The sequence below is a fragment of the Nocardia sp. NPDC055165 genome, from assembly GCF_053606985.1.
Genome location: NZ_JBSGSS010000002.1, coordinates 70842 through 298127 on the forward strand (window position 1 = coordinate 70842; position 227286 = coordinate 298127).

Annotated in this window: 221 protein-coding genes, 1 tRNA gene, 4 pseudogenes and 2 riboswitches (1 of these 228 cut by a window edge); of the genes and pseudogenes, 92 read left to right on the forward strand and 134 right to left on the reverse strand. The window is 66.3% G+C overall.

What is annotated here, in order from left to right; translation table 11 throughout:
• Positions 1-129 precede the first annotated feature (129 nt).
• From ACWFRF_RS04330 to ACWFRF_RS04390, 13 genes are all read right to left on the reverse strand, one after another.
• Positions 130-966 (reverse strand): mycofactocin-coupled SDR family oxidoreductase, encoded by an 837-nt coding sequence (locus ACWFRF_RS04330; RefSeq protein WP_452448888.1) that lies wholly within the window; start codon positions 964-966, stop codon positions 130-132.
• A gap of 30 nt (positions 967-996) precedes the next feature.
• The gene (locus ACWFRF_RS04335; protein ID WP_452448889.1) at positions 997-2274 is read right to left on the reverse strand and encodes a cytochrome P450; all 1278 of its coding nucleotides are present in this window, start codon (positions 2272-2274) and stop codon (positions 997-999) included.
• A 128-nt stretch (positions 2275-2402) separates the two neighbouring features.
• Entirely contained in the window at positions 2403-3014 is a 612-nt protein-coding gene (locus ACWFRF_RS04340; RefSeq protein WP_452448891.1) for a hypothetical protein, read from the reverse strand.
• A 45-nt stretch (positions 3015-3059) separates the two neighbouring features.
• Complete coding sequence (locus ACWFRF_RS04345) at positions 3060-4346, reverse strand: MlaD family protein (RefSeq protein WP_452448892.1); 1287 nt, start codon at positions 4344-4346, stop codon at positions 3060-3062.
• Entirely contained in the window at positions 4343-5449 is a 1107-nt protein-coding gene (locus ACWFRF_RS04350; RefSeq protein WP_452448894.1) for an MlaD family protein, read from the reverse strand. The genes ACWFRF_RS04345 and ACWFRF_RS04350 overlap by 4 nt, the downstream gene beginning before the upstream one ends.
• Complete coding sequence (locus tag ACWFRF_RS04355; RefSeq protein ID WP_452448895.1) at positions 5446-6549, reverse strand: MCE family protein; 1104 nt, start codon at positions 6547-6549, stop codon at positions 5446-5448. The genes ACWFRF_RS04350 and ACWFRF_RS04355 overlap by 4 nt, the downstream gene beginning before the upstream one ends.
• The gene (locus ACWFRF_RS04360) at positions 6546-7556 is read right to left on the reverse strand and encodes an MCE family protein (RefSeq protein ID WP_452448896.1); all 1011 of its coding nucleotides are present in this window, start codon (positions 7554-7556) and stop codon (positions 6546-6548) included. Before ACWFRF_RS04360 ends, ACWFRF_RS04355 begins: the two co-directional genes overlap by 4 nt.
• Before the next feature lie 4 nt (positions 7557-7560).
• Entirely contained in the window at positions 7561-8598 is a 1038-nt protein-coding gene (locus ACWFRF_RS04365; RefSeq protein ID WP_452448897.1) for an MlaD family protein, read from the reverse strand.
• Positions 8595-9860 carry an MlaD family protein gene (locus ACWFRF_RS04370; RefSeq protein ID WP_379313191.1) on the reverse strand — a complete coding sequence of 422 codons (1266 nt, stop codon included), beginning with the start codon at positions 9858-9860 and terminating at the stop codon, positions 8595-8597. Before ACWFRF_RS04370 ends, ACWFRF_RS04365 begins: the two co-directional genes overlap by 4 nt.
• On the reverse strand, positions 9861-10715 hold the full coding sequence (locus ACWFRF_RS04375) for an ABC transporter permease (RefSeq protein WP_378990283.1): 855 nt from the start codon (positions 10713-10715) through the stop codon (positions 9861-9863).
• On the reverse strand, positions 10715-11545 hold the full coding sequence (locus ACWFRF_RS04380) for an MlaE family ABC transporter permease (RefSeq protein ID WP_378990285.1): 831 nt from the start codon (positions 11543-11545) through the stop codon (positions 10715-10717). The genes ACWFRF_RS04375 and ACWFRF_RS04380 overlap by 1 nt, the downstream gene beginning before the upstream one ends.
• Before the next feature lie 2 nt (positions 11546-11547).
• Positions 11548-12042, reverse strand: a complete 495-nt coding sequence (locus ACWFRF_RS04385; RefSeq protein WP_378990427.1) for a hypothetical protein — start codon at positions 12040-12042, stop codon at positions 11548-11550.
• Between the two features lie 301 nt (positions 12043-12343).
• Positions 12344-12997 (reverse strand): TetR family transcriptional regulator, encoded by a 654-nt coding sequence (locus ACWFRF_RS04390; protein WP_378990286.1) that lies wholly within the window; start codon positions 12995-12997, stop codon positions 12344-12346.
• A gap of 259 nt (positions 12998-13256) precedes the next feature.
• Between ACWFRF_RS04390 and ACWFRF_RS04395 the strand changes: the two genes are divergently transcribed.
• Together ACWFRF_RS04395 and ACWFRF_RS04400 are read left to right on the forward strand one after the other, a co-directional pair.
• On the forward strand, positions 13257-14369 hold the full coding sequence (locus ACWFRF_RS04395) for a diguanylate cyclase domain-containing protein (protein ID WP_452448898.1): 1113 nt from the start codon (positions 13257-13259) through the stop codon (positions 14367-14369).
• 69 nt (positions 14370-14438) lie between these two features.
• Positions 14439-15356, forward strand: a complete 918-nt coding sequence (locus ACWFRF_RS04400; protein ID WP_452449148.1) for an LLM class F420-dependent oxidoreductase — start codon at positions 14439-14441, stop codon at positions 15354-15356.
• A gap of 14 nt (positions 15357-15370) precedes the next feature.
• Here ACWFRF_RS04400 and ACWFRF_RS04405 read toward each other — a convergent pair whose 3' ends face one another.
• Together ACWFRF_RS04405 and ACWFRF_RS04410 are read right to left on the reverse strand one after the other, a co-directional pair.
• The gene (locus ACWFRF_RS04405) at positions 15371-16585 is read right to left on the reverse strand and encodes an acyl-CoA dehydrogenase family protein (RefSeq protein WP_452448899.1); all 1215 of its coding nucleotides are present in this window, start codon (positions 16583-16585) and stop codon (positions 15371-15373) included.
• A 135-nt stretch (positions 16586-16720) separates the two neighbouring features.
• Positions 16721-17518, reverse strand: a complete 798-nt coding sequence (locus ACWFRF_RS04410; protein ID WP_452448901.1) for an SDR family NAD(P)-dependent oxidoreductase — start codon at positions 17516-17518, stop codon at positions 16721-16723.
• A 99-nt stretch (positions 17519-17617) separates the two neighbouring features.
• A riboswitch (cobalamin riboswitch) is annotated at positions 17618-17730 on the forward strand.
• 106 nt (positions 17731-17836) lie between these two features.
• On the opposite strand from ACWFRF_RS04410, the gene ACWFRF_RS04415 reads away from it, so the two are divergent.
• From ACWFRF_RS04415 to ACWFRF_RS04435, 5 genes are read left to right on the forward strand one after another with little or no spacing between them, the layout of a single operon-like run.
• Positions 17837-19357 carry an ABC transporter substrate-binding protein gene (locus ACWFRF_RS04415; protein WP_452448902.1) on the forward strand — a complete coding sequence of 507 codons (1521 nt, stop codon included), beginning with the start codon at positions 17837-17839 and terminating at the stop codon, positions 19355-19357.
• Complete coding sequence (locus tag ACWFRF_RS04420; RefSeq protein ID WP_379312639.1) at positions 19354-20115, forward strand: class I SAM-dependent methyltransferase; 762 nt, start codon at positions 19354-19356, stop codon at positions 20113-20115. The genes ACWFRF_RS04415 and ACWFRF_RS04420 overlap by 4 nt, the downstream gene beginning before the upstream one ends.
• 11 nt (positions 20116-20126) lie before the next feature.
• Positions 20127-21092: an ABC transporter permease gene (locus ACWFRF_RS04425; protein ID WP_452448903.1), complete on the forward strand. Its 966-nt coding sequence runs from the start codon at positions 20127-20129 to the stop codon at positions 21090-21092.
• A complete protein-coding gene (locus ACWFRF_RS04430; RefSeq protein ID WP_452448904.1) occupies positions 21089-21910 on the forward strand; it encodes an ABC transporter permease in 822 nt (273 codons plus the stop codon). Before ACWFRF_RS04425 ends, ACWFRF_RS04430 begins: the two co-directional genes overlap by 4 nt.
• Positions 21903-23435, forward strand: a complete 1533-nt coding sequence (locus tag ACWFRF_RS04435) for an ABC transporter ATP-binding protein (protein WP_452448905.1) — start codon at positions 21903-21905, stop codon at positions 23433-23435. The genes ACWFRF_RS04430 and ACWFRF_RS04435 overlap by 8 nt, the downstream gene beginning before the upstream one ends.
• Positions 23436-23454: 19 nt before the next feature.
• On the opposite strand, the gene ACWFRF_RS04440 is transcribed toward ACWFRF_RS04435, so the two are convergent.
• The gene (locus tag ACWFRF_RS04440) at positions 23455-24072 is read right to left on the reverse strand and encodes a hypothetical protein (RefSeq protein WP_452448906.1); all 618 of its coding nucleotides are present in this window, start codon (positions 24070-24072) and stop codon (positions 23455-23457) included.
• 91 nt (positions 24073-24163) lie between these two features.
• Positions 24164-25621 carry a helix-turn-helix domain-containing protein gene (locus ACWFRF_RS04445; RefSeq protein ID WP_452448908.1) on the reverse strand — a complete coding sequence of 486 codons (1458 nt, stop codon included), beginning with the start codon at positions 25619-25621 and terminating at the stop codon, positions 24164-24166.
• 157 nt (positions 25622-25778) lie between these two features.
• Here ACWFRF_RS04445 and ACWFRF_RS04450 point away from each other — a divergent pair, with 157 nt between their 5' ends.
• From ACWFRF_RS04450 to ACWFRF_RS04460, 3 genes are read left to right on the forward strand one after another with little or no spacing between them, the layout of a single operon-like run.
• Entirely contained in the window at positions 25779-26672 is an 894-nt protein-coding gene (locus tag ACWFRF_RS04450) for a helix-turn-helix domain-containing protein (RefSeq protein ID WP_387444519.1), read from the forward strand.
• Positions 26673-26704: 32 nt separating this feature from the next.
• On the forward strand, positions 26705-27529 hold the full coding sequence (locus ACWFRF_RS04455) for an SAM-dependent methyltransferase (RefSeq protein ID WP_452448909.1): 825 nt from the start codon (positions 26705-26707) through the stop codon (positions 27527-27529).
• A 55-nt stretch (positions 27530-27584) separates the two neighbouring features.
• A complete protein-coding gene (locus ACWFRF_RS04460; protein WP_452448910.1) occupies positions 27585-27998 on the forward strand; it encodes a hypothetical protein in 414 nt (137 codons plus the stop codon).
• An 82-nt stretch (positions 27999-28080) separates the two neighbouring features.
• On the opposite strand, the gene ACWFRF_RS04465 is transcribed toward ACWFRF_RS04460, so the two are convergent.
• Positions 28081-28362: a hypothetical protein gene (locus tag ACWFRF_RS04465; protein WP_379312652.1), complete on the reverse strand. Its 282-nt coding sequence runs from the start codon at positions 28360-28362 to the stop codon at positions 28081-28083.
• A 543-nt stretch (positions 28363-28905) separates the two neighbouring features.
• Between ACWFRF_RS04465 and ACWFRF_RS04470 the strand changes: the two genes are divergently transcribed.
• Together ACWFRF_RS04470 and ACWFRF_RS04475 are read left to right on the forward strand one after the other, a co-directional pair.
• Positions 28906-29730 carry a DUF1684 domain-containing protein gene (locus ACWFRF_RS04470; protein ID WP_452448911.1) on the forward strand — a complete coding sequence of 275 codons (825 nt, stop codon included), beginning with the start codon at positions 28906-28908 and terminating at the stop codon, positions 29728-29730.
• Positions 29727-30770: an LLM class flavin-dependent oxidoreductase gene (locus tag ACWFRF_RS04475; RefSeq protein WP_452448912.1), complete on the forward strand. Its 1044-nt coding sequence runs from the start codon at positions 29727-29729 to the stop codon at positions 30768-30770. The genes ACWFRF_RS04470 and ACWFRF_RS04475 overlap by 4 nt, the downstream gene beginning before the upstream one ends.
• 207 nt (positions 30771-30977) lie before the next feature.
• On the opposite strand, the gene ACWFRF_RS04480 is transcribed toward ACWFRF_RS04475, so the two are convergent.
• The 10 genes from ACWFRF_RS04480 to ACWFRF_RS04525 form a co-directional block, all read right to left on the reverse strand.
• Positions 30978-32015: an aldo/keto reductase gene (locus tag ACWFRF_RS04480; RefSeq protein ID WP_387448220.1), complete on the reverse strand. Its 1038-nt coding sequence runs from the start codon at positions 32013-32015 to the stop codon at positions 30978-30980.
• Complete coding sequence (locus ACWFRF_RS04485) at positions 32012-33055, reverse strand: aldo/keto reductase (RefSeq protein WP_452448913.1); 1044 nt, start codon at positions 33053-33055, stop codon at positions 32012-32014. The genes ACWFRF_RS04480 and ACWFRF_RS04485 overlap by 4 nt, the downstream gene beginning before the upstream one ends.
• Before the next feature lie 17 nt (positions 33056-33072).
• Positions 33073-34410: an NtaA/DmoA family FMN-dependent monooxygenase gene (locus tag ACWFRF_RS04490; RefSeq protein ID WP_452448914.1), complete on the reverse strand. Its 1338-nt coding sequence runs from the start codon at positions 34408-34410 to the stop codon at positions 33073-33075.
• Positions 34410-35750 (reverse strand): LLM class flavin-dependent oxidoreductase, encoded by a 1341-nt coding sequence (locus ACWFRF_RS04495; protein WP_452448915.1) that lies wholly within the window; start codon positions 35748-35750, stop codon positions 34410-34412. The genes ACWFRF_RS04490 and ACWFRF_RS04495 overlap by 1 nt, the downstream gene beginning before the upstream one ends.
• On the reverse strand, positions 35747-36937 hold the full coding sequence (locus ACWFRF_RS04500; RefSeq protein ID WP_452448916.1) for an acyl-CoA dehydrogenase family protein: 1191 nt from the start codon (positions 36935-36937) through the stop codon (positions 35747-35749). The genes ACWFRF_RS04495 and ACWFRF_RS04500 overlap by 4 nt, the downstream gene beginning before the upstream one ends.
• Before the next feature lie 293 nt (positions 36938-37230).
• Positions 37231-38136, reverse strand: coding sequence for a LysR family transcriptional regulator (locus ACWFRF_RS04505; protein WP_328663220.1), 906 nt, complete (start codon positions 38134-38136; stop codon positions 37231-37233).
• A gap of 110 nt (positions 38137-38246) precedes the next feature.
• Entirely contained in the window at positions 38247-40025 is a 1779-nt protein-coding gene (locus ACWFRF_RS04510; RefSeq protein WP_452448917.1) for a dipeptide ABC transporter ATP-binding protein, read from the reverse strand.
• Entirely contained in the window at positions 40022-40885 is an 864-nt protein-coding gene (locus ACWFRF_RS04515) for an ABC transporter permease (RefSeq protein ID WP_452448918.1), read from the reverse strand. The genes ACWFRF_RS04510 and ACWFRF_RS04515 overlap by 4 nt, the downstream gene beginning before the upstream one ends.
• Entirely contained in the window at positions 40882-41835 is a 954-nt protein-coding gene (locus ACWFRF_RS04520) for an ABC transporter permease (protein ID WP_452448919.1), read from the reverse strand. The genes ACWFRF_RS04515 and ACWFRF_RS04520 overlap by 4 nt, the downstream gene beginning before the upstream one ends.
• A 3-nt stretch (positions 41836-41838) precedes the next feature.
• Positions 41839-43494 (reverse strand): ABC transporter substrate-binding protein, encoded by a 1656-nt coding sequence (locus ACWFRF_RS04525; RefSeq protein WP_387448232.1) that lies wholly within the window; start codon positions 43492-43494, stop codon positions 41839-41841.
• 219 nt (positions 43495-43713) lie between these two features.
• On the opposite strand from ACWFRF_RS04525, the gene ACWFRF_RS04530 reads away from it, so the two are divergent.
• The 8 genes from ACWFRF_RS04530 (at position 43714) to ACWFRF_RS04565 (ending at position 54084) form a co-directional block, all read left to right on the forward strand.
• Positions 43714-45348: an ABC transporter substrate-binding protein gene (locus tag ACWFRF_RS04530; protein WP_452448920.1), complete on the forward strand. Its 1635-nt coding sequence runs from the start codon at positions 43714-43716 to the stop codon at positions 45346-45348.
• 9 nt (positions 45349-45357) lie between these two features.
• Positions 45358-46401, forward strand: a complete 1044-nt coding sequence (locus ACWFRF_RS04535) for an ABC transporter permease (protein WP_452448921.1) — start codon at positions 45358-45360, stop codon at positions 46399-46401.
• Positions 46398-47282 (forward strand): ABC transporter permease, encoded by an 885-nt coding sequence (locus ACWFRF_RS04540; protein WP_452448922.1) that lies wholly within the window; start codon positions 46398-46400, stop codon positions 47280-47282. The genes ACWFRF_RS04535 and ACWFRF_RS04540 overlap by 4 nt, the downstream gene beginning before the upstream one ends.
• Positions 47279-48931, forward strand: a complete 1653-nt coding sequence (locus ACWFRF_RS04545; protein ID WP_452448923.1) for a dipeptide ABC transporter ATP-binding protein — start codon at positions 47279-47281, stop codon at positions 48929-48931. Before ACWFRF_RS04540 ends, ACWFRF_RS04545 begins: the two co-directional genes overlap by 4 nt.
• Positions 48928-50229, forward strand: a complete 1302-nt coding sequence (locus tag ACWFRF_RS04550; protein ID WP_452448924.1) for an acyl-CoA dehydrogenase family protein — start codon at positions 48928-48930, stop codon at positions 50227-50229. Before ACWFRF_RS04545 ends, ACWFRF_RS04550 begins: the two co-directional genes overlap by 4 nt.
• Positions 50226-51602, forward strand: a complete 1377-nt coding sequence (locus ACWFRF_RS04555) for an acyl-CoA dehydrogenase family protein (RefSeq protein ID WP_452448925.1) — start codon at positions 50226-50228, stop codon at positions 51600-51602. Before ACWFRF_RS04550 ends, ACWFRF_RS04555 begins: the two co-directional genes overlap by 4 nt.
• Before the next feature lie 22 nt (positions 51603-51624).
• Positions 51625-52656 carry an aldo/keto reductase gene (locus ACWFRF_RS04560; RefSeq protein WP_449961547.1) on the forward strand — a complete coding sequence of 344 codons (1032 nt, stop codon included), beginning with the start codon at positions 51625-51627 and terminating at the stop codon, positions 52654-52656.
• Positions 52657-52749: 93 nt separating this feature from the next.
• Entirely contained in the window at positions 52750-54084 is a 1335-nt protein-coding gene (locus tag ACWFRF_RS04565; protein WP_452448926.1) for an NtaA/DmoA family FMN-dependent monooxygenase, read from the forward strand.
• Positions 54085-54148: 64 nt separating this feature from the next.
• On the opposite strand, the gene ACWFRF_RS04570 is transcribed toward ACWFRF_RS04565, so the two are convergent.
• The 3 genes from ACWFRF_RS04570 to ACWFRF_RS04580 are packed head-to-tail and all read right to left on the reverse strand — an operon-like array spanning position 54149 to position 57559.
• The gene (locus ACWFRF_RS04570; RefSeq protein ID WP_379314677.1) at positions 54149-55405 is read right to left on the reverse strand and encodes an MFS transporter; all 1257 of its coding nucleotides are present in this window, start codon (positions 55403-55405) and stop codon (positions 54149-54151) included.
• Positions 55402-56463: an LLM class flavin-dependent oxidoreductase gene (locus tag ACWFRF_RS04575; RefSeq protein ID WP_452448927.1), complete on the reverse strand. Its 1062-nt coding sequence runs from the start codon at positions 56461-56463 to the stop codon at positions 55402-55404. The genes ACWFRF_RS04570 and ACWFRF_RS04575 overlap by 4 nt, the downstream gene beginning before the upstream one ends.
• A gap of 25 nt (positions 56464-56488) precedes the next feature.
• The gene (locus tag ACWFRF_RS04580; protein WP_452448928.1) at positions 56489-57559 is read right to left on the reverse strand and encodes an acyl-CoA dehydrogenase family protein; all 1071 of its coding nucleotides are present in this window, start codon (positions 57557-57559) and stop codon (positions 56489-56491) included.
• 454 nt (positions 57560-58013) lie between these two features.
• Between ACWFRF_RS04580 and ACWFRF_RS04585 the strand changes: the two genes are divergently transcribed.
• Together ACWFRF_RS04585 and ACWFRF_RS04590 are read left to right on the forward strand one after the other, a co-directional pair.
• Complete coding sequence (locus tag ACWFRF_RS04585; protein WP_378990332.1) at positions 58014-59222, forward strand: LLM class flavin-dependent oxidoreductase; 1209 nt, start codon at positions 58014-58016, stop codon at positions 59220-59222.
• Between the two features lie 10 nt (positions 59223-59232).
• Positions 59233-60597 (forward strand): NtaA/DmoA family FMN-dependent monooxygenase, encoded by a 1365-nt coding sequence (locus ACWFRF_RS04590; RefSeq protein ID WP_452448929.1) that lies wholly within the window; start codon positions 59233-59235, stop codon positions 60595-60597.
• A gap of 84 nt (positions 60598-60681) precedes the next feature.
• Here ACWFRF_RS04590 and ACWFRF_RS04595 read toward each other — a convergent pair whose 3' ends face one another.
• The 5 genes from ACWFRF_RS04595 to ACWFRF_RS04615 form a co-directional block, all read right to left on the reverse strand.
• Entirely contained in the window at positions 60682-61824 is a 1143-nt protein-coding gene (locus ACWFRF_RS04595; protein WP_452448930.1) for a serine hydrolase domain-containing protein, read from the reverse strand.
• Between the two features lie 83 nt (positions 61825-61907).
• Positions 61908-62741: a DUF1707 domain-containing protein gene (locus tag ACWFRF_RS04600; protein ID WP_452448931.1), complete on the reverse strand. Its 834-nt coding sequence runs from the start codon at positions 62739-62741 to the stop codon at positions 61908-61910.
• Positions 62742-62839: 98 nt separating this feature from the next.
• Positions 62840-63514 (reverse strand): NPCBM/NEW2 domain-containing protein, encoded by a 675-nt coding sequence (locus tag ACWFRF_RS04605; protein WP_452448932.1) that lies wholly within the window; start codon positions 63512-63514, stop codon positions 62840-62842.
• A gap of 172 nt (positions 63515-63686) precedes the next feature.
• The gene (locus ACWFRF_RS04610; RefSeq protein ID WP_378990338.1) at positions 63687-64223 is read right to left on the reverse strand and encodes a hypothetical protein; all 537 of its coding nucleotides are present in this window, start codon (positions 64221-64223) and stop codon (positions 63687-63689) included.
• A gap of 48 nt (positions 64224-64271) precedes the next feature.
• Entirely contained in the window at positions 64272-66650 is a 2379-nt protein-coding gene (locus ACWFRF_RS04615) for an NB-ARC domain-containing protein (protein ID WP_452448933.1), read from the reverse strand.
• 122 nt (positions 66651-66772) lie between these two features.
• On the opposite strand from ACWFRF_RS04615, the gene ACWFRF_RS04620 reads away from it, so the two are divergent.
• From ACWFRF_RS04620 to ACWFRF_RS04655, 8 genes are all read left to right on the forward strand, one after another.
• A complete protein-coding gene (locus ACWFRF_RS04620) occupies positions 66773-67042 on the forward strand; it encodes a hypothetical protein (RefSeq protein WP_452448934.1) in 270 nt (89 codons plus the stop codon).
• Entirely contained in the window at positions 67039-67869 is an 831-nt protein-coding gene (locus ACWFRF_RS04625; protein ID WP_452448935.1) for a Mov34/MPN/PAD-1 family protein, read from the forward strand. The genes ACWFRF_RS04620 and ACWFRF_RS04625 overlap by 4 nt, the downstream gene beginning before the upstream one ends.
• Before the next feature lie 207 nt (positions 67870-68076).
• On the forward strand, positions 68077-69132 hold the full coding sequence (locus ACWFRF_RS04630) for an SEFIR domain-containing protein (protein WP_387448267.1): 1056 nt from the start codon (positions 68077-68079) through the stop codon (positions 69130-69132).
• A 201-nt stretch (positions 69133-69333) separates the two neighbouring features.
• Positions 69334-69561, forward strand: coding sequence for a hypothetical protein (locus tag ACWFRF_RS04635; protein WP_452448936.1), 228 nt, complete (start codon positions 69334-69336; stop codon positions 69559-69561).
• Positions 69562-69578: 17 nt separating this feature from the next.
• Positions 69579-69902 (forward strand): hypothetical protein, encoded by a 324-nt coding sequence (locus ACWFRF_RS04640; RefSeq protein WP_387448270.1) that lies wholly within the window; start codon positions 69579-69581, stop codon positions 69900-69902.
• 58 nt (positions 69903-69960) lie between these two features.
• Positions 69961-70794 carry a hypothetical protein gene (locus ACWFRF_RS04645; RefSeq protein WP_452448937.1) on the forward strand — a complete coding sequence of 278 codons (834 nt, stop codon included), beginning with the start codon at positions 69961-69963 and terminating at the stop codon, positions 70792-70794.
• Positions 70795-70832: 38 nt separating this feature from the next.
• A complete protein-coding gene (locus tag ACWFRF_RS04650) occupies positions 70833-71777 on the forward strand; it encodes a S66 peptidase family protein (protein ID WP_452448938.1) in 945 nt (314 codons plus the stop codon).
• Between the two features lie 221 nt (positions 71778-71998).
• Positions 71999-72568 (forward strand): GNAT family N-acetyltransferase, encoded by a 570-nt coding sequence (locus tag ACWFRF_RS04655; protein WP_452448939.1) that lies wholly within the window; start codon positions 71999-72001, stop codon positions 72566-72568.
• A gap of 337 nt (positions 72569-72905) precedes the next feature.
• Here the strand turns inward: ACWFRF_RS04655 and ACWFRF_RS04660 are convergent, their stop codons facing one another.
• Together ACWFRF_RS04660 and ACWFRF_RS04665 are read right to left on the reverse strand one after the other, a co-directional pair.
• Entirely contained in the window at positions 72906-73271 is a 366-nt protein-coding gene (locus tag ACWFRF_RS04660; RefSeq protein WP_452448940.1) for a VOC family protein, read from the reverse strand.
• Between the two features lie 241 nt (positions 73272-73512).
• Positions 73513-74328, reverse strand: a complete 816-nt coding sequence (locus tag ACWFRF_RS04665; RefSeq protein ID WP_452448941.1) for a TetR/AcrR family transcriptional regulator — start codon at positions 74326-74328, stop codon at positions 73513-73515.
• Positions 74329-74443: 115 nt separating this feature from the next.
• On the opposite strand from ACWFRF_RS04665, the gene ACWFRF_RS04670 reads away from it, so the two are divergent.
• The 4 genes from ACWFRF_RS04670 (at position 74444) to ACWFRF_RS04685 (ending at position 78238) form a co-directional block, all read left to right on the forward strand.
• Positions 74444-75901, forward strand: a complete 1458-nt coding sequence (locus tag ACWFRF_RS04670) for an MFS transporter (RefSeq protein ID WP_452448942.1) — start codon at positions 74444-74446, stop codon at positions 75899-75901.
• Between the two features lie 397 nt (positions 75902-76298).
• Positions 76299-76727 (forward strand): DUF7144 family membrane protein, encoded by a 429-nt coding sequence (locus ACWFRF_RS04675; protein WP_378990354.1) that lies wholly within the window; start codon positions 76299-76301, stop codon positions 76725-76727.
• 65 nt (positions 76728-76792) lie between these two features.
• Entirely contained in the window at positions 76793-77950 is a 1158-nt protein-coding gene (locus ACWFRF_RS04680) for a carboxylate-amine ligase (RefSeq protein WP_452448943.1), read from the forward strand.
• Between the two features lie 36 nt (positions 77951-77986).
• Positions 77987-78238 (forward strand): three-helix bundle dimerization domain-containing protein, encoded by a 252-nt coding sequence (locus tag ACWFRF_RS04685; protein WP_452448944.1) that lies wholly within the window; start codon positions 77987-77989, stop codon positions 78236-78238.
• A gap of 29 nt (positions 78239-78267) precedes the next feature.
• On the opposite strand, the gene ACWFRF_RS04690 is transcribed toward ACWFRF_RS04685, so the two are convergent.
• Complete coding sequence (locus ACWFRF_RS04690; protein ID WP_378990429.1) at positions 78268-79089, reverse strand: class II glutamine amidotransferase; 822 nt, start codon at positions 79087-79089, stop codon at positions 78268-78270.
• Between the two features lie 365 nt (positions 79090-79454).
• On the opposite strand from ACWFRF_RS04690, the gene ACWFRF_RS04695 reads away from it, so the two are divergent.
• The gene (locus tag ACWFRF_RS04695; protein ID WP_378990358.1) at positions 79455-80171 is read left to right on the forward strand and encodes a phosphodiesterase; all 717 of its coding nucleotides are present in this window, start codon (positions 79455-79457) and stop codon (positions 80169-80171) included.
• Positions 80172-80200: 29 nt separating this feature from the next.
• Here ACWFRF_RS04695 and ACWFRF_RS04700 read toward each other — a convergent pair whose 3' ends face one another.
• The gene (locus ACWFRF_RS04700; RefSeq protein ID WP_387448300.1) at positions 80201-80497 is read right to left on the reverse strand and encodes a hypothetical protein; all 297 of its coding nucleotides are present in this window, start codon (positions 80495-80497) and stop codon (positions 80201-80203) included.
• A 491-nt stretch (positions 80498-80988) separates the two neighbouring features.
• Here ACWFRF_RS04700 and ACWFRF_RS04705 point away from each other — a divergent pair, with 491 nt between their 5' ends.
• On the forward strand, positions 80989-81612 hold the full coding sequence (locus ACWFRF_RS04705) for a carbonic anhydrase (RefSeq protein WP_378990360.1): 624 nt from the start codon (positions 80989-80991) through the stop codon (positions 81610-81612).
• 110 nt (positions 81613-81722) lie between these two features.
• Here ACWFRF_RS04705 and ACWFRF_RS04710 read toward each other — a convergent pair whose 3' ends face one another.
• Positions 81723-82604: a hypothetical protein gene (locus tag ACWFRF_RS04710; RefSeq protein ID WP_452448945.1), complete on the reverse strand. Its 882-nt coding sequence runs from the start codon at positions 82602-82604 to the stop codon at positions 81723-81725.
• A 296-nt stretch (positions 82605-82900) separates the two neighbouring features.
• Here ACWFRF_RS04710 and ACWFRF_RS04715 point away from each other — a divergent pair, with 296 nt between their 5' ends.
• Positions 82901-84550: an FAD-dependent monooxygenase gene (locus ACWFRF_RS04715; RefSeq protein WP_452448946.1), complete on the forward strand. Its 1650-nt coding sequence runs from the start codon at positions 82901-82903 to the stop codon at positions 84548-84550.
• A gap of 149 nt (positions 84551-84699) precedes the next feature.
• On the opposite strand, the gene ACWFRF_RS04720 is transcribed toward ACWFRF_RS04715, so the two are convergent.
• Positions 84700-85335 (reverse strand): TetR/AcrR family transcriptional regulator, encoded by a 636-nt coding sequence (locus ACWFRF_RS04720; RefSeq protein ID WP_378628561.1) that lies wholly within the window; start codon positions 85333-85335, stop codon positions 84700-84702.
• 235 nt (positions 85336-85570) lie between these two features.
• On the opposite strand from ACWFRF_RS04720, the gene ACWFRF_RS04725 reads away from it, so the two are divergent.
• Positions 85571-86038 (forward strand): SRPBCC family protein, encoded by a 468-nt coding sequence (locus ACWFRF_RS04725; protein WP_449961479.1) that lies wholly within the window; start codon positions 85571-85573, stop codon positions 86036-86038.
• Between the two features lie 23 nt (positions 86039-86061).
• Here ACWFRF_RS04725 and ACWFRF_RS04730 read toward each other — a convergent pair.
• Positions 86062-86204: pseudogene (locus ACWFRF_RS04730) on the reverse strand (phosphate transport system regulatory protein PhoU); the annotation flags it as partial.
• Between the two features lie 101 nt (positions 86205-86305).
• Positions 86306-86524 (reverse strand): hypothetical protein, encoded by a 219-nt coding sequence (locus ACWFRF_RS04735; protein ID WP_452448947.1) that lies wholly within the window; start codon positions 86522-86524, stop codon positions 86306-86308.
• 386 nt (positions 86525-86910) lie between these two features.
• Between ACWFRF_RS04735 and ACWFRF_RS04740 the strand changes: the two genes are divergently transcribed.
• From ACWFRF_RS04740 to ACWFRF_RS04750, 3 genes are all read left to right on the forward strand, one after another.
• Positions 86911-87339 (forward strand): Fur family transcriptional regulator, encoded by a 429-nt coding sequence (locus tag ACWFRF_RS04740; RefSeq protein WP_452449149.1) that lies wholly within the window; start codon positions 86911-86913, stop codon positions 87337-87339.
• A gap of 22 nt (positions 87340-87361) precedes the next feature.
• On the forward strand, positions 87362-89593 hold the full coding sequence (gene katG, locus ACWFRF_RS04745) for a catalase/peroxidase HPI (RefSeq protein WP_452448948.1): 2232 nt from the start codon (positions 87362-87364) through the stop codon (positions 89591-89593).
• A 498-nt stretch (positions 89594-90091) separates the two neighbouring features.
• Complete coding sequence (locus tag ACWFRF_RS04750) at positions 90092-90577, forward strand: hypothetical protein (protein WP_378628534.1); 486 nt, start codon at positions 90092-90094, stop codon at positions 90575-90577.
• Between the two features lie 261 nt (positions 90578-90838).
• On the opposite strand, the gene ACWFRF_RS04755 is transcribed toward ACWFRF_RS04750, so the two are convergent.
• The 5 genes from ACWFRF_RS04755 to ACWFRF_RS04775 form a co-directional block, all read right to left on the reverse strand.
• A complete protein-coding gene (locus ACWFRF_RS04755; RefSeq protein ID WP_452448950.1) occupies positions 90839-91435 on the reverse strand; it encodes a hypothetical protein in 597 nt (198 codons plus the stop codon).
• A gap of 75 nt (positions 91436-91510) precedes the next feature.
• A complete protein-coding gene (locus tag ACWFRF_RS04760; RefSeq protein WP_387448318.1) occupies positions 91511-91837 on the reverse strand; it encodes a hypothetical protein in 327 nt (108 codons plus the stop codon).
• 545 nt (positions 91838-92382) lie between these two features.
• Positions 92383-93342, reverse strand: coding sequence for a non-homologous end-joining DNA ligase (gene ligD / locus ACWFRF_RS04765; protein ID WP_452448951.1), 960 nt, complete (start codon positions 93340-93342; stop codon positions 92383-92385).
• A 160-nt stretch (positions 93343-93502) separates the two neighbouring features.
• Positions 93503-93790 (reverse strand): DUF1905 domain-containing protein, encoded by a 288-nt coding sequence (locus ACWFRF_RS04770; protein ID WP_452448952.1) that lies wholly within the window; start codon positions 93788-93790, stop codon positions 93503-93505.
• Positions 93791-93815: 25 nt separating this feature from the next.
• A complete protein-coding gene (locus tag ACWFRF_RS04775) occupies positions 93816-94196 on the reverse strand; it encodes a DUF1761 family protein (protein ID WP_452448953.1) in 381 nt (126 codons plus the stop codon).
• A 76-nt stretch (positions 94197-94272) separates the two neighbouring features.
• Here ACWFRF_RS04775 and ACWFRF_RS04780 point away from each other — a divergent pair, with 76 nt between their 5' ends.
• The gene (locus ACWFRF_RS04780; protein WP_452448954.1) at positions 94273-94920 is read left to right on the forward strand and encodes a TetR/AcrR family transcriptional regulator; all 648 of its coding nucleotides are present in this window, start codon (positions 94273-94275) and stop codon (positions 94918-94920) included.
• Positions 94921-94933: 13 nt separating this feature from the next.
• On the opposite strand, the gene ACWFRF_RS04785 is transcribed toward ACWFRF_RS04780, so the two are convergent.
• Together ACWFRF_RS04785 and gndA are read right to left on the reverse strand one after the other, a co-directional pair.
• The gene (locus ACWFRF_RS04785; RefSeq protein ID WP_452448956.1) at positions 94934-96142 is read right to left on the reverse strand and encodes an alpha/beta fold hydrolase; all 1209 of its coding nucleotides are present in this window, start codon (positions 96140-96142) and stop codon (positions 94934-94936) included.
• Between the two features lie 325 nt (positions 96143-96467).
• Entirely contained in the window at positions 96468-97913 is a 1446-nt protein-coding gene (gene gndA, locus ACWFRF_RS04790; RefSeq protein WP_449961451.1) for an NADP-dependent phosphogluconate dehydrogenase, read from the reverse strand.
• Positions 97914-98078: 165 nt separating this feature from the next.
• A riboswitch (TPP riboswitch) is annotated at positions 98079-98175 on the forward strand.
• Here gndA and ACWFRF_RS04795 point away from each other — a divergent pair.
• The 4 genes from ACWFRF_RS04795 to ACWFRF_RS04810 all read left to right on the forward strand — a co-directional run bounded on the left by ACWFRF_RS04795 (position 98166) and on the right by ACWFRF_RS04810 (position 101541).
• Complete coding sequence (locus ACWFRF_RS04795) at positions 98166-98873, forward strand: TenA family protein (protein WP_452448957.1); 708 nt, start codon at positions 98166-98168, stop codon at positions 98871-98873. Its footprint overlaps the riboswitch before it by 10 nt.
• Complete coding sequence (locus ACWFRF_RS04800) at positions 98870-99892, forward strand: ABC transporter substrate-binding protein (protein ID WP_452448958.1); 1023 nt, start codon at positions 98870-98872, stop codon at positions 99890-99892. The genes ACWFRF_RS04795 and ACWFRF_RS04800 overlap by 4 nt, the downstream gene beginning before the upstream one ends.
• Positions 99870-100709 (forward strand): ABC transporter permease, encoded by an 840-nt coding sequence (locus tag ACWFRF_RS04805; RefSeq protein WP_452448959.1) that lies wholly within the window; start codon positions 99870-99872, stop codon positions 100707-100709. The genes ACWFRF_RS04800 and ACWFRF_RS04805 overlap by 23 nt, the downstream gene beginning before the upstream one ends.
• Positions 100702-101541 carry an ABC transporter ATP-binding protein gene (locus ACWFRF_RS04810; protein ID WP_378990381.1) on the forward strand — a complete coding sequence of 280 codons (840 nt, stop codon included), beginning with the start codon at positions 100702-100704 and terminating at the stop codon, positions 101539-101541. The genes ACWFRF_RS04805 and ACWFRF_RS04810 overlap by 8 nt, the downstream gene beginning before the upstream one ends.
• On the opposite strand, the gene ACWFRF_RS04815 is transcribed toward ACWFRF_RS04810, so the two are convergent.
• Together ACWFRF_RS04815 and ACWFRF_RS04820 are read right to left on the reverse strand one after the other, a co-directional pair.
• Complete coding sequence (locus tag ACWFRF_RS04815; protein ID WP_378990382.1) at positions 101488-102147, reverse strand: DUF3159 domain-containing protein; 660 nt, start codon at positions 102145-102147, stop codon at positions 101488-101490. The genes ACWFRF_RS04810 and ACWFRF_RS04815 overlap by 54 nt on opposite strands.
• A 167-nt stretch (positions 102148-102314) precedes the next feature.
• The gene (locus ACWFRF_RS04820; RefSeq protein ID WP_452448961.1) at positions 102315-102890 is read right to left on the reverse strand and encodes a hypothetical protein; all 576 of its coding nucleotides are present in this window, start codon (positions 102888-102890) and stop codon (positions 102315-102317) included.
• Positions 102891-103296: 406 nt separating this feature from the next.
• Here ACWFRF_RS04820 and ACWFRF_RS04825 point away from each other — a divergent pair, with 406 nt between their 5' ends.
• Positions 103297-104130, forward strand: coding sequence for an alpha/beta fold hydrolase (locus tag ACWFRF_RS04825; RefSeq protein ID WP_452449150.1), 834 nt, complete (start codon positions 103297-103299; stop codon positions 104128-104130).
• Between the two features lie 36 nt (positions 104131-104166).
• Here the strand turns inward: ACWFRF_RS04825 and ACWFRF_RS04830 are convergent, their stop codons facing one another.
• The 5 genes and pseudogenes from ACWFRF_RS04830 to ACWFRF_RS04850 form a co-directional block, all read right to left on the reverse strand.
• Positions 104167-104397, reverse strand: coding sequence for a LapA family protein (locus tag ACWFRF_RS04830; RefSeq protein ID WP_378990384.1), 231 nt, complete (start codon positions 104395-104397; stop codon positions 104167-104169).
• 28 nt (positions 104398-104425) lie between these two features.
• Positions 104426-106075: an alpha/beta hydrolase gene (locus tag ACWFRF_RS04835; protein ID WP_452448963.1), complete on the reverse strand. Its 1650-nt coding sequence runs from the start codon at positions 106073-106075 to the stop codon at positions 104426-104428.
• A 355-nt stretch (positions 106076-106430) separates the two neighbouring features.
• Positions 106431-107009, reverse strand: a complete 579-nt coding sequence (locus ACWFRF_RS04840) for an MmyB family transcriptional regulator (RefSeq protein WP_378990432.1) — start codon at positions 107007-107009, stop codon at positions 106431-106433.
• 15 nt (positions 107010-107024) lie between these two features.
• Positions 107025-107231, reverse strand: a pseudogene (locus ACWFRF_RS04845) (helix-turn-helix domain-containing protein); the annotation flags it as partial.
• Between the two features lie 124 nt (positions 107232-107355).
• Positions 107356-108024 carry a TetR/AcrR family transcriptional regulator gene (locus ACWFRF_RS04850; RefSeq protein ID WP_387448348.1) on the reverse strand — a complete coding sequence of 223 codons (669 nt, stop codon included), beginning with the start codon at positions 108022-108024 and terminating at the stop codon, positions 107356-107358.
• A 63-nt stretch (positions 108025-108087) separates the two neighbouring features.
• Between ACWFRF_RS04850 and ACWFRF_RS04855 the strand changes: the two genes are divergently transcribed.
• Positions 108088-108390 carry a hypothetical protein gene (locus tag ACWFRF_RS04855; protein WP_378990388.1) on the forward strand — a complete coding sequence of 101 codons (303 nt, stop codon included), beginning with the start codon at positions 108088-108090 and terminating at the stop codon, positions 108388-108390.
• A 118-nt stretch (positions 108391-108508) separates the two neighbouring features.
• On the forward strand, positions 108509-108859 hold the full coding sequence (locus ACWFRF_RS04860; protein ID WP_452448964.1) for a histone-like nucleoid-structuring protein Lsr2: 351 nt from the start codon (positions 108509-108511) through the stop codon (positions 108857-108859).
• A gap of 88 nt (positions 108860-108947) precedes the next feature.
• Here ACWFRF_RS04860 and ACWFRF_RS04865 read toward each other — a convergent pair whose 3' ends face one another.
• Entirely contained in the window at positions 108948-109589 is a 642-nt protein-coding gene (locus ACWFRF_RS04865; RefSeq protein ID WP_452448965.1) for a hypothetical protein, read from the reverse strand.
• Between the two features lie 85 nt (positions 109590-109674).
• Positions 109675-110658 carry a helix-turn-helix transcriptional regulator gene (locus ACWFRF_RS04870; RefSeq protein WP_378990392.1) on the reverse strand — a complete coding sequence of 328 codons (984 nt, stop codon included), beginning with the start codon at positions 110656-110658 and terminating at the stop codon, positions 109675-109677.
• 108 nt (positions 110659-110766) lie between these two features.
• Between ACWFRF_RS04870 and ACWFRF_RS04875 the strand changes: the two genes are divergently transcribed.
• Entirely contained in the window at positions 110767-111234 is a 468-nt protein-coding gene (locus tag ACWFRF_RS04875) for a VOC family protein (protein WP_379318705.1), read from the forward strand.
• 28 nt (positions 111235-111262) lie between these two features.
• Here the strand turns inward: ACWFRF_RS04875 and ACWFRF_RS04880 are convergent, their stop codons facing one another.
• Positions 111263-111496 (reverse strand): winged helix-turn-helix transcriptional regulator, encoded by a 234-nt coding sequence (locus ACWFRF_RS04880; protein WP_452448966.1) that lies wholly within the window; start codon positions 111494-111496, stop codon positions 111263-111265.
• A gap of 106 nt (positions 111497-111602) precedes the next feature.
• On the opposite strand from ACWFRF_RS04880, the gene ACWFRF_RS04885 reads away from it, so the two are divergent.
• The 4 genes from ACWFRF_RS04885 to ACWFRF_RS04900 all read left to right on the forward strand — a co-directional run bounded on the left by ACWFRF_RS04885 (position 111603) and on the right by ACWFRF_RS04900 (position 124157).
• A complete protein-coding gene (locus ACWFRF_RS04885) occupies positions 111603-111773 on the forward strand; it encodes a VOC family protein (protein WP_452448967.1) in 171 nt (56 codons plus the stop codon).
• Between the two features lie 292 nt (positions 111774-112065).
• Entirely contained in the window at positions 112066-114159 is a 2094-nt protein-coding gene (locus ACWFRF_RS04890) for an MMPL family transporter (protein ID WP_452448968.1), read from the forward strand.
• A 309-nt stretch (positions 114160-114468) separates the two neighbouring features.
• Positions 114469-121632 (forward strand): amino acid adenylation domain-containing protein, encoded by a 7164-nt coding sequence (locus ACWFRF_RS04895; protein ID WP_452448969.1) that lies wholly within the window; start codon positions 114469-114471, stop codon positions 121630-121632.
• A 35-nt stretch (positions 121633-121667) separates the two neighbouring features.
• Positions 121668-124157 (forward strand): FAD-dependent monooxygenase, encoded by a 2490-nt coding sequence (locus ACWFRF_RS04900; protein WP_452448971.1) that lies wholly within the window; start codon positions 121668-121670, stop codon positions 124155-124157.
• Positions 124158-124243: 86 nt separating this feature from the next.
• On the opposite strand, the gene ACWFRF_RS04905 is transcribed toward ACWFRF_RS04900, so the two are convergent.
• On the reverse strand, positions 124244-125101 hold the full coding sequence (locus ACWFRF_RS04905) for an alpha/beta fold hydrolase (RefSeq protein WP_452448972.1): 858 nt from the start codon (positions 125099-125101) through the stop codon (positions 124244-124246).
• 47 nt (positions 125102-125148) lie between these two features.
• Positions 125149-126618 (reverse strand): long-chain-fatty-acid--CoA ligase, encoded by a 1470-nt coding sequence (locus ACWFRF_RS04910; RefSeq protein WP_452448973.1) that lies wholly within the window; start codon positions 126616-126618, stop codon positions 125149-125151.
• A 140-nt stretch (positions 126619-126758) separates the two neighbouring features.
• Here ACWFRF_RS04910 and ACWFRF_RS04915 point away from each other — a divergent pair, with 140 nt between their 5' ends.
• Positions 126759-127964 carry a PucR family transcriptional regulator gene (locus ACWFRF_RS04915; RefSeq protein WP_452448974.1) on the forward strand — a complete coding sequence of 402 codons (1206 nt, stop codon included), beginning with the start codon at positions 126759-126761 and terminating at the stop codon, positions 127962-127964.
• A gap of 93 nt (positions 127965-128057) precedes the next feature.
• On the opposite strand, the gene ACWFRF_RS04920 is transcribed toward ACWFRF_RS04915, so the two are convergent.
• Positions 128058-128627: a TetR/AcrR family transcriptional regulator gene (locus ACWFRF_RS04920; protein WP_452448975.1), complete on the reverse strand. Its 570-nt coding sequence runs from the start codon at positions 128625-128627 to the stop codon at positions 128058-128060.
• Between the two features lie 103 nt (positions 128628-128730).
• Here ACWFRF_RS04920 and ACWFRF_RS04925 point away from each other — a divergent pair, with 103 nt between their 5' ends.
• Entirely contained in the window at positions 128731-129711 is a 981-nt protein-coding gene (locus tag ACWFRF_RS04925; protein WP_452448976.1) for a zinc-dependent alcohol dehydrogenase family protein, read from the forward strand.
• An 83-nt stretch (positions 129712-129794) separates the two neighbouring features.
• On the opposite strand, the gene ACWFRF_RS04930 is transcribed toward ACWFRF_RS04925, so the two are convergent.
• From ACWFRF_RS04930 to ACWFRF_RS04940, 3 genes are all read right to left on the reverse strand, one after another.
• Positions 129795-130589, reverse strand: a complete 795-nt coding sequence (locus tag ACWFRF_RS04930) for an SAM-dependent methyltransferase (protein WP_452448977.1) — start codon at positions 130587-130589, stop codon at positions 129795-129797.
• Positions 130590-131178: 589 nt separating this feature from the next.
• Positions 131179-131529 (reverse strand): YnfA family protein, encoded by a 351-nt coding sequence (locus ACWFRF_RS04935; protein ID WP_452448978.1) that lies wholly within the window; start codon positions 131527-131529, stop codon positions 131179-131181.
• Positions 131530-131873: 344 nt separating this feature from the next.
• Entirely contained in the window at positions 131874-132713 is an 840-nt protein-coding gene (locus ACWFRF_RS04940) for a S8 family serine peptidase (RefSeq protein ID WP_452448979.1), read from the reverse strand.
• Between the two features lie 199 nt (positions 132714-132912).
• Here ACWFRF_RS04940 and ACWFRF_RS04945 point away from each other — a divergent pair, with 199 nt between their 5' ends.
• The gene (locus ACWFRF_RS04945; protein WP_452448980.1) at positions 132913-134007 is read left to right on the forward strand and encodes a hypothetical protein; all 1095 of its coding nucleotides are present in this window, start codon (positions 132913-132915) and stop codon (positions 134005-134007) included.
• Positions 134008-134693: 686 nt separating this feature from the next.
• Here ACWFRF_RS04945 and ACWFRF_RS04950 read toward each other — a convergent pair.
• The 3 genes from ACWFRF_RS04950 to ACWFRF_RS04960 form a co-directional block, all read right to left on the reverse strand.
• A complete protein-coding gene (locus ACWFRF_RS04950; protein WP_379315260.1) occupies positions 134694-135626 on the reverse strand; it encodes an SDR family oxidoreductase in 933 nt (310 codons plus the stop codon).
• A 52-nt stretch (positions 135627-135678) separates the two neighbouring features.
• Positions 135679-136302, reverse strand: coding sequence for an NADPH-dependent F420 reductase (locus ACWFRF_RS04955; RefSeq protein WP_379315261.1), 624 nt, complete (start codon positions 136300-136302; stop codon positions 135679-135681).
• A gap of 113 nt (positions 136303-136415) precedes the next feature.
• Positions 136416-137150, reverse strand: a complete 735-nt coding sequence (locus ACWFRF_RS04960) for an SDR family NAD(P)-dependent oxidoreductase (RefSeq protein WP_378990413.1) — start codon at positions 137148-137150, stop codon at positions 136416-136418.
• 226 nt (positions 137151-137376) lie between these two features.
• On the opposite strand from ACWFRF_RS04960, the gene ACWFRF_RS04965 reads away from it, so the two are divergent.
• Positions 137377-138288, forward strand: a complete 912-nt coding sequence (locus ACWFRF_RS04965; RefSeq protein WP_452448981.1) for a LysR family transcriptional regulator — start codon at positions 137377-137379, stop codon at positions 138286-138288.
• Positions 138289-138442: 154 nt separating this feature from the next.
• Here the strand turns inward: ACWFRF_RS04965 and ACWFRF_RS04970 are convergent, their stop codons facing one another.
• Entirely contained in the window at positions 138443-139174 is a 732-nt protein-coding gene (locus tag ACWFRF_RS04970; protein ID WP_379316928.1) for a hypothetical protein, read from the reverse strand.
• A 92-nt stretch (positions 139175-139266) separates the two neighbouring features.
• Between ACWFRF_RS04970 and ACWFRF_RS04975 the strand changes: the two genes are divergently transcribed.
• The gene (locus ACWFRF_RS04975; protein WP_379316926.1) at positions 139267-139653 is read left to right on the forward strand and encodes a hypothetical protein; all 387 of its coding nucleotides are present in this window, start codon (positions 139267-139269) and stop codon (positions 139651-139653) included.
• An 86-nt stretch (positions 139654-139739) separates the two neighbouring features.
• The gene (locus tag ACWFRF_RS04980) at positions 139740-140132 is read left to right on the forward strand and encodes a hypothetical protein (RefSeq protein WP_378990417.1); all 393 of its coding nucleotides are present in this window, start codon (positions 139740-139742) and stop codon (positions 140130-140132) included.
• Positions 140133-140226: 94 nt separating this feature from the next.
• Here ACWFRF_RS04980 and ACWFRF_RS04985 read toward each other — a convergent pair whose 3' ends face one another.
• Positions 140227-141198 (reverse strand): DUF6670 family protein, encoded by a 972-nt coding sequence (locus ACWFRF_RS04985; RefSeq protein ID WP_379318424.1) that lies wholly within the window; start codon positions 141196-141198, stop codon positions 140227-140229.
• Between the two features lie 524 nt (positions 141199-141722).
• Here ACWFRF_RS04985 and ACWFRF_RS04990 point away from each other — a divergent pair.
• Positions 141723-141807 (forward strand) — tRNA-Leu (locus ACWFRF_RS04990).
• A gap of 987 nt (positions 141808-142794) precedes the next feature.
• On the opposite strand, the gene ACWFRF_RS04995 is transcribed toward ACWFRF_RS04990, so the two are convergent.
• Positions 142795-145233, reverse strand: a complete 2439-nt coding sequence (locus tag ACWFRF_RS04995) for a hypothetical protein (protein ID WP_379314821.1) — start codon at positions 145231-145233, stop codon at positions 142795-142797.
• 579 nt (positions 145234-145812) lie between these two features.
• Between ACWFRF_RS04995 and ACWFRF_RS05000 the strand changes: the two genes are divergently transcribed.
• A complete protein-coding gene (locus ACWFRF_RS05000) occupies positions 145813-146181 on the forward strand; it encodes a hypothetical protein (protein ID WP_379317523.1) in 369 nt (122 codons plus the stop codon).
• Here the strand turns inward: ACWFRF_RS05000 and ACWFRF_RS05005 are convergent.
• On the reverse strand, positions 146156-146428 hold the full coding sequence (locus tag ACWFRF_RS05005) for a hypothetical protein (protein ID WP_452448982.1): 273 nt from the start codon (positions 146426-146428) through the stop codon (positions 146156-146158). The two genes, ACWFRF_RS05000 and ACWFRF_RS05005, sit on opposite strands and share 26 nt — an antisense overlap.
• A 485-nt stretch (positions 146429-146913) precedes the next feature.
• Between ACWFRF_RS05005 and ACWFRF_RS05010 the strand changes: the two genes are divergently transcribed.
• Complete coding sequence (locus ACWFRF_RS05010) at positions 146914-147348, forward strand: SgcJ/EcaC family oxidoreductase (RefSeq protein WP_379317520.1); 435 nt, start codon at positions 146914-146916, stop codon at positions 147346-147348.
• Between the two features lie 274 nt (positions 147349-147622).
• Here ACWFRF_RS05010 and ACWFRF_RS05015 read toward each other — a convergent pair whose 3' ends face one another.
• The 8 genes from ACWFRF_RS05015 to ACWFRF_RS05050 all read right to left on the reverse strand — a co-directional run bounded on the left by ACWFRF_RS05015 (position 147623) and on the right by ACWFRF_RS05050 (position 153733).
• Complete coding sequence (locus ACWFRF_RS05015; protein ID WP_378626791.1) at positions 147623-147976, reverse strand: MerR family transcriptional regulator; 354 nt, start codon at positions 147974-147976, stop codon at positions 147623-147625.
• A 724-nt stretch (positions 147977-148700) separates the two neighbouring features.
• On the reverse strand, positions 148701-149300 hold the full coding sequence (locus tag ACWFRF_RS05020) for a TetR/AcrR family transcriptional regulator C-terminal domain-containing protein (RefSeq protein WP_452448983.1): 600 nt from the start codon (positions 149298-149300) through the stop codon (positions 148701-148703).
• Positions 149301-149865: 565 nt separating this feature from the next.
• On the reverse strand, positions 149866-150105 hold the full coding sequence (locus tag ACWFRF_RS05025; protein WP_379314819.1) for a hypothetical protein: 240 nt from the start codon (positions 150103-150105) through the stop codon (positions 149866-149868).
• 203 nt (positions 150106-150308) lie between these two features.
• On the reverse strand, positions 150309-150779 hold the full coding sequence (locus ACWFRF_RS05030; RefSeq protein WP_379314820.1) for a hypothetical protein: 471 nt from the start codon (positions 150777-150779) through the stop codon (positions 150309-150311).
• A gap of 1369 nt (positions 150780-152148) precedes the next feature.
• The gene (locus ACWFRF_RS05035) at positions 152149-152295 is read right to left on the reverse strand and encodes a hypothetical protein (RefSeq protein ID WP_379318372.1); all 147 of its coding nucleotides are present in this window, start codon (positions 152293-152295) and stop codon (positions 152149-152151) included.
• A gap of 19 nt (positions 152296-152314) precedes the next feature.
• Positions 152315-152524, reverse strand: coding sequence for a hypothetical protein (locus ACWFRF_RS05040; RefSeq protein ID WP_379318374.1), 210 nt, complete (start codon positions 152522-152524; stop codon positions 152315-152317).
• A 23-nt stretch (positions 152525-152547) separates the two neighbouring features.
• Entirely contained in the window at positions 152548-152658 is a 111-nt protein-coding gene (locus ACWFRF_RS05045) for a hypothetical protein (RefSeq protein WP_379318376.1), read from the reverse strand.
• Positions 152659-152875: 217 nt separating this feature from the next.
• The gene (locus tag ACWFRF_RS05050; protein WP_452448984.1) at positions 152876-153733 is read right to left on the reverse strand and encodes a GNAT family N-acetyltransferase; all 858 of its coding nucleotides are present in this window, start codon (positions 153731-153733) and stop codon (positions 152876-152878) included.
• 221 nt (positions 153734-153954) lie between these two features.
• Here ACWFRF_RS05050 and ACWFRF_RS05055 point away from each other — a divergent pair, with 221 nt between their 5' ends.
• Both ACWFRF_RS05055 and ACWFRF_RS05060 read left to right on the forward strand, forming a co-directional pair.
• Positions 153955-154128, forward strand: a complete 174-nt coding sequence (locus ACWFRF_RS05055; protein WP_452448985.1) for a hypothetical protein — start codon at positions 153955-153957, stop codon at positions 154126-154128.
• 373 nt (positions 154129-154501) lie between these two features.
• Positions 154502-154834: a hypothetical protein gene (locus tag ACWFRF_RS05060; RefSeq protein WP_452448986.1), complete on the forward strand. Its 333-nt coding sequence runs from the start codon at positions 154502-154504 to the stop codon at positions 154832-154834.
• 413 nt (positions 154835-155247) lie between these two features.
• Here ACWFRF_RS05060 and ACWFRF_RS05065 read toward each other — a convergent pair whose 3' ends face one another.
• Positions 155248-155628 carry a winged helix-turn-helix transcriptional regulator gene (locus tag ACWFRF_RS05065; protein WP_452448987.1) on the reverse strand — a complete coding sequence of 127 codons (381 nt, stop codon included), beginning with the start codon at positions 155626-155628 and terminating at the stop codon, positions 155248-155250.
• Positions 155629-155720: 92 nt separating this feature from the next.
• Between ACWFRF_RS05065 and ACWFRF_RS05070 the strand changes: the two genes are divergently transcribed.
• Positions 155721-156584 carry an enoyl-CoA hydratase/isomerase family protein gene (locus ACWFRF_RS05070; RefSeq protein ID WP_379312674.1) on the forward strand — a complete coding sequence of 288 codons (864 nt, stop codon included), beginning with the start codon at positions 155721-155723 and terminating at the stop codon, positions 156582-156584.
• A gap of 305 nt (positions 156585-156889) precedes the next feature.
• Here the strand turns inward: ACWFRF_RS05070 and ACWFRF_RS05075 are convergent, their stop codons facing one another.
• A complete protein-coding gene (locus ACWFRF_RS05075; RefSeq protein WP_379312676.1) occupies positions 156890-157198 on the reverse strand; it encodes a hypothetical protein in 309 nt (102 codons plus the stop codon).
• 25 nt (positions 157199-157223) lie between these two features.
• Here ACWFRF_RS05075 and ACWFRF_RS05080 point away from each other — a divergent pair, with 25 nt between their 5' ends.
• A complete protein-coding gene (locus ACWFRF_RS05080) occupies positions 157224-157499 on the forward strand; it encodes an acyl-CoA-like ligand-binding transcription factor (protein ID WP_379312691.1) in 276 nt (91 codons plus the stop codon).
• Between the two features lie 150 nt (positions 157500-157649).
• Here ACWFRF_RS05080 and ACWFRF_RS05085 read toward each other — a convergent pair whose 3' ends face one another.
• Together ACWFRF_RS05085 and ACWFRF_RS05090 are read right to left on the reverse strand one after the other, a co-directional pair.
• Entirely contained in the window at positions 157650-158087 is a 438-nt protein-coding gene (locus tag ACWFRF_RS05085) for a DUF6086 family protein (protein WP_379312677.1), read from the reverse strand.
• A gap of 1224 nt (positions 158088-159311) precedes the next feature.
• Positions 159312-159527, reverse strand: coding sequence for a hypothetical protein (locus ACWFRF_RS05090; protein ID WP_379312678.1), 216 nt, complete (start codon positions 159525-159527; stop codon positions 159312-159314).
• A gap of 269 nt (positions 159528-159796) precedes the next feature.
• Between ACWFRF_RS05090 and ACWFRF_RS05095 the strand changes: the two genes are divergently transcribed.
• Complete coding sequence (locus ACWFRF_RS05095; protein WP_378759450.1) at positions 159797-160213, forward strand: hypothetical protein; 417 nt, start codon at positions 159797-159799, stop codon at positions 160211-160213.
• A gap of 260 nt (positions 160214-160473) precedes the next feature.
• On the opposite strand, the gene ACWFRF_RS05100 is transcribed toward ACWFRF_RS05095, so the two are convergent.
• The 27 genes and pseudogenes from ACWFRF_RS05100 to ACWFRF_RS05230 all read right to left on the reverse strand — a co-directional run.
• A complete protein-coding gene (locus tag ACWFRF_RS05100) occupies positions 160474-161130 on the reverse strand; it encodes a nitroreductase family protein (RefSeq protein ID WP_452448988.1) in 657 nt (218 codons plus the stop codon).
• Between the two features lie 489 nt (positions 161131-161619).
• Entirely contained in the window at positions 161620-162210 is a 591-nt protein-coding gene (locus ACWFRF_RS05105; RefSeq protein ID WP_379312682.1) for a DUF1877 family protein, read from the reverse strand.
• A 115-nt stretch (positions 162211-162325) separates the two neighbouring features.
• Complete coding sequence (locus ACWFRF_RS05110; protein ID WP_379312683.1) at positions 162326-162559, reverse strand: hypothetical protein; 234 nt, start codon at positions 162557-162559, stop codon at positions 162326-162328.
• A gap of 281 nt (positions 162560-162840) precedes the next feature.
• Positions 162841-164997 (reverse strand): elongation factor G-like protein EF-G2, encoded by a 2157-nt coding sequence (locus ACWFRF_RS05115; RefSeq protein WP_379312684.1) that lies wholly within the window; start codon positions 164995-164997, stop codon positions 162841-162843.
• A 522-nt stretch (positions 164998-165519) separates the two neighbouring features.
• The gene (locus ACWFRF_RS05120; RefSeq protein ID WP_379312685.1) at positions 165520-165879 is read right to left on the reverse strand and encodes a DoxX family protein; all 360 of its coding nucleotides are present in this window, start codon (positions 165877-165879) and stop codon (positions 165520-165522) included.
• A gap of 148 nt (positions 165880-166027) precedes the next feature.
• The gene (locus ACWFRF_RS05125) at positions 166028-166660 is read right to left on the reverse strand and encodes an HAD family acid phosphatase (RefSeq protein ID WP_379312687.1); all 633 of its coding nucleotides are present in this window, start codon (positions 166658-166660) and stop codon (positions 166028-166030) included.
• A 196-nt stretch (positions 166661-166856) separates the two neighbouring features.
• On the reverse strand, positions 166857-167174 hold the full coding sequence (locus ACWFRF_RS05130; protein WP_378627985.1) for a GYD domain-containing protein: 318 nt from the start codon (positions 167172-167174) through the stop codon (positions 166857-166859).
• Positions 167175-167415: 241 nt separating this feature from the next.
• Positions 167416-168138: a DUF6390 family protein gene (locus tag ACWFRF_RS05135; protein WP_452448989.1), complete on the reverse strand. Its 723-nt coding sequence runs from the start codon at positions 168136-168138 to the stop codon at positions 167416-167418.
• Positions 168139-168167: 29 nt separating this feature from the next.
• Positions 168168-169241, reverse strand: a complete 1074-nt coding sequence (gene hypE / locus ACWFRF_RS05140; RefSeq protein ID WP_452448990.1) for a hydrogenase expression/formation protein HypE — start codon at positions 169239-169241, stop codon at positions 168168-168170.
• The gene (gene hypD, locus ACWFRF_RS05145; protein ID WP_378987289.1) at positions 169234-170346 is read right to left on the reverse strand and encodes a hydrogenase formation protein HypD; all 1113 of its coding nucleotides are present in this window, start codon (positions 170344-170346) and stop codon (positions 169234-169236) included. Before hypD ends, hypE begins: the two co-directional genes overlap by 8 nt.
• On the reverse strand, positions 170343-170687 hold the full coding sequence (locus ACWFRF_RS05150; RefSeq protein ID WP_378987292.1) for a HypC/HybG/HupF family hydrogenase formation chaperone: 345 nt from the start codon (positions 170685-170687) through the stop codon (positions 170343-170345). Before ACWFRF_RS05150 ends, hypD begins: the two co-directional genes overlap by 4 nt.
• 17 nt (positions 170688-170704) lie before the next feature.
• Positions 170705-173053 carry a carbamoyltransferase HypF gene (gene hypF, locus ACWFRF_RS05155; RefSeq protein WP_452448991.1) on the reverse strand — a complete coding sequence of 783 codons (2349 nt, stop codon included), beginning with the start codon at positions 173051-173053 and terminating at the stop codon, positions 170705-170707.
• The gene (locus ACWFRF_RS05160; protein ID WP_378627973.1) at positions 173050-173292 is read right to left on the reverse strand and encodes a HypC/HybG/HupF family hydrogenase formation chaperone; all 243 of its coding nucleotides are present in this window, start codon (positions 173290-173292) and stop codon (positions 173050-173052) included. Before ACWFRF_RS05160 ends, hypF begins: the two co-directional genes overlap by 4 nt.
• 3 nt (positions 173293-173295) lie before the next feature.
• Positions 173296-173817 carry a hydrogenase maturation protease gene (locus ACWFRF_RS05165; RefSeq protein WP_452448992.1) on the reverse strand — a complete coding sequence of 174 codons (522 nt, stop codon included), beginning with the start codon at positions 173815-173817 and terminating at the stop codon, positions 173296-173298.
• Between the two features lies 1 nt (position 173818).
• The gene (locus ACWFRF_RS05170) at positions 173819-173938 is read right to left on the reverse strand and encodes a DUF6893 family small protein (RefSeq protein ID WP_378627967.1); all 120 of its coding nucleotides are present in this window, start codon (positions 173936-173938) and stop codon (positions 173819-173821) included.
• Positions 173939-173953: 15 nt separating this feature from the next.
• Positions 173954-175276 (reverse strand): hypothetical protein, encoded by a 1323-nt coding sequence (locus ACWFRF_RS05175; protein ID WP_452449151.1) that lies wholly within the window; start codon positions 175274-175276, stop codon positions 173954-173956.
• An 8-nt stretch (positions 175277-175284) separates the two neighbouring features.
• On the reverse strand, positions 175285-175932 hold the full coding sequence (locus tag ACWFRF_RS05180) for a DUF6084 family protein (protein ID WP_452448993.1): 648 nt from the start codon (positions 175930-175932) through the stop codon (positions 175285-175287).
• Positions 175932-176564 carry a DUF5947 family protein gene (locus ACWFRF_RS05185; protein WP_378987313.1) on the reverse strand — a complete coding sequence of 211 codons (633 nt, stop codon included), beginning with the start codon at positions 176562-176564 and terminating at the stop codon, positions 175932-175934. Before ACWFRF_RS05185 ends, ACWFRF_RS05180 begins: the two co-directional genes overlap by 1 nt.
• Positions 176561-177490, reverse strand: a complete 930-nt coding sequence (locus tag ACWFRF_RS05190; protein ID WP_452448994.1) for a NifU family protein — start codon at positions 177488-177490, stop codon at positions 176561-176563. Before ACWFRF_RS05190 ends, ACWFRF_RS05185 begins: the two co-directional genes overlap by 4 nt.
• 5 nt (positions 177491-177495) lie before the next feature.
• Positions 177496-179292 carry a nickel-dependent hydrogenase large subunit gene (locus ACWFRF_RS05195; protein WP_379314902.1) on the reverse strand — a complete coding sequence of 599 codons (1797 nt, stop codon included), beginning with the start codon at positions 179290-179292 and terminating at the stop codon, positions 177496-177498.
• 12 nt (positions 179293-179304) lie between these two features.
• Positions 179305-180360, reverse strand: a complete 1056-nt coding sequence (locus ACWFRF_RS05200; RefSeq protein ID WP_449964946.1) for an NADH-quinone oxidoreductase subunit B family protein — start codon at positions 180358-180360, stop codon at positions 179305-179307.
• Positions 180361-180433: 73 nt separating this feature from the next.
• Positions 180434-181297: a hydrogenase nickel incorporation protein HypB gene (gene hypB / locus ACWFRF_RS05205; protein WP_452448995.1), complete on the reverse strand. Its 864-nt coding sequence runs from the start codon at positions 181295-181297 to the stop codon at positions 180434-180436.
• Positions 181255-181629: a hydrogenase maturation nickel metallochaperone HypA/HybF gene (locus ACWFRF_RS05210; protein ID WP_378987325.1), complete on the reverse strand. Its 375-nt coding sequence runs from the start codon at positions 181627-181629 to the stop codon at positions 181255-181257. The genes hypB and ACWFRF_RS05210 overlap by 43 nt, the downstream gene beginning before the upstream one ends.
• Positions 181630-181718: 89 nt before the next feature.
• Positions 181719-182438 carry an energy-coupling factor ABC transporter ATP-binding protein gene (locus ACWFRF_RS05215; RefSeq protein ID WP_387443737.1) on the reverse strand — a complete coding sequence of 240 codons (720 nt, stop codon included), beginning with the start codon at positions 182436-182438 and terminating at the stop codon, positions 181719-181721.
• Positions 182435-183196: a cobalt ECF transporter T component CbiQ gene (cbiQ, locus tag ACWFRF_RS05220; protein ID WP_449964956.1), complete on the reverse strand. Its 762-nt coding sequence runs from the start codon at positions 183194-183196 to the stop codon at positions 182435-182437. The genes ACWFRF_RS05215 and cbiQ overlap by 4 nt, the downstream gene beginning before the upstream one ends.
• Complete coding sequence (locus tag ACWFRF_RS05225; RefSeq protein WP_452449152.1) at positions 183197-183610, reverse strand: PDGLE domain-containing protein; 414 nt, start codon at positions 183608-183610, stop codon at positions 183197-183199.
• 9 nt (positions 183611-183619) lie between these two features.
• Positions 183620-184264 (reverse strand): annotated as a pseudogene (locus tag ACWFRF_RS05230) (energy-coupling factor ABC transporter permease); the annotation flags it as partial.
• A gap of 129 nt (positions 184265-184393) precedes the next feature.
• Here ACWFRF_RS05230 and ACWFRF_RS05235 point away from each other — a divergent pair.
• A complete protein-coding gene (locus ACWFRF_RS05235) occupies positions 184394-184792 on the forward strand; it encodes a low affinity iron permease family protein (protein ID WP_452448996.1) in 399 nt (132 codons plus the stop codon).
• Positions 184793-184832: 40 nt separating this feature from the next.
• A complete protein-coding gene (locus tag ACWFRF_RS05240; RefSeq protein ID WP_452448998.1) occupies positions 184833-185240 on the forward strand; it encodes a VOC family protein in 408 nt (135 codons plus the stop codon).
• 107 nt (positions 185241-185347) lie between these two features.
• Here the strand turns inward: ACWFRF_RS05240 and ACWFRF_RS05245 are convergent, their stop codons facing one another.
• A complete protein-coding gene (locus ACWFRF_RS05245) occupies positions 185348-185767 on the reverse strand; it encodes a DUF6223 family protein (protein WP_452448999.1) in 420 nt (139 codons plus the stop codon).
• Positions 185768-185987: 220 nt separating this feature from the next.
• Between ACWFRF_RS05245 and ACWFRF_RS05250 the strand changes: the two genes are divergently transcribed.
• Together ACWFRF_RS05250 and ACWFRF_RS05255 are read left to right on the forward strand one after the other, a co-directional pair.
• Entirely contained in the window at positions 185988-187103 is a 1116-nt protein-coding gene (locus ACWFRF_RS05250; protein WP_452449000.1) for a sensor histidine kinase, read from the forward strand.
• The gene (locus ACWFRF_RS05255) at positions 187100-187762 is read left to right on the forward strand and encodes a response regulator (protein ID WP_452449001.1); all 663 of its coding nucleotides are present in this window, start codon (positions 187100-187102) and stop codon (positions 187760-187762) included. Before ACWFRF_RS05250 ends, ACWFRF_RS05255 begins: the two co-directional genes overlap by 4 nt.
• 104 nt (positions 187763-187866) lie before the next feature.
• Here the strand turns inward: ACWFRF_RS05255 and ACWFRF_RS05260 are convergent, their stop codons facing one another.
• The 5 genes from ACWFRF_RS05260 to ACWFRF_RS05280 form a co-directional block, all read right to left on the reverse strand.
• Positions 187867-188490, reverse strand: coding sequence for a nucleotidyltransferase family protein (locus tag ACWFRF_RS05260; RefSeq protein WP_452449002.1), 624 nt, complete (start codon positions 188488-188490; stop codon positions 187867-187869).
• Between the two features lie 284 nt (positions 188491-188774).
• Entirely contained in the window at positions 188775-189200 is a 426-nt protein-coding gene (locus tag ACWFRF_RS05265) for a DUF302 domain-containing protein (protein WP_379314207.1), read from the reverse strand.
• A 7-nt stretch (positions 189201-189207) separates the two neighbouring features.
• A complete protein-coding gene (locus tag ACWFRF_RS05270; protein WP_452449003.1) occupies positions 189208-189468 on the reverse strand; it encodes a YgaP family membrane protein in 261 nt (86 codons plus the stop codon).
• A gap of 46 nt (positions 189469-189514) precedes the next feature.
• The gene (locus ACWFRF_RS05275; RefSeq protein WP_378987352.1) at positions 189515-189781 is read right to left on the reverse strand and encodes a metal-sensitive transcriptional regulator; all 267 of its coding nucleotides are present in this window, start codon (positions 189779-189781) and stop codon (positions 189515-189517) included.
• Positions 189782-189844: 63 nt separating this feature from the next.
• On the reverse strand, positions 189845-192001 hold the full coding sequence (locus tag ACWFRF_RS05280; protein ID WP_452449005.1) for an MMPL family transporter: 2157 nt from the start codon (positions 191999-192001) through the stop codon (positions 189845-189847).
• 514 nt (positions 192002-192515) lie between these two features.
• On the opposite strand from ACWFRF_RS05280, the gene ACWFRF_RS05285 reads away from it, so the two are divergent.
• The gene (locus ACWFRF_RS05285) at positions 192516-193064 is read left to right on the forward strand and encodes a tyrosinase family protein (RefSeq protein WP_452449006.1); all 549 of its coding nucleotides are present in this window, start codon (positions 192516-192518) and stop codon (positions 193062-193064) included.
• A gap of 22 nt (positions 193065-193086) precedes the next feature.
• On the opposite strand, the gene ACWFRF_RS05290 is transcribed toward ACWFRF_RS05285, so the two are convergent.
• Entirely contained in the window at positions 193087-193170 is an 84-nt protein-coding gene (locus ACWFRF_RS05290) for a group II intron maturase-specific domain-containing protein (protein WP_378988448.1), read from the reverse strand.
• A gap of 39 nt (positions 193171-193209) precedes the next feature.
• Between ACWFRF_RS05290 and ACWFRF_RS05295 the strand changes: the two genes are divergently transcribed.
• Both ACWFRF_RS05295 and ACWFRF_RS05300 read left to right on the forward strand, forming a co-directional pair.
• On the forward strand, positions 193210-193851 hold the full coding sequence (locus ACWFRF_RS05295) for a hypothetical protein (protein WP_452449007.1): 642 nt from the start codon (positions 193210-193212) through the stop codon (positions 193849-193851).
• 12 nt (positions 193852-193863) lie between these two features.
• Positions 193864-194919, forward strand: coding sequence for a hypothetical protein (locus ACWFRF_RS05300; protein ID WP_452449008.1), 1056 nt, complete (start codon positions 193864-193866; stop codon positions 194917-194919).
• Positions 194920-194946: 27 nt separating this feature from the next.
• Here ACWFRF_RS05300 and ACWFRF_RS05305 read toward each other — a convergent pair whose 3' ends face one another.
• A complete protein-coding gene (locus ACWFRF_RS05305; protein WP_452449009.1) occupies positions 194947-195270 on the reverse strand; it encodes a hypothetical protein in 324 nt (107 codons plus the stop codon).
• A 72-nt stretch (positions 195271-195342) separates the two neighbouring features.
• Here ACWFRF_RS05305 and ACWFRF_RS05310 point away from each other — a divergent pair, with 72 nt between their 5' ends.
• A complete protein-coding gene (locus tag ACWFRF_RS05310) occupies positions 195343-198693 on the forward strand; it encodes a DUF4185 domain-containing protein (RefSeq protein WP_452449010.1) in 3351 nt (1116 codons plus the stop codon).
• Positions 198694-198745: 52 nt separating this feature from the next.
• Here the strand turns inward: ACWFRF_RS05310 and ACWFRF_RS05315 are convergent, their stop codons facing one another.
• The 3 genes from ACWFRF_RS05315 to ACWFRF_RS05325 form a co-directional block, all read right to left on the reverse strand.
• On the reverse strand, positions 198746-199798 hold the full coding sequence (locus ACWFRF_RS05315; protein WP_379314338.1) for a peptidoglycan-binding protein: 1053 nt from the start codon (positions 199796-199798) through the stop codon (positions 198746-198748).
• Positions 199795-199989: a hypothetical protein gene (locus tag ACWFRF_RS05320; protein WP_379314337.1), complete on the reverse strand. Its 195-nt coding sequence runs from the start codon at positions 199987-199989 to the stop codon at positions 199795-199797. Before ACWFRF_RS05320 ends, ACWFRF_RS05315 begins: the two co-directional genes overlap by 4 nt.
• 892 nt (positions 199990-200881) lie before the next feature.
• Positions 200882-201532 (reverse strand): TetR/AcrR family transcriptional regulator, encoded by a 651-nt coding sequence (locus ACWFRF_RS05325; protein WP_379314336.1) that lies wholly within the window; start codon positions 201530-201532, stop codon positions 200882-200884.
• A gap of 109 nt (positions 201533-201641) precedes the next feature.
• Here ACWFRF_RS05325 and ACWFRF_RS05330 point away from each other — a divergent pair, with 109 nt between their 5' ends.
• From ACWFRF_RS05330 to ACWFRF_RS05340, 3 genes are all read left to right on the forward strand, one after another.
• Positions 201642-203069 (forward strand): cytochrome P450, encoded by a 1428-nt coding sequence (locus tag ACWFRF_RS05330; protein ID WP_379314335.1) that lies wholly within the window; start codon positions 201642-201644, stop codon positions 203067-203069.
• Positions 203066-203257, forward strand: coding sequence for a ferredoxin (locus ACWFRF_RS05335; protein WP_378987379.1), 192 nt, complete (start codon positions 203066-203068; stop codon positions 203255-203257). The genes ACWFRF_RS05330 and ACWFRF_RS05335 overlap by 4 nt, the downstream gene beginning before the upstream one ends.
• Positions 203258-203611: 354 nt before the next feature.
• Complete coding sequence (locus ACWFRF_RS05340) at positions 203612-205138, forward strand: sulfatase family protein (RefSeq protein ID WP_452449011.1); 1527 nt, start codon at positions 203612-203614, stop codon at positions 205136-205138.
• Between the two features lie 115 nt (positions 205139-205253).
• Here ACWFRF_RS05340 and proS read toward each other — a convergent pair whose 3' ends face one another.
• Entirely contained in the window at positions 205254-206693 is a 1440-nt protein-coding gene (gene proS, locus ACWFRF_RS05345) for a proline--tRNA ligase (RefSeq protein ID WP_379314090.1), read from the reverse strand.
• A gap of 497 nt (positions 206694-207190) precedes the next feature.
• On the opposite strand from proS, the gene ACWFRF_RS05350 reads away from it, so the two are divergent.
• From ACWFRF_RS05350 to ACWFRF_RS05360, 3 genes and pseudogenes are all read left to right on the forward strand, one after another.
• Positions 207191-207688 (forward strand): diadenosine tetraphosphate hydrolase, encoded by a 498-nt coding sequence (locus ACWFRF_RS05350; RefSeq protein ID WP_379314089.1) that lies wholly within the window; start codon positions 207191-207193, stop codon positions 207686-207688.
• A 38-nt stretch (positions 207689-207726) separates the two neighbouring features.
• Positions 207727-207924 (forward strand): annotated as a pseudogene (locus ACWFRF_RS05355) (ferritin-like domain-containing protein); the annotation flags it as partial.
• Between the two features lie 409 nt (positions 207925-208333).
• Positions 208334-208663 (forward strand): rhodanese-like domain-containing protein, encoded by a 330-nt coding sequence (locus ACWFRF_RS05360; RefSeq protein WP_378987393.1) that lies wholly within the window; start codon positions 208334-208336, stop codon positions 208661-208663.
• Between the two features lie 274 nt (positions 208664-208937).
• On the opposite strand, the gene ACWFRF_RS05365 is transcribed toward ACWFRF_RS05360, so the two are convergent.
• The gene (locus tag ACWFRF_RS05365) at positions 208938-209552 is read right to left on the reverse strand and encodes a TetR family transcriptional regulator (protein WP_452449012.1); all 615 of its coding nucleotides are present in this window, start codon (positions 209550-209552) and stop codon (positions 208938-208940) included.
• A gap of 167 nt (positions 209553-209719) precedes the next feature.
• On the opposite strand from ACWFRF_RS05365, the gene ACWFRF_RS05370 reads away from it, so the two are divergent.
• From ACWFRF_RS05370 to ACWFRF_RS05380, 3 genes are all read left to right on the forward strand, one after another.
• Positions 209720-211501, forward strand: coding sequence for an acyl-CoA dehydrogenase (locus tag ACWFRF_RS05370; RefSeq protein WP_452449014.1), 1782 nt, complete (start codon positions 209720-209722; stop codon positions 211499-211501).
• A gap of 44 nt (positions 211502-211545) precedes the next feature.
• Positions 211546-212307 (forward strand): SDR family NAD(P)-dependent oxidoreductase, encoded by a 762-nt coding sequence (locus ACWFRF_RS05375; protein WP_452449015.1) that lies wholly within the window; start codon positions 211546-211548, stop codon positions 212305-212307.
• A gap of 263 nt (positions 212308-212570) precedes the next feature.
• A complete protein-coding gene (locus ACWFRF_RS05380) occupies positions 212571-212981 on the forward strand; it encodes a DUF4189 domain-containing protein (protein ID WP_379314085.1) in 411 nt (136 codons plus the stop codon).
• Between the two features lie 860 nt (positions 212982-213841).
• On the opposite strand, the gene ACWFRF_RS05385 is transcribed toward ACWFRF_RS05380, so the two are convergent.
• Together ACWFRF_RS05385 and ACWFRF_RS05390 are read right to left on the reverse strand one after the other, a co-directional pair.
• Positions 213842-214807, reverse strand: a complete 966-nt coding sequence (locus tag ACWFRF_RS05385; protein WP_452449016.1) for a ferritin-like domain-containing protein — start codon at positions 214805-214807, stop codon at positions 213842-213844.
• 270 nt (positions 214808-215077) lie between these two features.
• Entirely contained in the window at positions 215078-215764 is a 687-nt protein-coding gene (locus ACWFRF_RS05390) for a hypothetical protein (RefSeq protein ID WP_379317270.1), read from the reverse strand.
• Positions 215765-215959: 195 nt separating this feature from the next.
• Between ACWFRF_RS05390 and ACWFRF_RS05395 the strand changes: the two genes are divergently transcribed.
• Positions 215960-217072 carry a hypothetical protein gene (locus tag ACWFRF_RS05395; RefSeq protein WP_452449017.1) on the forward strand — a complete coding sequence of 371 codons (1113 nt, stop codon included), beginning with the start codon at positions 215960-215962 and terminating at the stop codon, positions 217070-217072.
• 48 nt (positions 217073-217120) lie between these two features.
• Positions 217121-218104 carry a TauD/TfdA family dioxygenase gene (locus ACWFRF_RS05400; protein WP_452449018.1) on the forward strand — a complete coding sequence of 328 codons (984 nt, stop codon included), beginning with the start codon at positions 217121-217123 and terminating at the stop codon, positions 218102-218104.
• Between the two features lie 203 nt (positions 218105-218307).
• Here ACWFRF_RS05400 and ACWFRF_RS05405 read toward each other — a convergent pair whose 3' ends face one another.
• The gene (locus ACWFRF_RS05405; RefSeq protein ID WP_452449019.1) at positions 218308-218670 is read right to left on the reverse strand and encodes a VOC family protein; all 363 of its coding nucleotides are present in this window, start codon (positions 218668-218670) and stop codon (positions 218308-218310) included.
• 721 nt (positions 218671-219391) lie between these two features.
• On the opposite strand from ACWFRF_RS05405, the gene ACWFRF_RS05410 reads away from it, so the two are divergent.
• Positions 219392-220591, forward strand: coding sequence for an SMI1/KNR4 family protein (locus ACWFRF_RS05410; protein ID WP_452449020.1), 1200 nt, complete (start codon positions 219392-219394; stop codon positions 220589-220591).
• Positions 220592-220893: 302 nt separating this feature from the next.
• Here the strand turns inward: ACWFRF_RS05410 and ACWFRF_RS05415 are convergent, their stop codons facing one another.
• Positions 220894-221379 (reverse strand): YybH family protein, encoded by a 486-nt coding sequence (locus ACWFRF_RS05415; RefSeq protein ID WP_379317783.1) that lies wholly within the window; start codon positions 221377-221379, stop codon positions 220894-220896.
• Entirely contained in the window at positions 221376-221963 is a 588-nt protein-coding gene (locus tag ACWFRF_RS05420; RefSeq protein WP_378987436.1) for an NADPH-dependent FMN reductase, read from the reverse strand. Before ACWFRF_RS05420 ends, ACWFRF_RS05415 begins: the two co-directional genes overlap by 4 nt.
• 132 nt (positions 221964-222095) lie before the next feature.
• On the opposite strand from ACWFRF_RS05420, the gene sigJ reads away from it, so the two are divergent.
• Together sigJ and ACWFRF_RS05430 are read left to right on the forward strand one after the other, a co-directional pair.
• Positions 222096-222986: an RNA polymerase sigma factor SigJ gene (gene sigJ / locus ACWFRF_RS05425; RefSeq protein WP_379318536.1), complete on the forward strand. Its 891-nt coding sequence runs from the start codon at positions 222096-222098 to the stop codon at positions 222984-222986.
• A 420-nt stretch (positions 222987-223406) separates the two neighbouring features.
• Complete coding sequence (locus ACWFRF_RS05430) at positions 223407-224198, forward strand: class I SAM-dependent methyltransferase (RefSeq protein ID WP_452449022.1); 792 nt, start codon at positions 223407-223409, stop codon at positions 224196-224198.
• 170 nt (positions 224199-224368) lie between these two features.
• Here the strand turns inward: ACWFRF_RS05430 and ACWFRF_RS05435 are convergent, their stop codons facing one another.
• On the reverse strand, positions 224369-224683 hold the full coding sequence (locus tag ACWFRF_RS05435) for a hypothetical protein (protein ID WP_379314069.1): 315 nt from the start codon (positions 224681-224683) through the stop codon (positions 224369-224371).
• A 49-nt stretch (positions 224684-224732) separates the two neighbouring features.
• On the opposite strand from ACWFRF_RS05435, the gene ACWFRF_RS05440 reads away from it, so the two are divergent.
• Positions 224733-224921 carry a hypothetical protein gene (locus ACWFRF_RS05440; RefSeq protein WP_379314068.1) on the forward strand — a complete coding sequence of 63 codons (189 nt, stop codon included), beginning with the start codon at positions 224733-224735 and terminating at the stop codon, positions 224919-224921.
• Between the two features lie 119 nt (positions 224922-225040).
• The gene (locus ACWFRF_RS05445; RefSeq protein WP_379314067.1) at positions 225041-226321 is read left to right on the forward strand and encodes a cytochrome P450; all 1281 of its coding nucleotides are present in this window, start codon (positions 225041-225043) and stop codon (positions 226319-226321) included.
• A 98-nt stretch (positions 226322-226419) separates the two neighbouring features.
• Here ACWFRF_RS05445 and ACWFRF_RS05450 read toward each other — a convergent pair whose 3' ends face one another.
• Entirely contained in the window at positions 226420-226812 is a 393-nt protein-coding gene (locus ACWFRF_RS05450; RefSeq protein ID WP_379314066.1) for a nuclear transport factor 2 family protein, read from the reverse strand.
• 214 nt (positions 226813-227026) lie between these two features.
• Positions 227027-227286 carry the 3' portion of a lipase family protein gene (locus ACWFRF_RS05455; RefSeq protein WP_379314070.1) on the reverse strand. It continues 1105 nt past the right edge of the window, so only the last 260 of its 1365 coding nucleotides appear in the window; its start codon lies off the right edge, out of view — the gene reads right to left on this strand; the stop codon is at positions 227027-227029.

A 227286-nucleotide genomic window follows, 5' to 3' on the forward strand; every position in this document is an offset into this window, starting at 1 on the left:
GGGGCCGTTGGTTTGGGCCGCCCGTTGCCCCCCTCCTCCGCGGCGCGGTGTTGGCCCCTGCCGCCCCCCCCCACCCCCCCCTTTTGCGGGGGGCCGCCCCCCCCCCCCGGGGCGGCGCGACCGGGGTGATTACTTGAGCATTCCGCCCGCGTCGATCGGCAGGGGCACACCGGTGACGTAGCGAGCCTCGTCGGAGGCCAGATACAGCACCGCGTTGCTGACATCCTCGGGCTCGATCCAGGCCACCGGCAGGGTGTGGAACAACCGGGCGATCGGCTCGAGGTCGGCGGGGCCGGGGCTCTCCAGATCCGGGCGGAACAGCTTGTAGGTGCCCTCGTTCATCACCATGGGCGTGTTCACGTGCGTCGGGTGGACCGAGTTCACCCGGATGGAGTGCTGCGCCAGTTCCACCGCGAAGGTCCGCATGAGTCCGACGACACCGTGCTTGGCCGCGACATAGTGGCCGATATTGGGGTAGGCCTTGAGCCCGCCCACCGAGCTCGTCAGGATCACCGAGCCGCCGCGCTCGCCGGCGATCACATGCGGCACAGCGGCTTTCACCGATTTCCAGACGCCGCCGAGGTTGACGTCGATCATGTCGTCCCACAGGTTCTCCTGCAGATCGACCAGCGCGCCGCCCTCGTTGCCGATCCCGGCGTTGGCGACGATGATGTCGAGCCTGCCCAGTTCGGCGACCGCTCCGTCGACCGCGACCTTGAGCCCGTCGTAGTCGCGGACATCGACCTCGGCGGTGACCACGCGACGGCCCTGTGCCCGGATGAGGTCGGCGGTGGTCGCCAGATCCTCCGGGGTCGACATCGCGAACGGCACGTTGTCGAGTTGCTTACAGACATCGATGGCGATGATGTCGGCGCCTTCCTGCGCCAATCGCACGGCGTGACTGCGGCCTTGACCGCGCGCCGCTCCGGTGATGAACGCGACCTTGCCTTCGACCCGTCCGGTCATGATTACCTACCTCTGTCGTTGTTGTCGTGGTCAGGATTGGGGAGTGAAGCGGATGTGCAGTTCGCTGAGCCCACGCAGCAGGAAGGTGGGTTCGTACTCGTAGGTGCGCGCGTCGACCGGACCGTGCTTGTCCGCGTCGATCTCGATGTCGAGCAGCTGGTCCAGGATCCGTTCGATCGAGACCCGGCCCTCGACCCGCGCGAGCGGACCGCCCGGGCAGGTGTGCACGCCGCGTCCGAACGCGATGTGCTCACGGAAGTTGTCGCGGTCCAGACGAAACTCGTGCGGGTCCTCGAATCGGCGCGGATCGCGATTGGCCGCGCCGGGGCAGAACATCACCAGGCCGCCGGCCGGGATGTCCACCTCACCGACGGTGGTCGCACGGCGGGCGAGCCGGAACCCGCTCTTGACCGGTGCGTCCATCCGCAGGGTTTCCTCGATGAAGTTCGGGATCAAGGTGCGGTCCTCGCGCAATCGCTGCTGCACGTCGGGGTGATCGCCCATGAACCGCACCGCGGCACCCAGCACCTTGGCCGTGGTCTCCTGCCCCGCGGCGAACAAGAAGGTCGCCGACCGCGCCACATCGAGGACCTCCGGCGTGGAGCCGTCCGGATACTTCGCCAGCGCCAATGACGTCAGTACGTCGTCGCGTGGCTCGTTGCGGCGATCGGAGATGTAGGAAACGAATTTCTCGTCCAGCCAGGCCAACGGGTTGCTGGAGAGAGCTTCGTTGTCGATAGCACCGGGTCGGGCGCCCGGCTGGGGCGCGCCGAGAACGACCCGGAATTGCTGGTGATCGACTTCGGGAACGCCGAGCATATCCGCGACGACCAAAAGCGCGAACGGCTTGGCGTACTGGGAAAGGAATTCACACTGGCCGGCCTCGACGAATTCGTTGAGCTGCTGGTCCGCCAGCCGCCACATGAATTCTTCGTTTTCTTTCAAGCGCGCGGGCGTGAGCAGACGATTCAACACCGACCGCGCGAAGGTGTGTTGCGGCGGGTCCATCGTCACCATGTGCTCGAACATCGGCAACTCGGTCCGATGCTGGTCGATGAGGTCGCTGATATCGTCGCCGACCGGCGTGAACGGCAGCGGCGGGAACGGCCCGCCGACGGCGACAGCCGAGGAGAAGATCGACGAATCCTTCAGTACCTCAGCCGATTCCTCATATCCGGTGACGGCGTACACACCGAAGTGCGGTTCCTGGGTCACCGGGCACTTCGACCGCAGATGATCGAAATAGGGATGGGGATCAGGAATCAGATCCGGGTCGGTGAAGTAGTTCACTGTATCGAAATCGGTCACGGAGAACTCCAGGTGATCGGGAAGCCGCGACAAAGACGCGCACTTCGATGGTAACAACCATATTCATTTTTGAGAACCTCATTCCCACCGGGGAGCACGGAACTCCGCGCGGTCGAGCGGGTAGAGGATTAGGGCAGGTAGACCCGGCTGGCCAGCCAGCGTCCGTTGACGAGTTCCATCGTCATCTGGACCCGGCTGTGGTCGACGCGCGGATCGGCGGCGGCGATATTGGTGACCGTCTGATCGATGAACAACAGCACTTCGACCTTGGTCTCGGATTTCGATTTCACCGCGGCATCGAGCACGGTCCCGGTGCCGGTCGCCTTGTTCTCGAGCAACAGCTGGCGCAGCTGCCCGCTCGACCGGGTGTACATGTCCTTGAACTCGCCGGTCGATCCGTCCAGCACCGCCGCGAAATCACGATCGAGGTGGTTGGAGTCGACGCTGGTCAAGGTGACGGCGTAGGCCCGCGCCGCCGCGAGCCCGGCTTCGGCGGCGGCGTCGGTGTCGGACTTCTCGTCGAGTTTCCAGCCGAGGAAGCCGGCCGCCACCAGCGCTGCCACGGCAGCCAGCACGGTGACCGGCGCGGCGATCCGGCGCGCGATAGCCCGCATCAGCTGTAGCTTCGTCGGCCCTGCCTGTTTCGGCTCGTCTGTCGGCGCCGGGTCCGAATCCGCCGATGACTTCACTACCGCCGGTTCGAGCAATTCGGTCTCGGTCTTGGTATCTGTGTCGTTCATAGCAATTCCTAGCGTGGTGGTGTGCGGTGCGAGTCCGGAAGCCGTTCACCGAGGTACCGGTGTCGACAGATCCGGCCCGGCGAAGGTGAGCGGAAGTGTCCATGGTCCGAGCGGAGTCGGGATTGCCTGCGTCGCGGTCGCCTGTCCCGGCGGCGGCGGACCGGGAACACGCGAACCCGGCGGGCGCGGTGCGTTGCGCGCGCCGCGCACGAGGACCGACGGGTCCTCGTTCGGGCAATAGGTGTAGAGGTAGGGCTCGGGGAAGTCCGGCTGCGACGGCGAATGTCGCGGCAGGTTGTAATCGCAGGAGTAGCGGGGGTACAGATTCACCAGCCCCCAGAGGCCGCCGTCGTGGAATGCCGCGGTGAGGTTGCCCAGCGTCGAGCCCGCGCGCTCGGTCGGGAAGAAGAACTCACGCAGGGCAGGCACTCGCGAGTTCGCCATGTCGGCCACCGTGGTGAGGTTGCCGAGCAGGTCGACCACGCCGGGAGAGTTCTGGTCCAGCACCGCGTCCAGCGCACCGAGCGTGCCCGGCGCCGCGCCGAGCAGATCGACGAATCCGCCCGACTTCGCCTCCACGCCCGACATCACTCGTGCCGCGTCACCGGCGAATTCACCCAGTCCCGGCGAGGCGGCGGCCGCGGTGCTCAGCACCGTCCGACTGTCGCGCAGCAGCCCGACCGTTTGGGGCAGCACCGAATCCAAGGTGGAGACGAGAAAGATTCCGCCGTCGATGATGTCGGAGAGCTTGCGCGGGCCCTGCTCACTCACCCCGAGTTCCTTGACGATCGCCGCCAACCGTGCCGGATCCACCTGCGCGAGCGTGGTATCCAGCTGCGCGAGGGTCTGCCACAGCGGCACCGGCGTCGAAGACCGCTCCACCTCGATCTCGGCGCCGTCGGCCAGGTAGGGGCCGTCGTCGTCGACCGGGCGGAAGTCGAGATACTGCTCGCCCGCCAGCGACAGGCTCGCGACCCGGACCGCGCCACCGACGGGCACCCGGGCCTGCGCGTCGATCGCCGCGGTGGCCACCAACCCGGTCGAGGTCAGCTCGATCGCGGTGACCTCACCGATCGGGACACCTCGCAAGGTGACATTCTGCCCGGTCAACAGCCCACCGGACTGCGCGAGGTGCACCCGGACGGTCATGGTGGCCGCCGTGGGGTCGACGCCGAGGGCGCCGAACATCAGATACGCGATGCCGACGATCAGGGTAAGCACAAGCGCGCCGCTGGACAGGATGGACCGGAACCGGCTGCCGAGCACGGCCGCGCCGACCACGACGCGCGCGGGCACGCCGAGCACGAGCCGAAATCGCTGCGCAGGTGTCATCGGCCCGCTCCCGTCACGCGCTGCTGCAGTTTGAGCAGGGTGTAGGTCAGGGTGCCGACAAGAGCCTGCCAGTCACTCGCGTCCGGTATCCGACTACCCGGATCACCGGGGTGCGCCGGATCGGGCACCGCACCGATCGTCACGTCCTGCAGATCGGCGTTCACGTGCGCCGAGGTTCCGTTGGTGATCTTGATGATCGGTCCGAGAATCGAATTCATCGCCGCGAGACTCGCATTGGGATCGGTCGAGGCCGCGTTGAGCCCCGCGGAGAGCCGGTTGACGTCGGCGACCATGCCCGCGGCGGACCCGTCGATGGCGGGGAACTTCGCCAGTTCCCGACTGATCTGATCGACCTGCCAGATCAGCGTCAACGCCTGCTGGGAACTGTCGGTGGCGGCCGTGAGCGCCGGTCCCGCGACGTCGGCCAACTCGCCGAGCGGACGACGCCGCTCCTGCAATTGCCGGGTGAGCTGGTCGACTTCGACCAGTACGGTGCGGATATCGGCCGATCGCGCGGCCAGTGCCTGCACCACTCTGGTCGATCTGTCCAGCAGCGCGGCGAGATTCGCGCCTCGGTCGCCGACGGCGTGTCCGAGACCGTTGACGATATTGGTCAGGTTCCGGATCACCCCACCGTTGACCAGCAGCGACGCGGTGGTGAGCAGCTCCTCGATGGTGGCCGCGGCCTGCGTGGCCGACAGCGCGATGGTGTCGCCGTCGCGCAGCACCGGCCCGCCGGGAGCGGCGGCGTCGGGCGGAGTGAGCGCCACGAAGACATCGCCGAGTGGTGTGGCGGTGCGTAATTCGGCCCGGGTGCCCACCGGCAGGGCCACCCCCGGCTGAATGCGCATCGTGACCACGGCGGTGTAGTCGCGTGCCGACATCCGCGCGACCTCGCCCACGTCGGCGCCGAGCACCCGCACCTTCGCCTGCTCGGGCAGGTTCAGCGCATTGGCGAAGCCGGCGTGGATCGTATAGCCGCCCTCGCCTGCGCCGGGCGCGGGCAACGGCAGATCACCCAGACCCACCGCGCAGCCGGGCACGGTAGCGAGTACCACCCCGGCCAGCAGCAGGGTCGACGCGGACCGATATCGCTGTCTCATCGCGGCAACCTCGACATCGCCTCTAGCATGTCGGTGATGCCGAAGTCCGGCCCGAAATCCTGCAATGTTCCTGTGCTGCAACCGAGTTGGCGTAGCCCCAGCACGTTGCACACCTCCTTCACCAGTTGGCCGTCGAAGAAGACCTTGTCCAGCAGCGCGTGCACCCGGACGCCGCGGTAGTCGACATCGATGGCGTTGTAGGCGTTGTTCAGCAACAGCGGTGTCACGTCGATGAACTCGGCGACCTCCTCGCGGTAGTCCGCGAGCGCGTGGGTGACGGTGCCCGCGTTGGTCACCGTGGAGCGCAGGCTCGCACTGTTCTGGGACAGCAGGTCGTCGGTCTGCTGCATGATCTGCACGATCTGCGCGCCGGTATCCCCCGCGCCGATCTGGAGATCGGCCAAGACATCACCCAATTGTCCTGTCGCACTGCCGAATTCCCGGATCGTCTGGTCATTGTCGGCCGCGGCGCGAATCAGGACCGCCAGGTGCTCGACGATGTCGGTGATCGCCGCCTGGGTCTGGGCTCCCCCGTCCTCGCCGAGCCGCAGGGCCCCGGACAGTTCGTTCATCGTGGCCCGAAGTTCCGGACCGCTGCCCGAGGCGATCCGCGCGGACGTATCGAGCAGGCGCGCGATCGGACCGGTATCGGGAGTCGCGCCGGCCAGCTGCGCGGCCATCCCGTCGGCGGCGCCGAGCAAGCGGTCGAAGTCGATGGGGGTGCGAGTGCGGTCGAGGCCGAGCTGCGCCCCATCGGCCAGAGTGGCGCCGCCGCGGTAGGCGGGCGTGAACTCGACGTGCCGATCGGTCAGTACCGAGGTCGAGACGGTCACCGCGGTCGCGTCCGCCGGGATGGCGACCGCGCCCTCGACCCGCATGGTGACCTCGACATGGGAACCGCGCGGGGTGATGGCGGTGACCTCACCGACCGGCATCCCGAGCACGGCCACGGCGTTGCCGACGTAGAGTCCGGCGCCGTTGTCGAATCGGGCCGTCACAGTGATGACCGAATCCGTGTCGTTCGGGCTGCCCGCGCACCCCGCGAGCGCGCCGAGTCCGAGCACCAGCACGATCCTGACCAGCGTGGCGAGTCGTGTCATTTGCAGTCCTGGAAGTAGGGGGCCAGCGCGACCTGGTCGGCACGCCCGCTCAGCGCACACATCCAGGAATCGATCAGCGGCCCCGCGGGCGCGGTGAAGTCGACCTCGTTGGCGGTGCCCGACGCGTTCGCGAAATTGCGGATGGGGACGGGCAAGATCTGCAGGATGTTGCGCAACAGGTCGTCGTGGCGGGCGAGGCTGCCGAGCAATCCGTCGAAACCGCGCAGCAGTTCGTCGATCTTGGGCCGATCCTCGACGACCAACACCCTGACCTGATCCGCCAGCCGCCGCGTCGAGTCCATCAGGGTCTGGAGCGCACCGCGCCGCGCGAGAATCTCGGTGACCAGGTCGCGGCCCTGGCCCACGATGGCCGCGAGGTCGCCCTGCTGACCGTTGACCACCGTGGTCAGCTGTTGCACGCCGGTCAGGAGCGCGCCGAGTTCGTTGCGACGGCTGCCCAGCAGTGCGGCCAGCGAGCGCAGATTCCCCAGCAGCCCGGGCAATACCGTCGGCACGCCGTCGAGTTGGTTGGCCAGCGCGTCGAGCGAGGTGGCGATACGTCCGGAGTCGATCTGTTCGAATGTCGCGGTGGCGTTGTCGAGTGCTTGCTGCAGATCGTAGGGAACGGCGGTGCGCGACAGACCGATTCGGTGATCGGCGATCTCGCCGTCGCCCGCCGGGGTCAGTTCGACGTAGCGGGCGCCGAGCAGGGTGGTCAGTTTGATGGCGGCGCGGGTGTCGGCGCCGAGGGCGGCCGATCGATCGACGCTCAGGGTGACCAGCACCCGGTCACCGGCCAGCCGCTGACCCGCGACCGTGCCGACCGGAACACCGGCGACGGTGACCCCGTCCCCCACGCGCAGACCGGCGGCCTGCGCGAACTCGACGTCGTAGCGCTGCTGTCCGACGCCGAGGGAGTTGAAACCCACCGCCCCGGCGACGATGGCGAGCAACAGTCCGAGCGCGATCAGCCCCAGCACGGCTTTCGAAGGCTGTTTCGATGTCATTGCCTCACCTGCAGATCGGTGATTGTTGGATGGCGCCGGTCGGCGAGGCCAGAGCGACGATGGTCGGTACCAGGGTGGCCAGCGCGGGCAGGAACGTCACGCCCATGTTGCACAGGTAGGTGTTGAGGTAGGACCCCTCCTGGCTCGCCCTGGCGAGCCCCTTCAGCAGCGCGGGCAGGTTGAAGCCCAGGTAGGCGAAACTGTCCTTGTTCTGCTCGAAGTGCTTGGTGAATCCTGGTTCGCGCGTGAGGAATTCGTTCAGCTGTGGCCGCACATCCTCGACGACGGTGGCCAGGCGCCCGGTCACCGACGCGACGGTCGTCAACGACCCCATCAGCTCGTCACGGTGACGCGAGAGCCCGTCGATGATCGAGCGCGACTGTGTGAGCAGGGTGCTCACCGAGCCGCTGTGCGCGGCCAGGTCTCCCACCACCTGGCTCAGGTTCGTGATCACCGCCCCGAGCACCTGATCCGGACCGGCAACGGACTCGGCCAGGGTGGAAACCTGCGCGATCAGCAGCACCAGCGAGGTGTTGTCGCCCTGGAGCGCGGTGATCAGCGCTCCGGTCACATTGTCGACCTGCTGCGGATCCAGCCCACCGAACAGGGGCTCGAACCCGTTGAGCAGCACCGAGATATCGAATGAGGATTCGGTGTGCTCGAGCGGGATCGTGCCACCGGGCGCCACCTCCTGCGGTTGCCCGAAGTCGGCCAGGGAAAGGCCGAGATAGCGCTGGCCGATGACATTCTGATAGGTGATCGAGGCTTTCGTGTTCCCGAACACCTTCTGTTGTTCCTCGACCCGGAACCGCACCTCGGCGCGATTGCCGACCAGCGCGATCCCGTCGACGCGACCCACCCGTACCCCGGCCATCCGCACATCGTCGCCGGCGCGCAGGCCCGTGACATCGCTGAAGATCGCGGAGTACGTTCTCGCCGAGCCGTCCACCCCGCGGTGCAGCGTCACGAAGGTGACCCAGATCAGTCCAAGGGACACGACCAGGAACAGGCTCAGCCCGATCAGTGATCGACGAAAACTCATCGGCCGCCACCCACCGGGAGCGGACTGTCGGAGAGCAGTTGCGCCAGTACCGATTCCGCGGCGTTGGCCTCTCCGCCCAGAATCCGGCGGATCAGGTCCTGCAGTTCCGGCGCCAGCTGGGGTACCGAATACGACCGCGGATTCATACTGGGTGACAACTCCTGCTGGGGGATCGAGTCCGGTGCGGTGGAGCAACTCGGCGCGGCCAACTGGCCGTATCGGGGACAGTCCGCACGGGTGTAGGCGGTGTGCGGGCTCAACCGGAACTGGAATTTGCCGGTACCCATCTGGGTGTCGGAGTTCCAGAACTCGGCGAACCACAGATCCGAGATCGTTTTGATCCGGACCACGATCGGTGCGAAACTGCCGGCTCCCTCGCCCAATACATCGAGGACCGGCATCAGATCATTCGTCACTGTGACGATCTGCTCGGTATGTCGAGCCAGCCCGCCGCCCACCTTGGACAGGGTGTTGTTGCCCGCGGACAGCAGGTTCATCAGTTCACCCTCGCGTTCGGCGACCGTGCGCAGCGGAAGCACCGCCGAGTGCAGGGCATCGAGCAGGTCCGGGGCCGCCGCGTTGAGTCCGTGCACCGCCTCGGCCATCGCGCCCAGGGTCGAGGGCCCACCATCCGGCGCGAGTAGCGCATCGAATTCCCTGGTGATCCGGTCGAGTTGCCCACCGGCGCGCACGATGTCGTCACCCCGCCGATCCGTGGCCGCGGCCACCGCGGCGAGCATTCCGACTGTGGTGTCGGACCCGACCCGCCCCGTACTCGCGATGATCTCGCGCAACTTGGTCAACGCGGTCTGCAGCTGGACGGTCGCGAGGCCGCGGTCCTGGGCGATCTCGGTATCGGCGGTCAGCCCGGGGCCGGGCCCGTTGTCCACCAACTGGACCGAGGACACGGCGAAGACATTGCTCGGCACCACCCGCGCGGTCACCGTGCGCGGCACTTTCCCGGCGTACGCCGGGTCGAGCAGCAATGTCACCCGATTCGGACCGCCGTTGTCGGCGAGCGCCACCGTGGACACCGCGCCGATCAGCAGACCACGAAACTTCACGTCGGATCGGGCGGGCAGACCATCGCCGAGCTGATCCAGCATGGCGATCACTTCGACCTTGTCGTCGAAGCGGCCCGTCGACTTCATCAACAGTGCCGTGACCATGGCTACGGTCAGCACGATCAACACCACGCCACGCAGCACCAGCGAGAATGCGCCGGGACCTCGCCCATCCTTCTCAAACGGAGTCGCCGGCATCTACCCTCCCAGCCGAGCGCTGGAACCGATGCCCCAAAGACCCACGGTCAGCAGCAGATTGACCACGATCATCACCGAGATGGACGCGCGCATCGCCCGGCCCGCGGCCGTGCCGACGCCCTGGGGGCCGCCCGCGGCGTAGAAGCCGTAGTAGCACTGGATCGTCGAGGTGAGGATCACGAACAGAATCGCCTTGATCAGCGAGTACACGATGTCGGGGCCGTTGAGCACCAGCTGGAAGTAGTGCTGATAGGTGCCCGCCGATAGACCGCCGGACAGACCGACCACTATTTCCACCGCCAGGTAGTTGGCCGCCAGACAGACCAGATACAGCGGGAACATCGCGACCACCGACGCGAGGATCCTGGTACTGACCAGATACGGAACCGCGCGAATGGCCATCGCCTCCATCGCCTCGATCTCCTCGGCGATCCCCATCGCACCGAGTTGCGCGGTGAACCGGCACCCAGCCTGGGCGGCGAAAGCCAGCGAAGCCATGATGGGCGCCAATTCCCTCGTCGAGGCGGTCGAGGCGATCAACCCGACAGTGGGCTCCATGCCCAGCAGGTGCAGTGCGTTGTAGCCCTCCAGACCCACGATCGCACCGCCCGCCGCGCCGAGCACGATGATCACGCCCGCGGTGCCGCCGCCGACGACGATCGAACCGTTTCCCCAGGTGATGTCGGACAGGATGCGCAGAAATTCCTTGCGGTAGTGCCGCAGCATCACCGGAATCGAGAACAGGGCCCGGATCAGGAACGTCCCCATATGGCCGACCCGCATCGCCCCCGCGGCCAGCCGGACCGCGGCCCGGTGCACCGGCCGCACCCCCGGCGGGTAGTACTGCGCGGCCATTACAGCCCCTGCCGTGGCAGCAAGATCATGTACAGCTGGGTGAAGGCGACGTTCACGATCATCAGCAGCAGGATCGAGGAAACCACTGTCGAGTTGACCGAATTCGCCACGCCCGCCGGACCGCCCTTGGTGGTCAGCCCTTTCTCGCAGGCGACCACGGCGACGATCGCCCCGTAGACAACAGCTTTGATCATGGTCAGCACCAGATCGTCCACGGTCGCGAAGGACGAGAACGTCGCGACGAAACTTCCCGGCGCCCCGCCCTGAACGAAGACATTGAACAAGTAGCCCGCGAGAAAGCCGACGAAGCAGACGATTCCCGTCAGCGACACCCCGATCAGTACCCCGGCCGCCAGCCGGGGGACGACCAGGCGGCGGATCACCGAGACACCCATGATCTCCATGGCGTCCAGTTCGTCGCGGATCTTGCGCGACCCGAGATCCGCGCAGATCGCCGAGCCGACCGCCGAAGCCATCAGCAGCGCCGCGACCATCGGCGCCCCCTGCCGGATCACCGCGAGCCCGCTCGCCGCACCGGCGAGCGAGGTCGCCCCGACCTGCCCGGCCAGCAACCCGAACTGGATGGACAGCGTCACTCCGATCGGCAGGGCGACAAAGATCGTCGGCAAGGCCGCCGACGACGCCATGAACGCGGCCTGTCTGACGAACTCCTGGAACGCGAATCGACCGGTGACCGTGTCGATGGCGAGAAAGCGCACAGCGCGCATGCCGAGGACGAATTGGCCACCGACCGTTTCCAAGGCGGCAATCGGGTGTCGGCGCAGATAGCCGCGCGCCCACTCGGCTATCTCACGATCGGCCGTTGCCATGGTCAACTCGCGGAGACCAATCCAGCAGTGGTCCGTGACGCGCTGACACGGAACATCTCGGTGGGGCCGACTTCTTCGGCGGGGAATCCCGCCGTAGCCAAGGCGCAGGCTTTGAACGCGCGCGCGGCCCGGCTGACGCGATGGTGGGTGATCTTCACTCGATCCGCCAGTTCGGCCGGAAGGGCATCGCCCCACAGCGACAGCTCGGCCGAACGGTGGTCGAGACAGTCCAGAATGCCATCGCGCACACGACAGTCCGCGACCATCTGGGTGGGTACAGCCACCGCATGCGGCCAGGTGTCGTGTTTCGGGGCCGCCAGCGACTGTTCGATATCGAGCACAGTGGCACCGAGGATCTGCAACGGGCGCACGTCGGAGTGGTCGTCGACGAGCACGGTCACTTCCCACCCGGCGGTTGTTCGATCGAAGAGCCAACCTCCCGCGTAGCGAACAACTTCCACGGCATTCGGCGCGACGATGGCCAGGCGATATCGCAGCGGATGCCGGCGGGCGTGGGCTCTCCAGTGGGCGGAATCAACGAATTGTGCGGCCATGTGCTTCCCATCCAAACTTCGAATCTGAAGATCTCGACAGGTGCGCCCCACGCCCGGATTTCGATCGCTCGGAGCCCCTGCCGACCACACGGTAATCCGGTTACTCAGCATGTGACAGCAGTCTCATCCAAGTAACTAGTGATCTACGTCACATTGATTTGCCCTTGACGTACAGCCCTGAAATTCGCCTTACCGCAGGTCATTCGGGTTGTTCGAGCCGTCGGCCGGCGGGATCCGTCCGTGCCTAGCGGGCGGGCCCGTAAGGACCAGCCAACGAGGGATACACGAGCGGCGACGAGCCCTCCTCGCCCTCGGCCACCCGAACGCGCGCCGCTTCGGCCACGCTGCCACTGGTCAATCGGTCGATCGCACGCTCGAGCATGGGCAGGATCTCGGTCACATCGAGATCCTTGTCGACGAATCGACCGGTCAACGCGTAGATCAAATTGGTGACGATCAGTCCGACGTCCTCGACATAGTCGCGATCGTAGCCATCGAACAACATCGCGGCGACCGGCAACACGGCGCTCACACCCTGTGCGTCCAATTGCCTACCACCGATGCCGCTGCGCGCGCGATGGTAGGCCTCGAGCATTCTGGGATTGCGTTCCCACGGCTCGAAGACGTGCCGGATGACGCGGACCAACCCGTCGCGCAGCGATTCACCCGGAACAGGCAACTCCAGTTCGGCATAGCTGTTGATCGCCATCCACCGAGTGACAGCGGCGACCATCAACTCGTCACGGGTGGCGAACTTCTTGTATACCGTCGCGAGCGAAACCTGGGCCCGACGCGCGACCTCCTTGAGCTGCAGATCGTCGTACCCATCCGACATCAACATCTCCATCACGACGTCGATGATCCGGACCGAGGAGTCCGTTTCCGGTGACCGTTTCACTCCACCACGGTATCGCCGCTGGTCGACTGACCTACTCCCGGGCCGACCGTCTCGACTCCGCAGACCTGGCGCTCTTCATCGATGAGCCGACGCCGATCGTGATGGCACCACCGCCGCGGGCAACCCGGCGGCGGGACCGAACCGGCGGGATTCCGCGACGCTCCGACCTAGACTACTGCCGATCAGCGGGTGGGTTTTCTGGAATTCTCACACGCGCAACCAACAGATAGGCGATGCGGTCGAGACCAAGGGTGAGTCGATGAACAACGGCAAGACGCTGCGGGACTGGTGGCACGATCCTGTCGACTACCGATGGCTCGTCCGCACGCTGGCCGCCAGGTCGGCGCTGGTTCCGCTGAAGATTCTGATCGGCCTCGCGGGAGCCGCGATCGCGGTGATGGGCGCGGTGATCGCGGGAACACCGGTGGGACCGCCCGGCCATCCCGGCCTCGCTTCGACCATCGGAGTGCTGTCGGGAACCCTGTGGGCGGCGCGCTGGTGGCTGCTGACCTGGCCGAGCAGGACCGAGTCGCTGATCCTGATCGCCTGCGCCGATGTGCTGTTCACGGTGGAATTCCTCCAGTTGCAGGATCGACTGTTCGGGGCGATGGGCACCGTCCTGCTCCTCGGCACCGGCAGCTACCTGAGCTTTTTCCACAGCGCCAAAGCACTGGCCGTGCATTCGGTGTGGTCGCTGCTCTCGGTGGTGGTGTTCTCGGTGCGGATCGCCACCGGCGGCGGGAGCATCGAACTGGCCCTCGCGGTCGCATTACTACTCGCGTCAGTGGTCAGCGCGGTGCCCGCGTTCCAGCTGCTCTATTCGCTGCTGCGCACCGAGTCGCAGTCGGACCCGCTCACCGACCTGCTGAACCGCCGCGGTCTCGAGAACCGGCTGCAACAGCTGATGGACCGCAATCCCGCGATGTGTGTCATCTGCTTCGACCTCGACCGGTTCAAAAGCGTCAACGACACCTGGGGCCACCGCATCGGCGACATCGTCTTGATGCGCACCGCCCGGCGGCTGCGCGATGCCGCCGGGGAGATGGCGGTCGTGGCGCGGACGGGCGGGGAGGAATTCGTGGTGGCTGCCCCGATCTCCGCGGCCGCCGCGCGCAGGGAAGCCGAACGGCTGTGCCGAGTGGTCGCCGAACCGCCGGAAACCACGGTGGCTGTCACCGCGAGCGTCGGTGTGGCGATTTTCGACGCGACGATCTGTCCACGCTGCCCCTGCCCGACCGCGGACCGACTGCTGCAATCCGCCGACGCGGCGATGTACCGGGCCAAGCAGTCCGGCGGGAACCTGGTGGTGGTGGACGAACTCAGCCCGCCGCCGGACCACCGCCACCCGGACGACCCGGACAACAGCCGGTAGCGCCGATCGTTGCCCGGCGATCAGGCCGCCGCCGCGCCGGACCTGTTCGCATCGGGCACGATGGTGATCATGGACCTCCGCATCTTCACCGAACCCCAGCAGGGCGCCGACTACGACACGTTGCTGTCGGTGGCCCGCGCCGCCGAGGAGCTCGAATTCGACGCGTTCTTCCGTTCCGACCACTACCTCGCGATGGGCGATGCCTCGGGCCTGCCCGGCCCGACCGATGCCTGGATCACCCTGGCCGGGCTGGCCAGGGACACCTCCCGCATCCGGCTGGGCACCCTGGTCACCGCCGCCACGTTCCGGCTGCCGGGGCCGCTGGCCATCCAGATCGCCCAGGTGGATCAGATGTCGAACGGGCGGGTCGAACTCGGTCTCGGCAGCGGCTGGTTCGCCGCCGAACACGCCGCGTACGGAATCCCGTTCCCGGACAACAGGTTCGGCCTGCTCGAAGAGCAACTGGCCGTCATCACCGGACTGTGGGACACCAAGCCGGGGGCGACGTTCAGCTTCGACGGAGCCCACTATCAACTCACCGACTCCCCCGCCCTACCCAAGCCCGTGCAAGACCCGGTGCCCGTGATCATCGGCGGCAACGGCAAGGTCCGCACCCCGCGCCTGGCGGCCCGCTATGCCACCGAGTTCAACATGCCGTTCGCCTCGATCGCCGACAGCGCCGCCCAGTTCGACCGGGTGCGCGCCGCGGTGCGCGCGGCCGGGCGCACCGACGAGCTGATCTACTCCAATGCCCTGGTCGCCTGCGTCGGGCGCACCGATGCCGAGGTAGCGCGCCGGGCCGCCGCGATCGGCCGCGAGGTGGACGAACTCGCGAGCAACGGCCTGGCCGGCTCGCCCGCCGAGGTCGTCGACAAGATCGCCCGCTACCGCGAGATCGGCGCGAGCCGGATCTACCTCCAGATCCTCGATCTCGCCGATCTCGATCACCTGGAACTCATTGCCGCCGAGGTGCAATCGCAGCTCTGAGATCGATATCGCGGTCAGGGAAGCAGACCGAGGGCGGTGCGGCCGACGACGTCGAGGATCGCATCGGTGTTGGGGGGATGGAGTTGTCCGGTGCGGACGTCGCGGTAGAGGCGTTCGAGTTCGTTGCGGCGACTGACCGACGACGCGCCGACCACCTGCACCGCGGTGTCGACGACGTTCTTGGCTGTCCTGGTGGCGAATTCCTTCGCTGAGAACAGACGCGGAACCGCCCACACGCCGAGATCGGCGCCGGCGTCCGCGTCCCGGGTCGCCGTCTCGAGCAGTGCGTACGCGGCGTCGAGCTGGATTTCGGCTTCGGCGATCTGGCGTTGTACCGCCGGTTTGCCGGCGTGGGCCTCGACACCAGGGACCAGCGAGGAGCGGGTGCCGGCGTGCAGGATCGCGACATCGAGCGCCCGCCGGGCGATCCCGAAGTAGACATTGGCCAGCAGCGGCAGATACCAGCCGAGGATGCCGTTGATCAGCGGGGGGTAGGCACCGCCGGGCGCGTGCGTTCCCGCGAGCGTCGCGGCTTCGGCACGCGCGTTGTCGAAGATCGTGTCGTCGCTGCGGGTCGCCCGCACGCCGAGGGTGTCCCAGGTTTCCTCGGTGCGCACCCCCGGCTGGTCGCGGGCGACGAACAGGTGCACGATGTGCGGGTCGGCGGGGTCGGAGTCGTCACGGGCGTGGATACCCACCGAGGTCCACACCGGGCCCAGCGAGGTGAAGGTCTTGCGGCCGTCGACGCGGTAGGAGCCGTCGGGCAGGCGCCGGGCGCTCACCACCGAATCATCCAGTCCCACATCGTTTCCGCGTTCACCGTGACCGGCCGCGAACACCTCACCGTCGCGAACCGCGGCGAGCAACCAGCTGAAGTCCTCGGCACCGGAGACGGTCAGCGCGGCAGCGGGCCCGGTCCAGTACAGATGCATGTTCACCGCGAGCGCGGTCGCGGGCGCCCAATACGCCAATTGCCTTTGCTCCCTGGACAATTCGCTGAGCGACAGGCCCCGGCCACCGTACTGCGGCGGCAGCGCGGCGCGCAGGTACCCGGCCTCGCGCAGTTCCTCGAAATCCTCGGTGAAGAAGGCGTTTTCAGCGTCGTAACCGGCCGCGCGGGCGTGGAACCGGTGGTAGTCCTCGGTGCTGAAGAAGGCGCTCGGCGCGGCGGCCGCCGAGAGCGGGGAGGTGCTGCTGGCAACGACGGTGGGTGTGACGGTGCTGGTCATCGCTGGTCTCCCGGGTTCGCCTCGGCGGCGAGATCGATGGCTTGCGCGAATCGGCGCGACTCCGAATGTGGCAAGTATCGCGGGCCGACCGGGCCGCGGTGAAGCAATAGAATCGGCCCGATCACATCCCGAACGTCAGTAGAAGACCGGCCCGGGAACGCCACCCCCGGCCGCGATGGCATCACCGGTGATGGCGATGCTGCGTGGCGAGGCCAGGAACGTCACCACATCGGCGACCTCACCCGCGTCGATGATCCGGCGAATCGAATTCTTGACCAGCTGTGATTCCAGCTCGGCCACGTCGCCACCGTCTTGCTCGACCTGGCGGGTGAGCCGTTCGGTGAGCCGTTCGGTGCGGGTGAGGCCCGGGTGCACGACTGTCACATTCACCCCGTGCGGCCCCAGCTCGTCGGCGAGGTTCTTGGTCAACGCCGAGACGCTCACGTTGCGGATGGTCTGCCCGATCGAATTGGCCTGCCGCGCACCGAGCCCGCTGATGTTGATGATGCGACCCCACCCCTGCTCCACCAGATGGGGTGCGACAGCACGTGCGGTGCGCAGGTATCCGAGCACCTTGATCTCGACTTCCCTGCGCACGATCTCGTCGGTGGTGGCTTGCAGATCGCCGCCCGCGCCCGCGCTCCACGGTGTGGCGGCGGAGTTCACCAGGATGTCCACGCCACCGAGTTCGGCGACGGTGCGCGCGACGAGTTCTTTCACCTGCTCGTCGTCGCCGGTGTCGGTCGGTACCGCGATCACCCGCCGTCCCGATTGCCGAGCGATCTCGTCGGCGGCGGCGCGCAGCGGTTGCGCCGACCGTGCCGCGAGCACCACATCCACCCCCTCCGTCGCGAGCCCCCGCGCGATGGCCAGACCGATTCCCTTGCTCGCGCCGGTGACGATCGCCCGTTTTCCATCCAGTCCCAGATCCATGGCCCGACGCCAACAATCCCACCCGCAGCGCCACACGCCCCAGCTCGAGATGATCGAAACCCGCAGCAGCCGGGGCTTCTCGCGACGTCCGGAGCACCGCGTAGGATATCGCCTGTCCGTAGGGAAGACCGGTGTGAGTCCGGGGCTGTCCCGCAACTGTGAGGCTCGTTCCCGAGCCGAAGCCAGATACCTGCGGATGAACTGTTGAAACGGTCGTGATCACGTGGGTATTGATCGATGCGCCGAACCGAGCCACACCGGTTGTGGCTTGTTTGCGCATGTCTTCGTCGCGTGTGAGCCCACGCGATAGGAGCATCCATGCAGCCGTCGAATCTGCGCCGCCGTACCTTCCTGCTCGGCGGCGCGCTCGCCGCGGGCACGGCCCTGGTCGGGTGCAACCGCTCGTCCGGGAATTCCGTCGACACTTTCACTGCCGCCTTCCAGGGCTCCGGTGCCGGTGAGGGCATCGATCCCGGTGTGAACACGCTGTTCATCGACGAGGCTCGGATGAAGGCGGTCTACGACGGACTGTTCGAGATCGACGAGACGATGACGCCGATCCCGCGCCTGGCATCAGCCGCGGAGCCGAACGCCGACGGCACTCGGTGGCGCATCACCCTGCGAGACGCCGTCTGGCACAACGGGAAAGCCGTCGGCGCCGATGACGTGCTCTACACCTTCTCGAGGGTGCTCGGACCGCCGCAGCGTCGCCCGTTCATCGCCGCCTCCTCGCTCGACAAGGTCGACCTCGCCCAGAGCCGCGCGATCGATGCGCGCACGGTGGAGATCGTCTTGAAGGAGCCCTCTTTCGAGTTCCTGATCGCGTTGTCGGCCTATGGGACCAAGATCGTGCCGAACGGGGCCACCGACTTCGAGCGGCCGGTGGGGACCGGCCCCTTCGTGTTCGAGTCCTTCACGGCGGGCAGGGAATTCGTTGCTACCGCCAACGATCGCTACTGGGACGGCGCCCCGTCGATCCGGCGACTGCGCATCGTCAGCGCGGAGTCCGATGCCCGGCTCGCAGCGGTACAGAGCGGCGAGATCGACTACGCCGACAACCTCACCCCGTCGGCAGCACGGACCCTGCAGGGTCGGCGCGGCCTGACGCTCGCGGCGACCCCCAACAGTGGCATCTACTTCTTCGCGATGAAGACCGACCGTGCCCCGTTCGACAACCCTGATGTCCGCCGGGCGGTCATGCGGATGCTCGACCGCGACGAGCTGGTCAAGGTCGCGCTCGAGGGCAACGGCGAGGTCGGCAACGATGTGTTCGGCAAAGGCTTCCAGTACTACGCCGACCTGCCCCAACACACCTACGATCCCGACGAGGTGGGCCGGTTGCTGCGCCGCGCCGGGGTGCGTGACCTGTCGTTCGACCTGTTCACCGCGCCGGTGGCGCACGGCTTCGTGGAGTCGGCAAGGCTTTTCGCCGAACACGCGGGCCGCTGTGGGGTGAAGGTCAACGTCGTTCTCGGTTCCAAGGACACCTATTACACCGACGCGCTCAACACCGGCCATCTCACGATGGGCCAGTCCGGGCCGCTGCCCGTTCCGAACCATTTCGCGTCACGACTGCTCACCGGGTCGCCGCAGAATCGGACGAAGTGGTCCGATGGCGAGTTCGACGCGCTCTACGTCAAGGCACAGTCGACACCCACCGTGGAAGGACGTGCGGCGATCTACCGAACGATGCACGAAATCCTGTACGACCGTGGCGGATTCGTCTTCTTCGGCAACACCGCCTGGAACAGCGCCGCGGGCGATCGTTTTCAGCAACTGCCCGCCGCGGTACCGAACTCGCACGGCTGGGCCCGATTCGACGAGGTGAATGCTCGATGACCGGACTGGACGCGGCGACGGCGCGGTACTGGCTCGAACGCTGGGACCGCCAGCAGGAGCACTACATGCCCGATCGCGAACAGCGATTCGAGGTGATCGGCGATGTATTGGACGAACTCGGTGACCGCGACGACCTGTTGATCGTCGATCTCGGGGTCGGTCCGGGAACCCTGTCGCAGCGGCTGCTCGACCGGTTCCCCGACGCCCGCGTTGTCGGCGTGGACGCCGATCCGCTGCTGCTCGGTCTCGCCGAACCGGCCTTGGCTTCGCCACGCTTCCGGACAGTGAATGCCGACCTGCGATCCGAGGGATGGCTCGACGCACTGGATCTGGAGCGAGTCCCGGACGCGTTCGTCAGCACCACCGCCCTGCACTGGATGAATCGTGATCCGTTGCGTGCGCTGATCAAGACCTGCGCGCAAGCGCTGAAGCCGGGCGGGTTGTTCGTCGACGGTGACCACCTCTACGAGGGTCCTGGCGGTACCCGGCTCGATGCCCTGGGTACATCGATGACCGCACGCCGCGCCGAGCGACGAGGAACCGCGGGCGCCGAGGACTGGGCCGCCTGGTGGGACGCAGTGAATCGAGCACCCGAACTCGCCGAACTCGTGCGGGCCCGCGACGGCGGATTCGAGCACACCGTGCACGATCGGCCGACCGTGCACGACTACGTCGCCTTCGCCCGCGACGCGGGATTCGCCGAGGCCGGCATCGTCTGGCAGTACGGTGACGACCGCATCGTGGTCGGTATCCGGTAGCGTCCGTGCGCTTGTCGACCCCGTTCACCCGATTCCTGCTGCGCCGCAGCGTCATCGGGATCGGCCAGCTCGGCGTGCTGCTGGTCTTGGTGTTCGTGCTCTCATTGCTGTTGCCCGGCGATGCTGCCGACGTGCAGAGCAACGACGTCCTCGGCGAGCAGCAGCGCGCGGCGGCCAGGCATCTGCTCGGCCTCGACGTCGCACCGGTCCAGCGTTTCCTGGATTGGCTCGCCGGCGCCGTGGTCGGCGACTTCGGCGTGTCCTACGCCAACGGGCACCCGGTCGGCGACGTGATCGCCGACCCGTTCCTGACCACCGCGCTGATGGCCGTGCTGGCCTTGGCGCTGCTGGTCCCTGTCGCCGTCACGGCCGGGTTCGCCGCGGGCTCGGCACCGGGATCGTGGTGTGATCGGATTGTCAGCGCCGTCAGTATCGGGCTCGATTCCATTCCGGATTTCGTGCTCGCGGTCCTGCTCGTCAGCTACATCGCCCTCGATCTCGACCTGCTGCCCGCCACCTTCCTCGGGACCGACCTCGACACCCTGCTCGACCGTCCGGAATACCTGGTGCTGCCGCTGATCGTGATGGTCGCTCGCGTCGCCGCTCCCCTGGTTCGGCTGGTCCGCGCCGGTGTCATCGATGTGATGGATCAGCCCTACATCGCCCAGGCCCGCCGGCTCGGCGTCGGCCGGATGTCGCTGCTGGCCCGGCATGTCGCGCCCAACGCGCTCGCGCCCGCGATGCAGGAACTCGGGCGCACCGGGGACGGATTGCTCTCCGGTGTGCTCATCGTGGAGGCGGTGTTCGTGGTGCCCGGCATCGCGTCGGCGCTCATCGGTGCCATCGGCAACCGTGACGACCCGGTCATCCTCGCGATCGTCGCGATCACCGGTGTCGTCGCGATCGCGATCAACACCCTCATCGATATCGCCGGGCAACGCATGGTGCCGGTGGCGGCCGAAGGCATCCGCCGATGACCGTGCGCCGCTGGATCTACAGCGTGCTGGTCGCGGTGCCGGTACTCGTCGCGACCGTGGGGCCGTTTCTCGCCGTGGGGGCGCCACCGCACCGTCAGTCGCCGTTCGGGCCGTCGGACTGGTCACCGTTCGGTACCGACCGGCTCGGGCGTGACGTGCTGGCCGCCGCACTCACCGGCGGACGGACATTCCTCGTCGTCGCGGCCGTGACCGTCGCCGTCGCCTATCTCCTCGGGTCGCTGATCGGTGTCGCGGCCGCCGCGGCGCCACGCGCGTGGGTGGACGAGTTGCTGATGCGCCCGATGGATGTGCTGCTGTGTCTGCCCTCGTTGCTCATCATCATGGTTGCCGCGTTGCGCACTCGTGGCTCAGCGGTCGCGATCGCGTGTGCGATCGGTTTCGTGCTCGTCGCGCCGATCGCGCGATTCGTTCGCATGACGGCCCGCGGGACTGTCCACGGTACGGTCATGGACGCGTTGCGGATGCAGGGCGAGAGCCGAGCCTTCCGATACGGCAACTACGCGGTTGCCGAGATGTCCCGGCCGATCGCCGCCGATCTGGCGTTGCGGTTCACCGCTGCCGTGTACTTTCTGGCGTCGGCCAACTTCCTCGGCCTCGGATTCGACACCACCTCGACCGATTGGGCGGTGTCGGTCGCGGCCAACAAGGACGCACTGACCATCGCGCCCTGGTCGGTGGCCCTGCCCGCGCTGTTGATCGTGGCGCTCATCGTCGGGGTCAATCTGCTCGCCGACGACCTGCTCGCCGACCCTCGCACCCACGCCGCACGCCTGGCCACCCGTGACCGCGATGGCTGAGCCGCTCATCAGTGTGCGTGCGCTACGGGTCACCGCGGGCCGGACCGTCCTCGTCGACGACATCGACCTCGACGTGCACGCCGGCGAAATCGTCACGCTGTTCGGTCCCTCCGGTGCCGGTAAGACCACCATCGCTACGGCGATAGCGGGTGTCGCCGTAGCGGGAACTGTGGTCGCGGGCAGCATTCGGTGCCGAGGCCCGCAGAACAGAGTCCGGATCGGCTACCTGCCCCAGCACGCGGCGTCCACCCTGAACCCCGCTCGCAGAATCGGCACCGCGCTGGCCGAACTGGAACGCCTGCGTCGACGTCGCCTCGGGCTGCCGCGCACCGACAGGGCCACCCGGCGCGGCCACGTTGCCGACGTGCTGACAGCCGCGGCGTTCGAGGTGTCCGACCACACAATGGCCACCATGCTCGGCAAGTATCCGTTCGAGTTCTCCGGCGGCGAACGTACCCGGCTCGCGCTGGCGCAGGTGCTGATGTCGGATCCCGATGTGCTCATCGTGGATGAACCGACAGTCGGATTGGATCCCCTCGCGCGAGCCGCCCTGCTCACCGGACTCGACCGGCTGCGTCGGACAGGCAAAGCCGTAGTGCTCGTCACCCACGACACCGTCGCCGTCGACCGGGTCAGCGACCGGACGCTGTTCGTGCGCGTGGGTCGGCTCCACGACAGCGACCGACCCGCGCCGGTGGCCGCACCGCCCCGACGACGAGCGTCCGCGGTGTCACCGCCTGTTCTGCGACTGCGCGATCTCGCTGTCTCCCATCGACGTTCGCGCATTCTGCGCGGTGTCGACCTCGATCTGCATCGCGGTGAACTCGTCGCGATGGTCGGCGTATCCGGGGCGGGTAAGTCGACGATCGGTCGTACGATCGCCGGACTGGTCGGTCCCGACAGCGGCCACGTGCTGCTCGACGGCGAACCACTGGCCCCGCTGCGCCGGCGTCGTCGCGCACAGATCGCCGCCGTTCAGTACGTGTGGCAGGAGTCGGCAGCCTCGTTCGACCCTCGGCGCACGATTCTCGACCAGGTCGCGGCCACCTCCGTCCGGCTGCGCGGAGTCGACCGAGACACCGCCCGCCGGTACGCTCACGAGTTGCTGAACGACTTGGGTATCGATGCGCGGCAGGCACTTCGATATCCCGCGGGATTGTCCGGCGGCCAGCTTCAACGCGCCGCCCTCGCGCGAGCACTCGGCGCCGAACCCGCTGTCCTGGTGTGCGACGAGATCACCACCGCGCTCGACGCGCCGCTGACCAGCCGAATCCTGGAGTACCTCGACAGCTACCGGCATCGAACCGGCGCCGCGATTCTGATGATCACCCATGATCTGCGTACCCACCTCCACCGCGCCGACCGGATCGTGATGGTCGACGCGGGGCGCGTCATCGAGGCCGGCGTACCAGCCGAATCCTGCGCCGACCAGCCCATCCCGATCCTGTCCGGATTCCTGGCCGCCGACGAGGTCGGCCACACCCGGCGACTCCGCCGTACCAGAGGGACACCAACACCCACCTGAACACTGGAGTCCTCGCCCGCTATGGGGCGGGTTGGTGGCCCCGGCCCAGCGGGAGCGCGACGCGCAGGGCTCGAATTTCCTCGACCAGGTCGGCATAGCCTTCCTGGACTTGAGCAAAGCGCAGAGCGGCGTGGTGCTGGTGTTCGGCGCTCTTGGTGTGGCGCAGTGTCCATTGAACGTGGGTGTAGGTGTCTGCCACGTGGCTGATCACCTCGCCGAGGGAATGGGTGTGCCGGCGGCCCGAGGTGGGGCGAGGAAGATGGCAGGCCGACCACTCGTCGATCAAGCCGATGACGGTGTTGATCCGGCCGCTGGTGGTAGGCGCGTCGAAGTCGGCAGGCCGGCGGGTGGTCGACACCGACGCGGTGAACAGAGTCGCGTGCAGATCCGCCAGCTCGCGTGCCCATCCGATCAGCGGCGACCCGCCCTGCAGGTTCCCGGCGACGGCGAGCAGTAACTGACGGGCCTCCAGTAACCCCTCGGCGGTCCGCACGCGTGTGTTCTCCCCAGCGCGGCTGTCGGGCTTCGCGGCGGAGCCGCCTGCGTGCGTCACAGCTACACACACCCGGCTCACCGGCGTCTGCCCATTGCCCGATGGCCACGTCTCGGTGTCGTCGTAGTCATGAGCCGAGTACATCGCCGAATAATCTCTGCGACAATGACATTCGACAGGGCATGTCGTAAATGCCGCTGTGTGGGGATGACATCGTCGGGTTGCGTCGACATTGCTACGCGGTCGCGAGGCGATGTTCGGTCAGGTGGTGTGGAGTGTGCCGGGCGGTGCGGACGGCCCGCCGGATCGTCTGACAGAGATCGCGAACATCGGATCGCGAGGACGCGAGACTCGCGGCGTGCACCAGCTGCCCCAGCCGGTCGCCGACTCGCCCGCTGTCGACCTGACCGGTCATGTCCAGGCAAGCCGTCGCGACGGAGACCGCGTCATCGATCTGGCCGAGGCGGAAGGTGCCCGTGGCGATGGTGATGTTGTCGAACAGAATGCTGCGGGCAGGTCGTCCCGGCGTGGACGCGGCCAACGAGGCGCGAGCGGCGTCGACGGCTTCCGCTGTGTAATGTTGCGCGGTCTGTCCGCGAGCTGTCAGGGCGTACTCGTTGTAGATCACCGATCGCATCCCGGTGAACTCTCCGGGGGTGAAGAACACCCGGGTCCACGGGTCGATGGGATGATCTGCGACCCGGGCGATCTCGTCTTCGGCGCGGGCGAGCGCGGTCCGCATCCGGTCGGCGTCGCCCATCATCGCGTGCGCCCAGGCCTCATTGGCATACAAGCGCGCCGATTCCCCACCGCCGGTGGCGTCTTGGGCAGGTAGCTGGCCGAGTTGGAACATCCGCAGAGCGACGCGCGGGTCGCGTTCGATCAAGCTGATCCGCCCCAGCACGTAGAGCGTTGACGCGACCAGGCTGTCCGCACCCGCTCGCCGCGCGGAAACCAAAGCCATGGTGGCGTATTGGCGGGCGCGATGCTGGTCACCGATGTCGTGGTAGGCCCACCCGATCAGCCGGGCCAGATCGGCGGTGGCGACCAGCAGTGCGTGCGCGAGCGTCGTGTGTCCGCGGTATCCGGCCAGCAGCGCGGTCGTCGATTTCAGGAGATCGACGGCCGTGCGCGCGACCGAGCCACCACCGTGTCGCTGATCGCGTTCCCGCAATCCCGAGGTGGCGCTGCGCACCGCATCGAGATCGAGGCACCCTGTGTCGCAGGGCATCTCGGGAACGTCAAGGGAAGGCAGCCAGGGCGTCAGGATGTCAGCGGAACCGACCACGGCGGTCGCGAGGGCCTCCAGCAGCGTCGCATCCGCGCCGCGCCGCGTACCGGCACCGACGAACTCGGGAGCCTGTGACACCACTTCACGAGCGAACCCCACATTCAGGCCCGGCGAGGACAGGACGGAGTCGATCTCGGGAACCGGTGCGCCGAGCGCAGCCAGCAGAACGCGATAGGACTTACTGGGCCTGCGGACCTCGCCGAGTTCCCAGCGCGCGATGTGTCGTTCCGAACACGCGACATTGACGCTGTCGCGGCGAGCCCGATCGTTGATCAACTCGGCGAAATCCCCACGGCTGAGCCCTAATCGAGCGCGACGATAGGTCCGAAGTCGCTGCCCCCAGCTGTTCGCGGCTCCGGCATCGAGAGTGCCGCGGAGGGTGTCTGGGTCGGTGACGTCCATGAGTGGGCCCCACTCTTCTTGCGCCGCAGGGTATGTCGCAGTTCGGATACACCCTCCGACTTGTTCGCCAAATAATCGTGGTTGATAATCTAACCTGATAATCAGGATTGCGAAACAGGTGGCAGCCGCCGCCCAGCAGCCCGATACGGTGGGATCCATGGCACGAACCGCACGAAAAGTGCTGCTAGGTCGAGAGATCGACGCGCTTCTGCGCCGGTCTCGCACTACCCAGGCCGACGCGGGAAAGATGATCGGGGTGAGCCAGTCCCGCATCGCGGCGGTGATCAGCGGCACGGGCAATCTGAGCGCCCAGGCACTCGACGAGCTGGTCAGGCAGCTCGGCGTCACCGACCACGACTACATCGCGATCCTGCTCGATCTCCGCGAAGACAGCCATCGCCGCGGATTCTGGAACTCCGGCTACCGCCGCGCCTACATCGAGGAACTGCGACTGCTCGTCGACCTCGAGGCGGTGGCGGACCGACTACGCGAGACCGCTGCCGAGATCGTTCCCGGCCTGCTCCAGCACGAGAGCTACATCCGCGCGCTGCACGAACCCCTCCAACTCGACCCCGACGATCCGGACGCGGTCACCGTGGACGACTACGTCCGAGCCCGCGTCGCGCGTCAGCGAATCCTGCTCGCGCGGGGAGCACCCGAGTTCCACGCGATCCTGTCCGAATCCTGCCTGCGCCGCACCTACGGCGGAGACGCGGTGATGCTCGACCAGATCACCCACCTGCTCGAGCTGTCCGCCCGGCCCAACATCCAGATCCAGGTCATGCCCTTCACCCACCAGGCACCCGGCGCCGGCATGGAAGACCGCTACATCCTGGTTCGCGTGCCCTCCCCGGGAGCGGCCGGCGATCTCGAGATGGCCGTCATCGAAGCGCAGGGCGAGATCCGCTACATCGATGACAAACCCGCCGTCGGTATCCGCGACAAGATCTTCAACCGCCTGGCGATGACCGCCTTGAGCCCCCACGACTCACGTCAGTTCATGGAACACCTCGTCCGCGGCCTCCGCAGCCGCCCCACCATTCAGCGATAGACCGGCACCACCGCAACCGCAGAGGAATCACGATGTCCGACAGCGACTTCGAGCCACGCCCGATCGACACCAACAAACCCAGCTCCGCACGCATCTATCACCACATGGTCACCGGCGAGGTGATCTTCGAATCGGATCTGCCGTTCATTCATCGGCTCTACGCCGACATCCCCTTCTATCCCCTGTGGGCCCAGCACAATCGCCGGTTTCTCGCCCGCGCCGTTCGCTACATGGCCGGCACCGGCATTCGCCAGTTCCTCGACATCGGGTCCGGCCTGCCGACCGGCGGCAACACCCACGAGGTCGCGCGCGAGCTCGCCCCCGATTCCCGCGTCGTGTACGTCGACAACGACGAAGAAGCGATCAACCGGGCCCGCGACCTGCTGCGTGAACAGGGCGTCACCGACACCGCGACGATGGTCGACGCCGATCTGCGCGAGCCCGCGCGCATTCTCGCCCACCCCGATACCCAGCGCCTGATCGACTTCACCGAACCCGTTGGGCTGCTACTGGTTTCGGTGCTTCCCTGGGTCACCGACGCCAGCGAGCCCGGCAAGATCGTCGCGCAGCTGCGTGACGCCCTCGCCCCCGGTAGCCACATCGCCATGACACACGTGTCCCTCGAAGACGCGGGCGCGGAGATCAAAGCACAGGTCTCCGCAGGCGCGGCGGTCTTCACCGATGCCAGCACACCGGTCACCCTGCGCACCCGCGCGCAGTTCCAGACCTTCTTCGACGGATGGACGATCGCCGACCCCGGCATCACCTACGCCACCGACTGGCGACCCGAACAGCCGATCGACCACGACGACTACGCCCGCCCCTGCAATTTCGCGGCTATCGGCAGTCTCCCCTAGTGTGTGCCCGCGCTGCCGGCACCGTCGCCGGCAGCGCTGTTCGAAAGGATCCACCATGTCGTTACCGACACCGCCCGCTGCTCACTTCCGCAAAGCGGCCGCCAGTTCCCCGCAACAGGCGTGCGTGATGGTCTACCGCGACAACCACCGCACCCTCATCTGGGACGACAAACTCGCGCGCCCGGTCGCCACCGCGGCACACCCTGTCCCCCTCGAGGAATGCCTGACCCTCGACCACCATCAGTTCGAGGCCCTCCAGGCCGCGATCCGAGCAGACCGGCCCATCCGTGGCGCCCTGACGATCACCCGAGCATCCGACGACCTCTACGAATTCAGCGCCGCGCCGGAATGCCGAGCCTCGACAGGCACCGCCAGGCTCTTCTTCGACCACCTCGAATACACCGCGTTCGTCCACGCGGTGCGGCACCGCGAGTTCGAACGATCAACCTTCCTCTCCCACGCCGCGTGACCGAATCGGCCGTGAGACGCTGCGTGCCGGCACAGCACGGCCGCAGCACCCCTAGCAGCCGCGAGAACCCTGCACCCTCCGCTCAGATCCCGAAGTGGCCACCGACCCCGAAACTGGTGTAGGTGCTGATGTGCGGGTTGGGTGAGGGGTGTGTGGGGCGCGGCTCCGGGATGCGGCGTGAGTCGGCCCGTTCGCTGGAGGCGGCAGCTCGGCTCAGGGCTGTATCCAAGCGTTGCCGCTCTGCCCCAGCCCGCGCCGCTGCTTCCCGCACCCGCGTCGCGAGCTGTGCCCGGATCGGCCGATATCTCTGGTCGATGCTGCGCAGCCGCTGCCGGAACTCGTCCAGCGCACGCTGTGATTCCACGTGGTCGCGGCGGCTCCTCGCCGCTCGCCTCCCCACTGCCGTCAGCAGCTGGGGCGGGAACCCGCCGATCGTGCACCCCAGGTCGTGGACGAGCTGCAATTCGGTACCACGCAGCGCGTGCAGTGCCGCGCCTTCGGCCTGGGACCACCGAGTGTGCTCATCCTCAGTCGCCGCAATCTCACAGCGCGAGGAGGATGGTGTCGGAGCTGGATCCACCCGTTCTCTACGAAATGTGGTCCACCCCCGCTCGAGCCAACGATCCGACGGTCGGTGCGGCCGCAGTTCGTAAAACTCGACTGCGATGGGGCTCGCATCAAGACCCTCACGGTGCCGCTGGTTCACCAGCACCGCCTCGAGCTGGGCGACGTAGCGGTACAACGTCACAGTAGCCATCGTGGCTCTCCCTCCACCGGGATACGTTTCCACGATAGCGACGAAACAGTCACCACACCGTCGATTGTCGCGGCAGCGACAGCGGGTGACTTGTGTTCGGGCTGAGCGCAATTCTGTTCGTCGGCGGTGGTGTGGGGTTGTATCGATATCATGGCAACACAGGAGACCCCGGTCGCCGAGGTAGACAGTTTCACCGCCGAATGGCAGCAATGGCACCGTCAGCAGGAGGCGCGCCTGGCCGACCGGCACGGATTCCTGGCCATCACCAACCTGCACTGGCTCACCGAAACTCCGGAGCGGTTCACCGACGCGCCCGGCACCTGGTCCACCGGTGCCGACGGTGTGGTCGTGGTGCTCGACGAGGGCGAGGAACTGGTCGTCGCGGGGACACCGGTGCGGGGGCGCTACGAGTTCGGCGCGATCGCCGAGCGCGACGGGGTGAACGCCGTGTGGGGTGACGCGGTGATCGAGGTCGCCCGCCGTGGTGGCAACGACATCGTCCGCCCTCGGCACCCGAACAACCAGTTGCGCACCGCGTTTCGGGGCACACCCGCGTTCGCGCCGGACCCGAAGTGGGTGGTGACGGGTCGCTATGTGCGCTTCGAGCAGCCGCGACCGACCACGGTCGGCGCCTCGGTCGAAGGGCTCGAGCATGTCTACGACGCACCGGGACAGGTCGAGTTCGACATCGACGGTCAACCGCTGCGGCTGACCGCGTTCCCCGGCCGGAATCCCGGTGACCTGTCGGTGCTGTTCACCGATACCACTTCCGGAGTCACCACCTACGCCGCGAATCGCATTGTGCAGGTCTCGACTCCGGCGCCCGACGGCACGGTCGTGCTCGATTTCAATCGAGCGGTCAACCTGCCGTGCGCCTACACCGATCTCGCGACCTGCCCGCTGCCGCCCGCCGAGAACAGGCTCCCGATCGCGGTCGAGGCGGGGGAAAAGATCCCCTACGAGCGCCAGGGATGAGCACACCGCAGATCAGCACGCTGGCGTTCCTGACGCCGGGCAACTACCTCGACGACGATCCGTACACCGGGCTCGAGGACACGCTGCAGCTGTTCGAGTACGGTGAGCGCCTCGGTTTCGACGGTGCGTGGATCCGGCAGCGTCATCTCGAGCACGGCGTGGGTTCGGCGGCGGTCTTTTTGGCCGCCGCCGCCCAGCGCACCAGCCGAGTAGAGCTGGGCGCCGCGGTCATTCCCATCGGCTACGAGAGCCCGTTCCGTCTGGCCGAGGACCTGTCGCTGGCCGATGTGCTGTCGCAGGGCCGACTACAGCCCGGTTTCAGCGCGGGCACCCCACCGCACGCCGATCTCATCGGTGATCTGGTCTTCGATGGCGACTGGCGCACCTTCGACCTGTCCTACGGTCGCGTGGCCCGTCTGCTCGAGAACCTGCGTGGCGACTATCTCGGCGACGCCGACACCGTCATCCACTCGCCGGGCAACACTCAGCGTCCCCGTCTGCAGCCGCACAGCCCCGGCCTCGCCGATCGTGTGTGGTACGGCGGCGGGAGCGTCCGATCCGTGCACTGGACCGCGGAGAACGGACTGAACCTGCTCAGCGGCAACATCGTTTTCGGTGACGCCAGTGACGATTTCACCACCTCCCAGCTGACCCTGATCGCGGACTACCGCCGCCTGATCGACCCGGCTCGACCCGCCCGCGTGGCGGTCGGACGTGTGATCGTGCCGTTCGACAGCGCCGACCCTGCGACCCGCGAGCGCTACCGTGCCTACGCCGCGAGCCGCCACGACCGCACTCTCGGCCCGCAAGGTGAACGCCGAATTCTGTTCGCGCCGGACATCGTCGGCACCGCGGAGCAGATCCTGGAACAGCTGCGAGCTGACCCGGTGCTCGCGCAGACCTCGGAGCTGCGCCTGGAATTGCCTTACGAATTCCACCGTGAGGATTACGAGCAGATCCTGCACGACACCGTGCACCTGATCGCTCCCGAACTGGGCTGGAAACCGACGTTCACGAACGCGGCGAGTACGTCGGCGTGACCAGCCGCTCGGTGCATCGCCGAGCGTAGGAGCGAGCACAACACCGGTTGGGAGCGAGCACAACACCGGCACGGCCTCGATCCGCGCCGATGGATCGCGACGGTGATCCCGTGTGCCGGGCGGCGAACAATCAACCGAAGTCGCTGCCGCCACCCGGAAATCGCTGAGGAAGAGGGATTACGTCTCCCTCAGCGATCACTGGATGGGTTAGGCGGCGCGTCTGCGCAGGGCGGGGTCGGCCAGCGCGTCGGGGATCTTGCCGGTGTCACGGTCGGCGAAGATCGTGCCGGGTGGGACTATCTCGTCGATGCGGTCGAGGATCTCCTCGCTCAGGACGACATCGACCGCACCCAGATAGGCATCGAGGTGTTCGCCGGTACGCGGGCCGATGATGGCTGCGGTGACATCGGGGTGGGCGAGCACGAAACCGATCGCGAGCTGGATGAGCGTGAGCCCTGATTCCTCGGCGAGGACGGCGAGCGCGTCGGCGGCGGCGAGTTTGGCCGCGTTGGCGGGTGCGTCGATGTCGAATCGACCCGGGATCAGTTCGGCCCGATGCGAACTCGGTTGAGGTGCGCCGAGGCGGTACTCACCGGAGAGCCACCCCGCGGCGAGCGGGCCGTAAGTGATGACGCCGAGTCCGTACTTGCGGGCGATCGGCAGGGTCTCGCGTTCGATGCCGCGAATCAGCGGTGAATACGGAACCTGTTCGGCAGCAGAGCGATTGGCCTTGGTCCGGTCGGCGATCCACTGGGCTTCGACCAGTTCGCCGGGCGAGAAGACCGAGGTGCCGTAGTAGCGGATCTTGCCCGCGCGGACAAGGTCGTCGAGAGCGGCGACGGTGTCTTCGAGTGCGGTCACCGATTCAGGGCGGTGCACCTGGTAGAGGTCGAGGTGGTCGGTGTCGAGGCGACGCAGCGAGTCCTCGACGGCACGGACGATCCAGCGCCGGGAGTTGCCTCGGTGGGTGGGGTCGTCGTCGACGGCGTTGTGGAACTTGCTGGCCAGGATCACCTCGTCGCGACGGTCGCGCAGCGCCTTCCCGACGATGATCTCGGATTCGCCCCGCGAATAGGTGTCGGCGGTGTCGATGATGTTGATTCCGGCGTCCAGAGCCCGATGGATCAGCGCGATCGATTCTTCGTGGGTGGTGCCGCCACGGGAACCGAAGTTCATGGTGCCGAGCACATACGGGCTCACCCGGACTCCGGTACGGCCGAGCAAGCGCAGGTCGGACAGGCTCATCGGGTGGCTCCGATCGTGGTGCGGCGGCGGACGGCCGCGTCGGTGAGCGAGGGCGGCAGGTAGCCCTCGTCGGCGGGGCTGAGTGCGGTTCCGGGCGCGACGATCTCGTCGATGCGGTCGAGCACCTCGGTGCTCAGCCGCACGTCGACGGCGCCGAGCTGGGTCTCGAGGTGGGCCAGGGTGCGCGGCCCGATGATGACGGTGCTCACCGCCGGATGCTGGAGTACGAACGCCAACGACAGATGCACCAGCGACAGGCCGGCTTCGTCGGCGAGTTTCGCCAATTCCTCGGCGGCGGCGCGCTTGCGCTGGTTGGCGACCAGTTCGGGGTCGTGCCGGTGCGGCTGCCGAGTGAGCCTGCTCGACTCGGGCGCGGTCTCCCCCGCCCGGTAGCGGCCGGAGAGCCAGCCGCCCGCGAGCGGACTCCAGGTGAGCACGCCCAGGCCGTGCCGTTCGGCGATCGGCAAGGTGGCGCGTTCGGCGCCGCGAGCCAGGATCGAGTACGGCGGCTGTTCGGTGACCGGCCGCGCCAGGTTGCGGTCCTGAGCCACCCATTGCGCCTCGACCAGCTGATGCGGTTCGAACGTCGTGGTGCCGTAGTAGCGAATCTTGCCCGCGCGCACCAGATCGTCCAGCGCCCGCAGCGTCTCCTCCAGCGGGACGTCCGGGTCGGGGCGGTGTACCTGGTACAGGTCGAGGTGGTCGGTGCCGAGACGGCGCAGCGAGTCCTCGACGGCGCGGACGATCCAGCGCCGGGAGTTGCCGCGACTGTTCGGGTCGGTGCCGATCTGGCCGTGGAACTTGCTGGCGAGGACCACGTCGTCGCGGCGGCCGCGCAGGGCCTTACCCACGATCTGTTCGTTCTCACCCTGGGAGTACACGTCGGCGGTGTCGACGACGTTGATGCCCGCGTCCAGGGCGCGGTGGATGATCGTCGCCGCGTCGTCGTGGTCGGGGTTGGCCCAGGCGCCGAAGTTCATGGCGCCCAACGTGAGTGGGCTCACCAGTACGCCGGTGCGGCCGAGGTGTCGCAGTGTCATGGAGTGGGTTGTCACTTTCAGGTCGTGGAAACAGTTTCGCGGGCAAAGGAGTTCGCGGGTTCGGACAGGCCGAGGTGACCGCGCAGGGTGGTGTGTTCGTATTCGCGGCGGAAGAGCCTGCGCTTGCGCAATTCGGGCACGACCTGGTCGACGAAGTCGGTGAGGTAGCCGGGCAGGACGGCCGGGATGATGGTGAAGCCGTCGATGCCCGCGTTGCGGTGCCACAGCTCGATGTGGTCGGCGACCGTCTGTGGTGTCCCGATCACCACGCGGTGCCCGCCCAGGAACTCGGTGAGCAATTGCCGCACGGTGTGGCCGGTTTCGAGCGCGTAGCCGGTGAGGGAGGCGAAGAAGCCCTGCGGTCCGATCCGGTCGGCGGGCAGCGTGGTGAGCTGGTGCGGCAGCGGGGAGTCGAGGTCGAGGTCGACGTCGGGATAGCCGAGCCAGCGGGCGAACTGGCGCACCGGAGCGCTGTCGGGGTGCAGCCGCCCCTGCAACTCGTCGAACCGTGCGCGGGCCTCGGCTTCGGTGGACCCGATCACCGGGACCAGGCCGGGAAGGATCCGGATAGCGTCGCCATCGCGGCCGGAAGCCACCGCTGCCGAGCGGATCTCGGCCGAGAAGCTACGCGCGGCAGACAGGCTGAGCTGGGTCGTGTAGATCGCCTCGGCGTGGGCGGCCGCGAAGGCCCGGCCCTGCGGGGAGGCTCCGGCCTGCACGAGAACCGGGCGGCCCTGCGGGGAGCGCAGCACATTCAGTGGACCGGCGACGGAGTAGAACTCGCCCCGGTGATCCACCGCGTGTACCCGATCCGGATCGGCGAAGACACCGGCTTCCTGGTCGCCGATCAGCGCGTCGGATTCCCAACTGTCCCACAGCTTCTCGGTCAGCGAGACGTACTCGGCGGCACGCCGGTACCGTTCGTCGCGCTCGGGCAGCTCGGCGATGCCGAAGTTGCGGGCGGCGTTCGGTTCGAAGGTGGTGACCACATTCCAACCGGCTCTACCTCCGCTGACGTGGTCGAGCGAGAGGATCCGCCGGGCCAGGTTGTAGGGCAGGTTCAGCGAGCTGGTCGCGGTGGGGATCAGCCCGATGCGCTCGGTCGTCACGGCCAGCGCCGAGCTGAGCAGGATCGGATCGAGCGTGGCGGCGGGCGCTCGGGCGATGCCGGGCTGCTGCACCGGGATATCCGGGAACAGCAGGCCGTCGAGTCCGCCGCGTTCGGCCTCGGCCGCGACCCGCTGGTAGTGCGAGAGCTGGATGAAGGCGTCGGCGGGCAGGGTCGGTTCGAGCCAGGCGGCCGGGTGGTAGCCGGCGCTGCCGACGTTGACGAGGAAGTGCAGTCTGCGTGCCATCAGGCAGCCCCTTCTGCGATGGTGCCCGGGTAGGTGGGGACGGGCAGGCCGAGGTGACCGCGCAGGGTGGTCGCCTCGTAGTCGGTGCGGAACACGCCGCGCTCGCGCAGGATCGGCACGACGCCGTCGACGAAGTCGTCGAAGCCGCCGGGTAGGACATCGGGCATCAGGTTGAAGCCGTCGGCTATGCCCGCCTCGACCCAGTCGATGATCGCGTCGGCGACCTGTTCCGGTGTGCCGGTGACGATGCGGTGGCCCGCGCCGCCGCCGAGGCGTCGCAGCAGCTGGCGCACCGTCAGGTTCTCGCGCCGGGCGAGGCCGAGGGCGATCTTGTAGAAGGTCTGTGACCCGCCCGCCTCGTCGGGGTCGGCCAGCAGGTGCCACGGGAGCGGGCCGTCGAGGGTGAGATCGTCACGGTCGACGCCGAGCTGGGTGGCGAGCCGATCGAGCGCGTAGTCCGGTGGCACGAGTTCGGCCAGCAGTTCACGGCGCTGGGCGGCCTCGGCTTCGGTGGAACCGAGCACGGTGGACAGGCCGGGCAGGATCAGGACGTCCTCGGCCCTGCGCCCGTAGCCGACGGCACGCGCCTTCACGTCGCGGTAGTACTCCCCCGCCTCGTCCGCGGTCTGGGCGGCGGTGAAGATCACCTCGCCGACCCGGGCGGCCAGTGCCCGGCCGTCTTTCGACGCACCGGCCTGCACGACCACCGGTTCGCCCTGTGGCGAGCGCGGAACATTCAGCGGACCGGCCACGTCGAAGTGCGGGCCGTGGTGATCGACGGCGTGGATGCGCGTGTAGTCGGCGAAGCGGTGGGTGGCCTTGTCGCCGATCAGCGCGTCGGGCTCCCAGCTGTTCCAGAGCGCGCGCACCACCTCGACGAATTCGGCGGCGCGTTCGTAGCGGGCGGCGTGGGCCGGTTCGGCGTCGAAGCCGAAGTTGCGCGCCGCGTCGACACCGGCGGTGGTGACCACGTTCCAGCCGGTGCGACCGCCGCTGAGCAGGTCGAGCGAGGCGAAGCGGCGGGCGACGTCGTAGGGGTCGTTGTAGCTCGACGACAGGGTGGCGATGAGGCCGACGCGCTCGGTGGCCGCGGCGACGGCGGCCAGGATCACGGTCGGTTCGAGGCTGTTGAACGGCCGGTACCGGATGTCCTCGCGGATGGCGGGCCCGTCGGCGAGGAAGATCGCGTCGAACTTGGCTTCCTCGGCGCGCTGGGCGATGCGCACGTAGTGGTCGAGGGTGAAACTCGCGGCGGGGTCGGTGCCGGGGAAGCGCCACGAGCCGCCGAACACGCCGGCGTTGAGAATGTTGACGTTGAGGTGGACCTGTCGGCGGGTCACGGCTGTTCCTCCTTGGCACGGCCCGCCGCCAGCGCGGCGCGACCGAGGTCGGCGAGTACGAAATCGCTCTGTGGGAAGTGGATTCGCCCGACCATGGCGTCGCGATGGTGGCGTTCGAGCGGATGTCGTCGGTCGAGGCCGGGGTTGCCGGTCAGGTCGAGCGCGGATTCGGTGACCCGGATGGCGGTGGAGGTGGCCACGTGTTTGGCCAGTGCGGGCAGGCGCCCGTGCTCGTCGTCGGCCAGGCTGGTCACGCCCTGGCGCACCAGTGCGCGGCTGGTCTGGATCCAGGCTTCGATCTCACCTACGCGGTCGTGGAAGCGCGGCACGGTGGCCAGCGAATCACCCAGTGCGGTGGGCACTCTGGTGTGCAGGTAGCGCACCAGCCAGTCCCGTGCCGCAATCGCGACGCCGTTGTAGTTCGCGGCCAACAGCAGGGGCAGCGATTGGCGTCCGGCTCGGCGAATCTTGGCGGTGCCGCCGTTGGGGTCGCGCAGGTCGACGAGCCTGGCCTCGGCGACGACCGTGCCGTCGAAGACCACCGACTGGGTATCGGAGGCGCGCAAGCCCAGGTGATTCCAGGTCGGTTCGACGTGCCAGTCGGTGGCGGTGCGGTCGAGCAGGAAGGTCGCCACCCGCGGGCTCGGCTCGGCGGTGCTGGTGGTGACGGTGAACCAGCTCAGCCCGGAAATGCCGGTGGCGTAGGCCTTCTCACCGTCGATGCGCCAGTCCCCCGACGGCAGCCGGGTGGCGGTGGTGGCCGGAATGCCGCCTCGGGAGAGGCTGCCCAGTTCGCGTTCGACGGCGAGCCCGTTGATCAGCGCGCCGTCCGTCGCGGCCGAGCGCAGCACCAGTTCCTTCAGTTCTGCGGGCCACGGGCTGTCGTCGCGGAGCAGGCTCAGATGGTTGGTGTAGTTCCACTGCAGGATCAGTCCGACCGACGGGTCGGCGGCGCCGACGCGTTCGATCACCTCGACCGCCTCGGCGAGACCCGCACCGAGACCGCCGTATTCCACCGGAACCGTGAGCGCGGGCGCGCCGATCGCGCGCAGCGCCTCGAAGGCGGCGAACGGAAAGGCCCCCGCCCGGTCGTGTTCGGCGGCGCGATCGGCGATCAGCGCGAGCGCGTCGGCGAACGCGTCCTCGTCGAGACCGTGCACGGTGTGTGCTGGTGCCACAGCGGTCATGCGGGTGTCACTCTCCTGGTCGCGTCACGACCGCTCGGCGGCGGTCGAACGCAGATCTGTGCGGCGCACCGGAATTCACCGGAAAGGGAATCGGGGCGCGATGAAGTGGATCGTCGAAATCAGCGACGACAGGACGGAGCCGTGGCGGCGGCCTCGATCCGGATATTCGGCAATTCCACGAGACCTCCTTTCCACGTTCGGTCTCCGCAATCCAGTATCGGAACCTCCGATGTCACCGAACAAGACAGCCGGTCTACCGGATTCGTTCAGTTTTTCTCGATCGTCGACCGGGATCAGGACGCCAACTGCTCGGGCGCCGCGATGGTGCGCAGCATGCGTATGGCCGCGGCGACAGCGGGCCTTTCCAGGGAGGCCTGCCGATAGGTCACGCCGACCTGGCGCGACCCGTTGGCGATGGTGCAGGCGACCAGGTGCCGGTACTCCGGTGGCACCGACATCTCCGGTACCACCGCCACGCCCAGCCCGTGGTCGACGATCTCGGCCATCCCGGCGAAGGTGCCGCTGCGATGCTCGATCCGCGGGGCGAACCCGGCCTCACGGCAGGCGTACATCACCGACACGATCGACGGCGCGCCGTCGCGGGCGGCGATCCAGTCGGCGTCGCGCACCGCGGACAAGCCCTGCTGGCGGGCCCGTTCCCGCAGGCCGGGTGGGGCGAGCAGCACGAGCGGATCGTCGAACAGGAACTCCGAGGACAGCCCGAGCGGCAGATCCCGAGCCCGGAACGAGTACGAATAGGTGATCGCGATGTCGACCTCCTGCTGGCGTACCGCGGGCACCGCATCCACCGGGATCAGGTCGACCACCTGTACCCGCAGGCCGGGGTTCTCGTTCATCAGCCTCGCCGCCGCGGGCAGCGCGAGCCGGGTCTGCGCGGTGCGGAAGGTGGCCAGGGTGAGTACACCGGTGATGGCCTCGGCGGTGGCGGCCACCGCGCTCTCGGCTTCCTCGAGCGCGGTGATGATCCGCGAGGTGTAGTCCACCAGCACCCGACCCGCGTGGGTCAGGCGCAACACCCGGCCTTCACGGCGGGTGAGCACCGCGCCCACTTCCTCTTCGAGAATGCGCAACTGTTGCGAGACCGCCGAGGTAGTGATCCCGTGCAATTCCGATACGGCGGTCATGGTGGTTCGCTCGGCGAGATCGCGCAACAGGACAAGGCGTCGAATGTCGTACATGAATTCCTCGCTTCGACCGGTTGGCGTCCGGATTCGCCCATCATCCGCAGTAGCGACATTCCAGGAAATCCTTACGATCAGAGCGATTCTGTGCAGCTTCGCTTCGCTGATCACGCCACCACGGCGTCGACGGCGACGGGCGTGCCCGTACCGACCGGTACCGCTTCGAGCAGCCGTCGGGTGTAGTCCTGGGTGGGGTTCTCGAAAACATCGGTGACAGCACCGGATTCGACCACCGAACCCGCGCGCATCACCGTCACCTCGTCCGCGACCAGCCGCACCACACCCAGGTCGTGGGTGATGAACAGGTACGTCAGGCCCTGCTGATGCTGGAGATCGACCAGCAAACGCAGGATCTGCGCCTGCACCGAGACATCGAGAGCCGAGACCGCCTCGTCGAGGACCAGCACGCGCGGTCCGGCGGCGAGCGCGCGGGCCACAGCGACGCGTTGACGCTGACCACCCGAGAGTTCGGCAGGCTTGCGCGCCAAATGCTCTCGCGACAGGGCGACCTCGTCGAGCAGTTCGCGCACCCGATCGCTGCGTCGTGGCCCACGCGGGAGCAGGCCGAGTGCGACGAGCGGTTCGGCGATGATCTGCTCCACGGTGAACTTCGGGTCGAGCGACGAATACGGGTTCTGATATACGAACTGGATCTCGCGACGGATCGGACGAAGTTTCCCGCGTGAGAGCCCGTCGATGCGGGCGCCGTCGAACCACACCTGCCCCGAGTCCGGTGAAGTGAAGCCCGCGGCAATTCGGGCGACGGTCGACTTGCCCGCCCCTGATTCCCCCACCAGCGCGTGCGTTGTTCCCGCGCGGACGGCCAGGGAGACGTTGTCGACCGCGCGCACACCACCGTGCGCGAAGGTCTTGGTCAGTTCCCGGACCTCGAGCAGTGGCCTGGTCGCTTTCGGCACAGGCGTCGCCCGGCGCGGCGACGAGCTGATGGCCGTCGCTGCCGACCGCGCACGCACGGCCGACGATCCGGTCCCTGTCGACGAAACCGATTCTCCGGGAACCGACGCCGGGCCGCAGACGGACGGGCCACCTGGTTCGATACGGGGCTCGGTGCTCGTCAGGCGGGTGCTCTGCTGGGTGGGCGCCGCCGCGACCAGTCGGCGCGTGTAGTCGTGTCGGGGATCGGCCAGGATGCGGCCGGCCGGGCCCTCTTCGACGATGCGGCCGTGCTGCATCACGATCAGGCGGTCGGATCGTTCGGCGGCCACGCCCAGGTCGTGGGTGACCAGCAGAACACCGAGGCCGAGGGTGTCGCGCAGGTGGGCGAGGTGGTCGAGGATCACCTTCTGCACGGTGACATCCAGGGCCGAGGTCGGCTCGTCGGCCACCAGCAGCGCGGGGTCGTTGGCCAGCGCGATAGCGATGAGCACCCGCTGTTTCATGCCGCCGGACAGTTCGTGCGGGTACTGCCGGTACACCCGTTCCGGCTCGCGCAATCCCGCCGTGGCCAGTTTCGCCACCGCGAGGTCGCGCCCCGGCCCGGATTCGACGCGCCGGTGCAGTCGCAATGCCTCGAGCACCTGGGTGCCGACCCGTTTGACCGGGTTCAGCGAGGTGCCGGGGTCCTGGGGCACGAAACCGACGAACGGGCCGCGCAATCGGGCGAGTTTACGGTCGTTCCAGGACGCGGTGTCGTGCCCGTTCAACGCCAGTGCCGTGGCCTCGACCCGCGCCGATGGGGGCAACAGATGCAGCGCGGCATGGATGGTGGTGCTCTTGCCGGACCCGGATTCGCCCACGATCGAGACGAATTCGCCCCGGCCCACCGTCAGCGACACACCGTCGACCGCGGCCTGCCCGTCCGCGCCGCGGACGCGGTAGCGCACGGACAGGTCCTCGATCCGCAGCAGGGTTTCCTTCTCGCTCATCGCTTCTCTCCCAACGCTCGCCCGATTCGATTGGTGGACAGCACGACCACGGCGATCACGATGCCGGGCAGCAGCGAGATCCACGGGTAGGTGGCCAGAAAGTCCCTGCCCTCGGAGACCGCGAGGCCCCATTCCGGGTCCGGCGGCGGTGCGCCGTAGCCGAGGAAGCCCAGCGCCGCCACGGCCAGCACCGCCGTGCCGCATTCGAGCGCGGCCAGTGACAGCACCGCCGAGACCGAGTTCGGCAGCACGTGCCGCACCACGACCCGTCCGAAACCGGCCCCGGACCCGTACGCCGCCTCGACGTAGTCGGTGCCCGCGACCTTGAGCACCTCCGAGCGCATCACCCGCGCGAACGCCGCCACCGCCGAGATGCCGACGGCGACAGCGATATTCACTGTGCCGTAGCCCAGCGCGGTGACCACGGTCATGGCCAGCAGCAGGCTCGGGATGGCCAGCAGGACGTCGACGAAGCGCATGATCACCGCGTCGACCCGGCCCCCGAGAAACCCGCTGAGCAGCCCGATCGCCGACCCGATCACGAACCCCAAGGCCACCGCGAGCAGGGTCGCGGTGAGTGTGGTCGAGGTGCCGTAAATGGTGCGGGCGAGCAGATCGCGGCCGAGGCGATCGGTGCCGAACAGGTGCTCGAGACTCGGCGCGCTGAAGCTTGCGTCCGAATCACCTTCCAAGGGTGCGTATTTCGTGAACAGGGACGGGACGAGCGCCCAGGCGAGCACGGTGGCGATCACCAGCCACGCCAGGGTCAGCCCCGGCGCGGCGGTGATCGCCGCGGTCGCGGTGCGCACGCGATCGGGAACCGTCGGTGCGGTACGGACGTCGTTGTCGAGGACGGTCATGCGGAGGTCCTTGCTCGCACACGGGACCGCAGCCGCGGATCCGCCAGCGGATAGACGAGATCGACGAGGAAGTTCACCGTGACGAACACCAGCGCGGCGAACACCACCACCGCCTGCACCAGCGGCACGTCCTGGGTGCGCACCGCCGTCTCGGTCAAGCGGCCCAATCCCGCACGGGAGAACACGGTTTCGACGATCACCGCGCCGGCGAGCAGGTTGCCGAAGGTGACACCGGCGATCGTGAGCGCGGGCAGGGCGGCGTTCTTCAATACCTCCCGTACCAACACCCACAGCCGCGTCGCGCCCTTGGCCACCGACACCGTGACATACCCGGCGTGCAGTTCGGCGTCGAAGTTCTTGATCAGCAGCTGCGCGATCGGCGCCGACACCGGTATCGCCAACGTCACCGCGGGCAACACCAGCGCGCCGAAGCCTTCGTTGCCGATCGGCGGGAACCAGCCCAGCTGGAACGAGAACACCTGCAGCAGTGCGAGTCCCACCAGGAACACCGGCACCGACACCCCCGCCGCGGGCAGGGTCGCGACCAGGTCGGCGACCCATCTGGTGCGGGTGTAGCCCGCGGTGGCGGCGACGGCGAAGGCCAGCGCGACGGCGAGGACCAGCGCGGCGCCCGCCAGCAGGGCAGTGTGCGGCAGCACCGACACGATCAGCGGCCACACCTGCTCACCGGTGCGGGTCGAGACCCCGAAATCACCGGTCAGCGCGGCGAACAGCCGGTGCGTGTACTGCCCGACCAGTTGCTGATCCAGGCCGAAGTACTCCCGTGAGTTCTGTTTGTCCTCCTCGGAGATCAAGTCGCCCTGCGACGGGTCGAACAGGAAGTCGACCGCGTCGTAGGGCAGCACGAACAGCAGTACGAAGGTGAGGGTGTAGGCGCCCCACACCACGAACACCGCCTGCCCCAGCTTGGCGAGCACATAGCGCGACATCGGTTACCTCGGCTCGATCCAGGTGTCGTAGAAGACGTTGCGCGACTGCGCTTCATAGCCCACGTTGTGCACCCGCGGGGATGCCGCGGTCACCTGCGCCGGGTTGTACACCGGCACGGTGAGCACCTGATCCACGAGCAGGAACCGCTGCGCCGCCTCGGCGGCCTCGGCGCGCTTGCCCGGGTCGAGGGTCTTGCTCACCGCGCTGAGCTTGTCGATCGCCTGCTGGTAGAGCGGGTTCTCCGGCGCCAGCTTCGAGGAGTTGGTGTACTGCGGCGAGTACACCTGCTCGAGCACCGCCACATCGGCGCGACTCTGGTTGGCCACCTGGATGTTCCAGCGTTTCTGCTGGGTGGCGGCGGCGGTGTAGTCCGGGATCGGCAGCACGTCGAGTTTCAGGTCGATGCCGATCTTGCGCAGATCCTGCTGGATCAGTTCGTAGGCGGGCTTGTTGTTGACCAGGTTGTTGATGCCGAGCAGGGCGAGTTCGAGTCGGCGGCCCTGCGCGTCCACCCGGATACCGTCGGAGCCCTTCTTCCACCCCGCTGATTCGAGGATCTGTTCGGCCTTGGTCCGGTCCTGCTTCAGTTCCGCGGAGAAGTCGACGTGGCCGGGCACGCGAGAGGAGATCACCGAGCTCGACACCTTGTAGCTCGAGGTGAGCACCGTCTTGGCGAGCGCGTCGCGGTTCCAGCCCAGCTTCACCGCCTCCCGCACGGCACGGTCGTCGGTCGGGAACCGGTCGGTCTTGAGGTCGAAGGAGATATCGCGCCCGGGAATCAACTGCGGCACGATCCGGTAGCCCTCGGCTTTCAGCGGCGCCTCGTCGGTGTTGTTGACGTCGAGGATCGCGTCGACCTGACCCGCGCGCAGCGCACCGGTGCGGACCGCGGCTTCGGGAATCACCGAGATCTCCACGGCGTCGAGGTAGGCCTCGCCGTTGTGTTTGCGGCTGGCGGGCGCCCAGTTGTATCCGGGACGCTTCTTCAGCACCGTTTTCTGCTGGTAGACGTGCTCGGCGACGACAAACGGACCCGTGGTCACCAGATTCTGCGCCAGCGCGCGCTGCTCTTTGGTCAGCTGCAGGGTCGAGTGACCGACGATGCCGGAGAAGTACAGCGAAAGTGCCTGGAGGAAGCCGGCGTTCGGTCGATTGAAGACGACCTTGACCGTCGCCGGGTCGAGCACCGTGGTGCTGGTGTAGCCGACCCAGTACGCGGTCACCGGCACGATGCCCAGCGCCTTGTCACCGAATCCGAGCAGGTCGAAATTCTCTTTCACCGAATCGGCGGTGAATTTCGAACCGTCGGTGAAGGTGACGTCGTCGCGGAGCCGGAAGGTGAATTCGGTCAGTTCCGGGTTGATATCCCAGGATTTGGCCAGCCACGGTTCGATGGCCCCGGTTTCGGGATTCTGGTAGGTCAATTTGTCGGTGATGTTGCTCGTGATGAGCGACTCCGGATACGAGCTGCCCGAATGCGGGTCGAGGTTGGCGGGTGCGTCGAGCACGGCGAAACGCAAGGTCCCACCGGCGACCGGCGGGCCCGCGTCGTCGCTGCCCGCGACCCGGTTACCCGAGGCCGCGCAGCCCGTCAGCACGGAGGCGACGAGGGTGACGGCCACGAGCACCGTCGCCGCGGAGAATCTTTTCGATGACATTTCGCGAAGTCTGCACAACGACAAGTCCGCGAACAACCAAGTTGCACTTCGTGATTTGTTCAGTTTTAGTGAATCGAGCACGCCACCCGATCGTGAAGCGAAACTTGAATAATGGTGTAGGCATTCTTGGCGATCCGAAATCGCGGAATGTGACGGTCGCGGACTTAACCTCCGGAGTGTAAGCAACACAGTCCGCTCCGACGAAAGACCCACGACCACATGAGGAATATTCGATTCCGTCGACTCCTGGCCACCGGTACCGCGGCCATCGCCCTCGCCACCGTGCTGGCCGCGTGTGGTGGGCCGTCGTCGCAGAACGAGGCGGCAGGCGACCCGGTTTTCGGTGGCACGCTGAACTTCTACGATCCCATCGAGTACACAGCGTGGACGCCGGTCAACTCGATCTGGTCCAACAGTCAGGTCGCCAACAATCTCGCCGAGCGCCTGACCTGGCAGGATCCCGAGACCGGGGAGATCAAGCCCTGGCTGGCCGCGTCGTGGGAGGTCAGCCCCGACAAGCTGAAGTACACCTTCCGCTTGCGCGCGGGAGTCACGTTCAGCAACGGTGACCCGCTCGATGCGGCGGTCGTGAAAGCCAACTACGACCAGCACGCTCTCGGCGACAAGGCACTCGGCATTCCGCCGGACCGATTCTTCTCCGACTACCAGGCTTCGACCGTGATCGATCCGCTGACCGTCGAGGTGGCCTTCACCAAGCCCAATGCCGGTTTCCTGCAGGTGGCTTCGTTCTACCGGGCCGGGTCCATTCTGGCCAAGCCGTTCCTGGAGCGGGATCTCAACGGGCAGAGTCAGGCCAAGAACTGGATCGGGTCCGGTCCGTTCGTGGTGGAGTCGGTCACCGGCAACACCGGCATCACCCTGAAGCGGCGCGAGGACTACAACTGGGCGCCGACGGGTTCGGGCCACCAGGGCAAGGCCTACCTGGAGCGGGTGGTCTTCAAGACCGTGCCGGAAGCCGGGACCAGGGTCGGTGCGCTGCAGTCGGGTGAGGCGCACATCGCGCGCAACATCAGCCCCTACGACGAGGAGACGGTGACCGCCAACGGTGGCCGGATCGAGGCGTTCGCAGTGCAGGGCCAGACCAACAAGCTGTCGGTGCAACTGGATTCGGCCACGCCGATCGTGGAGAAGGACGTGCGCCTGGCGTTGCAGGCCGCCACCGATCGCAAGGAGATCAACGAGACAGTGCTCTCGCCGAGCTACCCGATCCCGAACAGCATCCTGGTCAAGGACACTCCCAACCGCGGCGACGCGAGCAAGTACCTCGGCTACGACCTGAACAAGGCCAACTCGCTGCTCGAGGGCGCGGGCTGGAAGAAGGGTGGCGACGGCATCCGGGCCAAGGACGGCAAGCGCCTGCAGTTCGAGGTCTGGGTGGCACCGTTCTACCAGGTGTCGCAGCCGGTGCTGGAACTACTGCAGTCCCAGTGGAAGAAGGCAGGCGTCGATCTGGTGATCCACACCGTGTCGCAGACCGAATACGAGTCGATCCGCAATTCCCGTCCCGACAACTGGGCGCTGGTGCAGGGCCAGACCTCGCGCGCCGAGGCCGACGTCCTGCGCACCGCGTTCGACAGCACCGCACAGAACGAGTTCTTCGCGCCCGTGCCGGACGCGAAGCTCGACGAGTTGGTGCGCGCGCAGGCCTTCGAGTTCGACCCGGCCGCGCGGACCAAGGCCATCCAGGCGGTCGAGGACCGGGTCTTCGGCGAGGGCTACGCCATTCCGCTCTACGACGAGACCCAGGTGTTCGGCCTGGCGCCGACCGTGCACGGTTTCACCACCGAGTCCACGGCCCGCACCTGGCTCTACGACACCTGGATCACCGGGTAGGAGCCGGCGATGCGCATCTACGTTCTGCGGCGGCTGGTACAGGCGGTACTGGTCCTCTGGGCCGCCTACACCCTGTCGTTCATCTTGCTCAGCGCGCTGCCCGGGGATTCGGTGAACAACCGCATCCAGAACCCGGAAGCGCAGATCACGCCGGAGGCGGGCCGGTTGATGCTCGAGTTCTACGGGCTCGACCGGCCGGTCTGGGAGCAGTACCTGCACGCGCTGTGGGCCCTGCTGCACGGTGACCTCGGTTTCTCGCTCACCTCGGGAAGGCCGGTGACGCACGCGGTCACCGAGGCGCTGCCCTCGACACTGACCCTGACCGGACTCGGCCTGGTGTTCGGGCTGATCTTCGCCGGTGTCGTCGCGGTGGCAGCCAACTACGCGCCGTGGACGTGGCTGCGCGGCGTCTTCGATTCCGCGCCCGCGCTGTTCGCCTCGGTTCCCACCTTCGTGGTCGGTGTGCTGGTGCTGCAATATCTTTCGTTCCGCTGGCACCTGATCCCCTCGGTCGACGACGGCACGGTGCTCGCGCTCATCGCGCCCGCCGCGACATTGGGGCTGATCGTGGCCGCACCACTGGCCCAGGTGTTCGCCACCTCGGTGCGCACGACCCGGCAGCGACCGTTCGTGCACGTGGTGGCGGCCAGGGGCGCGGGCGAGGGCTACATCTTCCGCAAGGATGTGCTGCGCAATTCGTCGCTGCCGGTGCTCACGCTGCTCGGGCTGGCCTTCGGTGAGCTGATCGCCGGTGCGGTGGTGACCGAGTCGGTGTACGCGCGTCAGGGCATCGGCCAGCTCACCGTCGGCGCGGTCGACACCCAGGACCTGCCGGTGGTGCAGGGCGTGGTGTTGCTCTCGACGCTGGCCTATGTGCTGGTGAATCTCGCGGTGGACCTGGCCTATCCGTTCATCGATCCGCGGGTGCTGGTGGACGGTCGCACGCACCGGGTCACCCGGTCGCGGTCGGCAGTACGCAAGCAGGCCACCGTCTCCGTTCCGGTCGTCGCGGCGGTGCCGCGTCGACTGCCTGCCGAGGTGGCGATGCCATGACGACACTCGACAAGATCGAAGCTGTTCCGGCCCAGCCTGATTCGACGAACCCTGCGGTTCGGGCATGGTCCGCGCTGCGATGGACCCGTCGGCACTGGACGGTCGCGCTGGCATTGCTGGTGGTCGTCACCATCCTGGCGTGGGCGATCGTGCCGCAGCTGTTCACCGGTTACGACCCGCTCGCGGTGAATCCGGCCCAGAAGCTGAAGCCGCCCTCGGGCGAACACTGGTTCGGCACCGATCAGCTCGGCCGGGATCTCTACGCGCGCATCGTCTACGGCGCGCGGGCCTCACTGTTGGGCTCGGCGATCGCCGTCGGTGTCGGTGTGCTCGTCGGCTCCCTGCTCGGCGCGGTCGCGGGCTGGTTCGCCGGGTTCCCCGACAGCGCGGTGATGCGGCTCATCGACGTGGTGCTGTCGATTCCTGGCTTCCTGCTGGCCATCACCATCGTGGTGCTGCTCGGTTTCGGAGTGTGGCAGGCGGGGATCGCGGTCGGGCTCACCTCGTCGGCGACCTTCGCGCGACTCATCCGCTCGGAGGTGGTCAAGGCCCGCACGAGCACCTACGTCGAGGCGGCCACCACCAGCGGGGCCTCGACCGGCGCGATTCTCCTGCGACACGTGATCCCCAATTCGATCGCGCCGACCGTCTCGCTGGTCACCGTGCAGTTCGGCATCGCGATCATCTGGATCGCCTCGCTGAGCTTCCTCGGGCTCGGTGCGCAGCCGCCGGACCCGGAATGGGGCCGGCTGGTCTCCGACGGGCGCAACTACATCGCCACACGCGGCTGGCTGACGCTGTGGCCGGGGCTCACCATCGTGGTGATGGTGCTGGCGACCAATCACCTGTCCCGCCATCTCTCCAGGAGGGGCTCCGTATGAGCGTCGTCCACGAAATATCAACGCCTACAAAAGCAGTCGAGGTGCGGCCGGTGCTGCGCGTAGCGAACCTGCGCGTGGGCTACCGGGTGGACGACCGGGTCTCCCCGGTGGTGCGCGACGTCTCCTTCGACGTCCCGCCCGGCACCGTGCTGGCGCTGGTCGGCGAGTCCGGTTCGGGCAAGACCACCACCGCCCACGCCGTGCTCGGGCTGCTGCCCGGCAACGGCGAGGTCACCGGCGGCACCATCACCTTCCGCGACCAGGTCCTCACCGAGCTGAGCGCGAAAGGGTGGCGCGCGATCCGGGGGCGCGCGATCAGCCTGATCCCGCAGGATCCGACGGTCTCGCTCGACCCGGTGCGCCGGGTCGGACACCAGGTCGAGGATGTGCTGCGGCTGCACACCGAGCTCGATGCCGACGCTCGCCGCGAACGCGTGCACGAACTGTTCGAACTGGTCGGCTTCACCGACGTCGAGCGCCGCTATCGCCAGTACCCGCACGAACTCTCGGGCGGTATGCGCCAGCGGGTACTCATCGCCGCCGCGGTCGCGGCCGAACCGGATCTGATCATCGCCGACGAGCCGACCTCGGCGCTGGACGCGACGGTGCAGAAACAGGTGCTCGACCTGCTCGACGAAGTCCGGCAGCGCACGGGGACCAGCGTGGTGCTGGTGACCCACGATCTCGGCGTGGCCGCCGATCGCTCCGACCTGATCGGCGTGCTGCACCAGGGCGAGCTGGTCGAGTTCGGGCCGACCGCGCAGCTGGTCGCCGACCCGCAGCACGCCTACACCCGGCGACTGCTCGACAGCGTGCCGTCGCGGCGGCCGTGGGTCCGCGACCGCACGCCGGTCGCGGTCGGCACCGAGACGGTCATCGAGGTCGACGAGCTGCGCAAGGACTACGGCGGCGTACCCGCCGTCGACGGCATCTCGTTCCGGGTGCGACGCGGCGAAACCTATTCCATCGTGGGCGAATCCGGCAGCGGGAAGTCGACGACGGCGCGGGTGCTCACCGGGCTCACCGAGGCGGACTCGGGTCGGGTCACACTGCTCGGTACCGACATCACCCGGCTGAGCCGCCGGGAGTTCCGTCCGCTGCGCCGCGACGTGCAGATCGTGTACCAGAACCCGTATTCCTCGTTCGATCCGCGCTTCGACGTCTACGACGTGGTGGACGAGCCGCTGCGCTCGTTCGAGCCGCGCCGTGGGCTGCGCCGCGGCAGGCCGAATCGGGATCGGGTGGTGGCCGCGCTCGAGGCCGCCGCCCTGCCCGCCGATTTCGTCGACCGGCATCCGCGCGAATTGTCGGGCGGGCAACGTCAGCGGGTGGCCATCGCTCGCGCGCTGGTGCTCGAGCCGAAGGTGATCGTGCTCGACGAGCCCATCTCGGCGCTGGACGTCTCGGTCGCGGCGCAGATCCTCGACCTGCTGCGCGGCCTGCAGGAAGAACGCGGGCTCACCTACGTCTTCATCTCTCACGACCTGGCCGTGGTGCGCGCGATCTCCGATCGTGTCGCGGTGATGCGCGAAGGCCGCATCGTCGAACAAGGCACCGTGGACCAGGTCTTCTCCTCTCCCGCCGACGATTACACCGTGCGTCTGCTCGACGCGATCGCCGGCCGCGACCTCATCGGAGGACTGTCATGACCACCACCATCGCGCCCGCCACCCTGGCCGAGGCACTCCCCCGCATCCGGTCGATCCTGACCGAGTTCGTCCCGGGCACGGGCGAGCGCGACCTCGCCTTCGAGCACCCCGACGCGCTGATCCAGGCGCTGGCCGACGCGGGCTTCGGCCGATTGCGGGTGCCGGTGGAGTACGGCGGTTTCGATGTCGACCTGCCGACGCTGTTCGGGCTGCTGGCCGAGGCGGGGCAGGCCGATTCCAATATTCCGCAGATCTGGCGCGGGCATTTCACCACCACCGAGATCCTGCGCGCCGAAACCGATCCGGTGGTGCGCGAGCACTGGTTCCGGGCGGTCGGTGCGGGCGCGGTGTTCGGCAACGCGCAGTCCGAGCCCTCGGCACTGGTCGCCGAAGCGGTGGGCGAATCCGCGGGCTGGGGCGTGACCACCACGCGCGCCCGGGTGGGCGAGGACGGCGTGCGCGGGGTCTCGGGCACCAAGTTCTACTCGACGGGCGCGCGATTCGCCGACTACATCCGCGCGGCCGTGGTCGACGACGAGGGCACCCGCGGTTTCGTGGTGATCCCGGCCCGGCACCCCGGCGTCACCCACGCCGACGACTGGGACGGTATCGGTCAGCGTCAAACCGGCAGCGGCACGACCTATTTCGAGGATGTGCCGGTCGAGGAGCACGGCGATATCGGCCGGTACAAGGAGTCCTTGCGCGGTCTGGATTCCTTCGTCCAGATCGTGCACCTGGCGAATCTGACCGGGATCGCGCGGAGCATCGTCGCCGAGACGGCGGAGATCGTGCGCGGTCGCACCCGCACCAGTCTGCACGCGCTCACCCAGCGCGCCACCGAAGATCCCGACGTCCTGTCGGTGATCGGCCTTCTCGAAGCCCGCAGGCTCACCGCCGAAACCCTGTTGCGGCACGCCGCCGAGCAACTCGAGGCCGCGCACGCCGCCGGGGACGAGGCCGCCTACACCCGGGCCTACCTCGATGCCTCCGCCGCGCAGATCGCGGTGATCGAGGCCGTACTCGATGCCGCGACAAGGGCTTTCGACGCGGGCGGGTCCTCCACGATCCGCAACAGCGTGCATCTGGACCGGCATTGGCGCAATGCCCGCACCCTCGCCTCGCACAACCCGGTCATCTACAAGCCGCGCGTGCTCGGCGACTTCCTTGTCAACGGCAACGCGCCGGTGCCGGGCTACTACCGGCAGCGCCCCTCGGTGGTCACACCGGACGCCACCGTCGCCGCGACCAACGGCGAGGCGACCGCGGCAGCCGACGCCGCGCAGAACGGCGCGCGATGACCGCCGTCGACCAATCGGCACCCCTGTTCGAACCCGGCGCGACCGGTTCAGCACCGGCCGCGTCCTCTCTCCCGGTACTCGACGCCGTGCCGGGTATCAGCAGCGGTAGCCTGCCGATCGGCCCGACTCAGGGCACCGCGCCGGATATCGAAATCGCAGAGACACCACAGCGTGCCCCGTCGGCAAGGCCCGACCATCCGCTCACGGTGGCGGGCATCCGAGCCGCCGCGGCGCCGATCCTGCGGCAGCTCGCCGAGACGGCGCGGCAACGCGAGATCGACCGCGACTACGCCTTCGCACAGGTGCGCGGGCTCGCCGAGACAGGGATCGCCTTGACCGGCATCGCCACCGCAGAGGGCGGGGCGGGCGGGTCGCTGCGCGAGGTCAGCGACCTGGTGATCGAGATCGCGCGGGCCGATTCCAGTGTGGCGCAGGCATTGCGGAGCAGTTTTCTGACCGCGAACCAGGTGGCGGGCAGACCTGACCTGCCGCACCGGGAGCAGACGCTGCAACGGCTACGCGACCGAGACCTGTTCGCGGGCACCAGCAATGAACGCACGGGCGGTGCCAGCGGGCAGGTCAACGCGACCGCCCGCCCTGACGGCGTGGACTGGGTGATCGACGGCGAGAAGTACTACTCGACCGGTGGGCTGTACGCGAACTGGTTCTCCACGCAGGCACAGACCGAGGACGAGACCGTGCTGCGGTTCACCGTGCCGGTGGATCGCGCGGGGGTGCGACGACTCGACGACTTCGACGCGGTCGGCCAGCGCCTCACCGCCAGCGGGACCACCCGGTTCACCGGGGTGCGAGTGAGCGCCGACGAGATCATCCCGGCGCCGGCGACCGAACCCGACAATCCGTGGCAGGGCTCCTACGCCCAGCTGTATCTGGCCGCCGTGCAGGCGGGTATCGCCGCGCGAGCCCGTGACGACGCCGTCGCCTACGTGCGGGAGAAGGCCCGCCCGATCAAACACAGCACCGCTACCAGCAGCCTCGACGATCCCTATGTCCGCCAGACCGTCGGCGAGATCGCCGCCCGCGCCCAGGCGGCGCGCGCGGTGGTCCTGCTGGCCGCCGAAACCCTCGAGGGCGTCCGCGGGCGCACCGGCGACGATGCCCGCGCTGCGGGTGCGGCGGCGGCGGTCGAGGTGGCCCAGGCGGGCGTGATCGCCATCGAATCCGCGCTCGCCGCAGCCGAACTCGTCTTCGACGTGGGTGGCGGGTCGATCACCGACCGCGCCCTCGGCTTCGACCGGCACTGGCGCAATGCCCGCACCGCCGCCAACCACAACCCCCGCCAATGGAAGCAAGCCGTCGCAGGCGCGTTTCACTTGACGGGCGAACAACCCCCGACCACCGGTCTGTTCTGATCCACCGAGAGAAAGATCCCTGATGAGCTACGGCCCCTTCGACCGCACCTACACCGCCGCGGAAGACCGCTACGAGAAGGTCCCGTACCGGCGAACCGGTACCTCCGGCCTCGACCTGCCCGCCTTCTCCTTCGGGCTGTGGCAGAAGTTCGGCACCGACTACGCCTTCGCCACCCAGCGCGAGATCATCCTGCATGCCTTCGATCTGGGCATCACCCACTTCGACAACGCCGACCGCTACGGTCCCCCGCACCGCGCCGCGCAGAAGAACTTCGGCCGGGTGCTCGCCAAGGACCTCGCGCCGTACCGCGACGAGATCGTGCTGTCCACCAAGGCGGGCAACGCGATCGGGCCGAGCCCGTACCTGCGCGGCGGCTCGCGCAAGTCGATCCTGAACTCCCTCGAGCACAGCCTGCGCGATCTCGGCACCGACTACGTCGACATCTTCTACCACCACAGCCCCGACCTCGACACTCCGCTCGAGGAGACCGTGGGCGCACTGGTCAGCGCGGTACAGCAGGGCAAGGCGCTCTACGTCGGCATCTCCAACTACCTGCCCGACCGTACCCACGAAATCGCCGAGCAGCTGCGCGCCGCCGGTGTCCCGCTGCTGATCCACCAGGCCCGCTACTCGATCTACGATCGCCGCCCCGAGCAGAACGGTCTGCTCGACACCGCGACCCAGGACGGGTTCGGCGTGATCGTCTACTCGCCGCTGGCCCAGGGTCTGCTCACCGACAAGTACCTCGAGACCATCCCCGAGGGTGCTCGCGCGCAGAACAGCACGTTCCTGTCCCCCGATGTCATCGACGAGACCTACCGGCAGCGCACCGCCGAGCTGAACAAGATCGCCGCCGCGCGCGGGCAGTCGCTGGCCCAGCTGGCCCTGCAGTGGGTGCTGCGCCGTCCCGAAGTCACCTCGGCACTGATCGGGGCGAGTTCGGTGGCCCAGCTCGACCACAACACCGCCGCACTGGACTTCCCCGACTTCACCGCCGAGGAACTCGCCCTCATCGAGGAGCACGGTGTCCACGGCACCGGCCTGAAGCTCTGATTCCTACCCGAACACGACGCCGATGACGTGGCCGAGAACCGCTCACGTCATCGGCGTCTCCTGTCTCACCGACCGCACCAGAAGGCACCGACCATGTCCGGATTCCACTTGAACCTGTCCCTGATGACACCGGGACACTTCCGCCAGGCTTGGCGACTCGATCATGCCGACCCGCTCGCCTACCTCGACATCGACTACTTCCAGCGTCTGGCGAAGATCGCCGAGGCCGCCAAGATCGACGCGGTCTTCCTCGGTGACGGTCCTGCCCTGCGCGGGGAGATCGAGGAGGCGCCCGGCACCGGGATCGATCCGCTCGTCCTGCTCGGCAGCGTCGCGGCGGTGACCGAGCATCTCGGTGTCGTGATCACCTCGTCGACCACCTACAACTCCCCCTACAACCTCGCGCGGCGGTTCCAGGCGCTCGATCACGTGACGAAGGGGCGGGCGGCGGTCAATATCGTGACCACCGGAACACCGGCAGCCGCAGCGAATTTCGGCCTGACCGATCATCCGGAGAAGGAGACCAGGTACCGGCGGGCCTGGGAGTTCCTCGACGTAGTCACCCGACTGTGGGACAGCTGGGAGCCGGACTGGCTGATCGCGGACAAGTCGACCGGTCGCTACGCCGACACCGGCAAGATCCATCGCATCGATCACGAGGGCGAGTTCTTCTCGGTCGCCGGGCCGCTGCCGGTGGCTCCGGGCCCGCAGGGTCGACCGGTGGTCGTGCAGGCCGGCGGGTCCGAGGGCGGGCTCAAGTTGGCGGGTGACTTCGCCGATGTCGTGTTCACCGTCGCCCAGACCAAGGCCAAGGCGGTCGCGTTCCGCAACGACATCCGGCAGCGCGCGGCCGCGGCCGGTCGTCATCGCGACGATGTGAAGATCTCGCTCGGCGTGGTGGTGCTGGTCGCGGCGACTGAGGACGAGGCGCGTCGGCGCGAGCAGGAGCTCTACGATCTGCTGCCGATCGAGCGGCTCACTGCCGCACTGCTGGGTAACCTCGGCCTGCCCGCGGACTCTTTCGGCCCCGATGATCCGATCAGCGTCGACGATCTTCCCGACGCCGTTCCGGCCGGTGCGTTCTCGACGGGGTTCAGCATCTCCACCCGCGCGCTCATCGCGGAGGGACCGCGTACTCCGCGCGAGTTGATCCAGCAGGGCGCCGGCGGCTCCGGCCACCGCCTCCTGGTCGGCTCGGCCGAGCAGGTCGCCGACGATCTCGCGTCCTGGTTCGACGCGGGCACCGCCGACGGCTTCACCATCATGCCCGCCGAGACCGCCGTCGACCTGGAGAATTTCGCGACACTGGTGGTGCCGATCCTTCAGGAGCGTGGGCTGTTCCAAAAGGATTACTCCGCACCGACATTGCGCGCCCGCTTCGGTCTCCCCTTCCCGGGGGACCGCGCGGCGGAGAGCCTGCCCGCGTAATCACCACAGTCCAACGGCCGCCCCACTCACCTTCGAGCGGGGCGGCCGTTTCGCCGCCGGTCCGTTACGGGGTCGCGCCGCAGTTGGGTCCGGTGACCGCGTCCTGAGGCGGAACCGGTGGGTGGTCTACCGGCGGTGTGCGCGACAGGGGAATCAGCGCGATCGCGGCGAGAAGGGCGGCGAGTCCGATGACAACCAGGAATCGCCAGTCACCGAGCCAGGTGGCGGCCAAGGGAGCGCCCGCACGCGACAGCGCGATCGGGACCGTCATCACGGCGAGGATCCCGGCGAACTGGGGGACGCCGAAACTGTCGGCGACGATCGACGGGCGCGCGATCACGCTGGTGCCGTAGCCGGTGCTGAAGGCGACGATGCAGGCCAGCGTGAGCGGCAGTGAGGTGCCTGCCAGCGGTAGCGCCAGCAATCCCGCCCCCTGGAGGGCGAAGGAAACCCCTGTCACGCTGGTCATCCCGAAGCGGCGAGCCAACGGGGCCAGGGCCAGGCGGGCGGCGATCTGGGTGACGCCGACAGCAATCGGGAGGGCGGCGGCGGACACGGGCGAATAGCCGATGTCGCGGAAGTAGGTGACCATCATCAGCAGAAAGGCCGAGGTGGATCCGCTCTGGGCGACGAAAGAGACCACCAGCAACCAGAATTTGCGGTCGCGGAGCGCGTCACCGAGGCGGACGCCGGTGCGTTGCGCGACCCGGCTGGTGTGCGCTGCCCGGCCCGGCACCGCCCACAGGTGCGCGGGCACCACGATCACCGCGAAACCGATCGCCAGCACCACCAGTGTTGTGCGCCAACCGAGTTGCGTTTCGAGCCAGCCCGCGAAGAAGTAGTACAGGCTGGTGGCCAGTCCGACGACCGTGGTCACCGCGACGATCGCCGAATCCCGGTGTTCGGGTTCGGTGGCCACCACGAGAACGGCGAACGCGGCCTCGTAGGTGGAGGTGGCCAGTGCCAACCCGATCAGTGTGAACGCCGCGTACAGCTGGGCCAGGCTCTGCGCCTGCGACCACAGCAGAACCGCGCCGACGCCGAGCGCCGAGCCCGCCGTCATCAACGCCCGCCCACCGTAGCGGTCGAGCAGATTGCCCACCGGCACCGCGGCCAACGCCCCGATCAGCGTGGAAATGGTGGCAGCGGCCGCGATTTCGGTGCGTGAGACCGCCAGGGCCTGCGACATCGGGACCAGCAGCACGGTGAACGCCTGGATCATCGCGCCGTAGCCGACGGTCTGGGTCACCGCGAAGACCGCGATGAGCCGGAACCGTCGACTGCGCACCGGGTCGACGGTCAGGACGGCGGCGGCACTCACTCCCCGAGCAACGGCAGCAGCTGGGAACCCTGACGCTCGATCTCGCGAAGGTACGGGGTGTCGGACAGCACGAAGTGGGTGATGCCGAGATCGCGGTATTTGCGCAGCGACTTGGCGACATCCTCGGCGGAACCGACCAACCAGGTGGTACCCGCGCCGCCCCCACCGTATTTGCCCGGCGCGGTGTAGAGATTGTCGTCGAGCACCTCGCCGCGTGCGGCCAGGTCGAGCAGACGCTGTTGACCGACGGCGGTGCGACGGTGCGGATTCGACCCACCCTGGCTGTTCTTCGCCATCTCCGCGACCTTGGCCTCGGCATCGGCCCACGCCTGCTCGGTGGTGTCGCGGACGAAAGTCGTGATGCGCAAGCCGAATTCGAGCGGCGCGTGCTCCCGGCCCAGTTCGGCGCTCAGCGCGCGCAATCGTTCGATGCGCTCACGTACCCCTTCCAGCGGCTCACCCCAGAACAACTGGACATCTGCCTCGGTCGCGGCGACCCGTTCCGCGGCCTCGGAGGCGCCACCGAAGTACAGGGTCGGATGACGGCGGTCGCCTCGCGGCTCGATGCGGGGCACCACCGTGGAGTCGGTGACCTGGAAGTGCTCGCCGCGGTAGGTGACGTTCTCCTCGGTCCACAGCTTGCGGACGAGCTGGAGGAACTCCTTGGTGCGGGCGTAGCGGTCGGCCTGGTCGCCCTCGCTGTCACCGTAGGCGGCCAGGTCGTCCTTACCGGAGACGATGTTCACCCGCACCCGACCACCGGAGAGGTGATCGAGGGTGGCCGCGGCGGAGGCGAAGTTCGCTGGGCGCCAATAGCCGGGCCGGATCGCGATGAGGGGCTCGAAAAACTCGGTTCTGGCCGCCAGCGCGGCGGCGACGGTGAGGGTGTCGGGGCGGCCCCAGCCGGTGCCGAGCAGCGCGCCCTTCCAACCGTGTGCCTCCAGCGCCTTCGCCTGCGTGGTCAGCGTGTCCAGGCTGTTGTGGTCGGCGGCCACAGGCTCGCCGCGGTGACCCGGCGTGACCTGATTGGGGATGTACCAGAGGAATTCGAGACTCATGTTCGGTGGTTCCGTTCGGTGGTGATCAGCGGGCCAGCGCAGCGAGCTGGGCGCGACGGACATCGGTGGTCTGGCCCTGGACCAGGACGAAGAGGACGGAGCGGGCGTGTAGTTGCGCGGTGTCGTCGCCGCTGAGGCCACGGCCGGATCTGGCGATGAGCAGCGCGCGGCTGATCGCCGAGAGTGCCTCTCCGCTGGCGACTTTGGTGGCCAGGCGCTCATCGAGGCGATGCGGTCCGGTGCCCGCGGCCGTGGCTTCGTCAGCGAGCGCGTACGCGGTGGAACGGATTTCGGCGACGCGTGGGCGCCAGGTCGCCGCGACATCGGCGGCCAGCGGCACCGTGCTGCGCTCCAGCTCGGTCAGGATCGTCTCGGCGAGGCCGAAGTGGTGGGCGCGCGCGTCGCTCGCGGTGCCGGTGTCGTCGATGCGCGCTTGGTCGAGACTCTGTGTGGTGAGAACGTTTTCGTCGGGGACGAAGACTTCGTCCAGGTGCACGCGGGCCGTTCGGCTACCCGCGACCGCACCGAGTGCCAGCGGTCCGGTGCTGCGGGTTCGTGGCCCGACCGGAACGAGCGCGGTGACCACGGTTTCGGTGTCGGGTTCCACGGCGGCCACCGTCAGCGCCGAGTTGAGGCCCCACCCGCTGACCCAGGACAGGGTGCCGTCGAAGGTCCAGCCATCGGCAGCCTTACGTGCCACGACATAGTGATCGGGGAACCGCCGCACATCGCTGACTCCGGCACCGAGCAGCAGCTCACCGCGCAGAATCTGTGCGGCCAGCGCCGATACCGGGGCACCTGCCGCGGCGATGCGCCCGGCCAGCGGCGCGTGCTGTGCCCAGACCAGCCAGGTGTTGAAGCAGGCGCCCGCGATGATCTCGTGCACGCGGCGGTCGGTGTCGCGGTCGATCGCGAGACCACCGAATTCGGTGGGCGCGAGATGATTGAGCAGACCGAGGCCGCCCAGTTCGTCGATCCGATCCGCGAGCACCCCGGTGCGGTCCGTCGACAGTGCGGCGGGTCGCAACACCTGCTCGGCGTAGTCGCGCACTCGGACGAGGAATTCGTCGTTCGCGTTGTCGTGCGCTGCGTTCACGTCGAAAGTATCGACCCGCACAGCGAGCGAAAGCCTGTGTCTACCCCGCTGTGTACCGAGCAGCACCGGCCTCTACCTGCGCGGACAGGAGGCAAGCGGAGATAAATTCCCGCAGAGCGAGAAGTCTGTGCGACGCGTCAGCAAACAAGGATCTGCCGGTGGACACCGCCGCGGGCAACGATGCGGCAGTCCTCCATCCTCGCGCGATCGGTGCGCGGCGATCAGCGATCCGCAGGGCGACAGCCTATTTCCTGTCGATCGGGCTGAATTCAATGGTTGACGTCGCCGCAGCGGACCGGTCGTATTCACCCAGCCGCCCCGCTGACCACCGGTGATCGTTGCCGACATCGCTGCGCCCCGTACTGCGACCGCGCCGCTCGGATCCGGCCGACAACCCGGTGCCCGGCATCGGGCGTTGCACCAGGCACCGTTCACCGAACAGAAATGGCAGACGATGGCACCGAACCCACTGCACCTGGGTGTCGCGCTCGACGGCGCGGGCTGGCACCCGGCCGCCTGGCGAGCACCGAACTCGCGGCCCACCGAATTGTTCAGCGCCCGATACTGGGCCGACCTGGTCGGCACCGCCGAGCGTGGTCTGCTCGACTTCGTCACGATCGAGGACAGCCTGCGTGTGCCCGGTCCGCTGCACACCCGCGACGACGATGCCGTAGACCAGGTCCGCGCCCGGCTCGACGCGCATCTCATCGCCGCGACGCTCGCCCCGATCACCCGCCACCTCGGTCTCATCCCCACGGTGACGACCACCCACACCGAGCCGTTCCACGTCTCCACCGCCATCGCCACCCTCGACTACACCTCCCGCGGCCGCGCGGGCTGGCAGGTCCGAGTCTCGGCAGGCGCCGAGGAAGCCCAGCACTTCGGGCGCCGCGAGGTCACCGACCCCACGCCCGCCGAGTTCGCCGACATCATCGCGACCGGCAAGCTCCCCGAACACGCCGAAGCACTGTTCGAAGAGGCCACCGACGCCGTCGAGGTGGTGCGGCGCCTGTGGGACAGCTGGGAGGACGGCGCCGAGATCCGCGACGTCGCCGCCCGCCGCTTCATCGACCGCGACAAACTGCACTACATCGACTTCGAAGGCCGCTTCTTCAGCGTCCGCGGTCCCGCCATCACCCCGCGCCCACCGCAAGGTCAGCCGGTGGTCACAGCACTCGGCCACGCCACCCGCATCTACGAATTCGCCGCCGCGGCAGCCGATCTCGTCTTCGTCACACCCACACGCGAGCACGGACCGGCCGAGATTCTGCGACAGGTCGCGACCGCCGCCGCGACCAGGGTGGGCGAACCGCTGCGGGTCTACGCCGACCTGGTCGTCTTCCTCGACTCCGACGAGGACACCGGCGCGCAACGCCTGGCCCGGCTCAACGACCAGTCCGGTGCCGAATTCTCCTCCGACGCGGCCATTTTCACCGGTAGCGCCGAGGAACTCGCCGATCTGCTCGCCGACTGGGACGCCCAGGGTGTCGACGGGTTCCGGCTGCGTCCCGGTGTCGCGGTCGATGACCTGGCCGCGATCGCGGGCCGACTCGTGCCCGCCCTGCAGCATCGCGGATTGTTCCGCACCAGCTACCCCGAGGGTTCCCTGCGCGGACTGCTCGGCCTGTCGACCACCGTGCCCAACCGTTACGCCAGAGTGTGAGGTCCCACCGATGAGTACACCCCGCAAGCAGGTCATCCTCGGCGCCTACCTCGGCGGCGTCAACCATCACACCGCCTGGTGGCACCCGCAGGCGGGCAGCCAGATCGATTTCAGCTCCTTCGAACACACCGCGCGCACCGCCGAACGCGGCAAGTTCGACTTCTTCTTCCTCGCCGAAGGTCTCATCCTGCGTGAACGTGCGGGCCAGATCTTCGACCAGGACATCATCGGCCGTCCCGACACCTTCGGCGTGCTGGCCGCCATCGCCTCGGTCACCGAGCACCTCGGCCTCGCGGGCACCATCAACGCCACGTTCAACGAGCCCTACGAACTCGCTCGGCAGTTCGCCACTCTCGATCACCTCTCCGGCGGCCGCGCCGCCTGGAACGTGGTCACGTCCTTCGACGCGTTCACCGGGCAGAACTTCCGGCGTGGCGGCTTCCTCGACCCGGCCGACCGGTACGTGCGGGCCGAGGAGACATTGAATGCTGTTCGAGCCCTGTGGGATTCGTGGAACGTCGACGATATCGTCGCCGACAAGGACAGCGGACGATTCCTGGCCCGGCCCGATGTCGGTGCGTTCGAGTTCCGTGGCCGGCAGTTCGACATCTCCGGCCGGTTCACGGTGCCGCGCAGCCCACAGGGCAGGCCGGTGATCCTGCAAGCCGGCGTCTCACCGCAGGGACGCGATTTCGCCGCGGCCAATGCCGACGCCATCTTCTCCCCCTACGGCAAGCTTCCCGAGGCCGCGGACTTCTATCGCGACATCAAGGCTCGCGCGGTAGCGGCCGGGCGCTCGCCCGACGACATCAAGATCCTGCCGTCGGCGAGTTTCGTCCTCGGCGACACCGAAGCCGAGGCGATCGAGAAGTACCACGCCGTCCGCAACGAACAGGTCACCGGACAGACCGCGCTGATCCTGCTCGAACAGATCTGGAACCGGGACCTGTCCGGCTACGACCCGGAGGGCCCGATCCCCGATATCGAGCCCGATCCCGACGCGGCGCCGTTCATCCAGGGCCGCGCCTTCCTGCACCAGGACCGTTTCGCCACGGTCAAACGGTTGCGCGAGGTCTCCGAGGCCAAGAAGCTGACCCTGCGCGAAACGGTGATCGACCAGTTCGAGCGCGGTCCGATCGTCGGAACACCGGCCCGGGTCGCGGAGAAGATCGACGATTTCGTCAGCAGCGATGGCTCCGATGGTTTCATCCTCGGTTCCCACCTCGTCCCGACCGGCCTGGACGAATTCGTCGACCGCGTGGTCCCGCTGCTCCAAGACCGCGGCGCCCTCCGCACCGAGTACACCGGAACCACCCTGCGAGACAACCTCGGCCTGCCCGACCTCCGATCGGCCACCGTATCCGTCGATGCCTGAGTGATGGTGCTGCTGTGGGTATCTCGTTCCGATGCCCACAGCAGACCGTCCCGCACCCGGCCGGAGAGGACTTCGACACAGGCTCTAGGGTGCCGAGCAGGCAGCAGCGTCCAAAGCGCGCGAACCTTCCTGGTAGCGGTCATCCATCAGGTCCTGGTTGAGGGCGATGGTGACGGCACGGCCTGTGGTGAGGACTACGCCGTCATAGGTCACGGTGCCCGACAGACCGCCGGTATGACCCCAGAGCTCGTTGCCGCACGACATCGTGATTCGCGCCAGGCCGAGACCGTAGGCCCATGTGCTGTCCACTCCGGTAGGCCGGACATTCTTCATCTCCGCCAATTGCGCGGACGGGAGCAGCTTTCCGTCCAACAGGGCGAGGAAGAAGCGGTTCAGGTCCGCGCCGGAGGCGACCATCGCACCGGCCGCGCCGGCCCACGAGACGTTCTGGCTGGTGTAGTCGACTTGTACGCCACCGATCTCGGTGTACCCCTTCGGATGGGGGCCGCGGATGTCGACTTCATCAGGACTCGGGTAGTAGGTGCTGCGCAAGCCGAGGGGCTCGATGATGCGATGGGTGACCTCGGTGCCTACCGGGTTTCCGGTGATCTGCTCGATCACCATCCCGGCGATGGCGTAGTTGGTGTTGGAGTATGCCCATTGCGCACCGGGCTCGAAATCGGCTGGCGCGGTGAGCGCGTTGCGGACCACTTGGGCGATATCCGTTATCCCCCAGCGGACTTGCTCGGTGAGGCCCGCGACCTGGCCAGGCTTGGGCGGCGCCCCGAACTCGGCTGCATACTCGGGCAGTCCACTGGTGTGCTGCAACAGGTTTCGGATCGTGATCCGATTGCCGTCGATACCCGGCCCGTGCACCACGCCCGGCAGATACCGTTCCACCGGCGCATCCAGCTCGACCTTGCCCTCGGCCACCAACTGCAGCATCACGGTGGCGACGAACGGCTTGGTATTGCTGGCAATCCGGAGCCGATCATCGTCGGAAAACGACCTGCCGGTGGCCACGTCGGCCACACCTGCGGTGACTGTCCAGGTATGACTTTTGTCGGTGATCACCGCCTGAGCTCCCGGATAGCCCTGGCGCACCGCGCTGTTCAGCGCGGCGGTGATCTCCGCCCGGCCCGCTTCCGTGGCACCGGGCGAAGTGTCCACGCCGCACGACGTGGCTATCGAGACCGTCATCCCCAGCATCGCAAGTTTCATCCGCATCCCATGAAACTAGGGAGAACGCCCTGCCACGAGAAGCCTGCCGACTCCCCGATACCCGGTAGTGCTGACACTACCGACGACGACTATCGGGTGGCGCGCAGATCTCCGAAGACCCCGACGCAGTTACCGCCGGTCGTATCGGTCACTTGAAGCCGTAGGCGCAGCGGCTTGTCGAATTCGAGATGGACCGGCACCGTAGCACCCAGTTTCACCACCACATCGGTGAGCAGCGCTCCGTCGGCGTAGATCTGGAACTGAACAGCGATGTCGCTGGGCGTCGAATCGTCCTGAATGCCCAGCACTCCGTCGAGCCGGGTGAACTTGCGTCCCAGGTCGTACTCGACGAACGCCAGCTGCTCGCGGTAGGGCTCGAGCAGGACAGAGCGACTGTAGGAGGTCCCCGACACCTGGCTCGGCCCGACATCGAGATCCGAGTACTTTCCTCCGGACAGTGCTTTGAAATCCATCACGTACTGCACCGCATCGGTGCTCACATCCGACAGGGCGCCCGAAGTGGAACTCGAGGTCGTCGTCGAAGTCGAAGTGGCCGTAGCAGATCGAGACGAGGTCGGAGCGGCGGCAACGACACTCGGCTGCGACGTGGTCGTGGAAACAGGCGCCGCTACTTCGCTCGTCGTGGCGGACGAGCGCTGCGTGGCCAGTACCACCACCGCGCCGATCAGCAGGACACACGTGATCCCCAACGCGACGGTGGCGACCAGCCACGGGTTGCGTCGGTCGTCCGCGGGCGACGGCAGGTCCGCGAAGATGGCGTCCAGGTCCGCTTGGGTGACCGCGGAGGTGATCTGTTGAGCCCGCAGATCGAATTCCCGGAGATCGATGCGACCGGCCGCCTGATGCTCGTTGAGAAGCGCCAGAGCGCGATCCTTTTCGACTGTTCCGATCCGTGAAGTCATTTTCTCTTCCGATGTACGGAGTGCGGGAAATCCACACTCAGCCGATAGTTTGCTGAAGTAGTAACTTTGACGAAAAGAATTACCTCGCCGACGCCTGCTCAGCGCTTGCGACCGGGTGGCTCAGTGCAGTGCACCCGGGGCTTTCCCCACGCGTTCTTGGCATCCTGGGATCGCCTCGTGTCGAGCAACGTCAGCCGGACGACACCGGAGATGTCGAGGTCGACCTCGCGGGCGGCGTCCGCCATCGACATCTCGCCCGCGAAGGCCTCTCGATCATCGGTCTGCACAACGAAACGGCCCACACCGTCGGACGACGCGGAATCGGCGTCCTTGCCGATCCAGACCGAGAAGCGATCGCACTTGCCGCCCACCGTCCATATCGCGCGGTTCATCGGGTCCGACGTCGTGGACGGGTAGTACCCGACAATGCTGCTCGGGAAGCTCGCCGAACCGATCCGAACAGGATCGACCGGGTCGAATCCGTTGTTCCAGGTAACGGATCGGTACGAGGTCAGCTCGTACCACCCGGCGGAGGGCGCAACCGTCGGGGACACGACTTTCGACGTGGAAGTGACGGACGTGGTGGGCGCCGGCGCGGCGGTGGGGAGCGCGCGATCGTCCGTCGACGTCGGGTCCGGCGATGCCGAGGTCGCCGAGGTGAGTCGCTCCAGAAACGACAACGCGCCTTCGGCATTCGCGAGAGCTGCGACTGCCAAGGCCGACACCGTCGTGGCGGCCAGCCATCGCGATCGCCTCGCTTTGATGAAACTCACGACATGCTCCAGTCCAGATTCATGACAGTGGTGGCGCTGTTCGCGGCAGCGTTGCCGACAGCACACTCACCCGGGTAGATAAATACGTCACTATTTGTTCTGCCGCAACCTGATCGGCGAAATCGGACCGCCCGAATCGATACCGTTCGGAATTGAATTCCGGTCGGTCGGGTCAATCCACCGCGCGAACCAGCTTCTGTTGTTCGGTTTTGAGTTGTCCGTAGGTGTCGCGCACATAGCGCACGTAGGTCGCACCCGGGTGCGGCACCAGGGACCGAACGTGCACGCCGTCGGATTCGGCGGCCAGTTGCACTTCGACGGACGCGACATGCGAACAGAACGTCAGCAGCGGTTCCGGAACTTGGTAATCCGGTACGAGATCGGCGTGTTCGATGATCAGATCACGCATTGCCCGGTTCACCGGCATCAACGCGTGGTCGCGCCACCGACGCCAGTTGTCGGTGGCGAGGTCGGGACGGCGGTGGGACGCGGCGGGCAACTGCGATTCACGCAGCTTCTCCCAGATGCGCTCGTTGATGTCGACCATGACGTGCAGCGGACCGTACAGCTCACGAATCTGCCTGCTGATCCTGAGCAATCGCGCCTGTCGGCGTTCCTGCGCGAGCTGGCCGCGCTGGTTGAGGAGGTAGGCGAGTCCGGCGACCGCGACGGTCGTCACGGCCGTGATGAGAGTGGCGACCATGTTCACGGATTTCACCGTAGTGACGACGAGGCCGAAGCGGGATAGTGCTGCTGTTCAGGCGATTACAGAGTTTTCCAGCCGACTTTCGGCAGGAGTCGCCCCCGCTGAACGAGACTCGAGCTTCTCGGCCCGGGCCGCGATCTCCGCGACCCGAGCAGTGTCACGAACCTGGGTGCACAGATCGATCGCGATGCGCCAGTGCTGTCGCGCAACCGCCGGTTCACCCCGGGCGCCCGCGACCTTCCCGAGCCCGTCGTGGCCACGAGCCTGCTCGACGGCACTGCCCGCCATGCGCCCGAGCGCGACAGCGCGGTCGAAGGCCTCCCACGCGTCCCCGAGATCGTCCAGCGCCAGATAGGCGTCGCCGAGCACATTCGAGGTCATGGCCTCGTCGACGAACAGGTTGAACGTCCGGAACATCTCCGACGCGTTCAGCAGCCTCGGCACGGCGTCGAGAAATCGGCCGAGGTTCACCTCTATGAGGGCGGTATCACGCAACAGGATGGCCCTGTTGCGCGGAGTGCCGTGCACGTCGACGAACGCGAGTGCGCGGAGGCTGAGCTCCAGCGCCTCCGCGAAATCCCGCCTGCGCACGTGCACCCATGCCTGGTGGGCCACAGCGGTGTGTTCGCCGTGCCGATCACCGAGACGCACGAACAGCAGCCGGGCTCGCTCGTACAGCGCCGCAGCGGCCACGTCGTCACCGGCGGTCATCGCGGCGAGACCGAGATTGTTGCAGGTCACAGCTTCCGCGTAGTGATTGCCGGCCCGGACCGCAGCGGCTACGGCCAGCCGATGGGTCTCGGTCCACAGCTCGATGTCCTTGGTGATGAACGCGAACCCACGCACCGCGAAGGCGAGCTGCCAGCACTGCTCGTCGAGCCCGTGCCGGGTCGCGGCACGTGCCACGGCGGCCACGTTGTCGCGTTCGGCGGTCATCGCCTGCATGGCCTCGGGGTAGGTCGACACCGTCGCGTCGACGCAGGGCGAGCTGGGCGCCATCTGCGCGCGGTGCCGAGACGGGGTCAGGATCCGGTCCATGCCATCGGCGAACACGGTGTACCGGTCGACGAGGCGGGTGACGGCTGCCCGCGTGGTGACATCGTCGAAGTACGCGGCGGCGCGACGACGCGCGAAGTCGCGCAACAGATCGTGGAATCGGTATCGCCCGCGCGCGTCGGGTTCGAGCAGACTCACCTCGACCAGCAGGCGCAGGTGCCGCCACATCGCCGAGGGCTCGACGCCCATCAGCGCCGCGCCGCTCCCGAGATCGAAACTCGTTCCCGGGTGCAGGCCGAGCACCGTGAACGCGCGCGCCGAATCCGCTGGCAGGCGAGCCACGGAGTACTCGAACAAAGTCTCGACATCGCGATCGCCGTCGTGCAGCATCTCCAGTTCGACCCGGGGCTCGGCGCCCCCTTCCGCGGATGTCGGCCACATCTCGCTGCGCAAGATCGCCGCGGCGATCCGCACAGCCACCGGCAGGCCGTGGCACTGCCGTGCGATCGTGGCGCTCTGCTGAGGAGTCGGTGTGCGCTCAGCGGGCAGCCCGCCCGTGAGGCGATCGAGCAGCGCTACCGAATCCGCGTCCGCCAGCCGTCCGATCGGCACTCGGTCCACCTCGTCGAGTCCGTTGAGCGTGCCGCGGCTGGTGACCAGGATCGCGGAGGCGCCCGCTCCCGGCAGCAGCGGCGCTACATGGGCCGCGTCCAAGACATTGTCGAGCAGGACGAGATACTGCCCCGCGGCGAGCATCTCCCGCAGCAGCGAGATCCGCGAATCCGGTTGAGCGGGAACCGATTCAGGAGCGAGACCCAGCTGGCGCAGCAGCGCTCCCGCGGCCACTTCCGCTGCCACGACCGGCCCTGCGGCGTAACCGTGCAGGTCGAGAAACAGGCAGCCGTCGGGGAATCGGGGCAGCAAACGTCGGGCTGCGCGAACCGCGAGGGCGGTCTTGCCCACACCTGCGAGACCCGACAGCACACAGACCGCGCTACCGGCACCCGCTATCGCGATCACCTGGTCGAGTTCGCGTTCGCGACCGTGCAGAACCGCGATGTCGCGTGGCAGGTGGGTGTGCTGGTTCACTACCCGTGCCGAGGGCTCGGGCTCGGGCTCGCGACCGTCATCGGCGGCTCTCGTGATATCGCCGGACTCGCCGCGCCGCTCGATCTCGAGCGTGTCGCGCAGATCGGTCAGCCGCTTGGCATCGGCCCCCGAGATGTGCAGCGCCGCCAGCAGTATGTCGAGACGCCCAGTGCTCGGTAGCGTGTTTCCCTTCAGGTAGGCGTACACACTGCTCGTAGAAACGTTGAGCTGCTTGGCTATTCGCGAGCATTCCACTCGACCGTGCGTCTTCTCGGCTCGCAGTGCGGCGGCTTTCAGCTCACCGGCGAATCGTTCCATCTCCGGCGTTCTCTCCCTGCCGCCCATCGTCAGCCTCCTGCTCGGACCGCACAGCACCGCTCAGGGTTTTCGAGAGCTTTCCAGAACCCCAGGCGCCTCGCACCTCGATCGTGCTGGCATGACGGCTCAGTCTACCGAAGGAGACGACCGTGTCCGATGCGATGAGTCGACCGAAATCCCTGGAACACATCCCCTTCGACGACACCACGGCGGGGGCGAGTGCCACTCCGTCCCATCCGTACGGTCTGGTGCTGGACACCGACGGGCGAATTCTGCTAGTGGACAGAACAGAAGAACTCCTCGACCGCCAGTTCTCGCAGGTCACCACCGAGACGTTCGACGCGGCGACCGCGATGGCGCGACATCGACTACCCGTGGACCGCAACAGGTCCCGGCGCGATGTCCACCGGGGCGCGTGAGCGGGGTGTTTCGCCACGTCTCGCTCGTCGACTCCGTCCTCACCTCGATCGACCGGCACGTCGCCGCCCACCCGCCGGAACGGGGAGGCGGACTGCTCGGCCCGTTGGGGCTGCCCCTGATCACGGCGTTCCTTCCGGACCCGGACGCGATCTCGACCGCGACGACCTTCCGCATCTCGCCCGCGTTCCGGCGGGCACTCACCCGAATAGAAAAGACCGAGCCCGACCTCGAACTCAAGGGAATCGTGCACTCGCACGCCAAAGGCGCGGAGCATCCCTCGGTCGACGACCTGGCGGCCTTCACCGATTGCCTCCGCCTGACCCCCTGGCTCGGAAGGTACGTCACTCCGATTGTCACGCACCAGAATCAGCGCACGAGCGACCACCAGGTGCTGCTGCCCAACGGCCTCCTGTCGGTCTTCGTCTCGGTGCCGACCCCGCTGGGGACGGTCGAAGTCCGTCCCGCCCGAGTTCAGATCCTGCCGGTCGGTCGCGACTGCACCAGTCTCGCGACAGCACTCGGCACCTCGGCCTCCACACCGAGGACTGTCGATGTCGAGGGAGTCGTCCATGTCACGGTGGTGATGCGCACGGCGGGACTGGAGTTGACGCTGCTGTTCCCGCTGCTGTATCCGACACAGGCGCCGATTGTGCTAGCCGAGCGCACCGACGAATTCGACAGTGGTAGATCGACATTGCTGGATCGCTTCGGTATCGACCACCGACACCACCGCATACTCCCGCTGCCCCTCACCTGGGACCTGACCGTTCCGGCGGAATCCCGGTTGGCGCGGGCGCTACACGCCGCGCCGGATCCGGTGTGGTGAATTCCTGTCGCGATGCGGCCCGGAACACGGTCCCGGTCGCCTACCATTCTGGGCCGTCACCGGTTTCGGACGGGTGGAGATCGTGGTGTCTGTGAATCGTATTCCGCTCGGGCAGAACGTATTCGGGACGTCTATCAGAAGGGAAGAAATGAAGAACAGGACAACGATGGCACCGGCACGGGCTGCTGAGCAGCCCACCGCGCTCCAGTGAGTACCGAGCAGGACGCGACCACCCCGGCGGCTTCCGACAACGTGGCTCCCCGGGTGTTCGTCTCCTATTCGCACGACTCACCCCAGCACAAGGAACTGGTGCGCGAGTTCAGCACATTCCTGCGCAGCGAGGCGGGCGTCGACGTCCGGCTCGACGCCTGGGACGACTACGAGCGCCGCGACTGGTCGCTGTGGGCCATCGAGCAACTGACCAACGCGGACTTCGTCCTCGTCATCGCCTCCCCCGCCTACAAACGTCGCGCGGACGGCACCGCCGCCGCGGACGAGGGTCGAGGCGCGCAGTTCGAGGCGGCGATCATCCGCAACGGCCTCACCAGAGATCTGCGCGGGGAAACCCGACGGATCCTGCCGGTCATCCTCCCGGGCCGCTCGGTCGACGAGGTCCCGGTGTTCCTGGCCGCCCATTCCACCACCCACTACGAGATCAGCGAATTCACCACCGAGGGCATCAACGATCTGCTCGCGGCGTTCAGCGGAGTCACCGAACACCCTGCCCCGCGTCGCGGCACGTGGGTCGGCCCGCAGTGGGGTAGTCGCCGCACCGAACCGCAGGGTGCCGACGCACCACGTAAACGCAAGGCACAGCTGCTGACCGACGCTTTCGACCCGATCACGCGAGGCCCGGATCTGCAGATCACCGGAGCCGATCTCAACGGAATCCACTACGGCAACAGCATTGTTCACCGCTGCGCGAACTTCTGTGGCGACCCACGCAGCCCGATCGAGTACAACCTGCGCCGGTCGTTTCGGGAGTTCGAAACCGTGGTCGGCGTCCTCGACGACGCCGTGGACGCGCGGCAGATCGGCTACTTCCAGGTCTTCCTCGACGGCGAGGCGCAGAAACAGGTCGAGGTGGCCCATGGTGAACCGGCGCGGATTCGCTACGACGTGAGCGATGTCCTGCGGTTGCGCCTGGTCGCCTATCGGCCTGACACGGTCGCCAATCCGATGCTGGCAGGCTTGGGTGCCGCTGTCGGGCGCCCCAGCAAACTACCGGCTCTGGCCTGGGGAAACCCCACGCTGTTCGCCTGAGGCCGATCTCTCCTTTTCCAGTGGCGTTCAGCGTTTTTCAGCGTTTCCACGCCACGCGCCGGAACGCCGCCGCGGCCGTGCATCCTCGATTCGGCAACGCCCAAGGCGTCGTCACGAGAAGGCCCGCCGATTCGGGCGCCGGGCGGGGTGCGCTCGAATCGGCGCACCTCCGCCCATCGGAAACGGATAAGAGGATATCGAATGCGATTTGTCAACGCATTGTTCGTAGCGGTTTTCGGAATCATGCTCTGTGTAGCCGGATTCAATTTCTACGGTTCCGGCGCGATCGTGCTGATCGCCCTGGGTCTGCTATCGGTCGGGTACGGCGGATATATCGCGTTCTCGCGTGGCAGCTACTTCATGACGGATTGGTTCTACGCGCTCCCCATCGTCGGTGGGCTCCTCCTCTTCGCCGGCCTCAATCGTTGACAGGGAGCGGACCACACATGACATTCCGACGCATTCTTCCGGTGACCGCAGGCATCCTCTCGGCTCTGACACTCGTCTCGTGCGGGCAGGACCCCAAGGATGTGACCTGTTCGGAGTTCGCCGCGATGAGCTACGAGGACCAGAACGACACCCTCGACGACCTTCTGGCCGACCATGATCTGCAGACTCTGTCCACCGCCAACACCATCGGTGTGCGCAGAGAAGTGGATTCCTACTGCGGCACTTTCGGATTCAGCAAGGACACCGGCGGCAAGGCAGGCCGCAACGGCGCGGAGTCGATCGACGACGCCGTCGACTGGGACTCCGGAACATGGGGCTGAACCCGCCGGCCGCGGACCACCGCGGCCGGATCCGTATTTCGGGAAAGGTGAATACGCAATGACCGTGGAAATTGCCGTCGCCATGTTGATCGCCTGGGCGGTCGGCAAGGCCAACCGGGTCGGGAAACCCATCAATGGACTCACCGACGAAGCGCTGGACCTCGCGGTGAATCGAGTACGCAACGCGGTGGTTGCCAAACTCGGTGGCGACCCGGCCGTCCAGCAGTTGCTGAACGAGGCCCGCGCGACCCGTGGTGCGGTGTCCTCGGCCACGCAGGTCGCCGCCGAACGGTCCCTTTCGGTAGCGGTCGCCGGCGACAGCGGCTTCAGTGCCGAACTCGACCGGCTGACCGCACCGCCGAATCCGCCACCTGCCCCGGCCGGTTCCGGGCCGCGGTACAACAACTCCGGCACTTTCGCCGGTGTGATGGGCGATATCAGCGCCACCGGCCCGGTCACTGTGAAGAGCAAGATCGTGCATCAGGCCAAGCGCCACCCGGTCCTCACGACGTTCGTCGTCGTCGGTGCGGTTGCGCTGCTCGGCTTCTCCGCCGACCGGTTGATGAGCGATCCGAGCTCCGGTCCACAGCCGGGTGGTGGCGCAGAGGCCATGGCAGGCACGTGGACAGCATCCGACGGTACCGGAACAAAAACCTTCGGTTCCGATGGTGGCCGGTGCGACGGATTCTTCTACAACAACGGCGAACCGCTCGACATCGGCGGACCGATGACATGCTCGATCTCCAGCAAACCCGATACGGACGGCCGGTACACGCTGATAGTGACGCAGAGCCCCAATCGAGCGAAATACCGCGTCGAGTTCACAGATGCCGAGCACGCCTCCGTTTTCGATTCGTCCGGGACCGAACTCTACGGCCTCGAGCGTTTCTGACCGGAAGGAACGCACCGCGGCGCTACAGTCGCTGGCCTATGAGCCGATCGCACGAACTCGCCGTACGGTCGTGGCCGCGTCTTCGCTCGGGTGACACCGTTCGCCTGGTCTCACCGGCCAGTTTCCCCGACGAAGCTTCCTCGATCCTGCAACTGACCCAGACCCTGCAGGATCGAGGTCTTCGGGTCGAAGTCGGAGACCACGCGTTGGACCGGCACGGTTATATGGCAGGGCGAGACGCCGACCGACTCGCAGACCTCAACACCGCCTACACCGATCCCGATGTTCGAGCGATCATCACAACGCGAGGCGGGGCAGGCGCCTACCGTCTCCTCGACGGACTCGACTACGACGCTATCCGCGCCGACCCGAAACCCCTTGTCGGATTCAGCGACATCACCTACCTACATCTGGCGATCTGGCAGAACTGCCGCGTCCCAGGCGTCCATGGCTGCCTCGCAGGCCGCCGATCGACCGAAACCGTTCACCATCTATTGACCAGCCCGCGACCATACGTGCTCGAGCGCAACTCGAAACTGATGTCGGTCGCGGTCGAATCAGCCGGGCGCGCGCAGGGATTCGCGATGGGAGGTTCGCTGGCCGCCATGGCAGGCATGGTCGGTGCAGGCCTGCCCGACCTCACCGACTCCATAGTCCTCATCGAAGCCCAACGCCAAATCGGGCTCGGACAGATCGACCGCCAACTCACCCAGCTGATCCGATCCGGAGCCTTCGACGGTATCCGAGCGTTCGCCCTGGGAAGGTTCCACGGGTTCGAGGATTACACCGACCGCGGCTGGAACCTCATCGACGTCCTGCGCGACCGCCTTGTCCCCCTCGGCAAACCGATCCTCGGAGGCCTGGAATTCGGTCACGGACCAGATCCGCACGCGATACCTCTCGGTACTTTCGCCGAACTCGACACCGACAGTGGAACACTCACGCTCAACCCACCTGGCCGCTCGGAACTTGCCAGCCGCTGACTGCTACACCCGCCGAGCAAAACTGACACTGGTTCGCGGAAGGCGCGACAGAGGACAGGTCGCTGGGCTGTTCCGCCGCACGGCGTCGGCCTCGTGTCATACAGAAGTTCCGAAGTCGGATTCGCGACGTCGAGGCCGCCATTGTTACACCGGCAGAACTGATTCGGCCTGGCTGGTTCCAACTGTCCATCTTCGCCGGACTCGACGGGGACAATGCTGGAATGCCCGAGTTGATGTCGGCAGTGGTCGATCCCGCTGCGTTCGCCACCGATCAGCCCACGCTCACCGCGGCCGATGGGCTGACGCTGCGGCCTTGGACCGTCGCCGATGCGCCCACCGTCTACGCGGCATTCCAAGACCCCGCGATCCGGCAGTGGCATGTTCGGACGGCCGAGTCCATCGAGCAGGTTCGCCAATGGATTCACCAATGGCGCTCGGCTTGGTCCAGCGGCAACGGTCAATGGGCCGTCACCAGCAACGGAGAGGTCGCCGGACGCATCGGATTGCGGCAGTCGGACCTCACTGAGGGCGTCACCGAACTCGCCTACTGGACCCTGCCCGCCCGGCGCGGGCACCACATCGCGCCTCGCGCCGCAAACATGCTGACCCGTTGGGCTTTTCACGACGTCGGATTCGACCGGATCGAGCTCACCCACTCGGTCCACAATCTGCCATCGTGCCGGGTCGCAGCCAAATGCGGATTCCCCTTCGAGGGCACACTGCGTGGCGCCGGCCGCCACAGTGACGGCCGCCACGACATGCACCTGCACGCCCGACTCCGCACCGACTGATACCCGGCCCGATCAGTGAGAACACGCGAGTGGTCCGCCACTCGTTCGATCGTCAGCGGCACCCCCGATCCGCGCAGCACCACCAAATCGTCGGACTCGTAACGGATTTCGAAATCCAGCAACGCCCGGTAGAACTGGGCGAGGTGTCGGGCGTCCCGGCTGTCGAGGGCGATCGCACCGAACCTGGCTATCGCGGTCATGGCTCTCCCTACCTGTGACCCCAGCCTGACGCGGGAGTCGACGTCCTGCCATCGATACCATCGTTTGCCGTTCATAGCTCTACGCTGCGGACGTTCGAAGAGAGGCGTCAGTCGCCGGGAGCGGCGGTCTCAGCTACTCAGTCGAGACAGAACTCGTTGCCCTCGACGTCCTGCATCACCAGACACGATTCATTGACGCCATCGGCACGCAGTAGTCGCAGGCGTGCCGCGCCGAGCGGGATCAGCCGTGCGCATTCGGCTTCGAGTGCGGCGACGCGCTCCTCACCCACGAGCCCGGTGCCGACCCGCACGTCGATGTGAAGTCTGTTCTTCACGACCTTCCCCTCGGGCACGCGCTGGAAATACAGGCGCGGGCCCACACCTGAGGGATCGACGCATGCCGAGCCCCTGTGCTCGTACCCCAGCACCTCGGACCAGAAACGAGCAACACGCTCAGGCTCCGCGCAGTCGAAGGTGACCTGGATCTGTTTTACCGACACCATCGATCCACCATAGAGAGCAAGTCTCGAGTCGTCTCCACTTCGGATCGCTACGCACACAACACGGTTTGGGCTGACAACGCCGAGAAGTCGGGCCTGGTGGCCGGCAACGTGCGTGAGACTCGGATACACCATCGGAGAGCAACCAGCACAGAGTGCCTCCAGGACAGCCACCATGACAACTCACGTTGTCAGCCAGGGCGGACTGAACCTACCTTGCCGAAGTCGCGCCGAAGTGACAACTTTAGTTGTCAACGGCCGGGGCGGTCGGCCACCGTTTGCGGGCCGCCTGTCGACTGATCCCGACCAGCCGACCCACATCACCGTAGGACGCGCCTGCGGCAAGCGCGATCCTGGCGCACTCGTCGACCCGTTCAGCAGCGGCCCGGCGCGCCGCATCCGCTTCGGCCAGCGCCGCCAATGCCGTACACGGCTCTTTCGGCTCCGGCGGCACACCGTCCATCACCAGTGGGCGCAGGCACGGTCCGACCAACTCGACCAACCGCTCCGCCGGTGCATCGGACACCCCGGGAATGTGCACCATGTAACGCGCGACCAGCACGCCGAGCACCAGCGTGCCGATCAGCGCGGACCGCCGTTCAGCATCTGGGCCGACCAGCACGCGCGTCCACGGACTCGTCTCCGGATTCACGATCGCGCAGCGCACGGCGTGGGCCGCCTCCGGATGGGTGAGCATCGACCTCAGCACCGGCATCGTTCGGTCGTCCTTGCGGTCCACATCCGCCAAGGCGTGCCGAAGCAGGCGTTCACCGAGTTCCTCCGGCGGGCCTTCCAACGCGTCGTCGAGGGTGATCGGAATGCCCGAGACCGCATCGAACAGCGCGTTCTTGGCGCCGAAATGCTGCATCACCAGCGCCGGATCGACGTCGGCGCGCTGCGCGACGGCCCGAATCGTGGTCTCGAGGTAACCACGCTCGGCGAAGAGCTCGCGCGCCGCGTCCAGGATCACCTGCCGGGTCTGACTGCGCCGCTCGGCCCGGCTGACGGGCGCGGTCGCCGCGTCGAGTTCCTGCCCTGTCATCGCAACCTCGCTCAACATCTGTAGACGAAATAGGCGGCCGTGCCTATGCTGATCTCAGCCTACAAGCGTAGAGCAGACGCGCAGTGCCGCGCAGCAGCTCGACCTCTCCCCCGAATTCTTCGAACGGATGTCGATGACCAGCCGAGATACCCAGCCCGCCACCCGAGCTCACGACGAGACCACGCAGACCGCGGGCAGGCGCAACCGCCGACTGTCGTTCGTGTTGGGCATTATCGTGACCTGCCAGCTCATGGTCGCGGTCGACAGCAATGTCGTCAATATCGCCCTGCCCGAAATCCGGTCCGGACTCGACATGTCCGGACCGGCACTCGCCTGGGTGTTCAGTGCCTACTCACTGGCCTACGGTGGCCTGCTGCTTCTGGGCGGCCGGGCCGGCGACCTTCTCGGCAGGCGCCGGATGTTCATCTGGGGACTCGGCCTTGTCGTCGCCGCCTCGATTCTCGGCGGCGTCGCACCCGACGAGAGCTTGCTGATCGCCGCGCGTGCGCTGCAAGGCGTCGGCTTCGCCTTCGCGAGCCCCGCCGCCCTGTCGATGATCGCCGCCACGTTCGCCGATGGGCCCGAGCGCACGCGTGCGCTCGGGGTGTTCTCCATGGTCACCGGATTCGGTATCACGCTCGGCCTGATCCTCGGCGGCATCCTCACCACCCTGAGTTGGCGTCTGGTGTTCTTCGTCAATGTGCCGATCGGCGTGCTCACCATCGTTCTCGCGCTGCGCTACCTGACCGAAACCGAGCGCCACACAGGCACATTCGATCTCCTCGGGGCGATCTTGTCCACGCTCGGCATGGTCGGCGTCGTCTACGGGCTGACTCGCGGGTCCGAGGGCTGGGCCGAGTCGGCCACCGTGATACCGACCGTTGTCGGCATCGTGCTCATCGCGGCGTTCGTCTGTGTCGAACGGCGCGCCGATCACCCGATCATGCCGTTGCGCCTGCTCGCCGATCCGGTTCGGGCCGGCGCCTACCTCACATTCATCCTGCTGATGGCCGCCATGGCGGGCACCTACATCCTGCTCTCGCTCTACATTCAGGAAGCACTCGGTTTCAGCCCGCTGATCGCCGGAATCGCCTTCCTCCCCCTGGCTTCGGTCCAGTTCGCCATGGCGAAGTCGGCGCCGAGACTGATCGCCCGATTCGGCCGCAAACAGGTATTGCTCACCGGGGTGGTCCTGATGATGCTGGAAGCGATCTGGCTGACCACCACCCATGCGTCGACCAACTACCTCACCGGCGTTCTCGGCCCCTTCATCCTGCTCGGCGCCGGTCTGAGCCTGGCCTTCGTCACATTGAACATGACCGTGCTCGGTGGACTCGAGCCTCGCGACATGGGCGCCGCGTCCGGGCTGCTCCAAGCGACCCAGCAGCTCGGACTTTCATTGGGCGTGGCCATTCTGACCACCATCTATCAGTCGTCGCGCGCCGAGCGGGCCCAGGAGAACACCGGAACCAAGGACATCCTCGCGCACGGCATGGCCAGCGCGGTGATCGCAGCCGTGGTCTTCACGGCAGCGGCCCTGCTGATCAGCCTGTTCATCGTCAAGGTACCCAAGCCGGCGGATGCGGCCTGACGTCTGTTCGGCCCCTGCTGGCGTGGTTCGACAGCGACCGGACGAAGTGCTTGCTCCCCGCGCCTGACCCGCGACCGCAATTGTTGCGAGTGAATGCCGATTGTCGCATCTCGTCGAGCCGCATCTTGTTAAGAGGAATCCGCTCCGGTAAACTCTGAGCAACCCACGGAATGCGGATACTGCACTCCCGCAGACAATTTCGCTGGGCATGCGATCCTCGATGATGCACCGCGACACCGAGCAGAGCAGTCGCGCACCAATAGCCCCCCTCATCGCAATGATAGCCACCACGCGTGGTCCACGGACAGACGATTCGAAAAGTAGAAGTTTCCGACAGGACCTGCTTCCATTCAACGGCGTCGGGTGGGCGGTCCTCAGTATCACCGAGGAGTCGATCATGACCGGCAATCCGTCACCGGTATACAACGTCCCAGAGGAAGAGCCCTTCCAGCGCGAGGCGGTCGCCGAGGGGATATCCATCGCCGCCGCGTTCATGCTTGTCATTTTGGCGGCGGTCTCCATTCTGCAGGGCATCTCCGCGATCGCGGACGACAAGTTGTATGTCGCCGGAATCGAATACGTCTACGAGTTCGACACCACGACGTGGGGCTGGATTCATGTCGTGCTGGGCGCCCTCGCTTTGATCTGTGGCGTCGGCCTCGCGATCGGATCGACGTGGGGCCGGTACGGCGCGATGGGAATCGCCGCACTGGTCATCGTCGCGAACTTCATGTCCCTGCCGTACTACCCGGCATGGTCCATCGTGATCATCGCGCTGAGCGTCGTGATCATCTGGGCTGTCTCCACCTGGCGACCCGAACGCTGAGTCCTCGTCGGATCTCTCCCCGATAGCTCGTCTACCGGTGGGCGCGACGCCGACCAGGAGGAACGATGGCGTCCCTGTCGATCGACCGACGCGATCGGTCACACCGCAACGATCTGCGCGCGTTCACCGTCGGCGTCGAGGAAGAGTTCGTGCTGATCGACCCCGCCACCGGGCGCCCTTGCCTGACCAACACCACCGTCGCGGCAGCCGGAACCGACAGCGCATTGCAGCTGGAACTCTCGCAGTGCCAGATCGAAACCTGCACCCCCGTCTGCGCGAGCATCGAGGCGGTGCACCGCGAGGTTCGACGAGCCAGGGTCACCATCGTTGACGCAGCCGCTCGCTCGGGCTCGCTTCCGCTGGCGGTGGGGGTACCGATCTGGGGGCCGCCCGCCGGTTCCATCACCGACACGCCGAGATACCAGCGCATAGCCGAACACTTCAAGGCACTGGCCGACCAGGTGACCTGCGGTTGCCATGTCCACGTCTGTGTCCCCGAGCGCGACCTCGCGGTGCAGGTCAGCAATCACCTGCGTCGTTGGCTGCCCGCACTGTTGGCGTTGACAGCGAATTCCCCGATCGCCGAGGGCATCGATACGGGGCACGCCAGTTGGCGCCACACGGTGTGGGCGCGGTGGCCCAGTTCGGGCCCACCACCATATTTCCGCTCGGCAGCGCACTACGACGACATCGTCGCGGGACTCGCCGAAGACGGACAGATTCTCGACCCGGCGATGGTCTATTGGGATGTGCGATTGTCGGCTCACCTGCCGACGATCGAGATCCGGATCAGCGACGTGCCCGCGACCGTCGTGGAAACGACACTGTTGGCGAGTCTGGTGCGGGCCCTGGTCATCACCTCGGTCGCCGCCATCGGCCGTGGGCACCTCGCCGATCCGATCACCCGGACGCACCTGCGCTCAGCATGCCGCTACGCCGCCCGCAACGGGATCTCCAGCACTCGATTCCCCACGACCATCGCGGGTCGGCGGGATAGCCGCCACGCCCTGGCCCAATTGCTCTGCCATGTCCGTTCCGCCCTGGAGGAATCCGGTGACTACGAATTCACCCGCGACGCGCTGGCGGCAGTGCTCACCAGCGGTAACGGCGCCGTCCGGCAACGCAGTGCACTACGGGAAGGCGGCCCGGCGAACGTCTTCGCTGTGCTCGCACGACTGACCGTCGAAGGGTGCGAAATCGGCAATTCCCAGCGGAGCAGATGACAACGACCAGCGAGTTATGAGCGAGCAGGCGGGTGGATGATGCGCGACGACAATGAAGCTGTGCAGATCGATCAGGTGATCGAACGCTTGATCGCCCGTTTTCCGGCAGAGCCACCGGCGGGGATAGCGCTCCTGGTTCGCCGTATTCACGAGCGCTTCGCCGACGCCCGTGTCCGCGATTTCGTTCCGCTGCTGGTCGAGAAGGCCGCTGCGCAAACTGTCGGCGCCTACCCGATCGAGGTCACCGGCGAGGACCCGCACAGCGCCGAGGCGATGGCTACGATCTAGCGAGGTTTCACGGATCTCGATCCGCCGACTCAGACCGGTGAAACGGGCTCGAACCCCAGGAGTTCATCCGCCCCGGCCCGCACGATTCCGGCACACGATTCGGGAACTTCGCTCCACGCGCCGGGAAGGTCGCGCAACGGTTCGGAAACCACGAAACGGGTGTGGTCGCCGAGGCGGTGCAGCACTTCCACCTCGGGGTACAGCGCGCGCAGCTGAGCGATCCTCGTCGAGAAGAACAGCGATCTCGACTGACGTTCACTGGAGTAGCGGAAGACCCACAGCGACTGTCCATCGGTCGTCGCTACCGTCATCTGGACCGGATTCTCCACCTGGTGCGCGCGGCCTACGTCTTCGACGAATCCGACCGCGCGGGCGACCGCGCCGAGTGGATCTTCGGTGAGACCGAAGGTCAACGCCAGATAGAACAGGGTTTCCGAATCCGTCGATCCCTCGAGGTCGGGAAACAGTGCCGGATCGATCGCGGTGACCAGGTCGCGCCGGACCTCGCGAAAGCCACGCAGTGCTCCGTTGTGCATCCACAGCCACCGACCGTGCCGAAACGGATGGCAGTTACTGCGCTGTACCGGCGTCCCGGTCGACGCGCGGATATGGGCGAACAACAACGGCGTGCGGATCTGACCGGAGACCTCACGCAGATTTCGGTCGTTCCACGCCGGTTCGATGCTCTTGAACACCGCGGGTTCTGCACCCTCCCCATACCAGCCGATACCGAAACCGTCACCATTGGTCGTCGTGGCTCCGAGTCGGGAATGCAAACTCTGGTCGATCAACGAGTGCCGCGGCGTGAACAACAATTCTTCCGCGAGAATCGGCTCCCCGGCGTACGCCATCCATCTGCACATATATCTATTCAAGCAGACTGGATCGCCGATGTTAAGGAGTCGACCATGCCAGCAGTTTCGATTTCACCGCAATGAATTTCGTTTCCGCCGGTGCCCCGATTGTGGCGGCCGGCGATACCTGAGCTATCGCTGACGTTCGAGGCTGGAGCTCGAAACAAGCGCGGCGGTGACGACACTCTTCTCTGCGGATCGGCGACTTCCGATCGCCGAACAGCGATTGGGCTCCGTCGCCGGGGGTAGGCGCACCCTATGGACCACGCCGTCAACGCGGACGGCTGACTGAGCATCATCGCCCGCGGCTGCCTGCCGGCGCCCCGGGCGACGACCACCACCGTGACAGGAGACCAGCGCCGATGATCGATATGCACCGTGTCGCCGAACTGCCGAACACCGTTGTCCGCACCACCTTTCAGACCGGGGCCCGGTTGCGGCATGCACGGGTGTTCCACCCGCGCGGCGTCCGCCTCGCGGGCCGATTCCGTGCCACCAGCGCCTACGAGCCCTGGTTCGGACCCGGCGACCGAGCGGTCATCGCCCGGCAGTCGAAAGGCATCGGCAGCCCCGGCGGCGTGCCCGACGTACTCGGGCTGGCTTTCCGGGTACTCGATCGCGACGAACGTCCCTGGGACTTCGCGCTGGCGACCACCGGGCGCAGTGCGATGGGCCGGTTCGTCATCACCCCCGCTCGTACCTGGGCATCGGCCCGTTTCGGCACGCTGCTGCCCTACCGATTCGCCGACGCCCCACCGGTCTGGCTTTTCGCCGAACCGCTCGACACCGACGACCTGCCGAATACCGCGTCCCTGCGTGCCCTCGACGATCACCTCGACGACCGGGTGATCCGGTTCTCGATCACCGCCGATGGCATCGGCCGCCCACCCGAAACCGTCGGCGAACTCGACCTACGGCGAGCCGAGCCGGGCGAATACCGCACCGACTTCTTCGATCCGATCCTCAACCATCCTGCCGACGTCACATTGATGCCTCGAGTGGTGAACTGGCTGCGCGAAAACGCCTACACCGGAAGCCGCCGCGGCCGCACCGACGACGGCGCCCAGCCCGCGATCTGATCGGCGAGTTGGTCAGAGCCCCGGTCACGTCAGCTCGGACGTGAATAGAAGTGGATTGTGGCGAACCGAGAGTCCCGAACGATCGTCACCTGGGGGTAGTCGGCTCTGATGTCGCCATAGGGCGAGCTGGCGAACAATTCGATCGCGTTCGCACAATCGAAGTTCCAGTCTGTGCGTTCGGTCGTCGGCTCGAATCCCAGCCGCTTGGTCAGCTCGGCGCAGGTAATCTTCTGCAGCGGTTGGGTATACGTCGAATCGGTGTACATCGCCCGGTAGTCAGGGAAGTGTTCCGCTGGTGCGACATAGCTGCCTGCGTAGCCGCACATACCCGCCAACGGCGGGCACCCGAATCGCCGCATGCTGACCAACTCGAACGAGTCGGGTATCCAGACACTCCGCCGTTCCATGACCCGTCGCGCCTCCTCGGCGGACAGATCCTTGTCCAGTTTCGGCATGACAACGGAGGCGGCGCACCCCCACAAGAGCGCTCCACACGTCACGAGCGTGAGGACGGACCAGAACCACCGCACATTCGGGCTTTTCGACACGACCTTCTCGCTTGTCAGTGGGCACGTAGCCGGTTCGAGGCGGAAAGTACTCGAAGGTGCCCTGGGCGCCGATCGCGACCAGCATACGTCGCAGCGGGGTCGAGCCGGCCGCTCGCAATGGCCTTGCCCGGGTGCGGTGGAGCGCGTTCGTCGATCCGTCCCCTACTCGGTCGCAAACCGGGGTCCACCGGGTGAGCGGTCCGCGACCGACAGCCAAGGAGCCGACCACCCCGCGGGTCGGGATTCAAGCGCATGTTAGAACTGGACATATGCCGCATACGAGTCCTGTTGCCGCCTGGAAGACCCTCCGCGAGGGAAACGATCGCTTCGTCGAAGGACGACTGCAGCATCCCAACCAAGGCGCAGCGAACCGAACCGAACTCACCACCGGGCAGCATCCGTCCGCGATCCTGTTCGGGTGCGGCGACTCCCGAGTCGCCGCCGAGATCATCTTCGACCGCGGCCTCGGCGACATGTTCGTCGTGCGCACAGCCGGCCACGTCGTCGACGGCTCCGTGCTCGGATCGATCGAATACGGTGTCGCGGTCCTGGATGTGCCACTGATCGTCGTCCTGGGGCACGACAGCTGTGGTGCGGTCCGCGCCACGATCGACGCCCTCGATTCCGGCGCCGTGCCCGGCGGATTCATTCGAAGCGTCGTCGAACGGGTCACCCCGTCGATCCTGCTGGGCCGCCGCGAAGGACTGAGCTCCGTCGACGAACTCGAAGCACGGCACGTGGAGGAGACCGGCCTGTTGCTGACGCAACGGTCGAGCACCATCGCCGAGAAGATACAGGCCGGAAAACTCGCCATCGCGTGTGTCACCTACAACCTGTCCGAGGGCAGGGTCCAACTGAACCGGGTGATCGGCAACATCGGCGAACTCGAGTAACCGCAGCGGTCCGCATCGGATCCGGTACGGCGGCAACGTCTCTCAGTCCAGATCAGCCGCCGCTCGCGACCGAGTCAGCCGATGAAGCGGGCCGAAGGCGATGCCCACGATCACGCTCGCGGTCCGAAGAACTCGGCTCGGGCGGCCGCGATACGTGCCTGCGCCTGGGCCGCGCCTTGAAAACTGACCACGGCCGATCCGCCGCCGGCGAGCCCCAAAGCGATGAGGCCACCGATCACCGAGAGAAGATTCGGCTCGGGGAGGATCCCCGTGTCGCTGGTGGGTCGGACCTCGTGGGTGGGAACCGCCGCACCGCCGCCGGGTGTGGGCACGGCGGGTGGATCCCCTGCTCCGGCAGGGGCCGGTGACCGGGGTGACTCTCCGGCGCCATTGGGAGCTGATCCGGTCGGCGGTGCGGCGCCGCCACCGCCCGGCGAGTCGCTGCCCGGTGCACCACCGGGTTCGGCGGTGTCGGGCTGGGCACTCTCGGACTCGGGGGTTGCACGGGGCGCCGGGGCTTCGGGAGCTGATTTCGGGACAAGCGCCTGCGGTTCGGGTGCATTGCCGGGGTTCGGGTTGCTGCCCTGGTTACCGCCACCGTTTCCCTGATTGCCGTTACCGCTGCCGGGATTCTGATTCCCGTTGTTGCCCTGGTTACCGCCACCATTTCCCTGATTGCCGTTACCGCTGCCGGGATTCTGATTCCCGTTGTTGCCCTGGTTACTGCCACCATTTCCCTGGTTACCGTTACCGCCGCCCGGATCCGAATTCCCGTTGTTGCCGCCATTGCCGTGGTCTCCCGGACCCGCGACCAACCGAACAGCGTCGCCGTCGGCGAACCCATCACCGCCGGCAACCTCGGTGGAGCCCAGTCCCTCGGCGACGCTGATTCTGTCCGTGGAGACGACGGTCGGCTGAGCAGCCGCAAGCCCGCCGTAGCCGAGGAGCCCCAGAGCGCCCACGGCCCCTGCCACCACGGCTGTACGCCTCATCCGACCGACTGTCACGCGCCGCCGTCCTGTCCTCGATAGCCCTGCTCCCACCATTGCGGTCGCATCCGGCTCCCCCTGCGTTACGCATCGCCGCGCCCGAGCACCGGCAACCTGCGGATCACACAGTTCGAGGTACCGCGTGAGTCGCGGAGCTTGTGGCCGCGGCGGACGGTTCTGTCGGCCGCGATGGCTCGATTCCCGGCGATCCGTCGATTCGTGGGATTCCGCGGGCCGGTGCCAGGCGTACGATCAGCGAACAACATGAGGCGGGGGCTTCCAGCGTGAGGTGATGTCGCATGTTCGATACCGATGTTCTGATCGTCGGCGCAGGTCCGGTGGGCTCGGCCGCCGCCGTCGAGGTGGTCCGGCGTGGCGTCCGGTGCCGGATCATCGACGCGCAATCCGATCCACCGCAGTACGCGAAAGCGGTCGGCGTCCAGCCCCGCACGCTGGAACTGTTCGAGGCGATGGGCATCCTGCGCGAGGTCCTCGACGCCGCGATCCTGTTGCGCGGCCAGATCGTGTACATCAACGGCGCCGAGGCCGACCGCATGGATCTGGCGCTGCCCTCCGAGATTCCGTTCGGGTTCCTCGGACTCCCCCAGTACGAGACCGAGCGGATCCTGCGACAGCACCTGGAATCGCTGGGCACGCGAGTTGAGCGCGGAGTCCGGCTCGTCGGGTTCACCCAGGACGAGGACGGCGTCGCCGCCGTGCTCGCCGGACCCGAGGGCGAGCGCACGGTGCGGGCACGGTATCTGGTCGGCTGCGACGGTGCGCACAGCACCGTCCGCAAGACGCTGGGCCTGACGTTCGAGGGCGCGGCCTTCGCCGAGCAGTACATGCTCGGCGATGTCGAGCTGGATTGGTCACAACCGCACGGCTACACCGTGCGGTCGATGCACCAGACCAACGGTGTCACCGACGACGTGCTGGTGTGTGTCCCGCTGCCCGGCCACCACCGATACCGGGTGTCGATGCGGGTTCCCCCGGAACTGGCCTCCGACAACTCCGTCGGCGGCGACAGGGTCGAACACGGACTCGGCACCGGGCCCGGACCTGCGCTGGCCGATATTCAGGCGGTGCTCGACCGGCTCGCGCCCTCACCGACGACTGCCTCGCACTTGCGCTGGTCCTCGATGTTCCGGATCAGCCATCGCATCGTCGACTCCTACAGCCGGGGAAGAGTTTTCGTCGCGGGAGATGCCGCCCACATCCACCCGCCCACGGGCGCCCAGGGCATGAACACCGGCATCCAAGACGCCCATAACCTCGCTTGGAAGCTCGCGCTGGCTGTCGCAGAGCTAGCCGCGCCGACGCTGCTGTCCAGCTATGACGCCGAACGCAGACCGATCGGCGAGGAGGTGGTCGGTCGCACCGTCCGCGACGCCCGCGACGGGATCGGTGCCGGCGAATCGGACCCCGAACGCGTGCTGCTCCGCGAGGCACAACTCCTGATCGACTATCGCGACAGCCCTATCGTCACCGAATCCCCCAGCGGCGCGCTGTTTCCCCTCGCGGGCAGCCGCGCTCCGGACGCGATCGGGCTGACCCGGGACGGCGTGACGTCGCCGTTCCGGCTCTTCACCCTGCTCACCGGCCCCGACCACACACTGCTCTGGTACGTCGGCGACACCTGCGACACAGCCACTCTCACCGAAATCGAACGCCATGTCGACCTGCTTCGCAAACTGACCGACGGCCACCTCGACACCTATCTTGTCGCGGGCCCCCGCGCCGCCGTCGACCCGACGATCCTCCCGGTCATCCGTGACAGCGACGGCGACTTCGCGCGGCAGTATCACTGCGCCGCCGGCGCGGCCTACGTTGTCCGCCCCGACGGCTACCTCGGCTGTGCCGCCACCCCTGCCGCCCCGGACGACCTCATTCGACATTTCGAGTCGACCTTCGCCCCGGCCCCCGAAAGTGTTCTGGGCACCGCCTGATTCACCAGCCCAGCAACAACATTCCCTCCCATCAGCAAGGACACACGACTCTTACAGTGGCCCAGACGAGGGCAAACCCATAGTTGCAGTCGAGTACGACGCGAGAAGGTCGGGATCTCGAATGCGCGACCCATCAGCGTCTTCGGGAGCTATGCGGGCGAATCAGCCTGTGCCACCGAGGTTATCCAGAGCCCGATCATGTCGGCGGTCTGATCGATCACCGCATCGCGGTCCATGCCCTCTTCGTCCATCTTGACCGAGCGCAGCGCGGTGGAGAAGCCCGCGTTGAGCACGATATAGGCCATGGTGTCGACGTCGAGGCCGTGGGTCGGACCGAGCGACTGGATCAGGTAGAGCTTGATGAGCATTCGCAACCGCGGTTCGAATTCGGGGATCCCGCTGCCGTAGAACTGAAGGTCGGCCACCAAGGCGCGCACGAGGGGGCCGTTGGCTACGAGGATTTCGACGCCGACACGGATGATCTCGGCAACCGTGTCGCGCCGAGGTTTGTCGGCGACCGACTTGGTGAGCAGCCGAGCGTATTGTTCCTCGGCCTGCACGAACAGGCTGTCGGTGAGTTCCTTGACGATCTCTTCCCGGTCGGTGAAATACCGGTACAGAGTGCCGATGCTCATGCCGGCCTCGGCGGCGATCCGGTTCGTCGAGGTGTTGCCGATACCTCGATCACCGAACAGCTGAGCGGCCACCTCGAGAATCCGCGCTTTGGTCTCCTTCGCGCGATCCTGCTGAGGGCGTTTGCGCTGTTGATCGGCGTGGGTTGGCATCAGGTAGACCTCGAGAGCAGGCGGAACAAGAGAGAGCGAGAACGCACACCGTCATGATCACGAAAACACCGGAATCGGTCAATTGCCACCCGAAGTCCGAGTGCCGCACTCCTGTTTGCGCTTTCAGGCCTCGGGTAGGCCGCCACTGTACGAGTTGCAGCGCCTCGAAGGCGCGCAGCTGCGAACGAATCCAGTCTGTGGCGGCGACGCAGGCAGGCTGGGGAATGGAGTACTCGTGAGCACAGTAGCCGCAACTGTCGATGTAGACGTCCCGATCCGTACCGCCTACAACCAGTGGACGCAGTTCGAGACCTTTCCGCAGTTCATGGAAGGAGTCGAGCAGGTCAGTCAAGTCGGCGACCGGCACACTCACTGGCGCATCCATGTCGGACCGTCGACACGGGAATTCGACGCCACCATCACCGAACAGCACCCGGACGAACGAGTCGCGTGGAGGTCCGACGATGGGCCCAACCACGCCGGGGTGGTGACATTCCACCGTCTCGACGACACCCATACCCGGATCACCGCGCAAATGGATGTCGACCCGGAGGGTTTCGTCGAAACCGCCGCCGACAAGCTGGGCGTGCTCGAACACCGAGTGAACGGCGACATGAAACGCTTCAAGCAGTTCATCGAGACCGAGGGCCGCGCAACCGGAGCTTGGCGTGGCGATATCCCGCGCCCCGATGCCGGGATCTGAACCGCGACGTTTCGGGTGAGGCACTACAGGCCGCTGTGTTGGGCTGTCGCGCACTCCTCGGGGGTTCGACCGGTAGCCGTGAAGATGGTCCGGCGGCGGACTTCCACGGCGTGATCGGCGACCGCTCGCAGTAGCGGCCCAGCAAGGTCACGTCGACATCCACCGCCTGAGTGCCGGGCGGCAAAGAAGGTCGAGTCCTCGGTTCCCGAGCCCGAGGTCAGGTGAGGGCTACCGCGATGCGCCACGGCGGCCGGCGACCAACAGGGATCAGAGCTGTTCGGTGCTCCGCAACGCTTCGGCTACCGCTTCGAGCCGCCACTGCGCCCGGCTGGATAATCCGGCGGCGCACGTACACAGCCTGCGCAGATCCAGGTCTTGGAGTTGGGCGACAAGCTGGTTGTCGTGCGTCACCATCGCCGCAACGGTCTCGATATCACCATTTTCAGGAGTTCTGTCGAGTTGCTGAGCTGGACCAGAAATCGGCATAAGCGGTCTCCTCGTGTCCCGCACGGCAAGGCCACCGGCGCGGCGAAAGTTCTTCTGTTGGGGTGCAGACGGAATTCCCTTCTCCGACAACATCAAACAGCCAGAAATCGACCCACTATCGCAAACTTCGGGCTATTTCCGGGGTGTCACCACACCCTGGTGGGCACCGCCGCGGACTCGTCGTGCGAGCAGCGTCCCCCACCGCACCAGCGACGAACGCCACAGTCACAACGACAGCGGCGACGCCGGGCCGGGCGGCGGAAATACGGGCCGGGTGCGGAGCGCCGAAGCGGTCAGCACGAAGACACGGCGGCCAGCAAATACTTGACTGATTCCAGAAAACGCGGAAAACTGCGGATGTGCCCACGGACGCGGAGTTCCAGCAGATGCTGCGGGGAGTTTCTGTGCGGGTGACAGCACCGCGCGTGGCGGTGCTGAGCGCCGTGCACGCACACCCGCACTCCGACACGGATTCGATCATCCGTGCCGTTCGGTCCCGTTTGTCGGCGGTCTCGCATCAGGCCGTCTACGACACCTTGCGCACGCTCACCACCGCCGGGCTGCTCCGGTGCATCCAACCTCGCGGCCTGCTTGCCCGCTACGAGGCACGAGTAGGTGACAATCACCACCACCTGATCTGCCGAACGTGTGGCGCGATCGCCGACGTCGACTGCGCGGTCGGCGAAGCACCCTGCCTGACTGCCTCCGACGACCTCGGCTTCGTGATCGACGAGGCCGAGGTCATCTACTGGGGCCTGTGCCCCGAATGCGCGGACTCCGCGCTCAGCGAACGCAACTCCGCTCCCAGCCTGTAAGACCCGTCCAGGAAGGAATATCGTGACCTCCGATAGCCGCCCACCCGCTCCTGACGCCGAAACTCTCAGCAACAGCGAGAGCGAGAACCCGGCGATCCCCTCGCCCACCGCGGACACCGACCGTCGCCCCCACTCCAACAAGGACTGGTGGCCCGAACAGATCGACGTCTCGGTCCTGCACGCCCACTCGTCCAAGTCCAACCCACTGGGCGAGGACTTCGACTACGCCACGGCATTCGCCGAGCTCGACGTCGATGCCCTCAAAGCCGATATCGCCGCGGTACTGACCGACTCGCAGGACTGGTGGCCCGCCGACTACGGCAACTACGGTGGCCTGTTCATCCGGATGAGCTGGCACGCGGCCGGCACCTACCGCATCGCCGACGGACGCGGTGGCGGCGGTCAGGGCGCCCAGCGCTTCGCCCCGCTCAACAGCTGGCCCGACAACGCCAACCTCGACAAAGCTCGTCGGCTGCTGTGGCCGGTCAAGCAGAAGTACGGCGACAGCATCTCCTGGGCCGACCTGCTCGTGTTCACCGGCAACGTCGCCCTCGAGTCCATGGGTTTCCAGACGTTCGGCTTCGGCTTCGGCCGACCCGATATCTGGGAGCCCGAGGAAGTGTTCTGGGGCCCGGAGGACACCTGGCTCGGCGACGAACGCTACAGCGGTGACCGTAAACTGTCGGGCCCGCTGGGCGCGGTCCAGATGGGCCTGATCTATGTGAACCCGGAAGGGCCCAACGGCAGGCCTGATCCGGTGGCCGCGGCACGTGACATCCGCGAGACCTTCGCTCGCATGGCGATGAACGATGAGGAGACCGCCGCCCTGATCGTCGGTGGTCACAGCTTCGGCAAGACCCACGGTGCGGGCGATGCGAGTCTGGTCGGCGCCGAGCCCGAGGCCGCGCCGCTCGAGCAGCAAGGTCTGGGCTGGAAGAGCACGCACGGCACGGGCAAGGGCAAGGACGCCATCACCAGCGGCCTGGAGGTCGTGTGGACGGCCACCCCGACCCAGTGGAGCAACGGCTTCTTGCAGAACCTCTACGGGTTCGACTGGGAACTCACCAAGAGCCCGGCCGGTGCCTGGCAGTGGAAGCCGAAAGACGGTGCGGGCGAGGGCCTTATCCCTGATCCGTTCGGTGGGCCCGCGCGCACCCCGACAATGCTGACCACCGACCTGTCCCTGCGCGAAGACCCGATCTACGAGGAGATCACCCGACGCTGGCTCGAGCACCCCGAGGAGCTGGCCGAGGCGTTCGCAAAGGCCTGGTACAAACTCCTGCACCGCGATATGGGTCCGCTCAGCCGCTATCTCGGCCCGTGGGTGCCCGAGGCGCAGCTGTGGCAGGACCCGGTGCCCGCTGTCGACCACGCACTGATCGACGACCAGGACATCGCCGCGCTGAAGAACACGGTGCTCGCGTCCGGTCTGTCGGTCGCGCAACTGGTCAAGACGGCGTGGGCCTCGGCCGCGAGTTTCCGCAGCACCGACAAGCGCGGCGGCGCGAACGGCGCCCGGATCCGGCTCGAACCACAGCGCGACTGGGACGTCAACGAACCCGCCGAGCTGGCGAAGGTGTTGCCGGTTCTCGAGCAGATCCAGCGAGATTTCAACGCCGCTGCTCCCGATGGCAAGGCGGTGTCACTGGCCGACCTGATCATCCTGGGCGGTTCGGCGGCGATCGAGAAGGCAGCCGGCGATGCCGGTCATCAGATCACCGTGCCGTTCTCGCCCGGGCGCACCGACGCCACGCAGGAGAACACCGATGTCGACACCTTCGATGTGCTCGAGCCGCGGGCAGATGGGTTCCGCAACTACGTGCGTCCCGGCGAGAAGGCGCCGCTCGAGCGTCTGCTCCTGGACCGCGCCTACATGCTCGACGTGACAGCGCCGCAGCTGACGGTGCTGATCGGCGGCCTGCGTGCGCTCGGCGCCAACTACGGTGGCAGCGCACACGGTGTCTTCACCGACCGGCCGGGCGTGCTGTCGAACGACTTCTTCGTGAATCTGCTCGACCAGAGCACGGAGTGGAAGGCCTCGGAGTCGGCGGAGAACGTCTATGACGGTGTCGACCGGCGGACCGGCGAGAAGCGATGGACGGCCACCGCCAACGATCTCGTCTTCGGCTCGCACTCGGTGCTTCGCGCGGTGGCCGAGGTGTATGCGCAGAACACAGCGGGAGCGAAGTTCGTGAACGATTTCGTCGACGCGTGGGTCAAGGTGGTCGACAACGATCGGTTCGATCTGCGCTGACCTCTCGACCGCCGATGATTGCACGTCGGCGCCCACGATCGAGCCGACCGGGTGTCCCGGTCGGCTCGATTCGTTTCGAGCGCTTACTTGCCGAACTTCTGCTGCCCCTCGGCCGCGCGGGTCGTCGGTGAAGCGGCTCCGGAGAACGCCCTTCGGCGAACGGCCTTGTGCAGTCAGGAGTTACCGCCCGGCCGCCAAATCTGCCGCAGATTCCCTGGTCGGGGCACGTTATTAAATGTTTCTTGAGAGAGTGCACCGGCTGCAGCGACCATGTCTGCCGCCTGATAGCTTGACGGATACGAATATCGGATTCTGCAAAGACCCTCGCGGCGCCGGTGCGGGACCGTGCGCAGGATCGGAACCCTGCTTGTCCGCTGGGTCGACCCGTTCATGCGGATGTGTGCTTGATCAGGAGCTTGCTTTGTCCGGTGCCAGAAATCTGAATTCCGCAATTCCACAGCAGTGTCCACTCGGGGCAGGCCTGTCCGGTGAGCGCAGGTGAGCGCACCGGATTCGTGGTACCCGGCGCCGGCTCAGCACGGTCCGTTTCTTTCGCCGCAGGAATTGCTTGCCGCGATCAACGGGGGCGCCGATTGTGATCAGCCGCTCGCGCGCTGGGCTCGCACCCTCGGGTCGTTGTATCGGGACTGGCTGGCCGAACCGTCCGCCGTCTGGGTCGGTCGTCAGATCGCGGAAGTCGCGCACACCATCGATGTGTGGATCACCGCGCAGCTTCCGCGGCCACGCCCCGGCGCTCCGCGAGGAATCGACACGGTGGGCGGGGTGATCGGCCGGGTCGCGGAAGCCGCAACCTATGCCCACTGGGCGCTCCACAACGCCGAGGACGCCCAGCGACATCGAGCCTGGCACCATCTGGCCGAGATGCGGGAGGGCTACGAGGACCTGGTGCGGTTGGTCTTGGACGGTTCGGTCAACCTGCCGAAGTCGTGGCCCACCATCAGCTGGCCGGCCGCGGCGACATAGAAATCTGCTGGGTCTCCCCGTTTCGAAGCGACACACCGGGGTATCGCCCGCTTGTAAACCAGAGACCGCCACCGGGGACAGGATGACCGAACTCCTGACCGGTCGGCGGGCGGTTGCCGGGACCAGCGCGTCCCGTTCGGACGCTGCCCCAGACGATGGCCCCGGCAACCGCCAACCACGGCCGGCGAGGCAGGATCCGAGGCCACCGTGTCGATGGGTGCTCACAGCAGCACCGGACCCCGCGACGACAAGAGCTGGTGCCTAGATCGCGGTTGGAGCACCCGTCGCGACTACGGTCGCCACCTCTGACGCGAATGCACCTCCGGCCGGCGACAACGGCCAATCCGTGGCGAGACGAAACCTTGCGCCGATCATCGACACCGCGTTCAGCACCGCGTCGACACCGTCCCACCCTCTCGCGATCGCGCAGGTTTCGCCGTCGACCCGAAACAGACACAGCATGCCGTCCCCGCCGTCGGCCTGTACAGGCCGGCAGATGGCAATCGTGTGCCGGTCGCCTGCGTGGATGATCGTCTGCGTCGCCACAACATCGGCGTCATCCACCGCCTCGGGTCGATCACCAGCGGGTGGTACCGGAAAGCCGAGGTTCGCCGGAACGACAAACCGCGCCGACGCGCCGCGATTCGCCTGCGCGAGCAAGTCGCCGATCTCGAGCAGAGCCCGGTAGAGCGCCGCCAGCGAATCGGGGCCTTCGGTGGTGCGCCGCGTGTCCGCCAGCCGATAGGCGCACTCCACCTTCCCGCCAACCGGTCGCGGCCGACTCACCTCGATGACCACGATCTGGCCGCCTTCGGTGACGCGCCGGGACAAGATCGGTACTTCGACGGACTTTCTCACAACGCCTCCCACTCATGGCATCCACGCGGGCTGCCGCGGATTTTCCTGGTGCAGTAGTACTGAGGCGGATATGACTCAGTCGCGCAGAGATCGGTGCTCGAACCGACGCCAGATCCGGGTGGTCTGCAGCCACATGCGAAGTCCCCACGAACCCAACAGAGCCGAAAGGAACATGTGCAGGCAAAAGGCGATGACGACGAGCTCTGCCCCATAGTCGCGGGTCCACTCCCCCATTGCCGAGGACGCGATGCATCCCGCCGCCACAAGCACGAACGACACAATGACGGCCAGCGGCGCCAACGGCGCCAACTCGTCGCCGCGTTCCTCGGAGATACCGCGCGGACCGTCGCCGTGTTCCTGTAGCGCGAACCGATTATCGAAGTGAGCTCTGATGTAGACCATGAATCCTCCCACCCGGCTACCCCAGCCGGACCATTTCTCTTACGCGCCCGTTCATTCCCCCTATAACGACGAGGAGCTCAGCCGAGATTTGCGGTCGCCGCAATCGGTGCCGCGATCTCGGTGACCCATACAGTGCCAGATGGTGGAAGTCGATGGAAGCAGAAACAGAAATTCCCTCACCTCCCGAAGGGCCGTTATTTGCCGGTGACAATTGGCAGGTTTCCCTGATACGAGGTCACACGCGGCAAGCAGGCACTTCACGCATCGGACAGGCAAGAATTTCACCGGCGTAGTTTATGCAATCGTGACGAATGTGGGCACGACATGACTTCGAGTAACCTGTCGCACCATTTGCTTCCCGCTGGAATCCCTGGCCCGAATCACACTCGGCACTTCCAGCATGAATTCTCATTCACTTGCGTTGCCACTTGCAGACCGGCACACCTCGAACACAATCCACCGACCCGAGGCAGTGATAGCAGCCAGGCATCGACATCTGCGCTGACCCCGAGAGAACAGCACCGAACAAATACGCGCGCGGACGGTCAGTTGCGCCCGGTCGGGGTTTCGACCTCGTCGACATCCTTGTCGAAACGTAGACCTCGCCAACTCGGATGCCGCAACCGGCCGTCGCCGGTCCATTCCGTGAACGCCACTTCCCCGACAAGTTTCGGCTGCACCCACGACACCCCGTCCGGGGTACGGTCGATGCCCGATACCGGCGGATCAGCACGGTGCAGCGGTGCGAGCTGTTCGGAGAGATCGGCGAGCATCGCGGCCGTGAACCCCGTGCCCACACTGCCGGCGTATTCCAGGCTGCCGCGATCATCGGGCACGGCGACCAGCAAGGATCCGATCTGCCCGGCACGGCGACCGGTGCCCTTCTTCCAACCGATCAGCACGACTTCTTGGTGGGTGACATTCTTGACCTTGGTCCAGGCGGGGCTGCGCTGCCCGGGCAGGTACCAGCTGTTACGACGCTTGCAGATGATGCCTTCCAGTCCGAGTTCCTGCGAGATCGCCAGGGCGTCTGCGGCGGGACCGGGGAGCAAGTGCGGGACGCGCCAATGCGGGCGGGTCAACCCGAGATGTTCGAGGAGCTCGCGTCGCTGGGCATAGGGCAATTCGATCAGCGGCCGGTCGCCGATGTGGAGAAGGTCGAAGATCATGTAGGTCGCCGGAGTCGATTGCGCGAGGGCGCGGATAGCGGCTGGGTTGCGCTGGTGCATTCGCGGCGCCAATGCCTGAAACGAGGATCGGCCCGCGTGCTCGATCACGATCTCGCCGTCGACCACGAACCCGGGCTCGGCCGGAGCGAGCCCGGACAGCTCGGGCCAGGCGACGGTGATGTCGTTGCCATTGCGCGACTCGAGCCGCAGTTCGTCATCGATGTAGGCAATGGCCCGGATTCCGTCGTACTTCACTTCGTATGCCCAGCGGTCACCGTCGGCAGGCAGATGACCCGCCGTGGCCAGCATCGCGGCATAGTGCGGCAATCGGGTCATACAGGCCTCACCATCACCTGATCGATCCCCTGGACACCGTCAGCAAACATTCAGCATAGCCCTGGTGCGTTACGCGCCGATGTCGCGAAGACCAACTCGGCCACCGTGTGGCCGTCCCCGGATCCACTGCGCCCCAAGCAGGGCACCGCGCCACCGTCTGTCAGCTCAATCGTTCAGTCAGCTCGACGGTGACTTCGTCGCCATCGGCCTTTCCGATGCGGCGGCGGATCCCGGCGGCGACGGGAAGCTTGTGGGTGCCGTCGCCGAGTGCCATGAACGACGATGTGAACGCGACACCGTCCACCGTTCCCTTCACCTTGACCAGGCCCCGGGTGCCGAAGATCCGCGCGGAGTCGGGCAGTTGCACGCATGTCCACGTGTCACCCGCCCTGACTTTTCCGAGGACAGCGGTGAACGTGATGTCGATCGGTCCCGGTGCGGTGGTCATGAGAGCTCCTGTCGGGGTGCGGGATTCAGACGAACATGCCGAGCACGACACCGCTGACGACCAACTTCAGGACCCAGTCGGTCATATGCACCAGAGCGGTCGGTATCGGCACGTTCTCGTGGACGATGGCGCCGGCGAGGATGGTCACCGGTAGTACCGCCACGATCGCACCTACCGCCGCCCCGGCGGCGATGCCATGCCGATCGCCGGCGACGAGCAGTGCCGCCAGCACCCCCGCGGCCAGCAGCCCCCGCAGCACCACGAACAGCATCTGGACCGGCATGCTGATTCCGGGACGCGGGGTACTCGTCCTCGACACCAGCGCGGCGATCGGCGGTGTCGCGTACAGCACCGCGCTGATGACGAACGAGACGACCGCGGCAACGACGACACCTGTAACTATCATGGCCAGCTCCTTGAGTACGATCCAGTACTTAATCTAGGAGGATGAATAAGTACTGTCAAGTACTAATATGGGGAGCATGACCACTTCTGCTCGACGCCGTGGCCGGCCACCCGGGAAGTCCGGCGCCGAACTACTCACCGTCGCCCGCGAGGTGTTTCTCGAGCGCGGGTTCGCGGGATCGACGATGGACGAGATCGCCGCACGCGCCGGGATCTCCAAAACATCGCTGTATCGCGAACATCCGTCGAAAGAGGGCTTGTTCGCCGCGGTCGTGGAGCACTGGACCGCCGCCGGGCGTGATGCGATGCGACCCGCCCTCACCGAACTCGAGTCCGCCGAGGATGTCCGCGAGGGCTTACTCGTCTGGGCACGAACGCTGCTGGCCGGCGTCCTCTCGCCGACCGTGGTGGAAATGCGCAGGCTGGTCACCGCCGAGGCGGCCCGCCTGCCCGAGGTCGGGGCGACATATCTGCACCAGAGCTGGGTCCGCAATATCGGCGCTCTCGCCACCACGCTGCAGGCACTCGACGCACGCGACGTGCTCGCGATCCCCGACCCCCGGGCCGCAGCCGAACAGCTCACCTGGCTGGTCGTGGGCGCACCGCTGAACGCCCGAATGCTCGATGCCACAGCAATATCGGCGAACCCCCCCGGCGCAGCGATAGATCTCTTCCTGGCCGCTTACCGACCTGCCCTGACCGCATCCGAGCTCGGCGGTCCGTGATGCGGCCACGCCCTCAGGCGAGCGCCTCGTCCGCGAGCGCTCGCGCCGCCTCGTCGGGCGCGTAGCTCGCCAGCGCGAGGACAAGGCTTCGGATCCCGGTCCGCGCGGATGGCGGCAAGTGCGCGTGGCGTGCGACATCGAGCTCGTTGGCGATCGTCAGCACCGCGAAATCATGCAGTTCAGCACCCCCGACCAGCGTGGAAGTGCCGGTGAAGCGGTCGATCACCGACAGCGACTCTCGCCCGAGGCCGCGGTATGTCCGTTCGCGGTCGCACCCGCCGTAGAGATAGACCAGGCCCTCGGCGTCGTGCCCGATCACGGTCGCCAGCCGCGGCCGATCGGTTGTCGGCAGAAGCTCGACAGCGAATCCGTCCGTGCCATAGGACGCGTGGCAGATCGCGGCCAGACGGGTCCGCGGCGTGGCGTTCCATTCGACCACGAGGGCGTGGACCCGGCGCAGGTGAGCGTGCAGAGTTCCGCCGGGATGTTCGATCTCTTCGGCACCGAGAACCCGCTGCAGGTCGAATGCGCTCTGAACAGCGTGGGCGGTAGCGAGCCAGGTGCCTGCGTGCTCCGAGACAATGCGTGCGAGCTCTTCGGGAGCCTCCAGGGCGACGAGATGTCCGGCTTCCGGCACACCGGTAACCGTTACACGACGATCGGCGAGGAACCGATCCACTTCGGCGTCGGTGAGCGGCGACCGTCCGCCGCGCACGAGCAGCATCGGCACTTCCGAACCGACAGCCGTCGCATGCAGCGCAGGCCCCGCCGCGAGGCTGTCTTCCACCAGTTCGGTGCGTTGATCGCGAAGCCCGCTGTCACTGAGCCAGGCGCGTACCCGATCCGGATCGGAATTCGGCACCACATCGACAAGGATCAGACCGGCCACACGACCGGCAGTATCCGGTTCGCCGAGCGCGGCGATAGCAGCGAGCCCGCCGACGGAAGCGCCCACCACCACGAGCGGGGCCGGCTCACGCCGCACCATGTCGGCCACGTCATCGGCAACCGCCCGAAGATCTGTCGCCTCCCCGGTGCTGTCGCCGTGTCCACGCAAATCGAAGGCCACCGCCCGGAATCCGGCCGCGGCGATCTGCGACGCGACCGGTGCCCACACGCCGCGATCCTCGCCTCCCGCATGGAGCAACAGCACCGTCGGGCCCGCGCCGGTCACGGTGCCCCGCAGGGTGACATCACCCAGGGCGATGCTCATGTCGGTCATGAGTGAACCGATCGCCGGCAATCGAGGCCACCGCCGTCCGTGAGCACACCGTTCGGTCGCGGATTGTCCTTGCGCGCAGCAGGTTCGGTCGCATTCATAATGCTCCTCGGCGAACTTCGGGAATGACGCTGTGTGGTTTCGTCGCAGACTTCGGAATTCGGGTCGACACCCGCCCCGCGTCCTGCGTCCCGAACGGGGACGCGTCGATAACGCGGGGCGGGTTGCCGCCCTAAGTCCACGACCATCATCAGCGACAAACCACCAGCGGGTCAATCCTCGGTTTCCCTTGGCCGACCCCGAGATTCAGCCCACCGGCAGTCAGAGCTCAGCCCGCGACGACCTCGCTGCGGTCACCGCTCCACAGAGTGTGGAACTTGCCGTCGGCGTCGATGCGCTCGTAGGTATGCGCGCCGAAGAAGTCACGCTGGCCCTGGGTCAGCGCGGCGGGCAGGCGCTCTGCGCGCAGTGCGTCGTAGTACGACAGCGAGGACGCGAACGCCGGGACCGGGATTCCGAGCAGGGTGGCGGTGGATACCACGCGCCGCCAGCTGTCGATCGCGGTCTCGATGGCCTCGCGGAAGTACGGCGCGAGGATCAAGCTCGGCAGGGCGGGGTCCTGCTCATACGCTTCCTTGATCCGGTTCAGGAACCGAGCCCGGATGATGCAGCCGCCGCGCCAGATCGTCGCCAGATCGCCGGGGTGCAGATCCCAGCTGTACTCGGCGCTGCCCGCGGCGATCTGGTCGAAGCCCTGTGCGTAGGCGACGACCTTGGACGCGTACAGCGCCTGCCGGATGTCCTCGGTGAACTGCTCGACATCGGTGGGCTTGTCGGCGAGTGTGCCAGAGGCGAGACCCACCGCGGCTTTGCGCTGGGCACGCGAACCCGACAGCGCCCTGGCGAAGACCGCCTCCGCGATGCCGGTCACCGGCACACCGAGATCGAGCGCGGACTTGACCGTCCAGCGGCCGGTGCCCTTCTGCTCGGCGGCGTCGACGATGACGTCGACCAGCGGCTTGCCGGTCTTCGCGTCGACCTGCGCGAGCACCTGCGCGGTGATCTCGACCAGATAGCTCTCCAGGTCCCCGGAGTTCCACTGTGTGAACACGTCCGCGATCTGCCCGGCGTCGAAACCGAGCGCGTCACGGAACAGGTGGTACGCCTCACCGATCAGCTGCATATCGGCGTATTCGATGCCGTTGTGCACCATCTTGACGAAGTGTCCGGAACCGTCGGGGCCGATGTGGGTGCAGCACGGCGTGCCGTCGACCTGCGCCGCGATCGACTCGAGCAGCGGGCCGAGCGATTCGTAGGATTCCTTGGGCCCGCCCGGCATGATCGCGGGACCGTTGAGCGCGCCTTCCTCACCACCCGAGATGCCTGCCCCGACGAAATTGAGGCCACGTTCGGCCATGGCGGCCTCGCGGCGAATCGTGTCGGTGTAGAGGGCGTTGCCACCGTCGATGATGATGTCGCCCGGCTCCATCACGGCAGCCAGCTCCTCGATGACGGTGTCGGTCGCCTCGCCCGCCTTGACCATGATCAGCACCCGTCGCGGCTTCTCCAGCGCCGCGACGAACTCCTCCACGGTCTCGGTGCGGACGAAATCGCCGTCACCGCCGTGCTCGGCGAGCAGTGCGTCGGTCTTGGCCACGGAACGGTTGTGCAGCGCGACGGTGTAGCCGTGCTTGGCGAAGTTGCGGGCGATGTTGCTGCCCATCACTGCCAGGCCGGTGACACCGATGTGTGCACGCGCGGTAGAGGTCGACATTGATCAGCTCTCTTCGTTCGGCGATTCGATGGGTGCAGAAGACGAACTCCTTGGCAGGCAAGTTACTGGGTGCCGGTTCGCCGCCGAACACCTACCACCGTGACCGGGGCTACACGGCGAACCGGGCCCGGCCCGCGTGTCGGCGGTCGCTGCTAGTGTCGGTCGAGTTCTGACACGGGGTGTCTCGCGACCGCGAGGCTGAGAACAGACCCGCTGAACCTGTTCAGGTAATGCTGACGAAGGGATGTCACGGTGTTGCACGCCCACACCACAAATGCCGGCCTGTTCACCGATCACCTCTGGGACCGCACCAAGGTCCTGCGGAGCGCGATCGATGAACTGGAATTCCTGCGGCACCTCGGCGAGGGCACCTTGCCGCTCGAGGTGTTCCGGACCTACATCGAGCAGGATTCGCTGTATCTGACCGGGTATTCGAAGGCGCTGGCGATTCTCGCCGCCAAGTCACCGGACCCGCAGACCGCGGCCTTCTGGGCCACCTCGTCCGCGAATGCCGCTGCTGTCGAGTCGGCCATGCACGACCAGATGCTCACCGGCGGAGCGCTGCCCCCGCGGCAGGGCGAGCCGGAGCATTCCCAGACCTGCCTGGCCTACGTCTCCTACCTGATCGCCGCGGCGGCGACCGAGTCCTACGCGGTCGCGGCGGCGGCCGCGCTGCCCTGCTTCTGGATCTACGCCGACGTGGGACGCGGCCTGGCCGAGAGTGCCGCGAAGGTGATCGCCGCCGACGCCGCCCACCCGTATGCCCAGTGGGTCACCACCTACGGCGCGGAAGAGTTCCAGCAGGCCGCGGCCACGGCGCGATCGCTGGTCGACGCCGCCGCCGAGTCGGCGAGTGAGCGTGAGCGGGCGGCGATGGAGAAGGCATTCATCCTCGCCGTGCGCTACGAGCTGATGTTCTGGGACACCGCCCTGCACCCGCAGCCCTGGCCTGCCGGATGAGCGGGCGGCTGCGCCGCGCACTCGCGGTCATGGCAACCACCGTCGCGACCCTGTCGCTGGTCACCGCCTGCGGTTCGGGCGGCGGCTCCGATCAGACCATCCGCTTCGCGCTGGACTGGACGCCCAACACCAACCACTCCGGGTTGTATGTCGCCTTGCAGCGCGGCTACTTCGCCGACGCCGGTCTGGATGTGCAGGTGCTGCCCTACAACAACACCTCGGTCGACACGGTGGTCGATGCGGGGAACGCGGAATTCGGGATCAGTACCCACAATTCGTCGACATTCGCCCGCGCCTCGGGTGCGCGCATCCAGTCGGTGCTCGCACCCCTGCAGCACTGGGCGACCGGGATCGGCGTGCGCGCCGACCGTGCCGACCTCGCAAGCCCGAAGAATCTGGACGGCAAGACCTACGCCGGTTTCGGTGACCCGGGTGAGAAGGAGTCACTCGCACAGGTCATCCGCAACGACGGCGGCACCGGCGAATTCACCTCCGTCATGCTGGGATCGTCGGCGTACGAGGCCGTCTACTCCGGGAAAGCGGACTTCACCGTCTCGTATCTGGCGTGGGAGGGCATCGAGGCCGAACACCACGGCACCCCGATGAAGTACTTCCGCTACACCGATTTCGGATTCCCCGACTCCTACGCCATCGTGATCGACGCCAACGAAGGCTGGCTCGCCGAGAACCCCGACCGCGCGAAGAAGTTCGTCCAAGCCCTGCAACGCGGCTACCAGTTCGCCGCGGACAACCCGAACGCCGCCGCCCAGGACCTCATCGACGCCAACCCGGGCGCGTTCAACGACGAGAAGCTGGTCTTCGACAGTCAGCGCATGCTGGCCGACCAGTTCATGAAAGACCCGAACGGGCGAGTCGGCACCCAGACCGTGGAGCAGTGGTCGGCGAATTCCAGATTCCTGTACCGCAGTGGCCTGCTCAACGGGCCCGACGGTAAACCACTGACCACCGAGCCCGACTGGTCGACATATTTCACCGATGACTACCTCGCCAACCCGTGACGGGTCCGTAGACGCGCAAGTCCTGTCCGGCGACCGGCCCGGTCGCTGGGCCGGGATCCGGTGGGCGGTGCCATCGATCGTCACGGTGGCGGTCCTCGTGGCCGTGTGGCAGATCTATGTCATCACCAGCGGTGTGCGTCCGCAGGTGCTGCCCTCGCCGGTGCGGGTGGTCGAGCAGGGCTGGGCGCATCGCGACGAGATCGCCACCCACGCGGCCGCCACCTTGCAGGTGACGCTGATCGGTTTCGCGGTCTCGCTGAGCGCGGCATGGGTACTGGCGGTGATCGTCGACTTCTCACCCTGGCTGCGACGCGCGTTGGTGCCGTTGTTCGTGGCGTCGCAGACCGTGCCGATCGTCGCGATCGCACCGTTGATGATCATCTGGTTCGGGTTCGGTCTCCTGCCGAAGATCCTGGTGGTCGCGCTGGTCACCTTCTTCCCGATGGCCATCGGCCTGATCGAAGGGTTCGCCGCGGCCGACCGTGACGCGGGCGCGCTGCTGCGCAGTATGGGCGCCTCCCGCGTGCAGGAGTTCCGGTATGTGCGGCTGCCCTCCGCGCTGCCGCGGTTCTTCACCTCGTTGCGGATCGCGATCACCTACGCGGTCGTCGGTGCGGTGTTCGCCGAATATGTCGGCGCCAGTGTCGGTCTCGGCATCTACATGAGCCTGCAGAAGAATTCGTTCCGCACCGATCTGGTGCTGGCGGCGGTCTTGGTGACCGCGCTGCTGAGTATCGCGCTCTACCTGACGACGTTCGCGGTCGAGCGCCTCGTCGCGCCGTGGGCGCGCGCGGAGAACAGGAGCCGGCGTGACTGACACCGAAGGCGACCGGATCGTCGTCGACCGACTCACCAAGTCGTTCCCCCAGCCCGGTCGTGGCAGCCCTGGCCTCGAGGTGTTGGGCGGGGTGTCGTTCGCGGTCCGATCGGGCGAGTTCGTCACGGTCATCGGCCCCAGCGGCTGCGGCAAGAGCACGGTGTTCAACATGCTGGCCGGACTCGAATCCCCCGACTCCGGCAGCGTCGGCTTCCACACGGCCGACGGCGAAGACACCGCGTCGCACTGCGCCTATATGCCGCAGAAAGACCTGCTGTTCCCGTGGCGAACCGTCCTCGACAACACCATTCTCGGTTTGCGTGTGCAGGGTGTCCCGAAAACAGAGGCCAGGCGCCGCGCGCGCGAACTGTTCCCGATATTCGGCCTGTCCGGTTTCGAGGACGCCCGCCCGTCTCAGCTGTCAGGCGGGATGCGACAGCGGGCGGCACTGCTGCGCACCGTCGTCCAGGAGCGCGAGTTGCTGTTGCTCGACGAACCTTTCGGTGCGCTCGACTCCCTGACTCGCACCGAGATGCAGTCGTGGTTGCAGGAGGTCTGGCAGCGCTACCGGTGGATGGTCCTGATGATCACCCACGATGTCCGTGAGGCGGTCTACCTGTCGGACCGTGTGATCGTGCTGTCGGCGCGGCCGGCCACCGTGCGCCGCGAACTGCGCATCGACCTGCCGCGCCCGCGCGGGTTGTCCATGATCACCGCCCCCGAATTCGTCGCGCTGGAGGAAGAACTGCTCGCGATCCTGCACGAGGAGTCGCGTCGCTCACTCGAGCAGTCGCTGGGTCGAGCGACGAAACGCCCAGACGACGACCACTAGCGCCAGCGCCAGCAGCGGTGTACCCATGACGATCTTGGCGGTGGCCAGCCACCCGGCTGCGTCGATGTCGTAGAGCCAGCCCTGAACGAAGTAGCGTGCCGCGAACACCGCGGCGAGGGCGAGGGTGGCGATATCGTGCCCGCGCAGGGACGGGCGGTCCTGCCGCCAGGCGAACTCGTTGCCGTGCAGCATGTTCCACAGCACGCCGGTCAGTGGTCGGCGTGCCAGCAGCGAGACGAGTGCGACAACGGCGCCGGCCAGACTGGCCCAGATGCCGACCAGGAAGAACCCGCCCGCCGAGCCGGTCCACGCGGCGACGCCACCGGCGACGACGACTCCGACGAGCCCACCGCTCGCCTGGACGACCGGCTCACCGCGAACGATCCGACATCCCATGATCACCACCGCGACGGCGACGGCGGACCCGATGGCAATAGGTAGTGCCACCAGCGCATTAGCCACGACGAACGCAATGACCGGTATCGCCGTGTAGATCATTCCCGTGGTGCCGCCGAGTTGGTCGACCAGCCGCTGTGCGGGGTCGGCCGTCGATACACGCGAGGCGGCGGACTCGTCGACGTCGCGGTGGGATTCGGGCTGAATCATCGTGCTCTCCAAGCGGTTGCGCGAAAAGGTGTTGTGCGAGGAACAGCTCCAACGTTCGTCGCCGCGAAGGTCGGAAACCAGTGCGCGCCAACACCTTTTCCGATGACACCCTCACGGATGCGACATGACATCTGTCACGACAACCGGCTCGGGATCACCTGCGGTGCTCAGCGCATGGGTTCCATCAGACTCAGCAACCCGAGATCCTCGGCGAGCGCGCCGTCCTGGCCGAGCGCCGCGAAGTCGGCCTCCACCTCCGACAGGGCGAGCTTGCCCGCGCGCACCGCGCGGTAGCGCACATACGACCAGAGGAAGACGTCGAGGTTGTCGAAGCGGGTCCCGCCCTCGAGAACCTCTTCCTCGTGAAACCACACCGCGACCTGACCGGTGGTGAGCACGACGTAGAGGTTGCCGCCGCCGTCGGCCCCGAGGGAGAACACGTCCTCGTCGGTCAGTTCGGTCGTGTAGTCCACATCGAGAATCCCGCAGCCGTTGCCGGCGAAGTCGAAAGCGTAGGACCAGTCGAAGATGTCGAGGAACTGCGGCAGCCGACCGGAACGGACCCGGCGGTCGAAGGCCGCGAGTGCGGCGGCGCCGACCGCGGGCAATCGTTCGAGAAACGGTTCCACCGAACGAGTTCCGGCGGAGACGACGACAGGTTCGCCGTCACCGAACCAGCGGGCGAGATCGGCGTCGAGGCCACGATCGGTATAGCCGACGAGGTCGGCGAGGGTGAGCGTCACGCCGAAATTGTAGAAACGACCACCGACACGCGCGCGTCTTCCTTCGATCAGGAGAACTCAGCGCCGCTGCGGTCCGAACAAGCGGACCTGGGCCACCGCTCAGCCGACTTCGTATGGGCACGAACCATCGATTCGCGATCCAGCGGCTGGTCCGATCGCATGTCGCGGTCGGGATGTCGGATCACTCAGTGTATTTTCGGGACTCGAGCAAGTGGCCCGCCGACTCGTTGTCGACGTCGTGCTGCTGTATCCGAGTGCGATCCGGTTCGGTCTCACCGGGCCGGTGAGGAACACGATGGACGCCCGCGATGCCGCCAGGTTCATCCGGGTGAGGCACCCGCGTCTCACGGTGCCGGTGAACTACGAAGCCTGGACCCGTTCGATCGAAAGTAAGGGTGACCTGATCATGTCCTCGTCGACCAACGTTGCGAATCCGCGCCGGCGCCGGATGCTGAGCGTCGTGGCAGCGGCGATTGTCGCGCTCGGCCCCTTCGTCCCCGCACTCGCGACCGCCGACCCGGGCGAACCCACCGTGGTTCTGGTGCACGGCGCCTTCGCCGACGCCACCAGCTGGGATGGAGTCGCCGCCGAGCTACGCGAACGCGGCTATCGTGTTGTCGCAGTGGACAACCCGCTGCGCGGGCCGCGCAACGACGCGCAGGCGCTGCAGGGCGTGCTCGACTCCATCGACGGCCCGGTTGTGCTTGTCGGGCACTCCTACGGCGGGTCGGTCATCACCAATACCCACGACCCCAAGGTCAAGGCCAACGTCTACATCGCGGCATTCGCCCCGGCACAGGGTGAGTTCGTGCTGGGACTGATCGACCCCATCCGGTTCCCCGGCAGCCAACTGCTCCCACCCGCACTGCAGGTACGGGTCGTGGACGACCCCACCGGGATCGCGGGCAAGAATGTCGACGGCTACATCGAGGAACCGTATTTTCGCGACATCTTCGCCCAAGACGTCAGCGCCGAGACCGCCGCGAACATGTATGCCCATCAGCACTCGGCGGCACTGAACGCCAATCTGGAGCCCTCCGGCTCACCCTCGTGGGCGAGCACACCCAACTGGTACCTGATCTCGGGTGAGGACCGCGTCATCCCCGCAGCCGCGCAACGGTTCATGGCTGGACGTGCCGCGGCCACCACCCGCGAGATCAGCTCCTCGCATGCCTCGTTGGTCTCCCAGCCGATCGCCGTCGCCGACACCATCTCGGAGGCCGCGGACACGGTTCGATAGCCGAGCCGACCGCGGCACCGGCGACCGGCCGAGCATTCATTTGCGGGCGCGACGGGTGGTGAGAACTCCGGCGATCCAGCCGACGACGAACATCGCCAACAGGATCAGCCACATCGGGGAACTTACCGTGATCAACAGAATCTCGACAGTGACCTTTCCTCTGTTCTCCAACACGAACACGACGGCGAAGATGCTCAACCCGATGGCGACCCATTGGGTTGGTGACACGCGACTCAGCAGGGACCGCTTTCCGGCGGCGTCGTTCATCAGAGTCCTCCTTTCGACGGGGTGGCGTTCACTCGGCGCCACGCAGGATCTCTCGTAAACGCTCGGTGTCGGCGACGGTCCAGTCGGCCGGTGACAGGATCGCGGCCCAGGCATCGGCGATGTCGGCTTGGAAGGTGTGGCCGTGCCCGTCCGGCACATCGACCGCGACTGCCATGTCCGCCGACACCTGCAGAAACGTCACCACCGGGATCCAGCGGGTGCTCGGCAGGACATCGCGACCGCGTTCCTCGCTGAGCCAGTCAGGTTTCTGGAACAGCAGTCGCGGTGTCCACCAGGTGATCGGGTCCGAGGCGTGCTGGAGATAGACCACCTTGGGTGCGATCCACACGGCGCCGGGACGGGCGAGATCCGGCGTGTCAGCGACGAATCGCACCGTGTGGCCGTCCCGGTAGATCGGCAGCCACTGCGGGGAACCCGGGTCTCGTCGTGCGGTGGCATCGCGCCACACCGGGTTGGTGGCGGTAGGACCGACGAACAGGACGCCATCGGTACGGGCCGCCATGTCCTGGATACCGGAGAACGCCGCCTCGCCGCCGAAAGATCCGAGGCTCTCCCCGAAAACCACCAGCTTCGGCCGACGATCGACCGGCAAGAGGTCCCACTCGGCGTGCACCGCCTCGAACAGCGCTTGTCCGGCCTGTCGAGCTCGTTCCTGGTCGACGACGAAGGACAGCCAACTCGGTAGGTAGGAGTACTGCATACTCACCAACGCACTGTCACCGTTGGCCAGATACTCCAACGCCGAGGCAGTCGACTCGTTGATCCACCCGGTTCCGGTGGTGGTCGCGACACCGAGGACCGCTCGTTCGAATCCACCGGCCCGACGCAACTCGGCAACCGCGAGATCTGCTTCGGCTCTGATGCTCTCCGCGGAATCGAGGCCGGTGTAGACGCGAATCGGCTCGCGCGCGGGCTTTGCGCTGAACGCGGTCAGTTCACTCGCGTTGGGACCGTTGGACACGAAGATTCGACCCTGCCTGCCCAGCGAGTCCCAGCTCACCAGCGAGCCGGGACCACCGGACCGCTCCGCGAGAACGGGCTCCTCGGTATCGGGCGAGCTCTCGTCGTTCACGGCCTTGAATGTCTCGTTGAGCATCGACATCGCCACGTCCGCGACCACCCCGTTGACCGCGGCGACAGCCAGTGCGACCACCACCACACCGCCGAGCACCGCCGCGACGCGCGGCGGCATCACCCGCGCCAACAGCCCACCGACCCCTCGCGACAGCGCCCAGCACAACCGCGCTATCGCGATCAATACCGCGAACACGACGGCGGCGATCACCACGATGATCGGATAGGCGTGCCAGGCAAGTCCGCTCACGCCCATGAGCGAACGCAGATCACTTTGCCAATCGGCGTACCAGACCAGCACCGCGACCGATCCGAGGCAGGCCACGATGCCCAACGCCCACCACGCCACCGACGGCGCGGGCCCACGCTGTCGTTGCAGCATCCACCGGATCAGGGCCGCGACCGCGATGCCGAGTCCGTAGCCGAAGGCAGCGGCGGCACCGGTGACGATTCCTTGGAACAGCGGTCCTCTGGGCAGCAGTGACGGCGTCAGCGACAACCACACCAATACCAACGCCCCCACGGCCCCACCGAAATGGAATCTCCGACCGGTCGGCATCGCGGCATCGGATCTGCTGCTCATCAGCCGACCCGATGTCGGTGGTATCTTCGCGTGGAATTCATTTGTTCCCCTGTGATCGGCCAACGACCCACCGGCGCACGGAATTCACTACCGAACCCGGTGCAGCTCTGTCGCGCAATCAAGCCGACACGAGGCCTGGTCCGGGATTCTTTCAGTGGTGTGAACTATACGACCCGGTGATGCCACGACGCGGAATTCGGGCAATCGACACCGATATGTGAGCTGAACGCGGGTCAAACGTGGTAGCCCCATCCAGTACAACCACTGGACAGAACAAAATCCTGAGAAGGCGCCGCACGTCGAGGTCGACGACCGGAGCTTCGGGCCTCGACGGTGGTCGCCAAAGATCGGTCCGCTACACGTTCGATACCCTCGCCATCGGAAGGTCCCGGCGAATCCCGACAAAGGCGCGCAACCAGCCCGGATAATCCACGACATCGACGTCGAACACCTGAACGAAGAGACTGACCGGTCGTGGCGCCCCTGATTCGCGGAGTCGGATCGGCGGCAGCTCCGAGGTGAACGTCACTTCGCCGGCATTCCATATCGAGCAGAACTCCGGGTAGGCACCGAGCTCGTCGAGAAGCTGCTCTGGCCAGTCGGCGTGGCCGAAAGTGCCGATTCGGCCACGTAATCCGCTCACCGTCGCCTGTGCGACGGTGTCCCAGTCCACGAAGACCTGCCGGGCAATCTCGTTCCCGAACAACCAGTGCAGCCCATTTTCCCCGACGCGCAGCCCGGGCAACATCGACTGTGCGGCGCTGTTGAGCGCCAGGATATTGCCGCGGGCGTCGAAATATCCCGCCACTCCGCCGCGCTGCGCTTCGAGTATACGAAGCGCGTCGTCGCTGATTCGGGCGCGCAATTGCTCAACCGTGGGAGTCGACGTGATCGGCAGCCCTGCGAGGTCGAACAGGTGCCGTCGCTCGGTCATCGTCAAAGCACGGGCTCGACCCAGGCAGTCGACCAAGGATTCGACGACCGCACGCGCTGGATGATCCCGGTCACCCCATTCCAGGTGGGTGACATAGCTGGCGCTGACTCCTGCCGACACGGCCAGTCGCTCGCGTGACATTCGGCGTTCGTCACGCAACCACCGCAAGAAGCTGCCGAATGTCGGCAGCGTCAGCAGTTCCGGATCGTGCGACCTGGTCATTTGGTTCACGGCACTCACTCCCGTTCGAGCCTTGCCTACGCCCTGCACGATAGCGACCACAGCACGTTACCGGCCCGGAACACGCAGGTTCGAACCGGTGACAAGGGTGCTTTCCTGTGCGGCGCTACCGCGCGACCTGCCGATCGCGCAGGAGCAGTCGGATCCAGGCATCGGCCAGCCAGTCACGGAAACGCTCTGCCGTCCAATGGCGTTCGCCTACGAGCAGTACCCAGTACTCGGTGGCGTTCATGCTCCAGATGATGTCGGCGACCTCGTCGTCGGACAGATCCTCGCGCAACTGCCCTGTACTGCGCAGGTCTGCAGCGAATTCACGCATGTTCGCTGCGCGGCGCTCGCTGATCTCGGCCCATACGCGCGCGCACGACGCGTCGGTCGTCGCCGCCTCGCGCAGCGCCAGGAAGATCGGCGCGAGGCGTTGCTGGATGATGACCAGCGCGTCGGCATAGATCGCGATCTTGTCCTCGGCCCCGTTCGCCTCTCGGATTGCCCGCACGTACTCGCGCTGCCGAGCCGGAATCGCACGATCGGTCCCGGACAGAGCAGTCTCGACCAACTCTCGGAGCAATACCGGCTTGCGTCCGATCGATGCGTAGACCGTGTCCACGGAGACACCTGCGTGCGTGGCGATCTCAGCCACCGTAGTGGCGGCATAGCCCCGCTCCACGAACAGCGCTCGCGCCGCCGCGAGGATCGCGTGACGCGTATCCGCGGCCTGCGCGGCGCGCCGAGGGGCGTTGTATCGACGCTTGTCTGCCTTGACGTTCTCGCTCATCGGCGCCTATTCTACCAATATTCATCCGATACCTATTCGGGTGAATTCAGAAGGGATCCGGCCATGGTCTACGCCTACATTCAAGATGTCCCTATCGGCGAGGAGCTCTACAACCGGATCATCGAAGGACTGGGCCCGGAACCACTCGACGGCTCGCTACTGCACCTGTGCGTGCGTCGCGACGACGGCGGACTGCGCTATATCGACGTGTGGGAGTCCGAGGCGCATTGCGCTCGCGCCTTCGACGAACGCATCCACCCCGCCGTCGATGCCGCCTTCGCGGGCGCCCGTCCCGGCGAGCCGACGATTCAACACCTCACTGTCGTCCACGCCACCGGCTCGCTCCTGATCGCGAAGGACACCTGACCGTCGACACTGCGCTTCGCGCCCTTCTGCTGCCTGTGCGCTGGCACTAGGCGCACTCGACCCACATTCGGCCACTACGATCCGGGGACACCTCCGCACCCGAATGAGAAGGATTCCCATGGCGCGCAAAATAATTGTCAGCCTTATCGACGACTTCGACGGCACATCCGAAGCCGACGAGACCGTCACATTCGGAATCGACGGAGTCGCCTACGAAATCGACCTGTCCGAGACCAACGCCACCAAACTGCGCGAAACGTTCGACCAGTGGCTTCCCTACGCCCGCCGAATCGGCCGCACCAAGACTTCCACCGGTCGACTCTCCGCGAAAACCGCGGCGAGCACACCGAATCGACGCAATGATCTCACCGCCATTCGTGCGTGGGCCGGCAACAACGGCCACCCGGTGTCGACTCGCGGACGGATCTCCGCAGACGTTATCGCCGCATACGACGCAGCGTCTGCATAAAGCACGACCGTTGTCGTGCTGAACGTTCGCCGGTTGCGACGGGTGACCCGGACACAGTCAAACGTCCGGGTCCAGCACCGCTCCCCGTTCAGATCTCGGCGAGGACCGCAGCATCCACATACCGCGGATCACGGGCGATCGCGGCAAAACTCGACTCACTTTCGGCACCGACCGATTCCTGCACCTCTGCCAACCGGACGAGTAGATCGAAATAGCTCGCCTCAGCCGGCCGCAACTCCGCGATCGTCGCCGTGAGATCGAAATCGGCGGCGAACCGCGCCCGGTCGAGACCCACCAACATCGTCGCCAGCCACCCACCCGAATCCGCCGCGAACATCGACCCGCTGGTTTCGGCCCAGAACAACACCGCGCTCGGTGCCATGTCAGAGCTCAACCGCCCCGCTGCGGCGAGCATCACCAGCGCGGTATAGATGTTCGACTCGCAAAAACCGAAGTGCATCAAATACGCCTCGAGCGCTCCGGCCCGATACCTCAGTACATAGGTCAGCCCGCCGGTGTCCTCCCCGAAGCAGTCGGCGAAGTACTCCCGAGGCGTGATCCCCTCCTCGGCTTGCCGCCAATCCGGCGCCTTGCCGTCCCAGAACCACCCGTCATACATCGCGCCGTGATTCTCGATAGTCTCCGGCCCCGGCGCCGGTGTCGCCAACCACTGCTCGAATGCCTGTCGCTCCATGGGAATTCGAGCAGCAACGACAAACGTGTCCGACACAACCGGCTCCTCATCTCGACGGCACCCACCATCGCGGGCCCACGCGCCATCCTAAGATCTCGCACCCGCTACTTCGGCGGCCTGATCACACCGACGGCGCCCGCGCGGCCCGCTCGGCGCGACGGGACAGCGCCGCGAAGGCATCGCGTAGCGCTGGGGGGCCGATGACCTCGATGTCGGTGTCGAAACGCGCCAGTGCCGCGGCGAGCGCCGCCCAGGACCACGAACCCATCGACAGCCTGGTGCGCCCCTCGCCCAGCGCCTCCACGACTGCTTCACCGGCGAACGGAGCGACCCGGGTGGCGGGAAGATCGAGGATTACCTCACCGTTGCACGGCCAGACATCGTCGCTCCCAGAGCCTTTGAACCGCGCGGAGAGAAACGTGACGACGTCTCCACCTGGTAACTCCCGAGCTGCGAAGCGCGGGCCGTGGGGGATGCGCAAACTCATCCGATCGACGCGAAAGCTCCGCCAGCCCGCGCGCTCGGGATCCCAGCCGATCAGGTACCAACGCCCGTTCCGAACCACGAGATGATGGGGTTGGACGCGGCGCGGCGCGCGCAACTCGGTTGTGTGTGCAGACCCCTGATAGTCGAAGCGCACCTCCGCCGCGGATCGAATCGCGGTGCTCAGTTCCACCAGAATTCGGGTGTCGACTTGGATATCGGCACCGCTCGCGGCGAGCTCGAGCGCGTCGACTCGCGCCCTCAACCTCGCCGGTAGGACTTGTCGCACGGTGGCGAGGGCTCGCGCGGCGCCTTCTTCGATGCCCGCCCCGGTCCCGACCGCGATGCGCAACGCCACCGCGAGCGCGACGGCTTGCTCGTCGTCGAACAACAGCGGCGGTAGTTCACTGCCTGCCTCCAGCCGGTAACCGCCCTCGGGGCCCTTGATCGCCTGGATGGGATAGCCGAGCTCGCGCAGACGGTCGACGTCGCGGCGCACCGTGCGCGCGCTGACGTCGAGCCGCTCGGCCAATAGAGCTCCTGGCCAGTCCCTGCGGACCTGCAGCAAAGACAGCAGCGAGAGCAGGCGGCGCGAAGTCGCCGTCGAGGTCGATGTCGGCACGGTTCCAGATTGCCAGGAGTAGCGGACATTCCCTGTCCGCTACCGGTGACAGTGTGGAATTCGTCGCCCCCCGGCGGCGCACACCACTCGAAGGGACACTGATCAGACATGACGGTCAATACTGTTGCCCACCTGAATTTCCACGGCCAGGCCCGTGCGGCCCTGGAGTTCTACCAGTCGGTTTTCGGTGGCCGGCTGACCCTCGCCACCTACGCCGACTTCGGCATGCCGACCGAACTGCCCGACGCCGCCAAGGTGGTCTTCGGTCAGGTCATTGCCGACAACGGATTCCGGGTCATGGCCTACGACGTGCCCGGCCACGACTCTCCCGCCGCTGCGGCCACGCCCACCACCCGCCGCGACAACGGCACCACCATCACCGAGGAGCGGTTCTTCCTTTCGGTGCGCGGCGAGACCGTCGAGGAGGTCGGCGCGCTGTGGGAACGCCTCGCCGAGGGCGCGACGGTGATCGAGGCATTCGGCCCAGCTCAGTGGGCGCCCGCCTTCGGGATGCTGAGCGATCGCTTCGATGTCACCTGGATTCTCGACGTGGCAGCCGAGTACGTCCCGGCTTGAGCCGTGGTTCGGGGTGCACAGTGATCGGTCAGCGAGGGTCCGCGGTGGGATGGGCGGCGAGCAGTGATTCCAGGTGCGTGCGCGACCAGCCACACAGTTCGTGCACGGTCGTGAGCAGGTCGATCCCGGCCGCGGTGAGCGAATAGTCGACGCGGGGGTTGGCGGAGTGGTGGTCGTAGCGGGCGACGATTCCGTCAGCTTCCAACCCACGTAGCGTCTGGGTGAGCATCTTGTAGCTGATGCCGTCGACCGACCGATGCAACTAGCGCTTGCTAGAGGTAGGTGACAAAGAGTCGGGCGTAGGCCTTGTCATCGCCGGGCCGCAAGACGCGGTCAGCGCATACCGCGACACCATCGGACCGGTGATCGTGGACGACCTCGACGCGGCGAGGCAGTTCGTCACCGACATCGGCGGCGAAATCACCAGCGGACCAATTGTCTCGGCGACAGGTCGGGTGGTGTACGCGCGCCACCCGGACGGCACGAACGTCGAATACGTGCAGTGGGCAGCCGGCATCCGCTCGCACGTGCTCGACTGACAGCGGCGGGCCGCTCGACTCCAACTCAGAATCCTGTCGCTACGACAAGTTCTCCGGCGGAAATTCTCCGGAGGATGCAGTGACAGGGGCCGTTCGCCGCATCGATACTTGCTTCGACCCGGGTCGCGGGATGGCACCGGCGCCGCCCCCTCCATGCCCGGGGTCGCGGCGGTAGTGATGGCCGTCGCGATGAAGACGGCGCCGGAGTGCACGTGCGGGGCCCGCGATGAGATGAGGGACGGTGCGAGTACTCGCGCGGACAGCTGTTGGTCGACCGAGGACCGTGATCGCGGTGATCACGCTGTTACTCGTTCTCGCGGGTGCGGGTGGCGCCTCGCTGCAGCAGCGATTGTCCGGCGGCGGGTTCTGGAACGCGGACGCCGAATCCGCGCGCGCCGCGCGGATCTTGGCGGACGAGTACACCACAGGAACACCGAATATCATTGTGCTGGTCGATGTTCCGGCCGCAGGAGGAACCGTCGATACACCCGCGGTCGCCGCCACCGGTCTACGGCTGACCACCGAGCTGGCCGCGGTATCCGGTGTGCGTTCGGTGAGCTCGTACTGGTCCACCGGATCGCCAGAGTTCCTTCGCACTACCGATCGCGGCAAGGCGCTGGTCGCCGTGGATGTTCCCGGTGACGAGATCGTGGTGGACACCGTGGTGTCCAGGCTGATCGACAGCTACCGGGATCGGGACTACGGCGAGCTCCACCTGCGGCTGGGTGGCGCCGCGGTGAGCTATCACGATGTCACCGAACAACTGTCGCATGACATGAAAGTCAGTGAGGCGGTGACGATTCCGATCCTGCTGGTGCTGTTGGTGCTGATCTTCGGCAGTCTGATCGCCGCGGGGCTGCCGCTGGTACTCGGCGTGGTGTCGATCATCGGCACCTTCGGAATCCTGCGTCTGCTCACCGAGATCACCCAGGTTTCCAGCTATGCGCTGAACCTGACCACGGTGCTCGGACTCGGTCTCGGCATCGACTACAGCCTGTTCCTGGTCAGCCGATTCAGAGAAGAGCGCCACGGTGGTCGCGACGTACCGACCGCGGTGCGGGTGACCGTGCTGACCGCCGGGCGCACGGTGCTGTTCTCGGCCGCCACGATCGTCATCGCGATGCTGGCGATGCTGCTGTTCCCGATGCCGTTCCTGCGTTCACTGGCCGCGGCCTGCCTGTCGGTGACACTCTTGGCCGCGCTCGCGACCGTGACCTTGCTGCCTGCCCTGCTCATGTTGTTCGGGCACCGCATCGACTCACTCGACCTGCGTCGAGGCCTACGGCGGCTGCGCGGGCGAGCCGACCCAGCACCGATGCGGCCCGAGAACGGTTTCTGGTATCGCACCGCACGGCGAGTCACCGCGCGCCCCTGGGTATTCGGTGGTGCCGCGCTGCTGGTGGTGGTCTTGCTCGGCGTCCCGTTCGCCGGGTTGCGATTGGGACTGACCGACGACCGAGCATTGCCGGTGACGGTGGAGAGCCGTCAGGTCGGTGACGTGCTGCGCGCCGAATTCCCGGCGACCTCGGCGGGCCGATTCGATGTGGTCGTCGACGGACCGATCAGCGCGGACGAACTGGCCCAGCTGACACAACGCATACAGCACCTCTCGCATGTGCGGCTGGTCCGTGGCCAGCCCGGGCCCGAGGGCGCACATCTGACGGTGATCCCCGACGTCGACCCGTATTCGCCGGCAGCCGAAACCCTGCTCGATGACATCCGGCGGACCGATTCGCCCGCGCCACTGCTGGTCGGCGGCGCCACGGCCGAGAACACCGATACCAAATCCGGATTGGCAGGGCGCCTGCCGCTGGTGGTCGCACTCATCGTGGTCGCGATGCTGGTGTTGCTGTTCGCGTTCACCGGCAGCGTGGTGATCCCGTTGAAGGCGGTGCTGCTCAACACGTTGAGCTTGTCGGCGACCTTCGGTGCGATGGTCTACATCTTCCAGGACGGGCATCTGAAATGGCTGGTCGGCGATTTCACCGAGATCGGCTATCTGGCCGCGCCCGTACCGGTGCTCGTCTTCTGCTTGGCCTTCGGATTGTCGATGGACTACGAGGTGTTCCTGCTGTCACGGATCGCCGAGGAGTACCGGACGCGCGGTGTGACAGCCGACGCGGTCGCGTACGGACTGGAGCGCACCGGCCGCATCGTCACCGCGGCCGCCGCGCTGATGGCGATTGTCTGTGTGGGGCTGGCCTTTTCACAGGTCGCGTTCACCAAGCTGATGGGCGTGGGCTTGACGCTGGCGGTGCTGATGGACGCGACCGTCGTCCGGGGCGTGTTGGTACCTGCCTTCATGCGCCTACTGGGCGCCGCGAACTGGTGGGCACCGCCGTTCCTGCGACGAGTCCATCGTCACATCGCCGTGCGCGAGAACTGACCGATCGCCTGCGCGGCGGTTTGGCTCCCGGTGCAATTCTTCGGCTCCGTATTCGTCTCACAGGACCAAATATCCGGACAATCCGGCGTTTCGCCGACCCATTTCCGCGATAAGTGACTTCCGTTACCGCACAACAACATTGGCTATCGACCAACCCGAATGACACAGTGAAACGAGCGCCGTTTGGGCGCACGGACCACTCGTGAATCGCCCGATCAGCCGGGCGAAGACCGCCACCGGACGGAATTCGGATCGCTGCAGCGCCGCGCGATCGAGCACATTTCAGCTCTTCACCTCAGGGGTATATCCATGTCCGTTTCCATGCGCCATCCACTGACTGCCTATCAGCGCGACATCTGGACGATCGTGGAACATTTTCCCGGTCTGCCCAGCTACCTCTCCAACGTGGTCGGCCGCTTCTCCCTCGCCGTCGACGTCGACGTGATGGTCGCCGCGATCGAGCGGACCTGGGCGCGCAACGACGGCCTGCGGCTGCGGTACCGCGTCCTCGACGGTGTTCCCTACCAGGAGCTCTCGTCCGACCCGATGCCGGAGGTCCAGGTCATCGACGTCGGTGCTGCCCCCGATCCACATGCCGAGGCGCAGCGCCGGATCGAGGTGCTCACCGGTTCGGCGATCGATCTCACCGGGGCGGTGCCCTTCCGGGCGCACATCATCCGCGTCGGCGCGGAGGCCACCTACCTGGTCTTGACCACCCACCACGTCGCCGCCGACGCGACCGGGCTGTTCCATATCGGCGCTCAGATCCTCACCGACTACGCCACGACGATGACCGGGAATCCGATCGAGCTACCGGGATCGTCGTTTCTGGGATGCCTGCCGTTCGAACGTGATTATCGGGCAAGCGATCAGTACCTGCTCGACCGCGACGCTCTGGTCGCCGCGCTGACCACCAGCACCCCCGCACTGTTCGACCGGCCCCGCGCCACCGAGGGGCTGGCACCGGTCACGGCGTACGAGTTCACGCTGGATCGCTTGCTGGTCAACCGGATTCGCGAATCAGGGCTGTCGCTGTACCCGTATTTCTGTGCGATGCTCGGCCTCTATCTGTCGCGCGTCCTGCGCACCGACGAGGTCGCCATCGGCATCCCGTTCGGTAATCGCACCAACCCCACCGAGCAGGCCACCATCGGTCACTTCGCCAACACGCTGCCACTGTCCATCCGGACAGCGGGCCCTCGCACCGTGCGCGAATTGGTGTCCGCGGTGAAAGCCGATGTGCGCCGCATGAAGCAGCACGAGCGTTATCCGCTCGGCGATCTCATGGGTGAGCTGCGCCGCCTCGGCAACCCGGCGAGACAGCTGTTCGACGTGACGGTCGCCTACCCGCGCCTGCCCTCGGCCGCGGGCTTGATCGACGGACTCGAGGAAGTGCAGCAACCCTCCCAGGGGTACAGCCCGCTGGCGATGGCCTGGACGATCTCGGAGATCGATGACAACGGGCCGCTGCTGATCCGCCTCGATCACGCCGCCGACATCTTCGATGCCGACTACCCGATCGAGTCCGTCGCCGAGCATCTGATCGCGTTGCTGCACGCCGGGATCGACGCTGTCGACACCGATCCGTCGCTGCTGCCGATGTTGTCGGCGGCCGAGCACGACCTGCTGGTCGACCGTGCTCGCGCGACGGCGCGCCCCTACGAGGACCAGACCACCGTCATCGCCCGCATCATGGCTCAGGCCGAGCGCACGCCGGACGCGGTGGCGGTCCACACCGCGACCGACGACTCGATCACCTACCGCGAGCTCGCCGACCGTGCCGCCGCCCTGTCCGGTGTGCTCCGCGATTCCGGGGTCGAGGCCGGCGATCTGGTCGCGGTGCTGCTCGAACGCGGTCCGGACATGCTCGTCGCGATCCTGGGCGCTGTGCACGCCGGAGCCGCCTATGTCCCGATCGACCCCGGCTATCCTGCCGACCGCATCGCCTACCTGCTGGCCGACAGTGCCGCCAAGGTGGTGCTGACCGACACCGAGATGTCCGGCGGGCTCGTGCTGTCGCCAGAGAACTGGTCGACGGACACCCCGGCGCGGACTCCGGCCCCGACCGGCACCGACCCGGCCTACGTGATCTACACATCCGGCTCCACCGGTCGTCCCAAAGGTGTGGTGGTCGAGCATCATTCGGTGCTCAACCGGATCGGCTGGATGCAGCGGCAGTATCCGCTGGGCCCCAACGATGTGATCCTGCAGAAGACGCCGTCCTCGTTCGACGTGTCGGTGTGGGAGCTGTTCTGGTGGGCGCTCGAGGGTGCCCAGGTGGCGCTGCTGCGGCCGGGCGGTGAGAAGGATCCCCGTGAACTGCTCGCCGCCGTCGCCGACTTCGGTGTCACGGTCATGCATTTCGTGCCGTCGATGCTGACGCCCTTCCTGGATCTGCTCGAGTCCGACCCGACCGCGGTGGACAAGGCCGCCGGTCTGCGGACGGTGTTCTGCAGTGGTGAGGCGCTGCTCCCCCATCAGGTCAACCGGTGGAATCAGACTTTCGCCGGGCTCGGTGCCCGCGCGCCACGCCTGGTCAACCTGTACGGCCCGACCGAGGCCACCGTGGACGTGTCCTATCACGACTGCCCGGTCGACCCGGCCCGAACGGTGACCCGCGTACCGATCGGCCGACCGATCGACAATACCCGCCTGTACGTGCTCGGCCCGTCCGACCAGCCCCAACCGGTCGGCGTCGCGGGCGAATTGTGCATTGCCGGAGCCGGTCTGGCGCGCGGCTACCGCGATCGCCCGGAATTGACGGCGGAGAAATTCGTCGCCGACCCGTTCCACCCGGGCGAGCGGATGTATCGCACCGGCGATCTGGCTCGCCGCCTCGCCGACGGTGAACTTGAGTACCTGGGACGCATCGACCGGCAGGTGAAGATCCGGGGGAACCGGGTCGAGCTGGGCGAGGTCGAGAACGCACTGGCCGCACTGCCCGGCATCACCGCCGCCACGGTCATCGACCGGGCTGCCCCCGACCGCGCCACCTATCTGGCCGCCTACTGCGTGGCGGCATCCGCACCGGAGCCCGCAGCACTGCGTGCTGCCTTGTCGAAGACATTGCCGGAGTTCATGATTCCGTCGCTGTTCGTTCGCGTCGACGCGATCCCGCTGACCCCGAGCGGCAAGGCCGACCGCGCCGCGCTCGCGGCGATCACCGCCGAGAACTCGACCGTCGAGCACACCGCACCCCGCACACCGGTCGAGGAACAGTTGGCGCTCATCTGGCGCGAGGTGCTCGACCGCGAGTCGGTATCGGTGTTCGACAATTTCTACGACCTCGGTGGCGACTCGATTCTGCTGCTGCGTGTGCGAGCCAGGGCCGAGGCCAGGGGGCTGGTGATCAGCGCTCGTGACATCGCCGAATGCCCCACCATCGCCGAACTGGCCGAGCGGGCGGGCACCGGTGCTGTCGCCGCGACCGCCCTCGCCCCGTTCGAACTGGTGGCCGGGATCGACCGAGCCCGCCTACGGCATGTGGTGGACGCGTACCCGTTGACCAGGTTGCAGCTGGGCATGCTGTTCCACAGCCGCGAACGTGCCGAATCTTCGCTCTACCACGATGTCTTCCGGTATTCGCTGCGGATGCCGTGGGACGAGGCCGCACTGCGTGCCGCGACGTCGCGATCGGTCGCCCGGCATCCGATGCTGCGCACCTCCTTCGAGCTCGCCGGCTACTCCGAGCCGCTACAACTCGTGCACGCCCACCTCGATCCCCCGTTGACGATCGTCGACCTGCGCGCGACCGAAACCGACCAGGCCGAGGCATTGATCCGTGACCATATCGAGCAACGACGCCTGCGCCGGTACGTCTTCGACCAGCCAGGCCTGTTCGATCTCACGGTGTACCGGCTCGCCGACCGGATCGAGCTGGTGCTGGCGTTCCACCACGCCATCCTCGACGGCTGGAGTGTGGCGACGCTGATCTCGGAGCTGCTGGCGGACTATCGGGGCGCGGGCGAGTTCCCCGCCGAGCTTCCGTCGTTCGCCGAATATGTTCGTGCCGAGCGTGATTCGCTCGACGATCCGGCCGATCGGGAGTACTGGGCACGGGAGTTGGACGGTGCGGAGACGATCGGTGTCCCCGGACTGCGCCCCCATGTCCCCGTGGATGCGACACCGACCGCGGGCCCGGCGCAGGCGCGTGTTTCGGTACCGGTTGCGGTCGGCGCCGACTTGCTGGCACGCGCCGACGAAGTGGCCGCCGCCGCGCACATCCCGGTCAAGGCAGTCCTGCTGGCCGCGCACCTGTGCACCGTCGGCCTGTTGTCCGGTCGCACGGATGTGACCACCGGCGTCGTCACCCATGGGCGGCCCGAGCGCATCGATGCCGAGCGCACGGCCGGACTGTTCCTGAACACGATGCCACTGCGGTTGAACTTCAGCGGCCGCAGTGGGCGTGAGGTGCTCACCGGTGTCTTCGAGCGCGAGCGCAACAGTGCACAGCACAAGCGGTTCCCGCTCACCGACATCCAGCGCGAAGTAGGCGTGGTCGTCGACACCGCGTTCAACTATGTCCACTTCCATGCCGCGGGCGCGGCCATGGACGCGCTGGACGTGACTTTGCTCGGCATCGACATTCGCGAGGACACCAACTTCGCGCTGCTGGTGAACGTGATCCGCAACCCGCTCGACGGAACGCTGGCACTGCGCGTCGACGGCGATCCCGCGACCTACACCCGCGACCAGCTGGTCGGCATCGGTGAAACCTACCTGCGGGTCCTCGACCTGCTCACCGGCGATCCCTCGGCCACGGTGGACTTCGGCTCGCTGGCTCCCTCCCCGGAGACGCTGGTCGCCGCACCTGCCTCTGGCACGGTGATCGACCTCTTCGATGCCCGCGCGGCCCGCACACCCGATGCAATTGCCGTCGAATTCGGCAGTCGGGCAATGACATACGCGGAGTTGCTCACCCTATCCAATCGGGTCGCGGCAACACTGGTGGCGCGCGGGGCACGCCGGGGCGACCGCATCGCGGTGGCCGTAGACCGATCACCCGAGCAGATCGCGACAGTTCTGGGAATCGCCAAGGCGGGCGCGGCCTGCGTGCCGCTCGATGTCAGCTATCCGACCTCGCGCCTGCACGCGATGCTGGACCAGGCACAGCCGTTCGCGGTGATCACCGGCGCCGGCCACGAGACTCTGGTGCCACCCCGGTATTCGCGACTCACCCTCGACGAACTGCTCGCTCCCGGAAGTACTGCCGAACTGCCGGCGAGCGATCCCGAGGCCACCGCGTACGTGTTGTTCACGTCGGGCTCCACCGGGACGCCGAAGGGTGTGGCCATGCCGCATCGCGCGCTGGCCAATCTGATCCGCTGGCAGCTGTCGACCGCCAGCGGGACACTCCCCGGTGTCGAACGGGCCCCGGCGACCACACAATTCGCCCCCTTGTCGTTCGATGTGTCATTCCAGGAGATCTATTCGACGCTGTGCGGTGGGGGTCGCCTCATCGTGCTGAGCGAGGAGCAGCGCCGCGATCTACCTGCCCTGGCCCGCGTACTCACCAGCACCGGCACCGAACGGATCTTCCTGCCCTATGTGGCCTTGCAGCAACTGGCCGAGGCCGCGATCCGGCTCGGCACGGCACCGAGCGGGCTGCGGGTGATCATCTCCTCCGGCGAGCAACTCCGCGTCACCGACGAGATCCGGGCGCTGTGCGCGGCAGGGACCGAAGTGCTGCTGGAGAACCAGTACGGCCCCACCGAAACCCATGTCGCCACCCGATACACGATGACCGGCGACCCGGCGCTGTTCCCGGTGCTGCCACCGATCGGCACCGCCATCGACGGCGTGGAGATCCTCGTCCTCGACGACCGGCTGCGCCCGGTTCCCGACCACGTGCCCGGCGAGATCTACCTCGGCGGTGCCGCCCTCGCCGATGGCTACGAGCACCGGCCCGATCTCACCGAAGCCGCCTTCGTTCCGCACCCGTTCGCACCGCCGCGCCGGCTGTACCGGACCGGCGATATCGGTCGCCGGCTGCCCGGCGGCGAGGTGATCAGTGACGGTCGCCGCGGTGGGCAGGTCAAGATCCGCGGTCACCGGGTGGAACCGATGGAAGTCGAGCTGGCGCTGCACCGTGTCACCGCGGAGCTGCCCGGCGTCAGCGAAGTCGCCGTGGTGGCGCACACCACCGTCGCAGGGGCCTCCAGCGCCCACACCGTACTGGTGGCGTTCCTTGTCGGCTCCCGTGCCGGTGCCGACGAGGCGGAGATCGCCGCCGCACTGCGGGAATGGTTGCCGGACTACATGATTCCCAGTCGGCTGGTCTGGCTCGACGCGATGCCACTGACTCCGAGCGGCAAGCGAGCCGACGCGGTCCTGGCCGCAATGGCACTGCCCGCCGCCACCTCGGCGGGCCGGGTTCGCCCGCGCACGCCCGCGGAATCAGGGCTGGCGGCACTGATGGCCGAAGCACTCGGCCTGCCCGAAATCGGCGTGCACGACGACTTCTTCGCTCTCGGCGGTACTTCCCTGACCGCGATGCGCCTGATCGTGTCCATCGAACAGCGCTACGGGGTGTCGCTGCCGGTCTCCACCCTGGCTACCGGCCCCACAGTCGCCGCCCTGGCCGCGCAGCTCGACGAACGTGCCGAGGCAGGTGTCGATCCGCTGGTGCTCCTGCGACCGGATACCGGGACACCGCTGTTCCTCGTGCACCCGATCGGCGGAAATGTGCTCTGCTACATCGAATTGAGCAAACACCTACCCGATGGGCTACCGCTGTACGGCCTGCAGGCCGCGGGTCTCGAGACGGGCAGCACCCCGGCCGAATCCATCGCGGAGATGGCGAGCAACTACATCGCCGCACTGCGCCGCGTCCAACCGGCGGGGCCCTATCATCTGGGCGGCTGGTCACTGGGCGGGATGGTCGCCTTCGAAATGGCGCGCCAACTGTCCGAGGCCGGTCACGAGGTGGGCACCCTGGCGCTGATCGACACCATGACGGTGCGCCACGGCGACGGCATGCCGGTGCCCGAACACGCGCTCTACGAGTTCTTCCTGTGGGAACTGCTGTGGCTGGCGCGCGGCGCCGACACCGCGGTGATCGAGATCCCGCAGGAGCTCGACACCGACGATGCGGTCTTCGACTTCATCCTCGACACCGCCGTCGAAGCGGGCGTGCTGCCGCCGACCGGATCCCGTGCGCTGGTCCGGCGGTTGTTCGAGGTGTTCGTGGCGGGGTGGCGCGCGATCGACGCCTACCGGCCGCAGGCCTATGACGGCGACATCACCCTGTTGCGCGCCGCGCTGCCGCTGCCGCAGGTGCTTCGTCCCGCCCATGATCGGGCGGGCACACTGCACCGAGACCCGACCAACGGCTGGGATGCCTACGCGGCAGGACATCTCGAGGTCGTCGAGGTACCGGGTGACCATCTGACGTTGATCCAGTCCCCGCACGTCGCCGAGGTGGCCGCCCGACTGGCTCGATTGCTCGAACAAGCGGCAGCGACCGCATCATGACTCTGACGAATCCCGCGACACAGCAAGGAAATCCAGTGAACTCACCCGTGAAGTCGGCACTAGTGGTCGGCGCAGGCATCGGCGGTCTCACCGCCGCCGCGGCCCTGCGCCGGGCCGGAATCGATGTCGTGCTGTGCGAGCGCGGCCCGGAACTGCGCGCGGCCGGATTCGGTCTGTCAGTGCAGTCGAACGCGATGAACGCCCTGCGCACCCTCGATCTCGGCATCGACGAGGAACTGCTCCGAGCGGGCGCACAGGCGCGATCGTTCACCTTTCGCCGGCCCGGCGGTTCGGACATGCGACGCATCGACGTGTCCGGCATCGACGCCGAATTGGGCGCTCCCGCGGTCGCACTCGCCCGCAAAGACCTCCACGACGTGCTGCTGGCAGCCTGCGGCGACGACCTGCGGGTAGAGCTCGGCGCCGAGGCGGTCGCGTTCACCGAGACCGCCGACGCGGTGCAGGTCGAGTTCACCGACGGCCGCACCCTGAGCGCCGATGTGCTGATCGGCGCGGACGGAATCAACTCCGCGATCCGCGCCCAGCTGCACGGCGCCGAGGCTCCGCGGCCGGGCAAGTTCGTGTGCTGGCTGGCGCTGGTGCCGTTCGCGCACCCAGCGATCGAGCCCGGCGCCTCGATCCACTACTGGGGCAGGGGCATGCGCTTCGGCATCCACGACATCGGACACGGCAATGTCTACTGGTGGGCCACCCTGACCACCACCGCCGAGCAGGCCGCGGACTGGCCGCACGGCAAAGACGATCTGCTCGCCAGATTCACGGGTTGGGCGCCCGAGATCACCGAGATCATCACCGCCACACCGGAATCGGACATTCTCGCACTGCCCGCTCAGGACCGCCCGCCGCTGACCGCGTGGGGCAGCAGCCGGGTGACCCTGCTCGGCGACGCCGCCCACCCGATGCTGCCCAGCCTGGGCCAGGGCGCGAACTCGGCGATCGAGGACGCGGTGGTGCTCGCGCACGCGCTCGCCACCCACGACGACGCTGCGGCCGGACTGCGGGTCTACGAACAGCGGCGGATTCCGCGCACCACGATGCTCGTCGACGGATCCCGCAAGCTGGGCCGCCTCGAACAGACCCGCAATCGTGCGCTGATCGTCGTTCGCGACGGCTTCATCGTCAAGAGCGCCGAAGCGAAACTGCAGGCCAGTCTCGCCGAACCGATGACGTGGCCCGGGCTGGGCGACCTCGAGCCGGTCGCCGCGCTGCCGCGGCCGTTGTCCACGCTGGAACGCTGGCACTGGACCGTGGATCAGGTGGCGCCGCTGCACATCGTCTCGCGAGTGCGCGTCACCGGCGACCTCGACGCCGATACGGTCCGTGCCGGTCTGGCCGCGCTGACTCGGCGGCATCCGATGCTGCATGCCGAAGTGCGCAGCGATGACGGCCGCAATCCACGCTTCGTCCCGGTCGCGATTGCCCCGATTCCGTTGCGCGAGGTGATATCCGAGGACTGGGTCGCCGAGGTCGACGCCGAATTGCGGACACGATTCGAAGCAGAGGCACCGCTGCTGCGCGCCACCTTGATCACCGTCGCACCGGACGTCCACGACCTCGTGCTGACCTCCACCTACACCATCGCCGACGCGGTGACCGTGCTGTCGTTCGCCCGGCAGGTGCTCGAGCTCGCCGCCGAAACCGGCGGCTGGGTTGCCGAAGTGCCCGCGCCACCCGCGCCGGAAGCGTTGTTCCCCCGGCCTTTCCAAGGCTGGCGAGGCAAGCGCAAGGCCATCGCCCGGCTGGCGGCCGACGGGGTGCGCGATCTGCGGGTCAAGCCGGTGCGAGTCAGCGCGGGCACCGAAGTTGCGCCCACGCAGCGTTTCACCAAGCTGACGCGGCGAGTGGTGGACGGGACCCAGTACCAGGCACTCCTCGACGCCTGCGCCACACGCGACGTACCACTGTCGGGTCTGGTCGCCGCCGCACTCGCGCGCGCCGCCGGAAACGACGCCGGTGCACCGCGAGCCCACTTCCCGGTCGGTGTCTCGGTACTGTTCCGCGAGCAGCTCGAGCGACCGCTCGACGCCACCCACACCGGCGCTTACCAGGCGATGATCGCCCTTCCCACACCGGCGGGACAACCGCTGTGGCAGACGGCCACCGACTTCGCCACCGACTTCGCGAGTCGTATCGAACAGCGCCAGCACCTGGCCAACCTGGGTGGAATCGGATTCATGCTGCCCAAGACACCGGCGCAACCGGACAAGGTGGTCGGCCTGCTGGACGCCCGCGGGCCGGGCAATCTGTGCCTGACCTTCGTCGACACTCGTGACTTCCCTGCCCGTATCGGCAACTGGGAGGTCTCCGGCGCCGAAGTCGTCTCCGGCATGTCGATCAGTGGTCTGATGATGCTGACCGTCGGTCACGGCACCGACGCGTTGTCGCTGAATCTCGGCTACATCGACGGACTCCTGTCGCCCGAACGCGCCGACGCGTTGATCGACACCGTCGTCGACGCTCTGCTCAGCGTGGTTTCCGCACCGGAAGTCGCTGCTGCGCACTGAGTTCCGCCCCCGACCGACCACGACGGCACTTCGGTATCGATCTCGACATCGAAGTGCCGTGGTCGTTCGGATCGACGCGCCGGCACCTAGATCGCCGGAACGCGGTCCCGCGAGATCCACGCGATGAGTTCGTTCTCCACCTCGTCGCGATTGATCTCGTTGAGGATTTCGTGGCGGGCGTTCGGGTACACACGGTAGGTGATGTCGCTGAGCCCCGCGTCGCGGTAACGCCGCACCTGCAGATCACTCAGTCGCGCACCGTCATTGAGCGGGTCACTGCCGCCGACCATGACATACAGCGGCAGGTCGGTCCGGATGCCGCGGGGCCGGGCGAGCCGTTCGTTGCCCAGCTTCGCCAGCGACGCCATATTCACCGCGTCGATCTCGAACCCGCACCACGGATGGGCCAGGTAGGCATCGACCTGGGCCTCGTCGCGGCTGAGCCAGTCGGCGGGCGTGCGGGTCGGCTGGAACTCCCGGTTGAACAGGGCGAGCAGGTCGCCGTCGGCAGCGGCGATCTCGGCGAACAGTTCATCCACCGCGGTGGTACCGCACAGGACCGCGGCATCGACCAGCGCATCGTGATCGAGCAGGTACTGCTGGACCGCGAACGAGCCGAGGCTGTGCCCGAACAACACCACGCGCCGATCGGAATGGATCTCGCGCAGGATCGTGGTGAGCGCCGCCATGTCCTCGACGAGCAGATTCCAGCCGTTGTCGCCGAGGTCACCGGGTGCACCGGCCATGCTGTGTCCGTGTCCGCGATGGTCGGCTGCGTAGACGGCGTAGCCGAGCGCCACGAGACGTTCGGCGAGATGGCTGTAGCGCGCGGCATGTTCTCCCATGCCGTGCGCGATCTGGACCACGCCGGTGACGTCGTCGCCGGCGGGCAGCCAGGGCCGGACGTGGATGGTGGTGCCGTCACTGCTGGGGTAGCTGAACATGGATCACTCCTGTGTGATGTGCGGACAGTGTTGTGCGACAGTGGATTTCACGGACCGGTGATGGCGCGTTTGAGGATCTTGCCGGTCGGCCCGGTCGGCAGGGCGTCGAGTAGCCACACCTGCCGCGGGTATTTGTAGGCCGCGACCCGATCCCGGACGAATTCCTGGATCTGCTCGCCGGTCGTAGTCGAGCCGACGCGTAGGGCGACGGCGGCCACGATCTCCTCGCCCAGATGCGCGTCGGCGATCCCGATGACCGCGGCCTGGGTGATCTCGGGATGCTCGTAGAGCACCTCTTCGATCTCGCGCGGATACACGTTGTAGCCGCCGCGGATGATCATGTCCTTCTTGCGGTCGACGATGTAGAAGTAGCCGTCCTCGTCGCGACGGGCAAGGTCACCGGTGTGAAACCAGCCCTCAGGTATCGCCGTGGCGGTGTCGGCGGGTCGGCGCCAGTACCCCAGCATCACGTTGGGGCCGCGCACCACGATCTCGCCGATTCCGTCGATGCTGTCGACGAGTTCGACCTCGACGTCGCGGATCGGCGTACCGATCGAGCCTGGTTTGCGTGGCTGTCCCACATGGTTGAACGCGACCACCGGACTGGTCTCCGACAACCCGTATCCTTCGAGAATCACACAGCTGAAACGCTGTTCGAAGCCGTGCAACAGCTCCACCGGCAGCGAGGCGCCACCGGAGACGCAGCGGCGCAAGGTCGAGACATCGGCCTCGGCGGCGCCGGGGTCGTGCAGCAGCGCCGAATACATCGTCGGCACACCGGCGAACACCGTCACACCGTCGCGCGCGATCGCCTCGAAGACCGCCGCGGGCTCGAAGCGCGGCACCAGGGTCAGGCAGGCGCCGCTGCGGATCGCCGCGTTCATCGCGCAGGTCTGGCCGAAGGTGTGGAACAGCGGCAGGCAGCCGAGGATCACGTCGTCGGCGCCGATATCGAGCACGGTCGTGGAATAGACGTCGGCGTTGTGAACCAACCCGGAATGCGACAGCGCGGCGCCTTTGGGCGTGCCGGCGGTGCCGGAGGTATAGAGGATCACGGCCGGTTCCTCGGCGGTGATCGAGCGATCGTCGCGGCGGGGGTCGTGCCCGGCGAGCAGTTCGGCCAGGAGGTCGGCGTCGATGGTGAGCGCCGTGGTCCCGGCTTCCTGCGCGCCATGCGGACCTTCACCGGGCCCGTCGACCCAGTCGAACAACAGCGCCGCCATTGAATCCCGCAGGTAATAGGCAACTTCGCGCGATTTGAGCAACGGGTTCATCGGCACGACCACCGCGCCGGATCGCAGGATGCCGTAGTACAGCACGACGAATTCCGGCACGTTCGGCAGCATCAGCGCCACCCGATCCCCTGGCTCGATCCCACGCTCGCGCAGAAAGGCGGCGACCCGAGCAGTGCGCTCCTCGAGTTCCGCGTAGGTCAGCACGGTCGTACCCGAGCGCAGCGCAGGCTGGTTCGGGTGGCGCAGCGCGGAGTGGAGCAGGTTCTCGCTCAGAGCGGGCATCGGCAGATCCTCGGGGACGAAAGCGGTCGACAACGCGAAAATCGTCGCACCGCTGTGACCGCGATCCCATGGATCGCCGGACAACATCGCCGCGAAAGCATTGTCCGCGGGAACAACCGCACCCCCGGTAAGCTGCGGAAATGGTCCGAACATCGCCACCGAGCCCGATCGTCGACGTCGCCGCGGCACTGCTCGCGCGCATCGACGATCTCGGACTACAGCTGGCCCGGCGATTCGTCGACGAACTCGAGACCTACCGCAACGAGAACCAGGTTCCGTTCGCCACGATCCACACCTCCTGCACCCGCAATCTGACGCTGATGGTCCAGCACTTCACCACCGCCGAACCGGTGGATCCCGAGCCGCCGAAGGAAACCGGCAGGCTGCGCGCCCAGCAGGGTGTGCCGCTGGCCGAGACCCTGCACGCCTTCCGGATCGGCTTCGAATTCCTGTGGTCGGAACTGGTCGCCGAGGCCCGACGTCACCCGGCGGTCACCGACGCCGTCCTCGTCGATCTGGCGGCCGAGGTGTGGGCGCTGGCAGGCGAGTACTCCGTCGCCGTCGCGGCCGCCTACCGGGAGATGAGCTCAGAACTCGTGCTGCAACGCGAGCACGAGCGGTCGGTGCTGGTCGAGGCGTTGTTCACCGGCGTCATCGCCGACCCGGCCACTCTCGGCGAGGCCACGCGCGTTCTCGGGCTGCCGCCGCGGGGACGCTACGTGGTGGTCGCCGCGGAGGTCAGCGCCGCGGGCCGGGAGGCGCTGCCCGGCATCGAAACCGAGTTGCGCCGTGCGCAGATCATCTCCGCTTGGCGACTCCGCCCGGATCAGCAGATCGGCGTTCTCGCGCTCCCGGCGAATCAGGAGTCCACCACGCTGGCCACGCTGCGCAAATTTCGAGCACGCGTCGGCATGAGCCCACCGTACGAGTCACTCACCGACACCCCGCAGGCGCTGCATTTCGCCCGGCTCGCGGTGGTCGGCCTCGGCGATCACACCTCCGGCGTCGCCCGATTCGACGACAATCCGCTGGGCATGGTGGTCGCCGCCGCGCCACTGGAGGCTGCGCGCATGGTCGACCTGCGCCTACACGAGGTACTCGCCCTCCCCCACGACGACCGCCACCGCCTCCTGGAAACCCTCGAAACCTGGTTCGCCGCAGGCGGTTCCGCGGCCACCACCGGCGAACGCCTCTACCTGCACGCGAACACAGTGCGCTACCGCCTCCGCCACATCGAGAAACTCACCGGCCGCTCCCTCACCGACCCTGCCGCAGTACGCGATCTCGGTGCGGCACTACAGGCTTGGAAGGTACTGGCCACAGTGCGCGCGGATCAACGCCTGTAACCTGAGGTCCCGGAGTTCGCCCTTACCGGTGCTGGCGATCCATTCCAACCTTCGCGCCACCTGCCGTCCTGCCGCACAAGGGGTTGGCGAGGGTTACGGTCGGCGTTCGAGGGCGCTCAGGAAGCTTTCGGCAGCATCCTGGACCCGGTTCCGGTCGCCGGTAGTGAGTAGGTCGAGCAGCAGTCCGCGAATCGTCGCGATCACCAATGTGGCTGTGCGGGTGGCGGTCTCGGCATCGGTGTCCGGTATTTGCGCCTCGCGTAAAGCGGCCATCCAATCGGTGACGACGTGGTCGAGGAAGTCCGCGAAGTGCCGGGGGGCTTGCAGGGCGCGGCCGTAGGCGGCGAAGAACAGCCGAAACTCCGCCTGCATGCGTGGGTCGGAGGTTCGAGTCCAGACCGCGCGTGCTGCCGTCGCCAGGTCGGGATGCGGACCCGCCGCATCACTGGTGGCGGCGAACATGCGCCGCCGTAACCGCTCGAGGACGACCTGGAGCATCTGCTCCTTGGTGCCGAAGTGGTGCACCAGCGTGGTCGGCGAGACACCGAGGCCGGCGGCGACGGGCCGCCACGACAGCTCGGAGAGCCCGTGCTCGACCATGTAATCCACTACCGCGTCGAGCAATTCGTCCCTGCGCTGATAGTCGACCGGACGTCCTGCCATCACTTGCCTCCCGATCCACCACGATTGACATTCCTAGAACGACTGTACTATCTATATTCATAGTACGACTGTACGAGAAATAGATGAGCGGTCAGGAGCCCCCATGTCACGAGTCGTCGTCTTCGATGCGACCGGCACCCCCGAAGTCCTGCAGATCGTCGACGAACCGGTCGGCGACCCCGGCCCCGGCGAGGTGCGGATCAAGGTCGAAGCCGTCGGTATCAATCGACTCGACCAGATGATCCGCGCGGGCATGTCACCGCGACCGATCCGCCTGCCACACGCCCGCCTCGGCATCGAAGCGACCGGCACGATCGACGCCCTCGGCTCGGGAGTCGCCGGATGGGCCACCGGTGATGCGGTCATCGTCACGGCCGTGCCCGACATGGACACCAACGGGACCTATGCCGAACACCTCGTCCTCCCCGCCGACCGGGTCGTCGCCAGGCCCGCCGGCCTGGACGCCATCAGCGCAGCAGCGTTGTGGGTGGCGTACTCCACCGCCTACGGCGCGCTCGTCGAAAAGGCTGGGATGCAACCCGGCGACCATGTCCTGATCACCGCAGCCTCCAGCGGTGTGGGCCTGGCCGCCATCCAGATCGCCAACCAGATCGGCGCCATCCCCCTGGCCGTCACCCGGAGCGCCGCAAAAGAACGCACCCTGCTGGATGCCGGTGCCGTCGCCGTCATCGTCACCGACCGCGACGATGTCGTCGAGGCCACACACCGACACACCAACGGCATCGGCGCTGACATCGTGTTGGACTCGGTCATGGGTCCCGGCCTGGCCGAACTCGCCGATGCGGCCACGCGATTCAGCGGCAGGCTGATCACCGTCGGCTGGCTGGATCCCCGGCCGGCACCGTATCCGGCCAGCCCCATCACCATGATCCGGTACATGAGCTTCGAGCACACCCTCGACCCGGCGGCCGTGCACCGCATCACCGCATTCCTGACCGCCGGCATCCGCACCGGCGCCCTGCGCCCCATCATCGACACCGTGTTCGCCCTCGACGACATCGTCGCCGCCCACCGCTACCTGGAACAGGGCCACCACACCGGCAAAATCGTTGTCACCATTTGACGCCGACGCCGCCCGGGCGTCCTCGCGCCTACTGTCGTCCCGATCTCGTTGGGCGCGAGGCAGAGACGGTGAACGCGGTGCGGTCATCGGTGGAGTCGGCCCACTGCAGCGTAAGCACTCAGATCCGACGCCGCGCGGTGTCGCGGCGTGGTGGAGAGTGCGCGTACCCCGGTGCCGGGGACGGGTCGCCACCGGTGTGGGGCGACCAGGCCGGGTGTGACGAGTCGGTACCCGGTGAGCATGGCCGTGATCTCGTCGCGCCCGCGTGCGTGGTAGGCGATGCCCGCACTGCGGAAAACTTGAGTGGCTGAGTGGATCTGGTGAGTGTGGACGTCGTCGGTGATGTGGGTGAACACCATCCACGTCCCGGAAGCAAGGCGGTCGGTCAACGCCGTGACCATCGCGGGAGCGTCACTGATCAGTTCCGCGGTCCCCGACACAAACACCGCGATCGGCCTGGCTGTGTCCATCACGGCAATGATGTCGCCGAGGACCGCCGAAGTGTCGGTCAGATCGGTATCGGTAAAGAAGCGGTTCGGTCCGGTCAGCAGGGCACGGCCGTAGGCGGCGACAACGGGGTCGTTGTCGATGCAGAGGATTCGGGTGAGGTCGTCGTTCCGGTCTCCCGCGATTTCGTGGATGTTCGGGGCGTGCGGGTAGCCGCAGCCCAGTTCGACGAACTGGGAAACCCCGTGCTGGTCGATCAGGTACTCGACCGCGCGCAGGATGAAGCGACGTGATTCGGTGATCGCGGGCGTGATCTTGTTCGCCGCCAGGCTGGTGGCCAGCGCGTGGTCAGGCGCGTAGCGGTCCTTCCCACCCAGGATCGCATTGTGCAGTCGGGCGGGGGTGGGCCGGTACGGGTCGGCGGTGGTCATTGCGGGCTCCTGCCGCTTGGGCATCGCAAGTTGTGCCTGTTGTTGCGGTGCAACAGAATTGGTTGAGCTAGCTAGCGAGGCCTTTGGGGATAGGTCATCGCGGCGTCGCCTCCGCGTCGTAGGTCATCAGCACGAGTCGACTCCTGTCGAGTTGTTGCGCCGTTGGAGTTCTTCGACGCCTTCGGCGTGGGAACCCCTTCAACGACTTAGACGCCGCAAAGGTGAATTCGGTTCCCTTGCAATGAATATCGGTCTAGCTCGGCTCCTCCGGCATTGGGTCGCCGGTCGACTTGGTGGCATTCAGGTGGTTCGGAAGCGCATGAGGCAAGGCCGAGGTGCGGCGACATCGCCAGGCCGGAAGGTCAGGGCAGCAGGTTAGGCGAGCACCGCGAAAATTGTTGCGGGCGAGCCGCTCCTACTGCTGAATAGCCTCACGGATCCGATCGGCCAGCACCTGGTTGCCAGCGGCGATGAACTTGCGGCACGTACTCATTGCCTTGTTGATTTCAGGCAGGCTGTACCCCGACGGTTTCCCCGGACCTACCCAGCAAATCTGTCCATCTACCGATTGCGCCGACGATGTGTCTTGCTACTGAGAAGCCGACCAAGCGGCGCGGGGCGCGTACATGATGATCGCGACACCGACCAGGCAGATCACCGCGCCGACTACGTCCCACCGATCGGGACGGAAGCCGTCCAGCGCCATCCCCCACAACAGTGATCCGGCGACGAACACGCCACCATAGGCTGCGAGGATGCGTCCGAAGTTGGCGTCGGGCTGCAACGTTGCGACGAAACCGTAGATCCCCAGGGCGATGACTCCGGCGCCGATCCATGCCCAGCCACGATTCTCACGCACGCCCTGCCAGACCAGCCAAGCCCCGCCGATCTCGGCGATTGCAGCAAGAACGAACAGCAGGATCGAGCGCACCACGGTCATGGGCAGAGCCTAGATATCCGGTTCAGGATGCTGTGATCGTGGTGGCGTACCCGCAGACCGAGCCCGAATACGATGACCGTCCTCGTGATCGATTCAGTAGCCACAGCCGCTGTCTCCCGTACTCGATTTGCGGTTCAGATCGTCCAAAGAGACTGGGCAGGTGGGGCTTTCGCTACATGCGAGCAGGTCATCAAAGCCTGCGGCAAGGGCGGCGCGCAATGTGTCACGTACCGCGGTCAGCTTGGCGAGCTTCGCGTCGATGTCAGCTGATTTCTAGGTGGCGCGGGCCTGTAGCCCAGCGACGCCGCTTTGCCGAACTGGGTTGCCGCGAGCGATCGGCGACTTCAATCCCTAACTGATTTCCTCCGCCGCGCCATGTACTCGATCGCAGCAGTCCGACCGTATTCGGTCATCAAAGTAGTCGCGAGCCCTCCCGCGAGGACACACGCGACCGAGGTCCCGCTGCGGGTTCGCAGCAACCGTCCGCGGACAGGTGCGCGGACCCGGTCGCCGCGTACGAACAGGTCCACCCGCGGTTCGCTCACACAACCAGGTAGCAGCGCACCAGTCGCGGTGCATGCCCCGACTGCCAGGCATCGTGGGTCACTCGCCGGGAAGAGGATCGGTCCTGCTGCCGAGTTGCCCGCTGCCGCGATCACCGCGATCCCGGCGTGCGTCGCTGCCCGCAGCGCGGCGATCAGTCCGGCATGAGCGTCGGGCTGGCCCAGCGGGATCACGATCACGTCTGCACCCGAAGACGTCAGCCATCGAATGGCGGTGGCGACATCATCGGGCCGGATGACGCCGTCCGCTGACGCGGTGCAGGCAACGTTCAGGCGCGCACGTGGCACGGTTCCGCGCAGCCGAAATATGCCCTGTCCGACCAACAGCGATGCGGAGAAGGCCCCGTGTTCGCGGAACCACAGTGGGGCGGTCCGTCCGCCACCGAACCACCGGACGGTGACGCCGGCGCCGTCCAGGTCGGCAACCGACTGATCGAAGCCGCCTTCGATCAGTCCGATCGTGAGGCGCGTCTCCCGTTCCTCGGCCATCGAGCTCGGCCACCACACGACGCGCGGATCTTGCGCCGCGGCTATCCGCGGCCGCAGATAGTCGACCGCATCGATGACGGCCGTGCGCTCCCGCTCCACCGTCGACCTCGAATTGTCGTTGATTCCGCACATCCGGGGCACTTCCTTCGATCTACCCACGGGCTACTGACTGCAGCCGTTCATCACCTCCACAGCAGCATGTGTCGCGAACGCGCCGACCGCATCCGGGCTACCACGGTGCCCTTTTCGGTGTCAGCACCGAAGTGCGCCAAAGAATTCATACATAGTGTCGAGTTCTCATCGAAGTGATGAAACACGAAAGGAAATCGACATGGCCATCAACAGCATCGATTCGCAGCTCGGCGATATCATCGATCCGAAACTGCGCAAAATTGGCGAGCGCGTGGTTCACCAGCTCGAACTGGCGGCAGATAAAGTCGCCGCACACGCTGCCGACGCAGCGCGGTTCCCGCTGCCCACTCAACGAGATTCCGCCGAGAATATTTTGGCGGGCTGGTTCGACACCATGCCCGAAAAGAAGCGGGCCGCCGCCGGAGTCGCCGCTATCCAGCGGGTGAATACCACCGCGATCCGCACGGCGCATCTCGGGGAACTGGCCGGGGTCGATCTGCAGACACGGACTCCGATCGCCGCGCAAGGCTCCGCTTTCGCCATCCCCAACCTGAAGTTCTCCGCCGCGGACCTCGCGAAACTGCAAAATCCGGCGTTCCTCGGCACATTGCGCGGGATGATCCCCCAGCATGCACCCGCTCGAGCGACGCGGTCGGATAGCCTCCTGCTGCGGGTGACCCAGATCCGCTGCGCCAACGAGACCAACAGCCCGTTCGGCGGTCACATCGGCGAAGACGACATGTGGCTCGGTGGTACATCCGTCGATGAAAGCGGTGACACAAAAACAATCAAGCCGATCAAACTCGGGAGTTTCAACAATAAGGAAATCAAGCACTACAATCCCCCGCGAACCTTCACGAATTTCGATATCACAGAGCGCGGAAATTCCTTCCCCAAGGCCTATCTCGTGACACTCGTGCTAGTCGAACGAGACAATGGTAAGGCTATGCAAACATTTCTGGATCGGGTCACGAAGGAGATCAAGAAGCAGGTTCAGGACGCTCTGGTCAAGGTGGGTACGACCATCGGAGGGCCGTTCGGGCTGGTGGTCGGAACCATTTCCGCCTGGGTATTCGGTGAGCTGATCGACTACATTTCCTCGGGATGGCGGGACACTGTATTCCGGCCCCTCACTGTCACTGCCCACATCGGCTCGTACGACAGCGTATGGGTCAGCTCCGGCCGCAAGGACAGCACGGATCGAATGCTGGAGACCAAGGCGCCACAGGCGCGGTATCAGCTCTGGTACGACTGGTTGCTGTACAACTCGACAGCCGGGTTAGGAATCATCTAGTGCCGCATCAGTCGACCTTGGTTGGGTAATTGACCGCCGGATCTTCGCACCGACAGCGAAGTTTCGGGTCGGGCGGGCGTGCTGGTTGTGCCAGCGAATGTTGCCGCCGATCGCCGCATCCTGCACGACAGGGCTGCGGCGATCGGTGCCGTTGAGCGCGAAGCAACGGAACGCCGCGAACTCGCCCGCCTTCGCTGGTCTGCCCCGTTCTATCTTCGGTGCGAAGCGTCCACCGCCTTCTCGTCGAAGTCGTGGATCACTTCTGCACCTACGCTTCCGACATCTAGCCGACCCGCCTCAGCCTCCGACCATGTGCACGCCGCCGGGCGCCCATGGCCGGTCTGACGGCGCAACCATGTCTGATCAAGGTGGGAGACAACATTCACGTCGCCCTTTCGAGCTGCGCACCATGGCCAGACGGCACCCGACGCCGCGCCTCCGGCCATCGGGGGTGTTGAGGTGGTACCACGCGCTGGGGTGAGACGTTTGTTACGCACCCCTGCTCACGTCGGTCGGGTTGGAGCAAAATGGCGGGTGGAGCAGTCTTTCCTGTCCTTTCACAACAGACTTCGATTTCCATGGATGTCGCGACGCAGCAGATTGAAAGTCCGCGTCGCCACAGCGAACTCACGACTCAGTGTGGGTGGTGCCACCCGATCGTGTGGCAGTCCTTGTGATCAGGCTCCCTACCCGGGGAAGTAATGGCCGTTGTCCAAATCGGCGAGCAGGCCGGGCTGAGTGGGTTCCCAGCCGAGGGTCCGGCGGGTGATGAGGTTGGACGCCGGGTAGCTCTGCGTGACTATGTTCGCGAGGAACCCGAAGTATCCCGGCACCATCAGCACGTCCGAGGGAATGCTCACGACAGGCAGGCCCAGTCGGCTGCCGATGGCCTCGGCGATATCCCGGAGTGGGATGGCCCCGTCCCCTACCGCGTGCCAGTATCTGCCGGCCGGCCCCTTCTCCAAAGCCAGGCGGAACACGGGGGCGATATCGCGGACGTGCACGGCGTTCCACAGGTTCGCGCCGTCTCCGGGGTAGCCGACGAAACCCTTCTCCTTCGCCAGCGCGATCAGCTGCACGAGGAACCCGCCACGATCGGTCGTGCTGTGCGCGATGTTGGCAAACCGCACGACCGAAGACCGCACTCCCTGCTCAGCGAGGTCGATTACGGCGGTTTCCACGACGTTGCGAACCCGCAGGGTGCCCTTGTACTCCTCGCCGCCCGGAAGGGCCGGGTCCTCCTCGGTGGCCGGCCGGCCCAGGTTCCCGGCTGAGCCGATGCTCCCCGCCGCGACCAGCGGCTTTCCGGTTCCCGCGAGTGCCTCGCCGTAGGCGAGGATGATCGGGAGTTCCGCGGCGGCCACGGCGTCGAGCCCGCCCGAGGGAAGCAGGTCTTGCCGGTGCGCGACGTGAATGACGCCCTCGGAATCCGCGGCCGCGTCTTTGAGCCCGTCGAGATCCTCCAGGTCGCCGCGACGTACCTTCGCGCCGAGCGCGGACAAGGCGGCCGCGGCCGTGTCCGACCGAGCCAGGCCGGTGACCTCGTGCCCGGCGGTGACGAGTTCGGGGATGATGTACGAACCGGAATGACCGGTCCCGCCAGTGACGAAAACGCGCATGTTATTGCTCCTTGTGCGTGATGCGGCGGAAGAAATGGCGGTGCGCGCCCACTCAGTCGGCGATGTCGACGCTGAGGGCGACGTCGAAGCTCCCCACGCCGTGGCGGGCCAGGCCCATCAGCAGTGGACCGACCCCTTCCAGCCAGCGCGCCATCTCGAGTCCGCCGACATCGAAGGGACGCAGTCCCAGGCTCTCGATGAACGCCGACACGCCGGCCTTGGCCCGCGCGTCATCTCCGGCGAAGAACACGTCCAACGGACGGCCCTGGGCGATGATGTGACCGAAGACGGTGTTGAACGCCTTCACGACGTGCGCGCTCGCGGGGGCGGCCTCGGCAATCTCTTGCGCACCGGACGTACCGTCCGGAGTGACGAGCCCGGTGGCGTCGGCGTTGAAGGTATTGGTGATGTCGATGATGACCTTGCCTGCCAGTGCATCCCCATACCGGGCGACGACCGATACCGCGCTGGTGTACGGCACTGCGAGGACGACGATGTCGCCGGCAGGGACGGTGCCGAATGTCCCGGCCGTGGCACCGCCGCCTAGCGCGGCAGCCAAGCCCTCGGCCTTGGCCGAGTCGCGGCCGAGGATCTCCACAATGTTGCCGCCGGCGACCGCGCGAGTGGCGATGGCGTGGGCCATGGTTCCCAGACCGATGAAACTGATGCTGCTCATGGATGTGTCCGTCCTTCTCTGATCTGAATCGAACTGCTCGGACCGGGGCTCAGCCGGTGAACTCGCCGACGCCGAGGGCGAAATCCCAGTGGCCTACCCCGTTGCCGTGTGGTTCAGATGGCGGTGGTGCCGCCGTCGGAGACCAGTTCCAGACCGTTGACATAGCTGGAGTCGTCGGACGCGAGAAATAGTGCGACGGTGGCGATTTCTTCTGGGCGGCCCATTTTCCCGCGGGGGATGAGCGACTCGAATTCGGCCCTGGTGGCCTCGTCGAACAATTCTTCTTGTTTGGCGGTGGCGACCTGGCCCGGGGTCAGGACGTTGACCCGGATCTTGCGGTCACGCAATTCGTTCAGCCAGACGCGGGCCCAAGCCTGTTGGACGGCTTTGCTTCCGGCGTAGAGGCTCCAGCCGGGGAAGGCGCCGAGGGAGGCGTTGGATCCGGTCATGAAGATCGAGCCGTTGTCGTTGATCAGCGGCAGCGCCTTCTGCACCGTGAACAGGGTGCCGCGCGCATTGAGCCAGAAGGAGCGGTGGAACTGTTCCTCGGTGATCTCGCCGAGGACGGCGGGTTCGCCCATCCCGGCGCTGGCCCACAGCACGTCGATCGAGCCCTTTTCCCGCTTGACGGTGTCGTACAGGCGGTCCAGGTCGTCCAGATCGGACGCATCACCCTGGACGGCGGTGACGCTGCGTCCGATCAGCTCGACGGCGGCGTCCAGTGCTTCCTGCCGCCGGGCCTGGATGAAGACGTGCGCTCCTTCCTCGACGAACAGTTTGGCGCCGGCCAGCGCCATGCCGGTGGATCCGCCGGTGATTACCGCTACCTTGCCATCGAGCTTTCCCACGATAACTCCCTTGAATTGATCGGTATCCGAAACAGTTCGGTTTTTTGTTGCGCTCGTCAATGCCGTCGAATGACGCGATGGAGGGGACCGATCACTGACGTCCGAATTCTGGTTCGATTCCGAATTCGCTTGCGCCCCATGAACGATGCCACTGAGTCGAGTTGGCGTCCAAGACCCATTTCAGCCGTGGTGATACCTTGGAGGCATCACCGGACCAGGAGGCGCCATGGATCTGGATCTGCGCAAGTTGCGCTACTTTGCCGCCGTCGCCGACAGGCTGCACTTCGGCCGCGCCGCCGATGAGCTGCACATCGCGCAGCCGGCGCTCAGTCGGCAGATCCGTGCGCTGGAACACGATCTCGGCGCAGAACTGTTCACCAGAGATCGCCACGGCGTAGCGCTGACCGACGCGGGCCGACAACTGCTGGCCGACGCCGGTCCGCTGCTCGCCTCCGCGCACGCGGTCCGGCGCCGGGTGGCCGTCGCCGCCCGCGGCAGCCATCGGCTGGTGGTCGGCTTTCGGGCCGGCATTCCGGTCATCCCAGCGGCGCGGGCGTTCGAGGCTCAGCATCCGGACGTGGTCGTGGACGTGCAGCGAATGGAATGGGACGACCAGGCCCCGATGCTGCTCGACGGCCGCGTCGACGTCGGCTATGTGCGGCCGCCCATCAACGAGACCGGTCTGCGCCTGACTCAGCTCTACACCGAGCCGCTCATGGTGGTGCTGCCCGCCGATCATCGGTTGGCAGGCAAGGAGGAGGTCTCCGAGGCCGACCTGGCCGGTGAGCCGCTGATCTGGCATGCCGACGCGAGCACGCAGCCCACCACGCGCCCGCTCCCCGACTCAGGGCTTCGGGTGCGCGGCGTGGAGGAGAAGCTCGAACACGTCGCGGCGGGCCGCGGAATCTCGTTCGTGGGGCGTTCGGAGACCGTGTTCTACTCACGTCCGGACATCAGCTACGTGCCCGTCCCGGATCTGGCGCCCGACCAGGTGTACCTCGCGATGGCGGCATCGCGCACCTCACCGCTGGCTGACGACTTCTTCACCGCAGCTCAGGCGACGGCTGAGATCACGGCGGAATGCGGGAACTATGAAATGTGGCGGCGTCAAAGCGGTGCGGTTTCACAGCACGGCTGAGCAGTCGCGTGCGCTCGACAGCTGGTGGTCCGACGGCCCACTTCGCACCCCGCTCCGACGGCCGCAACTGCATCGTCGGCGGCAAACGGAGACTTCGCACCAATCCGATTCTCTGGCGCTGGGTGACCCGACCGAACGCTCCGGGTACGCAGCATCAGCGATCCGCCGGCTCGTCCATGGCTGAGGGTCGCATTGCATCGGCCAGTTCGCCGAGGTTCGCGAATCTCTTGCCCGGCACGGCCATTCGACCGGTCGGTTCGCCGTTGAGCCAGTACACGATCTTCTCGTCGTCAGGCTCGACGCCATACATCCAGCCCACCGCATCCGTGGCGCGCGCGAGCTCGGCGAAAATCCGATGGAACGCGGGGGAACGACTGAACAGGAAGTGCGTCGAGGTCGACCATGAGAAGACGCGTATTCGTGCGCACGAGGGGACGAGCCGACTGGCGAACTGGACCTTCAGTCGCACGTTTACCTGCGTTGTCCCAGTCGTGACGAGGGCGCCCCGCGCGAGTTCTTCCTCGGCGGTGAGTTCGAAGAGGTCCACCATCTCATCGGCGCTCAGATCGTCTCGGTAGCGGTAGAACTTCCCCTCGATCTCAGTGAACATGACCCACTCGAAAAGCTTGTACCGGTGGGCGATCTCCTCGTCGACGTCGACTCGCATCGCCAGCAAGAGATCGAGGTCGTTGCCCCTCCTGCAATCAACGAACGACCGGTCGACGATTCCGCCAACGCGATAGGGCAGGTCCACTTGCCGTCGGTCGGGCAACAACACCTTCGTTGCGACCTGCAGCGGTCGAGCGGCTCGATCGGCCAATATCTGCAGTGCATGCTCGACCTCCGCGGGCCGGACATAGATCTCGTAGTCGACTGCTGTTCCCACCGCACTCCCCCTCGAATCTCCCCGCCCATAATGAATCAGGTTCGACTGACTGTCATCCGAAATGTTCATGGCAGCGACGAGGGGAATCACACATGTCGAGGCACGATTGCGACGACGAACTGGCCCAATTCCTCACGAGCGTCGGCGCAGCCTGGTACACGATCGCGTTGGACGAGATCATGGGGTGGGCGACAGCGATCGGGGGATTTCGCCCAGGCCGTGTCGGCGGCGAAGGCTACATCGTTCGAGGTGACGAGCTCGGGCCGGAGTTCGCCGACTGGATCCAGCACTGTGCGACTCACCCGGACGCACGCGACACCCTGACCATCGTCGTGTCCGATATCTCCCCTGATGTCGTAGCTCGCATCCAGATTCTCGGAGCACGCGCAACGACACAGGTGCCAACGCAGGAGGGGCGGGTGGTCATCGCCTATAACGAGGTGATTATCGAAACGGCGCGCCAGACACCGACGCCATGAGCTCGGAACCGTCGTCGTGGCGAAGTCGACGTTTCGCGAGGACACTGAGGAACGGAGCACCCAACTCGTCCCCAGGAGCAGATGCGATGGCTACCAATGAACCTTTCGGCATCGATCCGCAAGATTTCGAACGCGCGCTGCGTGAGGCAGGAACCGAACTGCGCGACCTGCTCGGAAAAGCTGGTGACTATCTGAGCCACGTCGATCGTGCCGACGTCGGTTCATTGACGTCGCTGTTCGGTCAGTTCTTCCAGCCGGAGCAGCCACGTCCGCCGATGCCAGAGGGCGAGACCACCGGTGACACCGGCAGCGGGGTGTGGGCGATCTTCAGCATCGACGACACCGGTCAGGCCAGCGTCGACCAGGTGTTTCCGACCGAGCTCGAGGCTTTACGCGCACATCGTGACAACACCGACGATCGTCGGCGGGTGCGGTTTCTGCCCTACGGGGTTCCGGCAAGCGTGTTGGACGCGCCCTGAGGGACCGGACAGCTCCACGGCGTCGCGCGACGCCGTGGATGCCGAATCGCGGTGAATTTTCAGGTCGAGACAACGATGCTGGAGTGTGCCGTGGTCACTGCCCCGGTTCGCAGTCGATCCACTCCAGGTAGCCGCTTCCCGTGACCGAACGTCGGCCCTGCCAGGTTCCTCGGTAGGTGTAGGCGCCGACGTAGCCGCGGCCGTGCCCGTAGCGGAGCGGGCTGTCGACTTCGGCGTCGAATGTCAGGACCTCCGCACCCGCCGCATCGCGCACCCGCCAGCGCAGTTGTTGCGGGACGCGCATCGGGCGGCCGCGAGGATCTATCAGCGGTTTCGGCTGATAGGACAGGATCGTCATGGCGACGTCGTCGTACACCCGCGTTGTCCCGTCGACGCACCGCACATGTGCGAGCAGGCACGCGACCGCGCCGGCGGCACGAACCTCGGTGAGCAGCACCTGCGTCGAACTGTCGAGGTTGATGATCTGGTAGGTGAAGAAGTCGACGGGGAGCTTGCGTTGTGTCGGAAGCGCCTGTGCCGTAACCGATTGCGGCGACATGCAACGGGCGTATTCGAACGTGCACAACGTCTGTTCGATGGCGACCGTGCCGGTCTTGTCGGTCAGGGTTCCGGTGGCGGTCGCGAACAGGCTGAGGTGGTCGTAGAAGGGGGTGCGGACGAACCACGAAACCTGGTCCGTCGCTCGGATATCGAGGCTCACGTCGAAATCGTCATACTGACCGCGGACGTGGAAATAGGGATACGCCCCGGTGATGCTCAGCTCGCGGCCCCAATCGAGACGGGAGCCGTCGGCAGCGAAAGAGCAGTCGCGTCCCGTGTCGTAGGCGCGGTAGTGGTGTTGCCCCTCGGCAGCAGTAGACGACAGGACGGTGGCCGTGTCGCGGGCGTCATCGGCGGCGAGATAGTCGTTGTCGAAGGCCAGTGCACCAGTCGCGCCGATGAAGGTCATCGTGTTCAGGTAGCGGTGCGGGCCGGGTAGCTCGGGGAGGAACACTCCGTAGTGCGTCCATGCCCACCGCCGGGACTCGGCGTGCGGTCGCATCATCTCCGGTGTCCTGAACGGCCTGGTCGAATCCAGGACGCGCGAGTCGATTCGTGGCAGGACTGCGTCCAGTATCGGGCGTGCGAGACGATCGAGTACGCGCGATCGACGGTCGGCTGCGGGGTGCTGAGTGAATGCCGTGGGGTGTTCCATGAGCGCCATTGCTCCTTCGCTGGACGGCCGGGCCCGCGCCTGCCGGTGAGAGCCACATGTGTGTGTTACCGATAGTCACAGGTAGAATTGACTGATTGGTAAATTACGCTCGGGATTCCGAACCGTCAAGAGCGACCGAACGCTATCCGTCGGCCTCCCGACCTGGGCTACGCGATGGAGTGGTCGCTTCACGGTGGCCCAACCGACACCTGGACGGCGCCGGGCGCAGACCAACGCCGAACCACACCGCGGACCCCCCGGTATCCCTCGTCGGTCTGATCTCAGCGCCGAGTGCAGAACCTGAACAAACAGCAGGTCAGCTAGGCGATTTGGTTTCCGACGGCGCGTCGGATAATCTTTTGGCACACCAGCAAGTCCGGGTGGCGGAATGGCAGACGCGCTAGCTTGAGGTGCTAGTGCCCGTATTAGGGCGTGGGGGTTCAAGTCCCCCTCCGGACACGCAAAGAAGGCCCCGATCATCTGATCGGGGCCTTCTTCGTCTGCAAAATGTATCGGCGAGAGTCCGCGCGGATCTCGGTTGCGCGAGACACCCGACCAGCTGACCGCCGACAACGACCGGACCGCTCGGGCCGCACAGATCTTCGTCGCCCACCCGCGCGAGGCATCGCCGACCTCACACCAGCAAGTTCGAACTGATGGCGATCAGCAGCGTTGCAGAACTGGACAACAGCCCGGACCCAGACAGAAGTGCTGGCCTACCAGACTCACAGGATTTGAACCTGCGACCACCTGGCGCGCGTTCCAGTTGTCCAGATCGCACCCATTGCTGCCCAATAGCGCTCAGCATCAACATGTTTCGAGAATCGAAATTTCTCAACGATACCCATGAATTCCCACTGATTCCGGTCAAAACTGTGCTGTTTCTGTGGGGCGCAATCAACAGCTTCCAGCGTCCGGCTATTGGTCAACCGTCCGGGCGCCGTGGGCGATCAGCCACTCATCCTTGGCGCGCGAGCAAGCCCTGATGCCGCCATAACCAGTCGATGTCTAGCGCCATCGCAGACCCCGCTTTGGCGCGCGCCGCAGAGCGCCTTCCACTGACAGAAGGTCCGACGCGATCCATCGCCGTTGGCGAGGCAGCGACCGTCCCCAGTGGTCAAACTTGCCGTTGTGTTTGCGGGCCAGTTCGACCAGGGCTGCGAGGACTGGGCGGAACGGGCCAGGGCAGTTGACGGGACACGGATTCCGCTGCCGGTCCCGGCGTTCCCGGCGCCTTGACCGGCAGTAGCGGTTCAATCACTGCCCACAGCCGGTCGTCCACGATCCACGGCGCTGCCACGACGAAACATCGTGCACTACAACAGGACTCGTCGCTACCTGACAGAACCTGTTAGGAGCTCATAGCCCGCCACCCAGGCGCAGATGTGTAGAAGGCGCGACGAAATCCTGACGATCCTCACGATGCGGCTGTTGCTGTGAACCGCATCAATCGTCAGGTTCCACCAGCTGGTTGTCAGGTTCCACTAGCTGGTTATGGAGAGCCCTAATGACATCCTGATACTCGGTCCGGTCTGCGAATCCGGAATGCGCGCAGATTGCTGGCTTTTGATCACGAGGGCCAGTATCGAGCGTTTCTGCATCTGGAATGCGATAGTCCACAAGCTGTATTGCAGCTGCCAAACTGGCGTTGGTGTCGTTGAAGATCCACCCACCGATAGGATCGCTGAAAACCCATATGTTGATCCAGCGAGGTTGCACGGTATGCAGTCGGGTCATCGCCCTCAGGCCGAAGTAGGCCGGGAAGTTTCGGGCGTAGAGCCGCCGCAACGGCGACCCGAAGGTCAGCAAGGCAATCCGCTGCCGGACGTTCTCGGGCAGTTGCAGCATGGTCGCCGCGCCGATGACGGCGCCCTGACTGTGGGTGGCGGCGATGACCCGCTGCGTGACTGAGGCCGCCATGTGCTGGCACAGCTGCAGACGCAGCTCGGGGACTGCACGCTCCGCGTAACAGGGCGGCGTCAACGGGTGGTTGGCGCGGGGCCAGAATGTGGCAACGTCCCATATGATTCCGACGGTCCGACGCGCCTGCCGGTTGCGGTATGCCATCAATGCCAGTCCGACAAGTCCCGCGGCGGCGCCCGAGAAGAGAGCGACGGCGACAGTCGTGCCAGGCAGCGTCCGCTGCAGCGCGGCCTCCCCGTCCACGCAAAACATGACCAACACCGCGGCGAACGCCAGAAGCGCAAGTCCGGTCATCACCGCGAGTATCGTCGGCAGCAGGTCGGCCATAGAAGCAAATGCTCGCTTCTCTGCGATCGCTCGCGCACGTGCCTGGCGGCCTTTCGCCTTTTCGGGCTCAGCAGGTGGAAGGTTGTAGTCTTTCGGTACCTCTTTCAGTGCAGCCGCCGTTCGGGGTTCCAGGATTTTCACCCGCACGACGACCACGATGAAAAGCAGCATCAAGAGGAGACCGAAAAAGATAATGGCTGCCCAGATGTAGGCGGGAGGAATGATTAGAGCTGCATCGGCCGAGGTGGCTTGCACCTGATCCTCGAAGCCCACGCTGGAAGGCCATTTCGAATGCGAGAGCCCTTCACACACCGCTGGCAGATTCGTTTTCCCGGCCACGAGGTCATCGACGATTTGCGTCTCGCACTGCGCTCGTACGGTGGAGGAGACAGGGTTGCCGAGGAACTGGGCAAGGAACAATCCGACGCCGGCACTGAATCCACCCCCGACGAGCCACGCGATGCCGGCAACAAAAAAGGATGCGAACCCCCACAGGGTGGGCCGAAATCCTTTGACGGTGGTCTCTGACGCGTCGGTTGGAGCCGCCGGGGGCGGTGCGGGCCACCATCGCGACACTGCGGTTGAGATGAACAACGAGGCGATAAGCGCTACCTGAACGGCTAGCAGCAGATAGATGGCGCTGTACAGGTAAGGAAGCGACATAGGTTGTGCGACATCGTATTCGACACTCGCGCGACCGACGACGACGAGCGCGACGGTGAGGGCGACGACCGACAGCCATTGCAGCACTCTGAGAGTGACCCCTACCGCGGGGGGTGCGCCCTTGCCGCCGCGGCCGGTGACGCGTGAGCTGAACACCGCCAACGCGGCTAGGACAAATATCGCCGCGTTGAGTACGAGCAAGCACGTCAAAGGACGGCGAACGTCTGCGTCGACTTGCGATCTGGCCCCCAATAGGACCACGCATGCCAAACCGGACAGCCACACCGTGACGTGACACCGCCGCAAGCGGGTTACCGACGCATCCGGCTTCCAGAAGTGGGAATCCTCAAGGGGAACAGCGTCGCTGCGAACCTCAGCTGCAGGCGGAGGAGCGCCGCCGGCTGCAGGATTGCCTCTACCGAACCACAGCAGCAGGCCCACCAACGCCGCGACAGGCAGTGAGGTCCAGAACAAGCGCATGCCCACTGACCGATCGACAAGAAAACGCAGCGGGCCGAGGCCAGCGCCGCAGCGCGGCATAGCTGCGCACTGCCAGCCCACCAGGTCGACCGCCAGAAGGACAGACGCGAGCATCAGAGTGAGCGTTAGCGTTAGTCCAATCAATCGTAAAAGCCGCACGGACGCTCCGGCGGCAGTCGTGGTCGTCCGAGACCCAGCCTTGGCAGGCGGCACCATCCAGTGAGCCAAGTTGATCAGGATGAAGGGCATAAACATCAGCCAGAGCCCTCTACTTGCCTTCCCCGACGTGAGCGCGCCCCACGAATACGCCTCTACGTTGCGGCTCGGATCTGTCGCCGCGTCAGTGGCGGAGTTGTCTCGTCGCCGATAGGTGCCTGCCAAGGAGTCGCCGCTGACCCGGTCGATGAGCTCGGCCGGGTAATGCAGCATCGCTTCGGGCGGAGTTCCCGATACACCGTGGACACGGAGTTGGACTACCGACTCGACCGTCATAGTTGGCCCACTCCCGCGTCAGGTTTACTGCAACTTATTCTGGTGTTCATATGGTTGCGTGCGATCTCCGTCGGAACACGCGTAGCGCACTACCTGATGCCGGAACGACGGAACTCACGGCCGCGCCCTCAAAAAGCCATCTGAGAATGGTGGCCAGGTCGGGCATTTCTCGGTAAGAAGCAGCGGTCTTGTCGTATCAGGTGGCGACTGCCCATTTCTGCATTCGCCGGCGGTCAAATAGCAGACGGTGGAATCCCCGATTCTTGAGGACGAGGCGTTCTCCGGTTGGCGCGCTGGGCGCAGGTCTGTTCCTGTTGACGTACCGAGATCGGCGCTCCGAGTGTGCGAACTACAGCGCGGTCTGGGCGATGAACCCCCCGGGGCGCGCGCCGCGATGCCTTGCATACCGATGGTTCGCGTTCGTCGGCGTGTTACCAGGTTCTGTCGGCGACAGCGTTGTCGGCGCGCGGGCGACGATCCGGTCGATGAGAGTATTGAGCACATCGAGGGTGTGTTTGGGACGCATGCCCAGAGCAAAGCCTCATGGGAGAATGCGGCGTGGCTGATCACATCGGGGTAGTGAGTACTCTTCCCCCAGATAACGAGGGTCGCCGCCTGCTCCTCCTCGATGACGGCCGAGCCGAACGCATCGAGCCGGACCTGACCGATGATGAGATCAAAGCCCGCTTCGACCTGGACCGCGTCGACCGCTCGCCCAAGATCCCCTTCTGTGAAGGTCTCCTGTTGGACGGTCCACTCGCAGGGACGCGCAACTACGCGGTCAACGAGCTCGGAAGCCGCGCCACCTACTACCTGCCTCGTCCACCCGCTGGCGAAGTCCCCAGACCGCTGCCCCAACGCGGTGTTGTCTACGAGGTCGTGGTGCTCGGCGCCGACGGCAAGCCTGCAGAACTCCGCTACGTCACCGATCCCACCCGGACCGGTTGACGACAAGTCGAAATTCCAGCGCCCGCTCGCCCGCGTCGGTACTGATGACGCCGTGGTAGATCAACCAAGGCGCCACGTCGGCCGTTCGGGACCGCACGATCAGCGGGATGAGTGTGCGTTGCTGCTGACTGTCAGACAGTTGGCGCGAAGCGGCAAACACGTATCCAACCTCGGCGTGCTGCTCTATCGAATGGGTGACCTCGACGAAGCCGAAACCTGGTTGCGTAATGCCGCCACCAACGGCCACATCAACGTGCCACAACCTCGGCGGGCTTAGCCGCCCTGCTCGGATGCAGTCACCTTGATTCGAAGTTACACCGCTGTTTGCACAGTCCCCTCGGCACTGAGTGCGCGTTGCCGCGCCTAGTTCTCGTCATAATGGCGGCACCGTTGAGGCGGGCGATGTACGCGTCAACGGCGGCCGCAACGGTTCGGCGTGAGACGGGAGTGGCAGGGCACACCCGAACTTCGACGATACTTCACTCGTCGGAGGTGTCGTTGTGGCCGCTGTCGGTGACTCGGCGGTACCCGTCGGTGCGTTTGCGACGCTGTTTGAGCAGGATGCCGAGCTTGGTCGTCGCGTCCGTGTGGCCTGGCTACCGTCGTCGCTGTCATCAATCTGATTCCGCTGACGAATTGGGGCCGGGTCTTCCTGCTGTCCGGCGCAACGCTCGTCGCGAGTTTCGCCGCCCTCGAGTTCACGGGTCTGCGTCGCCGGGGACCGGTGACGCCGTGACTGACGAAACCGCCATCCTCGCCCTGCTGCGCGAGCAGATGGACGCCTGGGCCGCAGGTGACGGCACCTCTTTCGCCGCCCCGTTCACCCGCGACGCCGATTTCGTATCGGTGATCGGGGAACGCATCCAGGGCCGGACCGAACTCGCCACCGTCATGCAGGAGGGCTTCGACGGGTTCATGAGGCGCACCCGCATGGCCGAACCCGAAACCACCACGCTGCGCTTCCCGGCACCGAATGTCGCCAGGGCCAGCGCACCAGCCTACCTAGCGACTCGATTCACTTGTCAGTGGTGGCTGGGACGCTGGGAAACAGCCAGCGCGGCTACTAGAACAACGAATGGTCGAACGTGGTGGAGGTATGAGAGTTGGGCCCGGCGAAGCCAAGCGTGGTGGACTCGACGGCGCAGGCCAACTCGACGTTGGCTCTGAATCTCTCGCGGTGTTCCTCGGCCCGAGCCTCCTCCACCCGCAGGCGAGCTGCGAGCTGCTCCCGGGTCGGTCGATACTGGACCTACAAGGCATTCCGGTTCGCTAATCGGCTGGCCGACAACGCGATAGCGCAATCGATGCATTGGGTCGGGCACTCCTATGACAACGCGTCGATGGAGGACTTCGTCTCCTCCCCTGAAACCGAACTGGCCCGACCGAAGGAGCTACATCACTGATCGATGCTCGCCCACGATCGGTGCTCGGAATCCCGTAGTCAGCCGTCGGCTCGGGTGTCGAGTTCGCGCTGAAGGTCGGCGTTGATGCGCTGAGCCTCGGCGAGCTGATCTTCGAGGATCACGATCCGGCACGACGACTCGAGTGCGTTGCCCGCATCGACGAGTTCACGCACGCGTGCGGCGATGCGCAGTTGGTAGCGCGAGTAGCGGCGGTGCCCGCCCGCAGAGCGCTGCGGGGTCAGTAGTCGCGCGGCGTCGAGGCCGCGCAGGAACGCCTGGGTGACGCCGAGGATCTCCGCGGCGCGCCCCATGCTGTAGGCGGGGTAGGTGTCGTCATCGAGCTTGTCCGCGGCGCTGGCGCCGTCGGCGGGATGGATGTTCGGGTGCTGCACGAGGCCTCTCGGATTCAAAGCCGGAAGGCCCCGGCGCACTGGGCGCCGGGGCCGTGATTTACGACTGAGGGATTGATTTCACTTGCCTTCACCGGCCGCAGGGGCCGATCTCAGACACCGCATCCGACAACTCCCGGGATGCGGGACATCTAAATGGCTGATCAGTGGCCACCACCTCCTGAATCGTCGGTTCTACCTGCGGTACTTCACTTGCCATGCTTCTTCGCCCCCCTCGGCGGTCCAGCCGACGGCACCGGATTCTCTTCTCCGCCTGAGGGGACGGTCGAACTTGTCGTCCCGGGCAGTTCACCTGCCCGGCCATCTGATTTCTTAGCAGGAACGAGAGCGACTATATACCCTCGAAACCGAGAATGTCTACACTCGACATGACAGATTTACTCCATTAGCAGAAGTCGTTGCCGTCGGTGGCAGTCACGGATCAAGGCGAGACGCCGCCCGTCCTCCCGGGCGAGACAGTCGACCTCACCCGCGCCGGGGTCGACCCAGCCCCTCGATCAGCCAGATCCACAGTGCTCGTCGTTGCTGCCCCGCGATCGGATGTGATCAACAGCGGGCTTCTGAGCCGGTTTTCGTTGTGCGAACTCTGTGTGTGGTGAACCTTGAGCAGCCTGGGCACGGACATCACGGTTCTCGCAGGGTGGCGGCCCGCATCCGCAGGGCCGGCAGTCGAGGACTGCCAGGCACGACATCATCGGGCCGCCACTCAGGGGCGATGTCGAGCGCGGCGCATCCCTTCGAGTCGATCGAGCAGTGCCTCGAGAGACTCTTCGAACTCATCAGCAGCACGGTTGGCTGCCAGGTGGCCCTGCAGGCGATACACATGCGGATAGTCGGCCAGCTCCGATGATTCGTGCTGGCCCGGCTCGGTGCTGATGATCGGACTCAGCTCGACACCTCTTGTTGCCACCTCGAGGAGGAGGTGGCCGAGGAGAAACGTGGCGAAGGATCGGTAGACCTGGACCGCCTGATGGTCATCGAAGCCGTAGTGGAGCATGGTTTCGAGGAAGGATTGCATCCAGTTCAGGCTGCGCAGCGGCGGGCACAGCCAGGGTGCTTGCGGTGGGCTCGAGGCCATCAGCGGAAAGACCTCGGGGTGCTCGATCGCGACGCGGCGCACACCGTGCGCGAGGCGCTGCAGATACCCCTGCCAGCTGCCGCCCACTTCGTCGGGCTCCATCAGGTTCTGCTCGTAGAGCTGGTCGACGAGGTGATCGACCACACCGGCCAGCAGGTCGTCACGCCCGGAAACGTAGCGGTACAGGGCCATGGCTTCCACGCCCAGCCACGAACCCAGACGGCGCATCGTGAGATGGCCCAGGCCTTCCTCATCGATCAGCGCAACCGCCGATTCCAGGATCAGGACCGGTCCAGCCGTGGGGAGCGCCGAGCGCCCCCGTCCTGTGCACCGTTGTCGCGCAGCTCGGCACCCGAGTCGATCGTGTCTTCGCTCAGGGCAGAGCTCCTGTCAAAAGCTTTCGGCCCCGGTAGTCCAGCACGCCGCCATAACCCCGGGCGTGCCGAGGCGGCGAGCAGGGCGATCTCGGTGAGCAAGCCGACCACCACGGCCCCGCCTCGACCTCCAGCTCCTCGGGCAGGCCACAGATCATCGCCGTCGCTCACGGCCGTACCTCGATCGCCACGATGTCACGCTGACCTCAGCGATCCCGGAGCCCGCCGCGAGATCAGCGAGACGATCCCGAACATATTCTCGCGATTCACCGGACCGGTGTGGCTCGGCAGGTTGAACGCCGTCTACAAGATGTAGGTACGTGACGACAGGCCGGAGCTGCCCATGGTGAGCAACGAGATCACCGTGCGTCTCGATGCCGCGTTGAATTTGCTCCAACCGCCGGATGAGAACCTGAGCTTCAGTTCCAGAAGTCCATGAGATCTGGTCGCCATCCCTCCGACTTGGCGGCCACGACTGCCGGATGCTCATGAACCCGCGTGTCGATCCGCTTCGTCACGCGGTGCAACATCTGACGCCAACCGAGATACACCAGCAGCGCGACGATGGGCGCGGCGACGAACCACACAATCGGAAGCTCGTCCAACAGACTAAAACTCGCCAACCACACGACCGCCAGGCCTGAAGACAGCAGCAGCATTGCCCCTTGAACCACCCAGAGCCGGTTCCATCGACGTCGGCACGGCTGGCACCGAGGAATTGTCACAGCGTCGGCCTCGACGTACGGGACGGCGCCACGCCGCAACCCGACTTTGCCCGCCGCCTCCGCGACCGATCGCTGTGTACGGCAGAACCAGCACATATCGTCGCTGGCCCCCGACGCGGGGATGGGGGACAGATCATTCACTGTATCCTCCCGCGTCGCAGGAATTTCAAGTCGTGATCCACGAAGTTGAATTCGACGCGGTTGGCCGCGGTCGTCGCATCCTTGTCGATACGCACGCCGTCTTCTTGGCTGAGGAGGTTCCTGAACACCACACAGGCGACCGCTGCGATGAATATTCCGGCGCATAGTGCCAATCCAGGACCGCTGAACGGATCGGGGAGCACAGCGATGGCGGCAATGAAGAACCCGACAGCGACCGCGACCGATCCAGCGATCAGTGCGCGCCACCGGTTACGCAGTGTCAGCGTGCGTTTCGCATCGAACACGCGGTAGACACCAACCTCGCCGCAAGCACCGCACCTCACTTGCGTCACTGCTTCGCCGCTCGTGGGGCGGGCAATATCGACTGTTGCCCCGTAGCCATGCTGCGTCGCGACCTCGTGCGTTTGAGAAATGTTCGGAGCCGGGCCTACCGGGGGCAACGGCATTGTGTCTCCTGAAGTCGAACGGTCCGGCAGGCAAACTCCATGAGTACGTTCTGCCACCACTGGTTCAACACCACTACGACGCGGCACGCCGGTCGGTGCGTACTTCGGCTGCCATCACAGGAGGCTCGTGCTGCTGGGAGTTCGTGGAGATCGTAACCGACACAACGTATTCGCGATGTCGAATCACCTCGCGAGCACCGCCGTTCAAACTCGAGTTGCCGCCGAGCAGATGACGTGATCAGGTACGAATCCACAGCCCGGCACACGGTCGACAGGGAATATGCCGACCAGGCCTCGGGCCAACTCAGCAGGTGCTCTCGCGCCGATGTGTTCTTCGCCAGGTCGTGGTCGATGAACCGGCACCTCTCGACGCCAACCGCTCCCCTGTTCTCGCACAACAACCTTGGCGGCGCCCTACCAGAAGGCGGTACGGCACACAGACGCCATCGAACTGCTACCACAGACCTCGCCGATCCGTTGCTCTCAACAGTCGACCTGTCTAGCGAGCAGCGTTTTCGTAGTGCGTATCCGCTGAGGGTCACAGAATTGGGCGATAACCCGATCCAGAGGCACGTTTCGCGCAGATAGACCGCCGACTTCGGAAGTGCGCACTCGACTCCACGTAGCCGCCGCCGGTAAGAAGTACTTACCGGTCGACATGCTCTGCGGCCAACGCTCCGGCACGAGCACTCCGCCCGCCGTCCGCTCTCTCCGCTCCAGCCAACCCAACTGACCAACGCCGAACGCCCCGCGCTCGTCCCGAGTGCAGGGCGTTCGTGACTGGGTAATCGGCCGCGCACAGGCTTGATACAAGCTAATGTTTGGCGTTCACAGCGTACCGGCACGGCCCTGCCGTGGGAACCGACCGCGTCAGGCCTCCCCCACCGCATGCGTCAGCCCACCACCAACGACGTCTGCCGGATCAGTTGGTGTGCGCAGTGGTCGAGTCGCCCTCCGGACACGCAAAGAAGGCCCCGATCATTTGATCGGGGCCTTCTTCGTCTGCAAAATGTATCGGCGAGAGTCCGCGCGGATCTCGGTTGCGCGAGACACCCGACCAGCTGACCGCCGACAACGACCGGACCGCTCGGGCCGCACAGATCTTCGTCGCCCACCCGCGCGAGGCATCGCCGACCTTACACCAGCAGATTCGAACTGATGACGCTCAGCAGCGTTGCAGAACTGGACAACAGCCCGGACCCAGACAGAAGTGCTGGCCTACCAGACTCATAGGATTTGAACCTGCGACCACCTGGGGCGGGTTCCAGTTGTCCAGAACCTACTCATCAGTTCCGAATAGTACTCAGTACCAAGGGTTTCCGAGAAACGACTCTTCTCAACGAATCGCATGAATTCCCATTGATTCCGGTCAAAACTGTGGGGTTTCTGTGGAGGCAGCCGCTGAACGTCCGGTCGACCGGCTCATCCCCGCACGAGCGGGGAGCACGGTGAGCAGGCCGGGGCAGACGAGCAGGGCGGTGCTCAGCGCGCCGATGAGTGTGTGTCGCAGCGTCATTGCTGACTTCCTTGTCAGGTCAGAGAGCGGTGTCGGCGTCGCGGCGTACGCAGGCGTCGTAGTCGGCATAGGCGCCGGTGTTGAGGCTGTGCAGCACCCGGTCGCGGGTGAGGTGACCGCGCACGGCCACCGCAACCCGGTCGGGCAGGACCGCGGCGGCCAATTCGTAGACGCGCATCCAACCCGGCACCGCGACCAGGGTGCGCCGGTGGCGACAAGACGCGACCATGGCTTCGGCGATGCGTTCGGGCTTTACGGTTGGCAGCCTCCGCCGAGCTGCACACCGGCGACCAGATCGGTGCGCACGGCCGAGGGCAGGACCGCGGTCACAGTCTCACCGGTGCCTGTGAGTTCGTCACGCACCGATTCGGTGAAACGGATGACCGCGTGCTTGGAGGCGCCAGCTCAACGGGCGACCACGCAAAACGCACGGCTGGGAAACCCCAGCCGAGCGGTTGCATAAACTACTCGCGGCCTGAACAACTGACCACGTGTTGCGACGACCCCTAGAAATCGCCGTTGCGGCGCGCCACACAGGCGCGCGGACGGCCTCGCGTAGATCAGGATGTGTCCTGTGGCCTCACCCGAGTTCGAGGGAAGTGACACCGAAAACCCTGTCCTGGAGATGGTTTCGGACGCCACCGGTGTACATGCGCGCGGTCTCGAACGTGGGTGTGAGGCCTGCCGTCTCGGCCAGTAGCACCGCCGGTTCGTTACCCAGTGGCACATCAACCGCCAGTGACGCGCCGTCCGAGGCTCGCGCGCACGCGGCGAGCAATTGCCGCGCGTCGTCGACCGTGTCGGCGAACAGCGGGCCGACCCGCCAACCGTCGCGGGCGGGGCGGACAGTGCAGAATCCAGTGAGGGTTGCGTCGACGATCCGCAGGAAGGTGCGGTGTGTCGGCTCGGTCAGCCAACGCGCCAGAAACATGGGCCGGGCCGCGGGAACGCAACGCGCATCGTAGGCCAGCACATCACCCACCTCATCGGGCAGCAGGACGCGAACGGTCCCGTCCGGTGCGGGCAAGGCCGCGACACCGCCGAAACGCGCACTACGATAGGCGAGTTCGAATCCGCTGCGGCGATAGTTGTTCTGCTGGTCCACGACCCCGTCGAGCCCGACCACACGGGCACCCGCGTGGGTGAGCCCCTTTCGCCACGTGGCAATCCCGAAGCCACGTCCGCGCAGATCGGGTCGGACCAGGTAGAAGCCGAGGAAGGCATAGGTGTCGCCGTAGTTCACCACCGAGACCGCCGTGGCGGGCTCCCCGTCGACCCGCCCGAGGAAGAATCCGTGCGGATCCTGGGCGAAGAACGCGCCGCGATCAGCCTCCCCCGGATTCCATCCTTCGGCCGCGGCCCATTCGACGACGGTGGCCCACTCGTCCGGCGTGGCCCGGGTGATGACGAGATCTGCGGGGTGCACAGCAGTTGGCATAGCCTCCACGGTAGCTGCGGGCTCGCCCCATATCGGCGCGAGCGCCACCATCGGAGGCGCTCCCGACAGGCAACATCATGGATTCTGTATTCACTTTCGAGGCATCCCCGAGCGACATCGGGAACGCGGCTTCCCGATCGAGAAGCCACATCCAAGTCGCCGTTCCGGACCCGGGTTCAGGGCGAACCAGCCACCGCAAGCCGGTGCGGGAGCATGGCCAGGTGAGCCTGCACAACGACCTCGACCACTCCCTTGAACTGTGGGTACTACCTATGGTCGAGTGGCAGGCCGCAGCGCGTGCGCACCTGGAGCGGCTCGACGGGTTGGTCGGGCAGTATCGCGAGCGGCGTGTGGCGGGCACCGCCCATCCGGTGACGGATTTTCTGTTCACCTAATGGCGTACGGAGTGCCCGCGGTCCGAAGCCTGCGGGCAGATCCGTTGAGCTGTCAGCCCATCATGGTCGACATCGCCCAACGGCGGGCTCACTGCCGCGACAGCGGAGCACTAGGTGGTGTACGGGTGGCGATGCCGCAACCTCGGTGTTCGAGCAGCAGAGCGGCGACGGGTTTGCGCCATCCCAGCCCCGATCTGCCAGGTTGCCCCACGACCGCAGGTCGATCGGCGATTTCTAGGGGTCGTCGCAACACGTGGTCAGTTGTTCAGGCCGCGAGTAGTTTATGCAACCGCTCGGCTGGGGTTTCCCGGCCGAGCGTTTCGCGTGGTCGCCCGTTGAGCTGGGTAGCGACCGCATCCAGACGCGCCGGGTCGTGGACGGAGAGAACGCACGCCAGCAGATCACACAGATCATCGACACCGTCCAGGTCCCCGACTGCCCGAATGTGCCGGTGCTCGAGAACCGCATCGCCGAGCAGTGGCCGGTCGAAGTCGGGATCGTGCACCATATCGTGCGCGACGCCGAACACGCCGTATCGGCCGGGATGACCGGCTCACCGACCCTGCTGATCGACGGCCGCGACCCCTTCGCGACGGCCGGATCAGTGCCCAGTCCGGCGTGTCAGCTCTACCCCGCGAGGATTCGCCGAACGAGGACGCCCACCCACGGTGCCAGAACTAGCCGAAGTTCTTGCCGGGCACGATAATTCACTCGCCGCGGCGATGCGACGGTTGCACGAGTCCGATGTTGTTCGCCTCGACGGCGATAGCGAGGTTGCGCCGGCCTATCCGTTCTTGGGCACGCCGACCCGACACCGGGTCCCGATCCTCAGCGGGCCTGCCGTCTACGCGATGTGAGCAGTCGATGCCGTCGGCCTGGCGGCCATGCCCGACACCGACATCGAGATCGAATCCGCCGACCCCGTTACCGTGCTCGTGGGCCTGAGACCAGGCCCACGGTCGCCGGACCAGGTATGTGTTCAGCAGCCGCTGCATACCCTTCGGCTGAGCCTGTCAGTCGCAACTTTGCCGTCCGGTGATGTTCGACCACATCGGCACTGCCGCGCGGTGACCAAAACGTAGCGCGCACCAGGTCTTTCGAATTTCGGATGGGTTCTTATCACAGGTTCTGCGCGGGTTCCCCTCGGTCGTAATCGATTTGGCGCGCTTGGATTTCGTCGGCATTGGCCACCGTCCAGGCGTACAGCCGGTCGAACGGTTCCCGGAGGGATTCGCCGAGCGGGGTGCGCGAGTACTCGACCCCGACCGGGGACGTCGCCAGCACGCGGCGAACGATCATCCCGTTGCGTTCCAGCCGCCGCAGCGTCTGAGTCAGGACCCGCTGGGTCACACCGTCGAGGCGGCGCTTGATCTCGTTGAACCGACGGGGCTCGTCAAGGATCGCCATTACCATCATCGACCACTTGTCGGCGATCTGATCGAGGATCGGGCGGCTCGGGCAGTCGGATCGGAAGACGACCCCGGGGTCGGAGCTGGTCAAATCGGTATCCTCCGTAATCCTTACGATGCTGAAAGTGCGTTATTGACGCCGGTCTCCCGTCGCCGCAGGGTAAGTATGCATCAGGAACCTAGATGCCTATCGGGTACGAATTGGAGATCTCCATGAACCATGACACCTACACGACCCTGCGAGTGCGCCGTGCGGCAGGCATCGCCTACGTCACGCTCGACAACCCGCCGGTCAACGTGCTGAACGTAGCCCTGATGAGCGACCTGCGGAACCTGCTGGCCGCAGTCCGGGACGACGATTCGATTCGGGTGATCGTGTTCGACAGCGCCGACCCGGAGTTCTTCATCGCGCACGTCGACATGTCGCTGGTCGACACACCCAACGCTTTCGCGGAAATCGCGGCCGATTTGCCTGACGGCGTCAACGTCTTCCAAGCCCTCGGTGAATTGCTCCGGCACCAACCCCAGGTGACCATTGTCAAACTCGCCGGGATCGCGCGCGGCGGCGGAGCGGAATTCGTTGCGGCCGCCGATATGTCGTTCGCGGCGATCGGTCGCGCAGGGATCGGTCAGATCGAAGCGCTCATGGGCATCGTCCCTGGTGGTGGTGGCACCCAGTATCTGGCCGCCCGAGTCGGGCGGCACCGCGCGCTGGAGGCGGTGCTGGGTGCCGAGCTGTTCGACGCCGAGAACGCACAGAGCTACGGCTGGGTCAACCGGGCTGTTCCCGCCGATGAGCTCGACGACCTCGTCGACCGCCTCGCCCGCAACATCGCGGCCCTGCCCGAGGGGGTGATCGCGGCGGCCAAGCGTGCCGTCGCCCCCGAGGACCTCGGCGAGGGCCTGCTGCGCGAGCACCTCGCCTGGGCGGGCACGTTCGCTCGTCCCGCGGCCGAGCGATTGATCCGCGGCGGAATGGCGAACGGCGCCCAGACCCGCGCGGGCGAGCGCGACCTGGAGGGTCTGCTCCGGGGTCTGGCCGGATAGGACCCGGCCGACGCGACCGCGACGGAATGGGTGAGTAATGCGGTTCGGGTTCGTGTGGTCGGTGACGGCGACTCGGCGGGGGGAATCAGGGGGCGATTAGTCCTGGCGTGCAACCGCTCCGGTGTCAGGACGTCATCGGAAGGAACGTCCGCTCACGCCGCGGTGAAGGCGACAGTGGTCGGGCCGAGCGTTGCCGGTGGGGAACAACCGTCCGTGCGATGCTGCCGATGTGGAGATCTGGAGCACGACGGCAATCTGTCGCCGCGATCGCGGCGGAGGGATTGCCTGGCCAGGAGGCAAGGCGGTCACAGGACGAGCGTGAGCTTGCCGCCGGACCGACGGGACTGGCTGAGCTTGGCAGTCTCGTGGATCTGGTCGAGAGTGTAGGTGCGGGCGACCGATACGGCCAGGACGCCTTCGCCGGCCAGCCGGGCGAACTCGTCGAGCAGGTCGTAGCGCATCTCGATGTGGGTTACCCGGGCACCCAGCTCGGCCGCGGCAGCGAAGTCAGAGACGGTGAGGACGCGGCCCACCTCGTCACCCGGGTCGAGACGGCGGCCCCGGACCTCATGCCGTTCGAGGCGCTGCTGACTGCGCTGGGGACCGCCGACCAACGTCTTTCGCTCCCGCGAGTTCCTGCTGCGCCGCGTCGGGGTGATCGCCGCCAACCCGGCACTGGCCGAACGCGACCTGATCAAGCTCGCCGACATCGCCAACGCACTGACGCGAGCACTCGAACGCCGCGGCATCGATTCCGGTGAAGCAAGCTTCATCTCCAACATTGCGATCGCGATCTCCCGACGCGCCACGTCCCGCTGGCTGGCCGACCCGGACGCGACCTTCTCCGAACTCATCGCCCGGACCGCCGCCGAGCTGCGCGAGGCGGTTACGCCGCGAGCCCCGACGGTCCGCTGAGCACGAACGGCTGGGCTCCCCCATCGGCGATCAAGCCCAGTCGGACGGCGCAGCTCGGGCCGGACGTGTGCGCTGCTAAACGCCCCCTCATGCCGCTTATCGCACGGTCACGAACGTCCGCTTCTGCCGACTACCGTGCGGCCAGACGCGCTAGCTGCCCATGAAGCTGTCGAGCTGACGTGCACGCTCAAGAACAGTGACGCTCCATTCGAACCCGCCGCCTTGGCTGGCCAGTGGGCTCGAAGGTACCTGCACGTCATGCATTCCACCCGTTCCACAGGCGCCCAGAGCATCCCAAGACGTGGTGATGCCGGCCCGCTCGGATATGACCAACAATGTGGCGAGAAAGCCGTCAGACAGCGCCTGCACAACAGCGTGGTCGGTACGGCCACGCCAGGCTAGGACGGTCGCCAAAAACACCTCCAGTACAACAGGAGTGACCTCACACACGTCCGATTCCATCGGGCCGATCCCCGAGGGAACACCGAGTTCCTCCTCGAAGAATCCCACATGGTTCAAGAACAGCCGCGAAACGCCGTTCGAGGGATTCCACAGTGTGGTCCCGTCCATCTCGTAGTACTGACTCATCCGACCGCCCGCCTGTCACTGAGCAACTCATGGGCTGCCCAAGCCGAAGCCGCAGCGCGAGGATCTCCAGAACTTGAGCGGTGATGTAGGTACCGAGGATCGACACACTCGGCGAACCAAAACCACCCGAAATGCGGCACCGCCAACAACGGATACCGCGATCGCGCGACATCATCGACCGACATAACGATCCCCACCTCGAACCACCCCCACCCACAACCTACCCGGCAACCGTGCCCATCACGCGCGCCGAGATCCGGGTACCCGGCTTCGAATTCGAATTCGGTCGAGAACCTGGCCGGCCCTCGTCGAAAGACAGGTCGCTTCGAGGCCGAATCGGTGCAGCGATCTTGTTCGTGCAGTTCGCCGGTTGCGGTTCCCACCGTCCACCTCGCGTTCTTCCCACTACTCAGCCAGGATCGGGTTCGAACTCGCCTACGCGGGGCCCCGCGGCATCGCCGTCGGTGCCGTGGCTGAACGCCCACGCAGAACGGCTGACTGCTGGGAAGGAATGTCTATCGGTGGCCAGATCAACCACCGACACCCCGGCCTGGGCATTCGGCCTGCCGGTCGCTATCCGTCCGGCTCGCACAACACGACGTCGAAACCACCCCACCCGTGTCGAGCTCGGGGCAGTCGGAGGCGAGCCCGTTGCGCGAGCCTATGACGCAACGGGCTCGACACTCAGAGCTTCCGCAGGTCGACCACTGTGGATAGCGAATGATCCCCCTCCGGACACGCAAAGAAGGCCTCGATCATCCGATCGGGGCCTTCTTCGTCTGCAAGATGTACCAGCGAGAGGCCGCGCGGATCTCAGTTCTGCGAGACACCCCAACCTGCTGCCCGTCGACAACGACCGGACCGCCGCCGGCGAGTCCCCCGCTTCTCGTTGCCGATGCACTGCCCGCAACCGCACAGATCTTCGTCGCCACCCCGCGCGAGGCATCCCGACCTCACACCAGCAGGTTCGAACTGATGGCGAACAGCAGCGTTGCAGTACAGCACATTGGTGGACAACAGCCCTGACCCGAACAGAAGTGTTGCCCTATCAGACTCACAGGATTTGAATCTGCGGCAACCTGGCGCGGGTTCCAATTGTCCAGAACATACCCATCAGTGCCCAATAGTACTCAGCACCAGGCTTTTTCACGAAACGACCGTTCTCAAGAATTCCCATGGATTCGCGTTGATTCCGGTCAAAAAGTGCGGGGTTTCTGTGGGGCGCTATCCGAGCCCGCACCCATGGCGTGGCATGGACTCGTCGATGTTCAGGCGTGCGCTGGAGCCGCCCAGATCGGTCTTCACCCAGCCCGGCGCTACGAGCAGCAACGTGCGCGGGTCGTCGCCGTGCCGCGCGGCGAAGCTGAGCATCAGCTGCGAGGGGCTCGAGCTGAACGGGCTCTTCGCGGTACTTGTGCTGCGGCGGTTCGCCGACCGCACCCTGCCGGTACCACCCCGAATCGCGGAGCCGCGGTGAGGCTTTCGGCGACCGGCCTTACGGTCGCCAGCGGTGACATCTCGACGATCGCGCCCCGGCAGCTGCGTCGCCCGCTCGGATCGGGGTATTCCACGGAGTGAAGGGCGGTGACGCCGGCTCGCTGTGCACCGTGGCATCACGATCGTCGGTCCGCTCATCGGCTCGACTCGCACGCGGCCGGCGGGCGGGCGGCACCACACGTATACCGGTGTAACCGGATTCGGAGACTGTCATGATTGTTTTCCTCGGCCTGGTCCTGCTCATCGCCGCGGTGGTGATCGGCACGGCGGGCGTGCTGAGCAACAGCGGACCCGCCCACACGCTCAGCGACGACTTCAGCCTGCTCGGCTACCACATCACCGCAACGTCGGGCACGTTGTTCCTGTGGGCAGTCGTGCTCGGAGCCCTCGGCATGCTCGGCCTGGTCCTGCTCACCGCCGGCGCGCACCGTTCGTCGCAGCGCCTGCGTCAGACCAAGGCCGATCTTCGGCTCGCCCGTCGCACCGGCACGAGCGGGCGGACCTTCCGTCCTTCGGCCGAACCGAAGGAGAAGGGGACCGTGCTCGCGAAGACACCGCGTAGTGCGAGCGCACGCCGCACCTGGCGACATCCCTTCGGTGACCGCTCCGCCGACGCCGTGACGCACTGACCCGACCACAGCACGGCGTCGCAGAGGTCGAGGGGGCGTGGACCGATCGAGCCTACGGGTTCCGAGCCTGGCTCGGGCCCCGCCACCGAAGTCAACAGCGTCGAGGTCAACGCCGCCGAACAGTGTCCAGAACAGCGGACCGAGACCGCAAGAGTGAACGTGTTGCGCAGTCCAGAAAGACAGACCTATCTACCCGCCGCTGCCGAGTAGAGCTTCTCGACCGTCGGCGTAGACGAAGCTGCGGGCGAATCGACTCAGCACTACCATTTGTTGACGTGCAGTACCGTGTCGAGCGGGGCGCGTTTGGCGAGCTTGAAGTCGGTGCCCTTCGTGTAGGCAACAGGCAAGAGCACGCCCTGCCGAATACTCGGGGGAACTCCCAGCGCCTCAGCGACCTCTCGTTCGTACTCCAGATGCAGTGAGGTCCACGCAGACCCGAGGCCGCGCTCACGCAGTGCGAGCGCGAAGCTCCAGGCGGCGGGGAGCAGCGAACCCCACAGACCGGCCTGGTTCCCCTCCGGCATCTGCCCACCCGGAACGTGGATCGCACCGATCACCAGCACCGGTACCTGCTCCATCACCTCCGCCAGATAGGTCGCACTCGAAGCCACCTTCTCCGCGGTATCGGCGTCCTTCGGCGGCTTCGCCTGCCGCACGGCCGCACCCGCCGCAGCGTAGGCGGTGTAGGACTTGCAGTAGTACTCCGCCACGATCTTCTTGGGCTCGGGATCGGTCAGCACGATCCAATGCCAGCCTTGCAGGTTACTGCCCGACGGCGCCTGGAGCGCTACCTCCAATGCGTCGGTGACCACCTCCAGCGGCACCGGCCGATCCAGGTCGAGACGTTTGCGCACCGACCGGGTCGTGGTCAGTACCTCGTCCGCGGACAGGTCGAGATGCGGGAACTCGACAGTCATACGTTCTCCCATCTTGCGCTCGGTATCAGGATCGCCCCGTCATATAGTCGACGGTGCGCATATCAAAGTATGCGAAGATCCCTTCACGGGCATCACCATCCCCCAGCACACCACGAATCCGACTGCCCATCCGGTCGCGGGCTCGGCGATCCGGCTGTTATCAGAAATGCGGCCCGAGGGGCAGAGAATGAGCGTGCCCCGCGATCCCCGCTCCCACCCTGCCAGCCCTGGCACGAAGAAATCGCTGTTCACCGATGCGATCAGCTCCGCAGGCCAGATCTTGCCCAAGCCTCGATCCGGCGCACCGCGCCTCCCGCCCGTCAAACCACGCTCAACTCGGCAAGTGCGGACGTTCCACCGATGCAGGCTTTCGAGATCATGTCGTGCTGTTGATCTTTCGTCACGACCTCAGGCCGCGCGGGTCCAGGCATCAGGAGGCATCCGGTCGTGAGTCGATCGCGGCACACATCGCTTGACCGAGCTGCTGGTTCAGTCGAGTGTTACCAGTACGCATTCGTCCAGGTCGGCGGCAAGTCGGTACAATTCGGCATACTGGGCCAGCTGATCGAGATGGTAGTCGCGATCCCACGGTCCTTTATAGACACCGGATGCTTCCATCGCTTCAGCGTCGAACAGATGTGAAGCAGTCGCCAGATTGTTCTCTACATAGTCAGCTATGGTTCGTGCAGTAGTCGGACGCACAAACCGAAGCGGATTCCCTTGCCCCGCAGTCGCACCCGAAGCGAGGGGCTCCGCCCCGAATACTGCGATCTCGGCCAACCCGACTGGATTGCGTTCTTCCTGCTTCCGGCGGTTGGGCGCAAGCAACCAGTACGCCGCGTCCCACGCCCGCGTGGAGAAAGTCCGGTTGAGAATGTCGGGCCGCTGCCTCACGATCTGACGAGCGACCGGGGCCAGCTCCGCCCAGATCGGGTCATTCCAGTACTGCGAATCGGCACCATCGCTGGTAGCCAAGCTGCTGAAAAACTGGATCGCGTTCTCGGCGGCCTCACGATCACGCATCGCGCGTTCGAGCAGCGGTTCGTAAGGAACTGCTTGGTACCGAGCATCGAGGGCCATCCCCAGACCATAGGACTCAGCTCGAGCAGGCCCTACCCGACATTACATAATCGGCATGAGCGCGCGTTCAGTGGAACGGGCCCGCGGATCGTCCGACGGGCCCGCCTGGTCGATGTCAGACGCAGTGCGCGGGCGGGGCCGGGCTCCAGCTGCCGATGCAGCCCGCCGCGATGTACGCGAGTAGATCGATTACGGCCGAGCCGGTCTGCAGGACGACCGGTTCGGCTGCGTCGGTGTGGCTGATGGTGGGCTGCGTCGGCGTTTCGGGCACGGCGATGGCGAGTCCGGTGGAGGCGGCGCCGAACGCGGCGACCGCGATGGCAAGGGCAGCAAAGCGTTTCACGAGCATGCGAGCGAGCCTAGTGTGAAACACAAGTATTTAGACATGGATCGAAACCCCCTGATTTCGGGGGGTTGCCCGTGACGCCCACATCATCGCTGATGCCGCCCGCACCATGCCGCACACGTTGCGCCAGGTCGATACCGGCGATGAAACCCCGACCGAGCTCGGTGGTTCTTCTCATCTGACCTGTGCACTCAGGGCTCCAGCGAAATCGCCCGAACTCGAAAGCATCTAGCAATCGGCGGCGCCCGTAGAGGAGACCAGCTCTGCACGATCGCCCCGGCGATTCAGGCCGACGCCTCGGCGATTTCCTTGCGTGCCCTTTCGGCGACCCCGGTCGGCATCGGCTCGTGCCGCAAATACCCGCGGGCGAACGACCCCGCCCCGTGGGTGAGCGATCGCAGGTCGATGACATACCGGCTCAGTTCGAGTTCGGGTACCTCGGCCCGGATATGGGTGAAGCCGGTATCGGCCTGCTCGGTGCCGAGAATGCGTCCGCGCCGGGTGGACAGGTCGCCGAGGACGGCGCCCAGCTGGTCGTCGGGGACCGTGACCCGCACCGCGGCAACCGGTTCGAGCAGCAGGGTCCCAGACGCGTTCGCCGCGTCACGAAGGGCGAGCGCACCCGAGGTCTGGAAGGCGGCGTCGGAGGAGTCCACCGAGTGCGCTTTCCCGTCCATCAGTGTCACTCGCACATCCACCAGCGGATATCCGGGAGTGACCCCGCGCGCGGCCTGCGCCCGTGCCCCTTTCTCCACCGACCCGATGAACTGCCGCGGCACTACCCCACCGACCACCCGGTCGACGAACTCGAATCCCGCCCCCGCAGGCAGCGGTTCCACCTGGATGCGGCACACCGCGTACTGCCCGTGCCCGCCGGACTGCTTGACCAATTTGCCGTGCCCCTCGGCTTCCGCGGCGAGCGTCTCCCGTAACGCCACCCGATACGGTTCCACTTCCACTCGCACCCCGAACCGCCCGCGCAACCGTTCCAGGGCGACGTCCCGGTGGGATTCCCCCAGACACCACAGCACCAGCTGATGGGTGTGTTCGTTGTTTTCCAGCCGCAGGGTCGGATCCTCGGCAACGAGCCGGGTCAGACCCTGCGAGAGCTTGTCCTCATCGGCCCTGCCCTGCGCCCGAACAGCCACAGGCAGTAACGGTTCCGGCAGCTGCCACGGCTCGATCAGCAGGGGTTTCCCGGTGCCGGAGAGGGTGTCGCCGGTTTCCGCGTGGCCGAGTTTGCTCACGAACGCGATATCGCCGGCGACGGCCTCGGTCAGTGTCTGCTGTTGCTTCCCCAACGGCGCGGTGACCCCGCCGACCCGGTCGTCGGCATCGTGCTCGGGTCCGCAGACGCGGACGGTGTCCTCGCTGTGCAGCGTGCCGGAAAACACCCGCACCAGCGATACCCGTCCCACGTACGGGTCCGACGAGGTCCGGATGACCTCCGCGGCGAGTTCGGCCGCCGGATCGCAGTCCAATGCGATGGGCGCGGTGCCGTCGCCGCGCGGCGCGGCCGACAGCGGGTGTTCGATCGGTGTCGGGAACCCTGCTGTGATCAGTTCCAGCAGTTCGAGCACGCCCAAGCCCTGCTCCGCTTCCTCAGCTGCCGGTGCCGCGAACAGCACTGGATGGAAGCTTCCGCGCGCCACGGCTCGTTCCAGGTCGCCGATCAGGGTGTCGACTTCGACGGGTTCGCCGTCGAGGTAGAGGTCCATGAGCGTTTCGTCTTCGCTCTCGGCGATGATCGCCTCGATCAACCGATCGCGGGCCGGGTCGATCACCGCGAGTTGTTCCGCGGAAGGTTCGGTGCGCACCCGTTTCCCGCTGCGATAGTCGGCAACACGTCGCTCGAGCAGTTCCAGCAGTCCGATCGCGGGCCGGTGCCCATCGGGAGTCTTCTGCCCGTAGACCGGCAGGTGCAGGGGAAGGATTGTGTCGCTCGCTCCCCCGGTCAGCAGTGCCTGACACGTCTGCACCAGTTCCGCGTACTCCGCCCGCGCCGTGTCCAGATGTGTCATCACGATCGCCCGCGGCATCCCCACCCGCGCGCATTCGGCCCACAGTTCCCGCGTAGGCCCCGCTACACCCTGCACTCCGTCGGCCGCCGACACCAGGAAGAGGGCCGCGTCCGCCGCCCGCAACCCGGCCCGCAGTTCGCCGACAAAATCCGGGCATCCCGGAGTATCGATCAGATTGACCTTCACCTCGCCCCACGTCACCGGGACCACCGACACCTGCACAGATCTGTGCTGTCGCCGTTCGACCTCGTCGTAGTCCGACAGTGATGTTCCGTCCTCCACGCGGCCTGCGCGGTTCACCGTCCCGGTCGCCAACGCCAGCGCCTCCACCAGCGTCGTCTTGCCCGCACCACTGCTGCCGACCAACGCCACGTTCCGGATGCTCTCCGGTCGCTGCGCCGCGTTTGTCCGGTCCACCATGTCGCTGCTCCCTCGGGTCGGGATCCGGCTCCTTCGAGCTTCCCACCGCAGGTAGGGACACGTCCACGATTTCCGGGATCGATGCTGCAGCGCTCGATTCAGCGTGTGCTGACGCAGCCCACCCAGCGGCGCTGGTCGTGGACGACACCGCGACAGCCCGCCGTGCCGACGTTGATGTCTGCGGTGTCGTGCCGGATCGCGAGCACACGGACTCGGCCGGGCACGTCGACGCCGTGGCGCCTCATTGTCGCCGCTGAAACCGTCCACACCACAATCGAAACCGGGCAGGACACCGCCTTCTACACCGGCAAGGTCGCAGTGGCTTCGTTGTTCACCACCTCCGTACTCCCCACCTCACCGCCGACTCGGCAGTGGTCTCGGGCACGGACCTGCCGATTCGCGGCTGGTGTTGCATGCGTCGCGATTCGAGGTCTGCACACGGCCGGAAAGCGACCCGCGGCCCGCCCGCGCCGTATCCGCCTGCTGCGCGTTTGGCGATCATGTCCACGTCCGGCGCGCCCGTCACTTCTGGTTGAGCTCGGCGCGCTCCGGCAGTCCGGCCGCCCACAGCGCCGCGGCGATCAGCGCGGGCTGACCGAACAAGCGGAGCAGGCGTTTGGCGTCCGTGTCGAGGCCGAACGCGGTGGTGCCCTCGACGTATTGGGCGATATTGCCCGGGAAGATGGCGATAAAGAACGCGGCAAGTGCGATCCCGGTTATTCGCCGCTTGCGTGGCAGGCCCAACAGCGCGAGGCCGAATCCGATCTCGGCCACACCGGAGCCGAGCACCGTGAGGTCGGCGTCGAGGGGGAACCAGTCGGGCACCTGCGCTTGGAAATCACTGCGCGCGAATGTCAGGTGCGAGACGCCGGCAACCGACATGACACCGCCGAGTGCAAGCCGGGTGAAGCGCTGTGAGGCGGGCTCGGACGAAGGGCTGGTGAGTGAGAACATTGGTCCTTCCGATTTGGGATCGCGCCTGACGGCCCATCGAGCGCGCCACTTGTGGCTTTACGACTACCCAGGCGGATCAGTTCAGTGCGCCGTTGTAGTCCGGGAACTTGAAGGTGCGCTCGGCATGCCCGCCGGACAGGTCCGAGGGGCTGTTGCCGAAATTGGCGACGATCGTGTAGCCCTTGCTCTCGATGTCGGCCCGGCTCGCGGTCTTGTACTCGGCCAAGCCGGAATTGCCCGCCGACAGTGTGGTCGGCGCGCTGCCGTACAGCGCGTCGACCGGGTAGCCGACCGAGGTCAGGTTCGCCTGCGAATAAGTGTTTACCAAGGCAGGCCTGCCGGTGACGAAGATGATCGCGGCGCCGTTCTGTTTCGCCCAGGTCGCCAGGCCGAGCACCGGCTGGATCGCCGGGATGATCAGGCCGGTGTTGTAGGAGGTTTCCAGCGTCGTGTTGTCGATGTCGAAGACGATCGCGGGCCGTATCGCGCCGGGCAGCCGACCGGCAAGGTAGGTCTTCGCCTCGGCCACGACGGGGGTGATCTCGCCGATCCACTGCGCGTACGGCGGCAATTCGGACTGATTGCCTGACAACGAGGACGAACCGCCGCCGGACAAAGACGACGAACCGGTGTCGGCGTCCGCGGCGGGCAATGGCGCTAGGAGCGCGGCCGCGACACCGACGACGAGCGATGCAGTAACACGTTTCATCTCTCGCACGCTAACAGCGGACTGAACCACGCAGCTTCGAAGTCTCGCGCAGTGGGACTGCTACGCGGGCGCGCCCGCTTGGTCGGCCTCGACGCGCAAAAGGCTGGTCGGCACGTCGCGCTGAGATCATGCGTCCCGCTACCACCCGGAGCATCGTGGTCGTGCTGAGCAGAACGTGATCGTCATGCGGCGGAACTTACGTCGGCGGCCGGTAGGTAACGTCCCTAGCTATCGCTTCGTCGATCTGCTCGGGGCTGAGCAGACCCACTGTGTGCGACACGGCGGCACCAGCGGCCGCAGTTCGAATCGCGAGCGCTGCGGCGGAGACATCGTCCGGGACATCACCGATGACGAACAAGTCGTCCTCGCCGAACGCGAAATAACAAGCTTCTACCCGACCACCCACGCTCTCCACCATCTCCGTGATGGCCGCGCGGCGCGCACTACCGCCCTGTGCCAATAGACCTTGTGCCCCCTCTTGGAGATAGCTGACTCGCCACAAGTACTTGGGCATACCCACCAGCCTCCTCAGCTCCAGACGATCTCGGCGACACCGACCCTACGGGTCCGCCGCCCCACAAACCGTCCAGGACGAACGCCGTCGTCGCAACGATGCGGCAACGTAACTGAGGCGATATCGGAAATCCAGAGCGCAACAGCTCTCGCCGAGGCGGACGAGGGATCCGCGGTGGATGGTCGTTCGGCTGATCCCGAGCTCGGTAGCCACCGCATGCAATTCGACCCGTCGATGCTCTCTATCGCAGAGCGGCACGCGCGGTGTCGGCCATCCGACGATTGGTCACCCGTAGTTGCCGTGCGGTGCTGGTGGCCAATGCCCGCGTCTGATCGGAATCGAGGCGGCCACACACGCGCCCCCAATGCACGGCGACTTGGTCACCGACGGCCACCTCCGTCGCGAGGTGATCGTCATCCACCTCGGCGCGCCGTAGCGCTGGACCGGACAACCGCAGCAGCGGACCGTCCGAGACCAACCGCCGACAGCGGACGGAAGCAGCCCCGCCTTCGCGAGCCACCACGGTGCCCCAGGTGATACGGCAACTGTCCAGGATGCGGATCGGGTGCTCGTCGGCGCCACGTCCCAGCAGGCGGGTCCACGGATACACGCCGAACACGTGGAATCCGTGGTTGGCGGCGGCTTCCTCGGCGAGATCGGCGTTCAGATACGACCAGTAGTGTCCGGCCATCGGCGCGATGATCGCGAGCAGTTCGGTGGTGAACGCGCCGGCGTCGAGGTCGGCGCCGATCCCGCCACCGAGCCAATAGGACTCGACGAGGCGCGCGTCGAGCGGATCGGCGATGCCGGTCAGTCTCGACATCGCCCGCAGGTAGGGCCAGGCTCCGGAGAACTGGCGGGCCAGCGCGCGGATATCGGCGGCCGAGCCGTTGTGCAGCGCCCGCGCGTCGGCGGGACCGCAGTAGCCGAGCCGGTTGGGCGCGTAGGCGTAGCGGGCGAACATCTCGGTCCCGTCGATGATCGCGCCTCCTGTCAGCAGATCCGCGGCAGTTGTTCTCCGGCAGGCAGATCCACCACCCGGGTACCGCCGAGGGCGGTGCGGGCGACCACCATGCCCGGATGGTCCTCGACGCACACACCGATGGCTTCGGCACGAGCACCCAGCGGATGCGCGCGCATCGCCGCGAGCACCCGGTCGGCGTCCTTGGAGGCGACGAAGGCGACCAGCTTGCCCTCGTTGGCGACATACATCGGATCGAGCCCGAGCAGCCCACACGCATCCCGGACCGCGTGCGGGACGGGCAGCTTCCGTTCGTCCAGTGCCACACCGACTTTCGCGACGCCCGCGATCTCGTTGAGCGTCGCCGCGACCCCGCCGCGGGTCGGGTCACGCAGCACGTGCACATCGGCGCCGGTGGCCAGCATCGCGGCGACCAGGCCGTTGAGCGGGGCGGTGTCGCTGCAGACGGTGGTGCCGAATTCGAGGCCCTCACGGCAGCTCATCACGGCGACGCCGTGCACCCCGATATCACCGCTGACGATCACGACGTCACCGGGACGGGCGCGCTGCGGGCGGATGTCGACGCCGGCGTCGATGATGCCGATGCCCGCGGTGTTGATGAAGATGCCGTCGCCGTGGCCGGAGTCGACGACCTTGGTGTCGCCGGTGACCAGCTTGACCCCGGCCGCGAGCGCGGCAGTACCGACAGCCTCGGCGACCCTGGCGATCTCGGCGAGTGCGGTGCCTTCTTCGAGGATGAACGCCGTGGACAGCACCATCGGCCGCGCGCCTGCCATGGACAGATCGTTGACGGTGCCGTTGACGGCCAGGTCCCCGATCGACCCGCCGGGGAAAGCGAGCGGTTTGACGACGAAGGAGTCGGTCGAGAACGCCAACCGCACGCCGTCGAGGGTGAGCACCGCCGAATCACCCATGCCGGCTTCGGCGGCGGAGCCGAACGCGGGCAGGAACAGGTGCTCGATCAGCTCGCCCGACATCGCTCCCCCGCCACCGTGGCCCATCACGATGGTCGGTGAGTCGCGCAGCGGCATCGGGCACACCCAGCTGTCCATGTCGAGGCCGGTCGCCGCGTTGTCCTCACGCATGAGCCACCTCCGCGGGCAGGTCGAGGCGTCGGTACAGGTAGTAGGCCGCGCAGGCACCTTCGGAGGAGACCATCGTGGCTCCCAAGGGGTTTCGTGGGGTGCACTGTTTGCCGAAAGCGGCGCATTCGTGCGGCTTGATCAGTCCCTGGAGGACCTCGCCGGAGCGGCAGATCGAGGACTCGGCGGTGTGCAGGTCGGTGACCGCGAACCGGTGCTCGGCGTCGTAGGCGCGGTAGCGTTCCGAGAGCCGCCAGCCGCTGTCGGGGATCACGCCGATGCCGCGCCAAGCGCGGTCGGTGACTTCGAAGACGTCGGTGAGCATCGTCTTCGCGGCCGGGTTGCCTTCGGCGCGGACCGCTCGGGGATAGGCGTTCTCGAGCTGGTGTCTGCCGTCCTCGAGCTGGGTCACGGTGCGCCGGATACCTTCCAGGATGTCGAGGGGCTCGAAGCCGGTGACCACCATCGGCACTCCGTATTTGTCGGCCAGCGGCGGGTACTCCTCGGTGCCCATGACACTGCAGACATGTCCGGCGGCCAGGAAGCCCTGGACCCGGCACTTCGGCGATTCCATGATCGCGGCGATGGCGGGCGGAACGAGCACGTGCGAGACCAACAGCGAGAAGTTCTCGATGCCCAGCCGTTTGGCCTGATAGACGGTCATCGCGTTGGCCGGTGCGGTGGTTTCGAAGCCGATGCCGAAGAACACCACCTGCCGATCGGGGTTCTGCCTGGCGATGGTGAGCGCGTCCAGTGGCGAGTACACCACTCGCACATCGCCGCCTTCGCTCTTGACCCGGAACAGATCGCGTTCGCTTCCCGGCACCCGGAGCATGTCGCCGAAGGAGCAGAAGATCACCCCGGGCTGCGCGGCGATCTCGAGCGCCTTGTCGATCACCTCGAGCGGGGTGACGCACACGGGGCAGCCGGGGCCGTGGATCATCTCGATCTCGTCGGGCAGCAGTTGGTCGATGCCGTGGCGGATGATCGAATGAGTCTGTCCACCGCAGACTTCCATGATGGCCCACCGCTGGGAGGTGGCCCCGCGGATCTGATCGAGCAACTTCTTCGCCAGGTCGGGATCACTGAATTCGTCGAGATACTTCATGACGTCACCTCCGTGTCGTCGCCGGCGCCGGAGTCGGTCGCTGCCGGTTCTGCCGTGGGATCGGGGAGCCCGGATTGTCTGGCGGCGAGGGCGAACCCGTCGCCGAACTCCTCGTTGAGCACACCGAGGTGCTCGAATTCGGCCAGTGTGCGCAATGCCGATTCCTCGTCGAGGCGCTGGATGGCGAAACCGACATGGACCACTACGTAGTCGCCGATCGCCGCGTCCGGAATGTACTCCAGGCACACGTCTTTGTGCACGCCGCCGAAGTCGACGACCGACATCATGGTGCCGTCGCGTTCGTGCAGGCTGAGCACCTTTCCCGGGACTGCCAGGCACATCGCTGCTCTCCTTTCGCTCAACCCGCACCGGCGGCGAGTAGTTGTCCGAACGCGAGACCACCGTCGTTGGGCGGCAGTCGGCGATGGGTGATGACGTGGAATCCGTTGTCGCGCAGCGCGGTGCGTGCTGCCGAGAGCAGCAACGCGTTCTGGAACACCCCACCTGAGAGCGCGACGGTCGTCGGGTGGGGTGCGAAATCCAGAGCCAGGTCCAGGACCAGCGCCGCCACGGCGTGATGGAAGCGCGCGGCGATCACGGCGGCCGGGACGCCGTGAACGGCGTCGGTGACCACTGCCGCCACGACCGGGGCCGGGTCGATCACCGCCGGGTCCGCGGTGTGATCGAGGCCGAACCGGTAGGTGCGCGAGCCGGGATCCGCGGCGCGCGCGAGGGCCTCCAGTTCGATCGCGGCCTGGGCTTCGTAGTCGACGGTGTGGCGAACCCCGGCCAGCGAGGATACGGCGTCGAAGAGCCGTCCCATGCTCGACGTCGGGGTACACCCGAAGCCGGAGCCGAATTGGTGTGCCAGCACCGCGCGTTCGTCGGCGGGACAGGCGGCGACCGAGGCGATCGTGTCCGACCAGTCCAGTCCGGCCGACCACAGGTGCGCCAGCGCCATCCGGTAGGGCCGGTGCACACTGACGTCCCCACCCGCGAGCGGCACGTATTTCAGGTGTGCGAGCCGTCGGTAGCCCTTGTAGCCGGCGGCCAGGACTTCACCACCCCAGATGGCGCCGTCGGGTCCGAATCCGGTGCCGTCGAACGCGATCCCGGTGACCGTGTCCGAGGCGCCGAGTCCGTGTTCGCCCATGACCGCGGCGATGTGCGCGTGGTGGTGCTGGACGGTGTGGACCGGACGGCCTTCGGCGTGGGTGCGCGCCCAGGTGGTGGAGCGGTAGCGCGGGTGCGCGTCGGTGACGAGCTGGGTGGGCGCTACCCCGGTCAGTTCGGCGAGATGCTCGGCGGCGAAGCCGAAGGCACGCAGGGTGGCCAGGTCGTCCATGTCGCCGATGTGCTGGCTGAGCCAGGCGTAGCGGCCCTCGCCGACCGCGCAGGTGTTCTTGAGGTCCGCGCCGACGGCCAGCGTCGGCGGCACCGGGACCGGCAGGGTCAGCGGGAGCGGCGCATACCCGCGGGAGCGGCGCAGCGGCAGCTCGACACCGTCGACCACGCGCACGACCGAATCGTCACAGGGCGTCAGGATGCGGCGGTCGTGCGACAGCCAGCCGTCAGCGAGGGCGGCCAGGCGGGTGCGGGCGTCCTCGTCGTCGAAACAGATCGGTTCGCCACCGAGATTGCCGGAGGTCATCACGAGCACCCGCGGGACGGGCCGGTCGCCCGACAAGCCGAACAGCAGCAGGTGCAGCGGTGTATAGGCGAGCAGGACGCCCAGGTCGGGGTTGCGGGGCGCGACCGAAGGGGCCAGTTCGATGGTGTCGCGATCGAGCATGTCGTGCGAGTCGGCATCGGATGCCGCTTCGGCGGGGATGCGGACGGGGGCCCTGCGGGCGAGCAGGACGATCGGGCGTTGGGGGCCCGTGAGCAGTAACGCGGCGGTGTCGTCGACCTCCGCGATCGTGCGCGCGGTGCCGAGGTCGGGAACCATGACGGCGAAAGGCTTGTCGCCTCGCCGCTTTCGGCCCCGCAAGGTGGCCACGGCGCGCTCGTTCGTGGCATCGCAGGCGAGGTGGTAACCGCCGATGCCTTTGACCGCGAGAATCCCGCCCTCGCGCAACAGGTTTCGCGCCGAGTCCAGCGGCCCCTCGGCCGATGAGCCGGAAGGACCGAGGTAGGACAGACGCGGGCCGCAGTCCGGGCACGCGATGGGCTGGGCGTGGAAGCGGCGGTCGGCGGGGTCGGTGTATTCGGCGGCGCAGTGGGCACACATCGGAAAGTCGGCCATCGACGTGCGGGACCGGTCGTAGGGCAGTTCGGCGATGATGGTGAATCGGGGTCCGCAGTTGGTGCAGTTGATGAAGGGGTGGCGATAGCGCCGGTCGGTGGGATCGGCCAGTTCGGTGGCGCAGTCCGCGCAGATCGCGACATCGGGTGAAGCCAGGGTGCGGCCGCCACCGTCGCGGGTGGTGTCGGCGATACGGAATCCGGTGCCGCCGCGCAACGCGACGATGCTCTGGTCGACCGATTCGACGACGGCCAACGGCGGTGGGCGCTCGCGCAGGCGTCGCGCGAACTCGTCCAGATCGGCGGGGGCGCCTTCGATCTCGATGATCACCCCGGCGCTGTCGTTGGCCACCGACCCGGACAGGGACAGTTCCGCGGCGGTCGTGTAGACGAAGGGCCGGAAGCCGACGCCCTGCACCACCCCGCGAACCACGAGGCGCCGACGTTGCCGGTCGGCGGTCATGACTGTTCGCCTCGTCCGAGCAGATTCAGCCCGGCCAGTGCGGTGGCGGCGCCGGCCTGGTCGGTCTTCTCGACCGCCAGACCCATGTGGATGATCACCCAGTCCCCGGGATGCACCGGATCCTCTTCCAGCAGACCGATGTTCACCTTGCGGTTCTCGCCGGAGACCGTGACCAGGGCGAGTTGCCCGTGGTATCCGTCGAGGATCTCCACGACCTGTCCGGGGATACCGAGGCACATGGTTCACCCCTCCGATCGGTTCGACGGCGCGACGGGCCCGTTCGAGTCGGCGACCATCGCGGTCGGATCGGCGACCAATCGCGCCAGAACCGCTGCGACCGCCTCGACGGCAGGATCGACCGCGGCACCTACCGGGCCGGACAGGCCGATGCCTTCCTCTACCGAGTCGACCTGGCAGCCGACGACGACGGTCGGTGGCAGGGTTCCGCCCAGCGCGCGAACGCTCGCGAACACGGCGTCGGGGTTCATGGCGTGCGCGTCGAGCTGCGCCGCGCCCGCTGGGCCGGGTTCGGCGTGGAAGACCGCGAGAGTACCGGGTGCGCCGCGGTCGGGGACGGCGTCGACGAGCACCAGCGCGTCCCACGGATCGAGCAGGTCGTAGGCCAGGTGCATGCCACGGATGCCGTAGTCGACCACGCGCACGGTCTCGCCGTGCGGCGGTAGTCGCCGCACCACTTCGGGTCCGAAACCGTCGTCGCCGAGGAAGATGTTGCCGATCCCCGCCACGAGCACTCGCGCCGTCATCTCACATCCGGCGGATCTTCAGATAGCGCTGGACATCCGGTATCGAACGCACGCCGAGCACTGCGGCGGCCACAGCCACCACGGCGGCCAACGCCACCGCGAACATTCCTATCGTCGTCATGATCGACCTCTTCTCTCATTCTCGTGGGCTGTCGAGCGGTTCGATCTCCTCCGGGGCGAAATACAGGTACCGGCCGTACCATTCGTGCAGGTCGGCGGCGGGGTCGTCCTCGATGACCACGCCGACGTGGGATTGCCCGTCGACATCGGCGTGCACCGAGACGACCTTGGCGGTGCGCCCGTCGTAGAACAGGTCGTGGGCATCGGCGCGCCGAGACGGATGCAAGCGCACCCTTGTCCCGTTGCGGACCCGGACCGCGCCGACCATGATCGCGTCGGCATCGGGGCGAACAGCATTGTCGGCCAACGGGTCCCACCAGTCGACACCGTCGGGTACCTCAGGGATCAGCGCGGCCTGCTCGGCGTGCGGGTTCCGCAGGACACCGTGCAGCTGCTGCAATGTCTCCGGTGTCATCGCGTCGCAGCGGTCGATGATCTGCGCCGCCCGCTCGTCGGTCGCGCGGGCCTGGGCCTTCTCCTCGTCGGTCATGGTCATCACGCGCAAGGTGAGGATCTCGTCGATCTCGGTGGAGTCGAACAGCGGTCCCTCACTCTGCTCGGCGATCTCGGGGTGGTCGTAGAGAATGATGGGCGAGATCAGCACGATGCTGTGGTCACCGGGTGGCCCGGCCAGCACCGGGAAACACCGGTGCTGCGAGCATCGGGCGACGGCCGCTTCGGCGTCGGGCGGCGGTTCGAGCAGGGAAACGAACCGGGCGCCTTCGATTTCGGCGATGACGTGCGCGCCGATCAGGGAGCGGGCGATGGCGTCGTGCTGGTCGGTCGCGGGGGTGCCGGTGTTGCGGAGGGTGACACTGAGGCGCAGAAAGCGCTCGTCACGGTCCACGGTCAACTCGACTTCCCCGTCGAGGTGCGCGCGGTGTCGGACCAGTCGTCCGGCCGGTGCACCGTCGGGGCCGGGAATCGCCTCGTGGTCGGTGCCGGCCGGAATCGTCAGCCGCGCAGTCCAATCGGTCAGCGGCAGCGGACCGATCACCTGTTCGCACTCGACCGCCTCGTCCCAGCTGATCCACGATCGGCCTTCGGCGACGAGCTCGGCGACCGGTGTGTGCCCGGCATCCTCGACGGTCCGGCGCTGCAACTGCAGAAACCGTACGGTCAGCGTGACCGAGGCGGACTCCCCCGCGTCGAGCAGACATTGCGCCGACAGTTGCGGTTCCTCGCCGAGTCCGGTCGCGGCCGCCCCGGTGGGGCCGAGGACACCGAACTGCCAGCGCGACTGGTTCTTTCGCGAGTTCGCCCGGTAGGGGTACAGCAGGTAGCCCTCGTACAGCACCGCGTCGGCGACCGCGCGCGCCCTGGCCTGCGACCTGGTCAGCTCGATGCTCATGGGTCCTCCTCGGCGGTGTCGAGCAGGCGCAGTACCGCGTCGTCGAAGCCGAGCATCCCGTGGCTGGATTTGTACGCGGCGAGCGCGTCCAGAGTCTCGCGGTGCAACCGCACCCACCCTGAGTTCGGAAAGTTCGTGGCCATCAGGTCGTCCCAGACCGAGACCGGCATCGCGAACTTGTCCTCCCGGTCCCAGGGAATCTGCTGCACCGCGAAACCCGTGGCGCCCCGGATGAAGACAGTGCCGCTGAACAGGAAGATCAGCGGCACTGTTCCCTCCCGTAGGGCGTGCAGGTATTTGGCGCCGCTCACCTCGAAGTCGTAGGTGCACGGCATCGGCAGGTCCACTTGGGCACCGCCGTGGAAGCCGGGAACCATGGTGGCGCAGTGCATCCAGAGGAAGGAGCGCTGGGTGTCGCGCCAGCGTTCGCGTGGGCCGAACAGGTCGACCAGGCCCGCGCTCTCCTCGTCGGTATAGCTACGGCGGTGCGGTTCGATCCGCACCTGTGCGCGCAGGGCGATGGCATGCACCGGTTCCTCACCGAGCACCGCGATGCCGATCCGGGCCGACAGCGTCGGTGTCGCGGCGTAGGGCTCCGGCGCGATGTCGAGCACCGCGAAAGTCGTCGAGTAGGCCGGGCACATCACGCACCACCTGGTCGCGCACGCGCCGAGACCGTGGCGAAGAACTCGTCGAGATACCGGTGCACATCCTGACCGCCGTCGAATCCGCGCCACAGCATCCGCATCCGGCCGACGAATTCGTAGCAGGTGTCGATGGGCAGCAGCAGGCACGCCGCCTCGGCGGTGCCCCGCTCGGGGACCCGGATCATCAGTGCTTCGACGTCGGGGACCGCGACATCGATCTCGGGGTGCCGGTCGAGCAGGGTGCGCCACTGGTCGAGGGGCAGCTCGGATTCGGTGGCGCCCGCCGGTCCCGGATAGAACGCGACGGTGCGGCCCAGCGCCGAGTTCTCGAAGAAGAACGCCAGGCCCACCGGGATCTCGAGCGCGTCCCATTCACCGTGGCCGATGGTGAAGGTCGGGAAGCGCAGGTAGCGGTCGGGCACCGCGCGGTACCGCAGGACCGCGTTCTGGTCGGTGAACAGCAGGTAGCAGCCCCGGCACACGCACAACAGTTGGCGCCCTTCGACATTCACCACGTGCTGATGCTCTTCGGCGATGGCCTCGGCGCACATCTCACACCGCTCGCCCGCCGGGACGGCGGGTTTGCGGTCGACGGTGAGGCGGCGCAGCACTCCCAGCCCAGAACTCATCCGGCCACTCCCACGGGCACGGCCACCGAGAGCTCCCCGGCGCGTACGAGCACGGGCAGTGGTTCCAGGTGTCCTTCGCCGTCGACTCTGGCACCGGCGTGGACGGCGTCGTAGTGCGCCCGGCAGGTCGGGCAGCGCAGTACGGCGTCACCGACCGGGAAACCCATCCGACGATGCAGTGCCGCGCCGGCGAGCGAGTGGTCGCAGGCGGGGCAGTGATCGCGGTAGACGAACAGGTCATCACCGACCCGGCAGGCGAGCACGGTCTGCCCGCCGATGACGAAGCCGCCGACCTCGCCCGCACCGAGTTCCCCCAGCTCCGGAACCGCTATCCAGCTCCCGTGCTGCGACTCGACCGGATGGGCGTCGGCGTGCACCCGGGCGAACAACGAATCGGCGGAGATCAAGGCATCCGCCGATTCCGGTTGCGCGGCAGCCACTTCGATCGACGCGATTTCCGGCGCGGCGGCACGCACCGCGTCCTCCACCGCCAGTTCCAGCGTCACCGACGACGAGGGGCAGGTGCGGCAACTGCCCGACAGTTCGAGCCGGACGGCGCCGTCGGCCACGCCGAGCAGTTCCACGTCACCACCATGGGAGCCCAGGTAGGGGCGCACGCTGTCGAGAGCAGCGCGGACGCGAGTGTCGACGTCGTGCGGATGCAGGCCGTGCACCAGCAGCAGACTCGCAACCAGATCGTCGGCGACGAGCTGCTCACGAACGTCACCATCGACCAGTTCGAGCACGCGTGCCAGCCCGGCACCGTAGAGGTCGGCGACCTCACGCACCAGCTGCTCGGCGCGCTCGCGAGCGACGACGCCACCCGCCGAACTCGCGTCCAGCAGGGTCTCGATCCGGTCGCCTGCGCCGCGCCACCGGTCTGGGTCGAACGCCGCCTCGTCGTGCTCCCCCGGACGATCCGGCATCACCGTTACTCCCCGGTGAGTGTCTGGGTCGGCGAGTGGAGTTTCTCCAGCGACTTGCCGTTGCCGAGGTACATGTGCACACCACACGGCAGGCAGGGATCGAAGCTGCGCACGGTGCGCATGATGTCGATGCCCTTGAAGTGCTCGCGGTCGTTCTCCTCGAAGATCGGCTGGCCCTGCACCGCGTCCTCGTAGGGTCCCGGCGTGCCGAAACTGTCGCGGGGGTTGGCATTCCACGGCGTCGGCGGATACGGGTGGTAGTTCGCGATCTTGCCGTCCCTGATCACCATGTGATGGGACAGGACCCCGCGCACCGCCTCGGTGAACCCACAGCCGATGCTCTCGTCCGGTACCTCGAAGTGCTCCCACGTCTTGGTCCGTCCCGCCCGGATCTCCACGAGCGCCTGCTCCGCGAAGTGCAGCGCACTGGCCGCGGCGTAGGCCTGGAAGTAGGTGCGGGCGCGGTTGCGTTCGATGGTGTTGCTGCCGAACGCGGGGATCTTCCATTCGAAGCTGACCGGGCCCTTCAACGCGGTCTTGGGCAGGTTGATCTGCACACTGTGTCCGGTCGACTTCACGTAGCCGATGTCGACGAGCCCGGCCAGCGCCGTCGACCACAGCCGGGCCAGCGGGCCGCCGCCGGTGTCGAGGGCCAGATGGTCGGTGCCGTCGAACCAGCGCGGCGACATCACCCAGCTGTACTTGTCGTCCATGTCGCGCTTCTGCGGCTTGGGGTTGGTGTGCTGGTTCCAGGGGTGACGCCGGTCGACCGGATTGCCGAGCGGGTCGGTCTTCACGAACATCTCCTGGTCGTTCCAGTCGTCGTAATACGAACTGCCCAAAAGGATTCGGATGCCGAGATTGATGTCGACCAGGGACGTCGTGACCAGTTTCCCGTCGACGACCACGCCGGGGGTGACGAACATCCGCCGACCCCACTCCTCCATGTCCTTGTACTCGAAATTGCACACCTCGGGGTCCTGGAACGAGCCCCAGCAACCCAGCAGGGTGCGCCGCAATCCGACCTGTTCGTAGCCCGGCAGCGCCTCGTAGAAGAAGTCGAAGAGATCGTCGTGCATCGGCACGACCTTCTTCATGAATTCGACGTAGCGCATCAGGCGCGTCATGTAGTCGGTCATCAGCTGGATCGTCGCGACGGTTCCCACACCGCCGGGATACAGCGTCGACGGGTGCACGTGCCTGCCCTCCATCAGGCAGAACATCTCACGGGTGTAGCGGCTGACGTGCAGCGCCTCCCGGTAGAACTCGCCGGTGAACGGATTGAGCGCGCGCATGATGTCGGCGATGGTGCGATAGCCGTGTGCGTCCGAATGCGGCGCGAGCGTGGTCTCGGCCTGCGCGAGGACGCCGGGGTTGGTCTCGGCGACCATCTTCTCGCAGAAATCCACACCGACCAGATTCTCTTGAAAGATGTTGTGGTCGAACATGTATTCGGCGGCCTCACCGAGATTGACGATCCACTCGCCCAGGTGCGGCGGTTTCACCCCGTAGGCCATGTTCTGGGTGTAGCACGAGCAGGTGGCGTGATTGTCGCCGCAGATCCCGCAGATGCGGCTGGTGATGAAATGCGCGTCGCGGGGATCCTTGCCCCGCATGAAGATCGAGTAGCCGCGGAAGATGGACGAGGTGCTGTGACACTCGACCACTTCACGGTTCTCGAAATCGATCTTGGTATAGATTCCCAGGCTGCCGACGATGCGGGTGATCGGGTCCCAGGCCATTTCGACCAGGCTGTCGGGATCGATCCGCTTGTGTGACGGCTCGGGGATGATGGCAGTCATTCCAATCGCCTCCTACCAGGTGCGGGTGGCGCCGGATTCCAGCTTCTCGCCCCTGTGCCGCCATCGCGGCTCCTTGTCCACCGTGCGTCCGGTGATATGGCGCAGACTGCGGATCACCGACCCGTACAGCCCTGATGCCGTCGAGGAGATCTTGCCGCCGGGCGGCTCGTCCATGAACGGCATGAATTTGTCCGGGAATCCCGGCATGGTGCAGCCGATGCAGATGCCGCCCACGTTCGGGCAGCCACCGACGCCGTTGATCCAGCCCCGCTTGGGGACGTTGCATTTGACCACCGGGCCCCAACATCCCAGTTTCACAATGCATTTCGGGGAGCCGTACTCGTCGGCGAAGTCGCCTTCCTCGTAGTAACCCGCTCGATCACAGCCTTCGTGGACGGTGGCGCCGAACAACCATTTCGGGCGCAGCGCCTCGTCGAGGGGAATCATCGGGGCCTGTCCGGTGGCCATGTAGAGCAGGTAGGTCAGCGTTTCGGACATGTTGTCCGGATGGACCGGGCAACCGGGCACGCACACGATCGGGATCCCGGCCTTGGATTTCCAGTCCCAGCCGAGGTAGTCGGGCACACCCATCGCGCCGGTGGGGTTACCCGCCATGGCGTGGATGCCGCCGTAGGTGGCACAGGTGCCGACCGCGACCACCGCGGTGGCCTTCGGGGCCAGCCGATCGAGCCATTCACTGGTCGTCATCGGCTGTCCGGTGGCGGGATCGTTGCCGAAGCCGCACCAGTAGCCCTCCTCGTGGAGTTGCTCGTTCGGGATGGAGCCTTCCACCACGAGCACGAACGGTTCGAGTTCACCCCGGTCGGCTTTGAAGAACCATTCGAGGAAATCGTCGGCGCCGCCGGTGGGACCGCATTCGAAATCGATCAGCGGCCAGTGCACCGCGATCTGCGGGAGCCCGGGAAGAGCGCCGAGCGCGATCTCCTCGATACTGGGCTGCGTCGCGGCGGTCAGCGCGACCGAATCACCGTCACAACTGAGGCCGGCGTTGATCCACAGCACGTGAATCAGGGCCTGTTCTGCTTTGATTGCTTCCTGGGTAGGCATGGGCTGCGCCACTTTCTGAAGCGGGGCATCGCAGGCTCGCGGGAACCTACGGTGTGATCCTGATCACGCAAGTCTATGTCGCTGGTGAGTGATCCTCAATAGTTGCTGACCGCTGCCGCCGGAGCCAGTCGTACCACTGCGCCATGCCGGAACCGCTGGTCACCGAGAGGGGCAGGATCTGCGCGTGCGGGTTGATCGACGCCGCGTATTCCCGGCATTTGTCCAGGTCGAAGTCCACATAGGGCAGCAGATCGATCTTGTTGACGAGGACCAGAGACGCCGCGGCGAACATGTGCGGATACTTCAGCGGCTTGTCGGTGCCCTCGGTCACCGAGATCACCACGACTTTGCCGCGTTCACCGAGGTCGAACAGGGCCGGGCACACCAGGTTGCCGACGTTCTCGATGAACAGCAGGGTGCCGGGGGCGGGATCGAGGGACTCGAGCGCGCGGTAGGTCATCTCGGCGTCGAGATGACAGCCCGCGCCGGTGTTGATCTGCACGACCCGACAGCCCGTCGCCCCGATCCGCTCGGCGTCGAGCAGGGTCGCCTGGTCGCCCTCGATCACCGCGATCGGTATCTCGGTGGACTCGCGGATCGTGCGCTCGAGCAGGGTGGTCTTGCCCGCGCCGGGTGAGCTGGTCATGTTCAGCGCCAAGATGTCGCGGGCGGCGAGCCAGTCCCGGTTTCGCTGGGCCAACAGGTCGTTCTTGGCCAGAACCTTTTGCTCGAGGGTGATGGTCTCGGTGACCGGCAGATGCACGTGATCATCACCGTGACCATGGCTGTGCCGGTGCGGCTCGTGCTCGTGGCCGTGGCCGTGCTCGTGCTCGTGGCCGTGCTCGTGCTCGTGCTCGTGCTCGTGCTCGTGCTCGTGCTCGTGCGGGAGGGTGATCACCGCGGCGTCGTCGTCGCCACATCCACAGGTTGCGCACATTCTCGGCTCACTTCCATCGAGCGGATTCGGAGTTCGTGCCCGGCTCTGATCTCGACATCGGCGCTGCCGCACTCGCACAGGGCGATCGGCTCGAGCACGGTGAACTCGGCGCCACAGCTTCGACAGCCCGCCCGGCCGGGCACCACGTCGATCTCGAGGCTCGCGCCCTCGGCCAGGGTTTCCTCGGCGGCGAGCTCGAAGCAGAACTGCATCGCCTCCGGAACGACCGCGCACAGCACGCCCACTTCCAGCAGCACGCTGTGCACCCGTGCTCCCGCCGCGTGTTCGCACACGGCGTCGATGACACTCTGGGTGATCGCCATTTCGTGCATCGCAGTCTCGGTTCGTCGAGGGAGGAACCCACCGCTCAGGTTACTCCTGGGCAACCCTCCGACGCGATGGCCGGCCGACGGATGAACGCTCAGCTGAGTCGGTGTTCGGCGAGCAGCGCGGCATCGCCGAGGATGTCGGCGGTGGGGCCGTCGGCGACAACTTCACCGGCGTCGAGGATGACGACCCGCTCGCAGATCCGTTGCGCGTAGGGCAGATCGTGGGTCACCACGAGCATGGTGGTGGGCAGCGACAGCAGGATCTCGGCCAGCTCGCGACGTGCCACCGGATCGAGGTTGGCGGCCGGTTCGTCGAGAACGAGGACCTCCGGTCGGCACGACAGCACCGTGGCCAGCGCGGCGCGGCGGCGTTCCCCGAGCGACAGGTGCGCCGGTGAACGCCCGGCCCTGTCGGTCATCCCTACCGCGGCGAGCGCCTCGCGGACGTGTTCGGCGAGGGCTTCGCCGCGGACACCGAAGTTGGCGGGACCGAACGCGACATCCTGTTCCACGGTCGGCATGAACAGTTGGTCGTCGGGGTCCTGGAACACGACCCCGACCCGCTGCCGGATGGCGCGAACACTGTTGCGGTCCAGCCGCACACCGCCGATGTGCACCTGCCCCGATGTGGCGGTGAGCACCCCGTTCAGGTGCAGCATCAAGGTGGATTTGCCCGCGCCGTTGGGCCCGAGGACGGCCACCCGCTCCCCCGGCGCGATCTGCAGATTCACCCCGTTCAGTGCGCCGGTCCCGTCGGGATAGGCGAAGGTCAGCTCGACCACACGCACCGCCGGCGCCGTCGGTTCGGTCACCGCACCATCCAAGCACCTGCGCAGACAGCGATCGCGGCGGCCGCGGGCAGGCAGCCGAGCAGCCACTGCCTGCCGGTGGCGGGCGGGGTGCCGACATCGGGCACGGTGCCGTCGAATCCGCGCGACAGCATCGCCAGGTGGACCCGTTCGCCGCGTTCGTAGGATCGCAGGAACAGGGTGCCCGCGCCGCGTGCGGTCGCACCGGCTTGGCGCAGGGTGCGTGGGTCGTCGCCGCGGGAGATGCGGGCCAGCCGCATCCGCGCCGCCTCGGCGACCAGCACGTCGACATAGCGCAGCATCAGGACCACGATCATGACGATCGTGCCGGGCACGTGCAGCCGCGTCAGCCCCTCGGGCAAGGAGCGCACGCTCGTCGTCGCGGCCAAGGTCAGTGAGATGCCCACGCCGATAGTGCCTTTCGCGATGATGCCCCACGCTGCGTAGAGGCCGGTCACCGACAGCGACAGCCCGAAGATGTCGGTGCGGGGTTCCCCGGCGGCGAAAGGCAGCAGGACCGCCAACACGACGAACGGCAACTCGATGAGCAGACGCGGCCCGATCCAGCGCAACCCGATTCCCCACCACCGCCACAGCGCCACCAAGCCCAGGGCATAACAGCCGAACGGCCACAACAACTCTCGTGGTGTCGCCACGACCGCGAACACCGCAACCACCGCGCACACGATCTTGACCTCGGTCGGTGCCCGATGCGCCGGTGAATTCCCCGCCAGATACAGCCGGTGGACCGCGGCGCTCACCTACTCCGGCTCCGCATCCGACCGCGCCGCGACATCATCGCGCCGACCCCCGGAGCGCGATCCGCTTCGGCCGATCCGGACCACCGCGAACAGCACGGCGAAGGCGACCCCGACGCCGACCACGCCTGCCGGACCGGCCAGATCACTGTTGCCGTCGATCGCGTAGTCCGCCAGCGGAGAACCGGCGAACCGGTGTTCCTCGGCGCTGCGCGCGATGCACTCACCGTGCAGTTCCTCAACCCCGTTCACCTCGACCGTGGTGCACCCGCGTCGGGTGGTGGCGTCGAGCCCGTCGGGCTGTGAACTCGCGGCATAGGACAGCCCGCCGGCGACGAGTACCGCGGCCGCGGCGAACACCCACAGGAAACCGGTGAAGGACACCCGCAGACGAACGGGAGACGCCGACGTGGACACCGGCCCAGCGGCACGCAGAACATAGACCAGATCCGGTCGTGCGCTCACCACCGCCACCACGGTGATCGCGGTGATGATGCCTTCACCGATCCCGATCAACGCGTGGGTGAAGAACATGTACCCTGCGACCGCCCCGACCGTGGAACCCGCGGCCCCGCCGATTGCGTACTCGAGGACGAAACCCATCGCGGCACACAGGGTTCCGACGAACGCGGCGGCGAATGCCACGACACCCACCCCCGTGTCGCTGCGCCGCCGCAGCAACGCTGTCCCGGCCCGAGCGACGAGGTATCCCGCGCCGACACCGATCAGGGCCATGTTCGTGATGTTGGTGCCGAGTGCGGTCAGCCCGCCGTCGGCGAACAGCAGCGCCTGCACGACCAGCACCACCGCCACACACAACGCCCCGAGGTAGGGCCCGACCAGAATCGCGGCCAGCGCCCCACCCAGCAGGTGCCCACTCACACCGGGCAGGATCGGAAAGTTCACCATCTGGACCGCGAAGATGAATGCGGCCACCAGCCCGGCCATCGGCGCCGCGCGCTCGTCGAGTTCGGCGCGCGCCCGCCAGCTCGCGAGCCCGAGCCCCACCGCCGCGATCCCCGCGAAGATCAGCGACGTCGGCGCATCGACGATCCCGTCGCTCATATGCATTGCCACGGTGCTGCCGTTCACCTATCAGAACACTACGCCCTTTATCTGTCCAAGTGAACAGATAAAGGAATGTCCGACCGCGATATCAGTCCGGCTGCGACAGGGGGTGGATGCGACTAGAATTCGATGATGGAGCGCCGCAGCGAAGCCGCGCGCAGCCGTGGCGGGGGTGACCGCCGTTCGCCCTTCGACCGGTTCGTCGAACAGGCGGAACTGCGCGTGAGTCAGGCTCCGTTCTTCTTCATCTGCGCTGGAATCGTCACGGCGTGGCTGATCAGCTTGCCGTGGTGGACGGACCTCAAGACGTGGCAGGTTGCCATTCACACCGTTGCGAGCGTTTTCACGCTGCTGTTGGTGGTGCTGCTCGAAAACGCCGGCCGCCGCGCGAGCGAGGCCGCGCAAGAGAAACTCAATGTCATCGCCGAGGCATTGGCCGCGCTCCTGGATTCCTCCGCGTCCGCTGATCCCGAACTCCGGGCGGCCGCGGATCGGCTACGCGAAGCTGTCGGGCTCGAAGAGCGCCACTGACTGGAGGAACCCTCGACACCCCCTCGAAAGGAAGCGCGCCATGACCTCAGCCACCGAATTCGTCGGCGTCCGCTATCTCGTCGATGACGTAGAAGCCGCCATCGCGTTCTATACCGGTCATCTCGGTTTCACCGTGCACATCAACGCCGCACCCGCCTTCGCCGACGTCATCCGAGGATCATTGCGCCTCTTGCTGTCCGGACCGGCAAGTTCCGGTGCGCGTGTCACCCCCGCCGACATCGCCACTCCCGGCGCCAATCGCATCCACCTCGTCGTCGAAGACCTCGACGCCGAGATCACCCGCCTCAGGAACGACGGCGTCGAATTCCGCACCGAGACCGTCACCGGTCCCGGCGGAAGCCAGATCCTGCTCGCCGACCCCGCCGGCAACCTGATCGAGTTGTTCCAACCCGCCGAGCACCGGCCCACGGCGCCAGAACAGCATTGATGATCTGGGCCTCGCGGTCGTGGTCCTCGAGGCGCTCGTTTACCTCGCCCGCCGCACGCTGATGCCCAGCGATCTAGATAGAAGTCGAACACTCGAACTGCGCGAGCTCAGCCGATGCGGTCGACACTGCGAAATCGGTTCAGTGCCAGCGCGCCGAGGACCAGCGCGACCAATCCGAACACCATGGCGGCCCAGGCCCCGACTATCCCGTTGCCGGTGCCTGGGCCGCCCTCGGCGGTGGCCGCGAACCAGCTCCCCAGAGCCAGGCTGATCAGCCCTGAGACCAGCGTCAGCACTGCCTGGTTCCGGATGTTGCCGGGACCGTTTCGGCCGACCCGAGCCAACACACGGACGCCGAATACCACGGCGATCAGTCCTAGCAGCGCAGTCGAGGTGGGTCCGAGTCGACCGGAGGTCAGTCCGGTGGTGGCGGCACTGTGGTGGATCGAAGCTGTGGCTGGTGCGGCAACCGCGATACTCGCGAACAGCGCTGTTGCAACGACGGCAGGGAGATGGCGGGCGGACATCGGGTGCTCCTTCAAACGTTCGGTGGCTCGATTCCGCTTCATCATGTCCGCCTATCGCATCGCCGATCATCGTGCAGGCGTGGACAATTCGCGCTGCCATCGGTGCGGCAGCCGACTGCCGCATCTGCCGTAGCCGCTGCGGAATTACTGCGTTCGTAGTAGACGATTGATCGTCTGTCCGCCGGATTTGCTGCCATGCGATTGCGGCTAGGGTGCACCCATGAGCAGGGCGCGGATCGACATCGCGGACGGGGCGGTCGCCGTCGCGGTCACGGCCGTGCTGCTGGGCACCGGGCTGAGTGCACACCGTGACCCTGCCGATCTCGACGTGCTGGGCTATGCGCTGTTGACGATCGCCGGGCTCTCGCTCGCGATGGCCCGCCAGGCTCCTGTCACCGTTCTGGCGATGTCGGGTGCGGCGGTGTTGGGTTATCAGGCCACCGGTTTCGATGTCCCCGCGATCGGGTTCCTGGTCGCGGTGTACGCCACAGTCCGGGCCGGGCAGCGACTGGTCGCGGTGGCGGGTTCGATACTGCTCGTGCTCACGCTGCCTTTCGCAATGCTGCTCGCCCACCCCGACTGGGCTGTGGGCGAGGCATTCACCCACGCACGCGATGTGCTGCAACTGGCCTGGCTGGTCGCTGCCGGCGCGGCCGGCGAGGCGTTGCGCCAAGCCGAGCGGCGCGCCGAGGAAGCCGAACGCACCCGCGAGGAGACCGCACGACGCCGCGCGGACGAGGAGCGGTTGCATATCGCACGGGAACTGCACGACTCGCTCACTCACCAGATCTCGGTCATCAAGATCCAGTCCGAGGCCGCGGTACACGTCGCCCACAAGAAAGGCGAACACGTGCCCGAGACACTGCTGGCGATCCGGGAAGCCGGCCGGGAAGCGGCCCGGGAACTTCGCGCGACATTGGAAGCCTTGCGCGAGGACGTCAACGTATCTCGGCACGGACTCGGCCACGTTCCGGAACTGGTGGAACGTGCTCGCGCAACGGGTTTGGACGCCACGTTGACCATCACAGGAGAAAACCCGACGTTACCGGCCGCGCTGGACCGCACCGTCTACCGAATCGTGCAGGAATCGCTGACCAACATCTCCCGGCACGCACACGCCGTGACGGCCTCGGTCCGCATCGACTACCGCCCCGACGCGGTGATCGTGCGCGTCGATGACGACGGTGGACTGCGGCCGGGCAGCGGTGCGGTACACGGTGTCGGCCTACTCGGAATGCAGGAACGCGTCACAGCTCTCGGCGGGCGCCTGCACGCCGGGCCCCAGCCAGAACGCGGCTTCTCCGTCCACGCCGAACTGCCCGTTGATCCCTCATGATCCGTGTCCTGCTCGTCGACGACCAGCCATTGATTCGCAGCGGATTCCGGGCTCTGCTCGACCTCGAAGACGACATCACAGTGGTGGCCGAGGCCGCCGACGGAAGCGAGGCCCTGGCTCTGGCTCGCCAGTACCTACCCGACATCGCGCTCATCGATATCCAGATGCCCGTCCTCGACGGTATCGAGGCGACACGGCAGATCGCGGCAGACCCCGCATTGGTCGAGGTGCACGTTGTCATCCTCACCAACTACGGCCTGGACGAGTACGTCTTCCACGCTCTGCGGGCAGGCGCCGCCGGATTCCTCGTCAAAGACATTCTGCCGGAGGACTTTCTGCATGCCGTTCGCGTCGCTGCCCGCGGTGATGCTCTGCTCGCACCCTCGATCACCCGTCGGTTGATCAACCGGTACGTCTCTCAGCCGCTGAGCACCGGCAATGCGACGAAGCTGAACGAACTGACCGGCCGTGAACGCGAGGCCGTCACTCTCGTTGCCCAAGGCATGTCCAACGAGGAGATCGCCGACCGTATGGTCATCAGCCCGCTCACCGCGAAAACCCATATCAACCGGGCCATGACCAAACTCCACGCCCGCGACCGCGCCCAACTCGTCGTCTTGGCCTACGAATCAGGGCTGGTCGCTCCGCGCAATCTCTGAGGTAGGGCGCCAACCGCGATGCGCGATAGTTCGGCATTACCGGATGCTGGCGGACACAACCGCCGAGTGCCACATTGCGTCCTGTCGAAGTTTGTCTGCACTTATCAAGTTGCTCGCGATGTGGGTACCGATGTCGGCCAGGGCATGACGGTCAATTCGGGCCACTGTTGGAGCCAGCGACTGGCCTTGGCCTCGTAGACGGTGCGCGGCGCGAGGACCGGATTGGGGCGGACGATGAGGTTGAACACGTCCGACAGCCCGTGTGGGGCGTACACACGCCAACGCCCGCCAGGTTGTTCGAGGCGAACTCCCAGACAGCAAGTGGTGGCAGCGAAGGAGTCGATCGCATCCTCGGTGGACCGGTGGGCAGGACATGGCGTCCCGAATTTCTGCTCGTACCAGAGATGAACACGTGCCTCGTTGCGGATCTCCACCTCGGCGGGGATATCGGCGAAGACCTGCTTCGCCGACTGGATTACCGCGTCTTCGGCCTCCCAGGACAAATCAGCGGAGTCGAAGTAAAACAGGTCGTAGTCCTTGATGCCTTCGCCGGGGCCCCGGCCGGTGACTGTGTTCCAGACGGTCTGGAACAGGCATCCCGCCGTGAGATACCAGCCGGGCAGTTCCAGCGATGCCGACAAGGTCAGCACCTCCGTCAGTACTTCGTTGTGCGAGAGTGCCTCTCGGAATGCGTCGAGTTGTTCGTCGACAGGCAGCTGGCCGATCATCACCTATGCCTACCACCCGCACCGGGACGCCACGCACAGTTCTTCGTTGTCCCCATGAGCATTCTCTCCCTTACCAATAGTCAACCGCCCCAATACAGCTCGATCCTCCGATAAGTTCGACTTGATGCATAGGCATCAACTCCACAAAACGCCCGCCGCGGCCGAGTTCACCATCGAGCGCTCCACTTTGCACGGCCACGATCCACTACACCCGGTGCCATGGACCGAGAAGTCCATGTCGGCTTCAATCGCAGCCTCGCCCTGAGCGTGCACGCCGACTGCATTCACCGCTGCGAAGGGCCGGGGCCTGCGTGCCGGTCGAGAGTCTCGAGTGCGGCTGCCAAGCGGGCCGCGGCGTCCGCGGCGACCGGGCGCAGTCGCGCGTCGCTGGTGACCTCGACCATGAGCTCGGGGTTCATGGCTTCGACGTGGATCAGCTCGGTGTCGTGCGGGTCGCGGCGCACGACGACATTGCAAGGCAGCAGCAGCCCGATCTGGCGGTTGATGCCGACCGCCTGGTGCGCCAGAGGCGGGTTGCAGGCGCCGAGGATGCGGTAGTCCTCCATATCGTGGCCGAGTTTGGCCTTGATCGTGGCCGCCATGTCAATGTCGGTGAGGATGCCGAATCCTTGCTCGGCCAGAGCTTCCCGGACCGCGTCCACGGCGCGGTCGAAGCCGGTGTGCAATGTGGTCGACAGGGCGATGTCCATCACGTAATCACCTTCCTTGCGTAAGATTGGAGAGTTCGGGTGAGCAGACGCCCGAGGTGATCCCCGCGCGGCGCATGAGCAGCGTGGCCGGGCACCAGCCCACCGCGCTGTAGAGCAGCAGGTTGGCTCCCACCAGCGCCGGCACGATCAGCCACCACGCCGATATCGTCGCGGCCGCCGCGGTGCCGACCAGGACCAGGGTCCCGGCCAGCAACGGCACCAGCCGGGCAATGGTCCAGCTTCTGCCGGTCAGCGGTGAGGTCGACATGGATCTCCCTTTCTCGGATCCGCCCTCGCCCAGGATGGTTCCCGGGTCAGGCCAGGGCGAGGAACAGTTTTTCGAGTTCGGCGACGGTCAACGGGTCACCGGACTCTTTCGATTCATCGAGGCATTCACGTAGCCCGGTAGCCAGGATCTTGAACCCCGCCCGATCCAGGGCGCGTGAGACCGCGGCAAGCTGGGTGACCACGTCTTTGCAGTCACGGCCCTGCTCGATCATGGTGATCACCCCGGCGAGCTGTCCGTGTGCCCGGCGCAGCCGGTTGAGAACCTGGGCAATGCTGTCTTCGTCGCCGACCACGGCATTCTCCTTCATATCCGTCCGACCACCCACAATACCCCCGGGGGTATTACTCCAGGTGTGTCAGTGATGAGCGAAACTGATTCGCGGAAGCACCCGACGCATCCAGGCCGGTGACCACCAGGCCGCGCGCCCGGTGAGCCGCAGGATGACCGGCAGCAGGACCAGCCGGACGATAAGGGCATCCAGCAGGACCGCGACACCGAGGATGATGCCCATTTCCTTCGGCGGCAGCGGCTCGGCGAGGGCGAAGGTGAAGAACACCGCGACCATGACCGCCGCCGCAGCGAAGATGACCCGCCCGGAATGGGCCAGCCCTTCCACCGCCGCGGTCCGGGCATCCCCGGTGCGTTCGAACTGTTCTTTGGCGCTTGCCAGCAGGAACACGGTGTAGTCCATCGCGATCGCGAAGATCATGGCGAAGAAGAACACCGGACCCCACCCGTCGAGGAACCCTTGCGGGGTGAATCCCAGCAGCCCGGCGCCGTGGCCGTCCTGGAAGATCAGCTTCGCCACCCCGAACGCCGCGGCCGTGGAGCCGAGGCTGACCAGGGTCCCCAGGAGGGCGATCAGCGGGGCCTGCAACGCGACCAGCAGCAACACGAACCCCAGCACCAGAATCACCGAGACAACGATCGGCAGATAGCCGTTCAGGGCCTGCTGCAGATCCAGGTTCTCCGCGGGCGCGCCGCCGACCAGGGCTTGGTCGGGCAAGCGATCCCGCAACTGCTCCAGCACTGTTCCCATGCGCTCGTCGGAGGGATCCATGTCGGGCAGAGCCTGCATCATGACCCACCCGGAATCGTCGGCGGCGGGTTGCGCGGGCGTCACCATCGCGATTCCGGCGCCGGCCGCCGCCTTGACGGTGCTGTCGGCCTGATCGGCGGGGGTGATGATCTGTAGCGCGCCGGGCGCACCGGCACCGAGCTGGCGCTGGACCAGCTCATAACCCTGGCGCACCGGTGCCTCGTCGGGTACCACCTGGATCGAGGGCATCGCGACCTTCAACCCGAGCACCGGCAGCGCCAGCACGATCAGCACACCTGCCCCGGCGATCGCGAACGGCCACGGACGCTCGTGCAGCAAACGGCCCCACCGGGCGAACCATGGCGAGCGGTGCTGCTGACGGGTCGCATACGGCAACGCCGCCGCATTGATCCGGCCCCCGAGCGCGCCGAGCGCGGCAGGCAGCAACGTCAGTGTCGCGGCCAGCACGAGCGCGACCGCGAGCATGATCCCCACCGCCATCGTGCGCACCGCAGGCGCCGGCACCAGCAGCACCGCCGAAAGGCTCACCAGCACAGTCAAACCCGACAACACCACCGCCTTGCCCGCGGTGGCCATCGTCTCGGCGACCGCCCGCCGCGCATCAGTGGTCCGGCTCAGCGCATCACGGAACCGGGCCACCATGAACAGCGCATAGTCGATACCCAGCGCGAGGGCGAACATCATCGCGAAATTCATCGCCCACACCGAAATCGGGGTCACCTGGTTCAGCAACACCAGCCCACCAGCCGAGGCCACCAACCCGGCCACCGTCAGCAACAGTGGCAAACCCGCCGCGACCAGCGAACCGAATGCGAGCACCATGATCAGGAGCGTGACCGGCCATGAAAACAGCTCTGCCTGGATCATCGCGTCGTGATTGGCCTTGTTGAAATCGCTCCACAACGCCGAGGCTCCCGTCGGATATACCTCGATGCCGTCACCTGAGAGCGCGGTCAACGCTGCCTTGTGCTCGTCGACAGCCCGCACCATGTCATCGGTCGACGCGTTCGCCCCCGCGATCAGAATCCCGGTGTGCCCGTCCGGGCTGATCGTCATCCCCGGTTGCGGGTCGATGATCGCTCCGAACCGGGAATCACCGGCGATTACCGCAGCCACCTCGCCCAGTGTTGTCTGCATCTGCAGATCGGAGACCCGCGCGGTATCGGAATGCACTACGACCTGCAGCGCCGCCGAGGAATTACCACCGAAATGCTCCTGAGCCAACTCCCTGGCCTGCACTGATTCCGAACCGTTGGCCTGCCATCCTGCACCGGCCAACGAACTGAACACACTCGGCGCCGCAGAGCCCAGCGCGATGAGCGCCACCAGCCATATCCCGAACACGACCCGAGCGCGACCGGCCATCACGGACCCCAGACGTGCCAGCACCCCTGCACTCGTCTGCCCGGGCCCAGCCATGCTCGGCGGCCGCGCTGTCTTCGTCTCCGTCATGTTCCTTCACCTCTCGAGCACTAGGTCTTGTCCGAAGCCGAACCTATACCCCGGGGGGTATAGGTTTTCCCGGTCCACGTTATACCCCCCGGGGTATATAAATCGATGAGCTGTCCACCACACCCGATGCCCAGCCCTGGAACAGCCGATCCGGATCTCCGAGTTCGCCCGGCGGTCTACGAGCACGTTCGCCGACTGTCCCGCGATTCCCTCTTAGCTGCAGCCACCTGCTATTGGTCGGCGGCGCAGCCTCGACGGCCGTCGAACTCGCCGAAGGCCTGGTGGTCGACGCCGAACGAACGCACAGACCCGACAGGCAGGGAACCGCGACACGAGAGTCGGTGCCAGAATCTGGCGGCTGGACCGTGTCGAGAACCCAGCGGACCACAGATTCGGGTAAGCGACTACTCGTTCTTTCGGTCCCTGTGCGGAGAAGGCTCGGTGGTGCGGTTCGTCCTGGTGGTTCGGACCCTCCGGACCCAGGCACCCGAGCCGCCCGCACAGGAGGTGCGTGATGGCCCTCAACGATCTGATCCGGCGCAATGTCGCTGAAATTTCCGAGAATGAGCGCAACCGATTACGTGATGCGTTCATAGCGCTCAGCGCGTCGAAGCGATACCCCGATGGTGTGTCTTACTGGGACAAGCAGAATGCGATTCACCAAGCTACCCACGTGCATGGCACCCCGGCATTCCTGGCGTGGCATCGTGAGCTGTGTAATCGGCTCGAACGACTGCTCCGGGAGGTTGATCCCTCGCTGTCGCTGCACTACTGGGACTGGACAACCGATCCGACCTCGAATGCCGACGGAGCCAGACTCTTCACCGCCGAGTTCATGGGCAGCGCGAACGGTGATGCGGGACGTCCTTTCCAAGACTTCGAAAGCACCGAGGGCAACGGTCACAAGCGGGTCTGGCGTGCCGTGCGGTCCGGGTTGCCAGCGGTCCCGGCTACCCCAAAAACATCTCCGAATGGGGCTGGCCGGCCGATTTCCGAGACTCTTGGGTATAGCCAGCCTTGTCGAAACGAAACGACGGTGTCTTGTCCGTATTGCCAGCATTGATCAACGCGTTCGAGGAATGACGTCAAATATGAACCGGTCCTCTGATCGCGACGTACTTGAAGTAGTTGGGCCAGCCGCGCAGAATCTGGTTGAGACCCACGATCACGTAAGGATCAGCAGGCCGTCATCGGTGACCGGAGGATGCGTGGACTACATCTGCTACATTTCGCGAACCAAAGTGGACAGTCTGCACGGGCAACTCGATCCGGAGCGCAGTAGCGAGTTTACCGAGCAGGTTATCTCCGAACAGTCGGGTGTTCGAGATCTCCGCATGGGTTTGTCCCTCGGCCATATTGTCAGCCTGTTCAACGGCAGCATGACTTACGGGCGGAAGAACGTGATCCAGCGGGAACGCAGGGTGAAGCTTGCCTATTTCGAGAAGCTCAGGGACGTACTGTTGACCATAGCTGCGGACCACGGCGACGTGCCCGACATCAGAGAAGCCATCTCTTCGGGACAGAGCGGGACATACTACTTTTACGATGGCCCCTTCCGGATTGAGATACCGGTTGAGAACCCCACTGCGGCGGACATTGTGACAATTCGTTCGTCGTTCGGCGGCCGCGACCTGCTCTTGGACTGCTCGCTGCGCTTCTTCAGCGAAGGTCCTGAGCCGGACGGAACCTTCCTGCTGCATTCGGGCAACTACCGCTTCTTCGGCGGCCAGGTGCAAATGAGGATGTCCACCGTCTTCGCACTACTTGGTGTAGATGGAACAGACGTCGTCGGAACTCCGCTCTACCTCCAGCTGTCGGGCGCTGATTTATCGCCCGGAGCGGCGCTGTAGGCGTGGTGTGTCGTGGAGATGCTTGATGTGCGCAAGCACGATCCCGAGGAGTACGAAGGGAAGGGGATAACCATCCGCGGCTGTCTGTATCGGATCGGTCCCCAGCTCGGCTCGGGTTATTCGAAGTTCGTCCATGTGCTGCGCAACGCCAGATCGGGTCTGCACCTGAATGTGCTCGCGATCTATCGTGACGCCGACTCGGGCCGACAGGAGCTGGGCCGTGAGCTGGCTGTCAAAGCTCTCGACGACCTTATGGAGGGACAAGGAGTGGTGCCCAGTCTCATGGAGGTCGATCTGCCGGGCGGAGTCGCGTACATCCAGGACTACATAGGCCCCTATGAACCCGCGCCGAGTCAGGACATCATGTCTGCCGAGCGACTCATGGTGGCCGGTGAATGGTTTGAGGCCGCCGACATGTTCTCGCGTGTTCTCGAGACGCGGCCGGACCACACCGTCGCACTGTTCAACCGCGCGTCAGTCCTCAACTCCATGGGTCGCCCGGACCTGGCGGCAAACCTGATGGCGCGGGTTATCGGCATCGAGCCGAACTACCGTGCCTATTTGCACGACTACGTGAAATACTGCTCGGCCGCCGAAATGCCGATCGAGGTCATGGACGGGTGGAGGGCCATCACCGAGCGCTACCCGCACGACACCAGCTGTCGACAGTACGTCGACAAGGTGCCGCGACAGGCCGCCACGCTGCACAACAGGGGAGTCCAACTGGCGACCGAAGGCCAGTGGAATGAAGCGGTAACGTCGACAGAACGGGCGATCGAGTCATACGTTCGGCTGGCCGAATTCGATCACAAGAAATTCGATCAGGAGCTGGCAGAGAGCTTGTTGAACTATGGGATATTCACAACAGCGGGCGGCAACATAGTTGGCGGCATTCAACCGCTACTTCAGACCATGCGCATCGCCCATGAGTACGGGCGTCACGATCTGTATGACCTTGCCGCACACGAGATGCGGCAAGCATTGGCGCTCGACCGGCAGACTGTGGCGGAGGAACTCGAGCGGTTGACCGGAGGCCCGGTACCACCATGGTTCGGCAATCCGAGCTAGCGTGCGGCGGCGCATGTACGCGCGGATTCAGATACGCACGTCTGCAGGAGAATTGGTGGCTTCGGTGGATGCGCAGGGCCTGATGCGAGCGCACGGACACTCCTCGAGAACCCACCACTGAGTGGGTGACCAGCGCTCGAGGTGGATGAACGTCGAGCGGGCACGGAGTTGCGGGCAGAGATTCGGCACAGGCAGCAGCTGCGCAATCGGATCGCCCAGCAAAAGGCGGTCGATGACTGCGTCACCGCCGGAATCGGGAATGGTCACGACGCGATTGTCACCCCGCTCGATCACCTGGCGCCATGACACCGCCGTCGAAGAATTCGAGTAGTGGATTACGCGCGTGATCATCGCCCCTGGTTACGACAATCAGAGTCTCGAACAGTGGCCAGCCCGTTGTACCGACGAAGCGAGGAGGCTTCCATGACTACCAGGCCAGTGCACAGCACATTCCGGATTTCGTCGGGCTTTCGAACGCCGGAGCGACCTGACCATGACGGTATCGATTTCGCCGCACCGGCAGGCACACCGATCTTCGCACCGGTGGACGGTGTGGTCGTCGAGGGTGCGGAACGCCCACCGGGGTCGGTGTCGGGGTTCGGAAACTGGGTGTGGCTGGATGCACAGGACAGCCGCGGTGTTGATCTGATCTTCGGACACATGCGGCATGCGAGCATTCTGGTGAAGCAAGGCGATCGGGTCCGGGAGGGCGAACAGATCGCGAGTGTGGGGTCGGAGGGCCAATCCACCGGTCCGCATCTGCATTTCGAGGTGTGGGGCCCGCCCGGGCGCATCGGCGGTGAACCGAGGAATCCGCAGCCTTTCCTCGAGGGTGCGGTCGACCCCGGCACGCAACCCGACCCCGGTACCGACGGGTCGAGCCCAGAGGCCTTCCCACTGCCGCGAGGGTTCTTCTACGGACCGCTGGAGGGTCCCGCCTCGTCGATCTCCGGGCGTCACGGCAGCGAACGGCCCGAGTGGATTGCGGGCTTGAAGCGCTGGCAGCAGGCGCGGGGCCTGCCACAGACCGGTGTCTACGACCAGACAACCGCCGACGCGGCGCGTTCGGTTCAGTTCGCGAATGGGTTCACCCCTGATGGACTGATCGGCCCGGCGACCTGGCGGGCGGGATTCACCAGCACCTCGTCCGGGGAGCGTCCATCGAGGATGCAGCTGGTCGATCACGCCGCGGCGCGCCCCGGGGCGCAGGCAGTGAAGGCCGACGGATACCACGGGGCTGTTCGCTACCTGGTGGACTCACCTGAACGCGGCCTGATCAACAAGAAACTCACTCCTGAGGAAGCCGCAGGGTATCTCGATCTGAAGATGCCCCTTGTCAGCAATTGGCAAAAGGGAAAGAACGCCACTGCCGATTGGCGCCGCGGGTTCGACGGCGGTGTCGCCGACGCCCAGGCCGCCGACGCGTGGCACCGGCACTGCGGCGGCCCGGCCGAGGCTCCGATCTTCTTCTCCATCGACGACGATCTGTCGCTGTCCGAGTGGAACAGCATGGCCACCCACTATCTGCGCGGCGCGGCGTCGGTGCTGGGCAAGGAGCGCGTCGGCGCGTATTGCAAATACCTGGCGTGCGATTGGGCAGTCGAGGACGACGTCGTCGGCACGTGCCGCGACGGCAGCGGAAAACGGTTCCTGTGGCAACCCAACACCTGGCTGGGCGGTAGGCCGCTCGGCACGATCTCCGCGCACGCCTGCCTGTTCCAGCGGCTCATTCACCCGCGCGACAACATCAAGGTCGCTGGGATCAACATCGACGTCAACGACACCCTCACCGCCGACTTCGGGCAATGGCAATACGCCGCCCAGCCCATTACCCCAGAACCGATCGTCGTTCCCGACCCGATTTCGGTGCGCGAACCCGACGGCTACGACATCGCCTGGCACGCCGGGCCGGGCTCCCGCTCCGGGCATGGCCCATACAAGCGGATCTACCTGCACACTACAGAGAATCAGGACTGGATCAGCCGCGCCGAAAACGTCGCCGACGGTCAAGCGGCCAGGCAGGACGGGTCATATCACTACATCGTCGACGACAACCACATCATCCAGACGGTCTCAACGAAGAACGCCTCCTGGAGCGTTCCGGTGCGCGGCGTCAACGACGAGAACCAGGATTCGGTGCATATCGCCCTCGTCGGGACCTCCGGCGCGATTCCACGGTGGACCACCAGTCCGAGCCCCAATGTCGAATCGAACCCGAAGCAGCGCTCCGTGTGGCTCGAGCACGACAAGATGCTCGACATGGTGGCCTTCACCATCGCCAAAATATCCGAGGAACACCACATCCCGATCGAGCGGGTCGACATCGCCGGTGTCGGAAACGATATGCACGGCGTCTCCAGCCACAACAACTACACCTACGGTTCCGTGAAACTGAGGGGCTTCAAGGACGGCACCCACTGGGACGTCCCCGACACCTTTCCCTACGATGTCGTCCTCGCCGCGGCAAAGCAATACGCGGGCATCCCCGACGACCCCGACCGTTTCCCACTGCCGAACGGGCACTACTGGGGTCCCTTGTCCGGGCCGCAGGAGTCGTGGTCGAACAGGTTCGGCAACGAGCCGCAAGCATCGAAGGACGGCTTGCGACGCTGGCAGGCCGCCCTCGGAATCGCACAGACCAGCGTGTACGACGACGCCACCCGCGACGCTGCGACCGCGATGCAGAAGGCACAGGGCTGGCCGGTCACCGGCCATGTCTACGCCGGTGAGTGGTACGGCGTCATCAAGGACGGCTGGCGGTTGCCTGCCCCCGCTGCCGTCCCCACCGGCACACGCAAGATCACCGACGCGACCGGCCCCGGCCGGACCGACCAGTTCGGTATGGCCGCAACCGATCTCGGGGTGATGACCCGTACACCCTCGGGCCGGATTCTCGCCGTCTTCGGCGATACCTTCCGCGACCCGATGGTCGGCAGTGACGACTGGCGCTCGCCGGTCGCGTTGTACTCCGACACAACGAATTTGGACAACGGAATCGTGTGGCACGAAGCCGCGGGACCGGTTCCGAACTACGCCCAGCAACTGTGGTCCTACGACCACGCGGGCGGGACGACGGCGCTGCCCTCCGACATCATCACCATCGGCCAGGACATCTACCTGCACGTGATGATCAACCAGGGCCTCGGCAACGTGGTGCGCACCGAGATCTGGACGTCGAGCGACGACGGAAAGTCCTGGCGGCACACCGGTGCCCAGTTCGACGCCGGCCTGCACAACGGGTTCGCGCAGCTGTGGACCTGGGAACGCGACGACGACGGGTGGGTGTACGTCTTCTCCACCGGATTCCAACGCGACAAGGGGGTCATCCTGCGCCGCGTCCGCCAGGACCGGATCACCGACCCCGGCGCCTACATCGGCTGGGGTTGGCGCGACGGCAGCTGGAACTGGGGAAACCCACCGACACCGGTACTCGAAAGCCAGCCCTCCGCGGAAAAGTTCGGCGAGATGTGCCTGCGCAGAATTCAGAACAAATGGGCTCTGGTCAACTTCGACGCCTCCACCACCGGTGGCTACGATATCGACCTGCGTCTGCTCGACACTCCCACCGACAACCTCTACCAGGTGCCGAAGACGACACCCATTCGCGGGTCGGCATGGGGAGAAGAGGGCAATGACAGGGTCGCGCAACTCTACGGCCCGTGCATCATCCCCGGATCCACCCTCGACGCCGGCCTACACCTGTTGGTGTCGCAGTGGAAGACCACCGACGGATGGCCTTACCGCGCAATGCACTTCAAGATTCCCGTCCGATAGCTGGCGGGATCGGCGAGTATTTTTACCAGGTTATGAGCAGGTCTGACTTCAGCTAGTCGGGCGACGTGATGTCGCGGAGGACTTGCTCGGCGCGCTCGATTCCGGTGTGGCCGTCGAAGTCCGGCCAATCGTGATAGTGAACATGCGGATTACGGATCAGGAACTCGGAGACGACCTGCATGGTTCGGACGGCCTTGACGAAGTCGACGCCACCGAGTCCCGTCGGCACGGTCATTCGGCCGACATTGCCGAGCGGGCCACCGAGACCGCCACCGAGGATGTTCGATTGCAGGAACTGCAACACCGCAACCGCAAACGGCACCGTCAGCTCCGCCTGGACGAGTAGGTCGTAGAACTGCTCGAGCAGCGTGTCGTCAGTCGTCGTCGCATACATGTCACCGTCGAGCACGAAATCGAAGGTGCGGTCGCGGAATTCCTGGGGCGTGTAGTCGCCGGAGATTCCGGCCCCCGGCGGGTTGTTACCCAGCAGCGTGCGTCCCGGCGGACGGCACGGCGACCCGAAGGTGATCACGCGCCGCAGATCGTCCGCGCGGTGCGCGAGCGGCCCGCCGTCTGTCATGAGCATCATCAGCCGCACCACGACTTCCGCGCCTTGGCTGTATCCCGCGAGGATGAAAGGGCCGGGATTCAGCAGGATCAGCCTGATCCCCTCCCCGACGCCGAGCGCGACCGACTCCCGGTAGCTGGTGTGCGGGTCCGGATTGAGAAATCCACTGGCGGGGTACGCGACCGGTTGATTGCGGACCCGGCGCTCGCCTTCGAGCGCCGAGCCGACGTCGAACGGTGGTCCCTGACTCCAATGGCCCCACGTGCCGGCGAAACTGTAGTACAACGGCCGGGTCCCGGCTGGTGGAAGCCGGTCGAAGTTCAGTCCGAGCCTGCGCAATGTCGTGGTGTCGGCCGTGCCGGGTTCGGCCACATCGAGTCCCGCCCGGCGCTGAAACTCCGCGACGACCGTGGTCGTGGCTGGGCCGTATTCCCCGTCTACGACCAATCTGGAGTAGAGGGGGTAGTCACGGTTCAGCGTCGCCTGGAGCACCCCGACGAGGTCTCCACGATCGCCGGGCCTGAGTACCACGGTCATCGGACCAGCCCGCCGACTCTCAGTGGCAACACCCCGCCGTTGTTGCGCTCGAAACCTGTCACCCTGATCTCCTTCATCATGGCGCACGCCCCACACACCCGGATCAGATCTCCGGAGAACTTGTCGACGCAGCACATTTCCTGTGTGCGTAGCGGTCCGGTCACGACCTTTCGCCATCGCTTGATCGCCACGATCGGAGTACCTTTCCATCCTGATGTCGCAAGGAAGCCGACTCTGGAACCTGATCGGCTCACGCGCAGAACTCACGAAATCGAACGAAGGAATGTGACTGGCACGCCCTCTGTAAGGGCAGTCCGCACCTCAGGGGAGGGACCAGAAAAGTTGGGCGGAGATCGAGAGCTAGCCTCTCGGCCATCATCCACCCAAGTTCGACTAGTGGATAGAGGTCGAGACCGATTTGTTGCCATGAACTAACTTGCCTGCGGCACAGTGTGATCAACGTTGCCGCTGACATGCGAACTCGCGACACTCACACCTAGGACCAGTGGATCTTCTCCGCTCAGCCCAGCGGACGCTCCGATCATCGGGTCGGAGACACCGGATGGGATTTCGACACAGGCCTAGGGTGCCGAGCAGGCGGCAGCGTCCAAGGCTCGGGCGCCTGCGTGGTAGCGGTCGTCTATCAGTTCTTAATTGAGGGCGATGGCTATGGAGTGGACAGCACATGGGCATACGGCCTCGGCCTGGCACGAATCACCTCTCGCGCCCATTGCGCATCGGGCTCGAAATCGGCGAGCACGGAGAGCGCGTTGCGGATCGCTTCGGCGATATCCGTTGTCCCCCAACGCACTTGCTCAGTGAGGCCGGCGAGTTGGCCCGGCAGGGGTGGCGCCCCGAATTCGGCCGCGTATTCGGGGCGTCCGCTGGTGCCCTTCTTTTGTTCAAAGGCTTCGACCGCCTGCGCGACTTCGGACCAGCGGGGATGTCCCGCTCACCGGCCGAGCGAGATCCAGCCGGTGCAGGCGCACCAGCCCGACCAGATCAACCACGTCCTGCGAGGCCGATGGAAGTCGCCGAGCAGCTTTGGCCGGCGAAGCTGAAATGCGTAATCAGCGCGTGCATTCAATGCGCCAATCGGGCGGCCATCGTGGTCAGGTTGTCGGCAAACGTCAGCACGAATTCGACGCACAGGTTGATCAGTTCGTCGCGGCTGATGTCCATACCGCCGTCGAGCCAGGCCAGGACCAATTCGGCGGCGCCGCCGGTGATCATCAGAGAGACCGCACTGACCAGGGTTTCGCTGCCGGCAGGCGGGTCCAACAGTGCGCGTTCCTGTTCGGCGACGACGTCGGCGATAGTGCGCATGGCGGCGGCGCGGCGTCGCATCAGGATTTCGCTGCCGTGCGCCTCGGCGAAAGCGATGCGGGCGCGGCGGGGGTCGTCCACGACGGAATTGAGGATGGCGGTGACGGCTGCCCGCGTTTTGGCTGCGATGTCCTCCGGTGCGGCGGCGAGTGCGTCCAGTGAGCTGCGGATCGCGGTGTCGATGATCTCGTCGTGTACGGCGGCGGCGAGCGCGTCGAGGTCGTCGAAGCTCTCGTAGAAGAACCGCGGACCGACCTTGGCCTGTTCGCAGACTCCGCGCACGGTGGTCGCGGCCCAGCCCTGGGTGCCGATGATGTCGAGGGCGGCGTCCATCAGCCGCTGGCGGCGTTCGTCGCGTCGCTGTTCGGCCGAGGTGCCGCGATAGATGCCGGTCGCTGCCCGTGTCACACACCTCAGTATGCCGCAACAGAAATAGGAATCAATCGTTTACGGAAACGGTTGATTCCTGTATGGTCCAGATCACACCACATCGCAACGGTGCGAGAGGACCACGAACATGATGTCCACCCTGGGCCGACGGGCCAAATCCGCCGTATCCGCTCTTGCCGAGCGATATCCCTCGCAGACCCGCGCGCTGGCAGACCCGCTGCCCGACAGCGGATTACGGCCGATCATGGGCGATTACGGTGTCCCAGTCATCGGGCACGCCATACCCGCGATGAGCGACAGTCTCGATTTCGCCCGCCGCCGCTTCGACAAATACGGGCCGGTGCACTGGGTCGGGATTGCCGGGCGACGCGTCGTCATGGTCGCCGGACCAGAAGCCACCGAAGAGGTACTCGCCGACCGCGACAAAGTGTATTCCGCGCAACGCGGCTACACCTTCTTCATCGGCCCGTTCTTCCACGGCGGCATCCTGCTGCGCGACTTCGAGGAACACCGCTATCACCGTCGGATTTTGCAGCAGGCCTTTACCCGGCCGCGGTTGGTCGGCTATCTCGATATCACCAGTCCGGCCATTGCGCGCGGTATGCGCGGATGGACACCGAATCGCGATTTCCAGCTCTATCCGGCGGCCAAACGCCTGCTGCTCAGCTTGTCCTCGGAAGTGTTCATGGGGGCGAATCTCGGGTCGGAGGCCGCCGGGCTGGAGCGGGCGTTCATCGATGCGGTGCGGGGCGGCCAGGCGCTGGTGCGCACGAATCTGCCCGGCGGTCTGTGGGCACGCGGACTGCGCGGGCGCGCGGTGCTGGAGGATTATTGTCGTCGCGAGCTGCCTGCCAAACGCGCGGGAAATGGCGAGGATCTGTTCAGCGTGCTGTGCCGCACCGCGTCCGAGGAGGGCCATACGTTCACCGACCAGGATATCGTCGACCATCTGATCTTCGTCCTGCTCGGCGCGCACGACACCAGCACGATCGCGGTGTCGATGATGGGGTATCAGCTCGGATTGCATCCCGAATGGCAGGACCGGCTGCGCTCCGAATCGCAGGCGTTGGGCAAGGAGTCACTCGACTATGCCGATCTGGACCGGCTGCCGACCCTGGAGCTGGTCTTCAAAGAGATTCTGCGGATGTACTCCCCTGTCGGGCAGCAGATCCGCGAAACCGTGCGGGATACCGCGATTCAGGGTCAGTTCGTCCCCGCTGACACCTTGGTGATGATCGGCTCGTACTCGGCCATGCGCCAGGCCCGCTGGTGGAACGACCCCGACGTGTTCGATCCCGAACGGTTCACGACCGAACGGCACGAGGACAAGGCTCACCGCTATACCTGGGCCCCTTTCGGTGGTGGCGCACACAAATGCATCGGACTCTATTTCGGCGGTATGACAGTCAAGGCGATCATGCACCGCATGCTGTTGAACTACCGCTGGACCGTGCCCGCCGACTACATTCCCCCGATGGGCTGGGCGACCGGCCCTATCCCCCTCGATGGCCTACCCATCCGACTCGAACATCTCGGCGCCTCGGGGTCCGCATGAAGATCGCCGCCGACCGCACCCGTTGCGAGGGCCACGGCATGTGCGAAGCATTGCTGCCCGACATCTTTCGGGTCGACGACGAAGGCAACGTGACGGTGCTGACGGAACAGGTAGCCGAAGCCGAACTCGACGACGTGCGGCTGGCGGTCGACAGCTGCCCGGTGGAGGCTCTGCGCCTGTTCGACTGAAGCACACTCGCGTCGGCCCTGGCCACGGGTAGGGACGCTTATCTGTGGTACAGGCGACGTGCCATGATCGATAAGTTGAAGAATGTGGGCGATTCGGCATTCGATCGAGCCGAGTTCGATCGGCTCCTCGGCTTGCCGCACGCGGAGTTGCACATACACTGCTCTCGGCTTTTCGGCTCGGCGCACCACACCGATGACGCCTGACAGCAGGCATTGCTGCCGATGCAGCTCGTAAGCGAGCTCAGTCCCGGTCGCCCACGAATGGGCGGCCACCATCGACTGCGGCAGGATCGACGAAATAGGCCGGATCGCGAAGAAAACCAACACCCCGTTGCCCCCCCGAGGAGAAACTCAATGCGCGCACGTCGCTTGCCGCGTCGTTTCCTGACCGCGGCGGCCGCGGTCCTGCTCACAGTGACCGGGTGCGTCTCCACAGCGTCGGCCTCGCCGGCGACCGGAGACCGGCGGCCGAATGTGGTGATGATCCTGGCCGACGACCTGGACGCGGCAACCACCCCGGTGTGGCAAGCGATGCCGCGCACCGCGGCACTGATCCGTGACCGTGGTGTGGAGTTCACCGACGGCTTCGCGCCGATGCCGATCTGCTGCGCGGCCCGCGCTTCCATCCTGACCGGCGAATACGGGCACAACACCGGTGTCCTCACCAACGCCGGCGAGGTCGGTGGCTTCGACACCTTCCGCGCGCGCGGCAACGAATCCCACACCATCGCCACCACCCTGCACGACGCCGGATACCGCACCGGCATGGCCGGGAAATATCTCAACGGCCTCGAACACGACCCCGGCCACATCCCGCCCGGATGGGACGACTGGAACGCCGGAGTCGACAACTTCCTGTACTCCGGCTACAACTACACCCTCAACGAAAACGGGACCCGCGTGAAATACGGTGTGGCACCGGCTGATTACCAAACCGACGTGATCCGCGCCAAGTCCGAGCGGTTCCTCACAGACGCCGCCGCCTCCGGGCAACCGTTCTTCTGGTACGCCGCCTCCACCTCCCCCCACTTCCCGATCCCGCCCGCACCTCGCCACCTGCCCAGCACCCAGCCCACCCTCGCCCCGCGGTCACCGAACTATCAAGAACCCGACGTGTCCGACAAACCCTCATGGCTGATCGACACCGCCGACGCGAGGGCCGCGACGATCGCCGCGACCAACGACATCGACTACACCAACCGCCTCGGCGCTCTCAAATCACTCGACGACATGGTCGCGGGAATCGTCGAAACCCTCGAACGAACCGGCGAACTCGACAACACCTACCTGATCTTCACCTCCGATAACGGCTACAGCCTCGGCGCCCACCGCCTCACCCAGAAAATGGCCCCCTACGAAGAATCCATGCGAGTGCCCCTCGCGATCAGCGGCCCCGGCATCCGCCCCGGACGCAGCGACGCCATGGCCCTGTCGATCGACCTCGCACCCACCCTCTACGACTGGGCGAACATCCCCATCCCTGACCAGGTCGACGGCCGGCCCCTGACCCCCGTACTGTCCGGCGACACCATCGGCTGGCGCACCGATTTCGCCGCCGAATACGGTGGCAACGGCGACAGTGGCCGCAACGGAATCGCCCAGGAACAAATCCCCGGCACCGACACCCCCGTCATGTACGCACTCGACATGCCGTCCTGGAGCGCCGTGCGCAACCACCGGTACCTCTACGTACGCTGGTACGAACGAGAACGCCCCCTCGACCAGCGCGAATACGAACTCTACGACCTGCAGGCCGACCCCTACCAACTCACCAACCTCATCAAGACCGCCCAAGGCCGCGCGGCCCACGCCGACATCGTCACCGACCTCGACCACCGGCTCGGTGAACTGACCACCTGCACCGGACGCTCCTGCCGGTGACAACCCATCGGGTATCGGTCTCGTCGTTCACCGCGCTGCGCGGCACGCGCCGGTCGATAACCACCTACGCCACGAGCAAGGCAGGGGTGGCCCCCCTTGCCCCGCCCGAGGGGGTTCAGTAGGCCCGGGAGAAGATCACCCGTTTGCCGTAGGAGGCCGGTGCGTCACAACGAACGCACTGGCCGCTTTCCGCGTCTCCGGCCAGCGGCACACACCGCGGCGTCGCCGCCGTGAGGGCCTTGATGTCGATCTCACACTGCGGTTTACCGCAGTGCAGGGCCAACGCCCAGCCCGTCGCGACGGCCGCCTCGAACGCCGCCCAATCGTCGACAGCGCTGGTGTTTTCGGCACGGAACGCGGTCGCGCGAGCGAGTAGATACGCCTGGAAATCGTCGAGGATCCCGGGCATGAGGTCGGGCAGGGTCGCCAAGTCGACCGACTGCTTGCCCTCCTCCCCCAAGCGCCGAACCATCACCGCTGTCCCGGCAGCGAGATCGCGCGGGCCGAGCTCGACGCGCACAGGGACACCGCGCATCTCCCACTCGTTGAACTTCCAGCCCGGTGTCTGGTCCCGATCATCGACGTAAACGCGGACCCCAGCGAACCGAAGCTTGCCCGCCAGTTCATCGGCGGCCGCGCCGACAGCGGCCGCGGTATCACCGCGCATGATCGGCACGATGACGACCTGGTGCGGCGCCAGGCGCGGCGGCAGCACCAGGCCGCGGTCATCGCCGTGGGTCATCACGATGCCGCCGAGCATCCGGGTGCTCATTCCCCAGGATGTCGTGTGACAGAATGCGTCTCGCCCATCAGAGGCGGCGTACCGGATTCCGAATGCCTGCGCGAAGTTGGTGCCCATGTAGTGCGAGGTCCCGGCCTGCAACGCCTTGCCGTCCCGCATCATCGACTCGATCGTGATCGTCTCGACAGCTCCCGCGAAGCGTTCACCGGGGGTCTTCTCACCCGGCACGACCGGCATCGCCGCCAGCTCCCGGGCAACGGTCTCGTAGATCCCGAGCGCCAACTCCATCTCGACACGAGCCTCCGCCTCGTCGGCGTGCGCGGTATGGCCTTCCTGCCACAGGAATTCCGTCGTGCGCAGAAACATTCGCGGGCGCATCTCCCACCGAACAACATTGGCCCACTGGTTGAGCAACAACGGCAGATCGCGATGGGAGCTGATCCACTTCGCCATCATCTCGCCGATGATCGTCTCGCTAGTAGGTCGCACGACAAGTGGTTCTTCGAGCTCCTTACCGCCCGCGTGCGTGACCACCGCAAGTTCAGGCGAGAACCCCTCGACGTGGTCGGCTTCGCGTTCGAGGTACGACTGGGGAATCAGGAGCGGAAAGTAGGCGTTCTCGTGACCGGTCTGTTTGATACGCCGATCGAGCTCGGCCTGTAGCAGTTCCCAGATCCTGTACCCGTACGGTCGAATGACCATGGTGCCTTTGGCCGGTCCGCGATCGACGAGGGCAGCCTTCACGACGACCTCGTTGTACCAGTTGGAGAAATCTTCGCTCTGGGCGGTAACTCCGCGCTCATCCCGTGCCATACCGACAAGGCTATCGACCCCCACCAGCGAATTTGCTGGTCCGGACACCTGCGGATCTCCGGATTCCGCGAAAAGCGATTGCGGCCGCGCGAGGATAAAAGGGCTCGCAGCGAGGTTCTGCGGGGCCGCGCAGTGGCATTCGGAACGTGGACTTCCACCGACCTGCTCTACGTGAACGACGTCCGCGACGTTCCTGCACCGACTCCGCGCGGCCCCCGCCGACATCCTCCAGCGCGCGGGCGTCGGCGAGGAGCGTCGGCCAATGCCTGAAGCGCCGGTCGAGTGCGAGGATGAAGAGTTCGATGCCGAACCTGCAAACACTTCATCAACGAAACCACCAACAACCCGTCGATCCAGGCCGAGTTCGCGGACCTGACAGTGCAAAGACTGTAGCCAGATGTTCCTGCGCTGCAGATCCGCGATCACCTTTGTCCGCCAGCTGGTTTCATGAAGGACCACCGATACAACTTGGCGCGCAACAGGGATGGGGAAACGGTATGCCGGAGAGCAAATCAGGGAGCGAGTCGATCGACTACCTCGAGGATCCGATCGGCGCCGCCCGGCAAGGCACCAACCCGACCGTGATCGGCCGACTGCGCAGTGGGTGGGCTGTCATCGGCAGCACACAGCACCTGCCCGGGTACTGCGTGCTCATCCACGACGGAAACGCTGACCAACTCACCGAACTGCCGCGGGCGGACCGCGTCACATTCATGCACGACATGGTGCTGCTCGGTGAAGCGGTCGAACGCGCATGCCGTGCCGCGGACCCGGAATTTCTGCGCATCAACTACGAGGTCCTCGGCAACTTGTGGCCATACCTGCACGGCCACGTCCTCCCCCGCTACCAGTGGGAACCCGACCACCTCCGAGTAGGCCAGGTCGCCCTCTACGGATCTGACCGAGACGCTCCCGAACACCGGCTCGGTGCCCGGCATGACCCGTTGCGGGCCGCCATTTCGGCTGCACTGCAGGAAGTAGCCATCGAGGGCTGAAACCGTAAGCGTCGCTTGCCAACTGTCCAGACGGCGCGCGCGTCGATGCCCTCGGAAGAACGAATCCGCCCCTGGGCGGCACGCCGGAGCGGATCGGCCCGTTCATCGGAAGGGCTGCCGCCGCGGTCGAGGCGATCGGCGAACAAGCCCAACCGTTCGACGAAGCTTTGCTCGAAGACCTCGTTCTCGAATATCAGCTGCTCGACCGTGCCCGCTACGTCAAAGCACTCGCGACCACCGTTCAGAACGCCGGAGCGGCCACCGACAACGGCCGCGATTCCTGCTTCCGGCGCATCGTGAACACCGAGTGCGCCCGCGGCGATAGCACAGCCGCAGCGGTAGTCGCTGCCGATGAGCACACGCTTGCAATACAGGTCGGGCTGCTGACACACACTTCTACCGTCGCGAGCAATGCGCTCGGCCACCTGGCGCACAGGTGCGCGGCTGCCGCCCGCGAATTCGCGGCGCAGCACCCCGAACTGACCGAGGCGCTGCGCTCACGAGGCACGGTGATCTCGCAAGGCCAGTGGCCTTCACCCCGCTCCAACCTTCAGTTAAGCTGAAGGTTATGGAGCCTCTGCCACTGTGTCGCCTCAGTATCGTGCCGGGCGCCTTCCGTCTCGTACGAGGAGAAGGGTGCTGCGCGTGAGCTTCCGTCATTACCTACGCCGACCCCCAGCTATCAGCGCCGCCGAGGCGGTGCGCCTGGTCACGGAGGGTGCGATCGTCGTGGACGTCCGTCGTGACTTCGAGTGGAATCGAGTACACATCCCAGGTGCTGTGCACATGCCGCTCGAGGTGCTCCAAGCGCGCTGCATGGAACTGCCCGAGGACCGTCTGCTCATTACCTTCTGCACCGGCGGCCTTCGCTCCGCGGGCGCGGCGAACCTCCTGGTCGAGAACGGCTTCGAAGCGGTCAATATGAGCCGTGGCCTGATCGATTGGCGCGCCGCCGGTGGGCCGCTCACCCCGTGAGAAGGGCGCCCCGACCAGGCCGAAGCCCGAGCTCGGGCGTTCAGAGGTGGCGGTTCAGGACCACGTCCCGGTTTCTGTAGCACTCACAACCCTGCGACGCTTCAATGGAAGGTAACGTTCGGTCGCCGGATTCGGTGATCAAGGCTCCTGGGCACTCGAGGACCCAGCGCCCTCGTCGCCGACGTCGGCCCCGCGCCCCGGAATACTGAGTCTCGTCGATGGGACCCGGTACGACGCCGCCCCATAACCGCTCGGGCAAACACCTGGAGCGGCGTCAAGACCTCCGTGCTCCGACCATACGGAGGGCGAGTTCGACATATCCCGCAGCGATGACATCCGCGTCGGAGTAGGACTTGGAAGGAAACCATCGGCTGACATCGACCCCGAGTGAGGTGATTGCCAACGTGGCAACCCCGACATCGACGGGAGCGAACTCGCCTGCCGCAGAACCATTTTCGATGATCTCGGAGAATATGCGAGACGTCGACCGGCGGATTTCAGCGATGACGGTGAAGTGCTCGGGCGACAGCGAGCGTAGTTCGTATTGTGCAACGCGCGCGCCGGTGTGGTTGTCGGCGTGCCACATGACGTAGGCGTTCACCGTCGATACCAGCCGATCGGTTGCCGAAGCCCCGGCGTGGTCGGCATCGTTGACCGCATCCAGGACAGAACTGTGCCCTTCCAGGCTGATGGCGTAGAGAAGCGCTTCTTTGGTCTTGTAGTGCGGGTACACCGCTCCGGGACTCATGCCGATACTGGCGGCGATCTCGCGGGTACCGGCCGCACCGTATCCCTTGGCAGCGAAGACCTCGATAGCCGCGGCGCGTATCCGCGCGGCCGCCTTGGAAGTACCTAGTTCATCGCGAACCGCTGATCGTGATACGTCCACAGGACTCCGCCTCTCGGTCCTTGGGGTTGACATGTCGCCCTCCTCCACGCAGGATATGCGATCGTATAGAAACTATGCAATCGCATAGCTAATCGTTTGCTTCATCGCACAGCACCGCGACTAGGTGACCTCACCCTGTCCCGTCCGGCACACACTGAGGAAATGTCATGTCCACACCCATGTCCCGCCGCGATCTGGAGTTCCTGCTCTACGAGTGGCTCGAGGTCGACTCACTGACCAGTCGCGAACGCTTTTCAGACCACTCACGCGAGACGTTCGACGCGGTACTGGATTTGAGCGCGAACATCGCCCAGAAATGTTTCGCGCCGGTCAACAAAAAGGGCGACAGGAACCCGCCGTACATCGGTGCAGCGGGCCAGGTGGTACTGCCGAGCGAGATCAGCGACGGCCTCGAGCAGTTCCGCAGCGCAGGCCTCATTGCGGGGTCGTTCGACGAAGCTTTGGGTGGCATGCAATTGCCGACTGTCGTCAACCGCGCGGCGATGACCTGGTTCCAAGCCACCAACGCGGCGATGTCGTCCTACTATTTCCTCACTGCCGCCAATGCGAGTCTGCTGGCGGAGTACGGCACCGCCGAGCAGATCGATACCTGGGTCCGGCCGATGCTCGACGGTCGTTTCACCGGCACGATGTGTCTGTCCGAGCCGCAGGCCGGGTCGTCACTGGCCGACATCACCACCAAGGCCGTCGCGATGCCGGACGGCACCTATCGGATCACCGGCACCAAGATGTGGATCTCGGGCGGTGACCACGAGCTGACCGACAACATCGTTCACCTGGTCTTGGCCAAAGTCCCCGGTGGCGGCGCTGGGGTGAAGGGCATTTCGCTGTTCATCGTGCCCAAGTATCTCTCCGATGGGACGCGCAACGACGTCGCGCTGGTCGGCCTCAACCACAAGATGGGCAACCGCGCCACCACGAACGCACTGCTCAACTTCGGAGACGGAACCTTCGACCCCACTCCGGAATCCGGCGCGGTCGGCTACCTCGTCGGCACCGAGCACCGTGGGTTGTCCTACATGTTCCACATGATGAACGAAGCCCGCATCGGTGTGGGACTGCTGGCCACAGCGCTGGGGTACGCCGGCTACCTCGACTCCTTGGAGTACGCCCGCACTCGCGTCCAGGGTCGAGCGATCGATGACGCTGCCTCGGCCGCGGACAGCAAGCCCGTCGCCATCATCGAACACACCGACGTCAAACGGATGCTCTTGGCCCAGAAGTCCTACGTCGAAGGCGCACTGGCGCTCGGGCTCTACTGCAGCAAACTCGTCGACGAAGCCGCCACAACGACCGGGCCCGATCGCGATCGAGCGAACCTTCTCCTCGATGTCCTCACTCCCATCGCGAAAAGCTGGCCGTCACAGTGGTGCCTGGAAGCGAACAGTCTCGCAATCCAGGTCCACGGCGGCTATGGCTACACCACAGAGTTCGATGTCGAGCAGCACTACCGCGACAACCGGCTGAATCCCATTCACGAAGGGACGCACGGTATCCAGGGCCTGGATCTGCTGGGCCGCAAGGTCACGATGCACGACGGTGCGGGCCTGGCCCTGCTCTCCGACACCATCAGCGACACCATCGACCGCGCCTCCACCGCGCCGGCGCTGTCCACCTACGCCGATGATCTGGGCAAGGCGCTGAACCAACTGGTCGCGGTCACCGCACAGATCTGGTCGGTCGACGACCGCGCCGCCTCGCTGGCCAACGCGAGCATCTACCTCGAAGCCGCCGGGCACATCGTGATCGCCTGGATCTGGCTCGACCAACTGCTCGCTGTCGGCAACCGGGACGGGGCCTTCTACGACGGCAAACGCGTCGCGGCGCAGTACTTCTTCCGGTATGAACTGCCCAAGGTCGCCGCGCAGCTGACACTGCTGGCGCAGCTCGACCGAACCACCCTCGATACCGACCCGACCTGGCTGTGAGCCTCGTTCACCGCACCACCTCGACAATGTCCCAGGAGAACTCGATGTCCCTACTCGAAATGTTCGACATGACCGGCAAGGTCGTCATCGTCACGGGCGCATCGTCCGGACTCGGAGTGTCGTTCGCTCAGGGGTTCGCCGAGGCGGGCGCCGACCTCGTTCTCGCGGCCCGCCGTGCCGACAAGCTCACCGAGACAGCGGAATCCGTGCGCGCGGCCGGTCGACGAGCTGTCGTCGTTCCCGCCGACGTCTCGGTACCCGAACAGTGCCAGGCAGTCGTCGATGCGGCCATCTCGGAGTTCGGGCGCGTCGATGTCCTGATCAACAACGCCGGCGTCGCCTCCGCCCACCCGGCGACCCGGGAGACCCCCGACCAGTTCCGCGCGGTCATCGACGTCAACCTCCACGGCTCCTACTGGATGGCGCAAGCTTGCGGCCGCGTCATGCCGGCCGGCGGCTCGATCATCAACATCTCGAGCATTCTCGGACTCACCACCGCGGGCTTGCCACAGGCCGCCTACAGCGCCAGCAAGGCCGCCATCATCGGACTGACCCGCGATCTGGCCCAGCAATGGGGATCCCGCAAGGGAATTCGCGTCAACGCGCTGGCCCCCGGGTTCTTCCGTAGCGAGATGACCGACACCTACGACGACGGCTACGCCGCGTCCCTGATGCCCCGGGTCGTTCTCGGACGGTACGGCCACGGCGAGGAAATCGCGGCAACCGCGGTATGGCTCGCCTCTGCCGCCGGCGGCTACGTCACGGGGCAGACCATCGCTGTCGACGGCGGCGTCACCATCACCTGAGCTCGCCGACCGCACCGACCATCGCACTCTCTCCCCGAGCCAGATCGCTGCGCGGTGGCAGGCAACAACCCATCCTCTCCACTCCCTGCCATCGGCAGGTCGACCCGGCAGGATCGGCTTCGGCAGATCCGTCACGAACGCCGCAGTTCGTGACGGTCTTTGCCGCGACCCCAAGACTTTTGGGGCGACCTCACGTCCATGCGCTGCGGTATCTTCCATGCGATCGCCGCACCTGGTCGGCGCGCAGAGGAAGCACACACCACATGTTCAACAAGTCCATTGCGGCCGCCACGCTCTCGGTGAGCGCCGCTGCCGTCCTCGCGGCACCGCCCGCCGCCGCCGACCCGGCCAACTGGGGCGCCGTTTCCCTCAGCGTGTGGGGCAACGTCTACGCGTTTTCGGTCAACCACCCGACGGAGGCCGACGCCATTCAAGCCGCCGACCGAGCGTGCAAGGGTCAAGGCATCATCGACTGCCGGATGGTGGTGACGTTCGCGAACGGCTGCGGTGCAGTCGTGACGAGTCCGCTCGCGATCGTCGCAGGGTTCCCGATCGTGGGCTTCGGTAAAGGGGCGACCCCAGGGGAGGCATACGCAGACGCCACCCGCAACCTCCCCACCGGTACCGGAAGCGCCGGCTCGTTCAATCGCGACCACGCCTGCACCCGGCCTTGATCTAGGTCCCGCACGGTCCTCGACAAAATGTCGGGCTGACACCCCTCCTCAGCTCATTGGTCGAGTACTCGGCTTATAGCGAAAGGTCGTCAGCTCAATCCTGACATGGGCTCAATGAGAAAGGCTCTGGCCCTGGTCAGAGCCTCTTTCACGCGCTGGCCACCGCCTTGAATCCGGCGTTTGGCCGCACTTTGGACGCACTCTGTTCCCGCCGTTCGGCCACGGCGTCCAGATCGTCATCGAACAGATCGGCGTAGATGACCCGCCCAAGACACCACCACAGACTTCCCCATCTGGTGGACGGACGAGCGGCCCCAAATACGCCTTGTTCCGGCCGATGCCCGTTACCGCCGCGAGGACTTCGACACCTGGTGCCTTACCAATACCCCCACCGGGGATCCACGGATTGTCGAACACTTTCGGTTCGATCCGTCAGGCGCTGCGGCAGATTGAAACCCTTCGTCATCCCGCCCGGCATCGAGGCTGCCCAATAGCGCTCACGCCTGTTCACACCGCGCCGGACTTCGTCCGTCGACGCCGCAGATCTGCTTCCACGCGCGCGACATGCGGTACAACCCTGGTCCGGTCAGGCGAGGCCTGTGGGGACCTACAAAGTCGTGGGCATCACCAAGCGGGCGAGCCGGGCCGCGACCGCCCAGTGGAAGCCCCGGCGGCGTGCAGGGTGGACGATCCAGGCCGACGCGAAACATGTTCTCCCATCAATTCCCACCGCCGCCGTCAGGGCCGCCGAGGACGTGGCGGCCGCGGACCAACGCCACCCGCCGTGGCAGTCCGACGGCTCAACCGGCCGTCGGCGCCACGGCCGTCGGCGGCACCGACGGTGGCTGTCAGGGGACTTCTCAGTTCAGCCCACTCACTTCTCGGGCGATCGACGAGACACGCGTCTGCGCGGCCGAAACGACACCCTGGCGCGCCTTGTGCGCCTCCTCGTAGGCGAGGATCATCCGGACTGCGGCGGGATCGGCGAGTTCCTTGACCGCTGCCACCGCCTGGGCGACATTCAAGTCGTCATAGCCACTGATGGGCAGCTCTCTGGGATCGAGAAGGCCGGTGGCGGTGCGCAGTGAATGCGTTGCCTCGGCGGTGGAATCCGCGCCTTCACGCCGCGAGACCTGCTCAGTGGTTTCGAGAACAGCATCGCGCGAGGCCGCGAGCGTCTTCACGGCGACATCGCCCGCGTGCGCACCCCTGGCGAGCAACTCGCCCAGTGCGGGCGGGGCAGCACGGAATGTGTCCAACGCGCGGTCGATGCTGCGAGCAGACCACGTAACAGGGATATTGATCAGCTTCACCGCGGTCCCCGTAACCGCCTGAATCGGTGTTCGGCGCAAAGCCGCGGGCCCGCCGAGCGCGTCCTCGGCGAGTACGGTCGTCAACCATGTGACGGTGGCCGTATGGGCGGTGATCAACCGCTGCGCCACTGCTACTACATCGGCGTTCTGAACGGTGGTCGCGAGTGCTTTGACGTAGCGGGCGCGGTCGAGCAGCTGATGTTCGAGGACGAGGTCTCCCAGCAAAGCTTCGTCGAACGGCTGGGCTTGTTCGCCGATCGCCTTGACTGCGGCGGCAGCCCTTCCGATGAACGGGCCGATCCGCTCCGGCGCGCCGCCCAGTTCACGGATCGCGGCCTCGATGGCTTCCGCGCGAGCGCGGGCGTTGTGGGCGTTCTCAGCCAGCTCACGGCGTACAGCCTCAGTGCGAGCCTGTGCGATTCGAGTCTCGGCGATTCGGATTTCGGTCTCCGTCAACTCGCGGATAACGCGCAGTTGCGCGAGCAGGGTCGTCACGGTGTTGCGTGTGCTCATGAAGTCTTTCCTTCGATGTCGACGTCAGGGAGGCGCAACGCTGCACTACTCTGTCGACTACCCCGCACTCATGGTTCAAACATTGCACCGCAACAGTTGTCGATCGTGTCCCGGGTGAGATCTTGCAGAATTCGGGGTGAGCCCGGTGGGTAGCACAGCACCCAGATCAGCGTTGTTCAGCTGACCTTTGATCAGCAGCCGGAGCTATCGGCGGTGTGTTCCAGTGATGTGGTCGAACGGTGGGCAAATGTCGTCGAGTGACTACTTCATTCACCGCCGTCGCCCAGTCGATACTCGACCAAGCCGTCGATCACCGCCGACAGTGGCTAACAGGATGATTCGCGAATCGGGGTTCGTCTCGAAGAACGACGCACTGAACAAGTCATACGCCACTTCGTCCTTCGCCTGCGGGAAGGTCGCGGAGCAGCCAACACGCCTTTGAGAGCCGTTGCCGATCGGCCGGGTGACAAGATATGAACCATCGCGGCGTGCCCGGTGATGAAGGACGGCGACAGGTCGTCCTCGACCACTGGCGTGCCGTGATAGCGCTGCGAGAGCGGCGATTTGGCTGTGTCGGCCGAGCATGGAGAAGCCAGTGAGGATCATCGCGATGTCGCGGCGGGGGCGACCTGTTCCAGCAAGGTCACCGCGGCGGCGAGGGCGGTGGTCATCGCCCGCGATCACGACCGGGTGATCGGCCGGTGGCGCCTGGTCGATTTCACGCCCGGCCAGGGCTTGGGTGGTACGAACTCCGGCCAGGACCTCGCGGACTTTCGCGCCGGTGGTCGGGTCGAGATGGCCCGCGTCGTGGTGCTTGTCAGCGATCGCGGCGATCCACACCGCCAGCGGCGACGCCGAATGGTCTTTGCGCACGGCGCCGAGGGCGATATACCGCTCGACGGCGGCCGAGAGCGACGCCAGACCAACTGTGCCGCACCAGGTATGGAATGCCTCCAATACTTCGGAGTGGGCGCGGGCGTGATGCCGGGGGTCGCGGCCGCGGCGTCATGAGTGCGCGCGGCGTCGGCGGCGATCAGGTCGGGGTGATCGCCGCCAGTCGCGACCGCGAGGGCTCGAAAGATACTCGGAGTCAACAGGATTCAGTTCTTCGAATGCTGACCGAAGGGGTACGACCGCGGATATTCTCGACAGATGGATACCCCGGTTGCCATCCAGCGCCCGCCAGTAGCTGTGTTCCGGACGGTGCCCGACGGGGGAACCATCGCGTGCTTGAGCGCTGCGGTCCGGTCCGCGGCGACGCGGGCCGCGGCCGTGCTGGCACAGGTACCGACCCACTCCGGTCCGGTCGAGCGCACCGCAGCGTTGCGGCAGGGGGTGGCCGCTGTCGGCGAGCTGGTCGAGGCTCTGACCTCGCAGACCCTGCCGATCGTTGGTGAGGATCTGCCCGCGGAGTCGGTGAGCCAGTCGTTCTTCCGGGTCCGTGAGGTGGAGTTGTCCGATCAACAGGCGGCGCTGCACGGTGTTCTGGTCATCCATCGCGGTGTGGCGGACCTGTGCAGGGCCCCGCTGTCGGGTGCGGACTTGGCGATGGAAGTCGCGGGGATGCGGCAGGCTGCGCTCGACCTGACCGGCGCCGCGGAGACCGACGAGGCGACCGAACCGTTCCCCGTTCCCGCTGTAGCTGAGAACATTTCGTTGGAGAGCGAGTGGACGGCGCGGTGGCTCGTCGGGCACCAGGTCCACGTCCTGTTCAATATCTGCGCGGCGGTCGCGGTGACCGATGCCGCCCACCATCTCCGCCACGGCGCGGCCGACGCCGCGCTGGAGCGGCTCGAACACGCGACCACGTATGTGCGTGGCTTCCCAGCGGCGATGATCCATGCCAGCACGATCCCGGTGGACTACTACATGGCCGCCGTTCGCCCCAGCATGCAGCCCCCGGAGGTGTCGACCCCGTTGAGTGGCCGACAGCATCGCGGCTACAAAACTTTTCGCAGCGCGATGAAGGATCTACTCACCGTGGTTCCGGATTCCTACGATGCGCTCGCTGCCCGCGATCCCGAACTTGCCGCCGCCCGTGATGCCCTGCTCGAAGCGGACCTCGTCGACAGCGAACGTCACGTCACACTCGCCTATTCGATGGTGCGCCTTCGCCGTTCCATCGCGCAGTTGCCCACCGGCCCGGACAACGCCGTCGGCGAGCTCCGGCTGATGCGCCATCGGCGGGCCGCCCAGTACGCACCGCTGATCCGGTTCGGCGATCACTACATCGCCAACGCCGTGTCAGCCCTGCGGAATGGCTGAGCAGACGAACACTTGCCCTGCTGCTGACGTACTGAACGGAGAGCGTCGATGCATGAAATCGCGGAGACCGTCGATATCGCAGACCTCGAGTTGCCCCCGACGGAGACCACGGAGATCGACCGCCTCGCGCAGGCACTGTGCGGGGGCGAGCAGGACCGGGTGGACGACCCAACCTGGGTCGCGCGCGCCCGGAACTCCTGGGATGCGCTACCGCTGTCGCTGCGGCGCGGCGTTCGGCAGTTCCGGCGACATTCCGGACTGCGCGGATCGTTGGTCATCCACGGCCTGCCGGTCGACGAGATGAGACTGCCCGACACTCCTTCGACAGCGGATTCTGTGCAGCGTGCGGCAGTCGTCTCCGCTGCCGTCCTCACCATGATCGCCTGCGGGCTCGGCGACCCGACCGCATATCTGGCTGAAAAATCCGGCGCCCTCGTCCAGGACGTCGTCCCCGTGCGGGGCAGGGAATCCTTCTCCGGAAACGCCGGTTCGGTGTTGCTGACCTTCCACAACGAGAACGCCTTCCACCTGCACGAACCCGACTACGTGCTGCTGCTGTGCCTCCGCGGCGACCACGACCGGATCGCAGGTCTGCGGACCGCTTGTCTGCGTCAAGCGCTGCCCTTGCTCAGCCAATCGGCCCGGGAAACGCTGTTCGCACCAGAATTCATCACCGCGCCCCCACCGTCGTTCCCCACCGACAACGCCGTCCGCCCACCGCAACCACTGTTATCGGGTGCAGTCGACGATCCCGACATCAGGATGGCCACGATCGCGACCACCGCGCTGACGCCGCGCGCCGAGGCAGCGCTGATCGAATTCGGCCGAGCTTGCGATTCGGTCGCCCGCACCACGGTGCTCACCCCGGGCGACCTGGCCATTATCGACAATCGGGTCACTGTCCACGGCCGCACCGCCTTCCGGCCGCGCTACGACGGCACGGACCGCTGGGTACAACGCACTTTCGCCGTCGCCGACTTGCGCCGCTCCCGTGACCACCGACCAGACGACGGGTACGTCCTCACCCGATGATCCGGGATCCTCGCGGGTCACCGCCGTCGTCTGGCACGACCCGAGGGCTCATCCCCGCTCATGCGGGGAGCACACAAATGTGAAGGATTCCTGCATCTGATGCGAGCATCTCGAGTCTCACCCGCTCAGCAACAGCGCTTACCGCCGGATCTCGCAGGCTTGGGCCCCCACAGACCGGACTGGTCCGCGGCGGACTCCAAAGATCAGCCGGCGACCAAGCAGAACGGGTGACCGGCCGGATCCAGCAGCACCCGCCACCGGTCGCCGCCCGGCTGGTGGTCCGGGCTGACCGCGCCGAGCCTCAGCGCCGACTTCTCCGCAGCGTCGAGATCCTCGACGCCGAGGTCCAGGTGGAGCTGCTGCGGCACGTCCTGACCGGGCCACCGCGGAGCCCGGTATCCCTCGACCCGTTGGAAGCCCAGGTCGCAGCCCGAACCATCGGTCAGGCCGACGAACTCGTCAGTGTCAAAGCCGAGCTGCATGCCTGTCAGCTCTTGGTAAAACCGGGCCAGAGCCCGGGGATCGGCGCAGTCCAGAGTCACGCCTCGCAGCATGGCGATCGGCATCGTCCACTCCTCGGTCATCCGTGTTCGCGGGCCGCGGGGCGGCACCCGCAGGTAGTCATCCAACCGCACTGTGGTGGCTCGGCTCCACTCCTTTTCGGGCAGCGGACAGCGCTCTTCTCGGGCTCGGTCGTGTGCGTCGTTGCACCACCGATTCGGGCCGGTGACGGCGAGCGGGACGCGCGTGGTGGGGTGCGGAGCCGAGACTGCGGAAGCTCCGCGTTCCGGCGAGTTCGGCTGACCTGTTGTTGTGGATATTACAAATGCTGGGTGCGTGAGCCCGTTGGTGTTCGGAGGTCCATTCACGGGAGTAGTGGAACTCCTCGGCCAGAATCCGGGTTGTCGCGCAACAACGAATCCAGGTCGACCACCGGGTCCGGCTACGCGGCCACCGCGCGATCATTGCCAGTGACCGCGGGCGCCCAATCCCGCGCACTGGCTCGCGCCGACCGCCCCAACTGGCGATCGTCGGCCCGATCGCGCCGAGCGGCGATCGCCTCGACCGCTCACTCGCGTTCAACATCAGCGCGCCGACGTCTGGTCATGTGCACGACACCGCGCTGGCCGCCCGAAAAGGCATTGACCTACGCCGCAGTTCGGCGTTGATATCCTTGGTGCAGCTCAGGATTGCTACGACTCTGTATTTAAGGATGGATATAGAGTTCAAGGCGCTCTGGGCCAGTACCTCTCCTCACCACGATCTCGGCCTGCATCCAGGCTGAACTTGTCGGCGGCTGGTCGTAGCGTTGATGGAATGAACTGGAGACCGTGGTTGGAGCTGTGGAGCGAGGAATGGATCGCCAGCAGAGATCCTGATGAATTGGATCCCGAGGTGGTGCAGCAGCGCTGGCTCGGGTACGCCCCCGCAACCGAGGCCGACATCGCCGCGGTCGAGCAGCGCCTCGGCCTGCGGTTGCCACCCTCCTATCGCAGCTTCCTGCTGACCACCGATGGATGGCGCCATGCCGGGGAATTCGTGCGGAAGATGCGGGACACCACCAATCTGGGATGGCTGCGTGACCTCGAACCAACCTGGGAGTCCTGGGCCGACCTGACCACCGAACCACCAGTCGACGCGCCGGGTAACCCGTTCAGCCGCGGACTACTGATCTCGCTGCACGCCGACGTCGGAGTCCTGTTCCTCGACCCGGCCGACCGCGACGACAACGGCGAATGGGCCGCCTACAGCGTGTTTTCCTGGGGGGAGTTCCCGCGGCGGTATCCCTCGTTCACCGCCCTCATGGAATCGGAGTACCAAAGCCTTCATCAAATACGTCGGCCGGCGGGCAAAACCCGTGACAACTGGGATCTGGTGGCCGAACAGGCACGAGGCGAAGCCCTTTCCGGGGACATCGACACCGCCATGGCGGCCCTGGAGAAAGCCCAGCATTTCGGCCAGTCACGCGCCACGGTCTTACAAACCCAGCTCCAGATGTTCCTCAGCACCTCTTCCCCCTACGATGCCTCCCGGATCCTTACGCGTGTCCTACCGCTGGCACCCGTTCCGGATGGATTCTTCACCGGTCCACTGTTCACCGACGAGTTCATGCCGTGCATGTTCCTGCAACACGCACACAAAGAACCCTGGTATGCCTCCGCGCTCGACGTTGCCCAGATCGTCAACGACCCCGGGGGCGAGATCACACGTGCCATCGACGGGCACCGGGCACGGGTAGCGCGGCCCGGCTACCAGCTCTCCTACGGCAACCAAGCATTCGACACCGCGGTACGAAATGCGCTCGCGCAACACCACTCCGACCCGGCAGCGCTGTGGCATGCGCTCGAGGTCGCGATGGCGCATTGGCAGCCCCGCACGCCAGATCACATCGCCCCGGTCGCGTTGCTCGCCGACCCGGTGCTGGCCTACAGCCTCACCCCGGAACGCGGGCGCGCGCTGTTGAGTCAACCGCGCAGCGGCCGCTGACCCGGCGAGGCTGACCGATCGGTTCCTTCATCGGTTGCGTGCGTCTGGGGCGACAACTCGGTCCTCACCGCACATCCGGCCCTTCGGATCATCTGCACCCAGCAAGCCGCACGGCGCGCCGAACCGCGCAACGCACAGCCGAGGACAGTGGCCGCGCAGTGTCGGGCGCCTACCTCAGCGAGGTCCGCGCGGCGGGTGAGAATCGGATGCTCGCCCGCCGCGTCCTCGAACCCGAGAAACCCGATACCGCGTTCGCAATCGGCCTGAAGTTCGTGCTGGACAGTCTGATCGCTGACGGGTCACTACGGGCGTTCCGCGCCCCCCGGATCGAGGTCGACCACGCCTTTGCCGCTCGCAATGTCGAGTGGCACCGAGACCTGGTCGTGTGCGATCAACCAGGTGCCGGCGATCTTCCGCATTCCGTAGGTGACCCGGACCCATATACCGCTCGTTGCCTCGCCGTTCTTCAGCGTGCCGTGCAGACGTGCGAAGGCGTGCCCGAATGCCACACCATCGCCGACACTGAGCGTCAGATCGCGCACGTCATAGGTCGCACTCTCGAAGAACAGGAACACTCTCGCCCAGTTCTCGAGTTTCGCCGCCATCCCGACGTGTCGGTGCGGCGGCTCGAGGTCGAACGACACGATGTCGCTTGTGTACAGCAATTTCAGGACCTCGAGATCCTTGGCTCGCACTCCTTCGATCGCCTTGTCGATTTGGCGCCGAATCTCGACTTCATCCGCCTCGATGCGGTCAGCGCCTGACTGGAACTCGTTGGATGCGGTCATGATTCACTCCCCGAGAACTGCCTCTGCATCGCCCGCAGCGGCGCGAGGGCAGTGCTCCAGGCGATGACCTGATCCAACGTTTTGTTCAGGGCGGCGACATGGTGGTCGCCCGGTGTGAAGGTGAGGTGGTTCTCGAAATCGGTGAGCAGGGAAATCTCTACCGGGCGGCTCACATCCGCCATACCGAGCCCGCTGCAGACCACCCGCAGTTGCGCCACGGCACGGGCGCCGCCGCTCACCCCGTAGGAGACGAATCCGACCGCCTTGTCGGTCCATTCCGCGAACAGATGGTCGATTGCGTTCTTCAGTACTCCGGGGATGCCGCCGTTGTACTCCGGGGTCACCATCACGAAGCCGTCGAACGGGCCGATCCGCTCGGCCCAGGCGCGGGTGTGCGCGTGTGCCGACGGGCCGAACATCGGCGGTGCGGGCTCGTCCAGATGCGGTAGCGGGTGATCGCGTAGGTCGATCAGGTCGAATTCGGCGTCGCCACGCCGCGATGCCGCATCCAGAACCCACTCGGCGATCTGGGGGCCACTGCGGTTCGACCGGGTGCTGCCGAGGATGATGCCGATCTTGGTCATTTCTGGAACTCCTGCTCTGCTGAAAGCGTTACTACCTTCCGACGACGTAGCCGGGCGAAATGTCAGGCCTCACAAATCGGGTCGCTGTTTCGTCGGGTAAGTGAGTGCCGTCGACACGAGGAGCCGCACGCCATGACCGATCCGCAACTGCGCGCGGTGATCGACGAACGCCGTCAGCTGATCAATCTCGCTTACCGGCTGATCGGCTCGCTGTCCGAAGCCGAGGATGTGGTGCAGGAGACCTACGTGCGGTGGTACGCGCTCTCCGAGCGACAGCGGCAAGACGTGGTGACGCCTGGTGCGTGGTTGACGACAGTCGCCAGCCGCATCTGCCTCGACCTGCTCGGCTCGGCGCGTGCCAGGCGGGAACAGTATGTGGGCGAGTGGATTCCAGAGCCGATACCCAACCACTCCGAGTGGTTGGGTGGTCCCGCGCCTGGAGACCCCGCCGACCGGGTCACCCTGGACGAGTCGATCGGCATGGCCTTCCTGGTCGTGCTCGATTCCATGACACCGGCCGAGCGAGTGGCGTTCGTCCTGCACGACGTCTTCCGCTACTCCTTCGCCGAGATCGTCGACATCGTCGGCCGCACCCCCGCGGCATGCCGCCAGCTCGCCTCCAGCGCCCGCCGCCGCATCGATACCTCGCAGCGCCCATCGAGCGCCCAGCGCGCCGATGTGGTCAGGGACTTCAAACGGGCTTGGGAAACAAGCGATATGGAGGCCCTGATCGGACTGCTCGACCCGACCGCAATCGCGACCGCGGACAGCGGCGGTCTCGCTCCGGCCTTCCGCGAGCCGATCACCGGCAGCGAACACATCGCCAGCGCCTGGATCGAAATCGCCACCCGCGGCCCCCAGGTAGCTCTGCTCGAGCGCACAGTAAACGGTCAGCCCGGCCTGGTCGCCCAGTTCCGCAACGCCGTCATCTCCGTCTACGCCTTCGATATCGTCGGCACCCGCATCACCCGCATCTGGGCAATCCGCAACCCGGAGAAACTGCGTCTCTGGACAACCAGCTGAACTGTGGCTGCGGAACATGGCGGCCAGAAGCCACCGACACCCGTTGACCGAACGCACGGTATTCGGCAGATGCGGACGTTCGCGACCGTGCGATCCCGGGATCCGAGCATGCACTCCACCACCAAGTAGGGGCCTTCACCTTCTTCGTAGTCGTATTCGTCGTCACTGTGCCAAACTTATAAGAGTCAATTGCTATGACCCGGGGAGACTGTTCAGGAGGTTGATCATGTGCCTGCCCGGTTTCAGCGCTGAATCATCGATGTCGTCTACCACCGCGAGGCGATTGTGGTCGTCGCGGCCGGGAATGCCAGGCGCATCGCGGGATCTCCCCCGGTCAGTCGCAGATCGGTGATTCCACTCGCGTCCTACACATCCGGTCGACCGATGCCGAGTTCGAATCTCGGCGAGGGCGGGTCGTAGATGGCCGACTGGGACGGCGCAGGCTACGCCCACATCAGTGGACTCCAGCGCGCGCTGGCGACGGACGCTGTGGAGTCCGTGGCGCTCGCGGGTGCCGAGCACATCCTCGACGTGGGTTGTGGCGACGGCTATGTGACTCGCCTGATCGCGGCGCGAGTGCCCGCTGGTTCCGTGCTCGGCATCGACCCGTCGCCGCGGATGATCGAGGCCGCCCGCACGGCCGACGACCAGCTCACGAACATCGAGTTCGGAGTCGGCGATGTCACGACCATGACCTTCCCCCGCGACTTCGACCTCGTTGTCTCGTTCAACGCACTGCACTGGGTGCTCGACCAGGAGACGGCCTACCGGCACATCGCCGCGGCACTGAAACCCAGCGGACGGGTGCTCGTGCAATATGTCTGCGCTGGACCTCGCCCGAGCATCGAGAACGTCGCGATGGCTGTCACCGACGATGTGCGCTGGTCGACAGCGTTCGCCGGGTTCGCGCGCCCCTTCGTGCATATCGACCCCGACGCGCTGCCCTCGATCGCGGGGAGTGCCGACCTCGAGGTCACCGCACACTCCGTGACCGACCGGGAATGGGACTTCGGCTCACGCGAGGCCTTCGCCCAGTGGTGCACGGTCGGGTTCGCTGACTGGACAGCTCACATTCCCCCCGCCGACATCCCGGCCTTCATCGACGAGGTCGTCGACCGCTACGAAGGCGTCGCCGGCCGGCCAGGACTATTCCGATTCCTGCAGTTACGGGCCGAGCTGTCGCGGCGGACAGCCTTCCTGGAACCCAGGTAGCAAAGCGCCACTTGAACGGTCTGCGCACTAGCGACGGTGACGAATGCCTAGAAATCCAGAACTTCTCGCGACGAAACCGCGATAGCCCCCGGACCACAGACGTCGATCATCAAAGTCGCTGAACCAGCGACGACGTTCACGGGTCGCGGCCGAGGGGCCGAGGGGCCGAATTAGTAGACAGCAGACCAGTATTCGTTCACCGTCCATGTCACCGCACGGAATTCGGGGTGTTTCGGATCGTCGGTGACGGTGATCGTCGCACGCGCCAGGTCGATCTTCATGCCATCGGCCACGAACTGCTGACTATTGGCGGTGAAAGTGAAGAAGGCTCCGTCGAAGGGGTCCGGCCGTAGCGCCGGCGCCGCCGCCCGCATGATCCGGGTGCCAGCCTGGTCCTCGCACACGACGAATCGCTGGTCGCCGCCCACTCGGCTGCCCTGAAAGGTGGTCACCGGACGCCCAGTGGTCTGGCTGACCAGCAGCACCAGCCGTTCCGTGCCCTGACATCGGGCGAACGAATCGCGATAGCCGTAGGTGTCGGTGCCGTCGGGCAATGTGCCATCGGTCTGCGTCGGTTCGGCCGTCGTGCTGGTGCGCGGCGCTGACGGGCTGGGCGAGATCGCGGCCCTGTTCTCGCCGGAACACGCCACCATCGAACAGATCAACGCGGCCCCCGTCAGCGCCGGAAAACCTTTCCGTGCTGAAATCATCAACGGAGACTAACAATTCAGACAGAACGCCGTTCTGCCGCACTGCCGCGAACACGCGGACTTCCAGTTCGACGCCCGGCGCGAGCCCCCGGGGTTACCGTGGAGTGAGGTGTCTAGGAGAGGACCGTCGCCATGTACCCGCCCGGCCCCCGACTACCCGCGATCGCGCAGACGATCCGGTATGTGCAAGCGCGGGAGCGGTTCATGACCGCCACCGCTCTCCGTTACGGCGACACCTTCACCCTGCGCATGGTGCCGCCATACGCCCGACATCTGGTTGTCTTCACTCGCCCCGAGCACGTCCGCGAGATCTTCGCCGCCTCCCCCACCGACCTGCACGCCGGCGAGAGCAACGGCATCCTGCGTCCGCTGCTCGGCGATCATTCGGTGCTCATCACCGACGAGGCCGAGCACGCTCGGGCCCGCCGCCTGCTGATGCCCGCCTTCACCGGGCCCGCTCTGACCGGTTACCGCAAGATGATCGAGCAGATCGCCGCTGGCCACGTGGAGACCTGGCGGGCTGGGTCGACGATCCGCGGCCTGGACGCGATGACCGGGATCACCCTCGATGTCATCGGCGAGGTGGTGCTCGGTGTCGCCGATCCGCGCCGCCGCGACCTACTCGGTCCACCCATGCGCCGGATTACCGACATCGCCCCGCTCACCCTGCTCGGTTCCCGCTACCCGGCCCTACAAAACCGCGGCCCCTGGAAGCGGTTCCACCGCGACCGGGCCAGTCTGGACGCCCACCTCTACGCCGAGATCGAGCAGCGCCGCACCGGCAGCAACGCCACGGGCGCAGATGTGCTGTCGCGGCTGATGTCAGCGGGCAGCGGCAACGACACCCCGCTCACCCCGGACGAACTCCGCGATCAGTTGGTCACCCTGCTCGCCGCCGGGCACGAGACGACCTCGGCCGCACTGTCATGGGCGCTACGCGAACTGGCCGCCAACCCCGCACAGCAGGACCTCGCCCGCCAGGCCGCGCTCGACGGCGACACCGTTTACCTCGAAGCGGTGATGAAGGAAGCACTGCGCTACCACTGGGTCATCGGAGGGATCGTGCGAAAGCTCACCCGCGACATGATGATCGGCGGCTACGACCTGCCCGCTGAAACCGTCGTCGCGACCTCGATCCTGCTCGCACACCAGCGCCCCGAGGCTTTCCCGGACGCGGTGTTCCGGCCCGGCCGCTTCCTCGACGGCAGCGTGGCGCCGAATACCTGGCTGCCGTTCGGCGGCGGAGTGCGCCGGTGCATCGGGGCGGGTTTCGCGCTGATGGAAGGCGCGGCGGTGCTCCAAGAGATCCTGCGCCGCCACGTCCTGTCCCTGCCCGCGGCCGCGACGACGCGGGGCCGGGTCCGCAACATCACGAATGTGCCGTCCGACGGTGCACCGATTCTGGTCAACTGAAAAGCGCACCATCATTGGTGGATGCTCTGTTTCGCGCGACGCCGGATCGAGTTTCAGACGCCCTCTGACGCACAGGACGAATTCGGGCGACAGGACCATCAATCCGTCGTGCTGGCGTGTGCTGCGATGATCCGCCAGCCGTGCGTATCGTCGTGCAACCAGGAACGCGTGTAACGCATCCTGGCTCCGAAAGGCTCGCCGTTGACGGCCCCCTCGATGGTCCCGAGAAACCAGGTCACCCCGGTACGCCCGTCGGTGAGTACGTTCAGCTCTTCCTCGACCATGGCCGTCACCACCTGCATCCGGGTGCGGTGAAGCTCCAGGTCATCGGTCTTGGTGTAGACGTCTGCGCCGAAGGTGAAGATCAACCGGTCATCGAGCAGACGATCCAGCGCCTGCACATCCCCGGCAAGTTGCGCGGCCTGCAACCGCCGCTCAGCATCCCGTAAGTTCTCCATGCGCCTCACCTTGCCAGCCGATGTCGCACCCACGCCACGATGTTCGCGTTCAGCTGAGGCTGTCAGGTGATGCCGACCGGCGCGCGAAGGGCGTGGGTGGCCACATAGTTTCTCTATGGAACGCCCTGGGGCACCAGCAGATTCGGACTGATGGCGATCAGCAGCGTTGCAGTACTTGGACACCGATCCCAAGGCCCGTCGCATAGAGTCGCCTGTCGCGATCCACGAGTCGACCCGACAGCGGGCGTCAGCGGGTGCCGATGGGCTGACCGAGGAAGGCCGCCAGCTCACCGCCGATGATCGAGACCCACTCCCCCCATGTGCGCGAGTCCAGCGCCATGGAGCCGACTTCATCGAGTTGGCAACCGTTCTCGACCGGCACCCCGGCGAAGCGATCTCGCATCCACATCATCGCGCTCGGCAGGCCGATGCCCTCCAGGCTCAGATGCTCGCTGAAGTGATCACGGGTATAGGTCACCTGCGCGTTCGGATCCTGACAGTAAGTGC

Bases quoted from the DNA above. Each gene is read 5' to 3' on its own strand.
- ACWFRF_RS04670 (WP_452448942.1), top strand. From the start codon at position 74,444: ATGACCAGCCGAGATACCCAGCCCGCCACCCGAGCTCACGACGAGACC.
- ACWFRF_RS04330 (WP_452448888.1), bottom strand. From the start codon at position 966: ATGACCGGACGGGTCGAAGGCAAGGTCGCGTTCATCACCGGAGCGGCG.
- ACWFRF_RS05250 (WP_452449000.1), top strand. From the start codon at position 185,988: ATGAGCAGGGCGCGGATCGACATCGCGGACGGGGCGGTCGCCGTCGCG.
- ACWFRF_RS05240 (WP_452448998.1), top strand. From the start codon at position 184,833: ATGACCTCAGCCACCGAATTCGTCGGCGTCCGCTATCTCGTCGATGAC.
- ACWFRF_RS05150 (WP_378987292.1), bottom strand. From the start codon at position 170,687: ATGTGCCTGGCAGTCCCGGGAAAGGTGCTCAGCCTGCACGAACGCGAC.
- ACWFRF_RS05340 (WP_452449011.1), top strand. From the start codon at position 203,612: ATGCGCGCACGTCGCTTGCCGCGTCGTTTCCTGACCGCGGCGGCCGCG.
- ACWFRF_RS04405 (WP_452448899.1), bottom strand. From the start codon at position 16,585: ATGACCAGCACCGTCACACCCACCGTCGTTGCCAGCAGCACCTCCCCG.
- ACWFRF_RS04655 (WP_452448939.1), top strand. From the start codon at position 71,999: ATGCCCGAGTTGATGTCGGCAGTGGTCGATCCCGCTGCGTTCGCCACC.
- ACWFRF_RS04505 (WP_328663220.1), bottom strand. From the start codon at position 38,136: ATGTACGACATTCGACGCCTTGTCCTGTTGCGCGATCTCGCCGAGCGA.
- ACWFRF_RS05185 (WP_378987313.1), bottom strand. From the start codon at position 176,564: ATGAGTTCTGGGCTGGGAGTGCTGCGCCGCCTCACCGTCGACCGCAAA.
- ACWFRF_RS04420 (WP_379312639.1), top strand. From the start codon at position 19,354: ATGACCGGACTGGACGCGGCGACGGCGCGGTACTGGCTCGAACGCTGG.
- ACWFRF_RS04675 (WP_378990354.1), top strand. From the start codon at position 76,299: ATGACCGGCAATCCGTCACCGGTATACAACGTCCCAGAGGAAGAGCCC.
- ACWFRF_RS05285 (WP_452449006.1), top strand. From the start codon at position 192,516: ATGGCCCTCAACGATCTGATCCGGCGCAATGTCGCTGAAATTTCCGAG.
- ACWFRF_RS04510 (WP_452448917.1), bottom strand. From the start codon at position 40,025: ATGAGCGAGAAGGAAACCCTGCTGCGGATCGAGGACCTGTCCGTGCGC.
- ACWFRF_RS05125 (WP_379312687.1), bottom strand. From the start codon at position 166,660: ATGAAACGTGTTACTGCATCGCTCGTCGTCGGTGTCGCGGCCGCGCTC.
- ACWFRF_RS04560 (WP_449961547.1), top strand. From the start codon at position 51,625: ATGAGCTACGGCCCCTTCGACCGCACCTACACCGCCGCGGAAGACCGC.
- ACWFRF_RS04345 (WP_452448892.1), bottom strand. From the start codon at position 4,346: ATGACACCTGCGCAGCGATTTCGGCTCGTGCTCGGCGTGCCCGCGCGC.
- ACWFRF_RS05330 (WP_379314335.1), top strand. From the start codon at position 201,642: ATGATGTCCACCCTGGGCCGACGGGCCAAATCCGCCGTATCCGCTCTT.
- ACWFRF_RS04840 (WP_378990432.1), bottom strand. From the start codon at position 107,009: ATGACCGAGCGACGGCACCTGTTCGACCTCGCAGGGCTGCCGATCACG.
- ACWFRF_RS05350 (WP_379314089.1), top strand. From the start codon at position 207,191: ATGCCGGAGAGCAAATCAGGGAGCGAGTCGATCGACTACCTCGAGGAT.
- ACWFRF_RS04480 (WP_387448220.1), bottom strand. From the start codon at position 32,015: ATGAGCCTGTCCGACCTGCGCTTGCTCGGCCGTACCGGAGTCCGGGTG.
- ACWFRF_RS04860 (WP_452448964.1), top strand. From the start codon at position 108,509: ATGGCGCGCAAAATAATTGTCAGCCTTATCGACGACTTCGACGGCACA.
- ACWFRF_RS05305 (WP_452449009.1), bottom strand. From the start codon at position 195,270: ATGATCACGCGCGTAATCCACTACTCGAATTCTTCGACGGCGGTGTCA.
- ACWFRF_RS04635 (WP_452448936.1), top strand. From the start codon at position 69,334: ATGCGATTTGTCAACGCATTGTTCGTAGCGGTTTTCGGAATCATGCTC.
- ACWFRF_RS04400 (WP_452449148.1), top strand. From the start codon at position 14,439: ATGGACCTCCGCATCTTCACCGAACCCCAGCAGGGCGCCGACTACGAC.
- ACWFRF_RS05095 (WP_378759450.1), top strand. From the start codon at position 159,797: ATGATTGTTTTCCTCGGCCTGGTCCTGCTCATCGCCGCGGTGGTGATC.
- ACWFRF_RS04815 (WP_378990382.1), bottom strand. From the start codon at position 102,147: ATGATTCAGCCCGAATCCCACCGCGACGTCGACGAGTCCGCCGCCTCG.
- ACWFRF_RS05310 (WP_452449010.1), top strand. From the start codon at position 195,343: ATGACTACCAGGCCAGTGCACAGCACATTCCGGATTTCGTCGGGCTTT.
- ACWFRF_RS04340 (WP_452448891.1), bottom strand. From the start codon at position 3,014: ATGAACGACACAGATACCAAGACCGAGACCGAATTGCTCGAACCGGCG.
- ACWFRF_RS04760 (WP_387448318.1), bottom strand. From the start codon at position 91,837: ATGGTCTACATCAGAGCTCACTTCGATAATCGGTTCGCGCTACAGGAA.
- ACWFRF_RS04445 (WP_452448908.1), bottom strand. From the start codon at position 25,621: ATGGACGTCACCGACCCAGACACCCTCCGCGGCACTCTCGATGCCGGA.
- ACWFRF_RS04850 (WP_387448348.1), bottom strand. From the start codon at position 108,024: ATGAGCGAGAACGTCAAGGCAGACAAGCGTCGATACAACGCCCCTCGG.
- ACWFRF_RS04355 (WP_452448895.1), bottom strand. From the start codon at position 6,549: ATGACACGACTCGCCACGCTGGTCAGGATCGTGCTGGTGCTCGGACTC.
- ACWFRF_RS04770 (WP_452448952.1), bottom strand. From the start codon at position 93,790: ATGACCACCGCACCGGGACCGATCGACATCACGTTCACCGCTGTCCTC.
- ACWFRF_RS04775 (WP_452448953.1), bottom strand. From the start codon at position 94,196: ATGATAGTTACAGGTGTCGTCGTTGCCGCGGTCGTCTCGTTCGTCATC.
- proS (WP_379314090.1), bottom strand. From the start codon at position 206,693: ATGGCACGGGATGAGCGCGGAGTTACCGCCCAGAGCGAAGATTTCTCC.
- ACWFRF_RS04550 (WP_452448924.1), top strand. From the start codon at position 48,928: ATGACCACCACCATCGCGCCCGCCACCCTGGCCGAGGCACTCCCCCGC.
- ACWFRF_RS04975 (WP_379316926.1), top strand. From the start codon at position 139,267: ATGTCGAGGCACGATTGCGACGACGAACTGGCCCAATTCCTCACGAGC.
- ACWFRF_RS04555 (WP_452448925.1), top strand. From the start codon at position 50,226: ATGACCGCCGTCGACCAATCGGCACCCCTGTTCGAACCCGGCGCGACC.
- ACWFRF_RS04685 (WP_452448944.1), top strand. From the start codon at position 77,987: ATGATGCGCGACGACAATGAAGCTGTGCAGATCGATCAGGTGATCGAA.
- ACWFRF_RS04525 (WP_387448232.1), bottom strand. From the start codon at position 43,494: ATGTCATCGAAAAGATTCTCCGCGGCGACGGTGCTCGTGGCCGTCACC.
- ACWFRF_RS05115 (WP_379312684.1), bottom strand. From the start codon at position 164,997: ATGGTGGACCGGACAAACGCGGCGCAGCGACCGGAGAGCATCCGGAAC.
- ACWFRF_RS05050 (WP_452448984.1), bottom strand. From the start codon at position 153,733: ATGCCAACTGCTGTGCACCCCGCAGATCTCGTCATCACCCGGGCCACG.
- ACWFRF_RS05200 (WP_449964946.1), bottom strand. From the start codon at position 180,360: ATGCCTACCCAGGAAGCAATCAAAGCAGAACAGGCCCTGATTCACGTG.
- hypB (WP_452448995.1), bottom strand. From the start codon at position 181,297: ATGTGCGCAACCTGTGGATGTGGCGACGACGACGCCGCGGTGATCACC.
- ACWFRF_RS05105 (WP_379312682.1), bottom strand. From the start codon at position 162,210: ATGGCCCTCGATGCTCGGTACCAAGCAGTTCCTTACGAACCGCTGCTC.
- ACWFRF_RS04980 (WP_378990417.1), top strand. From the start codon at position 139,740: ATGGCTACCAATGAACCTTTCGGCATCGATCCGCAAGATTTCGAACGC.
- ACWFRF_RS04735 (WP_452448947.1), bottom strand. From the start codon at position 86,524: ATGCCGATTTCTGGTCCAGCTCAGCAACTCGACAGAACTCCTGAAAAT.
- ACWFRF_RS05415 (WP_379317783.1), bottom strand. From the start codon at position 221,379: ATGACCGCATCCAACGAGTTCCAGTCAGGCGCTGACCGCATCGAGGCG.
- ACWFRF_RS05430 (WP_452449022.1), top strand. From the start codon at position 223,407: ATGGCCGACTGGGACGGCGCAGGCTACGCCCACATCAGTGGACTCCAG.
- ACWFRF_RS04365 (WP_452448897.1), bottom strand. From the start codon at position 8,598: ATGAGTTTTCGTCGATCACTGATCGGGCTGAGCCTGTTCCTGGTCGTG.
- ACWFRF_RS04440 (WP_452448906.1), bottom strand. From the start codon at position 24,072: ATGTACTCGGCTCATGACTACGACGACACCGAGACGTGGCCATCGGGC.
- ACWFRF_RS05385 (WP_452449016.1), bottom strand. From the start codon at position 214,807: ATGAGCACACGCAACACCGTGACGACCCTGCTCGCGCAACTGCGCGTT.
- ACWFRF_RS05210 (WP_378987325.1), bottom strand. From the start codon at position 181,629: ATGCACGAAATGGCGATCACCCAGAGTGTCATCGACGCCGTGTGCGAA.
- ACWFRF_RS04375 (WP_378990283.1), bottom strand. From the start codon at position 10,715: ATGGCCGCGCAGTACTACCCGCCGGGGGTGCGGCCGGTGCACCGGGCC.
- ACWFRF_RS04895 (WP_452448969.1), top strand. From the start codon at position 114,469: ATGTCCGTTTCCATGCGCCATCCACTGACTGCCTATCAGCGCGACATC.
- ACWFRF_RS04435 (WP_452448905.1), top strand. From the start codon at position 21,903: ATGGCTGAGCCGCTCATCAGTGTGCGTGCGCTACGGGTCACCGCGGGC.
- ACWFRF_RS05180 (WP_452448993.1), bottom strand. From the start codon at position 175,932: ATGTGCCCGGCCTACTCGACGACTTTCGCGGTGCTCGACATCGCGCCG.
- ACWFRF_RS04530 (WP_452448920.1), top strand. From the start codon at position 43,714: ATGAGGAATATTCGATTCCGTCGACTCCTGGCCACCGGTACCGCGGCC.
- ACWFRF_RS05130 (WP_378627985.1), bottom strand. From the start codon at position 167,174: ATGCCCAAGTACTTGTGGCGAGTCAGCTATCTCCAAGAGGGGGCACAA.
- ligD (WP_452448951.1), bottom strand. From the start codon at position 93,342: ATGACCCGATTGCCGCACTATGCCGCGATGCTGGCCACGGCGGGTCAT.
- ACWFRF_RS05170 (WP_378627967.1), bottom strand. From the start codon at position 173,938: ATGACGACGATAGGAATGTTCGCGGTGGCGTTGGCCGCCGTGGTGGCT.
- ACWFRF_RS04585 (WP_378990332.1), top strand. From the start codon at position 58,014: ATGGCACCGAACCCACTGCACCTGGGTGTCGCGCTCGACGGCGCGGGC.
- ACWFRF_RS04370 (WP_379313191.1), bottom strand. From the start codon at position 9,860: ATGCCGGCGACTCCGTTTGAGAAGGATGGGCGAGGTCCCGGCGCATTC.
- ACWFRF_RS04600 (WP_452448931.1), bottom strand. From the start codon at position 62,741: ATGACTTCACGGATCGGAACAGTCGAAAAGGATCGCGCTCTGGCGCTT.
- ACWFRF_RS04415 (WP_452448902.1), top strand. From the start codon at position 17,837: ATGCAGCCGTCGAATCTGCGCCGCCGTACCTTCCTGCTCGGCGGCGCG.
- ACWFRF_RS04785 (WP_452448956.1), bottom strand. From the start codon at position 96,142: ATGACCGACATGAGCATCGCCCTGGGTGATGTCACCCTGCGGGGCACC.
- ACWFRF_RS05025 (WP_379314819.1), bottom strand. From the start codon at position 150,105: ATGCTGCTGCTGTCTTCAGGCCTGGCGGTCGTGTGGTTGGCGAGTTTT.
- ACWFRF_RS04535 (WP_452448921.1), top strand. From the start codon at position 45,358: ATGCGCATCTACGTTCTGCGGCGGCTGGTACAGGCGGTACTGGTCCTC.
- ACWFRF_RS04695 (WP_378990358.1), top strand. From the start codon at position 79,455: ATGATCGATATGCACCGTGTCGCCGAACTGCCGAACACCGTTGTCCGC.
- ACWFRF_RS04545 (WP_452448923.1), top strand. From the start codon at position 47,279: ATGAGCGTCGTCCACGAAATATCAACGCCTACAAAAGCAGTCGAGGTG.
- ACWFRF_RS05280 (WP_452449005.1), bottom strand. From the start codon at position 192,001: ATGACGGAGACGAAGACAGCGCGGCCGCCGAGCATGGCTGGGCCCGGG.
- ACWFRF_RS04650 (WP_452448938.1), top strand. From the start codon at position 70,833: ATGAGCCGATCGCACGAACTCGCCGTACGGTCGTGGCCGCGTCTTCGC.
- ACWFRF_RS04690 (WP_378990429.1), bottom strand. From the start codon at position 79,089: ATGGCGTACGCCGGGGAGCCGATTCTCGCGGAAGAATTGTTGTTCACG.
- ACWFRF_RS05110 (WP_379312683.1), bottom strand. From the start codon at position 162,559: ATGCTCGTGAAACGCTTTGCTGCCCTTGCCATCGCGGTCGCCGCGTTC.
- ACWFRF_RS04455 (WP_452448909.1), top strand. From the start codon at position 26,705: ATGTCCGACAGCGACTTCGAGCCACGCCCGATCGACACCAACAAACCC.
- ACWFRF_RS04360 (WP_452448896.1), bottom strand. From the start codon at position 7,556: ATGACATCGAAACAGCCTTCGAAAGCCGTGCTGGGGCTGATCGCGCTC.
- ACWFRF_RS04710 (WP_452448945.1), bottom strand. From the start codon at position 82,604: ATGAGGCGTACAGCCGTGGTGGCAGGGGCCGTGGGCGCTCTGGGGCTC.
- gndA (WP_449961451.1), bottom strand. From the start codon at position 97,913: ATGTCGACCTCTACCGCGCGTGCACACATCGGTGTCACCGGCCTGGCA.
- ACWFRF_RS04875 (WP_379318705.1), top strand. From the start codon at position 110,767: ATGACGGTCAATACTGTTGCCCACCTGAATTTCCACGGCCAGGCCCGT.
- ACWFRF_RS04410 (WP_452448901.1), bottom strand. From the start codon at position 17,518: ATGGATCTGGGACTGGATGGAAAACGGGCGATCGTCACCGGCGCGAGC.
- ACWFRF_RS05030 (WP_379314820.1), bottom strand. From the start codon at position 150,779: ATGCCGTTGCCCCCGGTAGGCCCGGCTCCGAACATTTCTCAAACGCAC.
- ACWFRF_RS04995 (WP_379314821.1), bottom strand. From the start codon at position 145,233: ATGACGGTCGAGTCGGTAGTCCAACTCCGTGTCCACGGTGTATCGGGA.
- ACWFRF_RS05335 (WP_378987379.1), top strand. From the start codon at position 203,066: ATGAAGATCGCCGCCGACCGCACCCGTTGCGAGGGCCACGGCATGTGC.
- ACWFRF_RS05085 (WP_379312677.1), bottom strand. From the start codon at position 158,087: ATGAGTCAGTACTACGAGATGGACGGGACCACACTGTGGAATCCCTCG.
- ACWFRF_RS05405 (WP_452449019.1), bottom strand. From the start codon at position 218,670: ATGCCGATCGCCATGCTGCGAGGCGTGACTCTGGACTGCGCCGATCCC.
- ACWFRF_RS04945 (WP_452448980.1), top strand. From the start codon at position 132,913: ATGGCCATCAACAGCATCGATTCGCAGCTCGGCGATATCATCGATCCG.
- ACWFRF_RS04615 (WP_452448933.1), bottom strand. From the start codon at position 66,650: ATGGGCGGCAGGGAGAGAACGCCGGAGATGGAACGATTCGCCGGTGAG.
- ACWFRF_RS04460 (WP_452448910.1), top strand. From the start codon at position 27,585: ATGTCGTTACCGACACCGCCCGCTGCTCACTTCCGCAAAGCGGCCGCC.
- ACWFRF_RS05100 (WP_452448988.1), bottom strand. From the start codon at position 161,130: ATGACTGTCGAGTTCCCGCATCTCGACCTGTCCGCGGACGAGGTACTG.
- ACWFRF_RS04500 (WP_452448916.1), bottom strand. From the start codon at position 36,937: ATGACCGCTGTGGCACCAGCACACACCGTGCACGGTCTCGACGAGGAC.
- ACWFRF_RS05395 (WP_452449017.1), top strand. From the start codon at position 215,960: ATGGATACCCCGGTTGCCATCCAGCGCCCGCCAGTAGCTGTGTTCCGG.
- ACWFRF_RS04475 (WP_452448912.1), top strand. From the start codon at position 29,727: ATGAGCACACCGCAGATCAGCACGCTGGCGTTCCTGACGCCGGGCAAC.
- ACWFRF_RS04565 (WP_452448926.1), top strand. From the start codon at position 52,750: ATGTCCGGATTCCACTTGAACCTGTCCCTGATGACACCGGGACACTTC.
- sigJ (WP_379318536.1), top strand. From the start codon at position 222,096: ATGACCGATCCGCAACTGCGCGCGGTGATCGACGAACGCCGTCAGCTG.
- ACWFRF_RS04780 (WP_452448954.1), top strand. From the start codon at position 94,273: ATGACCACTTCTGCTCGACGCCGTGGCCGGCCACCCGGGAAGTCCGGC.
- ACWFRF_RS04825 (WP_452449150.1), top strand. From the start codon at position 103,297: ATGTCCTCGTCGACCAACGTTGCGAATCCGCGCCGGCGCCGGATGCTG.
- ACWFRF_RS04485 (WP_452448913.1), bottom strand. From the start codon at position 33,055: ATGACACTGCGACACCTCGGCCGCACCGGCGTACTGGTGAGCCCACTC.
- ACWFRF_RS05400 (WP_452449018.1), top strand. From the start codon at position 217,121: ATGCATGAAATCGCGGAGACCGTCGATATCGCAGACCTCGAGTTGCCC.
- ACWFRF_RS05270 (WP_452449003.1), bottom strand. From the start codon at position 189,468: ATGTCGACCTCACCGCTGACCGGCAGAAGCTGGACCATTGCCCGGCTG.
- ACWFRF_RS05160 (WP_378627973.1), bottom strand. From the start codon at position 173,292: ATGTGCCTCGGTATCCCCGGACAGGTCGTGGAGATCCTCGACGGATAC.
- ACWFRF_RS04660 (WP_452448940.1), bottom strand. From the start codon at position 73,271: ATGGTGTCGGTAAAACAGATCCAGGTCACCTTCGACTGCGCGGAGCCT.
- ACWFRF_RS04910 (WP_452448973.1), bottom strand. From the start codon at position 126,618: ATGCCCGCTCTGAGCGAGAACCTGCTCCACTCCGCGCTGCGCCACCCG.
- ACWFRF_RS04540 (WP_452448922.1), top strand. From the start codon at position 46,398: ATGACGACACTCGACAAGATCGAAGCTGTTCCGGCCCAGCCTGATTCG.
- ACWFRF_RS04855 (WP_378990388.1), top strand. From the start codon at position 108,088: ATGGTCTACGCCTACATTCAAGATGTCCCTATCGGCGAGGAGCTCTAC.
- ACWFRF_RS05420 (WP_378987436.1), bottom strand. From the start codon at position 221,963: ATGACCAAGATCGGCATCATCCTCGGCAGCACCCGGTCGAACCGCAGT.
- ACWFRF_RS04955 (WP_379315261.1), bottom strand. From the start codon at position 136,302: ATGAGCAGCATCAGTTTCATCGGTCTGGGAACCATGGCCCACGCCATC.
- ACWFRF_RS05070 (WP_379312674.1), top strand. From the start codon at position 155,721: ATGCCTATCGGGTACGAATTGGAGATCTCCATGAACCATGACACCTAC.
- ACWFRF_RS05040 (WP_379318374.1), bottom strand. From the start codon at position 152,524: ATGGTCGCGTCTTGTCGCCACCGGCGCACCCTGGTCGCGGTGCCGGGT.
- ACWFRF_RS05445 (WP_379314067.1), top strand. From the start codon at position 225,041: ATGTACCCGCCCGGCCCCCGACTACCCGCGATCGCGCAGACGATCCGG.
- ACWFRF_RS05190 (WP_452448994.1), bottom strand. From the start codon at position 177,490: ATGCCGGATCGTCCGGGGGAGCACGACGAGGCGGCGTTCGACCCAGAC.
- ACWFRF_RS04395 (WP_452448898.1), top strand. From the start codon at position 13,257: ATGAACAACGGCAAGACGCTGCGGGACTGGTGGCACGATCCTGTCGAC.
- ACWFRF_RS04835 (WP_452448963.1), bottom strand. From the start codon at position 106,075: ATGAGCAGCAGATCCGATGCCGCGATGCCGACCGGTCGGAGATTCCAT.
- ACWFRF_RS04380 (WP_378990285.1), bottom strand. From the start codon at position 11,545: ATGGCAACGGCCGATCGTGAGATAGCCGAGTGGGCGCGCGGCTATCTG.
- ACWFRF_RS05195 (WP_379314902.1), bottom strand. From the start codon at position 179,292: ATGACTGCCATCATCCCCGAGCCGTCACACAAGCGGATCGATCCCGAC.
- ACWFRF_RS05035 (WP_379318372.1), bottom strand. From the start codon at position 152,295: ATGACGCTGCGACACACACTCATCGGCGCGCTGAGCACCGCCCTGCTC.
- ACWFRF_RS04515 (WP_452448918.1), bottom strand. From the start codon at position 40,885: ATGACCGTCCTCGACAACGACGTCCGTACCGCACCGACGGTTCCCGAT.
- ACWFRF_RS05165 (WP_452448992.1), bottom strand. From the start codon at position 173,817: ATGACGGCGCGAGTGCTCGTGGCGGGGATCGGCAACATCTTCCTCGGC.
- ACWFRF_RS05135 (WP_452448989.1), bottom strand. From the start codon at position 168,138: ATGTTCGCCCGCTACGCCTACGCGCCCAACCGGCTCGGCTACTGCGGT.
- ACWFRF_RS04905 (WP_452448972.1), bottom strand. From the start codon at position 125,101: ATGTTCAGCTACCCCAGCAGTGACGGCACCACCATCCACGTCCGGCCC.
- ACWFRF_RS04830 (WP_378990384.1), bottom strand. From the start codon at position 104,397: ATGAACGACGCCGCCGGAAAGCGGTCCCTGCTGAGTCGCGTGTCACCA.
- ACWFRF_RS04915 (WP_452448974.1), top strand. From the start codon at position 126,759: ATGGTCCGAACATCGCCACCGAGCCCGATCGTCGACGTCGCCGCGGCA.
- ACWFRF_RS04490 (WP_452448914.1), bottom strand. From the start codon at position 34,410: ATGGCACGCAGACTGCACTTCCTCGTCAACGTCGGCAGCGCCGGCTAC.
- ACWFRF_RS04700 (WP_387448300.1), bottom strand. From the start codon at position 80,497: ATGTGCGGCTACGCAGGCAGCTATGTCGCACCAGCGGAACACTTCCCT.
- ACWFRF_RS04800 (WP_452448958.1), top strand. From the start codon at position 98,870: ATGAGCGGGCGGCTGCGCCGCGCACTCGCGGTCATGGCAACCACCGTC.
- ACWFRF_RS04430 (WP_452448904.1), top strand. From the start codon at position 21,089: ATGACCGTGCGCCGCTGGATCTACAGCGTGCTGGTCGCGGTGCCGGTA.
- ACWFRF_RS04590 (WP_452448929.1), top strand. From the start codon at position 59,233: ATGAGTACACCCCGCAAGCAGGTCATCCTCGGCGCCTACCTCGGCGGC.
- ACWFRF_RS04925 (WP_452448976.1), top strand. From the start codon at position 128,731: ATGTCACGAGTCGTCGTCTTCGATGCGACCGGCACCCCCGAAGTCCTG.
- ACWFRF_RS04950 (WP_379315260.1), bottom strand. From the start codon at position 135,626: ATGCGCGTTTTCGTCACTGGCGGGACCGGTCATTCCGGTTCGTACATC.
- ACWFRF_RS05235 (WP_452448996.1), top strand. From the start codon at position 184,394: ATGGAGCGCCGCAGCGAAGCCGCGCGCAGCCGTGGCGGGGGTGACCGC.
- ACWFRF_RS05265 (WP_379314207.1), bottom strand. From the start codon at position 189,200: ATGGACATCGCCCTGTCGACCACATTGCACACCGGCTTCGACCGCGCC.
- ACWFRF_RS04470 (WP_452448911.1), top strand. From the start codon at position 28,906: ATGGCAACACAGGAGACCCCGGTCGCCGAGGTAGACAGTTTCACCGCC.
- ACWFRF_RS04985 (WP_379318424.1), bottom strand. From the start codon at position 141,198: ATGATGCGACCGCACGCCGAGTCCCGGCGGTGGGCATGGACGCACTAC.
- ACWFRF_RS04965 (WP_452448981.1), top strand. From the start codon at position 137,377: ATGGATCTGGATCTGCGCAAGTTGCGCTACTTTGCCGCCGTCGCCGAC.
- ACWFRF_RS04350 (WP_452448894.1), bottom strand. From the start codon at position 5,449: ATGAGACAGCGATATCGGTCCGCGTCGACCCTGCTGCTGGCCGGGGTG.
- ACWFRF_RS04715 (WP_452448946.1), top strand. From the start codon at position 82,901: ATGTTCGATACCGATGTTCTGATCGTCGGCGCAGGTCCGGTGGGCTCG.
- ACWFRF_RS05315 (WP_379314338.1), bottom strand. From the start codon at position 199,798: ATGACCGTGGTACTCAGGCCCGGCGATCGTGGAGACCTCGTCGGGGTG.
- ACWFRF_RS04595 (WP_452448930.1), bottom strand. From the start codon at position 61,824: ATGCGGATGAAACTTGCGATGCTGGGGATGACGGTCTCGATAGCCACG.
- ACWFRF_RS05375 (WP_452449015.1), top strand. From the start codon at position 211,546: ATGTCCCTACTCGAAATGTTCGACATGACCGGCAAGGTCGTCATCGTC.
- hypE (WP_452448990.1), bottom strand. From the start codon at position 169,241: ATGCGTGAGGACAACGCGGCGACCGGCCTCGACATGGACAGCTGGGTG.
- ACWFRF_RS04805 (WP_452448959.1), top strand. From the start codon at position 99,870: ATGACTACCTCGCCAACCCGTGACGGGTCCGTAGACGCGCAAGTCCTG.
- ACWFRF_RS05370 (WP_452449014.1), top strand. From the start codon at position 209,720: ATGTCCACACCCATGTCCCGCCGCGATCTGGAGTTCCTGCTCTACGAG.
- ACWFRF_RS05255 (WP_452449001.1), top strand. From the start codon at position 187,100: ATGATCCGTGTCCTGCTCGTCGACGACCAGCCATTGATTCGCAGCGGA.
- ACWFRF_RS04450 (WP_387444519.1), top strand. From the start codon at position 25,779: ATGGCACGAACCGCACGAAAAGTGCTGCTAGGTCGAGAGATCGACGCG.
- ACWFRF_RS04935 (WP_452448978.1), bottom strand. From the start codon at position 131,529: ATGACCGTGGTGCGCTCGATCCTGCTGTTCGTTCTTGCTGCAATCGCC.
- ACWFRF_RS04930 (WP_452448977.1), bottom strand. From the start codon at position 130,589: ATGACCACCGCCGACCCGTACCGGCCCACCCCCGCCCGACTGCACAAT.
- ACWFRF_RS04640 (WP_387448270.1), top strand. From the start codon at position 69,579: ATGACATTCCGACGCATTCTTCCGGTGACCGCAGGCATCCTCTCGGCT.
- hypD (WP_378987289.1), bottom strand. From the start codon at position 170,346: ATGAAGTATCTCGACGAATTCAGTGATCCCGACCTGGCGAAGAAGTTG.
- ACWFRF_RS04940 (WP_452448979.1), bottom strand. From the start codon at position 132,713: ATGTGCGGAATCAACGACAATTCGAGGTCGACGGTGGAGCGGGAGCGC.
- ACWFRF_RS04705 (WP_378990360.1), top strand. From the start codon at position 80,989: ATGCCGCATACGAGTCCTGTTGCCGCCTGGAAGACCCTCCGCGAGGGA.
- ACWFRF_RS05120 (WP_379312685.1), bottom strand. From the start codon at position 165,879: ATGTCGGTTGCCGGCGTCTCGCACCTGACATTCGCGCGCAGTGATTTC.
- ACWFRF_RS04680 (WP_452448943.1), top strand. From the start codon at position 76,793: ATGGCGTCCCTGTCGATCGACCGACGCGATCGGTCACACCGCAACGAT.
- ACWFRF_RS04645 (WP_452448937.1), top strand. From the start codon at position 69,961: ATGACCGTGGAAATTGCCGTCGCCATGTTGATCGCCTGGGCGGTCGGC.
- ACWFRF_RS05245 (WP_452448999.1), bottom strand. From the start codon at position 185,767: ATGTCCGCCCGCCATCTCCCTGCCGTCGTTGCAACAGCGCTGTTCGCG.
- ACWFRF_RS04575 (WP_452448927.1), bottom strand. From the start codon at position 56,463: ATGAGTCTCGAATTCCTCTGGTACATCCCCAATCAGGTCACGCCGGGT.
- ACWFRF_RS04665 (WP_452448941.1), bottom strand. From the start codon at position 74,328: ATGTTGAGCGAGGTTGCGATGACAGGGCAGGAACTCGACGCGGCGACC.
- ACWFRF_RS04720 (WP_378628561.1), bottom strand. From the start codon at position 85,335: ATGCCAACCCACGCCGATCAACAGCGCAAACGCCCTCAGCAGGATCGC.
- ACWFRF_RS04520 (WP_452448919.1), bottom strand. From the start codon at position 41,835: ATGTCGCGCTATGTGCTCGCCAAGCTGGGGCAGGCGGTGTTCGTGGTG.
- hypF (WP_452448991.1), bottom strand. From the start codon at position 173,053: ATGACCGCCGACCGGCAACGTCGGCGCCTCGTGGTTCGCGGGGTGGTG.
- ACWFRF_RS05380 (WP_379314085.1), top strand. From the start codon at position 212,571: ATGTTCAACAAGTCCATTGCGGCCGCCACGCTCTCGGTGAGCGCCGCT.
- ACWFRF_RS05020 (WP_452448983.1), bottom strand. From the start codon at position 149,300: ATGCGCCGTCTGGGTTCGTGGCTGGGCGTGGAAGCCATGGCCCTGTAC.
- ACWFRF_RS04740 (WP_452449149.1), top strand. From the start codon at position 86,911: ATGCTGCGGGGAGTTTCTGTGCGGGTGACAGCACCGCGCGTGGCGGTG.
- ACWFRF_RS04920 (WP_452448975.1), bottom strand. From the start codon at position 128,627: ATGGCAGGACGTCCGGTCGACTATCAGCGCAGGGACGAATTGCTCGAC.
- ACWFRF_RS05260 (WP_452449002.1), bottom strand. From the start codon at position 188,490: ATGATCGGCCAGCTGCCTGTCGACGAACAACTCGACGCATTCCGAGAG.